163 protein-coding genes, 5 tRNA genes, 6 rRNA genes and 1 riboswitch (1 of these 175 cut by a window edge) are annotated in these 185,831 nt (G+C 55.0%); of the genes, 86 read left to right on the top strand and 88 right to left on the bottom strand.

Annotated features, from left to right (window positions below; translation table 11 throughout):
* Window positions 1-424, bottom strand: partial view of a zinc-binding alcohol dehydrogenase family protein gene (locus tag AC6I8B_RS18390; protein ID WP_157353969.1) — the 5' portion only. It extends 605 nt beyond the left edge of the window; the window shows 424 of its 1,029 coding nt (coding positions 1-424); its start codon is at window positions 422-424; its stop codon lies off the left edge, out of view.
* Between the two features lie 137 nt (window positions 425-561).
* Here AC6I8B_RS18390 and AC6I8B_RS18395 point away from each other — a divergent pair, with 137 nt between their 5' ends.
* Complete coding sequence (locus AC6I8B_RS18395) at window positions 562-1,464, top strand: GntR family transcriptional regulator (protein ID WP_010671481.1); 903 nt, start codon at window positions 562-564, stop codon at window positions 1,462-1,464.
* 170 nt (window positions 1,465-1,634) lie between these two features.
* On the top strand, window positions 1,635-2,987 hold the full coding sequence (locus AC6I8B_RS18400; RefSeq protein WP_157353971.1) for an MFS transporter: 1,353 nt from the start codon (window positions 1,635-1,637) through the stop codon (window positions 2,985-2,987).
* A 21-nt stretch (window positions 2,988-3,008) separates the two neighbouring features.
* Here AC6I8B_RS18400 and AC6I8B_RS18405 read toward each other — a convergent pair whose 3' ends face one another.
* From AC6I8B_RS18405 to AC6I8B_RS18420, 4 genes are all read right to left on the bottom strand, one after another.
* Window positions 3,009-4,400: a hypothetical protein gene (locus AC6I8B_RS18405; protein ID WP_425031982.1), complete on the bottom strand. Its 1,392-nt coding sequence runs from the start codon at window positions 4,398-4,400 to the stop codon at window positions 3,009-3,011.
* On the bottom strand, window positions 4,393-5,304 hold the full coding sequence (locus tag AC6I8B_RS18410) for an alpha/beta fold hydrolase (RefSeq protein WP_033766570.1): 912 nt from the start codon (window positions 5,302-5,304) through the stop codon (window positions 4,393-4,395). The genes AC6I8B_RS18405 and AC6I8B_RS18410 overlap by 8 nt, the downstream gene beginning before the upstream one ends.
* Before the next feature lie 534 nt (window positions 5,305-5,838).
* Entirely contained in the window at window positions 5,839-6,051 is a 213-nt protein-coding gene (gene cspE / locus AC6I8B_RS18415; RefSeq protein ID WP_010671477.1) for a transcription antiterminator/RNA stability regulator CspE, read from the bottom strand.
* Between the two features lie 658 nt (window positions 6,052-6,709).
* Window positions 6,710-6,973 carry a DUF2798 domain-containing protein gene (locus tag AC6I8B_RS18420; RefSeq protein WP_033759152.1) on the bottom strand — a complete coding sequence of 88 codons (264 nt, stop codon included), beginning with the start codon at window positions 6,971-6,973 and terminating at the stop codon, window positions 6,710-6,712.
* Window positions 6,974-7,101: 128 nt separating this feature from the next.
* On the opposite strand from AC6I8B_RS18420, the gene AC6I8B_RS18425 reads away from it, so the two are divergent.
* Window positions 7,102-8,004, top strand: coding sequence for a LysR family transcriptional regulator (locus AC6I8B_RS18425; RefSeq protein ID WP_497817537.1), 903 nt, complete (start codon window positions 7,102-7,104; stop codon window positions 8,002-8,004).
* A gap of 228 nt (window positions 8,005-8,232) precedes the next feature.
* On the opposite strand, the gene AC6I8B_RS18430 is transcribed toward AC6I8B_RS18425, so the two are convergent.
* Window positions 8,233-9,246 carry a zinc-dependent alcohol dehydrogenase family protein gene (locus tag AC6I8B_RS18430; protein WP_497817538.1) on the bottom strand — a complete coding sequence of 338 codons (1,014 nt, stop codon included), beginning with the start codon at window positions 9,244-9,246 and terminating at the stop codon, window positions 8,233-8,235.
* A gap of 168 nt (window positions 9,247-9,414) precedes the next feature.
* Between AC6I8B_RS18430 and AC6I8B_RS18435 the strand changes: the two genes are divergently transcribed.
* Window positions 9,415-10,320: a LysR family transcriptional regulator gene (locus tag AC6I8B_RS18435; protein WP_033781012.1), complete on the top strand. Its 906-nt coding sequence runs from the start codon at window positions 9,415-9,417 to the stop codon at window positions 10,318-10,320.
* Between the two features lie 323 nt (window positions 10,321-10,643).
* Here AC6I8B_RS18435 and azuC read toward each other — a convergent pair whose 3' ends face one another.
* A complete protein-coding gene (gene azuC, locus AC6I8B_RS18440) occupies window positions 10,644-10,721 on the bottom strand; it encodes a stress response protein AzuC (protein ID WP_111534772.1) in 78 nt (25 codons plus the stop codon).
* A 117-nt stretch (window positions 10,722-10,838) separates the two neighbouring features.
* The gene (gene mntP / locus AC6I8B_RS18445; RefSeq protein ID WP_010253515.1) at window positions 10,839-11,414 is read right to left on the bottom strand and encodes a manganese efflux pump MntP; all 576 of its coding nucleotides are present in this window, start codon (window positions 11,412-11,414) and stop codon (window positions 10,839-10,841) included.
* A gap of 316 nt (window positions 11,415-11,730) precedes the next feature.
* Here mntP and AC6I8B_RS18450 point away from each other — a divergent pair, with 316 nt between their 5' ends.
* Window positions 11,731-11,973 (top strand): DUF1158 domain-containing protein, encoded by a 243-nt coding sequence (locus tag AC6I8B_RS18450; protein ID WP_010253517.1) that lies wholly within the window; start codon window positions 11,731-11,733, stop codon window positions 11,971-11,973.
* Here the strand turns inward: AC6I8B_RS18450 and pdxR are convergent.
* The gene (gene pdxR / locus AC6I8B_RS18455; protein ID WP_497817539.1) at window positions 11,963-13,402 is read right to left on the bottom strand and encodes a MocR-like pyridoxine biosynthesis transcription factor PdxR; all 1,440 of its coding nucleotides are present in this window, start codon (window positions 13,400-13,402) and stop codon (window positions 11,963-11,965) included. The genes AC6I8B_RS18450 and pdxR overlap by 11 nt on opposite strands.
* Window positions 13,403-13,461: 59 nt before the next feature.
* Here pdxR and AC6I8B_RS18460 point away from each other — a divergent pair, with 59 nt between their 5' ends.
* The 3 genes from AC6I8B_RS18460 (at window position 13,462) to AC6I8B_RS18470 (ending at window position 18,557) form a co-directional block, all read left to right on the top strand.
* Window positions 13,462-13,917 carry a carboxymuconolactone decarboxylase family protein gene (locus tag AC6I8B_RS18460; RefSeq protein ID WP_497817540.1) on the top strand — a complete coding sequence of 152 codons (456 nt, stop codon included), beginning with the start codon at window positions 13,462-13,464 and terminating at the stop codon, window positions 13,915-13,917.
* A 511-nt stretch (window positions 13,918-14,428) separates the two neighbouring features.
* On the top strand, window positions 14,429-16,045 hold the full coding sequence (gene mqo, locus AC6I8B_RS18465) for a malate dehydrogenase (quinone) (RefSeq protein WP_033780913.1): 1,617 nt from the start codon (window positions 14,429-14,431) through the stop codon (window positions 16,043-16,045).
* 127 nt (window positions 16,046-16,172) lie between these two features.
* Window positions 16,173-18,557 (top strand): phosphoketolase family protein, encoded by a 2,385-nt coding sequence (locus tag AC6I8B_RS18470; RefSeq protein WP_022623957.1) that lies wholly within the window; start codon window positions 16,173-16,175, stop codon window positions 18,555-18,557.
* On the opposite strand, the gene AC6I8B_RS18475 is transcribed toward AC6I8B_RS18470, so the two are convergent.
* Window positions 18,554-19,141, bottom strand: a complete 588-nt coding sequence (locus AC6I8B_RS18475) for a LysE family translocator (RefSeq protein WP_064691004.1) — start codon at window positions 19,139-19,141, stop codon at window positions 18,554-18,556. The genes AC6I8B_RS18470 and AC6I8B_RS18475 overlap by 4 nt on opposite strands.
* Before the next feature lie 134 nt (window positions 19,142-19,275).
* On the opposite strand from AC6I8B_RS18475, the gene AC6I8B_RS18480 reads away from it, so the two are divergent.
* Window positions 19,276-20,763, top strand: a complete 1,488-nt coding sequence (locus tag AC6I8B_RS18480; protein WP_089414959.1) for an aminotransferase-like domain-containing protein — start codon at window positions 19,276-19,278, stop codon at window positions 20,761-20,763.
* On the opposite strand, the gene AC6I8B_RS18485 is transcribed toward AC6I8B_RS18480, so the two are convergent.
* Entirely contained in the window at window positions 20,730-21,353 is a 624-nt protein-coding gene (locus AC6I8B_RS18485; RefSeq protein ID WP_010253536.1) for a glutathione S-transferase family protein, read from the bottom strand. The two genes, AC6I8B_RS18480 and AC6I8B_RS18485, sit on opposite strands and share 34 nt — an antisense overlap.
* A 107-nt stretch (window positions 21,354-21,460) precedes the next feature.
* Between AC6I8B_RS18485 and AC6I8B_RS18490 the strand changes: the two genes are divergently transcribed.
* A complete protein-coding gene (locus AC6I8B_RS18490; protein WP_010253539.1) occupies window positions 21,461-22,309 on the top strand; it encodes a PhzF family phenazine biosynthesis protein in 849 nt (282 codons plus the stop codon).
* Between the two features lie 44 nt (window positions 22,310-22,353).
* On the opposite strand, the gene AC6I8B_RS18495 is transcribed toward AC6I8B_RS18490, so the two are convergent.
* Window positions 22,354-23,112 carry an SDR family NAD(P)-dependent oxidoreductase gene (locus AC6I8B_RS18495; protein ID WP_010671464.1) on the bottom strand — a complete coding sequence of 253 codons (759 nt, stop codon included), beginning with the start codon at window positions 23,110-23,112 and terminating at the stop codon, window positions 22,354-22,356.
* Window positions 23,113-23,227: 115 nt separating this feature from the next.
* Between AC6I8B_RS18495 and AC6I8B_RS18500 the strand changes: the two genes are divergently transcribed.
* The 3 genes from AC6I8B_RS18500 to AC6I8B_RS18510 all read left to right on the top strand — a co-directional run bounded on the left by AC6I8B_RS18500 (window position 23,228) and on the right by AC6I8B_RS18510 (window position 26,796).
* On the top strand, window positions 23,228-24,127 hold the full coding sequence (locus tag AC6I8B_RS18500) for a LysR family transcriptional regulator (RefSeq protein WP_010253546.1): 900 nt from the start codon (window positions 23,228-23,230) through the stop codon (window positions 24,125-24,127).
* A 45-nt stretch (window positions 24,128-24,172) separates the two neighbouring features.
* The gene (gene yhjD / locus AC6I8B_RS18505; RefSeq protein ID WP_010671463.1) at window positions 24,173-25,192 is read left to right on the top strand and encodes an inner membrane protein YhjD; all 1,020 of its coding nucleotides are present in this window, start codon (window positions 24,173-24,175) and stop codon (window positions 25,190-25,192) included.
* 272 nt (window positions 25,193-25,464) lie between these two features.
* On the top strand, window positions 25,465-26,796 hold the full coding sequence (locus tag AC6I8B_RS18510) for an MFS transporter (RefSeq protein ID WP_497817541.1): 1,332 nt from the start codon (window positions 25,465-25,467) through the stop codon (window positions 26,794-26,796).
* 517 nt (window positions 26,797-27,313) lie between these two features.
* Here AC6I8B_RS18510 and ilvC read toward each other — a convergent pair.
* Complete coding sequence (ilvC, locus tag AC6I8B_RS18515) at window positions 27,314-28,789, bottom strand: ketol-acid reductoisomerase (RefSeq protein ID WP_157353985.1); 1,476 nt, start codon at window positions 28,787-28,789, stop codon at window positions 27,314-27,316.
* A gap of 162 nt (window positions 28,790-28,951) precedes the next feature.
* Here ilvC and ilvY point away from each other — a divergent pair, with 162 nt between their 5' ends.
* Window positions 28,952-29,833, top strand: coding sequence for an HTH-type transcriptional activator IlvY (ilvY, locus tag AC6I8B_RS18520; RefSeq protein WP_157353988.1), 882 nt, complete (start codon window positions 28,952-28,954; stop codon window positions 29,831-29,833).
* Here ilvY and ilvA read toward each other — a convergent pair whose 3' ends face one another.
* From ilvA to ilvL, 6 genes are all read right to left on the bottom strand, one after another.
* Window positions 29,834-31,381: a threonine ammonia-lyase, biosynthetic gene (gene ilvA, locus AC6I8B_RS18525; RefSeq protein ID WP_033759172.1), complete on the bottom strand. Its 1,548-nt coding sequence runs from the start codon at window positions 31,379-31,381 to the stop codon at window positions 29,834-29,836.
* Between the two features lie 2 nt (window positions 31,382-31,383).
* On the bottom strand, window positions 31,384-33,234 hold the full coding sequence (ilvD, locus tag AC6I8B_RS18530; protein WP_033766560.1) for a dihydroxy-acid dehydratase: 1,851 nt from the start codon (window positions 33,232-33,234) through the stop codon (window positions 31,384-31,386).
* A 62-nt stretch (window positions 33,235-33,296) separates the two neighbouring features.
* Window positions 33,297-34,226 (bottom strand): branched-chain amino acid transaminase, encoded by a 930-nt coding sequence (locus AC6I8B_RS18535; protein ID WP_010253558.1) that lies wholly within the window; start codon window positions 34,224-34,226, stop codon window positions 33,297-33,299.
* Window positions 34,227-34,244: 18 nt separating this feature from the next.
* Window positions 34,245-34,502, bottom strand: a complete 258-nt coding sequence (gene ilvM, locus AC6I8B_RS18540; RefSeq protein WP_008926359.1) for an acetolactate synthase 2 small subunit — start codon at window positions 34,500-34,502, stop codon at window positions 34,245-34,247.
* Window positions 34,499-36,145 carry an acetolactate synthase 2 catalytic subunit gene (gene ilvG, locus AC6I8B_RS18545; RefSeq protein ID WP_031593764.1) on the bottom strand — a complete coding sequence of 549 codons (1,647 nt, stop codon included), beginning with the start codon at window positions 36,143-36,145 and terminating at the stop codon, window positions 34,499-34,501. Before ilvG ends, ilvM begins: the two co-directional genes overlap by 4 nt.
* A 150-nt stretch (window positions 36,146-36,295) precedes the next feature.
* Window positions 36,296-36,394, bottom strand: a complete 99-nt coding sequence (gene ilvL, locus AC6I8B_RS18550) for an ilv operon leader peptide (RefSeq protein ID WP_072101316.1) — start codon at window positions 36,392-36,394, stop codon at window positions 36,296-36,298.
* A gap of 330 nt (window positions 36,395-36,724) precedes the next feature.
* Between ilvL and AC6I8B_RS18555 the strand changes: the two genes are divergently transcribed.
* Window positions 36,725-38,245, top strand: a complete 1,521-nt coding sequence (locus tag AC6I8B_RS18555; RefSeq protein WP_031593763.1) for a YifB family Mg chelatase-like AAA ATPase — start codon at window positions 36,725-36,727, stop codon at window positions 38,243-38,245.
* 25 nt (window positions 38,246-38,270) lie between these two features.
* Here the strand turns inward: AC6I8B_RS18555 and AC6I8B_RS18560 are convergent, their stop codons facing one another.
* A complete protein-coding gene (locus tag AC6I8B_RS18560) occupies window positions 38,271-38,609 on the bottom strand; it encodes a MaoP family protein (protein ID WP_010253568.1) in 339 nt (112 codons plus the stop codon).
* Window positions 38,610-38,729: 120 nt separating this feature from the next.
* Here AC6I8B_RS18560 and hdfR point away from each other — a divergent pair, with 120 nt between their 5' ends.
* Entirely contained in the window at window positions 38,730-39,563 is an 834-nt protein-coding gene (gene hdfR, locus AC6I8B_RS18565) for an HTH-type transcriptional regulator HdfR (RefSeq protein ID WP_010253571.1), read from the top strand.
* 117 nt (window positions 39,564-39,680) lie between these two features.
* Here hdfR and AC6I8B_RS18570 read toward each other — a convergent pair.
* The 9 genes from AC6I8B_RS18570 to btuB all read right to left on the bottom strand — a co-directional run bounded on the left by AC6I8B_RS18570 (window position 39,681) and on the right by btuB (window position 48,232).
* Window positions 39,681-39,756, bottom strand: a tRNA-Trp gene (locus tag AC6I8B_RS18570).
* A 7-nt stretch (window positions 39,757-39,763) separates the two neighbouring features.
* Window positions 39,764-39,840, bottom strand: a tRNA-Asp gene (locus AC6I8B_RS18575).
* An 87-nt stretch (window positions 39,841-39,927) separates the two neighbouring features.
* Window positions 39,928-40,043 (bottom strand): 5S ribosomal RNA (gene rrf, locus AC6I8B_RS18580).
* 90 nt (window positions 40,044-40,133) lie between these two features.
* Window positions 40,134-43,041, bottom strand: a 23S ribosomal RNA gene (locus AC6I8B_RS18585).
* 209 nt (window positions 43,042-43,250) lie between these two features.
* Window positions 43,251-43,326: transfer RNA gene (locus tag AC6I8B_RS18590), tRNA-Ala, on the bottom strand.
* Window positions 43,327-43,472: 146 nt separating this feature from the next.
* Window positions 43,473-43,549: transfer RNA gene (locus tag AC6I8B_RS18595), tRNA-Ile, on the bottom strand.
* Between the two features lie 74 nt (window positions 43,550-43,623).
* Window positions 43,624-45,163 (bottom strand): 16S ribosomal RNA (locus AC6I8B_RS18600).
* The 16S, 23S and 5S rRNA genes sit together here with 4 tRNA genes alongside, the layout of an rRNA operon.
* A 395-nt stretch (window positions 45,164-45,558) precedes the next feature.
* Window positions 45,559-46,410, bottom strand: coding sequence for a glutamate racemase (murI, locus tag AC6I8B_RS18605; protein WP_157354302.1), 852 nt, complete (start codon window positions 46,408-46,410; stop codon window positions 45,559-45,561).
* Window positions 46,355-48,232: a TonB-dependent vitamin B12 receptor BtuB gene (btuB, locus tag AC6I8B_RS18610; RefSeq protein ID WP_050680325.1), complete on the bottom strand. Its 1,878-nt coding sequence runs from the start codon at window positions 48,230-48,232 to the stop codon at window positions 46,355-46,357. The genes murI and btuB overlap by 56 nt, the downstream gene beginning before the upstream one ends.
* Window positions 48,233-48,301: 69 nt before the next feature.
* Window positions 48,302-48,484: riboswitch (cobalamin riboswitch) on the bottom strand.
* 110 nt (window positions 48,485-48,594) lie between these two features.
* Here btuB and trmA point away from each other — a divergent pair.
* Window positions 48,595-49,698 carry a tRNA (uridine(54)-C5)-methyltransferase TrmA gene (gene trmA / locus AC6I8B_RS18615; protein ID WP_157354303.1) on the top strand — a complete coding sequence of 368 codons (1,104 nt, stop codon included), beginning with the start codon at window positions 48,595-48,597 and terminating at the stop codon, window positions 49,696-49,698.
* A 39-nt stretch (window positions 49,699-49,737) separates the two neighbouring features.
* Here trmA and AC6I8B_RS18620 read toward each other — a convergent pair whose 3' ends face one another.
* Together AC6I8B_RS18620 and fabR are read right to left on the bottom strand one after the other, a co-directional pair.
* The gene (locus tag AC6I8B_RS18620) at window positions 49,738-50,091 is read right to left on the bottom strand and encodes a YijD family membrane protein (RefSeq protein ID WP_010258126.1); all 354 of its coding nucleotides are present in this window, start codon (window positions 50,089-50,091) and stop codon (window positions 49,738-49,740) included.
* 14 nt (window positions 50,092-50,105) lie between these two features.
* Entirely contained in the window at window positions 50,106-50,753 is a 648-nt protein-coding gene (gene fabR, locus AC6I8B_RS18625) for an HTH-type transcriptional repressor FabR (protein WP_010258128.1), read from the bottom strand.
* Between the two features lie 192 nt (window positions 50,754-50,945).
* Between fabR and sthA the strand changes: the two genes are divergently transcribed.
* Window positions 50,946-52,346, top strand: a complete 1,401-nt coding sequence (sthA, locus tag AC6I8B_RS18630) for a Si-specific NAD(P)(+) transhydrogenase (protein WP_010258130.1) — start codon at window positions 50,946-50,948, stop codon at window positions 52,344-52,346.
* On the opposite strand, the gene oxyR is transcribed toward sthA, so the two are convergent.
* Window positions 52,329-53,246, bottom strand: coding sequence for a DNA-binding transcriptional regulator OxyR (oxyR, locus tag AC6I8B_RS18635; RefSeq protein ID WP_010258132.1), 918 nt, complete (start codon window positions 53,244-53,246; stop codon window positions 52,329-52,331). The genes sthA and oxyR overlap by 18 nt on opposite strands.
* 124 nt (window positions 53,247-53,370) lie before the next feature.
* Here oxyR and AC6I8B_RS18640 point away from each other — a divergent pair, with 124 nt between their 5' ends.
* Window positions 53,371-54,105: a glutathione peroxidase gene (locus tag AC6I8B_RS18640; RefSeq protein ID WP_157354304.1), complete on the top strand. Its 735-nt coding sequence runs from the start codon at window positions 53,371-53,373 to the stop codon at window positions 54,103-54,105.
* Window positions 54,106-54,223: 118 nt separating this feature from the next.
* Here AC6I8B_RS18640 and argH read toward each other — a convergent pair whose 3' ends face one another.
* The 4 genes from argH to argC form a co-directional block, all read right to left on the bottom strand.
* Window positions 54,224-55,597, bottom strand: a complete 1,374-nt coding sequence (argH, locus tag AC6I8B_RS18645; RefSeq protein WP_010672061.1) for an argininosuccinate lyase — start codon at window positions 55,595-55,597, stop codon at window positions 54,224-54,226.
* 90 nt (window positions 55,598-55,687) lie between these two features.
* Window positions 55,688-56,905, bottom strand: a complete 1,218-nt coding sequence (locus AC6I8B_RS18650) for an argininosuccinate synthase (RefSeq protein WP_022624925.1) — start codon at window positions 56,903-56,905, stop codon at window positions 55,688-55,690.
* 24 nt (window positions 56,906-56,929) lie between these two features.
* Window positions 56,930-57,706, bottom strand: a complete 777-nt coding sequence (gene argB / locus AC6I8B_RS18655) for an acetylglutamate kinase (protein ID WP_010258140.1) — start codon at window positions 57,704-57,706, stop codon at window positions 56,930-56,932.
* A gap of 14 nt (window positions 57,707-57,720) precedes the next feature.
* Window positions 57,721-58,725, bottom strand: coding sequence for an N-acetyl-gamma-glutamyl-phosphate reductase (gene argC, locus AC6I8B_RS18660; protein WP_033773135.1), 1,005 nt, complete (start codon window positions 58,723-58,725; stop codon window positions 57,721-57,723).
* 167 nt (window positions 58,726-58,892) lie between these two features.
* Between argC and argE the strand changes: the two genes are divergently transcribed.
* Together argE and ppc are read left to right on the top strand one after the other, a co-directional pair.
* A complete protein-coding gene (gene argE, locus AC6I8B_RS18665) occupies window positions 58,893-60,041 on the top strand; it encodes an acetylornithine deacetylase (RefSeq protein ID WP_010258144.1) in 1,149 nt (382 codons plus the stop codon).
* A 353-nt stretch (window positions 60,042-60,394) separates the two neighbouring features.
* Entirely contained in the window at window positions 60,395-63,046 is a 2,652-nt protein-coding gene (gene ppc / locus AC6I8B_RS18670; RefSeq protein WP_022624923.1) for a phosphoenolpyruvate carboxylase, read from the top strand.
* 67 nt (window positions 63,047-63,113) lie between these two features.
* On the opposite strand, the gene metF is transcribed toward ppc, so the two are convergent.
* From metF to metB, 3 genes are all read right to left on the bottom strand, one after another.
* Complete coding sequence (metF, locus tag AC6I8B_RS18675) at window positions 63,114-64,013, bottom strand: methylenetetrahydrofolate reductase (RefSeq protein WP_010258148.1); 900 nt, start codon at window positions 64,011-64,013, stop codon at window positions 63,114-63,116.
* Window positions 64,014-64,215: 202 nt separating this feature from the next.
* Complete coding sequence (locus AC6I8B_RS18680) at window positions 64,216-66,651, bottom strand: bifunctional aspartate kinase/homoserine dehydrogenase II (RefSeq protein WP_010258152.1); 2,436 nt, start codon at window positions 66,649-66,651, stop codon at window positions 64,216-64,218.
* A gap of 2 nt (window positions 66,652-66,653) precedes the next feature.
* Complete coding sequence (gene metB, locus AC6I8B_RS18685; protein WP_022624922.1) at window positions 66,654-67,814, bottom strand: cystathionine gamma-synthase; 1,161 nt, start codon at window positions 67,812-67,814, stop codon at window positions 66,654-66,656.
* A gap of 273 nt (window positions 67,815-68,087) precedes the next feature.
* On the opposite strand from metB, the gene metJ reads away from it, so the two are divergent.
* Window positions 68,088-68,405, top strand: coding sequence for a met regulon transcriptional regulator MetJ (gene metJ / locus AC6I8B_RS18690; RefSeq protein WP_009088019.1), 318 nt, complete (start codon window positions 68,088-68,090; stop codon window positions 68,403-68,405).
* A 79-nt stretch (window positions 68,406-68,484) separates the two neighbouring features.
* Here the strand turns inward: metJ and rpmE are convergent, their stop codons facing one another.
* Window positions 68,485-68,700 (bottom strand): 50S ribosomal protein L31, encoded by a 216-nt coding sequence (gene rpmE / locus AC6I8B_RS18695; RefSeq protein WP_003851227.1) that lies wholly within the window; start codon window positions 68,698-68,700, stop codon window positions 68,485-68,487.
* Window positions 68,701-68,925: 225 nt separating this feature from the next.
* On the opposite strand from rpmE, the gene priA reads away from it, so the two are divergent.
* From priA to rraA, 6 genes are all read left to right on the top strand, one after another.
* Window positions 68,926-71,121, top strand: a complete 2,196-nt coding sequence (gene priA / locus AC6I8B_RS18700) for a primosomal protein N' (protein ID WP_010672068.1) — start codon at window positions 68,926-68,928, stop codon at window positions 71,119-71,121.
* Between the two features lie 164 nt (window positions 71,122-71,285).
* A complete protein-coding gene (gene cytR, locus AC6I8B_RS18705; protein WP_010672069.1) occupies window positions 71,286-72,323 on the top strand; it encodes a DNA-binding transcriptional regulator CytR in 1,038 nt (345 codons plus the stop codon).
* Window positions 72,324-72,475: 152 nt separating this feature from the next.
* Window positions 72,476-73,477 (top strand): cell division protein FtsN, encoded by a 1,002-nt coding sequence (gene ftsN / locus AC6I8B_RS18710; RefSeq protein WP_045139512.1) that lies wholly within the window; start codon window positions 72,476-72,478, stop codon window positions 73,475-73,477.
* A gap of 88 nt (window positions 73,478-73,565) precedes the next feature.
* The gene (hslV, locus tag AC6I8B_RS18715) at window positions 73,566-74,096 is read left to right on the top strand and encodes an ATP-dependent protease subunit HslV (RefSeq protein ID WP_010258174.1); all 531 of its coding nucleotides are present in this window, start codon (window positions 73,566-73,568) and stop codon (window positions 74,094-74,096) included.
* A 10-nt stretch (window positions 74,097-74,106) separates the two neighbouring features.
* Window positions 74,107-75,444: an ATP-dependent protease ATPase subunit HslU gene (hslU, locus tag AC6I8B_RS18720; RefSeq protein WP_010258177.1), complete on the top strand. Its 1,338-nt coding sequence runs from the start codon at window positions 74,107-74,109 to the stop codon at window positions 75,442-75,444.
* Between the two features lie 158 nt (window positions 75,445-75,602).
* Window positions 75,603-76,088, top strand: a complete 486-nt coding sequence (rraA, locus tag AC6I8B_RS18725) for a ribonuclease E activity regulator RraA (protein WP_009088032.1) — start codon at window positions 75,603-75,605, stop codon at window positions 76,086-76,088.
* Between the two features lie 53 nt (window positions 76,089-76,141).
* On the opposite strand, the gene zapB is transcribed toward rraA, so the two are convergent.
* Window positions 76,142-76,381, bottom strand: coding sequence for a cell division protein ZapB (zapB, locus tag AC6I8B_RS18730; RefSeq protein ID WP_003851242.1), 240 nt, complete (start codon window positions 76,379-76,381; stop codon window positions 76,142-76,144).
* Between the two features lie 405 nt (window positions 76,382-76,786).
* Here zapB and AC6I8B_RS18735 point away from each other — a divergent pair, with 405 nt between their 5' ends.
* The 3 genes from AC6I8B_RS18735 to glpX all read left to right on the top strand — a co-directional run bounded on the left by AC6I8B_RS18735 (window position 76,787) and on the right by glpX (window position 80,290).
* Window positions 76,787-77,641 carry an MIP/aquaporin family protein gene (locus AC6I8B_RS18735; RefSeq protein ID WP_010258182.1) on the top strand — a complete coding sequence of 285 codons (855 nt, stop codon included), beginning with the start codon at window positions 76,787-76,789 and terminating at the stop codon, window positions 77,639-77,641.
* A gap of 30 nt (window positions 77,642-77,671) precedes the next feature.
* A complete protein-coding gene (gene glpK, locus AC6I8B_RS18740; protein WP_010258184.1) occupies window positions 77,672-79,183 on the top strand; it encodes a glycerol kinase GlpK in 1,512 nt (503 codons plus the stop codon).
* 96 nt (window positions 79,184-79,279) lie between these two features.
* Window positions 79,280-80,290 (top strand): class II fructose-bisphosphatase, encoded by a 1,011-nt coding sequence (glpX, locus tag AC6I8B_RS18745; protein WP_010258186.1) that lies wholly within the window; start codon window positions 79,280-79,282, stop codon window positions 80,288-80,290.
* On the opposite strand, the gene emrD is transcribed toward glpX, so the two are convergent.
* Window positions 80,280-81,473, bottom strand: a complete 1,194-nt coding sequence (gene emrD, locus AC6I8B_RS18750; protein WP_022624918.1) for a multidrug efflux MFS transporter EmrD — start codon at window positions 81,471-81,473, stop codon at window positions 80,280-80,282. The genes glpX and emrD overlap by 11 nt on opposite strands.
* A gap of 273 nt (window positions 81,474-81,746) precedes the next feature.
* Between emrD and fpr the strand changes: the two genes are divergently transcribed.
* The gene (gene fpr, locus AC6I8B_RS18755) at window positions 81,747-82,493 is read left to right on the top strand and encodes a ferredoxin--NADP(+) reductase (protein ID WP_010258190.1); all 747 of its coding nucleotides are present in this window, start codon (window positions 81,747-81,749) and stop codon (window positions 82,491-82,493) included.
* On the opposite strand, the gene AC6I8B_RS18760 is transcribed toward fpr, so the two are convergent.
* Window positions 82,484-82,918: a DUF805 domain-containing protein gene (locus AC6I8B_RS18760; protein ID WP_157354306.1), complete on the bottom strand. Its 435-nt coding sequence runs from the start codon at window positions 82,916-82,918 to the stop codon at window positions 82,484-82,486. The genes fpr and AC6I8B_RS18760 overlap by 10 nt on opposite strands.
* A gap of 98 nt (window positions 82,919-83,016) precedes the next feature.
* On the opposite strand from AC6I8B_RS18760, the gene AC6I8B_RS18765 reads away from it, so the two are divergent.
* Window positions 83,017-83,607 (top strand): DUF1454 family protein, encoded by a 591-nt coding sequence (locus tag AC6I8B_RS18765; protein ID WP_010258195.1) that lies wholly within the window; start codon window positions 83,017-83,019, stop codon window positions 83,605-83,607.
* Window positions 83,608-83,727: 120 nt separating this feature from the next.
* Window positions 83,728-84,495, top strand: a complete 768-nt coding sequence (gene tpiA / locus AC6I8B_RS18770; RefSeq protein WP_010258199.1) for a triose-phosphate isomerase — start codon at window positions 83,728-83,730, stop codon at window positions 84,493-84,495.
* Between the two features lie 27 nt (window positions 84,496-84,522).
* On the opposite strand, the gene AC6I8B_RS18775 is transcribed toward tpiA, so the two are convergent.
* The 6 genes from AC6I8B_RS18775 to cpxP form a co-directional block, all read right to left on the bottom strand.
* A complete protein-coding gene (locus tag AC6I8B_RS18775) occupies window positions 84,523-85,296 on the bottom strand; it encodes a CDP-diacylglycerol diphosphatase (RefSeq protein ID WP_157354307.1) in 774 nt (257 codons plus the stop codon).
* Window positions 85,297-85,458: 162 nt separating this feature from the next.
* Window positions 85,459-86,448, bottom strand: coding sequence for a sulfate ABC transporter substrate-binding protein (locus AC6I8B_RS18780; protein WP_010258203.1), 990 nt, complete (start codon window positions 86,446-86,448; stop codon window positions 85,459-85,461).
* 143 nt (window positions 86,449-86,591) lie between these two features.
* Complete coding sequence (pfkA, locus tag AC6I8B_RS18785) at window positions 86,592-87,554, bottom strand: 6-phosphofructokinase (protein ID WP_003851263.1); 963 nt, start codon at window positions 87,552-87,554, stop codon at window positions 86,592-86,594.
* Window positions 87,555-87,761: 207 nt separating this feature from the next.
* Window positions 87,762-88,664: a CDF family cation-efflux transporter FieF gene (fieF, locus tag AC6I8B_RS18790; RefSeq protein ID WP_157354308.1), complete on the bottom strand. Its 903-nt coding sequence runs from the start codon at window positions 88,662-88,664 to the stop codon at window positions 87,762-87,764.
* A 239-nt stretch (window positions 88,665-88,903) separates the two neighbouring features.
* A complete protein-coding gene (locus AC6I8B_RS18795) occupies window positions 88,904-89,059 on the bottom strand; it encodes a con-10 family general stress protein (RefSeq protein WP_010258211.1) in 156 nt (51 codons plus the stop codon).
* A 455-nt stretch (window positions 89,060-89,514) separates the two neighbouring features.
* On the bottom strand, window positions 89,515-90,024 hold the full coding sequence (gene cpxP / locus AC6I8B_RS18800) for a cell-envelope stress modulator CpxP (RefSeq protein WP_010258214.1): 510 nt from the start codon (window positions 90,022-90,024) through the stop codon (window positions 89,515-89,517).
* Between the two features lie 148 nt (window positions 90,025-90,172).
* Here cpxP and cpxR point away from each other — a divergent pair, with 148 nt between their 5' ends.
* The 3 genes from cpxR to trmL are packed head-to-tail and all read left to right on the top strand — an operon-like array spanning window position 90,173 to window position 92,756.
* The gene (gene cpxR / locus AC6I8B_RS18805; RefSeq protein WP_009088062.1) at window positions 90,173-90,871 is read left to right on the top strand and encodes an envelope stress response regulator transcription factor CpxR; all 699 of its coding nucleotides are present in this window, start codon (window positions 90,173-90,175) and stop codon (window positions 90,869-90,871) included.
* Entirely contained in the window at window positions 90,868-92,247 is a 1,380-nt protein-coding gene (gene cpxA, locus AC6I8B_RS18810; RefSeq protein WP_010258221.1) for an envelope stress sensor histidine kinase CpxA, read from the top strand. Before cpxR ends, cpxA begins: the two co-directional genes overlap by 4 nt.
* 35 nt (window positions 92,248-92,282) lie before the next feature.
* Complete coding sequence (gene trmL, locus AC6I8B_RS18815; RefSeq protein WP_010258223.1) at window positions 92,283-92,756, top strand: tRNA (uridine(34)/cytosine(34)/5-carboxymethylaminomethyluridine(34)-2'-O)-methyltransferase TrmL; 474 nt, start codon at window positions 92,283-92,285, stop codon at window positions 92,754-92,756.
* Here the strand turns inward: trmL and cysE are convergent.
* The 5 genes from cysE to AC6I8B_RS18840 all read right to left on the bottom strand — a co-directional run bounded on the left by cysE (window position 92,753) and on the right by AC6I8B_RS18840 (window position 95,873).
* The gene (cysE, locus tag AC6I8B_RS18820) at window positions 92,753-93,574 is read right to left on the bottom strand and encodes a serine O-acetyltransferase (protein WP_010258225.1); all 822 of its coding nucleotides are present in this window, start codon (window positions 93,572-93,574) and stop codon (window positions 92,753-92,755) included. The two genes, trmL and cysE, sit on opposite strands and share 4 nt — an antisense overlap.
* A 68-nt stretch (window positions 93,575-93,642) precedes the next feature.
* Window positions 93,643-94,659: an NAD(P)H-dependent glycerol-3-phosphate dehydrogenase gene (gpsA, locus tag AC6I8B_RS18825; protein ID WP_192034187.1), complete on the bottom strand. Its 1,017-nt coding sequence runs from the start codon at window positions 94,657-94,659 to the stop codon at window positions 93,643-93,645.
* On the bottom strand, window positions 94,659-95,129 hold the full coding sequence (gene secB, locus AC6I8B_RS18830; protein ID WP_010258229.1) for a protein-export chaperone SecB: 471 nt from the start codon (window positions 95,127-95,129) through the stop codon (window positions 94,659-94,661). The genes gpsA and secB overlap by 1 nt, the downstream gene beginning before the upstream one ends.
* 38 nt (window positions 95,130-95,167) lie before the next feature.
* Complete coding sequence (grxC, locus tag AC6I8B_RS18835; RefSeq protein WP_010258231.1) at window positions 95,168-95,422, bottom strand: glutaredoxin 3; 255 nt, start codon at window positions 95,420-95,422, stop codon at window positions 95,168-95,170.
* 19 nt (window positions 95,423-95,441) lie between these two features.
* Window positions 95,442-95,873: a rhodanese-like domain-containing protein gene (locus AC6I8B_RS18840; RefSeq protein WP_010258234.1), complete on the bottom strand. Its 432-nt coding sequence runs from the start codon at window positions 95,871-95,873 to the stop codon at window positions 95,442-95,444.
* A 252-nt stretch (window positions 95,874-96,125) separates the two neighbouring features.
* Between AC6I8B_RS18840 and envC the strand changes: the two genes are divergently transcribed.
* From envC to AC6I8B_RS18860, 4 genes are all read left to right on the top strand, one after another.
* A complete protein-coding gene (envC, locus tag AC6I8B_RS18845) occupies window positions 96,126-97,427 on the top strand; it encodes a murein hydrolase activator EnvC (protein WP_157354310.1) in 1,302 nt (433 codons plus the stop codon).
* A gap of 3 nt (window positions 97,428-97,430) precedes the next feature.
* A complete protein-coding gene (locus tag AC6I8B_RS18850; RefSeq protein WP_157354311.1) occupies window positions 97,431-98,333 on the top strand; it encodes a divergent polysaccharide deacetylase family protein in 903 nt (300 codons plus the stop codon).
* Between the two features lie 104 nt (window positions 98,334-98,437).
* Window positions 98,438-99,667 carry a glycosyltransferase gene (locus AC6I8B_RS18855; RefSeq protein WP_010258244.1) on the top strand — a complete coding sequence of 410 codons (1,230 nt, stop codon included), beginning with the start codon at window positions 98,438-98,440 and terminating at the stop codon, window positions 99,665-99,667.
* Window positions 99,660-100,571 carry a hypothetical protein gene (locus tag AC6I8B_RS18860; RefSeq protein ID WP_033759220.1) on the top strand — a complete coding sequence of 304 codons (912 nt, stop codon included), beginning with the start codon at window positions 99,660-99,662 and terminating at the stop codon, window positions 100,569-100,571. The genes AC6I8B_RS18855 and AC6I8B_RS18860 overlap by 8 nt, the downstream gene beginning before the upstream one ends.
* 28 nt (window positions 100,572-100,599) lie before the next feature.
* Here AC6I8B_RS18860 and tdh read toward each other — a convergent pair whose 3' ends face one another.
* Both tdh and AC6I8B_RS18870 read right to left on the bottom strand, forming a co-directional pair.
* On the bottom strand, window positions 100,600-101,628 hold the full coding sequence (tdh, locus tag AC6I8B_RS18865) for an L-threonine 3-dehydrogenase (protein WP_031591867.1): 1,029 nt from the start codon (window positions 101,626-101,628) through the stop codon (window positions 100,600-100,602).
* A gap of 10 nt (window positions 101,629-101,638) precedes the next feature.
* The gene (locus tag AC6I8B_RS18870; protein WP_031292635.1) at window positions 101,639-102,835 is read right to left on the bottom strand and encodes a glycine C-acetyltransferase; all 1,197 of its coding nucleotides are present in this window, start codon (window positions 102,833-102,835) and stop codon (window positions 101,639-101,641) included.
* Window positions 102,836-103,065: 230 nt separating this feature from the next.
* Here AC6I8B_RS18870 and rfaD point away from each other — a divergent pair, with 230 nt between their 5' ends.
* The 11 genes from rfaD to coaD all read left to right on the top strand — a co-directional run bounded on the left by rfaD (window position 103,066) and on the right by coaD (window position 114,332).
* The gene (gene rfaD / locus AC6I8B_RS18875) at window positions 103,066-103,998 is read left to right on the top strand and encodes an ADP-glyceromanno-heptose 6-epimerase (RefSeq protein ID WP_010258257.1); all 933 of its coding nucleotides are present in this window, start codon (window positions 103,066-103,068) and stop codon (window positions 103,996-103,998) included.
* 17 nt (window positions 103,999-104,015) lie between these two features.
* Complete coding sequence (rfaF, locus tag AC6I8B_RS18880) at window positions 104,016-105,071, top strand: ADP-heptose--LPS heptosyltransferase RfaF (RefSeq protein WP_010258260.1); 1,056 nt, start codon at window positions 104,016-104,018, stop codon at window positions 105,069-105,071.
* Entirely contained in the window at window positions 105,059-106,036 is a 978-nt protein-coding gene (rfaC, locus tag AC6I8B_RS18885) for a lipopolysaccharide heptosyltransferase RfaC (RefSeq protein ID WP_010258262.1), read from the top strand. Before rfaF ends, rfaC begins: the two co-directional genes overlap by 13 nt.
* A complete protein-coding gene (locus tag AC6I8B_RS18890; RefSeq protein WP_157354312.1) occupies window positions 106,033-107,109 on the top strand; it encodes a glycosyltransferase family 9 protein in 1,077 nt (358 codons plus the stop codon). The genes rfaC and AC6I8B_RS18890 overlap by 4 nt, the downstream gene beginning before the upstream one ends.
* Before the next feature lie 9 nt (window positions 107,110-107,118).
* Window positions 107,119-108,123, top strand: coding sequence for a glycosyltransferase family 8 protein (locus tag AC6I8B_RS18895; RefSeq protein WP_157354313.1), 1,005 nt, complete (start codon window positions 107,119-107,121; stop codon window positions 108,121-108,123).
* A 327-nt stretch (window positions 108,124-108,450) separates the two neighbouring features.
* Window positions 108,451-109,437: a glycosyltransferase gene (locus tag AC6I8B_RS18900; RefSeq protein ID WP_223564656.1), complete on the top strand. Its 987-nt coding sequence runs from the start codon at window positions 108,451-108,453 to the stop codon at window positions 109,435-109,437.
* 73 nt (window positions 109,438-109,510) lie between these two features.
* Complete coding sequence (rfaQ, locus tag AC6I8B_RS18905) at window positions 109,511-110,587, top strand: putative lipopolysaccharide heptosyltransferase III (protein WP_157354314.1); 1,077 nt, start codon at window positions 109,511-109,513, stop codon at window positions 110,585-110,587.
* On the top strand, window positions 110,580-111,713 hold the full coding sequence (locus tag AC6I8B_RS18910) for a glycosyltransferase family 4 protein (protein ID WP_157354315.1): 1,134 nt from the start codon (window positions 110,580-110,582) through the stop codon (window positions 111,711-111,713). Before rfaQ ends, AC6I8B_RS18910 begins: the two co-directional genes overlap by 8 nt.
* Before the next feature lie 92 nt (window positions 111,714-111,805).
* Window positions 111,806-113,080, top strand: coding sequence for a lipid IV(A) 3-deoxy-D-manno-octulosonic acid transferase (gene waaA, locus AC6I8B_RS18915; RefSeq protein ID WP_010258275.1), 1,275 nt, complete (start codon window positions 111,806-111,808; stop codon window positions 113,078-113,080).
* Window positions 113,080-113,856, top strand: coding sequence for a glycosyltransferase family 2 protein (locus AC6I8B_RS18920; protein WP_033773160.1), 777 nt, complete (start codon window positions 113,080-113,082; stop codon window positions 113,854-113,856). The genes waaA and AC6I8B_RS18920 overlap by 1 nt, the downstream gene beginning before the upstream one ends.
* Window positions 113,853-114,332 carry a pantetheine-phosphate adenylyltransferase gene (coaD, locus tag AC6I8B_RS18925; protein ID WP_010258279.1) on the top strand — a complete coding sequence of 160 codons (480 nt, stop codon included), beginning with the start codon at window positions 113,853-113,855 and terminating at the stop codon, window positions 114,330-114,332. Before AC6I8B_RS18920 ends, coaD begins: the two co-directional genes overlap by 4 nt.
* Here coaD and mutM read toward each other — a convergent pair.
* The 4 genes from mutM to radC form a co-directional block, all read right to left on the bottom strand.
* Window positions 114,329-115,138, bottom strand: coding sequence for a bifunctional DNA-formamidopyrimidine glycosylase/DNA-(apurinic or apyrimidinic site) lyase (gene mutM, locus AC6I8B_RS18930; protein WP_031591878.1), 810 nt, complete (start codon window positions 115,136-115,138; stop codon window positions 114,329-114,331). The genes coaD and mutM overlap by 4 nt on opposite strands.
* A 69-nt stretch (window positions 115,139-115,207) precedes the next feature.
* Window positions 115,208-115,375 (bottom strand): 50S ribosomal protein L33, encoded by a 168-nt coding sequence (gene rpmG, locus AC6I8B_RS18935; RefSeq protein WP_003024094.1) that lies wholly within the window; start codon window positions 115,373-115,375, stop codon window positions 115,208-115,210.
* 19 nt (window positions 115,376-115,394) lie between these two features.
* The gene (rpmB, locus tag AC6I8B_RS18940; protein ID WP_006121249.1) at window positions 115,395-115,631 is read right to left on the bottom strand and encodes a 50S ribosomal protein L28; all 237 of its coding nucleotides are present in this window, start codon (window positions 115,629-115,631) and stop codon (window positions 115,395-115,397) included.
* A gap of 241 nt (window positions 115,632-115,872) precedes the next feature.
* Complete coding sequence (gene radC, locus AC6I8B_RS18945) at window positions 115,873-116,529, bottom strand: RadC family protein (RefSeq protein ID WP_010258361.1); 657 nt, start codon at window positions 116,527-116,529, stop codon at window positions 115,873-115,875.
* Window positions 116,530-116,709: 180 nt separating this feature from the next.
* Here radC and coaBC point away from each other — a divergent pair, with 180 nt between their 5' ends.
* The 3 genes from coaBC to slmA all read left to right on the top strand — a co-directional run bounded on the left by coaBC (window position 116,710) and on the right by slmA (window position 119,083).
* The gene (gene coaBC, locus AC6I8B_RS18950) at window positions 116,710-117,930 is read left to right on the top strand and encodes a bifunctional phosphopantothenoylcysteine decarboxylase/phosphopantothenate--cysteine ligase CoaBC (RefSeq protein ID WP_157354316.1); all 1,221 of its coding nucleotides are present in this window, start codon (window positions 116,710-116,712) and stop codon (window positions 117,928-117,930) included.
* Window positions 117,908-118,366, top strand: coding sequence for a dUTP diphosphatase (gene dut, locus AC6I8B_RS18955; RefSeq protein ID WP_022624903.1), 459 nt, complete (start codon window positions 117,908-117,910; stop codon window positions 118,364-118,366). The genes coaBC and dut overlap by 23 nt, the downstream gene beginning before the upstream one ends.
* 120 nt (window positions 118,367-118,486) lie before the next feature.
* Window positions 118,487-119,083 (top strand): nucleoid occlusion factor SlmA, encoded by a 597-nt coding sequence (gene slmA, locus AC6I8B_RS18960; protein ID WP_010258372.1) that lies wholly within the window; start codon window positions 118,487-118,489, stop codon window positions 119,081-119,083.
* A gap of 35 nt (window positions 119,084-119,118) precedes the next feature.
* Here slmA and pyrE read toward each other — a convergent pair whose 3' ends face one another.
* Together pyrE and rph are read right to left on the bottom strand one after the other, a co-directional pair.
* Window positions 119,119-119,760 carry an orotate phosphoribosyltransferase gene (pyrE, locus tag AC6I8B_RS18965; protein WP_010672097.1) on the bottom strand — a complete coding sequence of 214 codons (642 nt, stop codon included), beginning with the start codon at window positions 119,758-119,760 and terminating at the stop codon, window positions 119,119-119,121.
* 49 nt (window positions 119,761-119,809) lie between these two features.
* A complete protein-coding gene (gene rph, locus AC6I8B_RS18970) occupies window positions 119,810-120,526 on the bottom strand; it encodes a ribonuclease PH (protein ID WP_010258378.1) in 717 nt (238 codons plus the stop codon).
* Window positions 120,527-120,676: 150 nt separating this feature from the next.
* Between rph and AC6I8B_RS18975 the strand changes: the two genes are divergently transcribed.
* Window positions 120,677-121,861 (top strand): NupC/NupG family nucleoside CNT transporter, encoded by a 1,185-nt coding sequence (locus AC6I8B_RS18975; protein WP_031591888.1) that lies wholly within the window; start codon window positions 120,677-120,679, stop codon window positions 121,859-121,861.
* Window positions 121,862-121,899: 38 nt separating this feature from the next.
* Here the strand turns inward: AC6I8B_RS18975 and AC6I8B_RS18980 are convergent, their stop codons facing one another.
* Window positions 121,900-122,325 (bottom strand): DUF3574 domain-containing protein, encoded by a 426-nt coding sequence (locus AC6I8B_RS18980; RefSeq protein WP_010672099.1) that lies wholly within the window; start codon window positions 122,323-122,325, stop codon window positions 121,900-121,902.
* A gap of 155 nt (window positions 122,326-122,480) precedes the next feature.
* Between AC6I8B_RS18980 and AC6I8B_RS18985 the strand changes: the two genes are divergently transcribed.
* The 9 genes from AC6I8B_RS18985 to AC6I8B_RS19025 all read left to right on the top strand — a co-directional run bounded on the left by AC6I8B_RS18985 (window position 122,481) and on the right by AC6I8B_RS19025 (window position 130,958).
* Window positions 122,481-123,344, top strand: a complete 864-nt coding sequence (locus AC6I8B_RS18985; protein ID WP_157354317.1) for a YicC/YloC family endoribonuclease — start codon at window positions 122,481-122,483, stop codon at window positions 123,342-123,344.
* A gap of 447 nt (window positions 123,345-123,791) precedes the next feature.
* Window positions 123,792-124,604 (top strand): DUF3289 family protein, encoded by an 813-nt coding sequence (locus tag AC6I8B_RS18990; protein ID WP_033759257.1) that lies wholly within the window; start codon window positions 123,792-123,794, stop codon window positions 124,602-124,604.
* A complete protein-coding gene (locus AC6I8B_RS18995) occupies window positions 124,604-125,092 on the top strand; it encodes a DUF943 family protein (protein WP_033759259.1) in 489 nt (162 codons plus the stop codon). The genes AC6I8B_RS18990 and AC6I8B_RS18995 overlap by 1 nt, the downstream gene beginning before the upstream one ends.
* A gap of 556 nt (window positions 125,093-125,648) precedes the next feature.
* Complete coding sequence (gene lpxP, locus AC6I8B_RS19000) at window positions 125,649-126,572, top strand: kdo(2)-lipid IV(A) palmitoleoyltransferase (RefSeq protein ID WP_022624898.1); 924 nt, start codon at window positions 125,649-125,651, stop codon at window positions 126,570-126,572.
* A gap of 234 nt (window positions 126,573-126,806) precedes the next feature.
* Window positions 126,807-127,949, top strand: a complete 1,143-nt coding sequence (locus AC6I8B_RS19005) for an alanine racemase (protein ID WP_111535075.1) — start codon at window positions 126,807-126,809, stop codon at window positions 127,947-127,949.
* A gap of 136 nt (window positions 127,950-128,085) precedes the next feature.
* Window positions 128,086-128,481, top strand: a complete 396-nt coding sequence (locus AC6I8B_RS19010; protein ID WP_010258391.1) for a hypothetical protein — start codon at window positions 128,086-128,088, stop codon at window positions 128,479-128,481.
* A gap of 434 nt (window positions 128,482-128,915) precedes the next feature.
* Entirely contained in the window at window positions 128,916-129,116 is a 201-nt protein-coding gene (locus AC6I8B_RS19015) for a hypothetical protein (RefSeq protein ID WP_052271770.1), read from the top strand.
* A 146-nt stretch (window positions 129,117-129,262) separates the two neighbouring features.
* Window positions 129,263-129,907: an oligosaccharide flippase family protein gene (locus AC6I8B_RS19020; RefSeq protein WP_157354318.1), complete on the top strand. Its 645-nt coding sequence runs from the start codon at window positions 129,263-129,265 to the stop codon at window positions 129,905-129,907.
* A gap of 433 nt (window positions 129,908-130,340) precedes the next feature.
* Window positions 130,341-130,958, top strand: coding sequence for a trimeric intracellular cation channel family protein (locus AC6I8B_RS19025; protein ID WP_010258398.1), 618 nt, complete (start codon window positions 130,341-130,343; stop codon window positions 130,956-130,958).
* Here the strand turns inward: AC6I8B_RS19025 and ligB are convergent.
* Window positions 130,896-132,647, bottom strand: a complete 1,752-nt coding sequence (gene ligB, locus AC6I8B_RS19030; RefSeq protein WP_157354319.1) for an NAD-dependent DNA ligase LigB — start codon at window positions 132,645-132,647, stop codon at window positions 130,896-130,898. The genes AC6I8B_RS19025 and ligB overlap by 63 nt on opposite strands.
* Before the next feature lie 239 nt (window positions 132,648-132,886).
* On the opposite strand from ligB, the gene gmk reads away from it, so the two are divergent.
* From gmk to AC6I8B_RS19065, 7 genes are all read left to right on the top strand, one after another.
* Window positions 132,887-133,510 (top strand): guanylate kinase, encoded by a 624-nt coding sequence (gene gmk / locus AC6I8B_RS19035; protein ID WP_010258405.1) that lies wholly within the window; start codon window positions 132,887-132,889, stop codon window positions 133,508-133,510.
* A gap of 54 nt (window positions 133,511-133,564) precedes the next feature.
* Window positions 133,565-133,840 carry a DNA-directed RNA polymerase subunit omega gene (gene rpoZ / locus AC6I8B_RS19040; protein WP_003851346.1) on the top strand — a complete coding sequence of 92 codons (276 nt, stop codon included), beginning with the start codon at window positions 133,565-133,567 and terminating at the stop codon, window positions 133,838-133,840.
* A 20-nt stretch (window positions 133,841-133,860) separates the two neighbouring features.
* Complete coding sequence (gene spoT / locus AC6I8B_RS19045; RefSeq protein ID WP_010258411.1) at window positions 133,861-135,969, top strand: bifunctional GTP diphosphokinase/guanosine-3',5'-bis pyrophosphate 3'-pyrophosphohydrolase; 2,109 nt, start codon at window positions 133,861-133,863, stop codon at window positions 135,967-135,969.
* A 2-nt stretch (window positions 135,970-135,971) separates the two neighbouring features.
* Entirely contained in the window at window positions 135,972-136,670 is a 699-nt protein-coding gene (gene trmH, locus AC6I8B_RS19050; protein WP_157354320.1) for a tRNA (guanosine(18)-2'-O)-methyltransferase TrmH, read from the top strand.
* Window positions 136,667-138,745 carry an ATP-dependent DNA helicase RecG gene (gene recG / locus AC6I8B_RS19055; RefSeq protein WP_031591914.1) on the top strand — a complete coding sequence of 693 codons (2,079 nt, stop codon included), beginning with the start codon at window positions 136,667-136,669 and terminating at the stop codon, window positions 138,743-138,745. The genes trmH and recG overlap by 4 nt, the downstream gene beginning before the upstream one ends.
* Window positions 138,746-138,849: 104 nt before the next feature.
* Window positions 138,850-140,223 carry a nucleobase:cation symporter-2 family protein gene (locus AC6I8B_RS19060; RefSeq protein WP_033773170.1) on the top strand — a complete coding sequence of 458 codons (1,374 nt, stop codon included), beginning with the start codon at window positions 138,850-138,852 and terminating at the stop codon, window positions 140,221-140,223.
* A gap of 118 nt (window positions 140,224-140,341) precedes the next feature.
* Window positions 140,342-142,021, top strand: coding sequence for an AsmA family protein (locus tag AC6I8B_RS19065; RefSeq protein WP_022624891.1), 1,680 nt, complete (start codon window positions 140,342-140,344; stop codon window positions 142,019-142,021).
* 34 nt (window positions 142,022-142,055) lie between these two features.
* On the opposite strand, the gene fabY is transcribed toward AC6I8B_RS19065, so the two are convergent.
* The 5 genes from fabY to typA all read right to left on the bottom strand — a co-directional run bounded on the left by fabY (window position 142,056) and on the right by typA (window position 146,996).
* Window positions 142,056-143,003: a fatty acid biosynthesis protein FabY gene (gene fabY, locus AC6I8B_RS19070; protein WP_010258423.1), complete on the bottom strand. Its 948-nt coding sequence runs from the start codon at window positions 143,001-143,003 to the stop codon at window positions 142,056-142,058.
* A gap of 56 nt (window positions 143,004-143,059) precedes the next feature.
* Entirely contained in the window at window positions 143,060-143,497 is a 438-nt protein-coding gene (dtd, locus tag AC6I8B_RS19075) for a D-aminoacyl-tRNA deacylase (RefSeq protein WP_157354321.1), read from the bottom strand.
* Window positions 143,494-144,363: a virulence factor BrkB family protein gene (locus tag AC6I8B_RS19080; protein ID WP_010672108.1), complete on the bottom strand. Its 870-nt coding sequence runs from the start codon at window positions 144,361-144,363 to the stop codon at window positions 143,494-143,496. Before AC6I8B_RS19080 ends, dtd begins: the two co-directional genes overlap by 4 nt.
* Window positions 144,364-144,366: 3 nt before the next feature.
* Complete coding sequence (yihX, locus tag AC6I8B_RS19085) at window positions 144,367-144,963, bottom strand: glucose-1-phosphatase (protein WP_157354322.1); 597 nt, start codon at window positions 144,961-144,963, stop codon at window positions 144,367-144,369.
* Window positions 144,964-145,172: 209 nt separating this feature from the next.
* A complete protein-coding gene (gene typA, locus AC6I8B_RS19090) occupies window positions 145,173-146,996 on the bottom strand; it encodes a ribosome-dependent GTPase TypA (protein ID WP_010258429.1) in 1,824 nt (607 codons plus the stop codon).
* 438 nt (window positions 146,997-147,434) lie between these two features.
* Here typA and glnA point away from each other — a divergent pair, with 438 nt between their 5' ends.
* The 3 genes from glnA to glnG all read left to right on the top strand — a co-directional run bounded on the left by glnA (window position 147,435) and on the right by glnG (window position 151,450).
* Window positions 147,435-148,844 carry a glutamate--ammonia ligase gene (gene glnA, locus AC6I8B_RS19095; protein ID WP_010258434.1) on the top strand — a complete coding sequence of 470 codons (1,410 nt, stop codon included), beginning with the start codon at window positions 147,435-147,437 and terminating at the stop codon, window positions 148,842-148,844.
* A gap of 139 nt (window positions 148,845-148,983) precedes the next feature.
* Window positions 148,984-150,033, top strand: coding sequence for a nitrogen regulation protein NR(II) (gene glnL, locus AC6I8B_RS19100; RefSeq protein WP_008926971.1), 1,050 nt, complete (start codon window positions 148,984-148,986; stop codon window positions 150,031-150,033).
* 7 nt (window positions 150,034-150,040) lie between these two features.
* Window positions 150,041-151,450, top strand: coding sequence for a nitrogen regulation protein NR(I) (glnG, locus tag AC6I8B_RS19105; RefSeq protein WP_010258440.1), 1,410 nt, complete (start codon window positions 150,041-150,043; stop codon window positions 151,448-151,450).
* Between the two features lie 41 nt (window positions 151,451-151,491).
* Here glnG and hemN read toward each other — a convergent pair whose 3' ends face one another.
* Window positions 151,492-152,865, bottom strand: coding sequence for an oxygen-independent coproporphyrinogen III oxidase (gene hemN / locus AC6I8B_RS19110; protein ID WP_052271766.1), 1,374 nt, complete (start codon window positions 152,863-152,865; stop codon window positions 151,492-151,494).
* Between the two features lie 233 nt (window positions 152,866-153,098).
* On the bottom strand, window positions 153,099-153,623 hold the full coding sequence (gene yihI, locus AC6I8B_RS19115; protein WP_010258445.1) for a Der GTPase-activating protein YihI: 525 nt from the start codon (window positions 153,621-153,623) through the stop codon (window positions 153,099-153,101).
* Window positions 153,624-154,174: 551 nt separating this feature from the next.
* Here yihI and yihA point away from each other — a divergent pair.
* Window positions 154,175-154,810 (top strand): ribosome biogenesis GTP-binding protein YihA/YsxC, encoded by a 636-nt coding sequence (gene yihA / locus AC6I8B_RS19120; protein ID WP_010258448.1) that lies wholly within the window; start codon window positions 154,175-154,177, stop codon window positions 154,808-154,810.
* A gap of 85 nt (window positions 154,811-154,895) precedes the next feature.
* Here the strand turns inward: yihA and spfP are convergent, their stop codons facing one another.
* The 5 genes from spfP to AC6I8B_RS19145 form a co-directional block, all read right to left on the bottom strand.
* A complete protein-coding gene (gene spfP, locus AC6I8B_RS19125; RefSeq protein ID WP_071892919.1) occupies window positions 154,896-154,943 on the bottom strand; it encodes a small protein SpfP in 48 nt (15 codons plus the stop codon).
* Between the two features lie 284 nt (window positions 154,944-155,227).
* Entirely contained in the window at window positions 155,228-158,014 is a 2,787-nt protein-coding gene (polA, locus tag AC6I8B_RS19130; RefSeq protein WP_033786504.1) for a DNA polymerase I, read from the bottom strand.
* 378 nt (window positions 158,015-158,392) lie between these two features.
* Window positions 158,393-159,022, bottom strand: a complete 630-nt coding sequence (gene dsbA / locus AC6I8B_RS19135; RefSeq protein ID WP_010258458.1) for a thiol:disulfide interchange protein DsbA — start codon at window positions 159,020-159,022, stop codon at window positions 158,393-158,395.
* Between the two features lie 26 nt (window positions 159,023-159,048).
* Window positions 159,049-160,035 (bottom strand): serine/threonine protein kinase, encoded by a 987-nt coding sequence (locus AC6I8B_RS19140; protein WP_033773175.1) that lies wholly within the window; start codon window positions 160,033-160,035, stop codon window positions 159,049-159,051.
* A gap of 45 nt (window positions 160,036-160,080) precedes the next feature.
* On the bottom strand, window positions 160,081-160,356 hold the full coding sequence (locus tag AC6I8B_RS19145; protein ID WP_003850728.1) for a YihD family protein: 276 nt from the start codon (window positions 160,354-160,356) through the stop codon (window positions 160,081-160,083).
* Between the two features lie 44 nt (window positions 160,357-160,400).
* Between AC6I8B_RS19145 and mobA the strand changes: the two genes are divergently transcribed.
* Both mobA and mobB read left to right on the top strand, forming a co-directional pair.
* A complete protein-coding gene (gene mobA / locus AC6I8B_RS19150) occupies window positions 160,401-160,967 on the top strand; it encodes a molybdenum cofactor guanylyltransferase MobA (RefSeq protein ID WP_033781132.1) in 567 nt (188 codons plus the stop codon).
* A gap of 1 nt (window position 160,968) precedes the next feature.
* Window positions 160,969-161,475 carry a molybdopterin-guanine dinucleotide biosynthesis protein MobB gene (mobB, locus tag AC6I8B_RS19155; protein WP_033759293.1) on the top strand — a complete coding sequence of 169 codons (507 nt, stop codon included), beginning with the start codon at window positions 160,969-160,971 and terminating at the stop codon, window positions 161,473-161,475.
* 85 nt (window positions 161,476-161,560) lie between these two features.
* On the opposite strand, the gene rrf (AC6I8B_RS19160) is transcribed toward mobB, so the two are convergent.
* From rrf (AC6I8B_RS19160) to AC6I8B_RS19175, 4 genes are all read right to left on the bottom strand, one after another.
* Window positions 161,561-161,676, bottom strand: a 5S ribosomal RNA gene (gene rrf, locus AC6I8B_RS19160).
* Between the two features lie 211 nt (window positions 161,677-161,887).
* Window positions 161,888-164,796: ribosomal RNA gene (locus AC6I8B_RS19165) — 23S ribosomal RNA — on the bottom strand.
* A 231-nt stretch (window positions 164,797-165,027) separates the two neighbouring features.
* Window positions 165,028-165,102: transfer RNA gene (locus tag AC6I8B_RS19170), tRNA-Glu, on the bottom strand.
* An 88-nt stretch (window positions 165,103-165,190) separates the two neighbouring features.
* Window positions 165,191-166,732 (bottom strand): 16S ribosomal RNA (locus tag AC6I8B_RS19175).
* Window positions 166,733-167,265: 533 nt separating this feature from the next.
* Between AC6I8B_RS19175 and mdtD the strand changes: the two genes are divergently transcribed.
* Window positions 167,266-168,666, top strand: coding sequence for a multidrug transporter subunit MdtD (gene mdtD / locus AC6I8B_RS19180; protein ID WP_010258829.1), 1,401 nt, complete (start codon window positions 167,266-167,268; stop codon window positions 168,664-168,666).
* Here mdtD and rbsR read toward each other — a convergent pair.
* From rbsR to AC6I8B_RS19215, 7 genes are all read right to left on the bottom strand, one after another.
* The gene (rbsR, locus tag AC6I8B_RS19185) at window positions 168,663-169,646 is read right to left on the bottom strand and encodes a ribose operon transcriptional repressor RbsR (protein WP_033759297.1); all 984 of its coding nucleotides are present in this window, start codon (window positions 169,644-169,646) and stop codon (window positions 168,663-168,665) included. The two genes, mdtD and rbsR, sit on opposite strands and share 4 nt — an antisense overlap.
* A gap of 13 nt (window positions 169,647-169,659) precedes the next feature.
* On the bottom strand, window positions 169,660-170,589 hold the full coding sequence (gene rbsK, locus AC6I8B_RS19190) for a ribokinase (protein ID WP_187484595.1): 930 nt from the start codon (window positions 170,587-170,589) through the stop codon (window positions 169,660-169,662).
* A gap of 62 nt (window positions 170,590-170,651) precedes the next feature.
* Window positions 170,652-171,527 carry a ribose ABC transporter substrate-binding protein RbsB gene (rbsB, locus tag AC6I8B_RS19195; RefSeq protein ID WP_052270980.1) on the bottom strand — a complete coding sequence of 292 codons (876 nt, stop codon included), beginning with the start codon at window positions 171,525-171,527 and terminating at the stop codon, window positions 170,652-170,654.
* A gap of 25 nt (window positions 171,528-171,552) precedes the next feature.
* On the bottom strand, window positions 171,553-172,524 hold the full coding sequence (rbsC, locus tag AC6I8B_RS19200) for a ribose ABC transporter permease (protein ID WP_010258841.1): 972 nt from the start codon (window positions 172,522-172,524) through the stop codon (window positions 171,553-171,555).
* Window positions 172,521-174,029, bottom strand: coding sequence for a ribose ABC transporter ATP-binding protein RbsA (rbsA, locus tag AC6I8B_RS19205; protein ID WP_022624782.1), 1,509 nt, complete (start codon window positions 174,027-174,029; stop codon window positions 172,521-172,523). The genes rbsC and rbsA overlap by 4 nt, the downstream gene beginning before the upstream one ends.
* Before the next feature lie 7 nt (window positions 174,030-174,036).
* The gene (gene rbsD / locus AC6I8B_RS19210; protein ID WP_003849483.1) at window positions 174,037-174,456 is read right to left on the bottom strand and encodes a D-ribose pyranase; all 420 of its coding nucleotides are present in this window, start codon (window positions 174,454-174,456) and stop codon (window positions 174,037-174,039) included.
* Between the two features lie 182 nt (window positions 174,457-174,638).
* A complete protein-coding gene (locus tag AC6I8B_RS19215; protein WP_010258845.1) occupies window positions 174,639-175,046 on the bottom strand; it encodes a YgiW/YdeI family stress tolerance OB fold protein in 408 nt (135 codons plus the stop codon).
* Window positions 175,047-175,208: 162 nt separating this feature from the next.
* Here AC6I8B_RS19215 and qseB point away from each other — a divergent pair, with 162 nt between their 5' ends.
* Window positions 175,209-175,880, top strand: coding sequence for a quorum sensing response regulator transcription factor QseB (gene qseB / locus AC6I8B_RS19220; RefSeq protein WP_111534714.1), 672 nt, complete (start codon window positions 175,209-175,211; stop codon window positions 175,878-175,880).
* Window positions 175,868-177,223 carry a quorum sensing histidine kinase QseC gene (gene qseC, locus AC6I8B_RS19225; protein ID WP_191920566.1) on the top strand — a complete coding sequence of 452 codons (1,356 nt, stop codon included), beginning with the start codon at window positions 175,868-175,870 and terminating at the stop codon, window positions 177,221-177,223. The genes qseB and qseC overlap by 13 nt, the downstream gene beginning before the upstream one ends.
* A gap of 15 nt (window positions 177,224-177,238) precedes the next feature.
* Here qseC and kup read toward each other — a convergent pair whose 3' ends face one another.
* Window positions 177,239-179,107 carry a low affinity potassium transporter Kup gene (gene kup / locus AC6I8B_RS19230; protein ID WP_010258849.1) on the bottom strand — a complete coding sequence of 623 codons (1,869 nt, stop codon included), beginning with the start codon at window positions 179,105-179,107 and terminating at the stop codon, window positions 177,239-177,241.
* Between the two features lie 291 nt (window positions 179,108-179,398).
* Here kup and ravA point away from each other — a divergent pair, with 291 nt between their 5' ends.
* From ravA to mioC, 5 genes are all read left to right on the top strand, one after another.
* Window positions 179,399-180,895 carry an ATPase RavA gene (ravA, locus tag AC6I8B_RS19235; RefSeq protein ID WP_010258850.1) on the top strand — a complete coding sequence of 499 codons (1,497 nt, stop codon included), beginning with the start codon at window positions 179,399-179,401 and terminating at the stop codon, window positions 180,893-180,895.
* Window positions 180,892-182,352, top strand: coding sequence for an ATPase RavA stimulator ViaA (gene viaA, locus AC6I8B_RS19240; RefSeq protein WP_497817542.1), 1,461 nt, complete (start codon window positions 180,892-180,894; stop codon window positions 182,350-182,352). The genes ravA and viaA overlap by 4 nt, the downstream gene beginning before the upstream one ends.
* Before the next feature lie 71 nt (window positions 182,353-182,423).
* On the top strand, window positions 182,424-184,562 hold the full coding sequence (gene ovoA / locus AC6I8B_RS19245; RefSeq protein WP_497817543.1) for a 5-histidylcysteine sulfoxide synthase: 2,139 nt from the start codon (window positions 182,424-182,426) through the stop codon (window positions 184,560-184,562).
* 103 nt (window positions 184,563-184,665) lie between these two features.
* Complete coding sequence (asnC, locus tag AC6I8B_RS19250) at window positions 184,666-185,127, top strand: transcriptional regulator AsnC (protein ID WP_003849496.1); 462 nt, start codon at window positions 184,666-184,668, stop codon at window positions 185,125-185,127.
* A 155-nt stretch (window positions 185,128-185,282) separates the two neighbouring features.
* On the top strand, window positions 185,283-185,723 hold the full coding sequence (gene mioC, locus AC6I8B_RS19255; protein ID WP_010258855.1) for an FMN-binding protein MioC: 441 nt from the start codon (window positions 185,283-185,285) through the stop codon (window positions 185,721-185,723).
* Window positions 185,724-185,831: the final 108 nt, after the last annotated feature.

A 185,831-nucleotide genomic window follows, 5' to 3' on the forward strand; every position in this document is an offset into this window, starting at 1 on the left:
CCGCTTCCGGCGCGACATCATCCACCGCCAGCAGCGTGCTGACCGGCACGCTCAGGTAGTCGCAGAACCCGCCATCCTGATGCACACCAATCACTGAGATCTGCTCACAGCAGTTGGTCTTGCCGCTCTGGCAGGCGTCACAGCGCAGGCAGGAGATGTAGGGCATTAACGCCACCCGCTGGCCCGGCTGAAAGCCCTCCACATCACTTCCCGGCGCCACGACTTCGGCACAGATTTCATGGCCCAGCACCCGTGGATAGCTGAAGAATGGCTGATTACCGGACCAGGCGTGGATGTCGGTGCCGCAGATTCCCGCGGTGAGGATTTTAATCACTACCTCGCCAGCGGCGGGCGTGGGGATATCGCGGGTGGTCCATACCATCTTACGTGGTTCAGCGATGACCAGTGCTTTCATTGTTGTCATGGTGATTCTCCGGTTGTCCTGCAGGCAGTTATGGCGAATCCTGCACGCGCTGCGGTGTTCGTTTGCGGGAAGTGTGAAGCACCGCGATTTTTTTGGGCTTTGAATGGTTTTTAATGCATAAAAAACCGGAGAGTGAGATGAGCCGCAGCCAGAATTTGCGCCAGAACGTCATCAACCAGATGCTGGAAAGCATCGCTCAGCACCACATTCGTTCACCGCTGCCGCCCCAGGCGGCACTGGCGGAAATGTTTAATATCAGCCGGACTACGGTGCGTCACACCCTGCACTATCTGCATCAGTGCGGCGTGCTGGATAAGGTGGATCAAACCTGGGTTATCGTGCGCGATCCGCGCGAAGATGACGGTTTTAGCGCGTTAACGCCGCCGATTGAGCAGCAGGCCAGCCACTTTGAGCAGATGTTTTTTAATATGATTAATCAGCGGCAGCTGGTGCCCGGCGATACCTTCAGCGAGCTGCAACTGGCGCAGCAGGTGAAAGTCAGTCCGGTGGTGGTGCGCGAATTCCTGCTGCGCTTTATGCGCTATGACCTGCTGGAGCCGGTCAGACGCGGCCAGTGGCGGATGAAAAAATTCACCCAGGATTACGCCGAGAAGCTGTTTGAACTGCGCGAGATGCTGGAAACCCACGCCCTGAGCCGCTTCCTGAATCTGCCCGCAGGCGACGAGCGCTGGGTTCAGGCGCGGGATCTGCTGGATCGTCACCGATCGATGCGCGATACCATCGCCAGCAACTATCGCCACTTTGCCGCGCTGGATCGTCAGATGCATTCGCTGATTTTATCCGCCGCCAACAACCCGTTTTTCAATCAGTCGCTGGAGATTATCTCGGTGATCTTTCACTCGCATTATCAGTGGGACGAGAGCGACCTCAAGCAGCGAAATATTGTGGCGCTGGAGGAGCATATGGCGATTCTGACCGCGCTGATTGGCCGTCAGGATGTCGACGCCCTCTGTGCATTACATAACCATCTGGCGACCGCTAAAACCTCGATGGTGCGCTCAATCGGTCAGTACAATTAAAAACCGATTAAAAACCACAAAGCATTAGCTCCCGCACGATTCAGAAACATCTTTGCAACATCCTTAACCCTTTGCTCTTAGTCTCGACTGCAACGTCACGGCGGCCTTTTGCCGCTGCGCGCAGACCCCTTCTCACCATAACGATAAGTACCCAGTTTCGGGAGAGTGCAATGGAAAAGACTTCAGTAACCGGCCGCGACAGCGCAGCTGGCGACACGCCATCAGACCAGGATTTCGTGCCGATGCGCAGCGACGTGGTGCGTTCACCGCGTATCCGCAAGATTCAGATCACGGCGATGCTGCTGTTGCTGTTCGCCGCCATCATCAACTATCTGGATCGCAGCTCGCTGTCGGTCGCGAATATGACCATCCGCGAGGAGATGGGGCTGAGCGCCACCGAAATCGGCTTCCTGCTCTCCGCCTTTTCGCTGGCTTACGGCCTGGCGCAACTGCCGTGCGGCGCGCTGCTGGATCGTAAAGGGCCGCGCATTATGCTCGGCATTGGCATGTTTATCTGGTCGCTGTTCCAGGCCGCCTCTGGCCTGGTGCATAACTTTACCCAGTTCATCCTGGTGCGCATCGGCCTCGGCATTGGTGAAGCGCCGATGAACCCGTGCGGCGTGAAAGTGATCAACGACTGGTTCAACATTAAAGATCGCGGCATGCCGATGGGGATGTTCAATGCGGCTTCGATGATTGGACTGTCGGTGGCTCCGCCGATTCTGGCGGCGATGATGCTGGTGATGGGCTGGCGTGGCATGTTTGTCACGATCGGTATCCTCGGCATGTTCCTCGCTATCGGCTGGTATATGATCTACCGCGACCGCGACAACAACACCCTGAGCGCTGAAGAGATCCACTATCTGCAGGCGGGCAGCGTCGCCTCGCGTAAAGAGCCGATCAGCTTCAAAGAGTGGCGCGGCCTGTTTATGCAGCGCACCATGTGGGGGATGATGATTGGCTTCAGCGGCATCAACTACACCGCCTGGCTCTATATCGCCTGGCTGCCGGGCTATCTGCAGTCGACCTATCATCTCGATCTTAAAAGTACCGGCCTGCTGGCGGCGATTCCGTTCCTGTTCGGTGCGGCGGGTATGCTGCTGAATGGCTATGTGGTCGACTCGCTGGTGCGTCGCGGCTTTAACGCGGTGAAAACCCGCAAAGTCTGCATCGTCAGCGGGATGCTGCTGTCCGCCGGCTTTACCGCCGTGGTGACCCGCGCGACCGACACCACCAGCGCGGTAACGCTGATTGGGATGGCGCTGTTCTGTATCCACTTCGCCGGAACGTCGTGCTGGGGATTGATCCACGCCAACGTCACCGCCCGTATGACAGCGTCTGTCGGCAGCATCCAGAACTTCGCCAGCTTTATCTTCGCCTCGTTCGCGCCGGTCATCACTGGCTGGGTGCTCGACACCACCAAATCGTTCAGCATGGCGCTGATGATTTGTGCCTGCGTGACGCTGGTTGGCGCACTCGCCTACCTGCTGCTGGTGCGCCAGCCGATCACCGACGGCGAATAATCACGACTGACGGCGCGACTGCTACGTCAGCGCCGTCAGGGTGACCCCATATTTCGCACCATAACGCTGAATACCCGTCATCACCTTCTCCGCGCTCAGCGCGGGTGGAGGTGGCAACAGCGGCGCCCGTTCACGCAGCGCCGAGTCGAAACGGGCAAACGTCGCGAAATCACGCGGGAAACGTTCTTCATCCACGCCAATCAATACGCCTTCATCACGTGCATGGGAGAGCAGCGCCCGCCAGCGGTCAATCTCCGCCAGACCGATACTGTCGGTGCCGTGAGAAAAGAGCATCATGTCGATGTTGCGGAACGGCGGCTGTTTTTCCAGGAAGCGTTGCAGGGCCGAGGCCGAGGATTCGTTGCTGAAGCTCAGCCAGAATGGAATCGCCTGCTGCTGCTGAGTGCACCACGGGTCCATCAACAGGAAGCTGTCCACCGTCAGCCGGGTCGGTAAAATTCCCGCCGCCAGATACCAGTCGCGGTAGATCTCAGCCACCACATAACTCATCGCCTCCGGATCTTCGTAACGAATCTCCATCAGCTTCCAGTTCTGAGCTTCCGCCAGTTTTTTCAGCGGCGAAATCAGATAACCATCCAGTCCCCACTCCGCTTCCGGCACGTGGTCAGTAATGGCCGGCGGCGTCCAGCGCTCGCGATCGATGCCATAGCGTGCCAGATATTCCGCCACCCGCGGGCCGCCCTGTAAGTACTCTTTTTCTGTTGCGCCGCCGAGCGCACCAAACTGGAAAAACGAACGATCGCTGGTGCGGGTTACCGGCCACTGTCGGGTGCAGTGATTGATAAACAGCGTGGAGCCAGCGGGCAGACTTCCCATCAGGAATTCGTTAAAGGCCAGCGGCAGCTCGCGCAGTTTCAGCCGGAAATAGCGCATCTGGTCGAGCATCAGCCGATCCTGATTCGGGTCATGCATATGGTGAACCGCAAGACGCGGCCAGGCGGCCAGCAGTGCCGCCGCCACCTCTTTACCCTGCTCAAAACTCGCCTGTACATCATCGGGATCGCTATTGGCCGCGCGCACCGGACAGAGAAAGGTTTGCGGCAGCCAGGGCACGCCCATCGCTGACGCCAGATGCACCAGCGCGCCGTTCGATGAACCGATAAAGGCCGCCGGATAATCCTGTTGCGGGTATTCACTCACCATCCATTCGGCGATCCCTTCCACATCCAGTTCACCCGCCTGACGCAGGCTGATGCCTTCTGCCATGCCGCCCAGCGCATAGCCCCACTCACGCAGTCCGGTCGGCAGCCGGTTCAGTGAGGGCAACAGGCGATCCAGCGTCGGTGACTGGCTGGGGCTGGCAAAGGGGCGGTCGTGCAGCGCATTGGCCAGCGCAAGCAGCATGGCGGCAGCAGAGTCAAAGCGGGCAATCCCTCTTGGTGGTTTACTCATGTTGATCCTCCTGCTGGATACGTGCCAGGAACGGGCGGATGGCGTGACAGAAACTCCACGGGTAGACGTAGTGCAATGTGTGCGTCCCGTCGCGTAATGTCAGTCTTTCGCTGCGCGGCATCAGGGCGGCGAGTTCATCCAGCCAGCGGGCCGGACAGACGGGATCGCGCGAGCCCCGCAGCAGCAACGTGGGTGCGTTAATGTAAGTAAGGCGATGCTCAATGCGGTCGCGCATCATGGCACGCAGGGTACCGAAGGCGCGCCGCAGGCCCGCTTTGGCATAATCGATTCGGGCCAGTGGCCCCGGTGGACGACGGGATTCCAGCCGGCCATTACGCCAGTCGCGCCAGAGCTGACGCGGCAGACTGCGGGCATGACGATCGACCGTCGGCCCCTGCAGCACCAGTCCCGCCACAGCCTGTGGGTGTTTCACCGCCAGCGCGGCCAGAATCTGGCAGCCAAACGAATTGCCGACCCAAATAGCGCGCTGGAAACCGTTATGCTGTAACCACAGCCACAGCGCATCCGCCAGCTGATCCACCGACATGATCGGCGCAGAAGGGGGCAGTGTGCTGGCGCCAAAACCGGGCAGATCCGGCACCAGCACGTGATAGTCGCGCCCCAGCGCCAGCGCCAGTGGCTCCATCGCCCGGCCCGACATCACCAGACCGTGGATTAACACGACCGGCAGTCCCTGAGCCTCATTGGGCGTAACGCGGGTAAACATGCGCCAGTCACCAATCTGCTGATAATAACCGGCCAGACCGGCGTGATGACTGTTCGGCGACACCGGCGGCGTCTCCTTAAGCTGCCGCCAGCGTTTCATGCCCCATAACGTGGCCGCCACACCCAATCCAACACCTGCCACAATCGCTGCCTGTTTTCGTCGATGCTTCTGGATCATCCGCTGCTCCTGGTTTGGGGAGAATAATTCAGTGTAGGTCGGGATCAGGCAGCAGGCGGGTTATCCGCGCGATGGTGTGAAAAAGTATGGGGTTTCGCCTAAGAAGACGCTGGCATTGCGGGTGATGAACTCTGGCGGGAGATCTGTCTGGTGTAAGCGGGAAGGCAGTGACTGAAACACCCGAGGAGTATCGCTTTACATTCAATGCCCGATATCCAGCGTTAGCAAAAGAAATGGATTACTTGCTGGTAATCAGTAATACGCCTCAGGGGAGCATCGCTGATTTCAAAAGGCGCGTTATGGCTTTTGCCCGATGGCTTAACGTCACATTTCATCACGGGCAGGGCTTATGAAGAGAGGATTAACATCGGGGTAGCCTGATAAACGTGGAGCAGGTCAACGGACCAGAGATAATACGAATTTCAGGCAATAAAAAACCCGCACCGGGCGGGTTTCTTTTATTATCAGCAGAGCTTATCTGCTCAGACTTATGTCTTCATCGCTATTGTAAACGTCGCTGATAATGAGCGCGGCTTACTGCGCTGTGACGTTGCCAGCTGCAGGGCCTTTGGCGCCATTTTCAATGGTGAAGGAGACTTTCTGACCTTCATCAAGCGTTTTGTAGTTATCACCCTGGATAGCAGAGAAATGTACGAATACATCTTTGCTGCCATCATCGGGAGTGATAAAGCCAAAACCTTTATCTGAATTAAACCATTTTACTAAACCAGTCATTTTGTTAGACATAGATATTTCCTTAATCGATTAGCCACTAAGAGCGGCGAAGATGGCCTGTAGTTAGAGATTTACTTATTGGGCACTTAGGAGGAGGCTCTCGAAGAAGGATATCTGTGGATAACACTTGAACTGAGGACTACTTTACTAAAACTGCTTTCATAAGGTCTGTGTTCCAAACCGATGACGCATTAAGACATAGCGATAATAATTTAGCAATGTATATGTTTATTTATTTTAACCATTTAAACGCTCAGATGGCTGAATGGCTGTTTTATTTTGACTGCTCAGGAAGTGCTTCAGGCTCCGCTGTGTGCGAAGAGGAGCAGGCTAATCCTGTCATAATGACGGTGCCGATTTAACGTTGATGCTTAACAATAAACAGAGCCTGTAATGTCACATCGCCTAAAAATTTCCGCACGGCCAGTGAAGCGCTGTCATCGCCCTCTTCATCTGTGAGCTTTACCTGCTGCATATCGTACGCCCGGCTCTTCGGTATCTTTCATCCTGATACCGGTCAGTATCCGGACGACCTGCCCGCCCTCACCCCGCATCTGAAATGCTGGAGGTTTGCCACCCGCCTCCATTCTGGTGCAGAAGCAGCCTGCCGCGATGAGCGAGAAGCGGGCTAAACCCTACCTGTCCGCCCATTTTGGGCATGCTGACTGTCTCAGTGACCGTGAACGGTCAATCCTACGAGCCGGATAACAACAGGACGGACAACCAGTATGCAAAAGAAAGCGGCTGGCATGGCGACCTGGTAAGCATCCATCACATTTGTCATGTAATGAGGCCCCATTCCGAATTCGGCTAACGTGATGACCAGACTCATCAGGAACGCCATGATGATCGCCATATAAAGTGCAAATATGTAAGGTGTCGTGCGCACCGGCAAGCGGGTCCGTAAGGTTTTTTTTGTTGCAGCATCAGTCATCTGAATATCCTGTTTAACAAAAGTAGATAAGACTGTGGCTAACTTAACAAGCTTATGCGGGGGGTTGTAGAGCGGTTATGCTTTAATCATTATTAAGTAAAAGTGACGAATTAACGGTTGAGGATACGATGGACATTTTAGGGCTGATTAGCACTTTTATCCGCGTGGTGGAAAACGGCAGTATTGCAGCGGCGGCACGCGCTAAAGGTATGAGTCCGGCAGCAGTCAGCCAGAGTCTTTCCCGTCTTGAAGCGCATCTGGGCGTGCGACTGCTATCGCGCACCACCCGCAGCATGACCTTAACGGAAAACGGTAAACGCTATTTCGAGAAAGTCCGTCACATCCCACATGATATCGAACTCGCCTCTCAGGCTGCTGCGAATGAAACCAAACCACAGGGGCCACTTTGTATCGCTACGACAGCCGCGTTTGGTCGGTACGTTCTGGCTCCCCTTATGCCCGCTTTCAAAGCGTCTTTCCCCGATATAGATATTGAACTGATCAGTACCGATCGCAACGTCGATCATCGCCTGGAAGGCGTCGATGTCAGTATCCGCATTGAAGCACAGCTGAATGATCAACTGATCGCCAGAAAAATTGCATCGTTACCCTTTATATTCTGTGCGGCTCCCGCTTATCTTGATCGCGCTGGTACGCCTCAGACGCCTGGAGAACTTAGCCAGCACGCCTGCCTGGTTTTCCGCTATCCCACCGACAGACGGTTTCTGCCATGGACGTTTATGGTCAACGGACAGCCTGTTAATGCAAAACTCAACCCCAGTTTTATCAGCGATGATATTGATATCATCGCCAGAATAGCCGTAAACGGCGGCGGCATTGCCCGTCTGGCAAGTTTTGTTGCTCAGCCACTGATAGACAGCGGTCTGCTAAGGCCTTTGGCCTGGCCAGGTCACAGTGGCGAGAGCACCATTGAGTCCCTGCCGATGAATATCTATGCCTGTGTCACCGAACGTTCGGCACTCAATTCGAAAGTACGGACATTTATTGAATTTGTGGCCGATGCGATTTAAGACAGGAGCGTTTTTGCCGGGCGAAAATTGTCCGTACTTTTCGGTTTATCCACCCGCAAAAGTAATTCACCGCTGCCGGTCGCGGTTATACAGAAAGCGGCCCTTTTGACGATGTGCAGAAGGAATATAAGCACGCTTTGAGAAGGGGTTTAACGCGGTGAGAATGGGATACCAAAAGTATCTGGCAGTCAGTAAAAACTGCCAGAATTGAGGAATGAAAAGTCGTTATCAGTCGCTAATTCTGATGACGATTTTGCCAAATGCACCACGGGAGAGATGCCGGAAGGCTTCAACCGCCTCATTAAAGCTGTAAACCTGTTCAATGACGGGTTTAATATTATGTTTATTGAGGAACGGATTCATCCGATCAAACGAGGAGCGTGGTGCAACCGCAATGCCCCGGATTTTTGTCTGACGGAAAATTAACGGCATCAAATCAAGTTGTGCTGTCTGGCCGGTAAGAAATCCTACCTGAGCAATCGTACCGGCAACTTTTGTCGCAGCAATTGACTGATTGATGCCATTGCCCCCGGCGACATCTATCGTTACGTCAGCGCCTTTACCATCAGTCATTTCAAGCACTTTTCTTTCCCACTCAGGGTATTTTTTATAGTTAATCCCTTCATCTGCTCCCAGTGATTTAATGCGCTCAAGGTTTGCATCGTTACTGGAGGTGGCAATGACACGTGCACCATAGGCATGCGCTATCTGAGCAGCGAAGACCGATACGCCACCGGTTCCCTGTACGAGCACGGTCTGACCGGGCTGCAGATTGCCGATATCCATTAGCGAGTACCATGCCGTAAGCGCAGCGATGGGAAGTGTAGAAGCTTCTTCATCGGTCATGCTGTCAGGCGCTTTAACTGCGCTGTCCTCATGAATAATCATGTACTCAGCCAGCCCGCCGGGTAACGGCATTCCAATACACCATGCTGGCTCATCGGCCGCAGGTTCACCCTCTAACCAGCGTGAATAGAGATGCGAGTTAACGCGATCACCCGTGCTAAAACGGGACACACCCTGCCCCGTGGCAACAACGGTACCCGTGGCATCAGAGACAGGAATCAGTGGCTTTGGAACCAGATGAGGCTCATAGAAGCCCTCTACTATTGCCTTATCCCTGAAGTTCAGAGACACCGCGCCAACTTTAACCAGAAGTTCACCCGGACCAGGTACAGGCGTTTCCACCTCTTCAAGCTTTAAGTTTTTAAGGCCAAAATCTTTCAGTAACCATGCTTTCATTTTGTCATTTCCCATGTGTATGCATCGAATAGGACGATGATAAAAAAAGCAGGGAGGCGTAAAAAGCCACGTAAAAGGACTTCAGTGTTACTGCAGGAGAAACAATCGGAATGAGATATAATCCGCAATACACTATTTCGGCAGGAATATTTTTTGCGGAGTTAAATGATGCGCTCTAACATGCTGGAATTGATGGATATTTTTGTTCACGTCGTTGAATTCCGTAGTTTCACCCGGGCCGCTGACGCCTTGCAGCTGCATCGCCCTGCGGTCAGTAAGTCCGTACAACAACTGGAAGACAAGCTTGGCGTTAAGCTATTGCACCGCACAACGCGCAGTCTGAGTGTGACCGTTGAAGGGGAGGAAATTTATCAGCGGGCTAAAACGCTGCTGAGTGATGCCAGCGATATAATGGCTTCTTACTCTTCAAATCAGCGACCTCGTGGCCAGCTGCGCATTGATGTTCCACTGGCGCTGGCGCACAGTATCCTGATCCCACAATTAAGCGAGTTTCAGGCTTTATATCCTGAAATTGAAATAGTCTTAACCGCTTCAGATCGCCTGACCCATTTAATTACAGAGGGTGTGGACTGTGTTATTCGTCTCGGTGAGCTTGCTGATTCGAATTTTATTTCGCGCAGAATGGGCAGCCTGCAGATGGTCACCTGTGCAGCACCCTCTTATCTGGATAAATATGGCACCCCTTTAACGCCTGATGACCTTAAAGATCATAAAGCCATTTATTTTTTTAATGAACACAGTCGGGACATCCAGGAATGGAAATTTGTCATGAATGGCGAAATTGTTTCACGGCATCCGGGAAGCAGCATACGAGTTAACAATTCTGACGTCCTTCTTTCCTGTGGCGTGGCGGGCCTCGGCATGCTTCACGCATTATATACGGCATTAAAGCCCTGCCTCGAAACAGGCCAGCTGAAGGAAGTATTATCGGGTTATGCGACTGTGACGAAACCGGTTTCTATACTCTACCCTGACCGACGCTATCTTCCGCCTAAGGTCCGGGTTTTTATCGAATGGTTTACTGAAATATTCAGGAAGAATCATCAGGGTTAACCGTGAATCTTTGTTTCGGCACAGGCAATCCCGTGACCCATTAAAAGTGCTTGTTTCCTGTTTAAGGTATGCCGCCATTTTGTCTGGCATCCGGAAATCTCCCGGGCAGATTAGATCACTGCAGCAACGTCTTTTCTGGCTCAAAGTGACGCATAACGGGAAAATCAGAAGGAGAGGAGTTGCAACAAACAGGATGCACCCGAAGTGCAAAAACGCGGGTTTAAATCAGCAGAAGCAAAGGCAGAAAAAGCAGAAAAAGCAGAAAAGGTGATAATCACAGGTCGATCCCTGACCGCGATTATCGAGGGTTTCTTGCGGGGTGCTTAGTACATGGCACCCGGCGGTACGTGTTTGAACGTCTCAACGTAAGCGCGGAACACGTGTTTAAAAATACGTTTCATGGAACACCTGATTCAAATTTAGTTGAACATATACCGAAAAAGTATAGCTCCTGTGCGTTTTAACAGCAAATAAATTTGAACCAGATCACAAAAATGGCGGTTTTATGTGCAAAAGCCCTACGCGGTGTAGCCGAGATGCTGCAACAGAATGGTAGAGCCGACGGCAATCAGCACTACTCCACCCAGCACTTCCGCCCATTTGCCCAGGATCGGACCGATAAAGCGCCCGACTAATACGCCAGTCGTCGCCATCACCGTAGTGGCTGCACCAATGGTCAGCGCGGTAGTAATGATGTTCACCTGCAGGAAAGCCAGACCCACACCAACAGCCAGCGCATCCAGGCTGGTCGCGACGGCAGTTGTCGCCAGGACCATAAAGCCATGACTTTGCGGAGCTTCACAGGGTTCTGCAACAGCAGTCTGACGGAAGCCTTCCATCATCATTCGGCCACCCAGAAACGCAAGCAGGATGAAGGCAACCCAGTGATCCCACGCCATGATGTAACGGCTGGCGGCCAGGCCAAGCGCCCAGCCAATCAGCGGCGTCAGCGCTTCAATTGAGCCGAAAATCAGACCGGTACGCAGCGCTTCTTTAAAACCGGGACGATGCAATGTGGCACCTTTGCCCAGAGCAGCAGCAAACGCGTCCATCGACATGCCCAGCGCAAGAATTAAAGTGGCAATAAAGGTCATGATTTATTCACCTGGGGCGAAAAAGCGGCAATTCACGCTGAATTCACCACACAAAGTGTTCAGTTATGAAAAAGTGGGCGCAGTCTACCATGCAAACCCAAAGATAAAAAGACAGTAAAATCAGGGATTTAAGTATAGCAAAGGCTATAACTCTTATCATCCGCTATGAATCGAGCTAAGTCGATGGTAGCAAAGCGTTTTCTGACCATTTCTCTGGCCATGTAGCATGCCGGATGCGCACGAAGCAGCGCGCCACCATTGAACCGTGTCGCCGTTTACCGGAAAATGCCGGGCTGATAAATATGGGATACTGGTTATGAATAACCCTTTTGAAACGTTGATCGTGCCTGGTGGCATTTTATTGCTGGGCTTTCTCTCGGCGCTGCTGCTGCCCGCGCCCGCCTTTAGCGTGACGGTGGCGCAGCATCTGTTGCAGATGTTCCATTTGCAGGACCTGAATCAGCTCTACACGGTGGTGTTTTGCGTCTGGTTTTTGCTGCTGGGCGCACTGGAGTTTTTTGTTATCCGTTTTGTCTGGCGTCGCTGGTTCAGAGGCTGACAGCAGGATACGCATCGACCAGCGCCTTTAGCCGTTCGGCACTGCGCGCATAACCTTCACGTGGCAGATGGGCCGTCCCCAGTAACAGGCCCGCACCGCGCTGATCCGCCTGCTGATACCAGATCGACAGCGGCGACGGTGCCATGCCCCACTCCACCGCCTGCTGCGCAATCACCTGATCCGGTGAACCGGCGGGTAAACGGACAATCACCGCCAGCCCGGCGCGTTGCAGGTCAGGAAAGTGAGGATGCAGCGCCGCGATCATCTGCTCCAGCCGCTCATGATAGACGCGCTTCATGCGCCGCAGATGCCGCATAAAGTGGCCATCCCGCAGAAATTCCGCCACCGCATTATGCAGCAATCCGGAGGAGGCAGGCGAAAGCAACGCGCAGACCTCGCCGAACCGGGCCGTCAGCGCGGGTGGCACCACCATAAAACCGAGCCGCAGTTGCGGCGTTAGCGTCTTGCTGAACGTGCCGATGTGCAACACCCGCCCCTGGCTGTCGAGCGCGGCCAGTGCCGGCGCGGCGCGATTGCCGGGCTGAAGCTCGCCGAGATAGTCATCTTCGATAATCCAGCGCTGCGCGCGGCTGGCCCAGTTAAGCAGGGCATGCCGGCGTGCCAGGCTCATCGTCATACCAAGCGGCGCCTGCTGTCCCGGCGTGACCAGCGCAAAAGCGGCATCCGGCGCGCGGGCGATCCCGGCCTCAACCTGCAACCCTTCGGCATCAACCGGCACGGCAACCGGCGTGACGCGCAGCGCTTCAACCGCGCGACGCGCCACCCAGAATCCGGGATCTTCCAGCCATGCTGTTTTACCCTGAAAATTCATCGCCAGCCCAATCAGTCCCATTGCGCCAGCATAGCCGCTGGTAATAATGATCTGGTCCGCCTGACAGCGCAGGCCGCGTGCCACCGCAAGGTAGGCCACCAGCGCCTGCCGCAACGCTAAGCTGCCGCGGGGATCGGGATAGCTGGCCGGTCTGCTGACCTGCAGGCGCGTCTGACGCTGCAGAATGCGCAGCCAGACTTTGGCCGGGAATGCATCGCTGGCAGGAATGCCCATCTGGAAGGTCAGCGGTGGCGCTTCATACTCCTCTGCACCCTCCAGCAGCTGGCGTTCAGCCTCGGCATTGACCGGTTTTAACGGCGGTAATGGGCTGACGAAGGTACCCGCTGCGCCTCTGGCCTGCAGAAACTGACCATCAACCAGCATGTCATAACTGGCGCGAACGGTGCCACGCGCCACGCCGAGCTGAGCGGCCAGATCGCGGCAGGAAGGCAGACGTGCGCCAGGTTGTAAACGTCCTTCACCAATCGCCTGTTCGATCAGCTGGCGCAGTTGTTCACTGAGGCCACGTGACGCGCCGCGCTGCAGTGTCAGCGTGGAAAGCGGCGATGGACCAGTCAGACTCTCATTTTTTGGCACTTTATCTGCTCCATTGAAAGGCTGAAAATCGCCTTATCAACCCTGAATGAGGCAATAAGATGAGCGAACGTATCGATTTTCACAGTGCAGCACCGGCGGGCATGAAAGCACTGGGCGGCGTATACAGTTATCTGGCACAAACCGATCTGCCGCTCACTTTACTGGAACTGCTGTTCCTGCGCATATCGCAGATTAATGGCTGTGCCTACTGCATTGATTTACATACCAAAGCACTGAATAAGTCGGGCATGGGCTGGGATAAGATCGTGCTGACCTCGGTCTGGCAGGAATCCGGTACGCTGTTCAGTGATAAAGAGAAGGCTGCCCTGTACTGGGCTGAATGCCTGACCCTTATTGCTCAGCAGGGTGCGCCAGACGACCGCTATACCGCACTGAAAGCGCACTTCAGTGAAAAAGAGATTGTCGATCTGAACATCGCGATTGGTCTGATGAACACCTACAACCGCATGGCGATAAGTCTGAAAAAGTTGCCCGCCAGCGCCATTCAGTCATAAGTGAATCCGATGCGTGCGCCGGTGTGCACGCATTTTCAGACTCACAAAAATGTAACATTATTTTTACACAAGCAGCCTTTCAGCCTCTCTTCCCCCGATTCCCGTTATTCCTTACTGCATAATAAATCGCTAAATTTCAGCGGATTAAATAATTCCGCACGGTTCATATCCATTCCGTCGTTGCACCAGTATGGGGCTTTTCAGCAACATGCCATTTCCGTTAACCCACTGACTTAACACTAAAAAATCCCTAATACGCCGCTGGCCCTGATGATTAATTCTTATGCTGAATCATTTCTGCATTTAAAAAATAAACAAATGTTTAATTCAGATGCGAGAATGTTATATTCAGATGACAAAGCATAACGTGCAGTTAACGCGTTATTACCGCTTTAACCCTATACCTGAGACTTAACCTTTGAGAAATAGCGCAACGCGCTCGTAAGAAGCGTGACTATTTCGCCTGCAAAACTGTTGGGCTTCAGGTCAACAGAAGAGGAGATGTCGCCTCATGTGCAATTCAGCTGTAAACCTTGCGCTCGCGATGAGTGCCATGGCAAAGGACACCACTACTACCGCGCAGGAGCGCAAAGACGTTGACGTGCTGCTGATTGGCGCAGGTGTGATGAGCGCCACCCTTGGCGCGTGGCTGCAGGATTTAGAGCCGGACTGGTCCATCGAAATGGTGGAGCGGCTGGATAGCGTGGCCGAAGAGTCGTCTAACGGCTGGAATAACGCGGGCACCGGTCATGCGGCGCTGGCAGAGCTGAACTATACGCCTCAGCAGGCGGATGGCAGCATCGACATCTCTAAAGCGGTGACGATCAACGAATCGTTCCAGATTTCCCGCCAGTTCTGGGCTTATCAGGTCCAGAAAGGCAACCTGCGCAACCCTAAAAGCTTTATTCACAGCACGCCGCACATGAGCTTTGTCTGGGGTGACGACAATGTCGACTTCCTGCGCAAGCGCTTTAAGGCGCTGCAGAAAAGCACCCTGTTCCGTGGCATGGCCTACTCCGAAGATCCGCAGCAGATTGCCCGCTGGATCCCGCTGGTGATGAATGGCCGTGACCGCAGCCAGAAAGTGGCCGCGACCTGGACGGAGATGGGCACCGATGTGAACTTCGGTGAAATCACCCGTCAGCTGATCGCCTCATTAGAGAAGAGAGCGAATTTCCAGCTGCGTCTGCGCCAGGAAGTGCGTGAGCTGAAGCAGCTCGCCGACGGTCGCTGGCAGGTGACGCTGCAGTGTCTGAACAGCGGCACGCGTCGCACACTGACGGCGGGTAGAATATTTATCGGTGCTGGCGGCGCAGCGTTACCGCTGTTGCAGAAGGCTGGCATCCCGGAAGCCAACGGTTACGCTGGTTTCCCGGTGGGCGGTTCATTCCTGGTAACGGAAAATCCGCAGGTCGTCGCGCAGCACATGGCCAAGGTCTATGGCAAAGCCAGCGTCGGTGCGCCGCCGATGTCCGTGCCGCACGTCGACACCCGCGTGCTGGATGGCAAGCAGGTGCTGCTGTTTGGCCCGTTCGCCACCTTCTCGACTAAGTTCCTGAAGCAGGGTTCGCTGATGGATATGTTCACCTCACTGAACAGCAGCAATATGCTGCCGATGGTGAAAGTGGGGCTGAAAAGTTTTGATCTGGTGAAATACCTGATGGATCAGGTGCTGCAAAGCGATCGCGACCGGATGGACGCCCTGCGCGCCTATGTGCCGCAGGCGAAGCAGGAGGACTGGCGCTTAGTGACTGCCGGTCAGCGTGTGCAGATCATCAAGAAAGATGAAAAAGAGGGCGCCGTGTTACGCCTGGGCACCGAAGTGGTCGCCTCACAGGATGGCTCGATTTCAGCACTGCTGGGTGCATCGCCTGGCGCTTCTACGGCGGCACCGATCATGCTGGAGCTGCTGCACAAGGTCTGTCCTGAGCAGATGGCTTCGCCGGAATGGCAGAACAAAATCCGTACGGTGATCCCATCCTGGGGACGTAAGCTGAACGGCGACGTAGCGCTGACAGAGAAAGTGTTAGCCGAAACCAGCCGGATTCTGCAGCTCGACTATTCGCCGGTTACCCCGATGGCAGCAAACGATGAAGGACGTGAAACCGCGTTCGTCGTCGGCAAATAATTCAGCGCCATTGATAAAAAGGCTCCGCACTTGCGGGGCCTTTTTTATTGGTCGGTTACCTGGTCGATCCGGGCATTCTCTATTAGGGTTAAGGCATCTTTTAGCTGCACGATCAGGAGGAAACTGCATGTCTTACTCCCCTGCTTCACCGGAATTCACGCTGCTCGACCGCTACTGGCGGGCCGCGAACTACCTCTCCGTCGGACAAATTTACCTGATGGATAACCCGCTGTTGCGTGAGCCACTCAGGCCTGAACACATTAAACCGCGTCTGCTGGGTCACTGGGGCACTACGCCAGGCCTGAATTTTATCTATGCCCACCTCAACCGCGTTATCCGTAAGCAAAACCTGGATATGATCTACATCTGCGGACCAGGACATGGCGGCCCCGGCATGGTGGCGAATACCTGGCTTGAGGGCAGCTACAGCGAGATTTATCCGCACATCACGCAGGATGCGGCGGGCATGCAGCGTCTGTTCAAACAGTTCTCCTTTCCGGGGGGCATTCCCAGTCACGCGGCACCGGAAACGCCTGGCTCGATTAATGAAGGCGGTGAGCTGGGCTATTCACTCTCCCATGCGTTTGGCGCGGCCTTCGATAATCCCGAACTGGTTGTACCCTGCGTGATTGGCGACGGCGAAGCGGAGACCGGTCCACTGGCCTCCAGCTGGCACGGCATCAAATTCCTGAATCCTGAACGTGACGGCGCGGTCCTGCCGATTCTGCACCTCAATGGCTACAAAATAGCCAACCCGACGCTGCTGGGTCGCAGCAGCGATGAAGATTTGCACCAGTTGTTCAGTGGCTACGGCTATGAGCCGCTGTTCGTCTGCGGGCATGAGCCTGAAAAAATGCATCCGCTGATGGCGGAGGCGCTGGATAGTGCCTTCAGTAAAATCGCCGCTTATCAGCGCGAGGCGCGCCAGGGCAAAGCCACCACCGGGGTGCCGCGCTGGCCGATGATTATTCTTCGCAGTCCCAAAGGCTGGACCGGTCCGAAAACGGTCGACGGCAAGAAAGTGGAGGATTTCTGGCGGGCGCATCAGGTGCCGGTCGCGGCCTGTCGTGAAGATGAAGGACATCGCCAGATCCTTGAGACGTGGATGCGGAGTTATCAGCCAGACGACCTGTTTGATGAACAGGGTCGCTTAAAGCCGGAACTGCAGGCGCTGGCACCGGAAGGTGATAAACGCATGGGGTCTTCGCCTTATGCCAATGGCGGCCTGTTGCGCCGTGAGCTGGATGCGCCTGAACTCGCGGAGTTTGCCTGCGATGTCAGCGAGCCAGGCGCACAGATGGCGCAGGCCACTGAGCATCTGGGCCGCTACCTCAGCGTGCTGTTCCAGCGCAACCGCGATAATTTCCGCCTGTTTGGCCCGGATGAAACCGCCTCTAACCGCCTGACGCCGGTCTTCGACGTGACCAGCCGTACCTGGCTGGAACGTACTGAGCCTTACGATGAGCAGCTGGCGCGTGATGGCCGGGTGATGGAAATTCTCAGTGAGCATCAGTGTCAGGGCTGGCTTGAGGGCTATCTGCTGACCGGCCGCCACGGGCTGTTTAACTGTTATGAAGCTTTTATTCACATCGTCGATTCGATGTTTAACCAGCACGCCAAGTGGCTGAAAGTGTCGCGTAAACTGGGCTGGCGTAAGCCGATCTCGTCGCTGAACTATCTGCTCTCTTCGCACGTCTGGCGACAGGATCACAATGGCTACAGCCATCAGGATCCTGGCTTTATCGATCACGTTGCCAATAAAAAAGCGGACATTGTGCGCATCTATCTGCCGCCCGATGCCAATACGCTGCTGTGGGTTGGCGATCACTGCCTGCGCACCTGGGACCGCATCAATGTGATTGTGGCGGGCAAGCAGCCTGCGCCGCAGTGGCTGGATATGGCGAGTGCGGTAACCCATTGTGAAGCGGGCATGGGCGAGTGGCGCTGGGCGGGCACCACCCCAGAGCATGAGGAGCCGGATGTGGTGATGGCCTGTGCCGGTGATGTGCCGACCATGGAGACGATGGCGGCGGTGGATCTGCTGCGCGGTATGCTGCCCGAACTACGTATCCGCGTGGTGAACGTGGTCGATCTGCTGGCGCTGCAGCCGCAGGATCAGCATCCGCATGGCAAATCTGATGCGGAATTCGACGCGCTGTTTACTCAGGATAAACCGGTGATCTTCGCCTTCCACGGCTATCCGACGCTGATACATCGCCTGACCTATTCGCGTACCAACCACCGCAACTTCCATGTTCGCGGCTTCAATGAAGAGGGAACCACCACCACGCCATTTGATATGACGGTGCTGAACGAGCTTGACCGCTATCATCTGGCGCAGGAGGCGATTCTGCGCGTGCCTGGCCTGGCCGATGCGCATCCTGAACTGCTGGACGATCTGCAGGAGCGCATCGCTGAGCATCATCGCTATGTGCGAGAACACGGTGAAGATGTGCCGGAGGTGCAGAACTGGAAATGGCCGTCGGCCACAGCACCAGGTGCACCCGATTAAGCGGCCAGCAAGGCGTCGGTCAGCATCCAGATGGTAGTCGCCACCAGCGACAGCGCCATCAGGCTGTTGAATAACTGACGCTTCCAGGCAACCTGCAGATGGCTGCGCAGGCGATCGCCCAGCGCAGCCCAGATCAGAATGCAGGGCAGGTTCAGCAGCATAAAGCCGATCATCACCGTCAGCACGCCGCTGCTGGCGCTGTACAACAGCGCCACATTGGTCGCCATCAGCCAGGCTTTGGGATTGATCGCCTGGAAACAGGCTCCGCCCAGCAGCGTCATGGGCTGCGGCTTGCTGCGCACTTCAGGTGCTGCCGCACGGAAAATCTTCCACGAGAGCCACAACAGATAGGCACAGCCTGCCAGCGTCAGCGGCAGGCGAATCGCCGCCATCCAGTGCAGTAAGACCTCCAGTGCGACGCCGGCGATCACCGTTTGCAGCGCACAACCTACCAGTATGCCAAACACCATCGGCAGCGTGCGGCGCATGCCGAAATTGACGCCTGAGGTCGCCAGCAGCAGATTGTTCGGGCCTGGCGTAATGGACATGACGGTAACGTAACTGAAGAAAGAGGGATCGAGCATGGTGACTCTCCTGAAAACAGACAGAGTTCTATGCTACGGCGGCAAAAGGGATGGTAACAGTGACACAAAATCACTATTGTTATGGTTACAATTCCCGTTAACAGCAATTGTACCCATCCAATCCGGAGGCTACTGTGTCCCTTGCTCCTACTTCCGATCAGCCGCTCTATCAGCAGCTGGCAGACAGCTTCGCTGAGGCTATCCATCAGGGCACGCTGAAACCTGGCAAACGCCTGCCGGCGATCCGCCGCGTCGCCCAGTCACATCAGGTCAGCGTCAATACGGTACTGAATGCCTGGCAGTTGCTGGAAGATCGCGGGCTGATTGAGGCGCGTCCCCAGTCGGGCTATTACGTGCGCGGCGTGTTGCCCGCCGTGACCCGCCATGGTCAGCATAAAACCCGGGTACGCGACCCCAGCAGCAGCAAGCTCGACCTGATCGATAAGGTATTTGCGGCGCAGAACCATCCCGACTACATCAATATTTCCCTGGCCTGCCCCCAGGATAGCGAGCTGTTTCCTGCGGCGCGTATTGCCCGGATTACCGCCTCACTGCTGCGCCGTCATCCGAACATGATTGGGCGCTATGCGCTTCCGCCCGGTAGTGAGCGCTTACGGGAGGAGATTGCGCGACGGGCGCTGCACGCCGGACAGACGCTCACCGCCGATGAGATCACCCTGACCCACGGCTGCATGGAGGCGCTTCAGCTGGCGCTGCGGGCGGTCACGCAGCCCGGCGACTGTGTCGGACTGGAGTCGCCGACCTACTTTTTCCTCTTCCCGCTGCTGGCTTCACTGGGCCTTAAGGCGCTGGAAATCCCCACCGATCCACAGCATGGGCTGTCGCTGGATGCGCTGGAGATGCTGCTTCAGGAGCAGCGAATTAAGGCGCTGATTGCGATGCCGAGCGCGCAGAACCCGCTGGGCTGCGGCATGTCGCTGGAGAACAAGAAGCGGCTGGCGAAGTTAGTGAATACTTACAACGTTCCGCTGATAGAAGATGGGCTGTATGACGAGTTACAGTTCGACTGGCCGCTCTCGCCCGCGGTAAAAGCCTTTGATCGCGACGGCTGGGTGATCTACTGCACCAGCTTCACCAAAACTGTGGCACCCGATTTCCGTATTGGCTGGACCGCCGCTGGCCGTTTTCATGATGCGATTGCCCGACTGAAAGCGGTGTCGTCGATGGCAGAATCCGCCCTGCTCTCTGAAACGCTGGCGGAGTTTCTTGCTTCCGGCGGTTATGACCACCATCTGCGCACGCTGCGCCGTCGCTACGCGGCCAACCTGGATGAGGCGCGGGGGCTGATCGCCCGCTACTTCCCGGAGGGCACCCGCGCGACGCTGCCGCGCGGTGGCTTCGTCTTCTGGGTCGAGTTACCGGGCGGCGTAAATACCACCGAGATGTTTGATCGGCTGCTGCAGGAGCAGATTTGCGTCACGCCCGGCGCGCTCTATTCGCTGAGCGAGCGCTACAACCATGCACTGCGCCTCTCCTGCTGCTATCCGTTTGATGCGCGCTACAGCTGGGCGATCAGACGCGCGGGCGAAATCGCCTGTGAACTGGCGGGAGTATCCTGCGGCGAGGCTCAGGGTGTACCGTTGCGGCCCCAGACGGTATAGCCGTGGCGTTCAGTCAGGCGTTCGTAATAGGTGCGTACCGCTGGATAATCAGGGTGTTCGAGCGGCGTTTCAAACCAGCGGTTCACCGCCAGACCAATCGGAATGTCTGCCAGCGTGAAATTACGTCCGGCAACGTAGCGACCGGTTTTTTCCAGCTGCTGATTGAGAATGCTCATGGTGTGTGCCCAGCCTTTGCTGGCCGCGGCCAGCAGACGTGGATCCTGATGAGCCGGTGAATTTCGCACCAGCGACATAAATGCGTAGCGCCATGAGGTGTTGAGTTCAGTGGACTGCCAGTCCATCCACTGATCGACAGGCGCACGCGTTTGCGGATGATGAGGATAGAGCCACTCGCCGCCATAGGCGTTCGCCAGATAGCGCAGGATGGCGTTGGATTCCCACATCACAAAGTCATCATCTTTCAGTACCGGCACCATCGCATTGGGGTTGAGTGCCATGAATTCGGGCAGGTGCGTTGAGCGGAATCCGTCGCCCCACTCTTCGCGCTGGTAATCAAGGTCAAGCTCGTCACACAGCCATAATACTTTGCGCACGTTGATTGAGGAGGCGCGTCCCAGGATCGTTAGCATTCACAGTCTCCGGTAAAATCTTTAACTTATTGATAACGCTGTTAGCTGTTATAAGCAATCATCCGGCAGAGAAAAGGCCGCACTGAACCCAATCGCAAGGAGTCATCATGAAGGTCGCGTTTAAGCAAGTCGATGTGTTTACCTCAGCAGCCTTTAATGGCAATCCGCTGGCGGTGATTATGGATGCTCAGGGGTTGAGCGACAGCCAGCTGGCGGCGATTGCCCGCTGGACTAACCTGTCGGAAACCACCTTTGTGCTGCCGCCACAACATGAAGAGGCGGACTACCGGGTGCGTATTTTTACCGTGGAAGGCGAACTGCCGTTTGCCGGTCATCCGACGCTGGGCACCGCACACGCGCTGCTGGAGGCGGGCTGGCCAACCCGTACGCCGGGCGAAATCGTGCAGGAGTGCGGCGTCGGTAACGTGACGGTGAAGATTAATGAGACGGGCGGACTGGCCTTTGCCGCGCCTGCTGCCACCCTGATGCCATGGCAGGATGCGCTGATGGGTAACGCCTTAAACAGCGATGCGTTCGATTTGACGCAAAGCCCCACCGTGGTGGATATGGGTATCCGCTGGCTGCTGGTGCCAATGGTCAGCGCCGAGGCCGTGCTGGCGCTGCAGCCCAATGTCAGCGATTTGCAGCGCCTGATTAAACATGCGGGTGTCTCGGGCGTGATGCCTTTTGGCCGTTTGCCCTCGGGCGAGCATGAACAGTATGAAGTGCGTGGCCTGCTGGTGGAAAATGGCAGCCTGACCGAAGATCCGGTGACCGGCAGCGCCAACGCCTGTCTGGCGCGGTATTTTGCAGCCGCAGGCCATACCACCTCCTATCGCGTGCGTCAGGGTACTGCTCTGCAGCGTGCCGGTCGGGTGAACGTAACCTTTAATGGTGAGACCATCTGGATTGGCGGTAATACTGTTACCGTCATCGATGGCACCATTACGCTGTAAAAGGCGGCGACGTCGCGGGGTGCTTTCCGCGACGCCACCAGCGGTTAAATCCCCTGCCCGCCTGAGGCTTCAATACGCTGAGCGGTGATCCAGCCGGTTTCGTCACTGAGGATCGCGCTGATGGCGTCGCCGATATCATCCGGCAGTCCGACCCGGCCCAGCGCCGTCAGCCCGGCAATCTGATGGTTAATCTCGGGGGTATCGCGCACCCGGCCACCGCCAAAGTCGGTCTCTATCGCGCCAGGTGCCAGTATATTGACGCGAATGCGCCGTTCGCCCAGCTCCTTCGCCTGGTAGCGCGTCAGTACCTCCATCGCCCCTTTCATCGACGCATAGGTCGAGGAGCCAGGATAGATCAGCCGGGTCAGACCGCTGGAGATATTCAGGATGCGGCCGCCGTCGTTGATCAGCGGCAGCAGCTTCTGGGTCAGGAAGTAAGGCCCTTTGAAATGCACATTAACCAGCGCATCAAATTCCGCCTCGGTGGTGTCGGTAAATGGCTTGTAGTGTCCGTGTCCGGCGTTGTTCACTAAATAGTCAAAGCGCTCACGCTGCCATTGCTGTTGCAATGCCTCTTTCACCTGCCCGACAAAGCGATCGAACTGACCGGTTTCGCCGACGTCCAGCGCCAGCGCCACTGCACGTCGTCCCAGCGCCTCGATCTCCTTCACCACCGTCTGTGCCTCATCGGCATGGCTGCGGTAAGTCAGGATAATGTCTGTCCCCCTGGCCGCCAGTTTCAACGCGCCATTACGGCCTAAACCGCGGTTTGCACCGGTAATTAACGCCACTTTCTGATTCATCTCTCGCACCTGTTGAAAAATTGAACACAGGTTAAGGATATTCGCGAATTATTGATCTATAAACAGTGTTAAATGCGCATCACTGTTTCAATAAAAACAACAATCGGTGAACAACATGGACAAAATTCACGCAATGCAGGTGTTTGTGCGGGTGGCCGAAATGGGCAGTTTTACCCGCGCGGCAGAGAGTTTAGGCGTTCCCAAAGGCAGTGTTTCGCGGCAGATACAGGCGCTGGAGAATCAAATGGCAACACGTTTGCTGCATCGCACCACGCGCAGGGTGCAACTAACCCAGGACGGGTTGGTCTATTACGATCGCTGTCTGGATTTATTGTCGATGATTGACGATATGGACAGCCTGTTCCAGCACGAGCCTGCCTCGCTCAGCGGTAAACTCCGGATTGATATGTCTGTGGCCATGGCCACCAGTTTTATCCTGCCACGGCTGCCGGAATTTTTGCAGCACTACCCCGGCGTAGAGATTGAGCTGAGCAGCAGCGACCGTCAGGTGGATGTGATCCGGGAAGGGTTTGACTGCGTAATCCGCGTCGGTGAGCTCAAAGATTCTGGCCTGATTGCGCGAAAAATTGGTACCCATACCTTGATCAACTGCGCCAGCCCTGGCTACCTTTCGCGTTTCGGCATGCCGATCCGGCTGGAAGAGCTGTCGCAGCATGCGATGGTGCATTACAGCCAGCAACTGGGTCAGGCCTCACCGGGTTTTGAATATTTTGATGGCAGGCAGTGTCACTATGTTCACACCGGCGGTGTGGTCACCGTGAACAGCACCGAAACCTATCGCGCCGCCTGTCTGGCGGGGTTAGGCATTATTCAGGTGCCAGCCGCCGGGATTCAGACATTACTGGAAAGAGGCGAGCTGGTAGAAGTGCTGCATCGCTTTCCCGCCAGACCGATGCCGATCCACCTGCTCTATCCGCACCGGCGCAATGTGGCGCGTCGCGTGCGGGTTTTTATGGAGTGGCTGAGTCAGGTGTTACAGGAGTACGTCACCTGAGCGGCTATACTTTGATTTTAATGATAAACAGGACAGTGAAGGTCTATGACAGACAAGCAGGAAAACCCACAGGATACACAGCCGCAAAAGCCACTTATCGATATTAAAACCGGCAACGAGACGGTTGATCATTCGATAGTGCGCGTGTCGCGTTTTGCCGCCTGGTTTCAGGCGATCCCGGCAGTGGCGCATTTTATTCGCGCCCTTGACCGCTTTAACGATCGGCTCGGCAGCCAGTTTGGCGCGGCCATTACCTATTTCTCTTTTTTATCGCTGATCCCCATTCTGATGGTGTCGTTTGCCGCCGTGGGTTTTGTGCTGGCATCGAACCAGGATCTGCTGACCGATATCATCAACAAAATCGTCAGCAGCATCAGCGACCCGACGCTGGCCACCACGCTGAAGAATACGGTAAATACCGCCATTCAGCAGCGTGCCACCGTGGGTATTACCGGTTTACTGCTGGCGCTCTACTCCGGTCTTAACTGGATGGGTAACCTGCGCGAAGCGATTCGTGCCCAGTCGCGCGACGTGTGGGAACGCAAACCGGATGACAAAGAGAAGATCTGGAAGCGTTATATTCGCGATTTCCTGTCGCTGACCGGTCTGATGCTGGCGCTGGTGATTACGCTGTCGCTGACCTCGGTAGCCGGTTCGGCGCAGGCAATGATCGTCAGCGCACTGGGGCTGGATGGCATCGACTGGTTACGGCCCGCCCTGACCATTATCGCCACCTCGATTTCCGTTATGGCTAACTACCTGCTGTTCCTGTGGATTTTCTGGATCCTGCCGCGTCATAAGCCGCGTAAGAAAGCACTGTTCCGCGGCACGCTGCTGGCGGCAATCGGTTTTGAGGTGATCAAGTTTGTGATGACGCTGACGCTGCCGAAGCTGGCGACCTCGCCTTCCGGTGCGGCCTTTGGTTCCGTGCTCGGCCTGATGGCGTTTTTCTACTTCTTCGCCCGTCTGACGCTGTTCTGTGCGGCGTGGATCGCCACCGCCAAATATAAAGACGACCCACAAATGCCTGAAGCGGGCAGCGCGTCACGACACAAATCATCGTAATCCGTTAACAACAGCGGAAAATATTACCCCTCGGCTATTTTTTAACCAGATAACAGGATGAATAGCTGAGGGGTCACTTTTATTTAGCCCTTTCGTAGAGTATCCCGCCAGATATCGTCCGGATTACCCCGGTATCACCCGACATTCGTCGCACCTCAGAAATTATCCTCTTTTTGCCCGCTGAAGCCAGACGCGGCGCGGGTTTTCTTCATTGAATGCGCTCTGGCAGATGCGTAAGATTCTTTGTCTGTATTTACAAATAAGAAACAGTTATGCAAGCCTCCCTCACAGACACGCTCGACAAACAGCAGGATCCCACGCCGGTTAACTCACGCAGTAAAGTGGTGATTGCCTCGCTGGTCGGAACGGCCATCGAGTTCTTCGACTTTTATATTTATGCCACTGCTGCGGTGATTGTTTTCCCGCACATTTTCTTCCCGCAGGGTGATGCCACGGTCGCGACGCTACAGTCGCTGGCCACCTTTGCTATCGCCTTTATCGCGCGTCCGATTGGCTCCGCCGTGTTTGGTCACTTTGGCGATCGCGTGGGTCGCAAAGCCACGCTGGTTGCCTCGCTGTTGACCATGGGAATCTCTACCGTGGTGATTGGTTTGCTGCCCGGCTATGAAACCATCGGCGTGATGGCTCCGCTGCTGCTGGCGCTGGCGCGTTTTGGTCAGGGACTGGGACTGGGTGGTGAATGGGGTGGCGCGGCGCTGCTGGCGACGGAAAATGCCCCGTCGAAGAAGCGTGCGCTTTACGGTTCCTTCCCTCAGCTGGGTGCGCCGATTGGCTTTTTCTTCGCTAACGGCACTTTTCTGCTGCTTTCGTGGCTGCTGACCGACGAGCAGTTTATGCAGTGGGGCTGGCGCGTGCCGTTTATTCTCTCCGCCGTGCTGGTGCTGATTGGCCTGTATGTGCGCGTTTCGCTGCATGAGAGTCCGGTGTTTGCCAAAGTACAGAAAGAGAAGAAGCAGGTTCGGGTGCCCATTGCGGCGCTGCTGAGTAAGCATCTGACTGCCACCATTCTCGGCACCTTTATCATGCTGGCGACCTATACGCTGTTCTATATCATGACCGTCTATTCGATGAGCTACGGCACCACGGCAGCACCGGCCGGTCTGGGTATTCCGCGTAATAGTATGTTGTGGATGCTGATGCTGGCGGTGATTGGCTTTGGAGTGATGGTGCCGATTGCCGGTTTGCTGGCTGACCGTTTTGGTCGCCGCAAGACGATGATTACCATTACGCTGATGATTATCGCGTTTTCGTTCCTGTTCCCGGCGATGCTCGGTTCCGGATCGCAGGCGCTGGTGATGGCATTTCTGTTGCTGGGTCTGAGCATTATGGGCCTGACCTTTGGTCCGATGGGCGCCCTTCTGCCGGAGCTGTTTCCGACCGAAGTGCGTTATACCGGCGCATCGTTCTCTTATAACCTCTCATCGATTCTGGGTGCCTCTGTTGCGCCTTATATCGCGACCTGGCTGAATGCGCATTATGGTTTGCAGGCGGTGGGACTTTATCTGGCGTCGATGGCCGTGCTGACGCTGATTGCATTGCTCGCCTGTAAAGAGACGCGTAATCAGACGCTGTATGACGTTTAATCCGGCTGGATGAAGGTCAGTGAAAACCCGGCGGCTGCCGGGTTTTTTTATGGAGCAGGCTCACAGAGTACAACCGCTCTGAAGGGCTAAACAATATCAGGCGACAGGCTCAGGGAGCATACGCCTTAAGCGGGTTAGCTTTCTGTTTGAAAAAACCGGACCTCGCTGAAAGGCGTATTGATATTGGCAGCAATAAAGAAGCTTAAGGGCACAGGGAATACGGTCAGAAGAGGAAAGCGTCCCGCGCCAGGGACAAAAACGCCGGGAGCGTTTTTGAACAACGCAAAGCGTTGGCCCGGAAACGGGCGCACCTCAGGGATGAGGTGCGTAATCGCGCGGGCCGAGCATGCCATGGATGGCGGTTTTGCGTCTTTCCGATCTGACCGTATTCCATGTGCCTGCACTGTCTCACAGCAGTGCAGGCACTAACTTACAATCGGCCTTGCCTGGTATGGTTCACCAACAAAAAACCCCGGCAAGCCGGGGTTTAATTTGCTGAAAACTGTGATGACGGTAATTAGCCCGCGACAGCGATACGCTTCATGTCGGTCATGTAGCCACGCAGCTTACGGCCAACGGTTTCAATCGGATGCTGGCGAACCGCTTCGTTAACGTCACGCAGCTGCGCGTTATCAACCTGCGTGCCTTCAACCGCTTTACCCAGATCGCCTGGCTGCAGCGTGGTCATGAACTCTTTCAGCAGCGGCACCGCGGCGAAGGAGAACAGGTAGTTACCATATTCGGCGGTATCGGAGATCACCACGTTCATTTCATACAGGCGCTTACGGGCGATGGTGTTCGCGATCAGCGGCAGCTCATGCAGTGATTCGTAGTAAGCAGACTCTTCAATGATGCCGGCGTCCACCATGGTTTCAAACGCCAGCTCAACGCCCGCTTTAACCATCGCAACCATCACCACACCTTTGTCGTAGTACTCCTGCTCTTCGATTTTGCCTTCATACTGTGAGGCGGTTTCGAACGCGGTCTGGCCGGTCTCTTCACGCCAGGTCAGCAGGTTTTTATCATCATTGGCCCAGTCCGCCATCATGCCGGAAGAGAATTCGCCGGAGATGATGTCATCCATGTGTTTCTGGAACAGCGGTGCCATGATGGTTTTCAGCTGCTCTGACAGCGCATAAGCGCGCAGTTTAGCCGGGTTAGAGAGGCGATCCATCATCAGTGTGATGCCGCCAAACTTCAGTGATTCGGTGATGGTTTCCCAGCCGAACTGGATCAGTTTTTCTGCATAAGCCGGGTCAGTGCCTTCAGCCACCAGCTTGTCGAAGCAGAGCAGTGAACCAGCCTGCAACATGCCGCACAGGATGGTCTGCTCACCCATCAGGTCAGATTTCACTTCAGCAACGAAAGAGGACTCCAGCACGCCAGCACGATCGCCGCCAGTTGCTGCTGCCCAGGCTTTGGCAATCGCCATGCCTTCGCCTTTTGGATCGTTTTCCGGGTGAACCGCGATCAGCGTCGGTACACCAAAGCCACGTTTGTACTCTTCACGAACTTCTGTACCCGGACACTTCGGTGCCACCATCACCACGGTGATGTCTTTACGGATGCTTTCGCCCACTTCAACGATGTTGAAACCGTGCGAGTAGCCCAGCGCAGCGCCATCTTTCATCAGCGGCTGAACAGCCTGAACTACAGCGGAGTGCTGCTTGTCTGGCGTCAGGTTAACCACCAGATCAGCCTGCGGGATCAGTTCTTCGTAGGTGCCCACTTTGAAACCGTTATCGGTCGCTTTGCGCCATGAAGGGCGTTTTTCCGCAATTGCTTCAGCACGCAGTGCATAGGCCACATTCAGACCGGAATCACGCATGTTCAGACCCTGATTCAGGCCCTGCGCACCACAGCCAACGATAACGACTTTTTTGCCTTTCAGGAAACTGGCACCATCCGCGAATTCATCGCGTGCCATGAAACGGCACTTGCCTAATTGCGCCAGCTGGTTGCGCAGGTTCAATGTGTTGAAATAGTTAGCCATGGGTACTCCGGTAAGGTTGTGTTTGCTTTTTTTGTTCAGGAACGGCGTGTCATGCAGCGCCGCGAATGACCCCATCATATGACAGGAATTCTGTTGCTTAAATTGATATATTAACAACGTCACATTGCAATAAATGCAACACCACCCAGAGGCGACGCGCACATGGATTTACGGGATCTGAAACTGTTTCTTCATCTGGCAGAAAGCTGCCACTTCGGGCGCACTGCGCGTGCTATGCACGTCAGCCCTTCCACGCTGTCACGCCAGATCCAGCGGCTTGAAGAAGATGTCGGCCATGCGCTGTTTCTGCGCGATAACCGCACCGTGACGCTGACAGAAGCGGGCGAACGCCTGCGCCAGTTTGCCCAGCAGACGCTGTTGCAGTATCAGCAACTGCGCCATGTGATGGATCTTAACGGTCCGTCGCTCAGCGGCGAGCTGCGCCTGTTCTGTTCGGTGACGGCGGCCTACAGTCATCTGCCGCCCATCCTGGACCGCTTTCGCGCTGAACATCCGCAGGTCGAAATCAAACTGGATACCGGCGATGCTGCGGATGCGGTGGAAAAAGTGCACTCCGGCGATGCCGATCTGGCCATTGCCGGCCGTCCTGAAACGCTGCCTGCCAGCATTGATTTTATGCCACTGGGGCTGATCCCGCTGGTGCTGATCGCGCCTGCACTGCCCTGTGCCGTTCGTACCCAGGCAACACAGCCGCATCCCGACTGGTCAAAAATTCCGTTTATCCTGCCGGTGCAGGGACCGGCACGGCGACGTATCGATCTCTGGTTCCGCCGCCAGCGCATCCCGAATCCGGTGATTTACGCCACGGTCTCGGGGCATGAGGCGATTGTTTCGATGGTGGCGCTGGGCTGCGGTATTGCACTTTTGCCGGATGTGGTGCTGGAAAACAGCCCGGATCCGGTGCGTAACCGCGTGCTGCTACTGGAGAATATTGACTCGGTTGCGCCGTTCGAACTCGGCATCTGCGTGCAAAAAAAGCGGCTCGGAGAGCCGCTGATCAGTGCTTTCTGGAGCCAGCTGTAATCAGTTGCCTGACAGGAAGAAGCGGAACGCCGGGTTCTGGCTTTCGTCATGAAAGTCGTAACCCAGATCGGTGAGATGCTCTTCGAAGCGTGGCTCATCGCTGCCAAGTTCAAAAGCGGCCAGCACACGGCCATAATCGGTGCCGTGACTGCGGTAATGAAACAGCGAGATATTCCAGTGGGTGCCCAGCGTTTGCAGGAACTTCAGCAACGCGCCGGGTGCCTCCGGGAATTCAAAGCTGAAGAGGCGTTCACGCAGTGGTTTGGAAGGACGTCCGCCCACCATGTAACGCACGTGCAGTTTCGCCATCTCATCATCTGAGAGATCGACCACCTGATAACCGCCGCTGGTGAGCTCGCTGATGATCTCGCTGCGCTCTTCCACGCCACGCGTCAGTCGTACGCCAACAAAGATGCAGGCTTTGTCCGCATCGGCGTAGCGGTAGTTGAACTCGGTAATCGACCGTCCGCCCAGCGTCTGGCAGAAGCGCAGGAAACTGCCCTGCTGTTCCGGGATCGTTACGGCCAGCAGCGCTTCTCGCTGTTCGCCCAGCTCGCAGCGCTCAGAAACGTAGCGCAGGCCGTGGAAATTGACGTTGGCCCCGGATAACACATGCGCCAGCCGCTCGCCTTTGATCCCGTGCTGCTGGATATACTTTTTCATGCCCGCCAGCGCCAGCGCGCCAGAGGGCTCCGCCACAGCACGGACATCTTCAAACAGATCTTTCATTGCGGCACAAATGGCATCGCTGTCGACGGTGATGATGTCATCGATGTATTCCTGACAGAGCCGGAAGGTTTCGGTGCCAATCCGTTTCACCGCCACCCCTTCGGCAAACAACCCGACGCGCGGCAGATCGACCGGATGACCCGCCTCCAGCGCTGCTTTCAGGCAGGCTGAATCTTCTGACTCCACCGCAATCACTTTGATTTGCGGCATCAGCTGCTTGATCAGCACCGCGACGCCGGCTGCCAGACCTCCACCGCCAACCGGGACAAAGACCCGGTCGAGATGCGCATCCTGTTGCAGCAGCTCCATCGCCAGCGTGCCCTGTCCGGCAATGACGGCCGGATGGTCAAACGGCGGCACGAAGGTGTAACCGCGCTGTTCAGAGAGTTCTATCGCTTTGGCTTTCGCCTCGTCAAAGTTGGCCCCGAACAGGAAAGCCTCACCGCCAAATGCGCGCACCGCATCAACCTTGATGTCTGCCGTCGCCAGCGGCATCACAATCAGTGACTTGATGCCCAGCTTAGTGGCAGAAAGCGCCACGCCCTGCGCATGGTTACCGGCTGATGCCGTCACCACACCGCGCGCTTTCTGCTCTTCGTTCAGACCGGCAATCATCGCGTAGGCACCGCGCACCTTAAAACTGTGCACCGGCTGGCGATCTTCCCGCTTCACCAGAATGGTGTTGCCGAGACGCGATGAGATTTTTTCCATAACCTGCAGCGGCGTCACCTGTGCCACTTCATACACCGGTGAACGCAACACTGCGCGCAAATACTCGGCGCCACAAGGCGCCTCGGGTAGCGGTTGAGACTCGGCCATTGTTAGCCTCCCAGCTTGCTCTTATCGCGGACGGCGCCTTTGTCAGCACTGGTCGCGAGTAATGCGTAGGCACGCAGCGCAAAGGAGACTTCACGCTGACGATTGACCGGCGTATACGCCGCATCGCCACGTGCCTGCTGCTCTTCACGACGGGCGTGCAGTTCGTTATCCGGTACGGCGAGTTTGATACCGCGGTTAGGGATATCGATTTCGATGGTGTCGCCATCTTTGACCAGCGCAATGGTGCCGCCGTTGGCTGCTTCAGGCGAGGCGTGACCGATAGAGAGGCCCGACGTACCGCCAGAGAAACGACCATCGGTGATCAGCGCGCAGCTTTTGCCCAGCCCCATCGATTTCAGATAAGTGGTCGGATAGAGCATCTCCTGCATGCCTGGCCCGCCTTTTGGACCTTCGTAGCGAATGACGACCACATCGCCCGCAACGACTTTGCCGCCCAGAATCGCTTCAACGGCGTCATCCTGGCTTTCATAGACTTTGGCCGGACCGGTGAAGGTCAGGATCTCTTTGTCTACGCCTGCGGTTTTTACGATACAGCCATCTTCTGCGATGTTGCCGTAGAGCACGGCCAGACCGCCATCCTGCGAGTAAGCATTTTCATGGGTACGGATACAGCCTTCGGCACGGTCATCATCCAGCGTGTCCCAGCGGCAGTTCTGTGAGAACGCCTGGGTGGTACGAATACCCGCCGGACCCGCGCGGAACATATCTTTTACCGCCTGATCTTTGGTCAGCATGATGTCGTACTGATCCAGCGTTTCACGCATGGTCTGCTGCAGGATATTACGGGCGCTGCTGTCGAACAGGCCGGCACGATCCAGCTCGCCGAGAATGGCGAACACGCCACCCGCGCGATGCACATCTTCCATATGGTATTTCGGAGTGCTTGGCGCCACTTTACAGAGCTGAGGCACTTTGCGTGACAGGCGATCGATGTCGGAGATATTAAAGTCGATATCGCCTTCCTGTGCGGCTGCCAGCAGGTGGAGCACGGTGTTGGTGGAGCCACCCATGGCGATATCCAGCATCATGGCGTTCTCGAAAGCGGCCTTGTTCGCGATGTTACGCGGCAGCATGTTGACATCATCCTGCTCGTAATAGCGCTTGGTCAGGCTTACGATGCGCTTACCGGCATTGATGAACAGCTCTTTGCGATCTGCGTGCGTAGCCAGCAGTGAACCGTTGCCAGGCTGCGACAGACCGAGTGCTTCAGTCAGGCAGTTCATCGAGTTGGCGGTGAACATACCGGAGCAGGAGCCGCAGGTCGGACAGGCAGAGCGTTCGATCTGCTCGCTGTCGGCATCGCTGACGTTCGGGTTGGCACCCTGAATCATCGCATCTACCAGATCCAGCTTGATGATCTGGTCAGAAAGCTTGGTTTTACCCGCTTCCATCGGTCCGCCTGAAACGAAGATCACCGGAATATTGAGGCGCAATGACGCCATCAGCATACCCGGGGTGATTTTGTCGCAGTTAGAGATGCAGACCATGGCGTCAGCACAGTGGGCGTTGACCATGTACTCGACCGAGTCAGCAATCAGCTCACGCGACGGCAGTGAATACAGCATGCCGCCATGACCCATGGCAATACCGTCATCCACCGCAATGGTGTTGAACTCTTTAGCCACACCGCCTGCCGCTTCGATCTGCTCGGCGACAAGTTTACCAAGATCACGCAGGTGAACGTGGCCCGGCACAAATTGGGTGAATGAGTTAACCACAGCGATAATCGGCTTGCCGAAATCGTCGTCGGTCATTCCTGTCGCGCGCCATAAGGCACGGGCACCCGCCATATTGCGGCCGTGGGTGGTGGTGGCGGAACGGTACTTAGGCATACTCTATTTACTCCAGTAAGAATAAGCTCGCGGACGTCAGATGACGCCCGCGCTGTATCTGATTATGGGTTAACCGGATCTAACCAGCCCCATTTGTCTTCGGTTTCGCCGGTGAACAGGCCAAAGAAGGCCTCCTGGATGCGTTTGGTCACCGGGCCACGTTTGCCTTCGCCAACCTGAATGCGGTCAACGCTGCGCACCGGTGTAATTTCTGCCGCGGTGCCAGACATAAAGACTTCGTCAGCCAGATAGAGAGATTCACGCGACAGGGTCTGCTCACGCACTTCAATGCCCATATCGCGCGCCAGCGTGATGATGGCATCGCGGGTGATGCCCGGCAGTGCTGAAGAGGTAAATGGCGGGGTAAAGAGCACGCCATCTTTAACTTCAAACAGGTTTTCGCCTGCACCTTCTGAGATCAGGCCATTAGTATCCAGCGCAATCCCTTCCTGATAGCCGTGACGACGGGCTTCGCTGCCCACCAGCAGTGAGGAGAGGTAGTTACCGCCCGCTTTAGCGGCGGTTGGCAGGGTGTTCGGTGCTACGCGGTTCCATGAGGAGACCATGGCATCGATGCCGTTCTCAAGGGCTTCAGCGCCCAGGTATGCGCCCCACGGGAACGCCGCAATGATCACATCGGTGGTGAAGCCGTCTGGCGGGTTCACGCCCAGACCCACATCGCCGACAAAGGCCAGCGGACGGATATAAGCACTTTTCAGTTTGTTCACGCGGATGACTTCGCGGCACGCTTCCATCAGCTCATCAACGCTGCTTTTAATCGGGAAGCGATAGATTTTGGCGGAGTCGTGCAGACGTTGCATGTGTTCGCGATGGCGGAACACAACCGGTCCTTTGTGAGAGTCGTAGCAGCGCACGCCTTCAAATACCGACGTACCGTAGTGCAACGCGTGGGACATGACGCTGACCTTCGCCTCTTCCCACTTAACCATCTCGCCATTGAACCAAATAAAGTCTGCTTTCTTCGTGCTCATTGTTATTCCCTCTCGCGGCTAAGCGCGGATTTGTTGTGTTGTCTGTTGTTGAATCTGAACGCATGCAACGTCGATCAATTTGCTTAACTGCGAAGACAGTAAATCGACGGAACGCTGACTGGCAACGGTCATTTCAATATTAATGTTTTCTGCGTTGGCGACTGAGGCCATGTTCATAGAACAGACCTGAAAACCGCGGTGACGCACTACGCGTAAAATGCGCTCCAATATTTCAGGGCGGAAACGGGCTTCGATAGACAATTGATGCTGGTTCATACAGTTTTCTCCATCATGTTTGCATTGCTGGCACCCGGCGGTACCAGTGGCCAGACGTTTTCATGCTCATCAATTGCAACATGCAGGAAGTAAGGACCTTCGCTGTTCAGCAGAGCATCAAGGGCGGCGTCGACCTGATCTTTACGGGTAATGCGCTGGCCGGGAATATTGAAAGCGCTGGCCAGCGTGAGGAAGTCGGGGTTGTCGGACAGATTGGTTTCACTGTAGCGGCCATCGAAAAACAGCTGCTGCCACTGACGCACCATGCCCAGACGCTGGTTATCCAGCAGCACGATTTTGACCGGCAGCTTGCCGCGCTTGATGGTACCCAGCTCCTGAATGTTCATCATGATGGAGCCATCGCCCGAGACACAGATAACCGTATCTTCCGGGCGTGCAACCTGCGCACCGATGGCGGCGGGTAAACCAAAGCCCATGGTGCCTAAGCCGCTGGAGGTGATGAAGTTCTCTGGCGCGCTGAATGCCATGTGTTGCGCCGTCCACATCTGGTGCTGACCGACGTCGGTGGTCACTACGGTATTGGCCGGTTTGCGATCGGAAAGCTGCTTCAGCAACAGCGGTGCATAGATCGCTTCGCCCGGATGGTCGTAGCGCCATGGGTGACTGGCCTTAAGCGCTTTCATCTCATCGCGCCAGGCGTTGATATGCAGAGGCTGACTCAGGGCGGGCAGCAGTTCGTTGAGATCACCCTGCAGAGAGACGTGTGCACGACGTAATTTGTTTAACTCAGCGGGATCGATATCGAGATGAATCACGCTGGCATGGGGGGCAAAGGTGTCCAGCTTGCCGGTCACGCGGTCATCGAAACGGGCACCGACCGCGATCAGTAAGTCACAACTCTGCACCGCCAGGTTGGCGGCTTTAGTACCGTGCATCCCCAGCATGCCGAGATACACCTCGCTGTGGGGGTTTACGCTGCCCAGCCCCTTTAAGGTGGCCACTGCCGGGATGCCGGTCTCTTCTGCCAGCGCGCGCAGTGCCGGAACAGCCTGTGCCAGGCCAACGCCTCCACCAACATAGAGCATTGGTTTTCTGGCCTGCGCCATCAGTGCGCGTGCTTCCTGAATCGCCTGATGCGGCAGCGCGCTTCCCTCTTCTACCGGAACCAGATGCGGGGCAGGTTCTCCCTGCGCAATCTGAATATCTTTAGGAATGTCCACCAGTACCGGCCCCGGACGGCCTGACTGCGCCAGCGCAAAGGCTTCTGCCATGATGGCGGGCAGCTCATCTAACGATTCGACCAGGAAGCTGTGTTTGGTGCAGGCCAGCGATAAGCCCAGTACGTCGATTTCCTGAAAGGCGTCGGTACCAATAAAAGCGGAAGAGACCTGACCCGTTACGGCAACCACCGGAACCGAATCCATCATGGCATCTGCCAGGCCGGTAATCAGGTTGGTCGCGCCAGGGCCAGAGGTGGCGATACAGACGCCGGTTTTGCCGGTTGAGCGCGCATAACCGATCGCCGCCATCACAGCGCCCTGCTCGTGGCGACACAGTAGGTGTTCCACGCCGCCGTCGTAGAGCGCGTCGTATACCGGCATGATTGCGCCGCCAGGGTAACCGAATACGGTATCAACACCCTGCGCGCGTAAAGCCTGAACTACCCACTGTGCACCTGTCATCGCTATTCTCCTGTGTCCTGACCGGAACAACAGAATTTTATGCTACTGTTCATTGTTTGTTCCTTGTGGATTTACTGATATTTCCTCTGGTCGAAAAAAAACCCCCGGACCTTTCGGTGCGGGGGTTTTTTCGGATTCGAGGCTTGATTTCTAAGCCTTTCTTTCTCCAAGCGTTGCCCCGCACGGTAGGTTAATAACCACCACCACGCTAATCACGACCAGGCTAATCACTTGTAGAAGGGCTTTCATGTGTTGTTCAATTCTTTCGCTTGTTCGAAGTAATGCCTACAGAGTTATCATAGTCAGGGGGCATGACACAACTTTTTTTACAGAGTTTTTTTAGCGCCTGGCGCTAAATCGCGATCTATCAATTTGTAATATAAGAAATAATTACATGATGATAATTATTCATCACTTTACTGACGTAATAATGTTTTGGTGAATTTGCGCGCAGACACGCAGCGTTTTAACAGGTCGTGAAAAAACTTCTGATAGGTTGTGCAATGACCCGAATAGTGCTGATGATGCCCTGGCTTTCCTTTGATGCTGTCACCAGACTGACGGTAACAAGGAGCGAGTATGTCACTGTCAAAAGTTCTGACCCGGGCAGCGCTGGGAGTGGAAGCCCCGCTGGTGACCATCGAGGCACACATCAGTAACGGACTGCCTGCGTTAACGCTGGTGGGGCTGCCTGAAACCACGGTGAAAGAGGCGCGTGAGCGGGTACGCAGCGCCATTATCAACAGCGGTTTTGCCTTCCCGGCAAAACGCGTCACCATCAATCTGGCACCCGCAGATTTACCCAAAGAGGGCGGGCGGTATGACTTACCTATGGCGATTGCCATTCTGGTCGCCTCTGAGCAGCTTCCTGCCGACAAACTGACGCACTATGAGTTTCTGGGTGAGCTGGCACTCGACGGCGCACTGTGCGGTGTACAGGGCGCGATTCCAGCGGCCATGGTAGCCATTCAGGCTGGACGACAGCTGGTCCTCTCCGCTGAGAATCAGTGTGATGCCGGGCTAATCCGTCAGGGCTCGTCGCTGGTTGCCTCTCACCTCAGCGAAGTGTGCGCCTTTCTGCGCAATGAACTCACACTACAGACAGCCCAATATCCTGAGCATCAGGGCGATGCACCTGCTGACGATCTCGCTGATATCATTGGTCAGGAACAGGGACGCAGAGCACTGGAGATCACTGCGGCTGGCGGGCACAACCTGTTGCTGATCGGGCCCCCTGGCACCGGTAAAACCATGCTCGCTACCCGGTTGCCCGGCATCATGCCCTCCTTAAGCGATCAGGAAGCACTGGAGTGTGCGGCAATCGCCAGCCTGGTGAACAGCAATACACTGCATCGACAGTGGCGCACCCGGCCTTTCAGGTCACCTCACCACAGCGCCTCTCTCTATGCTCTGATTGGCGGCGGCTCACTGCCACGGCCCGGTGAGATCTCCCTGGCGCATAACGGCGTGCTGTTTCTGGATGAATTACCGGAATTTGATCGCAAGGTGCTGGACTCCCTGCGCGAACCATTAGAGTCGGGCGTCATCGCTATTTCACGCGCTCGGGCAAAAGTTACCTACCCGGCCCGGTTTCAGCTGATTGCTGCGATGAATCCAAGTCCAACCGGACACTATCAGGGACAGCATAACCGCTGCTCACCCCAGCAGGTGCTGCGTTATCTCAGTAAGCTATCCGGCCCTTTTCTTGATCGTTTTGATCTTTCGCTGGAGGTGCCGCTACTCCCCAGCGGCATGCTCAGCGGTCAGCGCGCCAAAGCGGAAGCATCTGAGCAGGTTCGTCATCGGGTGGTCGCAGCACGTGACATTCAGCTGACCCGTGCAGGAAAAATAAATGCGCATTTAAACAATGCAGAGATTATGCGCTGGTGTCAGCCTGCTAAAGAGGATGCGGAGTGGCTGGAGTCAGTGCTGGAGAAACTGGGTTTATCTGTACGGGCATGGCAGCGGATTTTAAAAGTGGCGCGTACCCTGGCCGATCTGGCTGGGGAAACAGACATCACCCGGCATCATCTGCAGGAAGCGGTCAGCTATCGCACGATAGATCGATTAATGATCCATCTGCATAACAGCCTGCAATAAAAAAGGGGCTTTCGCCCCTTCTCTGTTAATCGTCGCTGTCGGTGAAGTCTTCAACGGTGTCCATCTGCGGTTTACCGCCAGACAGCGTATGAAAACGTTTAGGACGCTTAATGCGGGTCATATACTTAGACCATACACGTTCAGCTTCCGTTTGCGGCTCACGCACGCCACGACACACTTCAATAAACAAACGTTCTTCTTCGGTTGCAGGCTCACGCTTTGATAAATCCAGCTCATTAAAGGCAAAACCGTGGCGTTCAAGAAGCTGAGCTTCTTTAATAGTAAAGTCACCGTGGCGTGAGAAACCACGCGGGTAATGTTTGTTATCAAAGAAACGATTCTCTGTTGAGAAGCTTTCCGCCATGTTACACGCTCCTGATTTTCTAATGCCGTGCTGTTAATGGCGCGGAGTATTAGATAGGCTTGACAGAGTGTAAAACAAAACATTTAAATCTATACGACAAACATTTTTTGGGAGAACGCTGTGGATACGGAATTACTGAAAACTTTCCTGGAAGTGAGCAGAACTCGCCATTTCGGGCGTGCTGCAGAAGCACTTTACCTCACGCAATCTGCTGTCAGTTTTCGCATCCGTCAGTTAGAGAATCAGCTTGGCGTTAACCTTTTTACACGGCATCGCAATAACATACGTCTGACGGCGGCCGGAGAGCGACTGCTCCCCTATGCTGAAAGCCTGATGAGCACCTGGATGATGGCGAAGAAGGAGGTCTCTCACACTCAGCAGCATCATGAGCTTTCAATAGGTGCCAGTGCATCACTATGGGAGGCTTATCTGACGCCATGGCTACAGACGCTCTACGAGAATCGGGAGAGCCTGCACTTAGAAGCGCGCGTGGCACAACGACATCTGCTGGTTAAGCAACTCCATGAGCGCCAGCTGGATCTGTTGATCACCACTGAAGCACCTAAGATGGATGAGTTAACCAGTCAGCAGATTGGTCATATTTCACTGGCGCTTTTCTGCGCCCGGCAGAGCGAGAAGCGTGAAAAATATGATTATATCAAGCTGGAATGGGGAGCAGATTTTCATCAGCATCAGAGCTATCTCTCCGGAGCTGATGATGTACCGGTACTGACCACCACGTCGGCACATGTCACCCGTGAACTGCTGCATACCACCGGAGCGTGCGCATTTTTGCCGGACTTCTGGCAGAGTGTGTACAGTGAGTTGATGGTGATTCCGGATACGCCCGTCGCCGTTCGTCCGCTCTATGCTGTCTGGTTGCAGAACAGCGATCAGCAGGCACATATCCGTCAGTTGCTTAAATTCCCGATTCTGGTCAGGCAAAATAGCTGAATTTGCAGGCAGGACAGTAGGCAGGGAAGATCAGAGGCCAGTTAGATTTAGCTGGTTTTTCTTTTTTGCTTTTTTAAAGGCAAAAAAAATCCTTTGCCGAAGCAAAGGATCGTTTTCTGGCAGGGGCGGAGGGACTCGAACCCCCAACACCCGGTTTTGGAGACCGGTGCTCTACCAATTGAACTACGCCCCTAATAGGGTGGCGGAACGGACGGGGCTCGAACCCGCGACCCCCTGCGTGACAGGCAGGTATTCTAACCAACTGAACTACCGCTCCACCGATTCTTTCACAGCTGTCAGCAACTGGCTGATGGCCGTCTGTTCCTGTTATTTTCCTTGTCAGGGGAAAAGGAACGAATTTGATGCCTGGCAGTTCCCTACTCTCGCATGGGGAGACCCCACACTACCATCGGCGCTACGGCGTTTCACTTCTGAGTTCGGCATGGGGTCAGGTGGGACCACCGCGCTAAAGCCGCCAGGCAAATTCTGTCTCCGCGCCGCCCGTAAGGCCGCGCAGAATATCCGGTACAGGCTGAAAATTGTGTCTCTCAAAAACGCCTCTGGCGTTGTAAGGTTAAGCCTCACGGGTCATTAGTACCGGTTAGCTCAACGCATCGCTGCGCTTACACACCCGGCCTATCAACGTCGTAGTCTTCAACGTCCCTTCAGGACTCTCAAGGAGTCAGGGAGAACTCATCTCGGGGCAAGTTTCGTGCTTAGATGCTTTCAGCACTTATCTTTTCCGCACTTAGCTACCGGGCAATGCCATTGGCATGACAACCCGAACACCAGTGGTGCGTTCACTCCGGTCCTCTCGTACTAGGAGCAACCCCCCTCAATTCTCCAGCGCCCACGGCAGATAGGGACCGAACTGTCTCACGACGTTCTAAACCCAGCTCGCGTACCACTTTAAACGGCGAACAGCCGTACCCTTGGGACCTACTTCAGCCCCAGGATGTGATGAGCCGACATCGAGGTGCCAAACACCGCCGTCGATATGAACTCTTGGGCGGTATCAGCCTGTTATCCCCGGAGTACCTTTTATCCGTTGAGCGATGGCCCTTCCATTCAGAACCACCGGATCACTATGACCTGCTTTCGCACCTGCTCGAGCCGTCACTCTCGCAGTCAAGCCAGCTTATGCCATTGCACTAACCTCACGATGTCCGACCGTGATTAGCTGACCTTCGTGCTCCTCCGTTACTCTTTAGGAGGAGACCGCCCCAGTCAAACTACCCACCAGACACTGTCCGCAGCCCGGATCACGGGCCTACGTTAGAACATCAAACATTAAAGGGTGGTATTTCAAGGTTGGCTCCACGCAGACTGGCGTCCGCGCTTCAAAGCCTCCCACCTATCCTACACATCAAGGCTCAATGTTCAGTGTCAAGCTGTAGTAAAGGTTCACGGGGTCTTTCCGTCTTGCCGCGGGTACACTGCATCTTCACAGCGAGTTCAATTTCACTGAGTCTCGGGTGGAGACAGCCTGGCCATCATTACGCCATTCGTGCAGGTCGGAACTTACCCGACAAGGAATTTCGCTACCTTAGGACCGTTATAGTTACGGCCGCCGTTTACCGGGGCTTCGATCAAGAGCTTCTCCTTACGGATAACCCCATCAATTAACCTTCCGGCACCGGGCAGGCGTCACACCGTATACGTCCACTTTCGTGTTTGCACAGTGCTGTGTTTTTAATAAACAGTTGCAGCCAGCTGGTATCTTCGACTGGCTTCGGCTCGGGGAGCGAGTCCCTCCACCTACGCGCCAGCGTGCCTTCTCCCGAAGTTACGGCACCATTTTGCCTAGTTCCTTCACCCGAGTTCTCTCAAGCGCCTTGGTATTCTCTACCTGACCACCTGTGTCGGTTTGGGGTACGATTCTGTGTTACCTGATGCTTAGAGGCTTTTCCTGGAAGCTGGGCATTTATCACTTCAGCACCGTAGTGCCTCGTCGTCACGCCTCAGCGTTAATAAGGGACCGGATTTACCTGGACCTTCCGCCTACACGCTTAAACCGGGACAACCGTCGCCCGGCTGATATAGCCTTCTCCGTCCCCCCTTCGCAGTAACACCGAGTACAGGAATATTAACCTGTTTCCCATCGACTACGCCTTTCGGCCTCGCCTTAGGGGTCGACTCACCCTGCTCCGATTAACGTTGAACAGGAACCCTTGGTCTTCCGGCGAGCGGGCTTTTCACCCGCTTTATCGTTACTTATGTCAGCATTCGCACTTCTGATACCTCCAGCATGCCTCACAGCACACCTTCGACGGCTTACAGAACGCTCCCCTACCCAACAACACATAGTGTCGCTGCCGCAGCTTCGGTGCATGGTTTAGCCCCGTTACATCTTCCGCGCAGGCCGACTCGACCAGTGAGCTATTACGCTTTCTTTAAATGATGGCTGCTTCTAAGCCAACATCCTGGCTGTCTGTGCCTTCCCACATCGTTTCCCACTTAACCATGACTTTGGGACCTTAGCTGGCGGTCTGGGTTGTTTCCCTCTTCACGACGGACGTTAGCACCCGCCGTGTGTCTCCCGTGATAACATTCTTCGGTATTCGCAGTTTGCATCGGGTTGGTAAGCCGGGATGGCCCCCTAGCCGAAACAGTGCTCTACCCCCGAAGATGAGTTCACGAGGCGCTACCTAAATAGCTTTCGGGGAGAACCAGCTATCTCCCGGTTTGATTGGCCTTTCACCCCCAGCCACAGGTCATCCGCTAATTTTTCAACATTAGTCGGTTCGGTCCTCCAGTTAGTGTTACCCAACCTTCAACCTGCCCATGGCTAGATCACCGGGTTTCGGGTCTATACCCTGCAACTTAACGCCCAGTTAAGACTCGGTTTCCCTGCGGCTCCCCTATACGGTTAACCTTGCTACAGAATATAAGTCGCTGACCCATTATACAAAAGGTACGCAGTCACCCCCATAAAGAAGGCTCCCACTGCTTGTACGTACACGGTTTCAGGTTCTGTTTCACTCCCCTCGCCGGGGTTCTTTTCGCCTTTCCCTCACGGTACTGGTTCACTATCGGTCAGTCAGGAGTATTTAGCCTTGGAGGATGGTCCCCCCATATTCAGACAGGATACCACGTGTCCCGCCTTACTCATCGAGCTCACAGCATGTGTGCTTTTGTGTACGGGAGTATCACCCTGTACCCTGCGACTTTCCAGACGCTTCCACTAACACACAAACTGATTCAGGCTCTGGGCTGCTCCCCGTTCGCTCGCCGCTACTGGGGGAATCTCGGTTGATTTCTTTTCCTCGGGGTACTTAGATGTTTCAGTTCCCCCGGTTCGCCTTGCAGCACTATGTATTCATGCTGCAATGATGCACAGAGTGCACCGGGTTTCCCCATTCGGACATCGACGGCTGTAGCGGTTCATATCACCTTACCGTCGCTTTACGCAGATTAGCACGTCCTTCATCGCCTCTGACTGCCTGGGCATCCACCGTGTACGCTTAGTCGCTTAACCTCACAACCCACAGGCGTTTTACAACGCTGCGAATTGCAAGCATTTGAGAGACTCGAACGCATCGCCTTGTCATTCCTTATTACGGAGGAATGACGCGCTGCGTCGTTTCAATTTTCAGCTTGTTCCGGATTGTTAAAGAGCATAATACGTCGCAGCACACCGTCGCCGGTATGCTCTGAGGTATTTCAGAAAAAAACAGATAAACGGTATGGTGGAGCTAAGCGGGATCGAACCGCTGACCTCCTGCGTGCAAGGCAGGCGCTCTCCCAGCTGAGCTATAGCCCCATACAGTTACTGCAGAGACCACTACTACCACTCAACCGAGTTACATTCTTCAGGAGAAGGATGCAATTTCTTTTCAGGCAAGGCATGCGGAAGGGACGTTTACTCAGGTAAACGACCGCGCGCATAACGCAGCATGAGAAGAAATTTGGTAGGCCTGAGTGGACTTGAACCACCGACCTCACCCTTATCAGGGGTGCGCTCTAACCACCTGAGCTACAAGCCTGTAGAGGTTTTTTCTGCTCGTTACTTTTTTATCAGACAATCTGTGTGGACACTGCGCGGGAAGGTATCTTCAGGTAAGGAGGTGATCCAACCGCAGGTTCCCCTACGGTTACCTTGTTACGACTTCACCCCAGTCATGAATCACAAAGTGGTAAGCGCCCTCCCGAAGGTTAAGCTACCTACTTCTTTTGCAACCCACTCCCATGGTGTGACGGGCGGTGTGTACAAGGCCCGGGAACGTATTCACCGTGGCATTCTGATCCACGATTACTAGCGATTCCGACTTCACGGAGTCGAGTTGCAGACTCCGATCCGGACTACGACGCACTTTGTGAGGTCCGCTTGCTCTCGCGAGGTCGCTTCTCTTTGTATGCGCCATTGTAGCACGTGTGTAGCCCTACTCGTAAGGGCCATGATGACTTGACGTCATCCCCACCTTCCTCCGGTTTATCACCGGCAGTCTCCTTTGAGTTCCCGACCGAATCGCTGGCAACAAAGGATAAGGGTTGCGCTCGTTGCGGGACTTAACCCAACATTTCACAACACGAGCTGACGACAGCCATGCAGCACCTGTCTCAGCGTTCCCGAAGGCACCAAAGCATCTCTGCTAAGTTCGCTGGATGTCAAGAGTAGGTAAGGTTCTTCGCGTTGCATCGAATTAAACCACATGCTCCACCGCTTGTGCGGGCCCCCGTCAATTCATTTGAGTTTTAACCTTGCGGCCGTACTCCCCAGGCGGTCGACTTAACGCGTTAGCTCCGGAAGCCACTCCTCAAGGGAACAACCTCCAAGTCGACATCGTTTACGGCGTGGACTACCAGGGTATCTAATCCTGTTTGCTCCCCACGCTTTCGCACCTGAGCGTCAGTCTTTGTCCAGGGGGCCGCCTTCGCCACCGGTATTCCTCCAGATCTCTACGCATTTCACCGCTACACCTGGAATTCTACCCCCCTCTACAAGACTCAAGCCTGCCAGTTTCAAATGCAGTTCCCAGGTTAAGCCCGGGGATTTCACATCTGACTTAACAGACCGCCTGCGTGCGCTTTACGCCCAGTAATTCCGATTAACGCTTGCACCCTCCGTATTACCGCGGCTGCTGGCACGGAGTTAGCCGGTGCTTCTTCTGCGGGTAACGTCAATCGACAGGGTTATTAACCCCGTCGCCTTCCTCCCCGCTGAAAGTACTTTACAACCCGAAGGCCTTCTTCATACACGCGGCATGGCTGCATCAGGCTTGCGCCCATTGTGCAATATTCCCCACTGCTGCCTCCCGTAGGAGTCTGGACCGTGTCTCAGTTCCAGTGTGGCTGGTCATCCTCTCAGACCAGCTAGGGATCGTCGCCTAGGTGGGCCATTACCCCGCCTACTAGCTAATCCCATCTGGGTTCATCCGATAGTGAGAGGCCCGAAGGTCCCCCTCTTTGGTCTTGCGACGTTATGCGGTATTAGCCACCGTTTCCAGTGGTTATCCCCCTCTATCGGGCAGATCCCCAGACATTACTCACCCGTCCGCCACTCGTCACCCAAGAGCAAGCTCTCTGTGCTACCGTCCGACTTGCATGTGTTAGGCCTGCCGCCAGCGTTCAATCTGAGCCATGATCAAACTCTTCAATTTAAGTTTGATTTGCTTAAACAAGTTAAGCGGTGCTCATCTGTAAAACGTCATAATGAATTTCATTATGTGTTCACTCGTGAGGCTTGATATTTTTTTACGTCCGGAGACGCTGATATCAATCCTGCGAGTGCCCACACAGATTGTCTGATAAATTGTTAAAGAGCATGCCGCGATTTACTGCGGCGCGGGCTGCGTATATTACGCTTTCCGCATTGTCAGTCAAGCATTTATTTTCGCTTAACTCACTGGTTCGTATGATTTCGAACCTACTCAACCCGGCGCTTCGTAAGCCGTTGTGCCGTGTCAGTGGAGGCGCATTATAGGGAGTTCTCGGAGGGTGACAAGTGCTAATTTCAAATAAAATTCCGAGTGCTGATTTTTTCAGCTAAAAGCCGCTAAAGCGCCAGTTTTTCCAGCAACGGGAAGCCATAACGCTGTAAAACGGGTGATAATTGTACCGCTTCGCCATCCAGCTCCGTACAAAATGCAACGTTCTGCTGCGATGAATGCACTTCAGGTGCTTCATGCTCCAGCAGCCAGGCTGTGCGTCGTGCAATTGCCGCACCGGAATCAATCAGACGCGTCCCTTCCGGTAACACCTGCTGCAACTCTTCGCGCAGTAAAGGAAAGTGCGTACAGCCTAAAACGACCGTGTCCGGTGGTTCCGCCATCCGCAGCCACGGCTGAACAATACGGCGCACCTCATCCAGAGCCACCTCCGCACCATGGAGCTTCGCTTCTGCCAGTTCAACCAGCTCCGCTGATCCCAGCATCTCTATCTTGCAGGAACCGGCAAACTGCGACACCAGCTCATGGGTATAAGGACGGCGCACCGTGGCACGCGTCGCCAGCAAGCCCACTACGCCATTTCGCGTCAGGCGCGCGGCCGGTTTAATCGCTGGAACCACCCCCACGACCGGAAAGGCAAAACGTTCACGTAAAGCGGGCAATGAAACGGTGCTGGCCGTATTACAGGCGATGATGACTAACGAGAGAGGATAGCTGCGGGTAATGGCCTCAACGATAGCGACCACCCGATCCACAATGAAAGTCTCGCTTTTCTCACCGTAAGGAAAGCCAGCGTTATCGAAGGCGTAAAGATAATGAAGATCCGGCAACAGCTGACGGACCTCATCATAGACAGAAAGCCCACCGACGCCGGAATCAAACACCAGCACGGTGGGACGCAAATCAGAAGTTATAGCTGCCGCTGAGGTAATACTCTCGTCCTGGTGTCTGATAGCCATACACTGTCTCGTAATCTTTATCGAACAGGTTGGCAATTCTACCACGAACCGTGAGTTGTGAAGTGACAGGATATGAGACGGCGAGATCCCACAGGCTGACGCCCCCTAACTTCACGCGACGGCTGGGAGAGCTGTTAAAGTCCGTATCATAACGGTCACCCAGATAATGGTAGGTAACTGACCAGTCAAACTCATACAGCGTCCAGTCGAGCTGATATTTCACCTGCTGCTTAGCCCGGCGTACGAGCGGCTGATCGGTGCTGCCATCCCGCGCGTCGACATAATCATAAGAGAGCTGATGCGCCAGCGGCCCGGTGTCGAATCCTGCGGTCGCTTCAACGCCTTTAATGCGAGCCTGCTTAATGTTGTAGTAACGGAAAGTCGCCGGGTCATTATCAATCAGATTATCGATGTCGTTGCGATAGCCCGACACACGCCAGTTCACCGGTCCGCTCAGCCCTTCAAAACCGCCTTCCCACTGCTTACTTTTTTCAGGATCGAGGTCGCGATTGCCATAAACCGGGCTGTAAACCTGCGACAGGTTAGGTGCTTTAAAAGCGGTGCCATAAGAGGCGAACGCGCGGTAGCCGGAGATAAACTCCCATGAGGCCGCCGTCTGCCAGGTGTTATGCCAGCCAAACTGATTATTGTCGTCACCGCGTACCGCACCTTCAAGGGTGACGCTGCCAAACTGCTGCTGGCCGGTCAGGTAGAGACCGGTATTACGCTGCTCATAACTATCTGACAAAGTGTTCGTGCCCGGCTCGGTCGTCTCTTTCTGCCAGTCGACACCCGCGCTGATCGCCCCCTGCCCCACCTGCACGGTGTTGCCCCACTGCAGATTGTACTGGGTGACATCATCAAAGGTGGACGCGGCACCGTAGCGGCCATTGCGTGGATCGTAGTTGATGTCTTTGGTATGGCCATAACTGGCGATGAGCTGGGTAGAGTAGAAGTCACGATTGAAGCGTAACCCGGTGTCCCAGGTCTGGCTGTAGAGCTGGCGGGTATCCGCCAGCCCGATAATATTGAAATTATTATCGTAGGTGTATGAACCGTCGTAGGCGGTGCGGTTATCAAACCCGTAGCCGCGCACAAAACCACTGAGCTCATCGCTGAACTGATGCTCAAGGTTGCCATACAGGGTTTTGCTCATGAAGCCGTCGCGATCGTGCTGCGCCGGGCTAAAGTCATTGGGATAACCCGCCACCACGTCATACCCTTTGGTATAGGTGTAGTTGCCTGCCAGAGTGAGCTTTGTCGCATCGCCCAGCATCTGCTGGGTTGAGCCGTCGTAGGATTGATAGCCGTTGGACCCGACACCCGCCGTCAGCGTGGTGCCAGGTTGCGATCGGCCCGTAATGATATTCACCACGCCGCCAATCGCATCGGAACCGTAGACTGCAGAACGCGCGCCGCGAATATATTCGATGCGCTGCACCAGTGACAGCGGGATCTGGCTGAGGTCAGACGAACCAGTGATGCCCGCCTGATTAAGCCGGATACCATCAATCAGGATCAGTACATGTCTCGATTCGGTGCCCCGAATAAACAGCGAACTCTGCTGCCCTAACCCGCCACTTTGCGCGACATCGACACCCGGCAGGCGGCGCATCACATCGGTCAGGCTTTTGGCCTGCCAGCGATCAATCTCATCACGTGTGACGACGGTGGTGGGTGCCAGCACACCTGAAACAGGTTCAGCAAAACGGTTGGCGGTGACTATTTGCGTATCATCATTCCCCTGAGCAAAACCGTATTGCGCCCAGAGAGAAATCGCCGTTGCGCTCAGAGCGAACAGCGAAGCAGTTTTTTTTGTCATTTTTATCGCATCCATAAGACGAAGCAGGATGCCGCAGGCCGACAATCAATAGCACGCGATGATTGTACGAGTAGCGACGTTACACCGGCAGGTCTTCGGGCTGGGAACCATAAGTGATGATGACTTCCCATCCCACAGGACAGTGTCTGCAATTGCACTCATCACGACATTCCTTACCGCTGCGCGTCAGCTCCAGATTCACACTGGATTCCCTATTAACTCGGGCTTGAGGCCGGCGTCTGCAGTCTACGGAGTGGAGATACGGAAGTCCAGACTGCTAAACATCTTCTCGCTGCAGGACTGGACATCAGCAAGTGAATGCCTACAATCGCCCGCTGGTAAGCTATTAATCAGGATTGCTCATGACACCCGAACATCTCCCCATTGAAGACTATGACGCACAGCTGGCGGAAAAAGTCAGTCGTTTAGAGACGATGATGACACCGTTTGCTGCGCCCGACGTGGAGGTGTTCCGTTCACCGGTCAGCCACTATCGGATGCGCGCCGAATTCCGCCTGTGGCACGACGGCGATGATATCTATCACATCATCTTTGATCAGCAGACACGCGAGCGGATCCGTGTTGATCAGTTCCCGGCGGCCAGCCAGCTGATCAATCAGCTGATGCCAAAGATGATCGCCGCGATCCGTGATAACCGTACCCTGCGTCATAAACTGTTCCAGATCGACTATCTTTCGACCCTGAGCAATCAGATTGTGATTTCGCTGCTCTATCACCGCAAACTGGATGATGAGTGGCAGCAGGCAGCCGCGGCGCTGCGTGATCAGCTTCGCGCGGAAGGGCTGGATGTGCAGCTGATTGGACGCGCCACCAAGACCAAAATCTGTCTGGATCGCGACTACGTTGATGAGTGTCTGCCGGTAGCGGGTCGCGAGATTATCTATCGTCAGGTCGAAAACAGTTTTACCCAGCCTAATGCGGCGATGAATATTCAGATGCTGGAGTGGGCGCTGGATGTGACGCAGGATTCACAGGGCGACCTGCTGGAACTCTACTGCGGTAATGGCAACTTCTCGCTGGCGCTGGCACGCAATTTCCGCCGCGTTCTGGCGACTGAGATTGCCAAGCCCTCTGTTGCGTCAGCACAATACAATATTGCCGCGAACAAGATTGATAACGTGCAGATCATTCGTATGGCGGCGGAAGAGTTTACCCAGGCGATGAATGGCGTGCGCAGCTTTAATCGTCTGGAAGGAATTGACCTGACCAGCTACGAATGCGAGACGATTTTTGTCGATCCGCCGCGCAGCGGACTGGATGAAGAGACGGTGAAAATGGTGCAGGCGTATCCGCGCATCCTTTATATCTCCTGCAATCCGCAGACCCTCAGCGACAATCTGCAGACGCTGGCGGAAACGCACGATGTGACGCGGCTGGCGCTGTTTGATCAGTTCCCCTATACCCACCATATGGAATGCGGTGTCCTGCTGACACGTAAAGCGTAAACAAAAACGGGAACCCTGAGGTTCCCGTTTTTTTTATCACTACTGATTACGCTTGCGCTTAAAACGCGTCGCAATCCAGAACACCAGCGCTACCATCAGAACGGTGGGAACGAAGTTGGAGCCAATATCCGGGTATTCTGCCCGCACCAGCGCGCTATAAACCAGAATCCCCAGCAGGAAAAACGCCGCTGCCAGTCCTGGCATACCGTCCGGCATATTGGTGTTGAGGTAACGCTGATGCAGACACCAGGCCGCCAGACCCAGCGCAATCAGCGGAAAAATCGAAAATGGAACAAAGGCGCTGAACAGCACAGAAAACGAGCCGTTAATTGCTAAGCCGGTAATAAAAGCCAGTACCAGTGTGCTTTTATCGCGAGTACCTGGGTGGGTCATGGACTGATCCTTACTCATTGCTCTTCGGGTTTTTCCAGGGTGGCCGCCAGTCGCTCTTGCTCCCGGCGGTACCAGTAATAAGCGCCTTTGGCGATCATACGCAGCTGTAACACCAGCCGATCCTCAAGCTTACGTCGCTGCTCAGCATCAACATCCAGTGCTTCTGCACCGGCGCTGAAAACAATGGTCACCATCGCTTCAGCCTGCGCTTCGGTAAAACTGCGCGGCATGCGATTTTCGACCTCAAGATAATCGGCCAGTTCAGCGATAAAGTGCTGAATTTCACGCGCCACGGCGGCACGAAAAGCGGCAGAGGTGCCGGAACGTTCACGCAGTAACAGGCGGAAAGCGTTGGGATTGTTGCCGATAAACTCCATAAAGGTCGACACCGACGTTTTAATGATGCTGCCGCCTTTGGCAATACGCTGGCGCGCCTGGCGCATCAGCTGTCGCAACATCAGCCCGCTTTCATCTACCATCGTCAGGCCAAGCTCATCAACATCCTTGAAATGACGATAAAAGGAGGTAGGTGCAATCCCTGCTTCACGGGCAACCTCCCGTAAACTCAGACTGGCAAAACTGCGCTCGGCGCTGAGCTGACTGAAGGCGGCTTCAATCAGTGTACGTCGTGTACGTTCTTTTTGTTGCGCTCTGACGCCCATTCTCTCTGCCTTTAGCGGTGTTAAGCAGGCACTATATCAAAATTTTCAGCGTACAGATTGGCAATCTTTGTCACCGCCTGTGAACCTCACTCTTTGTCAAAATGTGATGAAAATCGCTGATAGAATTCAGAAGTGCGCGACGAGATGTTAGAATCTCGTTGTAAAAATGTATAAATAATAGGACGTATCGGTATGCAAAAGTCTTACGATTACGATGCCATTGTGATTGGCTCAGGGCCCGGCGGTGAAGGGGCGGCGATGGGGCTGGTAAAACAGGGAGCGCGCATCGCCGTGATCGAACGCTACCACAACATCGGCGGCGGTTGTACGCACTGGGGCACCATCCCTTCTAAAGCCCTTCGCCACGCCGTCAGTCGCATTATTGAATTCAACCAAAATCCGCTCTACAGCGATCATACCCGACTGCTTCGCTCCTCTTTTGCCGACATACTCAATCACACTGAAAACGTGATCAGCCAGCAGACAGCCATGCGTCAGGGCTTCTACGAGCGTAACCGTTGTGAACTTTATCAGGGCGATGCGCATTTTGTTGATGCCAACACCATTGAGATTGAGCAACCGGATGGCACGCGTGAGACGCTGACGGCAGAGAAGTTTGTTATCGCCTGTGGTTCACGACCTTACCATCCTGACAATGTCGACTTTACTCATCCACGCGTTTATGACTCCGACTCTATTCTCAATCTGCACCACGAACCGGGCCACGTCATTATTTATGGCGCGGGCGTGATTGGCTGTGAATATGCGTCGATTTTCCGTGGCCTGAACGTCAAAGTTGACCTGATTAACACCCGCGATCGCCTGCTGGCGTTTCTTGATCAGGAGATGTCTGACTCTCTCTCTTACCACTTCTGGAACAGCGGCGTGGTGATTCGTCACAACGAAGAGTTTGAGAAGATCGAAGGGGTGGAAGATGGCGTCATCATGCATCTGAAGTCGGGTAAGAAAGTGAAAGCCGACTGTCTGCTTTACGCTAACGGCCGTACCGGCAACACCGATTCGCTGTCGCTGGAAAATGTGGGCCTGGAAGCGGATGGTCGTGGCCTGCTGAAAGTGAACAGCATGTATCAGACGGCTCAGCCGCACATTTATGCCGTCGGAGACGTCATTGGCTATCCAAGCCTGGCCTCAGCCGCCTACGATCAGGGCCGTATTGCCGCTCAGGCGATTATCAAAGGGGAAGCGTCAGCGCACCTGATTGAAGATATCCCAACCGGGATTTACACCATTCCGGAAATCAGCTCCGTGGGTAAAACCGAGCAGCAGCTGACGGCAATGAAGGTGCCTTACGAAGTGGGCCGCGCGCAGTTCAAACATCTGGCGCGAGCGCAGATCGTTGGCATGAACGTTGGCAGCCTGAAGATTCTGTTCCATCGGGAAACCAAAGAGATTCTGGGAATTCACTGCTTTGGTGAACGTGCCGCCGAGATTATTCATATCGGTCAGGCGATCATGGAGCAGAAAAACGGTGGCAACACGATTGAGTACTTCGTGAATACCACCTTTAACTATCCGACCATGGCCGAAGCCTATCGCGTTGCGGCGTTAAACGGCTTAAACCGCCTGTTTTAACGCGGCGTCGAAATAGTGCTGCATGTGGGTTTTAATCGCCTCTGCCAGCTGTTCATAACGGCTGCGCAGAGGTGAACCCGGACGATAGACCAGCGCAATTGTACGCTGTGGCACCGGTTTGTAGCAGGTGAGATAGCAGACGCCGTCGCGGATACGCTCCGGTGGGACTGCCAGCGCCGGTAACAGCGTAATCCCGCTGCCTGCCGCCACCATATTGCGCAGCGTCTCAAGACTGGTCGCACGGAAATGGGTATCTTCATCGGCGCCCGCCTCAAAGCAGAACCCCATCGCCTGGTCACGCAGACAGTGCCCATCTTCCAGCATAAGCAATTTCTCGCCTGCCAGATCGGACATAGGCACCCGGTCGCGATCGCACCAGGGATGATCGGCATAGACTGCCAGCTTCATCGGCTCATCAAACAACGGCACTTCGATAAAGGCCTGGCTCTCTTTGACCAGCGCGATAATCGCGCAGTCCAGCTTGCCGCTATCGAGCTGTGCCAGCAGCTGCTGCGTCTGCGCTTCGTGCAGATACATCTCCAGTTTCGGGAATGTCTGGTGCAGCGTCGGGATAATCTGTGGCAATAAGTAGGGCGCGGTGGTCGGGATGAGGCCGATATGCAGCGGACCTGACATCGCTTCCCCTTGCTGACTGGCCATCTCTTTCAGCACTTTCACTTCACGCAGCACCGTACGCGCCTGATCCACCAGCAGCAAACCTGCCTGGGTGAACAGCACTTTACGGCTGGTGCGCTCCAGCAGCATCACACCCAGCTCATCTTCCAGCTTACGGATCTGCCCGCTTAACGTCGGCTGACTGACATGACACGCATCCGCAGCACGGCGGAAATGACGGTGTTCAGCAAGCGAAACCAGATATTCAAGATCACGAATATTCATTATTACCCTCCAAGCCACGATAGACCGTGGCGATAGATAGAATAGCAATGAACGATTGGCCCTATCAAGGGTGGTTGGGAATAATGCGCACATCAAATGGAACGCGGTATGTCAGGAGAAAAAAATGTTTGCAAGTCAGGAAGGTAAAGCTATTCCGTCAGTGACTTTTCACACACGTCAGGGCGATCGCTGGGTCGATGTCACCACTGAAGCGCTGTTTAAAGACAAAACGGTCATCGTTTTTTCACTGCCGGGCGCATTCACACCGACCTGCTCCTCCAGCCATCTGCCGCGTTACAACGAATTAGCGGGTCTGTTTGCCCAGCAGGGTGTGGACAGCATTCTGTGCGTCTCGGTGAATGACACGTTTGTGATGAACGCCTGGAAAGCAGAACAGCGCGCAGACAACATTACCTTTATCCCTGATGGCAACGGCGAGTTTACCCGCGGCATGGAGATGCTGATTGAGAAAGCCGATCTCGGCTTTGGCCCACGTTCATGGCGCTACTCGATGCTGGTGCGTAACGGCGTGGTAGAGAAAATGTTTGTTGAGCCCAACAAGCCGGGCGACCCATTTGAGGTCTCTGATGCCGACACCATGCTGCGCTATCTGGCGCCCGAGTGTAAAGCTCAGGAGTCGGTCTCAATCTTCACTAAACCTGGCTGCACCTTCTGCACCCAGGCAAAACAGATGCTGATGGATCATGGTATTCAGTACGAAGAGATCGTGCTGGGACAGGATGCAACAACCGTGAGTCTGCGCGCCGTTTCAGGCCGGGCGACGGTACCGCAGATCTTCATGGGGGGTCGTCACATTGGCGGCAGTGAGGATCTGCAGCAATATCTGCTGTCAGCGTAAGAGAATCTGAGCGTCGGCCGGGAGAGCAGGCGCTTTGATGATGTGCCTATAAAAATGAGTAATTCTGAAGCTAGAGGTTGGCGGGCATTTAATGTGCCCGCTTTTTTTTGCCTGTTAATTACGCCAGACGCTGCTTTGCGTCACCGATGGCACGCGCAACCTGCTGTGGCGAGACGCCGCCCTGCGCATTACGCTTATCCAGACAGGATTGCAGCGCCAGAATGGGATAGACATCCTCGCCAATCACCGCACTGAACTGCTGCAGCTGTGCCAGCGACAGCGCTTCCAGCGCCACACCCTGACCGATAGCGGCCACCACCACTTCCCCGACGATATGGTGTGCTTCACGGAACGGCACGCCTTTGGCGACCAGATAGTCAGCCAGTTCAGTGGAGTTTGCGTAACCCTGTTCAGCCGCTTCCTGGCAGCGCGGGCGTTTAACCTGCAGGCCATCCAGCACCAGAACTGACATATGCAGACAGTCGAGCCAGGTGTCGAGCGCGTCAAACAGCCCCTCTTTGTCTTCCTGCATATCTTTGTTGTATGCCAGCGGCAGACCTTTCAGCGTCATCATCATGCCGGTCAGCGCGCCCTGCACCCGGCCACACTTGCCGCGAATCAGCTCCAGCGCATCCGGATTTTTCTTCTGCGGCATCAGCGATGAGCCGGAGGTCACTTTATCTGACAGTTCGATAAAGCCCGCTTCACCGGTGTTGAAGAAGATCATATCTTCGGCGAAGCGCGACAGATGCACCATGCCGATGGCAGCGTCAGAAAGCAGCTCCAGCACGTGATCGCGGTCTGATACGGTATCCAGACTGTTGCGCGTGGCAGAAGCAAAGCCCAGCCAGCCAGCCAGCTGCTGACGATCGATCTCATACGCGGTACCGGCCAGTGCGCCACAGCCCAGCGGGCTAACATCGAGCCGCTTCAGCGTATCCTGCAGACGGCTCTCGTCACGCGCCAGCATTTCAACGTAGGCCAGGCACCAGTGCGCAAACGTCACCGGCTGCGCACGCTGCAGATGCGTGTAGCCCGGCATAACCGCATCCTGATTGGCTTCAGCGGTGACCACCAGCGCCTGCTGCAGATCACGGGTGGCACCCAGCAGCGCCTCAATCTGCACCTTGCACCACAGCTTAAGATCGGTCGCGACCTGATCGTTACGGCTACGTCCGGTGTGCAGTTTTTTGCCCAGCGCGCCCACCTTGTCGATCAGCTGGCCTTCAACCCAGCTGTGGATATCTTCGGCGTCGCTCTGCAGAATCTGCTCAGGATCCTCACGGACTTCATCCAGTAACGTATTCAGGGCCGCTTCCAGCTGCTGCTGCTCATCCTGAGTCAGGACATTTACCGTCACCAGCGCTTTGGACCAGGCAACAGAGCCAATAATGTCCTGCTCTGCCAGGCGGTAATCGAAGCGCAGCGAGTCATTGAACTGTTTAAAACGTTGATCCGCTGCCTGAGTAAACCGTCCACCCCAAAGTGCCATGTGAAAACTCCTCTGAATCGTTAAACAAGGGGCGGCATAAATGCCGCCCCTGAAATGAAACTGTGAGGCGAGGCGCACCTCGCCTGAAAATTACTTCTTCTGCTCGTTCAGGGCGCGGATACGCGAAGAGAGCGAGAACAGACGGATAAAGCCGCCCGCATGACGGTGATCGTACACTTCATCTTCACCAAAGGTGGCGAACTCTTCCGAGTAGAGGCTGTTCGCGGAACGCTTCTGGGTGGCTGTCGCCTGGCCTTTGTAGAGCTGCAGTACCACTTCACCGTTAACCTCTTCCGCCAGCGATTCGGCAGCGGCCTGAATCGACTTACGCAGCGGGGCGAACCAGCGGCCGTCATAAACCACATAGGACATCTCGTGGCCGAGCTGCTCACGCCATTTGAAGCTATCGCGATCCAGCACCAGCTGCTCAACCGCACGCAGCGCATTGACCATGATGGTGCCGCCAGGGGTTTCGTAGCAGCCGCGCGATTTAATCCCTACCAGACGGTTTTCAACGATATCGATACGGCCGACGCCATGTTTTGCGCCCAGCACGTTAAGTTTTTCCAGGCACTGGAACGGACTCAGTTTTTCGCCGTTAACCGCCACAACCCGACCTTTTTCCACGGTCACGGTCACTTCTTCAGGCTGGTCAGGCGCTTCCAGCGGATCGACAGTCCAGACCCAGCAATCTTTATTCGGTGCATTGGCCGGGCTTTCCAGCACCCCACCTTCGGTGGAGATGTGCCAGGCGTTCTCGTCGCGGCTGTAGATTTTCTCCAGTGACGCGGTGGTCGGAATGTTGCGCTCTTTCAGGTAGTCCAGCAGCGCTTCACGTGAACGCAGGTTCCATTCACGCCACGGTGCCACCACTTTCAGCTGCGGTGCCAGCGCGGTGTAGGTGGTTTCGAAACGCACCTGGTCATTCCCTTTACCGGTTGCGCCGTGACACAGCGCATCCGCACCCACTTTCAGCGCCAGCTCAACCTGTGCTTTAGCGATGATAGGACGTGCCATTGAAGTGCCCAGCAGATAAGTGCCTTCATAGAGGGCGCCAGTCTGCAGCACCGGATAGACATAGTCGCTGATGAACTCTTCACGCAGGTCAACCACGTGGCATTCAGATGCGCCGGACTGCAGGGCTTTCTTCTCTACACCTTCCAGATCGCCGCGCTCCTGACCGATATCTGCGACAAAAGCGACGACTTCACAGCCGCCGTAGTTCTCTTTCAGCCATGGAATGATGGCCGAAGTATCAAGACCACCGGAGTAAGCCAGAACGATTTTTTTGATGTTTTGCGTTTGCATTTCGTAATCCTTGAATCAGAGTCGTTAAGCGAGAATCCGGGTGCCAATCGACACGCCGTTAAACAGGTCAGGCAGCCGCTCAGCGTGACGCCAGCTGGCAATATCCACCGGGCGGCCCAGGGTACGCGCTGCATCAAGCGCAGCGTGCACTTTCACAATCATGCCGTCGGTAATAATGCCCTGGGTAATCAGCTGCTCAGCTTTGTCGGCGGTCATCTCTTCGATGCGCTGACCTTTGCCGTCGAGAATACCACTGACGTCTGACAACAGGACCAGATCAGCGCCCAGCGTCGAGGCCAGTGCGGTCGCCGCCTGGTCAGCGTTGACGTTCATCAGGTCGCCGCTGTCAGTTATACCAATTGAGCTCACCACCGGCATATAACCGGCCGCCAGCAGGGTGTTCAGTAATGCCGGATCGCCCGGCATTGCGTGGCCAACGTGGCCGAGTTCTTCATCAAACGGTGTGACATTAACGATGCCCGCATCGCCCAGGCAGAGGCCTACCGCGTTAATGCCCGATTTTTTTGCCCAGGCCAGCAGCGTTTTATTCGCGGTTCCCGCCAGCGCACCGGTAATAATGTCGATCTGATCGGCTGGCGTGACACGCAGGCCATTTTTCTTTTTCACCGGCAGCGCCAGCTTTTTCATCAGTTCATCCACCAGGCAACCGCCGCCGTGGACAATAATCAGCGGACGCTGATGGGCGCTGCGGTAGGTCAGCAGCGCTTCAAACAGGCGGGCCAGCGCTTCTTCGCTGTCTAACAACACACCGCCCAGCTTGATAATCAATGGATTGGTCATGGTATATTTGTCCGTTAAATCAGTGACTGCGTTTCAGGGAAGCCGAACCGGATGTTCAGGCACTGTACCGCCTGCGATGCCGCGCCTTTCAGCAGATTATCTTCGGCTGCCACGACAATCAGATGCTCGCCCTGCACTTCAAAACCGATATCGCAGTAAGGCAGACCCACAACGGCTTTCAGCGCCGGTACGCCCTGCTCGTAGAGCCGCACCAGTGGCTTGTTGTCATAGGCGCGATGGAAAACTGCGGCGATATCTTCACGGCTGACACCTGCTTTCAGACGGCAGGTAATTGTCGCCAGGATACCGCGCGGGAAGTTACCCAGATGCGGAGTGAAGATCACCGGCGTACCAAGGTGCGCGACGATTTCCGGGTGATGACGATGATTGAACAGGCCGTAAGGCTGCAGGCTCACTTCGCAGAAGCTGGTGCCGACATTGGCTTTACGTCCGGCACCGCTCACGCCGCTGGTGGCGTTGATTACCGGCCACTGCGCCTCGTTTAACAGTCCGGCATCCACAAGGGGCTTCAGCGCCAGCTGCGCAGCGGTCGGATAGCAACCTGGCACAGCCACCAGCTGCGCCTGCTGGATTTTCTCATGCTGATATTCGGCAAGGCCGTAAACGGCTTTGTCCAGCCAGTCGCTATGCTGATGGGTGAAGCCATAAAAGCGGGTATAAAAATCAGCGTCATTCACGCGGAACGCACCCGACAGGTCGAACACCACACAACCAGCCTTGAGAAATTCCGGCGCCAGGTCGTGGCTGACTTCGTGGGCCGTCGCCAGGAACACCACATCCACCTTGTCTGCCCACTCGGCCGCGCTGCTCAGCGGCTGCAGCGGCAAATCCACCACACCTTTCAGCTGCGGATGGAGATCGGAGAGGCGCTTGCCGGCATCAGGGCTTTGCGCCGAAACCGCCAAAGCGGTTATGTTGATATGTGGATGGCGATTCAGGAAGGTGGCAAGCTCTGTACCAGCATAACCACTGGCACCAACGATCAGCGTATTCAACATCAGGCTGTAACCCTTTTTACAGTCGCACGTTCCGGGTCGCGGCCTTGCCCCGTTACCCGCCCTGTCATCTGCAGTGATTTAAGGTTCCCTTGCAGAGGACGTTAATGTATTTTTATTCACTATTACTGCATGAATATGGATACATCCTAACCCAAGGACCGCCAACAGTGAAGACAAAATTACCGCCTTTTATTGAACTGTACCGCCAGTTAATCGCCACACCGTCTATCAGCGCAACCGATGCCGCACTGGATCAGAGTAATGAAACTTTAATCAATTTGCTGGCCGGCTGGTTCCGCGACCTCGGCTTCAGCGTTGAAGTGCAGCCAGTGCCCGGCACCCGCAATAAATTTAATATGCTGGCGCGTACCGGAAGCGGTGCGGGCGGCCTGCTGCTAGCAGGTCATACCGATACCGTTCCTTTTGACGATGGCCGCTGGACACGCGATCCCTTTACCCTGACCGAGCACGACAACAAGCTCTATGGCCTGGGCACGGCAGACATGAAAGGCTTCTTCGCCTTTATTCTCGATACGCTGCGCGATGTGGATGTCAGCACGCTGAGCAAGCCGCTCTATATCCTCGCTACGGCCGATGAAGAGACCACCATGGCTGGCGCCAAATATTTTTCTGAATCGACGCAGCTGCGTCCCGACTGCGCCATCATCGGTGAACCAACCTCACTTAAACCGGTGCGTGCGCACAAAGGTCACCTGTCGAATGTGATCCGTATCGAGGGAAAATCGGGCCACTCCAGCGATCCCGCACGTGGCGTTAACGCCATTGAACTGATGCATGAGTCGATCACCCATCTGATGCAACTGCGCAATACGCTGCAGGAGCGTTATCACCATGACGGCTTTGCCATCCCCTATCCCACCATGAACTTCGGCCATATTCATGGCGGTGACGCCGCTAACCGTATCTGCGCCTGCTGTGAACTGCATATGGATATCCGTCCGCTGCCGGGCCTGTCGCTGAACGATCTCGATGGGCTACTGAACGAGGCGCTGGCACCGGTCAGTGCGCGCTGGCCGGGCCGTGTCACGGTTGCCGAGTTGCATCCGCCGATTCCTGGCTACGAATGTCCGGCAGATCATGAACTGGTCAGTGTGGTCGAGAAATTGCTGGGTATACCCACTGAGGTGGTGAACTACTGCACCGAAGCGCCTTTTATTCAGCAGCTCTGCCCAACGCTGGTACTGGGCCCGGGGTCGATTGAGCAGGCACATCAGCCAGACGAATTTATTGATACTGCATTTATTAAGCCGACAAGGGCGCTTATCACTCAGGTTGTGCAGCATTTTTGCCACTGATTAACAGCAAATGGGGCATTTCACTGCATTAACAGTAAAATGCCCCTTCATTCTGCGGGATTTAGCAATAAGAATAACTTATCCCGCTTCGTTCCCGATAAATTCTACGAATTTCCGTTATTTAGCCACATCTTCAGCGCACTTTAACGCATTTGACGAACGCAACATTACGTGGCTAGATAAAAGACGATGTTATGCCCACCGGGTGATTATCCAGAGCGTTTCAGAATGTGGACAGGCGGCAACGGAGCCGGTTCCCTGTAGATTAGGGGGAACATGGCGTTGCTGATTTTTCTGCTGCCTGAAAGGTCGGGTGTAGAAGTTTTTCAAGACGATAAGGGTGTCAGGGTCCAATGAACGAACAATATTCCGCAATGCGAAGTAATGTCAGTATGCTCGGCAAACTGCTCGGGGATACGATTAAGGATGCACTGGGAGAGAACATCCTCGACCAGGTGGAAACCATCCGTAAGCTCTCCAAGTCATCCCGTGCAGGAAATGACACTCATCGTAAAGAACTGCTCAATACGCTGCAGAACCTCTCCAACGAGGAGCTTCTGCCGGTTGCACGCGCTTTTAGCCAGTTTCTGAACCTCACTAACGTGGCTGAGCAGTATCAGACCATCTCGCAAAGTGGCGAGGGTGAGAACCATCCCGAACTGCTGAAAAAGACCTTTGATACCCTGAAGCAGCAGAAAGATATCAGCGAAAGCGACATCCTTGCGGCCATTGAGTCGCTGTCGCTGGAACTGGTGCTGACGGCTCACCCGACTGAAATCACCCGCCGTACGCTGATTCACAAGCTGGTCGAAGTTAACAGCTGCCTGAAACAGCTCGATCACAGCGACGTCTCCGACTACGAACGTAACCAGATTATGCGCCGTCTGCGTCAGCTGGTGGCACAGGCGTGGCACACCGATGAGATCCGCAAATATCGTCCGACCCCTATCGACGAAGCCAAATGGGGCTTTGCCGTGGTGGAAAACAGCCTGTGGGAAGGCGTACCCGCTTTCCTGCGTGAGCTGAACGAGCAGGTAGAAGAGGCGTTCGGCATTAAGCTGCCGGTCGATTTCGTGCCGGTTCAGTTCACCTCATGGATGGGTGGCGACCGCGACGGTAACCCTAACGTTACGGCGGCGATTACCCGCCACGTTATGCAGCTGAGTCGCTGGAAAGCCACTGACCTGTTCCTGCGCGATATCGGCGTACTGATCTCTGAGTTGTCGATGTCAGAGTGCACTGAAGAGATCCGGGAACTCAGCGGCGATCCGGAAGCACTTGAACCTTATCGTATGATCCTGAAACGCCTGCGCAGCCAGTTAATGACTACCCAGTCATTCCTGGAACGCCGCCTGAAAGGTGAACGTCTGCCGCGCCCGGCCGATCTGCTGGTCTCCAACGATCAGCTGTGGGATCCGCTTTTTACCATCTATCAGTCACTGCAAAAGTGCGGCATGGGCATTATCGCCAACGGTCAGTTGCTTGATACGCTGCGCCGCGTGAAATGTTTCGGCGTGCCGCTGGTGCGTATCGATCTGCGTCAGGAGAGTACCCGTCACACCGAAGCGATTGCTGAAGTGACCCGCTATCTGGGCCTCGGCGATTATGAAAGCTGGTCCGAAGCGGACAAGCAGGCCTTCCTGATCCGTGAACTGAACTCCAAGCGTCCGCTGCTGCCTCGCAGCTGGGAACCCAGCGATGAAACGCGTGAAGTGCTGGAGACCTGTCGCGTCGCGGCTGAAGCGCCACAGGGTTCTATCGCCGCCTATGTTATTTCCATGGCGAAAACCCCTTCTGACGTGCTGGCCGTGCATCTGCTGCTGAAAGAAGCAGGCATCGGCTATGCCATGCCGGTTGCACCGCTGTTTGAAACGCTTGATGACCTGAATAACGCCAATGACGTGATGAGCCAGCTGCTGAGCATCGACTGGTATCGCGGCTTAATTCAGGGCAAACAGATGGTGATGATTGGCTATTCTGACTCGGCGAAAGATGCCGGTGTGATGGCCGCCAGCTGGGCGCAATATCAGGCACAGGATGCCCTGATTAAAACCTGTGAGAAGGCCGGGATTTCACTGACGCTGTTCCACGGACGCGGCGGCAGCATTGGCCGTGGCGGCGCACCCGCCCATGCAGCGCTGCTGTCGCAACCACCAGGCAGCCTGCGCGGCGGTCTGCGCGTGACCGAACAGGGCGAGATGATCCGCTTTAAATATGGTTTACCCGCCGTCACCATCGCCAGCCTGTCGCTCTACACCGGCGCAATTCTGGAAGCGAACCTGATGCCGCCGCCGGAGCCAAAACGCGAATGGCGCGACATTATGGATCAGCTCTCCGCCGACTCCTGTGCGATGTATCGCGGTTATGTGCGTGAAAATGCTGACTTCGTGCCCTATTTCCGCTCAGCGACGCCGGAGCAGGAGCTGGGTAAATTACCGCTGGGCTCACGTCCCGCCAAGCGCCGACCTACCGGCGGCGTAGAGTCGCTGCGTGCGATTCCATGGATTTTCGCCTGGACGCAGAACCGTCTGATGCTGCCTGCGTGGCTGGGTGCCGGTGCGGCCCTGCAACAGGCGATGGCCGCCGGTCATCAGGATCAGCTGGAAGCGATGTGCCGCGACTGGCCATTCTTCTCTACCCGTCTGGGTATGCTGGAGATGGTATTCTCAAAAGCGGACCTGTGGCTGGCGGAATATTACGATCAGCGTCTGGTCGAGAAATCACTCTGGCCGCTGGGCAAACAGCTGCGCGATCAGCTTGATGCGGATATCAAAGCGGTACTGACCATTGCCAATGACTCACACCTGATGGCCGATCAGCCGTGGATTGCCGAGTCAATTGCACTGCGTAACGTCTATACCGATCCGCTCAACGTACTCCAGGCCGAACTGCTGCATCGTTCGCGCGCGCGGGAAGCGAATGGCGATGAACCGGATGCCCGCGTTGAGCAGGCGCTGATGGTGACCATTGCCGGTGTCGCGGCAGGCATGCGCAATACCGGTTAATGGTGGTGCAGTAAAAACAAAAAAAGTCGGGACTCTCCCGACTTTTTTATTGGCTGAAGCAGAGCGGTTAAGCCGCAGCAGCAGCAGGACGCACGCCCAGGGTGTGACAAATGGCGTAACTCATTTCGGCACGGTTCAGCGTGTAGAAATGGAAATCCTTCACCCCTTCGCGTGACAGGATTTTCACCATATCCATCGCGATATTGGCTCCCACCATTTTCCGCGTTTCCGGATCATCATCCAGACCGGCGAACATCGCGCTCATCCAGCCCGGCACACGCACATTGGTCAGCGTGGCAAAGCGTTGCAGCTGTTTAAAGTTAGAGACCGGCAGAATGCCCGGCACAATTTCCACGTCAATGCCGGTCGCGACACAGCGATCGCGGAAACGCAGATAACTTTCAACGTCGAAGAAAAACTGGGTAATAGCCCGGTTGGCACCTGCATCGATTTTTCGCTTCAGGTTAATCAGATCGGCCTGGGCGCTTTTCGCTTCGGGATGGACTTCCGGATAGGCCGCAACCGAAATATCAAAATCACCCACCTCTTTCAGCAGCGAAACCAGATCGCTGCCGTACATTTCTGGCTTACCGCTGCCTGGGGGCAGATCGCCGCGCAGCGCCACAATGTGACGGATGCCGTTGTTCCAGTAATCCTGAGCGATGGTACGCAGTTCATCGCGCGTGGCATCGACACAGGTCAGATGGGGAGCTGCTTCCAGACCGGTGCGATCTTTAATGCCTTTGATAATGCTATGGGTGCGATCACGCTCACCTGAGTTCGCACCGTAGGTCACAGAAACGAATTTCGGTTTCAGACTGCTCAGGCGATCGATAGAGGTCCACAGGGTCTCTTCCATGTCGCTGGTACGAGGCGGGAAGAACTCAAATGAAACATTAATTTGCCCGTTCAGCTCAGCCAGGCTCTGGTTTAGCGCTTCGCGCTGATTGGCATGAAAGAAACTCATCCTGCACCCTCATCGATTAACAATCGGCCTGTGAACATCTACACGTTTAGACGTCCAGATGTTCAAAATGACGTAATCTGACTGTGCCGTCAACTTAAAAATGGTCGACAGTCGTGATCAATTTTCAATCAACATGAAGGAGATTCAACAGGGGAGCGATAACGCATTGAAAACAGGCGCCGAAGCGCCTGAGGAGGAGGAGTTACAGCAGTTGTGCGAGGCGATTAATATCTGACTGGATAGCGCCTGCGGTGACATCCCGGCCTGCGCCCGGTCCGCGGATCACCAGCGGATTATCGCGGTACCAGCGGCTCTCAATCGCAAAGACGTTGTCGCACGGCAGCAGTGAGGCCAGCGGATGTTCCGGACGCACCGCTTCAACACCCACGCGCGCCTTGCCGTTAGCATCAAACCGGGCAACGTAACGCAGCACCAGGTCCATCTCCTGCGCCGCTTCGAGCCGCTGCAGCATCTGCTCATTCAGCTCTTCGCCATTTTCAAAGAAGTGGTCGACAGATCCCTGCTGACAGTTACTGGGCACCAGCGATTCCACCCGCACCTGATCCGGCTCGATGTTGTAGCCTGCCTCACGCGCCAGGATAACCAGCTTGCGCATCACATCCTGACCCGAGAGATCGGCGCGCGGGTCGGGCTCGGTTAAACCCTGCTGCCAGGCCTGATCCACCAGCTCGGTAAAGGGCACCGTGCCATCAAACTGCAGGAACAGCCACGACAACGTGCCGGAGAAGATCCCGCTGATCGCCAGGATGGTATCGCCGCTGTCGCGCAGATCGCGCACCGTATAGTTGATCGGCAGACCTGCGCCAACGGTGGCGTTATAGAGCCAGTGACGTCCGGTTTTGGTAAAGGCATCGCGGATCTGGCGCCAGGTCTGACTGTCAGACGCTCCCGCGACCTTATTGGCGCTGATAACGTGAAAACCGTGACTGGCGAAGTCGAGATACTGCTGCGCCAGCGGTGTGCTGGCAGTGACATCCAGCACCACCAGGTCATCAAACGGGTGAGCACGCATCCACAGGAACAGCGACTCTTCATCGCGCTCTACCGCTTCATCATCAAAGAAGGCGAGTGCCCGGCTGGCTTCCAGCCCTTCATAGCTCAGCAGGCTGCGACGGCTGTCCGCGACGCCCGCCAGCACAAATTCAAAGCCGGTCCGCGCTGACAGCGTTTCCTGATCGCGGGCAAACAGCTCCAGCCAGCGTGAACCGATATTGCCTTTGCCAAACAGCATCAGACCGATGCGCTTTTCTGCCCGGAACAGCGACTGATGCAATCCCTGAATCAGATGCTGAGTCGGGCCGACGCGCAGCACTGCGACCACGCTGATGTGCTCTTCTGACTGCCAGATGAACTCAATTGGCTGATCCTTTAACTGCTGCCAGAAGCGATGGGTATGCAGCGGATTGCGGGTAACGCCTGCGCCAACCAGCGCCACCAGCGCCAGGCCGTCGCGCAGCTGCAGATGGCCCGGTAAACCGGCATCCTGTAGCAGCGTAAAGGCGCTGTTTACCACTTCGGCGGTGTAACAGAGCTGCAGCAATTGACGATCGGGATGAACGCCAAACGCCAGCGGACGCAGCTGCGCGCGCTTCAGCAACAGGTCGATCTCTTTGTGCAGGATGGCGAAGTCATGCTGCTCTGGCAGCTGAATCTCAATCAGGCAAACATCATCATGGCTGGTGACGATACGCGCGCCCGTCCCGGAGGCCAGCACGCGCTCAATGCGGGTTGAGCCCTGCTCCGGCTGATAACTGCAGCGCAGTTGCAGGTCGATATCGCTGCCTGAAACCGGCTGCAGAGTACGGGTATGGAGAACCGGTGCCGCCAGGCGCGCCAGCTCGCTGGCTTCATCCAGCCTTAACAGCGGCAGCAGACAGGCATCAGAGACTTTGCGGGGATCGGCACTGTAGACACCCGCCACATCGCTCCAGATGGTCACCCGCCCGACACCCGCCAGTGCGCCAATCTGCGTGGCAGAATAGTCGGAACCGTTACGGCCAAGCAGGACGGTTTCACCGGCGTCGTTGCGGCTGATAAATCCGGTCACCACGATGCGCTTGTGCGGATGCTGCGCCAGTAGAGTCTGTAGCAGTGGCCAGGACTTCCCTTCATCTACCTGCGGTTGTGCGGCACGTTCAGCGCGCAGAAACTCACGCGCATCCAGCCAGCAGGCCTGAAGGTCACGCTGGCTCAGTACCGCTGACATCAGGCGTGCCGACCAGACTTCACCATGACCGACCACTTCGGCATAGACCGCATCGGTGATCGGCGCATCCAGCAGTGCGGCGAGCTTTTCCAGATCACGGATAAACGCGGTGATTAAAGGTTCTGCGACCTCAGCAGGCAGCAGCGCACTGATCAGTTCGCTCTGGTAGCGCCGTAAGGCCTGTTGCACCTGATGCGCAGAGAGCCGATCGCTCTGGCTCAGCTTCAGCCAGCTAATCAGCTGGTTGGTGGTTGAGCCTGCCGCAGAGACCACCATCAGGTCGCCCGGCTGGCTGTAGTCCGCCATAATACCGGCAACGCGCTGATAGCAGCGCGCATCGGCCAGGCTGCTGCCGCCAAACTTATGCAACTGCCTGATGTTCGGCGTTCCCGCGCCTGCTGAAATCGTCATGCTTAACCCTCGGCTGCGACCCGGAATGCATTATCCAGATCGGCAATTAAATCTTCGTGATCTTCAATACCGACAGAAACCCGCAGCAGCGTATCGGAAATGCCCGCTGCCGCGCGTGCTTCTGCCGACATCCCCGCGTGCGTCATGGTGGCGGTATGGGAGATCAGACTCTCTACTCCGCCCAGCGATTCCGCCAGCGTAAATAGCTGCAGTGCTTTCAGGAAGCGACGCAGCAGCGCCTCATCACCGTCGACCTCGAAACTCAGCATCGCGCCAAAGCCGCGCTGCTGACGTACGGCATGTTCGTGTCCGGCGTTTTCCGGCAGCGAAGGATGATACAACTTTTTCACCAGTTTCTGCTGCTTCAGATACTCTACAATCGCGAGTGCGTTGCGTTGTGCGGCTGCAATCCGCGGTGAAAGCGTACGAATCCCGCGCAGCAGCAGATAACTGTCAAACGCTGCACCGGTCACACCAATGTTATTTGCCCACCAGGCCAGGTCGGTAGCAAGTTGCGGATCTTTGGCGATGACCGCGCCCGCCACGACATCGGAGTGGCCATTGAGGTATTTGGTACAGGAGTGGATCACCAGGTCCGCACCCAGCGCCAGAGGATTCTGCAGCGCCGGACTCATAAAGGTGTTGTCCACCACGCTGATGGCACCCGCAGCACGCGCAGCGGCGCAAATCGCGCTGATATCTACCACGCGCAGCAGCGGATTGCTGGGGCTTTCAATCAGCACCAGTTTTGGGTTTTCATCCAGAGCGGCCTGCAGCGCTACCGGATCACCCTGATCGACAAATTTCACCCGATAGGCGCCGCGCTTGCTCAGGCTGTCAAACAGCCGATAGCTACCGCCATAACAGTCATGTGGCGCGACCAGCAGATCGCCAGGCTTCAGAAACACCGTCGTGACCAGGTGAATCGCCGACATCCCAGTATTGGTTAATACCGCGCCCGCTCCCCCTTCCAGTTCTGCCAGCGTACGCTGTACGACATCACGAGTGGGGTTGCCACGACGGGAGTAGTCATGCGCACGAGGCTCATTGAAATCCAGGAAGTTATAGGTGGTAGAGAGGTGGATTGGCGGGACAACGCAGCCATATTGCTCGTCATCATTCAAACCGCTGCGCACTGCGATGGTTGCCGGTTTACGCGTCATGAGCGAATTGTTCCTGAAGAGTGAATAAAATGTAGGCCACAGGATATCACCCTCTAATTAGACGTCAATACATCTGGACATCTAAATGTCTTTGCGTATAGATTGAGCAAAACCGCAATAACCGCTAAAATTATGCGTCATCGCCTGGCGTTCCCCTCTGTCAGACAGAGGCAGTGAGCGAAGAAAACCCGCCATATCAGGGGTCAGGCAGGAAAAAATCAGGCATAATCCGCTGATTTCCTAACATTTAACGTTTATTAATTAAGGTAACCCATGGCTGAATGGAACGGCGAATATATCAGCCCGTACGCTGAGCACGGTAAGAAGAGCGAGCAGGTCAAGAAGATCACAGTATCAATCCCATTGAGCGTGCTGAAGATTTTAACGGATGAGCGTACCCGTCGTCAGGTGAACAACCTGCGTCACGCCACCAACAGCGAGCTGCTTTGCGAAGCCTTTTTACATGCCTTTACGGGCCAACCGCTGCCGGATGACGTCGACCTGCGCAAAGAGCGTAGTGATGAGATTCCGGAAGAAGCAAAAGCAATCATGCGCCAGATGGGTGTCGATCCGGATACCTGGGAGTATTGATCTTTCAGCCATAAAAAAACCCAGCCGAAGCTGGGTTTTTTCTTGCCGCCGAACCCGCAGGTTCAGGTGCCTTTTAATCTTATTTTTTAGCGCCTGGCACGCTGAAACGCTTGTTAAAGCGGTCAACACGGCCACCAGTTGCCACTTCACGCTGCTTACCGGTATAGAACGGGTGGCATTTGCCACAAACGTCCAGGTTCAGTTCGTGAGTCAGTGTTGAACGGGTGTGGATCTCGTTGCCGCAGGTACATTTGATAGTAACTGCTTCGTATTTCGGGTGAATACCTTGTTTCATGGGAAACCTCATTGAAGGCCGTGTCGCTCTCCGTGCCAGGCTTTAACCTGCACAGCACCACACGCGATTGAACATTATAGGGTGTACTCCGGCCAGATATTTCTCACCGAAGGCGGCATATTATACAGGTAAGTTTCGATTGCTGCAAATATCTGCTGAGATACCCGCCATCAGGGTCAGCGTGTACACTAGCTTCCCCGATCATTGAGCCGGAAAGAGAGAGTTATGCCCGTAGTCCAGGTCGCCCTGCCCGTCCCCTTGCCCCGCCTGTTTGATTATCTGCCGCCACAGGGCGCGCAGCCGGTCATTGGTGGTCGCGTGAGTGTGCCCTTTGGCAATCGCAGGATGATCGGGATTGTGGTCGCCTTTCGTGACAGCAGCGATCTGCCGGAAGCACAACTCAAGCGCGTGATCGAGGTACTGGATAGTGAATCCCTCTATCCAGCGTCGCTGTGGCGCATCCTTAACTGGGCCGCCAGCTATTATCATTCGCCGCAGGGAGAGGTACTGAGTCACGCTATTCCGGTACTGCTGCGTCAGGGCAAAGCGGCGCAGGACAATCCCTTATGGCGCTGGGAAATCACCGAGCAGGGTCGGGCGACTGCGCCGGAAAGTTTAAAGCGGGCACCGAAACAGCAGCAGGCGCTGGCTGCACTGCGGCAGCAACCGCTCTATCGTCATCAGGTCAGTGAACATGACCTCACGGATGCGACGCTGCAGGCGCTACGTGCCAAAGGGTTATGCGAACTGCATGAGCATCAGCCGCAGATGCACGACTGGCGTACCACTTATGCCGTAAAAGGCGAACGTCTGCGGCTGAATACCGATCAGGCGATGGCCGTGGGTGCGATTCGGGCAGATGATGAACATTATGCAGCCTGGCTGCTGGCGGGCATCACGGGTTCAGGCAAAACCGAGGTTTACCTCAGCGTGCTGGAAAATGTGCTGGCACGCGGTAAACAGGCGCTGGTGCTGGTACCGGAGATTGGCCTGACCCCGCAAACTATCGCCCGTTTTCGCGAACGTTTTGATGCGCCCATTGATGTGCTGCACTCCGCATTAAATGACAGTGAGCGGCTGGCGGTCTGGTTACGTGCGCGGCGCGGCGAAACGGCGATTGTGATTGGCACCCGATCGGCGCTGTTTACGCCACTGGCCCGTCCTGGCGTAATTATTATCGATGAAGAGCATGACAGCTCCTATAAACAGCAGGAGGGCTGGCGCTATCAGGCGCGCGATCTGGCCGTCTTCCGCGCACATGAAGAGGATATCCCGATTGTTATGGGATCGGCGACCCCTGCTCTGGAGACACTGCACAATGTCCGCAGCGGCAAGTATCGCCAGCTCGACCTGACAAAACGCGCCGGCAATGCCAGACCGGCACTGCAACAGCTTATCGACTTAAAAGGCGTGCAGTTGATCGGCGGTCTGGCACCGGGCCTGATTGGTAAAATGCGCCAGCATCTGCAGGCCGATAATCAGGTGCTGTTGTTTCTTAACCGCCGCGGCTTTTCGCCCGCCCTGCTCTGTCATGATTGCGGCTGGATTGCTGAGTGTACCCGCTGTGACCGCTACTACACGCTGCATCAGCACCATCGCCAGCTACGCTGCCACCATTGCGACAGCCAGCGCCCGCTGCCTAATCAATGCCCGCAGTGTGGTTCAACCCATTTGCTGCCGGTAGGCGTCGGGACTGAGCAACTGGAGCAGCAGCTCGGCACACTTTTCCCTGGCGTGCCGGTGTCGCGAATCGATCGTGATACCACCAGCCGCAAAGGTGCGCTGGAGCAGCATCTGGCTGACGTTCATCGCGGCGGCGCACGAATCCTTGTCGGCACCCAGATGCTGGCCAAAGGCCACCACTTCCCCGATGTTACGCTGGTGTCGCTGCTGGATGTCGATGGTGCGCTGTTCTCAGCCGATTTTCGTGCGGCGGAACGCTTTGCTCAGCTCTACACCCAGGTCGCCGGTCGTGCTGGCCGTGCCGGCAAACAGGGCGAGGTGTTGCTGCAGACTCACCATCCGGAACATCCGCTGCTGCAGACGCTGTTGCACCAGGGCTATTCAGCGTTCGCCCAGCAGGCCTTACTGGAGCGACAGGCAGTCCATCTGCCGCCCTGGAGCCGCCATGCGCTGTTCCGCGCTGAAGATATGGATAACCAGCAGGCGGCGGAATTCCTGCAACAACTCCGTAATTTGCTGGAGGCAAGCCCGCTGAACGATAAGGCGATGTGGTTTATGGGTCCGTTGCCTGCACTGCAGCCAAAACGCAGTGGACGCTGGCGCTGGCAACTGCTGCTGCAGCATCCTTCCCGGCAGCGTCTGCAACAGTTGCTGAGCAGTTCGTTGCCGTTGGTTTCAACACTGCCCGCGGCGCGCAAAGTGAAATGGACGCTGGATATCGACCCTACCGAGAGCTGATTTAAGCTGACACTGCGAGCCAGATCGAAAAATGTCGCATAAGTCACAATTTTTATGCAAATTAAGTAACAACCAGCCGGGCAATCGTTAACAATGTTGCCCGGTTTGCCTTCAGGTCAGGCAGAAACAGAATTGAACGCGCCATAACGCGTCAGGAGCATGTGTTGGAGCAGAATCAACAACCGCCCGCCGCCACGATGAAAGATGTTGCGGAACATGCGGGCGTCTCAACCGCCACCGTATCGCGTGCGCTGATGAATCCGGAGAAGGTTTCTGCGGCCACCCGCCAGAAAGTCGAGCAGGCGGTTGCCGCCGTCGGCTACGCGGCACATGGCCCCACGCGCAACGCCCGTCGTAATGAGACGCGTACCATCCTGGTCATTGTCCCTGACATCTGCGATCCCTTCTTTAGTGAAATCATCCGAGGCGTTGAAGTTACGGCAGCCGAAGAGGGCTATCTGGTGCTGATTGGTGACTGCGCGCATCAGAATCAGCAGGAGAGAACTTTTCTCAACCTGATGGTGACGCGACAGATCGATGGCATGGTGCTGCTCGGCTCAAAGTTGCCTTTTGATGCCAGCATTGATGAGCAACGCAACTTGCCGCCTATGGTAATGGCGAATGAGTTTGCGCCGGAAATGTCACTGCCCACTGTCCACATCGATAACCTGACCGCCGCATTTGAAGCGGTAAATCATTTACTGCAGTTGGGTCACACACATATCGCCTGTATCGCCGGGCCGGAAGAGATGCCGCTCTGCCAGTATCGTTTGCAGGGGTATGTCCAGGCGATGCGTCGCAGCGGGCTGACGGTCGATCCTACCTATATTGTGCGCGGTGACTTCACATTTGAAGCGGGCGTTGCCGCCATGAATCAGCTGATGACCCTGCCGCAACCGCCGCGCGCGCTCTTCTGCCACAGCGATATTATGGCACTTGGGGCGATGAATCAGGCCCGGCGCTGCGGACTGCGGATACCGGAGGACCTCTCTGTGGTCGGATTCGATGACATTGAGCTATCACGTTACTGCGAGCCGCCGTTGACCACGGTCACGCAGCCACGTTACCAGATAGGCCGGGAAGCGATGCTTCTGCTGCTGGATGAGTTAAATGGCAAACGGGTCATCAGCGGATCGCGGCTGCTGGATGCCGGTTTAACCATTCGTGGCAGCACGGCGCGAGCAAAAAAGCGTGAAAAATAAGCGTATTTGTCTGATTTTTTCAGTAGATTCTTAAGGCGAACACTGCTGGTCAAAGTTCCGACCCTTAAGTAACATGGCGGACTCCTTGCCGGGCGCGTAAAAATCATCATTTCGCCCATCTGGCACTATTTTTGAAGGGTATAAGAACGAGAGTGGCACAAAAAGATTACGTAGGCCGCGGGCGTTCAACAGGGACGCGTCGCAAAAAAAGCCCCAGCCGTGGCAAGAAGAGCAAAGGCGGTTCGGGAACATCTAAATTGATGATTGTACTGGCGGTCGCAGTGTTGGTGACCTTTGCCGGTGGTTTATGGTTCCTGGCGCATCACAAAAAAGAGGACGTGCCGGTCATTACGGATCATAAAGCCAACGGCAATGGCCTGCCGCCGAAGCCAGAAGAGCGCTGGAAATATATTAAAGAGCTGGAGAACCGTCAGGTCACTGTGCCGACACCTATCGAACCCTCTTCGGGTGGCGAAGTGAAGTCGCAGACACAGCTGACCGACGAGCAGCGCCAGTTGCTGGAGCAGATGCAGGCGGATATGCGTCAGCAGCCGACGCAGCTCAACGAAGTGCCGTGGAACGAACAGACGCCGGCGCAACGTCAGCAGACACTGCAGCATCAGCAGCAGTTGCAACAACTGCAACGTCAGCAGCAGCAGGTTCAGCAACAACAGCAGCAGCAACAGGTTCAGCAGCAACGTCAGCAGTTGCAGGCTCAGCAGCAACAGCAACGCCAGCAGCAGTTGCAGCAACAACAACAGCGCCAGCAACAGCAGCAATTACAACAACAGCAACGTCAGCAGCAGCAGCAGCAGCAGCAGCAAAACGTACAGCGCCAGACGCAGCCTGCTCCTGTTACGCGTGAACCGGAAGTGCAGCCAAAACCGCAGGAGACCGCGAAGGCGAAACCGGCGGAGAAAGCCTCTTCGCAGCGCTGGATGGTGCAGTGTGGTTCGTTTAAAGGCACTGACCAGGCTGAATCGGTGCGCGCAGGCTTAGCCTTTGAAGGATTTGAAAGCCGTATTACCACCGGTGGCGGCTGGAATCGTGTGGTTATCGGTCCTTATAAAGACCGCGCCTCCGCTGACAGCACCCTGAAGCGCCTGCGCAGTTCCGGACACTCCAGCTGTATTCCGCTCTCCGTCGGGGGTTGAAACCCGTCAAACCCGCCCCATATCTGTTGCATGATACTCCGCGCCCGGTGCGCGGAGTCCTTTTCCGACTGCAACAAGGGGTCTGCCCGTGACAACAATAGTAAGTGTACGACGCAACGGCCAGGTAGTGATTGGCGGTGATGGCCAGGCTACGCTCGGCAATACCGTGATGAAAGGCAACGTTAAAAAAGTGCGTCGTTTATACAACGATAAAGTGATTGCCGGATTTGCTGGCGGCACCGCAGACGCCTTCACCCTGTTTGAACTTTTCGAACGTAAACTGGAAATGCATCAGGGCCATCTGGTGAAAGCTGCGGTGGAACTCGCCAAAGACTGGCGTACTGACCGTATGCTGCGTCGCCTTGAAGCCTTACTGGCCGTCGCAGATGAATCAGCTTCACTGATCATCAGCGGTAACGGTGACGTCATCCAGCCTGAAAACGATCTGATCGCCATCGGCTCCGGTGGGCCTTTCGCCCAGGCAGCGGCACGTGCGCTGCTGGAGAATACCGAGATGGGCGCACGCGACATCGTCGAAAAGTCGCTGAATATCGCGGGTGATATCTGCATCTACACTAACCACAACGTTAATTTCGAAGAATTAACGTCTAAGTCGTAAGGGTATAAATATGTCTGAGATGACTCCTCGCGAAATCGTCAGCGAACTGAACCGCTTTATCATCGGCCAGGAGAGCGCTAAGCGCGCCGTGGCTATTGCACTGCGTAACCGCTGGCGCCGCATGCAGCTCGACGAAGAGCTGCGCCATGAAGTGACCCCTAAAAATATCCTGATGATCGGTCCGACCGGTGTCGGTAAAACCGAGATCGCGCGTCGTCTGGCTAAGCTGGCCAATGCGCCGTTTATCAAAGTAGAGGCGACCAAATTTACCGAAGTCGGTTATGTCGGTAAGGAAGTGGACTCTATCATTCGTGACCTGACCGATTCGGCCATTAAGATGGTGCGCAGTCAGGCGATTGAAAAGAACAAATATCGTGCCGAAGAGATGGCGGAAGAGCGCATTCTTGATGTGCTGATTCCACCAGCAAAAAACAACTGGGGCCAGTCAGAGCAGAGCGCTGAACCCTCTGCAGCACGCCAGTCGTTCCGCAAGAAGCTGCGCGAAGGCCAGCTGGACGATAAAGAGATTGAGATCGACCTGGCCGCCAGCAGCCCTGGCGTCGAAATCATGGCCCCTCCGGGCATGGAAGAGATGACCAGCCAGCTGCAGTCAATGTTCCAGAATCTCGGCGGCCAGAAGCAGAAAGCCCGCAAGCTGAAGATCAAAGAAGCGATGAAGCTGCTGATCGAAGAAGAAGCGGCCAAACTGGTTAACCCGGAAGAGCTTAAGCAGGACGCGATTGATGCCGTTGAGCAGCACGGTATCGTGTTTATCGATGAGATCGACAAAATCTGTAAGCGCGGCGGCCAGAATGCCGGCGGCCCGGATGTCTCACGCGAAGGCGTTCAGCGCGACCTGCTGCCGCTGGTGGAAGGCTGCACCGTCTCCACCAAGCATGGTATGGTGAAAACGGACCACATTCTGTTTATCGCCTCAGGCGCGTTCCAGGTTGCCAGCCCATCCGATCTGATCCCGGAACTGCAGGGTCGTCTGCCCATCCGTGTTGAGCTGCAGGCGCTGACCGTGAACGATTTCCAGCGCATCCTGACCGAGCCGAATGCCTCGATTACCGTGCAGTACAAAGCCCTGATGAATACCGAGGGCGTGAACATTGAGTTCACCGAAGAGGGTATTCGCCGGATCGCTGAAGCCGCATGGCAGGTCAACGAAACCACCGAAAACATCGGTGCGCGCCGTCTGCATACTGTGCTGGAGCGTCTGATGGAAGATATTTCGTATGACGCCAGCGATCGTCATGGTGAATCCGTTACCATCGATGCTGACTATGTCGGTAAACATCTGGATGAACTGGTGGCTGACGAAGACCTTAGCCGCTTCATTCTCTGATCCACTGATTCAGCGCTTTTCAGAAGCCCAGCCCACCCGGCTGGGCTTTTTTATGCATGTTCTTGATCGAACGATGCTTTTTTCATACTGATGATTTTGCCAACAATCTGCATATAGCGATATACTTACCCTTCCTGTGGCAAACAGACGAAACCCTTATGAAATACGATACATCTGAACTCTGCGATATCTACCATGAAGAAGTGAATGTTGTTGAACCGCTTTTTTCAAATTTTGGTGGGCGCACTTCATTCGGTGGTCAGATTACCACAGTGAAATGCTTTGAAGACAACGGCTTACTTTACGATCTGCTGGAAGAGAATGGCCGGGGTCGGGTACTGGTGATTGATGGCGGCGGCTCAGTGCGCCGTGCACTGGTGGATGCGCAGCTGGCACGTCTGGCGGCAACCAACGAGTGGGAAGGTCTGGTGATTTACGGTTCGGTACGCCAGGTTGATGAGCTGGAAGAGCTGGAGATTGGCATTCAGGCGATTGCCGCGATTCCGGCAGGCGCTGCGGGTGAAGGGATTGGCGAAAGCGATGTGCGCGTTAATTTCGGCGGCGTCACCTTCTTCTCCGGCGACCATCTCTATGCCGACAACACCGGTATCATTCTGTCAGAGGATGCGCTGGACCTCGAATAGGCCAGACATGAAAACGGGTGCCTGAGCACCCGTTTTTCACATCAGCTGAGGCTTCAAACCTCTTCCATTTTTCCCAGCAATGCACGCAGACGTTCCTGCCACACGTGTTGCTCTTCTTTCAGGTGCTGATTTTCACGCATCAGCGCATCGTGGTTGCCCGCGACTTGTTGCGCATCGTTACGCAGTGAGTTGTTCTGCTCTTTCAGCTCTTCGATTTCCATCTGCAACAGGGTGATGGTATCAATCGCCTGCTGTACTTTCGCTTCCAGTTTCTCAAACACTTCAAATGACATCTTTCTGACCTCTCCTAAATTCCTGCAAGGCGTTGATGATGCCAGCTTAAGCCAGCAACGTTGTCCCGATTGTATGTAGCCTCACCCCGCAAGTCCAGCAACGCGGCCGCTGCGGGCGTAGTCTGTAACACTTTTCAGCCAATCCCTGAATTTACGCTGCGCTTACTGCGACGGCTTTCTGGTACGGGTGCGTTATCCCCGTCATCAGGCGCGAATATTGGCTAAGGAAAGCCAGAATACGCGAAAACGCGCATTTTTATGACGCAGTACACAAAAAACGATTTCGCTATTTCTCGTTTATGTTCGTTAACGATAAATTCACACCAGCCCTACATTAAAGCTGGGTGCCTCATGGAATGAGAACAAAAACTGATAAAATTTAACCTCGCTTCAGGAACCACTATTATGAGTCAGACAACTAACACGCTCAAAGGTCAGTGTATTGCCGAATTTCTGGGGACAGGCTTGATTATTTTCTTTGGCGCAGGCTGTGTGGCTGCACTGAAACTCGCCGGTGCCGCCTTCGGTCAGTGGGAGATCTGCATCATCTGGGGTCTTGGCGTTTCCATGGCCGCCTACCTCACCGCAGGCATTTCGGGCGCGCACCTGAACCCGGCAATTACCGTTGCACTCTGCCTGTTTGCTAATTTTGAAGGACGTAAAGTTCTGCCTTATATCGTATCGCAGATTGCCGGTGCCTTCTGTGCCGCGGCGCTGGTATACGGTCTCTACTACAGCCTGTTTTTTGATTATGAGCAGAGCCACCAGATGGTGCGCGGCACGGTTGAAAGTCTCGACCTGGCAGGCATCTTCTCAACCTACCCTAATCCACATATCGGTGTCGGCCAGGCCTTCCTGGTTGAGATGGTCATCACTGCAGTATTAATGGCGGTCATTATGGGTCTGACGGATGACGGCAACGGCATTCCACGTGGCCCACTGGCTCCACTGCTGATTGGCCTGCTGGTTGCGGTTATCGGTGGCTCCATGGGTCCTCTGACCGGCTTCGCCCTTAACCCGGCTCGTGATTTCGGACCGAAGATCTTCGCATGGCTGGCAGGCTGGGGTAACGTTGCCTTTACCGGTGGTCGTGACATCCCTTACTTCCTCGTGCCGATTTTTGGCCCGCTGGTCGGTGCCTGCCTGGGTGCAGTAGGTTATCGCACACTGATTGGTCGCTACCTGCCAGGTACCGCCCAGGAACCTGCAAGCGTTCCAGCAGACAAACCGGTTGCACGCGCTCAGCAGCGTAAAGCGTAAGTTTCACCTTTTATCATCAGGACAGAATTTATGACTACCACAGATAAAAAATATATTGTCGCGCTCGATCAGGGCACAACCAGCTCCCGCGCCGTCATTCTCGACCACGACTCTAATATCGTCGCGGTATCGCAGCGCGAATTCACCCAGATCTACCCGAAAGCGGGCTGGGTTGAACATGATCCAATGGATATCTGGGCTTCACAAAGCTCAACGCTGGTTGAAGTGCTGGCCCATGCCGACATCCGCTCTGATGAGATTGCGGCAATCGGTATCACCAACCAGCGCGAAACCGCTATCGTCTGGGAAAAAGAGACCGGTAAGCCGATCTACAACGCCATCGTCTGGCAGGATCCCCGCACCGCCGACTACTGTCACAAACTGAAGAAAGAGGGTCTGGAAGAGTATATCCAGCACACCACCGGTCTGGTGATTAACCCTTACTTCTCCGGAACCAAAGTGAAGTGGATCCTGGATCACGTTGAAGGCTCTCGTGAGCGTGCAAAACGCGGCGAGTTGCTGTTTGGTACCGTTGATACCTGGCTGGTCTGGAAAATGACCCAGGGCCGCGTGCATATCACCGACTATACCAACGCCTCCCGTACCATGATGTTTAACATCCATAAGCTGGAGTGGGATCAGCGTATGCTGGATATCCTGGATATCCCGCGTGAAATGCTGCCAGAAGTGAAGTCCTCTTCTGAAGTCTATGGTCAGACCAACATCGGCGGTAAAGGCGGTACACGTATTCCAATCGCCGGTATTGCCGGTGACCAGCAGGCTGCGCTGTATGGCCAGCTCTGTGTTCAGCCTGGCATGGCGAAAAACACCTACGGCACCGGCTGCTTTATGCTGATGAACACCGGTACTGAAGCGGTAACCTCAACGCACGGTCTGCTGACCACTATCGCCTGTGGCCCACGCGGTGAAGTGAACTATGCACTGGAAGGGGCTGTATTTATCGGTGGCGCCTCTATTCAGTGGCTGCGCGATGAGATGAAGCTGATCAGTGAAGCTGCTGACTCTGAATATTTTGCGATGAAAGTGAAAGACACCAACGGCGTTTACATGGTGCCTGCTTTCACCGGCCTGGGCGCCCCTTACTGGGACCCGTATGCCCGTGGTGCTATCTTCGGCCTGACCCGTGGTGCTAATGCTAACCACATCATCCGTGCGACGCTGGAGTCTATCGCTTATCAGACGCGCGACGTGCTGGAAGCGATGCAGAACGATGCCAACACCCGCCTGCAGGCGCTGCGTGTCGATGGTGGCGCGGTTTCCAACAACTTCCTGATGCAGTTTCAGTCTGACATCCTCGGCACTCGTGTTGAGCGTCCGGAAGTGCGTGAAGTCACCGCGCTGGGTTCTGCTTATCTGGCAGGTCTGGCCGTCGGCTTCTGGCAGGATCTGGATGAAGTCCGCTCTAAAGCGGTTATTGAGCGTGAATTCCGTCCAAGCCTGGAAACCACCGAGCGTAACTTCCGTTATGCTGGCTGGAAAAAAGCCGTAGCCCGCGCCCAGGCGTGGGAAGAACAAGAGTAATATCAATGCCCGCGACCCTTGCTGTCGCGGGCCTTTTCCCCGCTCCACTGCCTCGCTGTGTTACACTGCCCGCCTGTTTTTTGTCAGGTAGATGCCATGAAACGAGAACTTGCCATTGAATTTTCCCGCGTAACCGAAGCTGCCGCCCTGGCAGGCTATCACTGGTTAGGACGCGGCGACAAAAATGCGGCTGACGGCGCGGCTGTCCATGCCATGCGTCATGTCCTGAACTCCATTGAAATCGACGGTCAGATTGTGATCGGTGAAGGCGAAATCGACGAAGCTCCGATGCTCTATATCGGTGAAAAAGTCGGTACCGGCCGCGGCGATGCGGTCGACATTGCGGTCGATCCGATTGAAGGCACCCGCATGACGGCGCTTGGCCAGGCTAATGCGCTGGCGGTGATGGCTGTAGGCGATAAGGGCAGCTTTCTGCACGCACCCGACATGTACATGGAGAAGCTGATTGTTGGCCCCGCAGCGCGTGGAGAGATCGATCTTGACCTGCCGCTGGAAACCAACCTGCGTAACATCGCCATCGCGATGAATAAGCCGCTATCACAGCTAACCGTATCGATTCTGGCAAAGCCGCGTCATGACGCAGTGATCAGTCAGTTGCAGCAACTGGGCGTGCGGGTGTTTACCTTCCCGGATGGCGATGTCGCCGCCTCCATTCTGACCTGCATGCCGGACAGCGAAGTGGATGTGATGTATGGCATCGGCGGCGCACCGGAAGGCGTGGTCTCTGCAGCGGTGATCCGCGCGCTGGATGGGGATATGCAGGGCCGGTTACTGGCGCGTCACCACGTGAAAGGCGACAGCGCTGAAAACCGTCTGCTGGGTGAGCAGGAGCTGCAGCGCTGCGCAGAGATGGGGATTGAAGCGGGCAAAAAGCTGATGCTGAATGAGATGGCACGCAATGACAACGTGGTGTTTGCCGCCACCGGCATTACCAGTGGCGAACTACTGAAAGGCATTACGCGTCAGGGCAATATCGCCACCAGCGAGACCCTGCTGATTCGCGGTAAATCACGCACCATCCGCCGTATTCAGTCGATTCACTATCTCGACCGTAAAGATCCGGCGCTCCATCCCTTTATCCTGTAACCGGCTGGTTGCCGCGCTCCGGCTGACGTGAGAGCGGCAACCAGCAGAGCAGCATCACCAGCGCCGTGAAGAACATCAGCATGCCAAGGCTGAACTGATCGCGCTGCGGCATCATGGCTGACAGCCACGCCACCAGGCCCGATCCCAGATTCTGCATCCCGCCAATCAGCGCGCCCGCGCTACCCGCCAGCCAGGCATAAGGCTCCATCGCGCCTGAAGTCGCCAGCGGGAACAGCATGCCAGCCCCAAAGAAGAACAGCGCAGCCGGGACCAGCAGCGTCCAGATATTCATCACGCCGAACCATGCCGGGATCCACATCAGGATGCCCGCCAGCAGGCAGCTATTTACGCCCCACCACATCAGACTGTGCCATGAACCCTGCTCGCGACCGGCAAACCAGGCACCAAAAAACGCTGCCGGAATCGGCAGGATGAACAGGATGCTGACGGTCAGGCTGTGCAGGCCGAGCACGCCGCCCAGCAGAACGCCACAGCTCGACTCAAATACCGCAATCCCGGCCAGCGCGCCAATCAGCAGCACAATGTAGCGAACGAAATTCGCGTCGCTGAGCAGGCGGGCGTAGCGTTTAAAGAAAGGTGTCACTTCCGCGCTCTGCGGTCGGGTCTCCGGTAGCCAGCGTGCCATTGAGACGGTTACCGCCAGACAGAGCAGCAGCAGAAAGGCAAAGCAGGCGTGCCAGCCAAAGAGCTGAGTCAGCAGTGCACCAATTACTGGCGCCAGCAGCGGGCTGACCAGAATGCCCATATTAAGCAGGCTGTTAGCGCGGCGCAGTGCGTGCCCCTCGTAGAGATCGCGCGGCATGGTGCGGGCCATCACGCCAGCTACGCCGGTGCCCAGTCCCTGAACAGCGCTGCCGAACACCAGCATATCGAGCGACGTCGCCATCAGTGCCGTAATTGCGCCGATCATAAAGATCATCATGCCCGCCAGGATCACCGGACGACGACCGATGCTGTCTGACAGCGGGCCATAGATCAGCTGGGATCCGCCATAGGTCATCAGATAAGCCGCCATCACTCGCTGCAGCGCGCCATCCCGCACATTCAGAGCATCCGCCATCACCGACATCGCCGGGACGTAGATAGTCTGTGCCATCTGCCCTACTGCCACCAGCACAATGAGCATCACCAGCAGCGGGCGATTTTCGAGTTTAGTCATCATGATTATGCAAAATTTCTTTCTGTGAAAAGAGGTTAAAACAGCGGTTCACCCGCCAGTCATCTTGTTATGGCGGGCAAAATATCAGGATTAGATGACAAAGCGAGAGGTAAGCGAAAAGGTCCCGGCTTGCGCCTGTCAAGTTTATGGGCCAGCCTGTAAAGACAAAGTAACAGTTTGTCGATTAGAGCCTTTGCCCCGGCGCAGGCTGGCAATCTCACCGGGCAGCCGCGAAAATAGTGACCTGCCTGAATAATCAACAACCAGGGAGTGATTATGGCTGAATGGGTCAATGCTGAAGTAAAGGAAGTGAAAAACTGGACGGATGCGCTGTTCAGTCTCCGGGTAAAAGCGCCCATCGATCCCTTTATCGCCGGGCAATTTGCCAAGCTGGCACTGGAAATCGACGGTGAGCGGGTACAGCGCGCTTACTCTTACGTCAATGCGCCGAAAGATGATCTGCTGGAGTTTTACCTGGTCACCGTGCCAGAGGGCAAACTGAGTCCGCATCTGCAGGCACTTCGGCCTGGCGATCAGGTGATGGTCACTAAAGAAGCGGCAGGATTCTTTGTGCTGGATGAGGTCCCTGAGTGCAAAACCTTATGGATGCTGGCAACCGGCACCGCTATTGGCCCCTACCTGTCGATGCTACAGCAGGGCGAAGGGCTGGATCGCTTTGAAAACATCGTGCTGGTCCATGCTGCCCGCTATGCGGCCGACCTGAGCTTTTTGCCGCTGATGCAGCAGCTGCAACAACATTATCAAGGCAAGCTGCACATCCAGACGGTGGTGAGTCGCGAAGAGATCGCCGGTTCGCTGACTGGCCGGGTCCCGGCGTTGATCGAAAACGGTGAGCTGGAGCGCGCTACCGGGTTAAGCCTGGATGCCGACAGCAGCCATGTGATGCTGTGCGGCAACCCGCAGATGGTGCGTGATACCCAGCAATTACTGAAAGAGACGCGCGAGATGCGCAAGCACCTGAAGCGTAAGCCGGGCCATATCACCAGCGAACATTACTGGTGAGCCGTTTGCCGGTAGCTCACCGGCTGAGTCGCGGTACCAAACCGGTTAGCGCCGGGGGTACCGCGAAAGAGACCGAGATCGAGCAGCAAGCCAGCCAGTAACACAAACGGAATGGCGCGACCCAACAGCCAGGGCAGTATGCCGTCCAGCATGCTCCAGTTCCCTGCCACCAGCAGCCAGGCAACAATCACCAGAAATCCCCAGTAGCCGCGGCGATTACGATCGTGCAACCGTTTAACGATAACCGCGCTGGCGGGCCACAGCAGGCAGACCACGCCAAAGGCCGCCATCTGAGTATCAAGCCAGTCGTTAGCCGCTAACGCGAATAACAGGGTTGTTGTCAGCAACCAGACCGCCTGCCAGATCCAGAAATCACGTCGTCCCAGCCGGCCGCGCCAGGAAAAACACCATTGTTGTAACGTCATGCATTATCATCCAGAGAGAAGAGAACCGCTGCGGTTTTGACCTCGCGGATAAAAACCGTTTTAATTTGCGCCTGAGTTTACGGGTTAGGATCGACAAAATGAAGAATTTGCCTGGCGCACTGCTGTTATCGTTTGCGCTGACGGTTCCGGTCTTTGCCGCCGATCCGCCACCGCAGGAACGGACCGATGCGTTGCCCACCGCCCCCTATCTGCTGGCGGGCGCCCCCACCTTTGATATGACTATCGGCCAGTTCCGCGAAAAGTATAATCAGGCCAACGGGGCGCTGATGCTGCCGGAATATCGCGCCATTGATAATCGGGGTGACAAAAGCACCCTGACGCGCGCCGCCAGCAAAATCAATGAAACTCTCTATGCGTCTACCGCGCTGGAGCCCGGTACCGGCAAAATTAAGACGCTGCAGATTACCTGGCTACCGTTGCCAGGTCCGGATCAGAACGCCTCACAGCAAAAAGCGCTGGCCTACATGACCGCCATGTTGCGCTTCTTTGTACCGGGACTGAGCGCCGATGAGGGACGTAAAAAGCTGGAGGGTTTGCTGAAGCAAGGTAAGGATTTACCCTACTTTGCGCAGGTCGAGGGCGCGTTGCGTTTTGTGGTGGCTGACAACGGCGACAAGGGGCTGACCTTCGCCATTGAGCCGGTCAAACTGGCGCTCGCCAGCCCCTGATGATGAGGCCGAAAATGACGAAAAGCAAAGCCATCGCTACATTTGATCTCTATACTGTCTGGCAGACAACGCTGCCAGCTGGCAGCGATTTTTCATGTATCGCTTTATGCGGAGGATAGAATGCGACATCCACTGGTTATGGGTAACTGGAAGTTGAATGGCAGCAAGCAGATCACAGCTGAACTGATCGCCGGTCTGCGCAAGGAACTGTCTGGCGTTGAGGGTTGTGGCGTCGCCATTGCACCGCCAGCTCTCTATCTCGAGCAGGCAAAACACGCCATCTCCGGTAGCCACATCGCACTGGGTGCGCAGAACGTAGACGTTAACCTGTCTGGTGCGTTTACCGGTGAAGTTTCCGCAGAGATGCTGAAAGATATCGGCGCGAAATATATCATTATCGGTCACTCAGAGCGCCGCACTTACCACAAAGAGAGCGACGAATTCATCGCGAAGAAATACGCAGTGCTGAAGTCAGTGGGCCTGGTACCGGTGCTGTGCATTGGTGAAACCGAAGCGGAAAACGAAGCGGGTAAAACCGAAGAGGTCTGCGCTCGTCAGCTGGATGCCGTTCTGGAAACTCAGGGCGCCGAAGCGTTTAAAGATGCGGTCATCGCGTATGAGCCAGTCTGGGCCATCGGTACCGGCAAATCTGCCACCCCTGCTCAGGCTCAGGCCGTTCACAAATTCATTCGTGACCATATCGCGAAGAAAGATGCGGCTATCGCAGAACAGGTCATCATCCAGTACGGCGGCTCAGTTAACGATAAAAATGCGGCTGAGCTCTTCACCCAGCCTGACATCGATGGCGCGCTGGTTGGCGGTGCCTCACTGAAAGCGGACGCTTTCGCTGTGATCGTTAAAGCTGCTGCGGCTGCAAAAAGCGCCTAAGCAGTAAACGTACCGATTAAAGGCGGCTTAAGCCGCCTTTTTTATGGGCGCTATCAGCTGACAGGCGTGATCCTGTACCTCCTCCGCCGAACCGCTGTTCAGTAGCAGCCAGTTTCGCTCTATCGCCATCAGCACCAGTCGTCCATCACTTAATTCAGCCAGTGCCAGCCCATATTTCCCCATCTCACTGCGTGCCTCTGGCCGCTCATCGGCCAGTCGGATAAACGCACTCTGCCGGGTCAGCTCGTCCGGGGTCAATGCACGCAGCCAGTAGCGGTGCTTACGCAGCGTGATACTCTGCCACCGCCCGTTAAGCTGCGGCGTCAGCTGATCAAGCTGCTGACGCACATCGGGTCGCAGGCAGGAGATATGAATATGGAGCTGATTCTGCGTGCGGCCATACTGTGAATTGATAGCCAGTGACAGGACCCGATCATCAATAGGTGAGCCGCGTCGCTGCGCAAGCAGAGTCCGCTCATTCCATGCAAGGGCAAAGTAGTTGGGCGTAGCGGATTGCAGTAACCGCGGGCTTTCGATGCCGGTGATCCTGTCGATCGGGATCAGCAGATACTGCAACGGCCCGTGCATATCTTTCAGCATGGCATAGCGATGCCGCTGATCGACGCGCTGACAGGGCGCAGGTTCTCCACCACTCTGCTGGTGAGGCAGACATTTCTCGCTGACGATCTGCCACAACGCATCACTGTTCTTTTTGAAATGCAGTGCGGCAGCCAGCATCCCCGCAATGACCAGTACCAGCAGAACCGCAACCAGGCGGGTTGCACGACGATGTGTCGGCATAACAACGCTTCCTGAATGGCTTAGCAGCCTGCATCCTCGCCTGGCGAGAAAAAAATGTCACGGGGAATTCTGGCAGATAACCCAGCGGCTGGGCGGAGAAGGAGAAAAGGCGTGGTTGTGGAGGATAAGCGGTCAGCGCAGGGATGCGCTGACCGCAGCGCATTACGGTTTCATGACCTGGTCATAGCTGCCGCCATCGGCGAAGTGGGCTTTCTGAGCCTGTGTCCAGCCACCAAACTTGTCCTGAATGGTAAACAGCTTCACTGGCGCAAAGGTGCTGGCGAATTTCTTCGCGACTTCAGCATCACGCGGACGGTAGTAGTTCTGTGCAGCGATAGTCTGGCCTTCTGGCGAGTAGAGGTATTTCAGATAAGCGTCGGCGACTTTACGCGTCCCCTTTTCATCTACCACTTTATCGACCACCGACACGGTCGGTTCCGCCAGAATCGATTCGCTCGGAGTGACAATCTCGAACTTGTCTTTGCCCAGCTTGTTAACCGCCAGATAGGCTTCGTTTTCCCAGGCGATCAGCACATCACCAATCCCGCGCTCAACGAAGGTGTTGGTTGCGCCGCGTGCGCCGGAATCCTGCACTTCAACGTTTTTAAACAGCGCTCTGACGTAAGCCAGCGCTTTAGCCTGATCGCCGTTGTTATGATCCAGCGCCCAGCCCCAGGCCGCCAGATAGTTCCAGCGTGCGCCGCCGGACGTTTTCGGGTTAGGGGTAATAACAGATACGCCTGGCTTCGTCAGGTCGCTCCAGTCATGGATGCCTTTAGGATTATCTTTACGAACCAGGAAGACAATGGTCGAGGTGTAGGGCGCAGAGTTGTCCGGCAGACGCTGAATCCAGTTTTTATCAATACGACCGCGTTCTGCAATGGCATCAACATCCGATTGCAACGCCAGTGTGACCACATCCGCCCGAATGCCGTTAATCACGGAGGTCGCCTGCTTACCGGAACCGCCATGCGACTGACGGACCACGACATTATCGCCGGTTTCCTGTTTGTAGTGCGCACTGAACGCTTTATTGTACTGTTCGTACAGCTCTCGCGTTGGATCGTAGGAAACGTTTAACAGCTGAATGTCTTTCGCCAGAACGCTGGTTGAGGCCAGCAACAGGGTAACGCCGATACTCCACTTGTTCATTACGCACTCTCCCAATGTCGTTATGGGCTAAGCGTGACATAAACCAATACAGAGCTAAAAGAATTAAAAATAAGCTGTTATAACCATGGGGAATATAGAGGCGGGATGCCGGGGCGCGCCAGGTCGCACACCCCGAAGAGGAATTAATAGAGTTTTTTCGCGGTGTCGAGCCAGTCGCGTTTGAACGGACGCTTCATATTTTCAATGGCGTCGACGATGTCGTGATGCACCATCTTCTCGTTCTGAATACCGACGCAACGGCCGCCGTAACCCTGCATCAGCAGTTCAATGGAGTAGGCCCCCATGCGTGAGGCCAGAATACGGTCATACGCACAAGGTGCACCGCCACGCTGAATGTGGCCCAGAACGGTAGAACGGGTTTCACGCTTAGTTTCTGTTTCGATGAAACGCGCCAGATCGTCGATATCGCAGATGTGCTCGGTAATCGCCACGATAGCGTGCTTTTTACCTTTGGCGATGCCCGCTTTGATTTCCGCTACCAGCTCTTCACGAGTATACGGGAACTCAGGCAGTACGATGAACTCACAGCCACCCGCAATGGCGGCCGCCAGTGTCAGATCGCCACAGTAGCGACCCATCACTTCCACAATCGAAATACGCTGATGCGATGAAGAGGTATCACGCAGGCGGTCAATCGCTTCAACCACAGTTTCCAGCGCAGTGAAATAACCGATAGTGTAATCCGTTCCGGCAACGTCGTTATCGATGGTGCCTGGCAGACCAATGCACGGGAAGCCCATTTCAGTCAGGCGCTTAGCCCCCATGTAGGAACCGTCACCACCAATAACAACCAGCGCATCAATGCCGCGCTTTTTCATGTTCTCAATGGCAACCTGACGCACATCTTCATTACGGAATTCAGGGAAGCGTGCTGAGCCCAGGAAAGTGCCGCCGCGGTTAATCATGTCGGAAACGCTGTAGCGATCAAGATTGATCATGCGATCTTCGTACAATCCCAGGTAACCGTCATAGATCCCAAAAACTTCCAGTCCTTCACTCAGCGCGGAACGCACCACGCCACGAATAGCTGCGTTCATGCCTGGGGCGTCACCGCCGCTGGTTAATACACCAATTTTTTTGATCATGACAACCTCTGGATTGTTCAAAACTAAGGGTTAATCCTGCCTGTCGATCGCTGCTGAAGCTCATTTTACGACTCGCGCGACACGTGATGGCAGATAGTATATCAAAGGCTTGCTGCTGAATTGATTCAGGTCAGACAACTTTTCACTATTTTTTGCAGCAATGTTAGCGTTACGTCATCCCTGCCGTATCGATTTGATTCATTTAAGTTAAAAACCTAAAGAATCCTCTCTCTCGAACGGTACCACAGAACAGGGATCCTGATGGATAATTACGTCTGACCCGGGAAATTCTTTGCGTAACGCCTTCTCAACCTGATCGGCTACCCGATGCGCCTGCACCAGTGGCAGCTGATCTTCCAGTTCCAGATGCAGCTGAATAAATTTGGTCGGCCCGGACTGACGGGTTCGCAGATCGTGAACGCCCTGCACCTGCGGCCAGTTTGTCGCAAGCGTCAGGATTTGCTGCCGTTCCTCTTCCGGTAACGCGCGATCCAGCAATGACTGAACCGCCTCGTAGCCCATACGCAGTGCGCTGTAGAGAATAAAAATACCAATGCCCAGCGCAAACAAAGCATCCGCCCGGGCAAAGCCATAGCTGCTCAGCACCAGCGCAATCAAAATAGCGCCATTCATGATGACGTCGGACTGATAGTGCAGCATGTCAGCCCGGATCGCCTGGCTGCGGGTTTTACGAACCACCCAGCGCTGAAAGGCCACCAGCACCAGCGTTGAGCTCAGCGCCACCAGGGTCACTACAATACCGACGCCGGGCGCCCGCAACTCATTGGGCGTCGCCAGATGCTGCAGGCCGGTCAGAAACAGAAACAGCGCCGAGCCGGAAATAAACATACTTTGCGCCAGCGCTGCCAGCGACTCCGCTTTGCCGTGCCCGAAAGTATGATCTTCGTCAGCGGGCTGCAGAGCATAACGCACCACCAGCAGATTGGTCAGCGAGGCGGCGATATCCACCAGTGAATCCACCAGAGAGGCCAGTAAACTCACCGAACCGGTGTACCACCAGGCAAAAATTTTCACGAGCAACAGCACAGACGCAAGAATGGTCGCGCCGAGCGCAGCACGCTTTACCAGTCGGCCATAAGAGGGTTGCATGCCAGGTTCCCTGTGCGGCATCAGTAATGATGCGCACCAAAATGAATGAATGGCTCAAGTTTAACATCGGGAGGCGGGCACTGCTTAGCGGGTCGATCAACGGATCAGGCTTTTTTGGGAAGGCGCGACAGGTACAAAAAAACAAGCCCCGGCCTCTGTGGGAGGTCGGGGCAAAGTGTCATACACATCAGTACCAGGCCACATTCAGGCCCAGGTCTGGGCTGAGAAAGGGGCGGCGACTACTTTTTGCCGCCTTTTTTCCCGGCTTCTGATGCTTTTTCACGATCGTTTTTGAAATTTCCGCCGCCGCTACTCTGGCCGCCTTTCTTACCGGCTTCAGACGCTTTTTGCGGATTATCTGCGAAATTACCTGAACCACCACGATGCTCTGCCATAACTTACTCCGTTAATAGATTCATTCAGGACTACATAATGTGGTTGCTGCTCCCTGAGACTTCGCAAAGACACTTAACTTCCCTGCAGTGACAGGATTAAGTGTAGAGGGTGCGCCTGAACCGGCAAGCGTAACGCGGGGGATTTATCTCATTGAAAAATATAATTAAAGTTTTCTATGCCTGCCTGTAATTCATTCACTTTCAGTGAGTTATAATATTTAACAGGCGGTCAAACCCTTACCGGTACGCTTAAATTTAAGTCATGACCTGAATAGTAAGAAATCGGTGAGACTTACCCATAAAAGCTCAACAAGCGATAATCAAACAGGGGTTTTATTGCGGGGTGATGATTCCAGTCAAAATAAAAAAAGTGAAAAAAAGATAAAAAAAACCCCCACCATCATGGCGGGGGAAGACAGGGATGTGTCTATGGCAAGGAAAACAGGGATACTATGTTACTGGTTACTGCTGGTACTACTCACTGCCTGCAGCGATGACGCTGACTGCAAATTCGAAAACTGTCGCAGCTCATTAAGTCGCCGCTGGTAATTCTGCTGTAACGCCGACTGCTGGGCTGGCGTTAGCAGCTGGAACATTTGATTCTGTACGCGCGCCATCTCGACCTGCTGTTCAACCTGAACTCTGGCGATCACTTCCGCCTTCTCGCGGATGGCCGCTTCGTTAAACTGGTCTGCAGTCACTAACTCATGTAGTGCTGCGATATCGTCAATATGGACGACCGGGCGCTCATGTCGGGCCTGTTGCATCAGGTCTCGCATCTGCTGACGTTGCTCTTCAGTCAGTTCGATGCCATCGAACATGTGGCTTTGCGGATTTTGCGTCATACTGCCTGTCGGCAATCCGCCATGATGCATCTCGTCAATCGTCGTCGCATCTTTAGCACCTGCGCTGGCGACACTCAGAGCCATCGCTGAGGCAAGGACGACGGCGGTTAATTTGCGCATCGTGTACTCCAGTTCGTTCCGTTTTGCGATTCAACGAGAGCCAGTGTACGGCGACAGCTGCAAACATCCGTCAGGGGGTGTAAAACTACGTAAAGCGATGGATAGGTGCGCCAGGAACACGGTATTTTGCCTGCGGAGGGCTACAAAAATGAATAAAATCCTGTTGGTAGATGACGATCGCGAATTAACTTCGCTTTTAAAAGAACTGTTAGAAATGGAAGGGTTTGAAGTGGTGGTAGCCAGCGATGGTGAACAAGCGCTGAACCTGCTCGATAACTCAATTGATCTGCTTTTACTGGATGTCATGATGCCGAAGAAAAACGGTATCGACACCCTGAAAGAACTGCGTCAGCAACATCAAACCCCCGTCATCATGCTAACGGCGCGCGGCAGCGAGCTGGATCGCGTACTGGGCCTCGAACTGGGCGCAGATGACTATCTGCCTAAGCCGTTTAACGATCGTGAACTGGTGGCGCGTATCCGCGCTATTCTGCGGCGCTCAAACTGGAGTGAACAGCAGCAGCAACACGACAATAGCTCGCCTACGCTGGAAGTGGACTGCCTGCGTCTCAATCCCGGCCGTCAGGAGGCCAGTTTTGATGATGTCACGCTGGATTTGACCGGCACGGAGTTCACCCTGCTCTATCTGCTGGCGCAGCATCTGGGCCAGGTGGTGTCGCGTGAGCACCTGAGTCAGGAAGTGCTGGGCAAACGCCTGACGCCTTTTGACCGCGCTATTGATATGCATATCTCCAATCTGCGTCGCAAGCTGCCTGAACGCCGTGACGGCCATCCCTGGTTCAAAACTTTACGTGGCCGCGGCTATCTGATGGTTTCGGCATCATGATTGGAAGTCTGACCACCCGTATCTTCGCCATCTTCTGGTTGACGCTGGCGCTGGTGTTGATGCTGGTGCTAATGGTGCCCAAGCTCGATTCACGACAGATGACCTCGCTGCTGGAGAGTGAACAGCGGCAGGGCATCATGATTGAGCAACACGTCGAAGCAGAGCTGTCACAGGATCCCCCTAACGATCTGATGTGGTGGCGTCGTCTGTTTCGGGCAGTGGAAAAGTGGGCACCGCCGGGTCAGCGGCTGCTGTTAGTGACGAGTGAAGGTCGGGTGATCGGCGCGCAACATAACGAAATGCAGGTTATCCGCAATTTTATCGGCCAGTCTGACAATGCCGATCATCCGCAGAAGAAGAAATATGGTCGTGTTGAGCTGGTAGGGCCTTTCGCCGTTCGGGATGGCGAAGATAACTACCAGCTTTACATGATTCGTCCCGCCAACAGTTCCCAGCTCGATTTCGTGAATCTGCTGTTTGACCGTCCCCTGTTACTACTTATCGTCACCATGCTCATCAGCTCCCCGCTGCTGCTCTGGCTGGCCTGGAGCCTAGCACGTCCGGCACGTAAGCTGAAATATGCTGCCGACGAAGTCGCAAGCGGAAACCTGCGTCAGCATCCGGAACTGGAATCGGGCCCACAGGAGTTTCTGGCGGCGGGTTCCAGCTTTAACCAGATGGTCAGTGCGCTGGAGCGGATGATGACCGGTCAGCAACGTCTGTTATCAGATATCAGCCATGAGCTTCGTACCCCGCTCACCCGCTTGCAACTGGCTACCGCGCTGCTGCGTCGGCGCCAGGGTGAAGGCAAAGAGCTGGGCCGCATTGAGATGGAAGCACAGCGTCTTGATGGCATGATTAACGATCTGCTGGTGCTGTCGCGCACCCAGCATAAAAATGCGCTGGTCAGCGAAGCGATGAAGGCGAATCAGTTGTGGAATGGGGTGCTGGAAGATGCCCGCTTCGAAGCGGAGCAGATGGGCAAGAAGATGGATATCCCCTATCCGCCTGGCCCGTGGCCGCTTTATGGTAACCCCCATGCGCTGGAGAGTGCGCTGGAAAATATCGTACGCAATGCGCTGCGCTATTCACACACCCATATCAGCGTCAGCTTCTCCGTCGATATTTCCGGCATCACGGTACACGTTGATGACGATGGTCCAGGCGTGAGTCCGGAAGATCGTGAACAGATTTTCCGGCCTTTCTACCGTACCGATGAAGCACGCGATCGCGAATCAGGCGGCACCGGTCTTGGCCTGGCGATTGTTGAAACGGCAGTGCAGCAACATCGCGGCTGGGTTAAAGCGGATGACAGCCCATTGGGCGGCCTGCGTCTGACCCTCTGGTTGCCGCTCTACTCCTCCGCTCGTCAATAATTTGTTATGCTTCGGCCCCTGTCATCGGGGGCCTTATGCTTAACATTGTCTTGTTTGAACCAGAAATTCCGCCGAATACCGGCAATATCATCCGCCTGTGTGCCAATACTGGCTTTCAGCTTCATCTGATTCAGCCGCTTGGTTTTGCCTGGGATGACAAGCGTTTACGCCGCGCCGGGCTGGATTACCACGAATTTACTGCCATTAAATTCCACGCCGACTATCAGGCGTTTATCGCCTCAGAGTCGCCTGAGCGTCTGTTTGCGCTGACGACCAAAGGTACGCCCGCACACAGTGCCGTAGCGTATCAGGCTGGCGATTATCTGCTGTTTGGCCCGGAGAGCCGTGGACTTCCGGCTGAGATCTTAGCGGCGTTACCGGCTCAGCAGAAAATCCGTATCCCGATGAAAGCGGAAAGCCGCAGTATGAATTTGTCGAACGCCGTATCGGTGGTGGTCTATGAAGCGTGGCGCCAGCTTGATTATGCGGGCGCGCTGATTAAAGACTAGATGCCGTCGCCAAACTGAAAACCCGCCAGGCTGCCATTAAAGTGCTGATCCATATCCATCGACGGCTTTTCACTGCCTGGCTTACCAACGATTCGCGCGGGTACGCCTGCTGCAGTGGTGTGCGGCGGCACGGGCTGTAACACCACGGAACCGGCACCGATTTTGGCTCCCTTGCCAACTTCAATATTGCCTAGGACTTTCGCACCGGCACCAATCATCACCCCTTCACGGATTTTCGGGTGACGATCGCCGCTGGTTTTGCCGGTTCCGCCCAGCGTAACCGATTGCAGGATCGAGACATCATTCTCAACCACGGCGGTTTCACCAATCACAATGCCTGTGGCATGGTCGAGCATGATGCCGTGGCCGATGTTGGCGGCGGGATGAATATCGACGGCAAAGGAGACGGAGATTTCATTCTGCAGATAAACCGCCAGCGCGCGCCGGCCTTCATTCCACAGCCAGTGGCCAATGCGGTAGGCCTGTAAGGCGTGAAAACCTTTGAGGTAGAGCAGCGGCGTGGAGTATTTATCGACTGCGGGGTCACGCTGGCGCACCGCCTGAATATCGTACGCCGCTGACATAATCATCGACGGATCTTCACGGTAGGCTTCTTCAACGATTTCACGAATGGCGATGGCGGGCATAATCGGGTTAGCCAGCTTGTTGGCCAGCATATAACTCAGTGCGCTACCGAGATTTTCATGCTTGAGCAATGTCGCGTGGAAGAAGCTGGCCAGCATCGGCTCACAATCAGCCAGGGCGCGCGCTTCTGCTTTGATATTATTCCAGACCAGTTCTAACTCATCAGACGACATTGCTGTTTTCTCCCGATAAAAAAAGCGCCTGAATGGGCGCTGCAGGTGATGATGCTACGCGTCCTGCGTTAGCCAGTGCTGTTTTCGTCCTTCCTTGTTCGTCCCAGCAGACTCAATGCTGCATCTCTCGCCGGTTTTTCGCAATACAGCACCTGATAAATCTGCTCGGTGATCGGCATTTCCACACCAAAACGGGCTGCCAACGCTTTGACTTCTTTGGTGTTTCTGTAGCCTTCTACAACTTGTCCGATAATGCGTTGCGCGCTATCTACATCCTCGCCCTGTCCCAGCATCATGCCAAAACGACGGTTACGCGACTGATTATCGGTACAGGTCAGCACCAGATCGCCCAGACCCGCCATCCCCATAAAGGTGGTGGGATCGGCACCCAGCGCGGCACCCAGCCGGCTCATTTCAGCCAGACCACGGGTGATCAGTGCGGTACGTGCATTCGCGCCAAAACCAATCCCGTCAGAGATCCCGGCACCGATAGCAATTACGTTTTTTACCGCGCCGCCCAGCTGTACGCCGATGAAGTCAGGGTTGTTATAAACGCGGAAGCTCTTACCGCAGTGCAGCTTCTGCTGCAGGTCGTCAGCAAACTGCGCATCCGTTGCGGCCAGCGCGATAGCCGTCGGTAATCCGGCAGCCAGCTCTTTCGCAAAGGTCGGTCCGGAGATTACAGCCAGCGGAATGTCATCGCCGACAATTTCCCGCGCCACATCCTGCAGCAGACGGCCGGTCTCTTTTTCCAGCCCTTTGGTCGCCCAGACAATACGCGAGTCTGACCGCAGATGAGGCTTGATCTGCTGCAGCACCTCGCCAAACACATGACTCGGCACCACGATCAATAAATCGCGGCTGGCAGCAATAGCTTTGGTCAGATCAGGTTCAAGAGAAAGATGGTCGGGGAACGGGACATCAGGCAGGAAAGCGGTGTTGCAACGGTCACTCTGAAGCTGCGCCAGATGCGCCGGGTTATGTCCCCACAACAGCACCGGATGGCCGTTGCGGGCCAGCGTAATCGCCAAAGCGGTGCCGTATGAACCGGCACCGATGACGCTAATCGAAGCGTGAGTTGTCATCAGGCATCCTGATGTGGTTCAGCACCTTCTTCACCTTGCTGCTGCTGCAGGTAGTTCATGAACAGCGCATCAAAGTTAACCGGTGCCAGGTTCAGCTGCGGGAAGGTACCACGTGATACCAGGCTGGTAATGCATTCGCGTGCGTACGGGAACAGGATGTTCGGGCAGTATGCGCCCAGGCAGTGTGCCATCTGCGTTCCTTCAATACCGCTGATGGTGAAAATACCGGCCTGCTGAACTTCACACAGGAAAGCGGTCTCTTCGCCCACGGTGGCGGTTACAGTCACACGAAGTACCACTTCGTAAACTTCGTCAGCCAGCTGAGAAGATGCAGTGTCCAGATCCAGTTTAACGTCCGGTTCCCACTCTTTCTGGAAAACCTGCGGTGCATTTGGCGCTTCAAAAGAGATGTCTTTGGTGAATACGCGCTGAATCTGGAATTGCATTTCGTTGGTGTTATGTTCTGACATGTGACCAAATCCTATGTATGAGATTGTCCGGCGTAAAATTACGCCTGCAGTAAGGGATCTAAACCTTCGCGATTATCGAGTGCGAATAAGTCGTCGCAGCCACCAATGTGCTGCGCATCAATAAAAATCTGAGGCACGGTGGTGCGGCCGCTACGCTTGATCATCTCTTCGCGTTTCGCCATGTCTCCATCAATGGGGATCTCCTGAAACGATACGCCTTTTTGCGTTAACAGCGCCTTCGCCCGATGGCAGTAAGGACAGGTCGCCTTGGTATACACTTCAACATTTGCCATGATCAGCACCTCTGTAAGATTATTTGCCGCGAACTAACGGCAGATTTTCGCCGCTCCAGCCACTGATACCATCTTTCAGCACTGAAACCCGCTCAAAGCCGGCCGCGCTGAGATGCGCAGCAGAATCACCCGCGCTTTGTCCGGTTGCACACACCACAATTATGGGCTGCGCTTTATGCTTTGCCAGTTCGTCGATGTTGCCTTTTTTAATCTCAGCGGCTGCGACATTCAGCGCACCTGAAATATGGCCTCTGCGGAAATCGTCGCGCGAACGCACGTCTACAACTACCGCGTCCTCTTTGTTAATCAGGCGGGTTGCTTCACCGCGGCTGATCGTTTTTACCTTAGAGAACATTCCTTTAACGGTAGTCACAATCACCAGAACGAGTAAAACGACCCATGCCAGACTCAGGATGGGGTGATTGCTTGCAAACTGCATAATTTCTTGCATGAGGGGTAACGACTCCAGACCGGGCTAATAAGCTAAAACAAGGGTTCTGAGTATACCTGCGCCACTTCGCATGTACAGATGCTATGCGGCCAGAGTATCGATTTGTGCTTCATTTTCCAAAAAAAGTGGCTGAATAGCAAAAATGGCGTAAGGCTTAATCCATGTCATTGTGAAAGTGGACATAACTGGAAAAGCAAATGCCAGTGGGGAGCACTGGTAAGCGGCGGTTCATCGTGGAATAATCATTGGCCTATGAAGGGAAAAACAACCGTTTCGCACACAAGGACCCGTCCCAACGGCGATAACCTGCCGTTGTTCACACACTTGTCCAGCCTCTCCCTTAGCCTGCTTTGTGCGGGGGCACTGTTATTGCCTGCTGCCGCCGTTAGTGCAGAAGACAGCAAATCTCAGCTGCAATCTATTCAGCAAAACATCGCTGAAAAAGAGAAAAGCGTTAAAGCGCAAAAGTTGCAGCGCAGCAAATTACTGGATCAGTTGCAGAGCCAGGAAAAAATCATCGCTCAGGCGAGCCGTCAGTTGCGTGACACCCGCAATAGCCTCAACGCCCTGAATGACGAAATCAAACAGCTTGCCACCTCCATCGCCCGCCTTGAAAAACAGCAAACCCAACAGGAAAACCTGCTTTCAGAGCAGCTTGATGCGGCGTTTCGTCAGGGTAAGCACAACGGTGTACAGCTGTTGATGGGCGGTGAAGAGAGTCAGCGCAGCGAGCGTATTCTGGCCTATTTCGGCTATCTGAATGCGGCGCGCCAGAAAAGTATCGAATCGCTGCAACAGACGCGTCAGGATTTGGCTCAGCAACGCGCCACGCTGGAGCAGAAGCAACAGCAGCAGAAAGGCTTATTAGCGCAGCAGCAGGGCCAGCAGCAGAAGCTGCAACAGGCGAGCGAAGCGCGGAAAAAAACCCTGACGACACTGGAAAGCGCGCTGGAAAAAGATCAGGCCGATCTGGTCGAGATGCGTCAGAACGAAAGCCGTCTGCAGAATAAGATCGCCCGTGCGGAACGCGAGGCGCGCGAGCGCGCCGCCCGTGAAGCGCGTGAGGCGGAAAAAGTGCGTCAGCGTCAGGCGCAGGCGAAAGCCAAAGGCTCCAGCTATCAGCCGACCCAGAGCGAACGCGAACTGGTGGCGCGCACCGGTGGACTCGGTCGCGCGGGCGGGCAGGCCTTGTGGCCGGTACGCGGACGCATTGAACATCGTTTTGGTGAACAGCTGCAGGGTGAACTGCGCTGGAAAGGACTGGTGATTGATGCGCGCGAAGGTACCGAGGTGAAAGCTATCGCCGATGGCCGCGTGCTGATGGCCGACTGGTTACAGGGCTACGGCCTGGTGGTCGTGCTGGAACATGGTAAAGGCGATATGAGCCTGTATGGCTACAACCAAAGTGCGCTGGTGAGCGTGGGTGCGCAGGTGAAGGCAGGACAGCCTATCGCACTGGTGGGCACCAGTGGTGGCCGCGGTACCCCGTCGCTCTATTTTGAAATCCGACGTCAGGGACAGGCCGTCAATCCACTCCCGTGGTTAGGAAAATAGGTTTTGCTGCAACTTCGAAAAATCCCCGTTCTGTTGAGCGCCCTGCTGTTCAGCTACGCTGCGCAGGCGGGCAAACTGGCCATTGTCATCGATGACGTAGGCTATCGCCCTGCCGAAGAGAACAAGGTCCTGCAGATGCCGCAGGTCATTTCAGTGGCGGTTTTGCCCAACGCGCCACATGCCCGTGAAATGGCCACCAAAGCGCACCAGAGTGGTCACGAAGTGTTGATCCATCTGCCCATGGCGCCGCTGAGCAAGCAGCCGCTGGAAAAAGATACCTTAACGCCGGAGATGAGCAGCGAAGAAGTTACCCGCATCATGCGCAATGCGGTTAACAACGTGCCTTATGCCGTAGGTCTGAACAACCATATGGGCAGCAGGATGACCTCCAGCCTGCCCGGCATGCAGAAAGTGATGCAGGCGCTGAACCACTACAATCTCTACTTTCTGGATAGCATGACCATCGCTAACAGTCAGGCTGTTCCTGCCGCACAGGGCACCCAGGTCAGGGTATTAAAACGCCGGGTATTTCTGGATGACAGCCAGGATATTAATGCCATCCGCCAGCAGTTCAGTCGGGCGGTGAAACTGGCGCAGCGCGACAGTTACGCCATTGCCATTGGTCATCCCCACCCTAACACCGTGCGGGTGCTGCAGCAGATGTTACCCACATTGCCAGCCGACGTTACGCTGGTTCGTCCCAGTCAGCTGCTGAACGAATCACTCCACAGCGGCTCACGGACACCTGTTGCGCCGGCAAAACCGGCGACACCGCGCTTCCAGCCTGCAGGCCTGTGTAAACCGAAACAGCCGCTGGCGCCGGTTCCTGCCACCCGAGCCTTAACGGTAATAGCGGAAAGTGTGAATAACAGCCCGCTGTTTAACACGCTAAAAAATCTGTTCTGAATTTGCTATGAATGCTAAGTGTTCAGCTTAGCGTTCATTTATACGCAGAAATTACTATAATCCTGGGTCGGGCAATAACAGGCTGTGCAGGAACAGTGATAGGGATGACGATTATTAAACAAAAAATCCTGCTGCTGGATAACGGCAGAGAGTGGGGCGGCGGCACCAACAGTATGCTGGAGCTGTTGAAGCGTATCGATCGTCAAAAGTTTGATATCACCTGCTGCTTCTATCACAACTACAGCCGTGGCAACGACGAAACCATTGAGGCCACGCTGAATGCGCTGGCTATCCCGGTCTTTTTTATTCCGCAAATCAGGCAACCACGCTGGGCAAAGTTTGTTAAAGAAGTCGCGCGGGCACTGCTGTTTTTTAATAAAAAGCTCAAGAAGCGCGCCATCGATCAGATTGATACACACTGGCGCATTATGCCCAATGCCAGCAAAATCAACTCACTGCTGCAGCTGGGGAAGTTTGACACGCTCTATATGAATAACCAGCCCAGCACCAATGTGGAAGGTTATCTGGCGGCGCGCAGCCTGGATGTTGCGGTAGTGCAACACTGCCGTATCGATCCGGTTCTGGAACCGCGGCTGGTCAGCATGGTTAATCAGGATTGCCAGGCGATCATTGCCGTGTCGCAGGGCGTGAATAACACCCTGCGCAGCCACGGTGTTGACGCGGAACGCTGTTTTACCGTCAATAACGCTATCGACATCCACCAGCCTCTGCCCGACCGCCTTGAAGTACGCCAGCGCTTTAAACTCTCCCCTTCGACCTTTGTGTTCGGCACGATTGGCTCGCTGATATTGCGTAAATCTAATCACCATATTCTGCAGGCGCTGGGCCGTTTTAAACGCGCTAATCCCGATGCCGACTGGAAGATGGTGGTGGTCGGAGCGGGTCCGGAACTTCAGCATCTGCTGCAACTCGCTACTGCAGAGAACATCCAGCAGCACGTGGTCTTTACCGGCTTTCAGAACAACGCGCTGGATTACCTCACTGCCTTTGATGCGTTTATTCTTGCCTCACGCAGTGAGGGATTACCAAGGGTTGTGCTGGAGGCGATGCTGGTGAATACCGCCGTAGTGGGATCCCGCGTGGTCGGTACTGCCGAATTGATCAGTCATGACGAAACCGGGCTGCTGTTTGACTATGGCAACGTGGTGCAACTGACCCAGCATCTGACCGCGCTGTGGCAGGATGCGGATTTACGTCAACGCCTGATCAATGCGGCAGCGAAACGCGTACGTGAACAGTACGCTATTGAAACTTATATCAGCGGCGTCGAGAATATTTTGCAAAGCGTCGTGAAAAAGAAACCTCATGCTTAATTTTTTAAATCCCCGTTATCGCCATATCAGGGCGAGTCATAACCTGCCTTATTCGCAGAAAGAGGTTCAGGGCACTGTACCGGTCACTTCTGTCGTGATCCCCTGCACCGGCGCGGACTATATCGAAGAGGCCCTGCTCAGTGCCGATTTTGCGGCGCGCTTTGCGACAGAGGCTGAAGAGATCGTGATTGTCAGCGATCAGCCGGCTCACGCCTTTGGCAGCCTGCCAGTAAAAACCCGCGTGGCGACGCTGGATGTCCCGCATCGGGAAGAGAGTTATCGCTACAAGCAGATCTATCGCAGTCGTTTGATTAAATTGCAGGCGCCCTTACAGGCAAAAGGCGACGGTATTCTGATGATCGATTCCGACCTCAATCTGCTTAAGATGCCGGAGATCATGATGAAGCCCGGCCATCTCTATTCCAGTTTTCGTCAGGGGAAAATGATTGCCAAGCTGGCTGATGCGCCGGAAGAGGCGATTCCCGCCTACTACCCGCACAGTATCCGGCCCTGGCTGGTGGATCACGTGAATGGGGCTTACCTGGCTGCCACCCGTGAGGTCTGGCAGCGCATTTCGCCGCTGTGGCTGACGCTGTTTAATGATACCTGGAATTTAATGAACGACAGCCAGCCGCCTACCGACCAGCTGCCGCTCGCGGTGTTGCTGGACATGCTGGATATTAAAACCGTCAATCTGGGCGAATGGGCCAACTGGCCGGTCTCAAAGAAAATTGGCGGTCAGTCGGCGGTGATCCCGCCTGAAGTGGTAGGCGCACATGGCGGCTTTCCGCTGTCGGAATGGCAAAAATACCTCGCCGATCCGCAACAGCCGCTGAACTTCAAAGGCCAGGACTACACGCGCAAAGTGCGCTACCTGACCGATGAAGAGAAAAAACAAAGCTAATCATGCGGCCGCCCTGGCGGCCGTTGTTTTAATCCCAGCTCAGTATCACCTTTCCCGAGCGTCCAGAACGCATCTCATCAAAGCCCTGCTGGAAATCGTCGATTCCATAGCGATGGGTAATAACCGGCGTTAAATCAAGCCCGGACTGGATCAGCGCCGCCATTTTATACCAGGTTTCAAACATCTCCCGGCCATAAATGCCCTTGATAAAAAGCCCTTTGAAGATCACCTGGTTCCAGTCGATCGCCATTTCACCCGGCGGGATGCCCAGCAGTGCAATCCGCCCTCCGTGGTTCATTACCTCCAGCAATGAACGGAAGGCAGGCGGTGCACCAGACATCTCCAGTCCGACATCGAATCCCTCCGTCATGCCCAGCGAGTGCATCACGTCTCGCAGATCCTCATTCGCCACATTGACCGCGCGCGTGACGCCCATTTTGCGCGCCAGTGCCAGACGATACTCATTGATGTCCGTGATCACCACGTTACGTGCGCCGACATGGCGACAGACCGCGGCGGCCATGATGCCGATAGGACCCGCGCCGGATATCAGCACATCCTCACCCACCAGATCGAACGATAGCGCGGTATGCACGGCGTTGCCGAACGGATCAAAGATTGCCGCCAGCTCATCGGAAATGTTGTCGGGAATTTTGAACGCATTGAAGGCCGGGATAACCAGATACTCCGCAAAGCAGCCCTGGCGGTTAACGCCTACACCCATTGTGTTACGGCATAAATGCGTTCGCCCGGCACGGCAATTACGGCAATGTCCGCAGGTGATGTGCCCTTCGCCCGAGACCCGATCGCCAATCGTAAAGCCTTTCACTTCCTGTCCTATCGCAACCACTTCCCCCACATATTCATGACCGACAATCATCGGTACCGGAATGGTTTTGCGCGACCAGTCATCCCAGTTGTAGATATGGACATCGGTACCGCAGATAGCGGTTTTGCGAATCTTAATCAGCAAATCGTTGTGGCCCGGCTCCGGAACCGGCGCATCGGTCACCATCCAGATGCCCGTTTCCTTCTTCAGTTTGGCGAGTGCTTTCATGACGGACTCCTCAGGCGATAACGCCCAGTTGTTTGCCGATACGGGTAAAGGCCGCCACCGCACGTTCCAGCTGTTGCTGGGTATGCGCCGCAGAGATTTGGGTGCGAATGCGTGCCTGACCTTTTGGCACCACCGGATAGAAGAAGCCGGTAACGTAGATGCCTTCCTGTTGCAGCAGGCGGGCGAACTCCTGGGCGACGCTGGCTTCACCCAGCATCACCGGGATAATGGCGTGATCGGCTCCCGCCAGCGTAAAGCCCGCCGCCGTCATCTGCTCCCGGAAGTAACGGGCGTTGTCCCACAGACGCTGACGCAGCCCGTCGCCTTCACTGAGCAGATCCAGCACCCGCAGCGAGGCGGCAACAATGGCCGGGGCCAGCGAGTTAGAGAACAGATAGGGACGGGAACGCTGGCGCAGCCACTCCACCACTTCTGCTTTTGCTGCGGTGTAGCCACCGGAGGCGCCACCCAGCGCTTTACCCAGCGTGCCGGTAATGATGTCGACCCGGCCCATCACATCGCAATATTCATGGGTTCCGCGTCCGGCGTTCCCGACAAAGCCCACCGCATGGGAATCATCCACCATCACCAGCGCAGAAAACTCATCGGCCAGATCGCAGATAGCGGGCAGATTCGCAATCACCCCATCCATTGAGAAGACCCCATCGGTGGCGATCAGAATATGACGCGCGCCTTTATCGCGCGCTTCCTGCAAGCAGGCGCGCAGCTGCGCCATATCGTTATTGGCATAGCGGTAACGCTGCGCTTTGCACAGCCGGACGCCATCGATAATGGAAGCGTGGTTCAGCGCATCAGAGATGACGGCATCCTGCGCATCGAGCAGGGTTTCAAACAGGCCGCCATTGGCATCGAAACAGGAGGAGTAAAGAATGGCATCCTCCATGCCGAGAAAGTCTGCCAGCCGCTTTTCCAGCTGCTTATGACTATCCTGCGTGCCGCAAATAAAGCGCACCGACGCCATACCAAAACCATGCGAATCCATCCCCTCTTTCGCCGCCTGAATCAGCGCCGGATGGTTCGCTAAACCTAAGTAGTTATTGGCACAGAAGTTAATCACCGCCGGAGCGCCGCCAACCGCGATCTCCGTCTGCTGGGCAGAGGTGATGATCCGCTCCTGTTTAAACAGTCCTTCCTGACGTGCATCATCAAGTTGCTGACGAAGTTGTTGATAAAATTGCGCAGGCATCATTGCTCTCCTCAGATGGCAAAAATCTGGCATATCTTACTGAACAGGCCGCTTCTTCACGATAAATCGCCCAACAGAATGTCATTTTTGCAGCATAGTTCACGCCACAAGGATGTACGCACAAAGCGTTACAGAGTCATCTGGCTGTCTGCACCCTGATGAAATGTTATGATGTGAGATATTCGTGTGTGAAACCTCCTGTTTCACCCCACAACGTTGAAGGTAACAACATGATTATCGTAACTGGCGGCGCAGGAATGATTGGCAGCAACATCGTCAAAGCGCTGAACGATCGCGGTCACACCGACATTCTGGTGGTGGATAATCTGAAGGATGGCACCAAGTTTGCCAATTTAGTCGACCTGGATATCGTCGATTACATGGACAAAGAAGAGTTCCTGATGAGCGTGATGGCGGGCGATGATTTAGGCCCGATCGAAGCGGTGTTCCATCAGGGCGCCTGCTCCTCCACCACCGAGTGGGATGGCAAGTACATGATGGAGAACAACTATCAGTACTCCAAAGAGCTGCTGCACTTCTGTCTTGAGCGCGAGATCCCGTTCCTCTACGCCTCTTCCGCAGCGACCTACGGCGGACGCAACGAGAATTTCATTGAAGAGCGTCAGTATGAGCAGCCGCTTAATGTTTATGGCTACTCTAAGATGCTGTTCGACCATTACGTCCGTCAGATGCTGCCGGAAGCGAACTCGCCGGTATGCGGCTTCCGCTATTTCAACGTCTATGGACCGCGTGAAGGCCACAAGGGCAGCATGGCAAGCGTGGCCTTCCATCTGAACACGCAGATCAGCAACGATGAAAATCCAAAACTGTTTGAAGGCAGCGACGGCTTTAAACGTGATTTCATCCACGTTGATGATGTTGCGGAAGTGAACCTGTGGTGCTGGGAAAATGGCGTCTCCGGGATTTACAACTGTGGCACAGGCCGCGCCGAGTCCTTCCAGGAAGTGGCTGACGCAGTACTGAAGTTCCACCAGAAAGGTCAGATCGAGTACATCCCGTTCCCGGAAAAACTCAAAGGACGGTACCAGGCCTATACTCAGGCCGATCTCACTAAGCTGCGTGCGGCCGGCTACGACAAGCCATTTAAAACGGTGGCGCAGGGCGTCGCTGACTATATGGTCTGGCTGAACCGTAACGCATAAAGGAAGCTGCTCCGGCGATGAAAATTCTGGTAATCGGCCCGTCGTGGGTCGGCGATATGATGATGTCGCAAAGTCTCTATCGCACCCTCAAGGCCGAACATCCCGATGCGGTGATTGACGTGATGGCACCTGCATGGTGCCGTCCGTTGTTGTCACGCATGCCGGAGGTGAATCAGGCGCTGGCGATGCCGCTTGGGCATGGCGCACTGGAAATCGGTGAGCGTCGCCGGTTGGGCAAAGTGCTGCGCGCCAGTCACTACGACCGTGCTTATGTGCTGCCTAACTCCTTCAAGTCGGCGCTGGTCCCCTTCTTTGCCGGAATAAAACGCCGCGTCGGCTGGCGCGGTGAAATGCGCTATGGCCTGCTGAATGATTTGCGCGTGCTGGACAAAGCCGCGTTTCCGCTGATGGTTGAGCGTTACGTTGCGCTGGGCTACGACACACCTGTTGCGTCGGCGGCGCAGCTGCCACAGCCGCTGTTGTGGCCAAAACTGCAGGTTGAAGAGCAGGAAAAAATTGAAACGGCCGCACAGTTTCAGCTCGCCGCGACCCGTCCGGTCATCGGTTTTTGTCCGGGCGCTGAATTTGGTCCGGCCAAACGCTGGCCGCACTATCACTACGCCACGCTGGCCCGCCAGTTGATTGCTGAAGGCTTTCAGATCGTGCTGTTTGGCTCCGCCAAAGATCGCCCGACCGGCGAAGAGATTATCGCGGCGCTGCCCGAAGAGGCTCGCGGCCACTGCCGTAATCTGGCGGGTGAAACCCAGCTGGAACAGGCGGTGATTCTGCTGGCACAATGCCGTGCCGTGGTCAGCAACGACTCCGGCCTGATGCATATCGCCGCGGCGCTGGATCGTCCACTGGTGGCACTCTATGGACCAAGCAGTCCTGACTTTACGCCGCCGCTGGCAAAGCAGGCGCGAATTATTCGCCTGATTACCGGCTATCACAAAGTGCGCAAAGGCGATGCCGAACAGGGCTATCACCAGAGCCTGATCGATATTCAGCCTGAACGTGTACATCAGACGCTGAGCGAACTGCTCGCGCCACAGGAGGTGCCATGCACGTCCTGATTGTTAAAACCTCATCAATGGGCGATGTGCTGCATTCGCTCCCGGCACTGACCGATGCAATGCATGCCATTCCCGGCATCCGTTTCGACTGGGTAGTGGAAGAGAATTTCGCACAGATCCCTGGCTGGCATCCCGCAGTAGATAAGGTGTTACCGGTTGCGATTCGCCGCTGGCGCAAACACTGGTTTGGCAGTCAGCAGCGTGAAGAGCGCGTGCTGTTTAAGCGCGCGTTACAGTCACGTGAGTACGATATCGTGATTGATGCACAGGGCCTGATCAAAAGTGCCGCGCTGGTCACCCGCTTATCGAAAGGGGTGAAACATGGGCAGGACAGCCGCAGCGCGCGTGAGCCGTTCGCCAGTTGGTGGTATGACATCCGCCATGAGGTCAGTAAGCGACAGCACGCGGTTGAGCGGACGCGCGAACTGTTCGCCAAAAGCCTGGGCTATGAAAAACCGCAAAGTCAGGGTGACTACGCGATTGCCGGACACTTTCTGCATCATCTGCCCGCTGACGCACATCATTACCTGGTCTTTCTGCATGCCACAACGCGTGACAACAAGCATTGGCCGGAATCACACTGGCGACAGCTGATTGAGCAGATGCAGCCCAGCGGGTTGCGGGTGAAATTGCCCTGGGGTGCTGAACATGAGCATCAGCGTGCGCAGCGCCTTGCAGAAGGATTTGAGCATGTCGATGTACTGCCTAAGCTGACGCTGGAAGCGATAGCACAACAGCTGGCGGGCGCACGCGCGGTGGTCTCAGTGGATACCGGATTGAGCCATCTGACGGCGGCACTGGATCGCCCCAACCTCACGCTGTATGGTCCGACCGATCCTGGATTGATTGGCGGTTACGGGCAGAACCAACAGGCACTGAGCGCCCCGAATCATAATCTGGCAGAGCTGACTGCTGACACGGTGGCAGAGAAACTGCGGGCCGTTATTACGGAAAACATGCCATGAACTATGTGCTGATCTACCTGCTGTTGCTGCCTTTCCGGGCCATAATGCGGCTGTTTTACCAGCCAACCGGACGCAGCCTGATCATCCAGACGGCAAAGATTGGTGATTTTATTAATATCACCCCGATGCTGCGCGCACTGGGTCAGTCTGAGTTGCTGATCAGCAAAGCGGTGGAGCCGCTGGCGCGTCACGATGACACGGTCAGCCGCTATTTCCTGATTGAAGAGGCGAAGCGCAGCTTTTTTGCCAAACTGAAGCTCGCGTTCACGCTGATGAACCGCTATGACAACGTCTATCTGGTGCAGCCAAACAGCGTGAACCTGTTTTTCGCCGCGCTCTGCAACGCATCGAACAAGCAGTTTCTGCGCACCTATGTGCGTAAGTCCTACCATAAGACCTTCTATCGCAGCGCCAGCGGTATTGTCGACCACACCAAAACGGATTTAACGCTCGACAGCTACCTGAAGCTGATTAATCGTGACTACCGCTACACCGATTTCCCTAAGCATGCGACCTCACCGCTCTGGCAGCCGCCTGCGCCGCCCGCCGCGCTGCTTAATCCGCGCAGCGGTATTAAAATTGGCATCAGTATTTCTGCTGGTAACCGGGCTAAAACCATTCCTGCCAGCATCTGGCAGCAGCTGATGGCGTCGCTGGCTGACCTGCCCTGCACCTTTTATGTGTTTGGCCCACCGGCTGAGCAGCCGTGGCTGGATGAGTTACTGAGCCTGACCGGCCCGAAAGACAATATCGTCAGTCTGATTGGTGAGCTAAAACTGGAAGAGGTTCCGTGGGCCATTGCACAGATGGATTTCTACATCTCCTCTGACTCTGGCAATGCTTATATTGCGGATGCGCAGCAGATACCGGTGATCATGCTTTACGGGCCGTGTGAAGTCAGGGAACAGCGTCCGGTCAATAACGTTTTGTTTATCGGACCGGATAATATTGCTGCGTCGACGTTCGTTTTTGCCACCCGTTTTCAGTTTGATCAGCCTGCTGAAAAATTATTCGGGCTGGATCACGATAAACTGACTAGAATACAAACGTTTATTACTCATAATCTGGAATAGTGAAGCGTAATGGCAATTACCCCTCTTGCTGAGGCCGTTCAGCAAAGTCAGCTGCTGGTTAACACGCTTGCTGACACGGATGATAATCCGGTTCATGTTGCGTTTGGCATCAACTACGCCTACGCGCGTGGCCTGGGCATTACGTTGTTTTCACTTCTCAGCCATCATCCTGATACCGCTTTCCACGCCCATGTTTTTTCAGACTCGCTTTGCGAAGAGGATGTGGAAAAACTGCGTTCACTGGCCACGGGCCATCGTCTGGCGATCACGCTGCATATCTTTAACCGTGCCTGGGTTGATCAGCTGCCTGCGGTCGGACGCTATCCCAAAAGTATCCACTACCGTTTCCTGATCCCGGAAACCGTAGCGAGCTACAGCGATCGGGTGATCTATATTGATGCTGACACCCTGGTGGTGGGCGACTACTCTCCCCTGTTCACGCTGGATATCACTGATTACACGCTGGCGGCCTGTAATGACACACCGCGAGCGCGACATAACCAGTGCGCAAGGCTGGGGCTGAAGCACCACCACTATTTCAACTCCGGCTTTATGCTGATTAATATTCCACGCTGGCTCGAAAGGCAGACCACCGCGCGCATTACCGACGTGCTGGTAACGCGGGGCGCAGAGTTTGGTTTTCCCGATCAGGATGCGCTGAATATCGTGCTGGAGGATGAGGTCCTGATCCTGCCAGACCGCTATAACCACATTTACGACATCATCGCCAATAAAGTCTGGGATCACACGAGCGTGCCAGAAGAGACGGTAATGATTCACTACACCGGTAAATGCAAACCCTGGCATGCATGGGCTGGCAGCGAGCTTTCCCAGCGCTACTACAGCTATTACCAGCGCTCCCCCTGGGCTTCACAACCGCTTGATACGCCAAAGCATTATAAAGAGATGAAGCGATTCGCCCGCGTAAAATGGCATCAGAAACAGTATGCTGAAAGCCTGAGCTGGATGATGAAGTATGTCAGTCTCAAGTTTTTTAAACAGAGTGAGCAATAGCACACTCAGGTTTATCAGATTGATACGGGCGCTGTTATTTCAGCGCCTGACTTTCCCGCCATTTATCCCGCCGGCTGTTTGCCACGACCTCTGTAATAACGACGCTGACAGCAAGCCAGCATAATAATCTGTTTACCTGCACGGCCACATTGCGTAAAAAAAGCGCATATAGCGCATTATTATTGTCGGGCGTGGTTTTTAGTAAAGCAGGGATGCAACATCGTTTTATAATTGTGAACTCCCTGATTTCACTCTGCTGATTTGGAAATGATTTATGACGAGGCAACGCCTTTTCGCAGTGAATACAATGCTGGTGCAGATATTGTCATGAGTACTTCTCCTCTGCTGAGTATCATTACCCCGATGTACAATGCGGGCGGCATGTTTGATGAGTTCATGCAGTCACTGCTGGCGCAGACGCTGACTCTGCTTGAGATCATTATCGTCGATGACGGTTCAACCGATGGCTCAGGCGAGCGCGCCGATCAGTATGCACAGCAGCATTCTCACATTCGTGTGATACATCAGGAAAATGGCGGCGTCTCGCGCGCCCGCAACGCCGGACTGGCGATTGCCCGCGGGAAATATGTCACCTTCCCTGATGCGGATGACACCATGCAACCCGATATGTATCAGACTCTGGTGACACTGGCGGAGGCAGATAATCTGGATGCGGCACAGTGCAACGCCGAGTGGTTTTTCAAACACAGCCAGCGGGTAAAGCCGCTGATTCCGCTGGATCGCCTGCGCAGCACGCCGGTACTGAGCGGTGCCGACTGGCTGAATACCGCGCTGAAAACCCATCGTTATATGCATGTGGTCTGGCTGGGCATCTATCGCCGGGAACTGATTGAGCAGCATCAGTTGCAGTTTGAACCCGGCCTGCATCATCAGGATATTCCCTGGACCACCGAGTTTATGCTGCTGGCAAAACGCGTGCGTTATACCGAAGCGGTACTCTATCGCTACTATATGCACGACGCCTCAATCAGCAATCGCAAACGTACCGGCGAGCGCAACGTAGAGTATCAGCGTCACTACATGAAGATTGCGCGACTGCTGGAAGAGCTCAATGACCGCTATCGTGACCGCGTGAAGATCTACCCGTCGTTTCACTATCAGGTGACCCATGAAGCGCTCAGTGTTTGCCACAGTGTAAGACGTGAGCCTGACGCCCGCGCACGCCAGGCAATCATTGCCGAGCTGTTCGCCACCCGGACACACCTGCGCATGTTACGCAACGCCCGGGGAATTAAGCAGTGGTATCAGTTGCTGTTGTGGCTGGCCCGGCTCTATCGCTGGCGTGATAAATAACCTTTGAGGCTGGCTTTATCCTAAAAAGGGTTTGCCCTACAATCGGTTCACTGAATTCTGAGAACTCTTGTTTATGGCCAGCCTGACTCCAGCAAACATCTCTCCAAAAAATATATTACTGATTAAGCTGCGCCATCATGGTGACATGCTGCTCACAACGCCCGCCATCAATGCGCTTCATGAGCGTTATCCGCAGGCCAGCATCGACGTGTTGCTCTATCAGGAGACGCGTCCGATGCTGGAAGCGCATCCGGCTATCCGCCATTTGCACGTCATCGATCGTAAATGGAAGCAGGAGGGCACCTGGCGCAAGCTGGGCCATGAGCGTGCATTAATTCGCGCCATACGTGACGCACATTATGATCTGGTGATTAATCTGGCCGATCAGTGGCGGGCTGCCCTGATTACGCGTCTCTCCGCGGCGCCAGTACGTATCGGTTTCGCTTTTAAAAAACGTGATAACGTCCTGTGGCGATGGTGTCACAACCAGCTGGTCTCCACACACAATCACAGCAAGCTGCATACCGTTGAGCAGAATATGTCGGCGCTGTCACCTCTCGGCATCAGCAGCGACGGCGCACGTGTCTCAATGCACTACAGCGACGCTGACCAGCAAATTGTGCTGACCCGACTGGCAGAGCATCAGGTAACCGCGCCCTATATTGTGGTGCAGCCGACCTCACGCTGGGGCTTTAAATGCTGGGAAGAGGAGAGCGTTGCTGCCACGCTCGATCAGCTGGCGCAGCCGGGCCGCAAAGTGGTGCTGACCGCCGGGCCGGACAAACAGGAGCTGGCGATGATCAACCGCATTCGGGCACTGTGTGCGTCGCCGGATGTGGTTTCGCTGGCCGGTCAGTTTACTCTGCCACAGCTGGCGGCGCTTATCGATCATGCCCGACTGTTTATTGGTGTCGACTCTGCACCAATGCACATGGCCGCCGCACTTGAAACGCCCTGTATTGCGCTGTTTGGCCCGACCAAGCTGCAGCACTGGCGGCCATGGGGCGACAATAATCATGTCATCTGGGCGGGGGATTATGGCCCGCTGCCCTCACCCGATTCCATCGACACCAAAACAGACCAGCGTTATCTGTCGGCCATTCCGGTGAAGGATGTGGTCGCGGCAGCGAGGAGCTATCTGAATGAGTAAGTTACGGCTGGCGATTGTCCGGCAGAAATATCGTCCGGATGGCGGTGCCGAGCGTTTTATCTCGCGCGCGCTGGAAGCGCTGGGCAGCGAGCAGCTCGATCTCAACATCATTACCCGCAGCTGGCAGGGCACACCCAATCCTGACTGGCATCTGCATATCTGTAATCCTGCAAAGCTGGGCCGGGTATCCCGTGAGCGCGGTTTTGCCCTTGCAGCACGCGCCTGCTGGGAGCGCGAAAAGTTCGATATTGTGCAAAGCCACGAGCGCATCGCGGGCTGTGATATTTTTCGCGCGGGTGATGGTGTTCATCGCGTCTGGCTGGAACAGCGCGCCCGCATCGTCTCATCGTGGCAACGACTGAGTGCTGTGCTCAGCCCTTATCATCGCTATGTCCTGCAGGCGGAAGCGGAGATGTTTAACTCTCCGAAGCTGAAAGCGGTGATCTGTAATTCTGAGATGGTAAAGCGCGATATCCTGCGCTGTTTCTCGCTCGACGCCGGAAAAATCCACGTTATTCATAATGCTATCGATGCCAGCCGTTTCCAGCCCGCCACGGAAGCTGCACGTCGCGCCACCCGTCAGCAGCTGGCGCTGCCCGATGCGGCCACCGTACTGATTTATGTCGGCTCCGGCTTTGAACGCAAGGGGTTGAAAGCGGCGATACAGGCGCTGGCTGCCAGCGACCGTTATCTGATTGTGGTGGGTCAGGATAAGCAACTGCAGCGGTATCAGCAGCTGGCAAATCAGCTTAACTGTCTGGACCGCCTGCGCTTTGTCGGCGTACAGCAGGATGTGCAGCCGTTCTATCACGCGGCTGATGGCCTGCTGCTGCCCACCCTCTACGATCCTTTTCCTAATGTGGTACTGGAGGCGATGGCCTGCGGCTTACCGGTGATTACCAGCACTGGCTGCGGTGGCGCAGAATTTATTACCGCTGGTCAGGAAGGCTTCGTCTGTGATGCGTTGGATATCAACGGGTTAAATCAGGCTGTTAATGCATTACCGGCGCTTTCCGTCGATTCACGAATGGGTGACGCGGCGCGGCGCAAAATTGAACCTTATGGTCCACAACGGCTGGCGCAGGCGCTGACTTCGCTTTATCAGCAGGTCCTGAGCAGCAACTGACAATGTGGGATGAGTGCATGCGGGGTTTCTGATAACATGCCGCCATCTGATTTTAATCTGCTTTTAGACGCGAATTTGCTGTAACGGTAACTATGACGACCTTTTACACCGCATTGCTCTACTTAATTCAGCCACTGATTTGGCTGCGCCTGTGGCTGCGCGGTCGTAAAGCGCCTGCCTATCGCAAACGCTGGGCAGAACGCTATGGCTATTGTGTCGGCAAAGTTAAGCCCGACGGCATTGTGCTGCACTCGGTCTCTGTGGGTGAAACCCTGGCTGCGATCCCGCTGGTGCGCGCTCTGCGTCATCGTTACCCGACCCTGCCGATTACCGTCACCACCATGACGCCTACCGGCTCTGAACGCGCGCAATCTGCATTTGGCAAAGATGTGCATCACGTCTATCTGCCTTATGATCTGCCGGGTTCGATTAATCGTTTTCTGGATACGGTCAACCCACGCCTGGTGATCATCATGGAAACCGAGCTGTGGCCGAATATTATCCGCATTCTGCACCAGCGTAATATTCCGCTGGTGATCGCCAATGCCCGCCTCTCGGCCCGATCGGCCAAAGGCTACCGCAAGCTGGGTAAATTCATGCGCCGACTGTTGCAGAGCATCACGCTTATCGCGGCGCAGAATGCGGAAGATGGCGACCGCTTCCTGAGCCTGGGCCTGAAACGTTCTCAACTAACGATTACCGGCAGCCTGAAGTTTGATATTTCCGTGACGCCAGAACTGGCCGCCAGAGCGGTGACGCTGCGTCGTCAGTGGGCGCCGCGCCGTCCGGTGTGGATCGCCACCAGCACGCACGAAGGTGAAGAGGCCATTGTGCTGGATGCTCATCGCCGCCTGCTGCAGACGTTTCCGGATTTGCTGCTGATTCTGGTGCCCCGCCATCCCGAGCGTTTTAACGATGCCCGTGAACTCACGCAGGAACGCGGCTTCAGTTTTATCCTGCGCAGCAGCGGCGAGATCCCGTCTGGCTCAACGCAGGTGGTCATCGGAGACTCAATGGGCGAACTGATGCTGCTATACGGCATTGCCGATCTGGCCTTTGTCGGCGGCAGCCTGGTTGAACGGGGTGGACACAACCCGCTGGAGCCTGCTGCCCATGCGCTTCCGGTTCTGATGGGACCCCATATCTGGAACTTCAAAGATATCTGCAGCAAGTTGCAGGAAGGCCAGGGGCTGATCACCGTCACCGACGTGATTTCGCTGGAAAAAGAGGTCACCAACCTGTTACAGGATGATGATTACCGCCGTTATTACGGACGTCATGCGGTAGACGTGCTGCACCAGAATCAGGGTGCGCTACAGCGTCTGCTACAGTTACTCGAACCGCATCTGCCACCACGGGCCCACTAATGTCAGCACGCCAACGTCTTTCCGTGGTGATGATCGCCAAAAACGAAGCGGAACTGCTGCCTGAATGCCTGGCCTCGGTCAGCTGGGCCGATGAAATTATCGTGCTGGACTCAGGCAGCCATGACAACAGTGTCGAGATCGCCACGCAGGCTGGGGCGAAGGTCTACCTCAATGATGACTGGCAGGGCTATGGTATCCAGCGCCAGCGCGCGCAGCACTATGCCACCGGCGACATGATTCTGATGATCGATGCGGATGAACGCGTGACACCTGAACTGCGCGCCGCGATTGAGCAGGTGCTGGTCGCGCCACCCAGCCGTACGGTTTATAGCCTGGGCCGCAGTAATCTGTTTCTCGGCCGCTTTATGCGCCATAGCGGCTGGTATCCTGACCGCGTCATGCGACTCTACCCACGCACCTTCCGCTACAATGACAATCTGGTGCATGAATCACTGCAAAGTGACGGCGCGCCGGTGGTGGCATTACCCGGCGATCTGCAGCATCTGACCTGCCGCGATTTAATCGCCTTTCAGCGCAAGCAGCTGGCTTATGCCGAAGCCTGGGCTACGGAACGCCATCGGCGCGGTAAGCGTTGCAGCCTGTTTTCTCTGTTCAGCCATACGCTGGGCGCGTTTATGAAAACCCTGCTGCTGCGTGCCGGTTTTCTCGACGGAAAGCAGGGCTGGATTCTGGCGGTGGTCAATGCGCAATATACCTTCAATAAATATTCAGCCCTCTGGGCGCTGAATCATGCTTCGGCAAAAGGGCGAGTATGATCACGAAAGCCATCTATCCCGGAACGTTCGATCCTGTGACGCTCGGCCATCTCGACATCGTGACGCGGGCAGCGCAGATGTTTGATCAGGTCATTCTGGCCGTTGCCGCCAGCCCCAGCAAAAAACCAATGTTCAGCCTGGATGAGCGCGTGGCGCTGGCCGGTGAAGTGATAGCCCATCTGCCCAACGTTGAGGTGGTCGGATTCAGCGACCTGATGGCGAATTTCGCCCGTGACCAGCAGGCGAATGTGCTGGTTCGTGGCTTGCGTGCGGTGTCAGACTTTGAATATGAAATGCAGCTGGCGCAGATGAATCGTCACCTGCTGCCAACGCTGGAGAGTGTTTTCCTGATGCCGTCTGAAGGCTTCTCGTTTATCTCATCTTCGCTGGTCAAAGAGGTGGCGCGTCACGGCGGCGATGTTACCGCCTTCCTGCCCGCGCCGGTGCATCAGGCATTGCTGGCTAAACTGGCTTAATGCTGGCAGTTCGGGCACCAGTAGGTGCTGCGCTGCCCGTGTCTGCCGCTGACAATCGGCGTACCGCATGCCCGGCAGGGTTCGCCTGCCCGCCCATAAACCTGTAACTGCTGTGCAAAATAGCCGGGTTTACCGTCGCTCTGTAAGAAGTCACGCAGTGTGGTTCCGCCCTGCTCAATGGAGCGTAACAGCACCGCTTTGATGGTATTGACCAGCAGTTCCGCTTCGGCCTGCGACAGACTGCCGGCAGCACGATCGGGAATGATCCCGGCGGTAAACAGTGACTCGCTGGCGTAAATGTTGCCCACGCCCACCACCACTTTGTTATCCATCAGCCACTGCTTGATGAGCGTCCGCTTGCCGCGTGACTTCTCAAACAGGTAAGCGCCGTCAAACTCCTCGCTAAGCGGCTCCGGCCCGAGATGTGCCAGCACGCTGCTGCCCGCCAGATCGCTGCTCCAGAGCCATGCACCAAAGCGGCGCGGGTCGGTGTAGCGCAGCACTTTGCCGTTGCTCATGACCAGATCAACATGGTCATGCTTCGCCGCTGGCAGCTCTTCTGACAGCACGCGCAGGCTACCGGACATGCCAAGGTGGATAATGATCCAGCCATGCGGCAGCTCCAGCAGCAGATATTTAGCCCGGCGCTGCACACTGAGCACCGGCTGATCGCTCAGCGCCAGGATCTCCTGCGAAACAGGCCAGCGCAAACGTGAATTACGCACCACGGCGTGAAGGATGGTTTCACCGACCAAATGCGGTTCGATACCGCGACGGCTGGTTTCAACCTCTGGCAACTCTGGCATACCCTCTCCTCAGCGTTTTACACAAACAAAAAACCCGGCCGGAGCCGGGTTTTTAGCAGAACACTAAAATTACTTAATTTTAGCTTCTTTGTAGAGCACATGCTGACGTACAACCGGATCGAACTTTTTCAGTTCCAGCTTCTCTGGTTTAGTACGTTTGTTCTTCGTGGTGGTATAGAAGTGACCTGTACCAGCAGAGGAAACCAGCTTGATCTTCTCACGAATACCTTTAGCCATGATTCAGTTCCTTAGTACCTTAGTACTTCTCACCACGGGCACGCATATCGGCTAACACCGTATCAATGCCCTTTTTATCAATAATACGCATACCTTTAACAGATACACGCAGAGTAACGAAGCGCTTCTCGCTCTCAACCCAAAAACGGTGTGAGTGCAGGTTCGGAAGGAAACGGCGTTTCGTCGCGTTCATTGCGTGGGAACGGTTGTTACCCGTCACCGGACGCTTTCCAGTTACCTGGCAGACTCGTGACATGTCAATATCTCCAAAAATCAAATCAGCTCGAGCTTTAAAAATTAGGTTTGGGCCGCCTCGTCAGGCTTGCAGCCCGCCAGGCGAATTCCATGGAACCCGCTAAGCTGGCCTAACCGCCAAACCCGAGATTCTCAAAGGTGGCGTAGTATACGCCGCTCAGCCCAAGTGCTCAAGTCCCGAACAGATAAAGATCCCGAATGATCGGGCAAAAAGCCGCCACCTGGCGTGAAATTTCCCCCTGTCAGAGCCATCCCCGCTCGGCAAAGGAGACATATTCGCCATGACCAATCACCAGATGATCGAGCAGACGGATGTCGAGTAGCTGGCAGGCTTCGCTGACTTTATGGGTCACTTCACGGTCTGCACGGCTCGGCTCCGCCATGCCCGACGGGTGATTATGCGCCAGTATCAGAGCGGCAGCATTGAGCTTCAGCGCTTCCCGGACGATCTCGCGGGGGTGAACTTCCACGCTGTTAATGGAACCAGAGAACATATTTTGTGCCCGCAGCACCCGATGCTGATTATCCAGAAACAGTGCCATGAAGATCTCGCGCTCCTGATGGGCTAACAGACTTTGCAGATACTGGCGCGTGATTTGTGGATTTTCCATTGCGCTTTCGCGGGCCAGCTTACTGGCGAAAAAACGCTTCGCCAGTTCGGCAATCGCATGAAGCTGTGCCAGCTTGGCATCGCCGACCCCTTTGATTTCACCGAATGCCGCTTTGTCTGACGTCATGAGCTGATAAAGCGAGCCAAAACCGTCCAGCATCTGTCCGGCCAGCTCCAGGACGTTCTGTCCAGGCGATCCGGTACGGAGAAAAATGGCCAGTAGTTCGGTATCGCTGAGGGCATGCGCACCCAGCTTCCGGAGTTTTTCCCGTGGTCCCTTTATTTTCATGTCCGCTCTCCCTGAGATGAGCCTCAGCATGGCCCATCATGAAGAGTGCAGCTATCAGTGAAGCTGCAATCTACGAGATGGCTCGCAAACGCAGTCAGTGAAAAGGCGCATCCGCGCTTTTGTGATAAAGTCCGTGCATTCGCCGCCGCGAGCGGCAGAGAGCTTAGTGAGGCCAACATCATGATGGGATTAGCCGGCAAAAAAATTCTTCTTGGCGTGAGCGGCGGTATTGCTGCTTATAAAGCACCTGAGCTGGTGCGCCGCCTGCGCGATCGCGGTGCTGATGTCCGCGTGATGATGACAGAGGGTGCGAAAGCATTTATTACTCCGCTCAGCCTGCAGGCTGTCTCCGGCTATCCGGTATTTGACGATCTGCTTGATCCGGCAGCGGAGGCGGCGATGGGTCATATTGAACTGGCAAAATGGGCCGACCTTATTGTGCTGGCACCGGCCACTGCTGACCTGATTGCCCGTATTACTGCCGGTATGGCAAACGATCTGGTGACGACCGCCGTGTTAGCGACGGCCTCACCCGTGGCAGTAGTGCCCGCTATGAATCAGCAGATGTATCGTGCGGCGGTGACCCAGCATAATCTGCAGAGCCTGCAGGCGCGTGGCGTGCTGATTTGGGGACCGGACAGCGGCAGCCAGGCCTGCGGCGATGTCGGGCCGGGCCGGATGCTCGACCCGCTGGTGATTGTTGACCATGCGGTGCAGTGGGCTACGCCCGTCAACGATCTGCAACATCTCAACATTATGATTACCGCCGGCCCTACCCGTGAGGCGCTGGACCCGGTGCGCTACATCACTAACCACAGCTCCGGCAAAATGGGCTTTGCTATTGCCGACGCCGCCGCCAGACGCGGTGCACAGGTCACGCTGGTCAGCGGCCCGGTCACCCTGTCTGCGCCAGCGGGTGTGCGGCGAATTGATGTGACCAGCGCGCTGGAGATGCAGGCCGCCGTCATGAGTGAGATAGATAAACAACATATTTTCATTGCAAGCGCAGCCGTGGCAGACTACCGGGCAGCCGATATTGCGGCCGATAAAATCAAGAAACAGGGCGGCGATGATAACGTCACGCTGAACCTGGTACAGAATCCCGATATTGTTGCCGGCGTCGCTGCACTTCAGGAAAACCGGCCATTCGTCGTTGGATTTGCTGCTGAAACACAGAATGTGGAAGAATACGCCCGGCAAAAACGGGTGCGCAAGAATCTGGATCTGATCTGCGCTAACGACGTCGCTAAAGCCGGACAGGGGTTTAATAGCGACACCAATGCTCTTCACCTTTTTTGGCAGGATGGAGAAAAACGCTTACCGCTCAGCGATAAGTCTCTCCTTGGCCAACAATTAATAGACGAGATTGTCAGCCGTTATGATGAAAAAAATAGACGTTAAAATCCTGGATCCGCGCGTCGGCAAAGAGTTTCCACTGCCGACCTACGCGACTTCAGGTTCCGCTGGGTTAGATTTACGCGCCTGCATTGATGATGTTCTCGACATCGCACCAGGCACCACAACGCTGGTTCCGACCGGCCTGGCAATTCATATTGCCGACCCCGATCTGGCCGCTGTGATCCTGCCGCGCTCAGGCCTTGGCCATAAACATGGCATCGTGCTGGGCAACCTGGTGGGTCTGATTGACTCCGACTATCAGGGACAGCTGATGGTCTCGGTCTGGAATCGCGGCCAGGAAAGCTTCTCGCTGCAACCCGGCGATCGCATGGCACAACTGGTCTTTGTACCGGTGGTGCAGGCGGAATTTAACCTGGTCGAAGATTTCGACGCCAGCCTGCGCGGCGAAGGCGGCTTCGGCCACTCCGGTCGCCAGTAACCCGCATTACCGACTTTCACTTACGCCCGTTATTTTTTCCTCATCGCCACAGGACGCGTTCCTGTGGCAGATGCGTAGGTGTTGCCTGTTTTTAGGTGAATTTCAGGGGTCTTTAAGGTCATGGCAGAAAAAAAAGTCGCGAAGCGGAATCGTCGCGAAGAGATTTTGCAGGCGCTGGCGCAGATGCTGGAGTCGGGTGATGGCAGTCAGCGCATTACCACAGCCAAACTGGCAGCCACGGTGGGCGTTTCTGAAGCGGCGCTGTATCGTCACTTCCCGAGTAAGACACGAATGTTCGATAGCCTGATTGAGTTTATCGAAGACAGTCTGATTACCCGCATCAATCTGATCCTCAAGGATGAAAAAGAGACCATGACGCGTCTGCGTCTGATCGTGCAACTGATTCTGGGATTTGGTGAGCGTAATCCGGGACTGACGCGCATTCTGACCGGCCATGCATTGATGTTTGAGCAGGACCGACTGCAGGGACGCATTAATCAGCTGTTTGAGCGGATTGAAGTGCAGCTGCGACAGGTGATGCGGGAACGGAAAATGCGCGAGGGCGAAGCCTTTCAGGCTGATGAGGCGCTGCTGGCAAGTCAGTTGCTGGCTTTCTGTGAGGGTTTACTGTCACGGTATGTCCGTTCTGAGTTTCGTTTCAGTCCTACCGCAGACTTTGAGGCTCGCTGGCCGCTGATTGCCGCGCAGCTGGCGTAAAGCGTAAAAGAAAGCGGGCATTGCGCCCGCCTCTGTTAAATCCCGTACGCTTTCTGATAGGCACGTACCTGAGCCAGATGATCGGCCATCTCAGGCTTCTCTTCCAGCCAGGCAATCAGGTCTGCCAGCGTAATAATTGCGGTCACTTTGCAGCCGTAATCACGTTCCACTTCCTGAATCGCCGACATTTCTCCGCGTCCACGCTCCTGACGATCAAGCGAGACCAGCACGCCTGCCAGAGTGGCGTTGTGCGCACCGATAATATCCATCGACTCACGAATCGCGGTGCCTGCGGTGATCACATCGTCCACCAGCATCACTTTGCCCTGCAGCGGACTGCCAACCAGCAGGCCACCTTCGCCGTGATCTTTCGCTTCTTTACGGTTAAAGCAGTAAGGCACATCGCGGTCATGATGATCCGCCAGCGCCACCGCCGTGGTGGTGGCAATCGGAATGCCTTTATAGGCCGGGCCGAACAGCAGATCAAACTCAACAGCGCCATCCACCAGCGCCTGCGCGTAGAAGCGTCCCAGCAGCGCTAAATCCCGTCCGCTGTTAAACAGACCAGCATTAAAGAAATAGGGGCTTTTACGCCCGGACTTCAAAGTGAACTCACCGAACTTCAGCACCTGCTTGTTCAGGGCAAATTCAATAAACTGACGCTGCCAGGCTTTCATTTCTCACTCCTCAAATAAAGAAAAGGCGACTCTGAGGTCGCCTGTTACATCAATTTTCCAGCGCTGCTTTCTGCGCCTGAATTAATTCCTCAATTCCGCCCCGAGCCAGCGCCAGTAGCGTTAACAACTCTTCATGGCTGAACGGTTCGCCTTCGGCAGTGCCCTGCACCTCGATCATGCGGCCATCTTCCAGCATCACGACGTTCATATCGGTTTCTGCGGCTGAGTCTTCAACATACTCCAGATCGCACAGCGCTTCGCCTTTGACGATGCCCACTGAAATCGCCGCGACCATGCCCTTCATCGGGTTCGCTTTCAGTTTGCCGCTGGCCACCAGCTTGTTCAGCGCATCAGCCAGCGCCACACAGGCTCCGGTGATTGATGCGGTGCGAGTGCCGCCATCGGCCTGAATTACGTCACAGTCGAGCGTAATGGTAAATTCACCCAGCGCTTTAAGATCAACCGCGGCGCGCAGTGAACGGGCGATCAGACGCTGAATCTCCAGCGTACGTCCGCCCTGCTTGCCTTTTGCAGCTTCACGCGCCATACGGCTGTGGGTCGAACGCGGCAGCATGCCATATTCGGCCGTTACCCAACCCTGGCCCTGGCCTTTGAGGAAACGCGGAACCCCTTCGTCTACCGAGGCAGTGCAAAGCACTTTCGTTTCGCCGAATTCCACCAGAACGGAACCCTCTGCGTGTTTGGTGTAATTGCGGGTCAATGTGACTGGACGCACCTGTTGTGCGCTACGGCCTGCTGGACGCATGGGTATTCTCCGGCTTGCTAATGATTGGCTGCGCATTATACGGACTTCCTTGTCCGCTGTCTCTTACGCTGGTCTGACGCAGGCATCAGATGAAATTCCCCGCCAGCTGTGGCTAAATGCGCGTTCCTTTCTCTCTGATAAAAAAGACATATGGCCGCCATTCTTCATTTCCTGCTGGCGCTGGTGGTGATCTTCGCCCTTGCGTTGCTGGTCAGTCATGACCGTAAACAGATTCGTCTGCGCTTTATTATTCAACTGATTGTGGTGGAAGCCGCGCTGGGTTGGTTCTTCCTTCACTCTGCCGGGGGTCTGGCGCTGGTCGGCTCGTTCGCCGGTTTCTTTGAGACGCTGCTGGGTTTTGCCGCACAGGGCACGGAGTTCGTGTTTGGCGGAATGAGCAAACAGGGTCTGGCATTTATCTTCCTCGGCGTGCTCTGCCCGATTGTCTTTATTTCGGCACTGATCGGCATATTGCAGCACTGGCGCATCCTGCCGCTGCTGATCCGTATTTTCGGGACGCTGCTGTCGAAGATTAACGGCATGGGCAAACTGGAGTCGTTCAACGCCGTCAGCACGCTGATTCTTGGGCAGTCGGAAAACTTCATCGCTTATAAAGGGATTCTGGGTGATATCCCGCCGCGCCGGCTCTACACCATGGCGGCGACCGCGATGTCTACCGTTTCGCTGTCGATTGTCGGTGCTTATATGTCGATGATCGAACCGAAGTATGTGGTTGCGGCACTACTGCTTAACATGTTCAGCACCTTTATTATCCTGTCGATCATCAACCCGATGAAAAGCCAGGATGAGCAGCCCATCGCGCTGGATAAACTGCATGAAGAGCAGAGCTTCTTTGAGATGCTGGGCGAATACATCCTGGCAGGCTTCAAAGTCGCGATGATTATTCTGGCCATGCTGATTGGCTTTATTGCCCTGATTGCGGCCGTCAACGCGCTGTTTGCGGCGGTGTTCGGCTACAGCTTCCAGCAACTGCTCGGCTACCTGTTCTATCCTCTGGCCTGGCTGATTGGCATTCCCAAAGCCGATGCCCTGCAGGCGGCCAGCATCATGGCAACCAAACTGGTGGCGAATGAGTTTGTGGCGATGATTGAACTGCAGAAAGTCGCGGCAGGCATGAGTGCGCGTGGACTGGGTATTCTGTCGGTGTTCCTGGTCTCGTTTGCTAACTTTGCCTCTATCGGCATTGTGGCAGGCGCAATAAAAGGCCTGAATGAGAAACAGGGAAATGTGGTTTCCCGTTTTGGCTGGAAGCTGGTCTATGGCTCCACGCTGGTCAGTCTGCTCTCCGCAGCCTTTGCTGGTCTGTTTATCTGATCATTCAACGGGCGGCAGTTCTGCCGCCCGCTTTCGCCTTAGAATCCGACGCAGACGGGTGCATCCACCCGCATAACCGACTCCTGACCAAACCGTTTTTTATAGAGGCTACGTAACGCCTCAATATCAACGTTGGTGGCGGGGTCGATCCCGTGGATCAGCATCAACGCCTTACTGTTCTCCCGTGCCAGCTGACCGTTCTCGCCCAGCCATTGCCCTTTGGCATCATAGACCGACAGGCCCGCTTTAAACCGTGGCGTGACCTCATTATCCACGAAGTTCATCCAGTCGAGTGAACTCACCCTGCCGCCATCAGGCTTGCTCAGTCCAAACCACAACGTGGTCTGCATCATCATGTCGCCACCCGCACAGATAGGTTGCGGTTTAGTGGGCGGCGAGTGGCGTGCCTGGCAACCTGCCAGCAGCAGAGCCATCACAACAGGAAGGGCAATAACGCGAGACATAGATCAGTCATCCTCACAAAGGGTCAATGGTCATCATAAGTGGCTGTCGCTGAAAGCGGAAATGGTTCGTTATTTTCCTGTGCGACGCTTATGCCTGTTATGCCGTGGCTCGCCTCGCTATACTTCACCCATCTTTCCGCAAATGAGTACCGCTTATGATCCGCAGTATGACCGCTTATGCCCGCAGCGAAGCCAAAGGCGAATGGGGCAGCGCCGCCTGGGAGCTGCGTTCCGTGAACCAGCGTTATCTGGAAACCTACATCCGCCTGCCGGAACAGTTTCGTGGGCTGGAGCCGGTTATCCGCGAGCGCATTCGCCAGCGTCTGACGCGCGGTAAAATTGAGTGCAACCTCCGTTATGATGCCGATCCCAGCGCACAGGGCGAACTGATGCTCAACGAAACGCTGGCGAAACAGCTGGTGCAGGCTGCCAACTGGGTAAAAATGCAGAGCGACGAAGGCGCGATTAATCCGCTGGATATTCTGCGCTGGCCGGGTGTGATGTCTGCGCAGGAACAGGATCTGGATGCCATCAACACCCAGTTGTTGCAGGCACTGGATGGTGCGCTTGATGACTTTATTGCGGCACGTGAAAGCGAAGGTACCGCCCTGAAAGCGATGATTGAGCAGCGTCTGGAAGGCGTCACGCAGGAAGTCAGCAAAGTGCGCGCGCAGATGCCTGAGGTGATCAAATGGCAGCGTGAGCGGCTGGTCGCCAAACTGGAAGATGCTGAAGTCCAGCTGGAAAACAATCGCCTTGAGCAGGAACTGGTGATGATGGCGCAGCGTGTTGACGTTTCTGAAGAGCTGGATCGTCTGGATGCGCACGTTAAAGAGACTTACAACATCCTGAAAAAGAAAGAAGCAGTTGGCCGCCGTCTCGACTTTATGATGCAGGAGTTCAATCGTGAGTCGAACACGCTGGCTTCGAAGTCGATCAACGCTGAAATCACCACGTCAGCCATTGAACTGAAGGTGCTGATTGAGCAGATGCGCGAGCAGATTCAGAATATCGAGTAATTTCCACACCTGCACAGTACATCCCACAAGCCCATGTTAAATGGGCTTTTTTACTTTTCCATGATGCCCATATTCCACTGTCAAAGTTCAATGATTTTGGGAGTAAAGTGGGGAACTCGTCTGCTTAACCAGCTATTAATGAATAGTCAGAATGGTGTAGTCCTGAGTCTGGTTTAACAGGTCAGTTATATGGGTAACATTTTTTCCTGTGAGGTCAGGGATAGTCATTGGTCATAATGAAAGGTGGGACTTACACTCCTTCACTTTTCCGACCATGCCGTTTAGTATTACATCAGTCTGCTTAATACCTGCGACTGGTAGTTATATGAACAGGGCTGTAGCAAAGAAGCATTGGATTTTACAGATATGTCGATATTAAAATAATTTAGCATTCGATTAATTACATGATTTTTCAGGATGAAACATTAATATCACAAGGAAGTCATCATGCCAGCATTGAAGTTTCCTGCCACCATTTTTCAAACGAAGCACAAGTTTAACGATTACAGCACTGATGATATGAAGTGTGGAGATCTCACTGAAAAACAGCTAAGAAGTGATTTAGACCTGGATGATGTTTCAAATGTCGTCAATCCCTGGACTGGAAAGGAAGTATCAATATTTAACGCCTTTCAGGATACCCGTCGAAAATCCAGAACGGAAATGGCTGAACTTCTTTTCAATGAGTTTCTTCGTCTTTCTATGCCTGCATATTACCTTGGGCAACATCAAATATTCAACAATCTCGTAAAGCATCTTTATCACGGTAACGGAAAAAGCTATTCCAGTCCCTTTCTTGATAGTGCATATAAGACGCTAATATTAGGTGGTCAAACATCGCCACTCTCACCACTTACAGTAATCAAATCTTCATTAGATAAAATTATTGTTGATGGACAAAAAAGCTTATCAGTTACAGATAAAGATTTAATAACACAAGCTATAGGCAATTCAATACTTCCTAAGTTTAACCGTTGGGCTGACAGTTTCAATGGATTAGGTATGTCGATACATGATATTCATGCTACAAACATACTGATAAACCAGCTCGATATAACTGACAATGGTTATATCGCAAAAATAACTTTTACAGCGCAGGATCATTTCGGTCTCGATAAAACTGACATCCAGAATCCTAAATTTCATTTTATCAGAGCCTTTCGTATATGGTTTATCCTTCAAAGATGGGAATACTTTGCTTTTAAGCCTTTTTTAACCAATATGAAAGCTGAGTTTGAAATAAATAGCAGGAGAAATTAATGCGAATTAAAAAGATTATTATTTTTATTGTGGCATTGGCAATGTTACTATTGTTTTGCGTGAGCTTCTTTAGTTCTCCAAAGGTGCTTGCAATTCATGGTCCTGAAGCTAATAAAGAATTATTAGTTAAAAATATCCCTTTCACTGATAGCGATAAAATCGAATGGTGGGATAATAATGGAGTTAAAACCATCTCTTCCCCTGAAACTTACAATGTTTCAATCTGGAAGTTTGATGGGAAGTATCAAAAGCTCGCTCCCAGGAACTCAGGGGCTTTTCCAGACCATGATACTGATTACTTATTATGCTTCGACGACATGAAAACAGAAGAAAATTGTATAGACAAGTCAACCTGGATCATGGAAATCACTAAGACAAAGGATGGTTACACTTACTACCGTCTTGATGGAAAGTCTTACTATCGAAAACCATCCGGTGAACTGGTCAAAGGTGAAAGATTTACGACAACCATCAAGCCAGTAAGCTGATGAGCTTGTAGCTGTGCTCATCGGAAACTGGATTGATGAGTAGAATAGTAAATCGTCATAAAAAACCAAAATAAGAAGCTGATTTTTATAAGATTTACTCAAAATCATCATTCATATCCAGAAGATCGAGTAATTTCCACTCAACAAAGCGCTCGCAGTAGCGCTTTGTTCCCCTGTCAGGCGCTGTCAGCACTTAAAGAGTTAGCTCCTTCCGTCAATTGATCGCTTTTTCAGCGCGGCCAGCATCAGAATCAGGTAAAGATAAATAAATAATCATTTCCAAACTGTTCCTGAAACGGCCTCGCTTACAATTAAAGCTGCTTTCAGGCTTAGATTAAGCAGTTGAAAAATAATTATTTTATAGGATTAATGTACTTTTATAGCCGGTATTAACTCCTCTCCATGAAACAGGTCAATCCTGTAGATGCCGGAGTTTCCCTTTCTTTGAAGGCACTTTTTGATAAAATGTTGGTCGAAATCAGTACAGCTGTACCGCCTTAAGACTCATGGAAGTGCTCTTTGTGCGATGCATCCCTCTATCCCATGAAGGTTGTTAATGAAAAACACCGGAAAATTTAGCAGTTCGCTGCTGCATCCGCGTTATTGGTTTACCTGGTTTGGCCTTGGCGTACTCTGGCTGCTGGTCCAGCTCCCCTATCCTGTTCTTATGCGTCTCGGTGCCGGTGCCGGCAAAATCTCTCGCCATTTCCTGCAGCGCCGCGAGCGTATTACCCGTCGTAACATCGAACTCTGCTTTCCGGGCATCAGCGAAGAAAAAACAGAACATATGATTGCCGGCAATTTCGCGTCGCTCGGGATGGCGCTGGCTGAAACCGGTATTGCCTGGTTCTGGTCTGACCGTGCGGTAAGACGTCTGTTTAAAGTGTCGGGAATGGAAAACCTGCATGCCGCGCAGAAAGAAAAGCGAGGCGTGATGCTGATTGGTGTGCATTTCATGTCACTGGAGCTGGGCGGCCGCATCAGCGGACTCTGTCAGCCAATGATGGCGATGTATCGCCCACACAATAACCAGGCGATGGAGTATGTGCAGACCAAAGGCCGGATGCGCTCAAATAAAGCGATGATCGACCGTCGTGATCTACGCGGTATGGTTAATGCCCTGAAACAGGGTGAATCGGTCTGGTTTGCGCCTGACCAGGATTACGGCCCTAAAGGCAGCACCTTTGCGCCGCTGTTTGCGGTGGAAAAAGCCGCCACGACTAACGGGACTTTTGTTTTGTCGCGTCTGGCGAAGCCAGCGATGGTGCCGATTATGCTGATTCGTAATCCAGGAAATGATGGCTACCATTTGATCATCGAACCGATGCTGGAAAATTATCCTCATACGGACGAGGCTGCTGCTGCAGCTTATATGAACAAAGTGATCGAAAATCAGATCCTTCGCGCACCCGAACAGTACCTTTGGCTGCATCGTCGCTTCAAAACCCGGCCACCGGGTGAAAAGTCGCTCTACGTCTGAGTTAACTGATAAAGCAGGCCTCGTGCCTGCTTTGTTGTTTTAATCTTCTGAACGACATCTGCTTTACGTCCACTCTCTCATCCTCGTTTGCTGTGCTCTCATACTGCCTCTGCCGTTATAGCTACCTCTACAGTTTCTGCTGTTCAGCACACCTGTCTGCGTCCGGCAGGCTGGTATCAAAGAGATAATTAAGGAATGATGAATCCCCTTACCTCGTCAATGCCGGACAATCTTATGGATATCAACGATACACAGCAGTGGCAGCGTCCGCTGATTGATGATCGCCTTACGCCCTATATTGAAGTGGATGCAGAGCGCCTGGAGCAGAACCTGCAGCATATGCAGCGCAAAGCCAGTGCGGCAGGCGTCGCGTTGCGACCCCATATCAAAACGCATAAAAGCGTCTGGATTGCGCAGCGTCAGATCGCGTCCGGTGCACAGGGTGTTACCGTCTCTAAGCCCAGCGAAGGCATCAGCTTTATTCAGGGCGGTGTTCGTGATCTGCTATTAGCCTACCCGATTGTGCAACCGCAAAGCGTGGCTGAATTGCTGCGCCACGCCGTGCTTCATCAGGCAAAGCTCACCCTGATTGCGGACAGACTGCAGGGCGTGGCGGCTATTGCTGATGCCTGCCAGCAGCAACCGGAATGCGACCTGGCGGTAGCGATTAAGGTTGATGTTGGATTACATCGGATAGGTGTCAATCCTGATACAGATGAAGCGGTGCTGATTGCTCAGGCGCTGCAGGACAAAGGGTTACGCTTTGCCGGATTAGTGTCACATGCTGGCCACGCTTATGGTGCCGGGAATGCCGCGGCCATTGCGGATGTCGCCCGGCAGGAAACGGCATTGATGCAGCGAGTACAGGCAAAACTGCAGGCGGCTGGTTTTACCGACTGCCCTCTCTCTGTAGGTTCAACGCCTACGGCGCTGGCAGCAGAGATTGCACCCTGCATTAATGAAATCCGGCCAGGAAACTATGCACTACTGGACCTTACCGCCTGCCGTCTCGGATTAACTCACGTCGATCAGCTGGCAATGAGCGTCATTACCCGTGTCGTGGCGGTGAACGATCATTTCGCGATTGTGGATGCCGGGTCAAAAATGCTGAGTTCGGATAAAGGGCCACACGGCACCAATGCCAGCGGCTTTGGTGTGGCAGCCGACGAAGCGGGTCAGACTTATGAAGTGACAAAATTATCTGAGGAGCACGGTTTTCTGCTTTATCAGGATCGCCGCCCTGAAGTCGGCACGTTGCTGCGTATTTTCCCTAATCACAGTTGTGCCGTGATGGCGCAGTCGGACGGCTTTGTTCTGCGGCACGCTAACGGCCATAGCGAAGATCATGTGGTTTCTGCGCGCGGCAATTTCATCTGAGTCAGTGGCAGACAGCCTCATCAGTTGTCTGCCATTTGTACGAAACCCTTTCAACACCACACTTCTGCTGTTACAACGTTTTAACAAGCCTGACCCCATGCTTTAATGCCTTTTTAGCTTATTCACCGGAGGTTACATGCTCTCCTCTCGCACTCTGAGCCTGACGATTCCACGTCACTGGTTAGATCTTTATGAAACCATCTGGAAGCCAGAATTTTTCCCAAAGTGGGCTTCCGGGCTGACGCACAGCGCGTTAGAACCCGATGGCAATCGCTGGCGTGCTAAAGGCCCCCAGGGCAATGTGAAGATCCGGTTCTCGCCACATAATCCGTTTGGGGTAATGGATCACTGGATTGATAGCGGCTCGGGAAAGGAGATCTACGTACCGATGCGCGTGATAGCAAACGAACAGGGTGCCGAGGTGATGGTAACGGTTTATCGCCAGCCATTTACTTCAGATGAGAAATTTAAGCAGGATATTGAATGGGTTAGCAACGATCTTGAGAAACTCAACCAGCTTCTTACACAATAAATCAATGATTTAGCGCGCCTTTTTCTCTGCATTTATCACTGGCCGTTAATGAAAAAAAATAGAAAAACTTTCGACGATAAAGCATAAAGCGCTTATCTGATTACTCATCATCCTTACGCATTTATCACCAACCCTGCTTAAGCATCGCTGCCAGGAAAAATCCTGGCAAAATCCTCTGAAAGGCAGGCGACCCCCTCTGATTTCGGGCCTCCTGGTTTGCCGCACAAACAATTTCTGACTGACCCATACATTAATCATTAACAATCGTTTATTAGCAATCTGCTGGGGATTTAATATTTATCATGCATAAAGTGAAACCATTTATTTCTGCGGTCGCGTAATCAGACTTTTCTTATGGTGTTAAATTAAATAAAACAATGTATAAATCATTCCACACACAGCAATACCCATAATGATAAAGCAGGAAAAAAGTCATGGACCGCTCAGCGTATCCTTTGTTATCAGAAAAAGAATGCGTTGAGATTGCCGCAAGGATGCTGGCAGGAGAATATAAAACTACAACAGGATTTATTCGTGATCTGGCGGAATTCTTATTCGCTGCAGGGAATTCCGCCATGACACGAAACAGCAACTTTACCAGGGATATCTTTTTTATCCAGGCATCATTTGATTGAACCCATAATAACATGGCAAGCCTGTAAAGCGTTTTCAGGACTTCGGCCGGAAAAATTGCACTAACTAACGGTGTTACAGCAACCTCTCCTTGCCGTTACACAACTATTTAATTCTCACAGAGTCGATGGACTCTAACGAGTATATTATGGCAATACGTGAAAGCAGTCTGAATGGCGCAAAATGGTCTCTGCTCTCTTCAATCAAAATTATTGGCATCGGCGTATTACAACTCTCGTTGCTGGCGCAGATTCTGCAGGCGAATGAGCTCAATCTGCTGGCGATCGCCGTGATAGCTTTACTGGCTATCGATACTCTGGCCGATCGGGGCTTCTCAAATATGCTGATCCGCCGCTCGATTCTCTCTATCAATGACCTCTCCACGATCTACTGGGGTAATATGTTGATGGGGGTCGCGGTATTTGGTCTGTTATTTACTGGCAGCCACCTGCTGACCAGCCTTTTTGATCAACCTGAACTGGCATTAATGCTGCAGATGGTCTCAGTGGTGTTTATTATCATCCCACAGGGTCAGCATTACCGTGCGATATTACAGCGCGAAAAACAATATACCCGTATCGCTTTCGCTGAAACCTCCTCGGTATTAGCCGGACTTGCCGTCACCTTATTTACCGTCTGGCTGACCCCTTCAGTATTGTGTGCGATCTGGGGTTATCTGGCGATGGCATCCATTCGTATGCTGATTTACTGCTACTATGGTCGTTCATGGTTCCAGCCGGAATACCGTTTTAGCCTGAATGCATTTTCTAAAATTCGTGCAAGAAACAAATAATAAAATAAGTCTGTATGGTGGGCTCTGAGCATCCGAAACGATGCGTTGGCGTGCTGTTAACCAGCACGCCTTTTCTTTTTATTTAGTCTGTCGCAATATTTACCTGATCGATTCTTTTCCCGCAGCATCCAGCCCTTTTTTATCTCCTGTATAAACTGGTTTTCGACCAGCGGCTATCTGGCGATCGTCGTCAGTTCACCGCCCGCCCTGAGTGGGAAAACCCCGCGCCGGAACGCGCAAACCCTCTGTACGTTGTTTCCTCTCAACTTTTTCAATCACCTGCCGCAGGCCCTTCGCAAAAAAGTCTTTCTATGATGACGCCAGCGCTGGCTGGTATAAACTGCGCTCATCCCGGACGCCGATCGCCAGAAAATCTTCGGCGCCGTCTCTCAAGCAATGCCGTAGTCTTGCCGCCGTCTTACTGGAGTCTGCTATGTTACTGACCGTTCTCTACATTATTGGTATTACTGCTGAAGCCATGACGGGTGCGCTGGCGGCGGGGCGTCGCAAAATGGATCTGTTCGGTGTCATCATTATCGCGTCCGTGACCGCCATTGGTGGCGGTTCGGTGCGCGACATCCTGCTGGGTCACTATCCGCTGGGCTGGGTGAAACATCCCGAATACATCATGATTGTTGCAGCAGCGGCGGTAGTGACCACTTTCCTGGCACCTCTGATGACGCATCTGCGCAAAGTGTTTCTGGTGCTCGATGCGTTAGGACTGGTGGTCTTTTCTATTATCGGCGCGCAGGTTGCGCTCGATTCAGGACACGCCATGATTATTGCCGCGATAAGTGCGGTCATTACCGGCGTCTTTGGCGGCGTACTGCGTGACATGTTCTGTAATCGCATTCCGCTGGTGTTTCAGAAGGAACTCTACGCCGGTATCGCTTTCGCCTCTGGCTGGATGTATATCCTGCTGCTGAAAACCACACTGGCGCATGAAGCGGTGATTATCATTACCCTGCTGTTCGGATTCTTCGCGCGTTTACTGGCGCTGCGCTTCCGTCTTGGTTTGCCGATTTTCAACTATCCCCATCCCGAGCATTGAGGATGCGGGAATTCCCTGCTGTCTCAGGAAAGCGATCAGCGCCTGCAGGCGGTCATCATGGAACTGCGTAACCAGGCGCTTTGCCAGCGCCGCCCCGACACCCGGTAAAGCTTGCCAGTCCCTGACATCCCGCTGCGTTAAGCTCTCCCACTGCTGATCGGGCAGCGCATTGAGGGCCTTCCGCGGCAGTGAAACACCTAAGGCATCCACCCAGCGACGAAGCGGCTGCTGACGGGTGAGATTAAAACGGTGCCAGAGCTGACCCGCCCGCTCCCGAGAGAGGCCCGTTGCGGCGGCGATCTGTTCCGGTGTTAACGTCAGCCAGCCGAACAGGTGCGTCATACTGCCGGTTTCCAGTAAGTGCAGCCAGGTGCTGCGCTCAACGCCAGGAATATTCAGTACCGTTTTCTGACTGAGCCAGCGTAATTTTGCCAGTAGCTGCTTCTGGCATTCAGCGCTGAAGGTGTAACAACTCAGCGGCGTGTAGCGCGACGCGTCGGGAGGCTGAGGATAGTGCCGCTCTGCCACGCGCCAGATCACCCGCTCCAGCCGGGGAATGCCCTGGCCTGCCAGACTCAGTGTGATGACATCTCCCGCCACGATATCGCTCTCCTGCCAGCGACGCAGCGATCCAACATTGACCCGCCTGACCGTCTTATCATCCAGCTGTACCGGCTGCAGATTAAGTACCGCGGCTATCTTCCCGGTTCGGCCGACTGGAAAATCGACGGAGAGCACTTCAGCGCTGACTTCCGGAGGCTGATATTTCCAGGCAACGGCCCATGTTCCCTCTCCAGGCAGCCAGTTTTTGCCCGCAGGTCGCAGGCTCTGATGAACGACGACACCGTCAGTGACAAAGGGCAGCGCAGCATGAAACCAGCGCTCCCGCCACGCTGCAACCTCCTCTTCGTCTTTAACGCTGTGGCTCCATTTTGCGGCAACGCCCAGTCCCCATCGGCTGAGTTGCTGAAGGCGTTCCCTCATCGTGGCGGGGCCATCTGGCCAGGCCCAGATAAAAATATCGAGCGAGTCCAGCAGAGGAACCCGCTGCTTGCTCATCATGGCGCCAGCGACCTGTGAGCGCGCATTCCTGCCGCCATCAACCGCCTGCTGATGACCGGTCATCGACAGAAACAGCTCACCCTGCAGCACAACCTCTTCAAGTCCGGTCTCGATCTGCAGCGGAATCGCAGGGATCCAGGCGGCTTTAGCCAGCCACTCTTCACCGCGTAATCCATCACCACGACTTAACAGTGAAACCAGTCTGCCGTGGCGATAAACCAGGGAAACGGCAATGCCATCCACTTTCGGCTGCACCCAGAGATCGTGCCGCCCCTGCATCCAGTAAGCCAGGGCCAGCTTGTCGCGCATCTTTTTTACGCCCGTGTGGGCGACCGGATGCAGGTGCTCACCCTCACCCGGCAGTTGCGGTGCGTAAGCGGGCTGCAGAAGGTTAAAGCAGTGCTGCCAGTGATTCAGTCGCTGCTGCAGACTGTCATAATCGGCATCAGCCACCGGACTCTGCCCCTGACGATAGTAAGCATCATCCCAGTGCTGCAGCTGCTGTTGCAGACGACGGATCTCTTCTGACGCCCGGGTGGGTGTCCAGACGGGACAAAGGGCGCTATGCGCAGGCCATAGGACGATCCACAGAGCAGCCGCAAACAGCGGCCAGCCGAATCCTTTCATGATCTCTCTCCTGACGTTTTGCAGCATTCAATACCGGTGCTTCAGCGTCAGCCAGAGGTGATGTTCAGCTATGGAAGGGATGCCGTCGCAATCAGGGAATAATTACAGTCGTCCGACAGAGATTTGCGCGAAGATGCGCAAAAGTTGGGTGTTGCCGCTGCGCAAACGCTGCGTGGCGGCGGGAAGCTGTGTATACTGTGCAGGAAATCGACTCCGCTTTTAATCAATTCAAGAAAACCATGGCTCAAGGCACGCTCTATATTGTTTCTGCTCCCAGCGGCGCAGGTAAATCCAGCCTGATTCAGGCGCTGTTAAAGACCCAGCCGTTGTATGATACGCAGGTCTCTGTTTCGCACACGACGCGCGGTATGCGTCCGGGTGAAACCCATGGCGAACATTACTTTTTTGTTGAGAAGCATGAATTTGAGCAGATGATCGCGGAAGAGGCTTTCCTCGAACATGCCAAAGTTTTCGACAACTATTACGGTACCTCGCGCCATGCTATTGAGCAGGTGCTGGCAACTGGCGTTGACGTGTTTCTCGACATCGACTGGCAGGGTGCGCAGCAAATTCGCACCAAAATGCCTGGCGCACGCAGCATCTTTGTTTTGCCGCCTTCGAAAGAAGAGCTCGATCGCCGTCTGCGCGGTCGTGGCCAGGACAGCGAAGAGGTGATCACGCGTCGCATGGCTCAGGCGGTAGCGGAAATGAGCCACTACGCCGAGTATGACTATTTAATTGTGAATGATGATTTCGATCTGGCGCTGTCCGATCTGAAAACCATTATTCGCGCAGAACGTCTGCGTATGGCGCGTCAGAAGGCGCGTCACGATGCTTTAATCAGCAAACTGTTGGCAGTCTGAATACAGTTTCAGTATGATGCGCAGTCATTTCTTCATCTGTGGAGTAGCACACCTATGGCACGCGTAACCGTTCAGGACGCAGTAGAAAAAGTTGGTAATCGTTTTGACCTGGTGTTGGTCGCTGCACGTCGTGCACGTCAGATGCAGGTAGGCGGCAAAGATCCACTGGTTCCGGAAGAGAACGATAAACCTACCGTTATCGCCCTGCGCGAAATCGAAGAAGGTTTGGTCACCAATCAGATTTTAGATGTGCGTGATCGTCAGGAACAGCAAGAGCAGGAAGCCGCTGAGTTACAGGCCGTTACCGCTATCGCTGAAGGTCGTCGTTAACAGCCACCTGCAGGTCGCCCTTGTATCTGTTTGAAAGCCTCAATCAACTGATTGAAAAATACTTGCCAGAGGAGCAGATCAAGCGCCTCCAGCAAGCCTACCTTGTCGCACGTGATGCCCACGAGGGACAGACACGCTCCAGCGGTGAGCCTTATATCACCCATCCGGTTGCCGTGGCCTGTATTCTGGCGGAAATGAAGCTCGACCATGAAACTCTCATGGCCGCGCTGCTGCATGACGTGATCGAAGATACGCCTGCCACTTACCAGGACATGGAACAACTGTTCGGTAAAAGCGTGGCGGAACTGGTCGAAGGCGTTTCCAAGCTGGATAAGCTGAAATTCCGCGACAAGAAAGAAGCGCAGGCAGAGAACTTCCGCAAGATGATTATGGCGATGGTGCAGGATATCCGCGTCATTCTCATCAAGCTGGCTGACCGCACCCACAATATGCGCACTCTCGGCGCATTACGCCCGGACAAACGTCGCCGCATCGCGCTGGAAACGTTAGAGATTTACAGTCCGCTGGCGCACCGCCTGGGTATTCATCATCTTAAAACAGAGCTGGAAGAGCTCGGTTTTGAGGCACTCTATCCGAACCGTTATCGGGTCATTAAAGAGGTGGTGAAAGCCGCGCGCGGTAATCGTAAAGAGATGATCCAGAAGATTCTTTCTGAGATCGACGGCCGTTTGCAGGAAGCGGGCATTCCCTGCCGCGTCAGCGGGCGTGAAAAGCATCTTTACTCGATTTACCGCAAAATGACGCTGAAAGAGCAGCGTTTTCACTCGATCATGGATATCTATGCCTTTCGCGTCATCGTGAAAGATCTGGATACCTGCTATCGCGTTCTGGGCCAGATGCACAGTTTGTATAAACCGCGTCCGGGCCGCGTCAAAGATTATATCGCCATCCCCAAAGCGAACGGCTATCAATCGCTCCATACCTCAATGATTGGTCCGCATGGCGTGCCGGTCGAAGTACAGATTCGCACCGAGGATATGGATCAGATGGCGGAAATGGGGGTCGCTGCGCACTGGGCTTATAAACAGGCGGGCGAAAGTGGCACCACCGCACAGATTCGCGCTCAGCGCTGGCTGCAAAGCCTGCTGGAGCTGCAACAGAGTGCGGGCAGTTCGTTTGAATTTATTGAAAGCGTGAAGTCCGATCTCTTTCCCGATGAGATCTACGTCTTTACACCTGAAGGCCGCATTGTTGAGCTGCCAACCGGTGCGACGCCGGTGGATTTCGCTTATGCGGTCCACACCGATATCGGCCATGCCTGCGTTGGCGCACGCGTTGACCGCCAGCCTTATCCGCTGTCGCAAACCCTGACTAGCGGTCAGACGATTGAGATCATCACCGCGCCAGGCGCCCGTCCTAATGCCGCCTGGCTCAACTTTGTCGTCAGTTCCAAAGCCCGCGCAAAAATTCGTCAGCTGCTGAAAAACCTCAAACGCGAAGACTCCGTCAATCTGGGTCGCCGCCTGCTCAGCCATGCGCTGGGCGGCAGCCGTAAACTGGCTGAGATCCCGCCTGAGAATATCAGGCAGGAGCTGGATCGTATGAAGCTGACCTCGCTTGACGATCTGCTGGCAGAAATCGGTCTGGGCAATGCGATGAGCGTGGTGGTGGCGAAGAACCTGTTGCAGGCTGACAGCAACGCCATCAGCAGCAACAGCAAGCGCGGTAAGCTGCCGATCAAAGGTGCAGATGGCGTGTTGATTACCTTCGCCAAATGCTGCCGTCCGATTCCCGGTGACCCGATTGTTGCCCATGTCAGTCCCGGCAAAGGGCTGGTGGTGCATCATGAATCCTGTCGGAATATTCGCGGCTACCAGAAAGAGCCCGAAAAATTCATGCCGGTCGAGTGGGATAAAGTCACCGAGCAGGAGTTCGTGGCGGAAATCAAAGTCGACATGTTTAACCATCAGGGCGCACTGGCTAACCTGACGGCGGCAATCAACACGGCCGGTTCCAATATTCAAAGCCTTAATACCGAAGAGCGTGATGGCCGCGTTTACAGCGCCTTTATCCGCCTGACCGCACGTGATCGCGTCCATCTGGCGAATATCATGCGTAAAATTCGCGTGATGCCGGATGTGATCAAAGTCCATCGCAACCGTAATTAGGCATGAACGATCAACGATTTGCCCGGATTCAGGCGATGCTGGCACTGCGCCAGCACGATCTCACGGTCTGTATGGAGCAGGTGCATAAACCGCACAATGTTTCCGCAGTGATCCGCACGGCGGACGCCGTCGGCATCCACGAAGTGCATGCCGTCTGGCCGAGCCTGCGGATGCGCACTCAGGCTTCCGCATCTGCCGGAAGCAACAGCTGGGTTAAAGTGGTCACCCATCCCACCATCGGCGATGCTGTAAAAAAGCTCAAACAACAGAAGATGCAGGTTTTAGCGACCCATCTCTCTGCCGATGCCGTGGATTTCCGTGAGATCGATTATACCCTTCCGACCTGCATCCTGATGGGCCAGGAAAAAACCGGCATCACCGAAGAAGCGCTGGCGCTGGCCGATCGGCAGATTGTGATTCCGATGGTGGGTATGGTGCAGTCGCTGAATGTCTCGGTCGCCTGCGCGCTGATCCTGTATGAAGCACAGCGGCAGCGGCAGAACGCGGGTCTGTACCTGCGCGACTACAGCCTGCTGGACGAAGATGAGCAGCAACGCCTGTTGTTCGAAGGCGGATTCCCGGTGCTGGCGCGGGTCGCAAAACAGAAAGGTTTACCCTATCCGCGCATCAATGCGCAGGGCGAAGTCGACGCCGATCCCAGCTGGTGGGCAACCATGCAATCGACCGGTAAAAGAAGATGAAAGGCCGTCTGCTGGATGCCATCCCGCTCAGTACCCTGACCGGCGTCGGTGCCAGCCAGGCGGCAAAGCTGGCCAAAATTGACCTGCATACCATTCAGGATCTCCTGCTTCATCTCCCGCTACGCTACGAAGATCGTACCCAACTCTATGCCATTGATGATCTGCTGCCCGGTATCTGGGCCACAGTAGAAGGCGAAGTGCTGCACACAGATATCACCTTTGGTCGCCGCCGGATGATGGTGTGTCAGATTAGCGATGGCAGCGGCGTACTGACGATGCGCTTCTTTAATTTTAATGCCGGGATGAAGAACAACCTGTCGCCGGGCCGGCGCGTCACCGCGTATGGTGAAATTAAACGCGGTCAGCGTGGCGCTGAGATTATCCATCCCGAATACCGAATCCAGGGCGAACAGAGCAATGTGACGCTGGAAGAGACCTTAACGCCGGTTTATCCCACCACCGAAGGTATTCGGCAGGCCACGCTGCGTAATCTCACCGATCAGGCACTGACGCTGCTGGAGAGCTGCCCGATTGCCGAACTGCTGCCGCAGGAACTGAGCGGCGGTTTAATCAGCCTGCCAGATGCGCTCCGCACGCTGCATCGTCCACCACCCGATCTAAAACTCAGCGAGCTGGAGAGTGGTCGTCATCCGGCACAACGCAGATTGATTCTGGAAGAGCTGCTGGCGCACAACCTCAGCATGCTGGCGGTACGCGCCGGTGCTCAGCGCTATTACGCTTTACCGATGCTTCCCCGGCACAACCTTAGTGAACAGCTGCTGGCTGCGCTGCCCTTTTCACCGACCAATGCGCAGAAACGCGTGGTGGCGGAGATAGAGAAAGATCTGGCAAATGACTTTCCGATGATGCGGCTGGTGCAGGGTGACGTCGGCTCGGGTAAAACACTGGTCGCCGCCCTCTCTGCGCTGAACGTTATCGCACATGGTAAGCAGGTAGCCCTGATGGCGCCGACCGAACTGCTGGCTGAACAGCACGCCAGTAACTTCCGCCAGTGGTTTGCGCCGCTGGGCATTGAAGTGGGCTGGCTGGCTGGAAAACAGAAAGGCAAAGCCCGCCAGGCACAGCAGGAAGCGATAGCCAGCGGTCAGGTGGCGATGGTGGTGGGCACACATGCCCTGTTTCAGGAGCAGGTGCAGTTCAACGGTCTGGCACTGGTCATTATTGATGAGCAGCATCGGTTCGGCGTCCACCAGCGACTGGCGCTGTGGGAGAAAGGTGAGGAGCAGGGCTTCCATCCGCATCAGCTGATCATGACCGCCACACCAATTCCGCGCACCCTGGCGATGACCGCTTATGCCGATCTCGATACCTCAACCATTGATGAGCTGCCGCCGGGACGTACACCGGTGACCACGGTGGCTATCCCCGATACCCGACGTGATGAGATTGTGGCGCGGGTTGAGCATGCCTGCCGTGAAGGGCGACAGGCCTACTGGGTCTGCACCCTGATTGAAGAGTCAGAATTGCTGGAAGCACAGGCGGCAGAAGCCAGCTGGGAATCCCTGAAAACTGCGCTGCCGGACTTAAACATCGGGCTGGTGCATGGCCGGATGAAGCCTGCGGAAAAACAGGCGGTGATGCAGGCGTTTAAAGCGAATGAACTGCAGCTGCTGGTGGCGACGACCGTGATTGAGGTTGGCGTGGACGTGCCGAATGCCAGCCTGATGATCATCGAAAACCCGGAGCGGTTAGGGCTGGCGCAGCTGCATCAGCTGCGGGGCCGTGTGGGCCGTGGTGCCGTAGCATCACACTGTGTACTGCTCTACAAAGCGCCGCTGAGCAAGACGGCGCAGAAGCGTTTACAGGTGCTACGCGACAGCAATGACGGCTTCGTCATTGCCCAGTTCGATCTGGAGATTCGCGGGCCGGGTGAACTGCTGGGCACGCGTCAGACCGGCAATGCCGAATTTAAAGTGGCCGACCTGCTGCGCGATGCGGCGATGGTGCCCGAAGTTCAGCGTGTGGCGCGCCACATCCACCAGCACTATCCCGAGCAGGCCAGCGCATTAATTGAACGCTGGCTGCCAGAGAACACCCGTTATACCAACGTCTGAACCCCCCCCCTCTGATTCGGCTTTTTTATCCCTGCCGGGCAAACGATTGCTTTTAGCCTGCGGATGATTACAATCGCCACATTATTTTTTGGGAAGAACAGAAGATGTCCACTAATCCGCAGCCAGAACAGCCTTCCGCCACGCAAAGCGAACTGATTTATCGTCTTGAAGATCGTCCTCCTCTGCCGCAAACGCTGTTTGCCGCCGGTCAGCATCTGCTGGCGATGTTTGTCGCGGTCATTACCCCCGCGATTCTGATTTGTCAGGCGTTAGGGCTGCCCGCAGAGGATACCCGGCACGTGATCAGCATGTCGCTGTTTGCATCGGGTGTGGCATCACTGCTGCAAATCAAAACATGGGGGCCGGTAGGTTCGGGCCTGCTGTCGATTCAGGGCACCAGCTTCAACTTCGTTACGCCCTTGATTATGGGCGGCATGGCGCTAAAAAATGGCGGCGCTGACGTGCCCACCATGATGGCGGCGCTTTTTGGTACGCTGATGCTCGCCTCCTGTACCGAAATGGTGCTGTCACGCGTATTGCACCTGGCGCGCCGGATCATTACGCCGCTGGTTTCCGGTATCGTGGTGATGATTATCGGCCTGTCGCTGATTCAGGTGGGGCTGACCTCCATTGGCGGCGGTTTCAGCGCGATTAACGACCATACTTTTGGTGCGCCGAAAAATCTGATGCTGGCAGGGGCTGTGCTGCTGGTGATCGTGCTACTTAACCGGCAGAAGAACCCCTACCTGCGCGTTGCCTCCCTGGTTATTGCCATGGCGGTGGGCTATCTGCTGGCCTGGGCGATGGGCATGCTGCCTGCCGCCGGCATCCCCACCGATCAGCCGCTGATCGTGGTGCCAACCCCGCTCTATTACGGGCTGGGCTTCGACTGGAATCTGCTCATCCCGCTGATGCTGGTGTTTATGGTGACCTCTCTGGAAACCATCGGCGATATCACCGCCACCTCAGATGTGTCAGAGCAGCCGGTCAGCGGACCCCTCTATATGAAACGCCTGAAAGGCGGCGTGCTGGCGAATGGCCTCAACTCCTTTGTCTCCGCGCTGTTTAATACTTTCCCGAACTCCTGCTTCGGTCAGAACAATGGCGTAATCCAGTTGACCGGTGTTGCCAGCCGCTACGTGGGCTTTGTTGTCGCGCTGATGCTGATTGTGCTGGGGCTGTTCCCGGCGGTCAGCGGACTGGTGCAGATGATTCCTGAACCGGTACTCGGCGGCGCCACCATTGTGATGTTCGGCACCATCGCCGCCTCGGGTGTTCGCATTGTGTCACGCGAGCCGCTTAACCGCCGCGCCATCATGATTATTGCGCTGTCGCTGGCTGTTGGCCTGGGCGTTTCCCAGCAGCCGCTGATCCTGCAGTTTGCGCCTGACTGGCTGAAAACCCTGCTCTCTTCCGGTATAGCGGCGGGCGGTATTACCGCTATCGTACTCAACCTGATTTTTCCGCCAGAGAAGTAAGGCCAGAGGCAGGCTTCGGCCTGCCTGCTAATTATTCGGATTTACATCCAGGCTGTTGAGCTGTAACGGTAATTCAGGCATAACAACCTCTCACCGGATTTAACTCGGGAAGGATGCTATGAAATTTATTGGAAAGTTTTTCCTCACCTTACTTTTGCTGCTGCTTTTCACCCTGGTCGTGATCTATGTTCTGTTGCAGACACAGTGGGGTGCAGGCTGGTTTAGCCGTTGGGTGAGTGACAAAACCGAATGGCATCTCTCCCTGAGTAAAATTGAACACAATTTCTCCTCTCCCTCTCACATCATTCTGGATGACTTCAGCTTTGGTCACGATGGACAGCCTGCAGTTCTGGTGGCGAAACGGGTCGATCTCGGTCTGGCACTGATTCAGTTCAGCGATCCGCTGCATTTCAGCAGCCTTGAGCTGCGCGACGGAGAAGTGAATCTGGCCAATCTGGCGCCAGGCAGCGCGCTACCGATTCAGGCCGATCGCCTGCAACTCAACAATATGCGTATCGACAGCCCCAACAGCGCGTTACCGCTGTTTGCTCAGCAGGTTAATGGCGGCATTCTGCCGTGGAAACCCACTGCCCTTGATATGCTGGGCCGCGATGCCCGCTTCCAGATGAGCGCAGGCAGCATGACACTGAATAATGTGCCGGGTGAAAACGTACTGATCCAGGGCAGTGTTGCCCAGGGTCGGATGCGCTTTGACAATATTGGTGCCGACCTGGCGCGTGGCTCTATGACCGGCAACGGTGAGCGCGATGCCCAGGGCAACTGGAAAATTAATCAGCTGCGACTGAACGACATCCGTCTGCAGACCACCAGTAGCCTGAAAGATTTCCTGCATAGCCTGCAGGTTGTCCCCTCGATCGCTATTACGCGGCTCGACATGACCGATGCCCGCCTGCAGGGGCCTGACTGGGCGGTAACGGATCTGGATCTGACGCTGAGAAACGTTAACTGGCAGGGTGATGACTGGCAGAGTAACGATGGTTCGCTGGCGCTGAATGCCAGCAATTTTATCAACGGTGGATTCGAACTAAATGACCCCATCGTTAACCTGGACTTCTCACCGCAGGGCGTGGCGCTGACGCAGTTCAGTTCACGCTGGGCAAATGGGGTGATTCGGGCTGACGGTGACTGGTCGCGTAGCGATAAACGCCTGACACTGAAAAACCTGGCGGTGGCGGGACTGGAATACACTCTGCCGCAGGACTGGCGCGATCGCTGGCAGGCGACACTGCCCGCGTGGCTGGATAGCGTAGAGGTGACGCGCTTCACCTCTAATCGAAACCTGATTATCGACATCAATCCGGCTTTTCCCTTCCAGCTGACCTCACTGGATGGATCCGGTGAAAACCTGCTGCTGGCGCAGCAGCACCAGTGGGGGATCTGGTCGGGTAAGCTCAGCCTGAACGCGGCAGAATCAACCTTTAATCGCACCGACCTGCGTCATCCGTCGATTGCGCTGAGCGCTGACCAGCAGCAGATTCAGGTTACGGAGCTGAGTGCGTTCAGTAATAAGGGTCTGCTCGAAGGGACGGCCACCGTAGGCCAGCAGCCAGCCCGTCCGCTGACGCTGCAACTGACAGGTCGTGCTGTACCGGTGAATGTGTTGCAGAACTGGGGATGGCCCGCGTTGCCGTTAACCGGTGACAGTAATATGCAGCTGCAGCTGAACGGTGCATTAACCGCAAATCAGCCGCTGCGCCCGACGGTTAATGGCAGTTTGTCGGTGACAACCGACAGTCAGCAACTGCAGCAGACCATGCAGGCTGGCGAGGTACGTTAACAACAGATCAGGGCCGCTGAAGCGGCCCTGATGATTAGTTGATACGCGCGCCGGACCCCCCCTCTTCCAGCGGCCCATCAGGATCGGCGGGCAGGACGATATAGACCCCTTCAAACACCGCGCCACACTCATCATTGCCAAACAGCTCAACTTCGAGCTGCACACGCGCTTTACGTCCGCGCGCCAGGCGGTCGAGATCGCCGCTTAATGAGCCCAGATCGGCAATCGCGCCAGGCCGTCCGCTGATGGGGTGGCTATAGCGAATGTGCGCATCCGCCAGAATAATGGTGCCACCCAGATGACGCTCGCGCAGCAGCAACCAGATCAACCCCCAGCCGGTCAGCGTTGCCAGCGAAAACAGGCTGCCAGCGAACAGCGTCTGGTGTGGATTCTGGTTGCCCGCTTCCGGCATGGTGGTGATAAATTTTTGCCCGGTAAACTGCAGAATACGGACGCCCATCTTTTCGCTGAGCGGGATATGATCATACCAGGCCTGTTGCAGCTGACCGCACCAGTCGGCGCGATGCAGGATATCGTCAAGCGTGACGACCGGTTTGATCATCAAAAAGTGACGCACCGGCGTCGTCTGCGGCGCGGTAATCTCGCCCTGATTGATGTAGCCGAGTTTAGCGAAGAAAGCGACAGCATCTTCGCGGGCGCTGCAGGTTACCCGCTTAGCCCCTTCCTGACGCGCCACGGATTCCAGCGTCATCGCCACCAGAGTACCCAGTCCCTTGCCCTGAACCGAAGGATGAACGGCCATGAAGCGGATAGCGGCCTCATTGTCGGCATTAATATAGAGACGGCCGATGGCGACCGGATTTCCCTGCTCATCAACCACCATCTGATGATGCGCCAGCGCATCCCAGGCGTCACGTTCCGACCCCTGCGGCTGACGCAGAGGTTTACGCAACATCTCCCAGCGGAACTGATAATAGATATCCAGCTCTTCCGCCGTCTGTGGCACGCGAAGGTGATACATGTAATGTTTCTCCCGCTCGGATGTGTGGCCAGTTCCCTGCCGCTCAGCTGACGTTCTCACACCTGTAACCAGAACGTCACAGGACCATCATTCACCAGCGAGACCTGCATATCCGCAGCAAAACGGCCATTAGCCGTGGTGATGCCCTGCTTGCGACAGCAGTCGCTGAAATATTCATACAGCCGCTCGGCTTCAGCGGGCTCGGCGCCACCCGAAAAGGAAGGACGCATCCCTTTTTGGGTATCTGCGGCCAGCGTAAACTGTGACACCACCAGCACGCTTCCGCCCGCCTGGCGAACACTCAGGTTCATTTTGCCCTGCTCATCACTAAAGATGCGATAGCCCAATACGCGTTCTGCGAGACGTTCCGCACGCGCGTTGTCATCGCCCTTTTCCACGCCCAGCAAAACCAGTAAACCGGCATCGATTTCACCGACCACTTCCTGATTGACGCTGACGCTGGCGCACTGTACGCGTTGAATCAATGCAATCATGTTTCCTCGCGTTGCTCCTCTTTGTGTTGCTGCTTTAACTGCCGATAGTCGGCTAACGCAACGGTGATTTCAGCGCCTAACAACACAATACACCAGGTCCAGTAGACCCAGAGAAACAGAATGGGGATCACGGCCAGTACGCCGTAGATCAGCTGATAAGAGGGGAACATAGTAACATAGAGCGCAAAGCCCTTTTTGCCCAGCTCAAACAGCGCACCGGCAACCAGCGCGCCAATCAGCGCATCGCGCGGCGGCACTCGCTGGGTAGGAACGATGCTGTAGAGCAACCAGAAGGCGAGCCACGACAGCAGGAGCGGGAAAATACGCAGCATCTGATCGACCAGGCTGGTGACGCCTGTCGCGTTAATCCAGCGCAGCGACAGCAGATAGGAGCTGATCGCCAGACTGGCACCGGCCAGTAACGGGCCAAGTGTCAGGATCATCCAGTAGACCGCAAAGGAATAGACCATCGGCCGCTTCTTGTTGCTGCGCCAGATGGTGTTTAACGCGGTATCGACGGAATGCATCAGCAGTAAGGCGGTAACGATCAGGCCGACCGCTCCGACCGCCGTCATCCGGTTTACGTTAGCCACAAACTGCTCAAGATAGCGTTGCAGCGTGTTGCCTGCAGCGGGCATCAGATTGGTAAAGACAAAGTGCTTCAACTGCACGCTGATATCAGAGAAGACCGGAAACGCCGCAAACAGGGCAAACACCACCGCAATCAGCGGCACCAGCGCCAGCAATGAGACATAAGCCAGATTACCGGCCTGGGTCGTCATGCCATCCTCATCAATGCGTTTCCACAACAGTTTGAGCCACAACCAGAACGCATGCAGCCCGGGACGAAATTTACGTGACATCATGAATTACTGTTGACCTGCAAACCAGTTGGGTACCGTTTTACTGTCAGTAACCAGTACACTTTCAATACCCAGAGCGCGGGCCGCCTCAATATTCTGTGGATTATCGTCAAAAAATACCGCCTGATCGGCAGCCACACCTTCTGCGTCCAGCACATGCTGGTATATCCGGGCTTCCGGTTTACGCATGCCCAGCTCCTGGGAGAGATAGAGCTTGTCGGCTGCCTGCTGCACGTCCGGATACTGCGTTGGCCAGAATTCGCAATGCAGTTTGTTGGTGTTAGAGAGGATCACCACCCGATGGCCCTCCAGCCGCAGCCGGTTCATCAGCGCCAGGATTTCCGGACGCAAGTCAACGAATACCGCCTGCCAGCCAGCGGCAAACTGTTCATAGCTCAGCGCGATTTCCAGCTTTTCACACAGCGCCAGCGCGAAATCTTCATCGCTGATCTCGCCACGTTCGTGTTGTTCAAACGCCTCATCCATCTGGAAATGGCTTTGCAGCGAGGCCAGCGGCACACGACTAAGGTCACTCCAGACACCCAGCACGCGGTTAAAGTCGATATCGATAATCACATTGCCCAAATCAAAGATATACAGCATGGTGTGTCTCCTTCTGTTCCCTGGAGTATTCACTCTAGCGGCAAAAGGGCAGGCTGAACAGGCACTCGCGGAGAGAAAAGCGTAAACGGCAGCGGGCAGGTAAAAAGCGCGACATATCCCACAAATAATCGCTGGCCCGGCTGAAGAGGCAGGAATTTCAGGCAAAAAAAAGCCCCGCAGGCGGGGCTCTTTATCAGTTAAAGGCGCAATTATGCGTCTTTAGGACCACGTGATGCACGTTTACGGTCATTTTCAGTCAGGTGACGTTTACGGATACGCACTGACTGTGGTGTAACTTCTACCAGTTCGTCATCATCGATGAACTCGATCGCCTGCTCAAGGGTCATCTTGATTGGCGGAACCAGCGTCGTGGCTTCATCAGTACCTGAAGCACGCATGTTGGTCAGTTTCTTACCGGTCAGGCAGTTAACTGTCAGGTCGTTAGAACGGCTGTGAATACCGATGATCTGGCCTTCATAGACTTCTGCACCGTGACCCAGGAACAGCTTACCGCGGTCCTGCAGGCTGAACAGTGCAAACGCAACTGCTTTACCCTGACCGTTGGAGATCAGTACGCCGTTCTGACGCTGGCCCACTTCGCCCGCACGAATGTCATCGTAGTGGCTGAAGGTAGAGTAGAGCAGACCGGTACCGGAAGTCATGGTCATGAATTCGTTACGGAAGCCGATCAGGCCACGGCTTGGGATCACGTAGTCGAGACGTACGCGGCCTTTGCCATCCGGATCCATGTTTTTCAGATCGCCCTTACGCTCACCCATGGCTTGCATGACTGAACCCTGGTTGTTCTCTTCGATATCCAGCGTAACGTTCTCGAATGGCTCCTGTTTACGGCCATCGATTTCGCGGAAGATAACTTTCGGACGGGATACCGCCAGTTCGAAACCTTCACGACGCATGTTTTCGATCAGAACTGACAGGTGAAGCTCACCACGACCTGATACGCGGAACGCGTCAGCATCTTCAGTTTCTTCAACGCGCAGTGCCACGTTGTGAACCAGTTCTTTGTTCAGACGCTCAAGGATCTGACGTGAAGTCACGTACTTACCTTCTTTACCGCAGAACGGTGAGGTGTTGACGTTAAAGAACATGGTAACTGTTGGCTCATCGACACTCAGTGCTGGCAGCGCCTGCACGTTCTGTGGATCACAGATGGTGTCAGAGATGTTCAGCTCGCCCAGACCGGTGATAGCAATGATATCGCCCGCTTCTGCCAGGTCGCTGTCGATACGCTCAAGACCCAGGTGAGTCAGGACTTTACCGACTTTACCGTTACGGGTTTTGCCTTCGCTATCGATGATAGTGACTTGCTGGTTAGGCTTAACTTTACCGCGCTTGATACGGCCGATGCCGATCACGCCCAGGTAGTTGTTGTAGTCAAGCTGAGAGATTTGCATCTGCAGTGGGGCGTCAGCCTCAACCTGCGGAGGTGCAACGTGGTCGACGATCGCCTGATACAGCGGGGTCATATCGTCAGCCATGTCGGTGTGCTCAAGACCAGCAATACCATTCAGCGCAGAGGCGAAAATGATAGGGAAGTCGAGCTGCTCATCAGTAGCATCCAGGTTAACGAACAGGTCAAAGACCTGATCAACAACCCAATCCGGACGCGCACCAGGGCGGTCTACTTTGTTGATAACCACAATCGGCTTCAGACCATGCGCGAACGCTTTTTTGGTCACGAAGCGGGTTTGCGGCATAGGGCCATCCATCGCATCTACAACCAGCAGCACCGAGTCCACCATGGACATGACGCGCTCAACTTCACCACCGAAGTCGGCGTGTCCTGGGGTATCAACAATGTTGATACGGTAGTCATTCCACTTAATGGCGGTGTTTTTTGCGAGGATGGTAATCCCACGCTCTTTCTCCAAATCATTGGAGTCCATCACGCGCTCTGTTGCTTCGGTACGGGCATCAAAAGTACCGGATTGTTGCAGCAGTTTGTCAACCAGGGTGGTCTTTCCATGGTCAACGTGCGCGATGATGGCGATGTTACGCAAATTTTCGATCACAGCTTTGCCTCAGGCATTAGAAATAGCGCGTTATTGTACACTGATTAAGCGGAAGACTGAACACGATCACACTTTTCACTGAAAGTTTATTGCATGGAGACCAATTTGCCCTGTTACCGGTGCAGAAAATGCACTAAGTTGGTCTGATGCACCAAAATAGTGCCATCAGACGACCGTTAAGCACCACAATGGTGCAATAAAACGATCGTGGTGCAGCCGCTTTATGACAAAAAGGTGCACCACAAGGCGATTTAAGCATCATCAAAAAAGTTGGCACAGAATTCGCTTTATCTAAATCAAGCGTAAACGCCAGACAGATGTCGGTTGAAGAGCGTGCCGGAAGAGGTTGGTCAGGGAGTTGTTTTCCCGCAACGTATTCCGGAAACGACGTTTCCTCGCCATGTAGATAATGAAAGACCATTTCCAGGAGAGTTGAGTATGTCCGCTGAACACGTTCTCTCGATGATGAACGAGCATGAAGTTAAGTTTGTTGACCTGCGTTTTACCGATACCAAAGGTAAAGAACAGCACGTTACGATCCCTGCTCACCAGGTTAACGCTGACTTCTTCGAAGAAGGCAAAATGTTCGATGGTTCGTCTATCGGCGGCTGGAAAGGCATTAACGAATCAGACATGGTGCTGATGCCTGACGCCACCACGGCGGTCATGGATCCTTTCTTCGAAGATTCTACGCTGATCATCCGTTGTGACATCCTCGAGCCAGGCACCATGCAGGGCTACGACCGCGATCCACGCTCTATCGCTAAGCGCGCTGAAGATTTCCTGCGCTCTTCCGGCATCGCTGATACCGTACTGTTTGGACCAGAACCAGAATTCTTCCTGTTCGATGACATCCGTTTCGGCTCATCGACGTCCGGTTCACACGTTGCTATCGACGATATCGAAGCGGCATGGAACACCGGTAAAGAGTACGAAGGCGGTAACAAAGGTCACCGTCCAGGTCTGAAAGGCGGCTACTTCCCGGTTCCACCGGTTGACTCATCACAGGACATTCGTTCTGCCATGTGTCTGACCATGGAGCAGATGGGCCTGGTTGTTGAAGCGCATCACCACGAAGTGGCGACCGCGGGTCAGAACGAAGTGGCAACCCGCTTCAATACCATGACCAAAAAAGCGGACGAAATTCAGATTTACAAATATGTGGTTCACAACGTTGCGCACGCTTACGGCAAAACCGCGACCTTTATGCCGAAGCCTATGTTTGGCGACAACGGTTCAGGCATGCACTGCCATATGTCACTCTCCAAAGGTGGCCAGAACCTGTTTGCCGGCGATAAGTACGGCGGCCTGTCTGAAATGGCGCTGTTCTACATCGGCGGTATCATCAAGCACGCTAAAGCGATCAACGCCCTGGCGAACCCGACCACCAACTCTTACAAGCGTCTGGTCCCGGGTTACGAAGCACCGGTTATGCTGGCTTACTCTGCCCGTAACCGTTCAGCCTCAATCCGTATTCCGGTTGTTGCCAGCCCGAAAGCGCGTCGTATCGAAGCGCGCTTCCCGGATCCAGCGGCTAACCCATACCTGGCGTTCACCGCACTGCTGATGGCTGGCCTGGATGGCATCATCAACAAAATCCATCCTGGCGATGCGATGGACAAGAACCTGTATGACCTGCCACCGGAAGAAGAAGCTGAGATTCCAAAAGTTGCAGGCTCTCTGGAAGAAGCGCTGAATGCACTGAACGAAGATCGCGAGTTCCTGACCCGCGGCGGAGTATTCACTGACGAATCGATCGATGCTTACATCGAACTGCGTAAAGCAGAGATGGATCGCGTTCGCATGACGCCACACCCGGTTGAGTTCGAGCTCTACTACAGCGTTTAACTGGTCAGACGTTTTTTGTTGCCGTGGAAACTTTTAGCCCATCTTCGGATGGGCTTTTTTCTCCGCGAATTCACCGTTCATTCGCCCTCTTTTCGGCTTAAAGACTAAAATGCACCTCTTTAGTGCAGAGGAACGTTGTATGGCAACTGGCTCTCTGCCCGATGCAGGGCAGATTCTCAACGCGTTAATTAACAGTATTTTGTTGGTGGATAACGATCTGGTTATTCATTACGCCAACCCGGCGGCGCAGCAATTACTGGCGCAAAGCTCACGCAAATTGTTCGGCACGCCGTTACCGGAATTAACCGGCTACTTTTCGCTGAATATCGAGGTGATGCGCGAGAGTCTTGAGGCTGGCCAGGGATTTACTGACAGTGAGGTCACGCTGGTGGTAGATGGTCGCGCGCACATTATGTCGCTGACCGCCCAGCGGTTACCCGATGGCTTAATCCTGATGGAAATGGCGCCGATGGATAATCAGCGTCGTCTCAGTCAGGAACAGTTACAGCACGCCCAGCAGGTGGCCGCTCGCGATCTGGTTCGCGGCCTGGCCCATGAGATTAAAAATCCGCTGGGAGGATTGCGCGGCGCGGCACAGCTTTTATCCCGCGCCCTGCCCGATCCCTCGCTGAATGAATATACCAAAGTGATTATTGAACAGGCCGACCGGTTGCGGAATCTGGTTGATCGTCTGCTGGGGCCGCAGCAGCCGGGCATGCACATCACGCAGAGCATTCATCAGGTGGCCGAACGGGTGGTCAATCTGGTGTCGATGGAGCTGCCGGAGAATGTCTCGCTGGTACGGGATTATGATCCCAGCCTGCCGGAACTGCCGCACGATCCCGATCAGATTGAACAGGTGCTGCTTAACGTGGTGCGCAATGCGCTTCAGGCGCTGGGCGACGATGGCGGCACCATTATTATCCGCACCCGCACGGCTTTCCAGCTGACGCTGCACGGCACGCGTTATCGGCTGGTGGCACGTATTGATATTGAAGATGATGGCCCCGGCATTCCGGCCCAGCTGCAGGATACGCTGTTTTATCCGATGGTCAGCGGACGCGAAGGCGGTACCGGTTTAGGCCTCTCCATCGCCCGTAGCCTGATTGATCAACATTCAGGAAAAATAGAATTTAACAGTTGGCCGGGACACACCGAATTCTCGGTTTACCTGCCTATTCGCCAGTGAGGTTTCTATGCAACGAGGGATAGTCTGGATCGTCGATGACGATAGCTCCATCCGCTGGGTGCTTGAACGCGCGCTCACTGGAGCCGGTTTGAGCTGTGCGACTTTTGACAGCGCAAGCGAGGTGCTGGATGCCCTCTCAACCAAGACCCCGGACGTTTTACTGTCAGACATTCGCATGCCCGGTATGGATGGCCTGGCGCTGCTGAAACAGATTAAGCAGCGTCATCCGATGCTTCCGGTCATCATAATGACGGCGCATTCTGATCTGGACGCTGCCGTCAGCGCCTATCAGCAGGGTGCCTTTGATTACCTGCCTAAGCCGTTCGATATTGATGAAGCGGTTGCGCTGGTCGAGCGTGCTATCAGCCACTATCAGGAGCAGCAGCAGCCGCGTAATCAGCCGGTCAGCGGACCCACCACCGATATCATCGGTGAAGCGCCCGCGATGCAGGATGTGTTCCGCATCATCGGACGATTATCGCGCTCGTCGATCAGTGTGCTGATCAACGGCGAGTCCGGTACCGGTAAAGAGCTGGTGGCCCATGCGCTGCATCGCCACAGCCCGCGCACCAAAGCGCCCTTTATCGCGCTCAACATGGCGGCGATCCCCAAAGATTTAATTGAATCAGAACTGTTTGGTCACGAAAAAGGCGCCTTTACCGGGGCGAACCAGATCCGTCAGGGCCGTTTTGAGCAGGCGGATGGCGGCACGCTGTTTCTGGATGAGATCGGTGATATGCCGCTGGATGTGCAGACCCGTCTGCTGCGCGTGCTGGCCGATGGCCAGTTCTATCGCGTTGGTGGCTATGCGCCGGTCAAAGTGGATGTGCGTATTATCGCGGCGACCCACCAGAATCTGGAATTACGCGTACAGGAAGGCAAGTTCCGTGAGGATCTGTTTCACCGCCTGAACGTGATTCGTGTGCATCTGCCACCGCTGCGTGAGCGTCGTGAGGATATCCCGCGTCTGGCGCGTTATTTCCTCCAGGTAGCGGCGCGTGAGCTGGGTGTGGAAGCGAAGATTCTGCATCCGGAAACCGAGACAGCGTTAACCCGACTGCACTGGTCAGGTAACGTGCGTCAGCTGGAGAACACCTGTCGCTGGCTGACCGTGATGGCTGCGGGTCAGGAAGTCCTGATTCAGGACCTGCCCGGAGAACTGTTTGAATCCAGTACGCCGGAGAATCCGGTACAGTCGCTGCCTGACAGCTGGGCAACGCTGCTGGCACAGTGGGCCGATCGCGCTCTGCGTTCCGGTCATCAGAATCTGCTGTCAGAAGCCCAGCCAGAGATGGAGCGCACGCTGCTCACTACTGCGCTGCGTCATACGCAGGGCCACAAACAGGAAGCGGCACGTTTGCTGGGCTGGGGACGAAACACGCTGACGCGCAAGCTCAAAGAGCTGGGCATGGAATAAGCGGTTCAGTACGGGCTGGTGAAGTCTGCCAGCCCGTTTCTTCAGATAACGCGGGAGAACTGCTGCTGACGCGCTTTCTGACGCAGATAGCGATCAAAGCACATGCAAATATTGCGGATCAGTAACCGGCCAATTCCCGTCACCTCCAGCCCCGTAGCGGTTTGTTCCACCAGCCCATCGGCTATCAACGGTTTCAGCAGCGCCAGGTCCTCAGCAAAATAGTCGCTGAAGCGAATGCCCCATTGCGCTTCTGTCGCGGCAAAATTCAGCGAGAAGTTACAAATCAGCGTTTTTATCACGTCCCGACGCAGGCAATCATCGTCGGTTAAGGCGATGCCACGCCACAGGCCATTTCCCTGCTGTTCCACACAATTGTACCAGGTATTAAGGTCTTTCTGGTTCTGCGCATAACTGTCGCCAATCATGCTGATGGCAGAGACGCCAAGCCCCAGCAAATCGCTGTCGCCCTGCGTCGTGTATCCCTGGAAATTGCGATGCAGCTGGCCTTTGCGCTGCGCGATAGCCAGTTCATCCTGCGGCTTCGCAAAGTGATCCATTCCAATGAACTGGTAGCCCTGCTGAGTCAGGGTTGCGATGGTCTGCTGTAAAATATCCAGCTTTTGCTGAGCCGATGGCAGTTCACCCTCTTTGATTTTACGCTGTGCCGCGAACATCGCCGGCAGATGCGCATAGTTAAAGACGCTAAGACGATCCGGGCTCAGCGCCAGTACCCGCTCCAGCGTCCAGGCGAAGCTGGCGGGCGTCTGCAGGGGTAAACCATAGATGAGGTCAATGCTGGTCGAGCTGAACCCCTGTTCACGGGCACGCGCCATCAGCCCGAAAATCACCTCTTCATCCTGTACCCGGTTAACCCGCTCCTGCACCGATTTGTTGAAGTCCTGCACCCCCATGCTCAGCCGGTTGAATCCCAGCGATCGCAGGTGATCAATCACATCCAGCGCAATTTCCCGGGGATCCACTTCGATCGACATTTCGGCATCATCGGCCACGCTGAAATGCTGCTTCAGTAAACCCACCAGCCGGGAAATCTGCGCATTGTCGAGGAAGGTTGGCGTGCCGCCGCCCCAGTGAAGCTGCGTGACCTGACGCTGACGAAACAGCGGCGCACGCTGAATAATCTCCTGCTCAAGCACATCCAGATAGCGATCCGCTTTGTGGCGCTGACGCGTCACTATCTTATTGCAGCCGCAGAAGTAGCAGAGACGATGGCAGAAGGGAATATGGACATAGAGCGACAGCGGACGATCAGGGTAACGCGCCACGGCACGCTGGAAGTCGTTTTCCGCGTACTGCTCGCTGAACTCCAGCGCAGTGGGATAGGAGGTGTAACGCGGGCCGGCATAATTGTACTTTTCAATTAACGCCTGATCCCACTCAATCTGCTGCGATGGCATGCTCACTCCTTCCGGTGACGTCGTCTGAGAGAAGGTCGCGAAGAAGAGGAGATAAAAGGTGAGCGGGATGAGACCCGACGTAAACGTTGCTTCAGACGCGACAGGCGTCGTAGTTTAAACAATAACCACAGCAGATAACATGTCGCCAGCAGCGCGAAAATTGATCCAGGCCAAAACATTGTCGTTTACCTGTTAAGCGCGGCATGCGGGTAACGCATGCCGATCAAATTTGCTTAGTTGCCTTTCAGCAGACGGTACATATCTTCTTCAGCCTGCTCATCTTCGGCATCATCCATCACAATGCCTAACTGCTCCATCAGTTCGTCGATACGATCCAGCGAGGCATCCAGCCAGCCCTGATCTTCAGCCGACAGCGTTTCGCCATTTTCCAGCCGATCCAGCAGCGCATCCAGACGTTCGTCATTTTCCAGCTTCGCCAGCTCTTCTTCTGGTGTCAGACGCACTTTCTTCTCTGCTGCCGGTTTTTCTGCGCTTTTCTTTGGTTTAACGGCGGCGGTTTTTCCTTCAGCGATCAGGGCCACCGGTTTTTTACTCCCGATGCGCGGATCTTTCACGCTGTCCGCCTGACGTCCGCCATTGTTTTCGGACGCAGCCGGATTAGCACGGCTGCCAGATGCATGTCCGCGATGCTTTTTATCACGTTTGCGATCGCGTGCTTCATGGTTGATATCGTCACGCGATTTGCGTTTGGCTTTGACGGCAGGTTTGCCGTTAGCAGCTCGTGCAGGTTGCTTCATAGTATTCGGTCCCGGCTTTTTTTATTCAGTATAGAATTGCGGCGAAATCTAGCAGAAAGTAGACAAAGAAAAAAGGCGACAGCTCAAGCTGTCGCCTTATTTCATACCTTCATAAGAAGGAATCATGTTTTAAATCCTTTTCGGCTCGTAACATCCCGGTTAATCCCGCGCCTGCTCAACTCCTGAGCTATTCCTTATCCCTGTCTGGCCGCATCCCTGACCCTGTTCCATTCCATCGCTCATAACCCTCCTGGTATCCCTGAGCGCATCATCCTGATGTGTGCTGCCGTGCACTGCACACTAATGTAGACCAACTGGTAAAAGCCTCAAGTCAGTGTCAAAAATAGTTAGTTCAAAAAAAGAACGTTTTAAGATAAGGGCTTGAATTACATATTTTTTTATTTTTAGTAATTAAAGTAAAAAGCGAAATAACCCGCACCGTGAATGGCAAATCTCTTACAAAGTTTGTTACCGAGATGCGATTGAGCACTTTCGCGTCATAACGCGTATAATCGCCCGCATTGCCTTAATGCGTTTTCTGGAGTGTCACCTTGTCTGAATTGAATTACCACGTTACCCACTTTGTCATGAGCGCGCCGGATATCCGCCATCTGCCTGCCGATACCGGAATTGAGGTGGCTTTCGCTGGCCGCTCGAACGCGGGAAAATCGAGTGCGCTGAATACGTTAACCAATCAGAAGGGTCTGGCGCGTACCAGTAAAACGCCGGGACGTACGCAGCTGATTAACCTGTTTGAAGTGAAAGAAGGTAAGCGTCTGGTCGACCTGCCCGGTTACGGTTATGCCGAAGTCCCGGAAGAGATGAAGCTGAAGTGGCAGCGCGCGTTAGGTGAATACCTGCAAAAACGTCAGGCGCTGAAAGGACTGGTTATCCTGATGGATATCCGTCATCCGCTGAAAGATCTCGACCGGCAGATGATTCAGTGGTCAGTGGAAAGTGGCATTCCGGTGCTGTTGCTTCTCACTAAAGCAGACAAACTGGCCTCAGGTGCCCGTAAAGCGCAGCTCAATGTCGTGCGTGAAGCCGCACTCGAATTTGTTGGTGATGTGCAGGTAGAGCTCTTCTCATCGCTGAAGAAAATCGGCGTGGATAAGGTTCGTCAGAAGCTGGACAGCTGGTTTAATACGCTTGAACCTGCGGTTGAAGATCAGGACGCGGAAGAGTGAGTGGCAACCTTGTGCCGGTGATGCTGACGGTACAAAAAGCCCAATAAAAAACGCCCCAGTCACAGAATGACTGGGGCGGCTAAATTCAGCCAAATCCGATTACGTGAAGTAAAAGGTCTGAAAGATAGAACATCTTACCTCTGTACCCTACGCGACGAACTTTACCTGATTTTCTGTGCGTGACAAAGGCTTTTTTGTTGCTTACTTACATGAAACAGGACTTTTTTTACCATGCACGTCACAAAAATAGCGTTACGATGTAGTTTAATGACGAAAAAAATGTTTAGACCATAAGCAGTTAGAAAAGCGTTTTCTCTCAGTGCCAGCGTTGACCACGCTAAACCGGTCAACTAAACGATTTTCTTATACCTGATTCAGGGCCGGTTCTGTTCTTCAGAACCGACCACACGCATCGAATCAGTGGGCTTCATCCCAGTTGTCACCCACACCGACTTCAACCAGTAAAGGTACGTCGAGCTGTACGCTACCTTCCATCAGCGCACGGATTTTCTGGCTCGCCTCTTCAACCGCCTCGGCTTTGACTTCGAACACCAGTTCATCGTGAACCTGCATGATCATTCTGACGGCATTGTCGTTTTGCTGTTCCAGCCAGTTATCCACGGCAATCATTGCCCGCTTGATGATATCCGCTGCCGTTCCCTGCATCGGCGCATTGATCGCGGCACGTTCAGCGGCTTTCCGGCGAATGGCGTTACCGGATTTAATATCGGGCAGCCACAGCCGACGGCCTTCCAGCGTTTCGACATAGCCTTTACTCGCCGCCAGCTGGCGTGTGTTCTCCATATAGCGCAGGACGCCCGGATAGCGTTCAAAGTAGAGATCCATATACTTTTTCGCTTCACCCGCGCCGATATTCAGCTGACGCGACAGGCCAAAGGCGCTCATGCCATAAATCAGACCAAAGTTGATCGCTTTGGCGCTGCGACGCTGTTCGCCGCTGACCTTATCCAGCGCCACGCCAAACACTTCCGATGCCGTCGCGCGGTGGATATCTTCGCCCTGGGCAAAAGCGTCCAGTAATCCTTTGTCCTGAGAGAGATGCGCCATGATACGCAGTTCGATTTGTGAATAGTCTGCCGCCACAATGCGATGTCCTTTGGCCGCTACAAATGCCTGACGGATTCGTCGTCCTTCATCATTACGCACCGGAATGTTTTGCAGATTCGGATCGGCAGAGGATAAGCGTCCGGTTGCGGTGACGGCCTGATGATAAGAGGTATGTACCCTGCCACTGATCGGATTGATCATCAGCGGTAATTTATCCGTATAAGTAGACTTAAGTTTGGATAAGCCGCGATGCTCCAGAATCACTTTGGGTAACGGATAATCAAGTGCCAGCTCGGCTAACACCTCTTCGCTGGTTGACGGCGCGCCGCCTGGTGTTTTCTTTGTGGGCTTGATGCCCTGTTTTTCAAACAGGATCACCTGAAGCTGCTTGGTGGATGAGAGGTTGAAGGGTTCCCCCGCCAGCTCATGCGCTTTCAACTCAAGCTCAGCCAGGCGGGCCGTCAGCTCTTTCGAATGCTGCGCCAGAATAGACTGATCGATCAGCACACCGTTGCGCTCTATGCGCGAAATCACCGTCAGTAACGGCATCTCAATCTGTTCGAAGACTTTTTTCGGACCCGCTTCTTTCTCCAGCTCTGGCCACATCTTCAGATGCAGCTGCAGGGTCACATCTGCATCTTCTGCAGCGTAATGGGATGCCTGCTCTAACGCGATTTGATTGAACGTCAGCTGATTTTTGCCTTTACCGGCGATCTCCTGGAAGGTCACGGTTTTATGGTTAAGCCAGCGAGCGGCCAGGCTATCCATGTCATGTTTGCCCACCACGCTGTTGAGGATATAGGACTCAAGCATGGTGTCGAATTTGATACCGGCCAGTTCAATGTCGTAGTTTTTCAGCACGCCGCGATCGTATTTCAGGTTCTGGCCAACTTTCCATGCGCTCTCATCTTCCAGCAAGGGCTTAAGCTGTGCCAGAACGGTGGCGCGATCCAGTTGATCAGGCGCATCAAGATAGTCATGGGCAACCGGCAGATAGGCGGCTTCACCGGGCGCCACCGCGAAGCTGATGCCGACGATATTAGCGCTCAGGGTATCCAGCGCGTCGGTCTCCAGATCAAACGCAAAGACTTCGCTGTTTTTCAGCTTCTCCAGCCAGCTATCAAAGAGATCCTGATCCAGAATGGTGACATAACCCTCGGTCGGTAACACGCTGCTGGTTTCAACCACCAGGGCCGGTTCATCGGCCTGCGCTTTTTGCGCCTGCGTAGTGCTCTTTTTACCCTGCAGCCATTTACCGTCCTGCAGGTCACTCAGCCAGCGTTTGAACTCGTAACGACTGAACAGGGCCTGCAATGCCTCTGTATCGGGTTCAGTGACTGTGAGCTCTTCACAGGGCAGCGCCAGCTCAACGTCTGTCTTAATGGTCGCCAGCTGATAAGAGAGAAACGCCACATCACGATTCTGCTCAAGTTTGGTCGCCATGGTTTTGGCACCACGAAAGCCGAGATCGGCCACTTTGTCCAGATTGTCATAGATCGTCTGCATGCTGCCCAGCCCCTGCAGCAACGCCTGTGCCGTTTTCTCACCGACGCCTGGCACGCCAGGAATGTTGTCGGAGCTATCACCCATCATGGCAAGGAAGTCGATGATCAATGCGGGTGGAACACCATATTTCTGCTCAACCTCTTCTGGTCCCAGAATGGTGTTGCTCATGGTGTTAATCAGCGTGATGGCGGGCGTGACCAGCTGCGCCATATCTTTGTCGCCAGTGCTGATCAGCACTGAGAGACCCTTTTTCTCCGCTTCCAGCGCCAGCGTACCGATGACATCATCAGCCTCGACGCCGCTCACAGCCAGCAACGGCAGCCCCATCGCCCGCACCATCTCATGCAGCGGCTCAATTTGTGCACGGAGCTCGTCAGGCATCGGGGGACGGTGAGATTTGTAATGCTCAAACAGCTCGTCCCTGAAGGTTTTGCCTTTGGCATCGAATACCACAGCAACGTGACTCGGATTGTATTGCGCCAGCAGGCTTTTCAGCATGTTGAGCACGCCGTACATGGCGCCAGTGGGTTCACCTGCACTGTTGGTCAGCGGCGGAAACGCGTGATACGCGCGATAAAGATAGGATGAGCCATCGACCAGAATCAGGGGATTTTCTGCTATTTGCGCCATAAGTCTGTGTAGTCTTCGTTGCTATGAGTTGGGCTATAAGGATGCCACAACCAGGCAGAAATGGTGAACTAAGGCGTGCCACGTCTGGAGTTTTTCACGCTTTTGGGGACAGGATCGCAACGATCGTTCTGTGGATAACTTTGTGCGTAAAAATTATAACGCGCTGTTTTTCAGGAAAATAAATAATCGACACTTGAATAAAAACCATAAATTTCATTGGCTTATTTAATTTCCGTGACCCGATCGCTATTTTTAATAGCGCGATCCCTTGTGTGGATATTAAATTTATGCCCTGGAGATGGACAAAAATTGGACCGTTGTTCAAAGGCATAAAAAAAACGCCAGCAGAGCTGGCGTTTAACGGGGGTGTGAGGCTGATTACTTCTGGCTTACCAGGAATTTAACCACGTTCGCATAGTCTGCGACGAAATTATCCATAGAGCTGGTATCAAGACCGCCGTTGTTAACCATGTATTTGCCATTCACGAAAATAGCAGGCACACCACGCAGATCAACATCAGCAGCGGCTTTTTGCTGCTGCGCAACCAGCGCTTTTACGGCGAAGCTGTTCCAGGCTGCATCATAGTCCGCCGCAGAGATACCGGCCGCTTTGACAAAGGTCTCTTTCAGACTGGCAGGATCGGTGATGGTCTGCGTTTTCTGAATGCCATCGAAGATCGGTGCTGTCACTTTATCTTCAACGCCCAGCGCCATCGCGACAGCCCAGGCATGGGTCACGACCGGCCCCAGTTCTCCACCGAGAAAATCGACGTGGTATTTCACCATCTTAGTGTCAGCAGGCAGATTCTTTTTCACCGCGTCATTGACGTGATAAATACGTTCAAACTGATAGCAGTGCGGGCAGAAGAAGGAGAAGAACTCCATCACCTGAGGTTCGCCGGCCACAGGTTTAGGCAGACTCACATATTGTTTACCTTCAGTGAACTGGGCAGCAGATGCGCTGAATGCCAGCACTAAACCCATCAGTGCAAACCAAATTTTTTTCATCGTGAAAAATTCTCCTGACTACGTCATTAATATTGCGGTGTCAGCTGCAGAGGAGGTTCCTGCAACAGCTTCTCCTGCTCGGTAAAGAGTGAAATTTGCCTGCGCCAGAAATCTTCATCTGTCATCCAGGGGAAAGCGCGCGGAAAAGCGGGATCCTGCCAGCGTCGGACAACCCAGGCCAGATAATAAACCATGCGCATGGCGCGTAAAGGTTCAATCAGTGACAATTCATTAATATCAAAATCACTGAACTCACTGTACGCCTCCAGCAGTATATCCCATTGAATACGCTGTTCCTGACGATCGCCGCTGATCAGCATCCAGAGATCCTGCACGGCCGGGCCATTACGGGCATCATCCAGATCGACAAACAGCGGTCCGTCACGCCACAGGATATTACCCGGATGGCAGTCGCCATGTAATCGTAGCGGCTGCCACGTGGTGTGCCACTGTTGTTGCAGCGTGTTTCCCAGCTTATCGATAGCCTGTAGCAGTGCGACTTTAAGCGATGCAGGCACTAACAGAGAGTGCTCCAGCACCTGCCGGGGTTCATGCAGATATTCATCCAGACCGATGGCAGGCCGATGCCTGAACAGCGCTTTACACCCGGTCTGATGAATGCGGCCCAGGAAGCGGCCTACCCACTCCATCTGATCTTCGTTGTCTGTCTCATATTGCCGTCCGCCCAGGCTGGGGAATACGGCAAAGAAGAAGCCAGCGTGACTGTGCAGTGTCTCACCCTTTAACCGCAGTGGCGCCGCGATGGGCACTTCGTCAGCCAGCAGATCAAGTGCGTACTGATGTTCTTCAGCAATCTGTTCGGCACGCCAGCGCTGTGGTCGATAAAACTTCGCAACATAGCGGCGTTTTTCGTCGTCGCTGAATTGATAAACCCTGTTCTCGTAGCTGTTCAGGGCTGTCAGACCCGATTCGACGCGAATTCCTGTTTCCCAGAGCGCATCAAGCAACACGTCGGGATTCAATGTCTGGAAGTTAAAAGCAGCGTCGCTCATCATGTTACCTGTAGTTGCCCTTGCAAATAGCAGCCAAGGATAACACTACTCGTCCTGTTTAATGACACCCCGTGCGCGGAGCAGTGCTGTTTTGAAATCAACTTCATAATCTTTTTTCAGGCCTGGTATCTCATCATCGCTGGCTGAGTCACGCATCTTGAGATGGTAAATTAATACATCATCGGTTAATTCACTTAACGGGCCACGGAAACCAGATTCCTGAGCCAGTTTCTGCAAAAATGTGACCAGATTAAGATCAGGCTCTTTTTGCCAGGCGGGTTGCAGCAACGCGATTAACTCGTTTAAACGATGGCATTTCATTCAGATTTCTCCTTTCACAGTGCGTCATCAGCGAGGGCACAGTCATGACAATATTAACCGGCATCATTCTGGCCGGTGGTCAGGGCCGCCGTATGGGTGGTCAGGACAAAGGGTTAGTACAGCTGGATGGCAGGCCGCTTTATCAGCATGTCCTTGAACGGCTCAGGCCACAAGTCGACATTGTCATGATTAATGCGAATCGTAATATTGATCGCTATCAGTTAAGCGGATGTCGGGTTATTCAGGATGTTTTTGATGATTATCCCGGTCCGCTGGCCGGGATCTACAGTGGGTTGCTCGCCATCGATGGTGAATGGGCCGCTTTTTGCTCCTGCGATACGCCTGCAATACCTCTCTACTTCGTCGAAAAACTGGTCGATCAACGCGGTGAGGCGCCGGCAGTCTGGGTACGTTCACAGTCGCGCGATCATCCTACGCTGGCGCTGATTCATCGGGAGATGGCTGCACCTCTTTATGACTATCTTCAGGCTGGAGAACGACGTCTTATGCATTTTCTGCGCGACCACGGTGGCCATGCTGTCCGGATGGATGAGGATGAGGCTGCCTTCCGCAATATCAATACGCCTGATGACCTGAACAACAGAGGCTGACATGTCATTACCTATACTTGCCATTGTGGGCTGGAGTGGAACCGGGAAAACGACGCTATTGCAGCAGGTGATACCGATTCTCGGCGATAAAGGTATCCGCGCAGGATTGATTAAACATACCCATCATCAGATGGATGTGGATACGCCAGGCAAAGATAGCTATCTGCTCAGAAAAGCGGGTGCCAGTCAGGTAATATTGGCCAGTTCAGAGCGATGGGCATTGATGTGTGAGACGCCGGAAAAGCAGTCGATTAATCTGCCTTATCTGCTCAGCCGCATGGATCACGCTACGCTTGAGGTCGTGCTGGTCGAAGGCTTCAAAGATGAACCCGTACCTAAAATTGTTTTATGGCGGGCCGGGATCAAGGGTGGGATCGAGGAACTGCTTGATGAGCAGGTAATCGCTGTCGCCAGCGACCAGAAATTAACGCTGAACGTGCCAGTTCTGGATATAAATCGTCCGGACAGCGTTGCAGACTTCATTGCCGACTGGCTTGAGAAACGCTGAAATGGATGTTGTGATGCAGTTTTTCACGATCTGCAGACGTAAAAAAGCCCCGCACTTCCGTGCGGGGCTTCTTCACTTATTTAATGCCTGGCAGTTCCCTACTCTCGCATGGGGAGACCCCACACTACCATCGGCGCTACGGCGTTTCACTTCTGAGTTCGGCATGGGGTCAGGTGGGACCACCGCGCTAAAGCCGCCAGGCAAATTCTTTGTGCTCTGTCCTGTGTCTTTTGTGCTGATGCTGCGTTGGCCGCCCTCGCGCTACTCCGTCACATACTTCAGTATGCTCCTTCGTATCGCTCGGTTGCCGCCTTGCCTCAGCGCAAAATCCTTCGGACTTCAGTCCGCAGGACACAACTGTATCCGGTTAACAAGCTGAAAACCTGTCTCTCAAAAACGCCTCTGGCGTTGTAAGGTTAAGCCTCACGGGTCATTAGTACCGGTTAGCTCAACGCATCGCTGCGCTTACACACCCGGCCTATCAACGTCGTAGTCTTCAACGTCCCTTCAGGACTCTCAAGGAGTCAGGGAGAACTCATCTCGGGGCAAGTTTCGTGCTTAGATGCTTTCAGCACTTATCTTTTCCGCACTTAGCTACCGGGCAATGCCATTGGCATGACAACCCGAACACCAGTGGTGCGTTCACTCCGGTCCTCTCGTACTAGGAGCAACCCCCCTCAATTCTCCAGCGCCCACGGCAGATAGGGACCGAACTGTCTCACGACGTTCTAAACCCAGCTCGCGTACCACTTTAAACGGCGAACAGCCGTACCCTTGGGACCTACTTCAGCCCCAGGATGTGATGAGCCGACATCGAGGTGCCAAACACCGCCGTCGATATGAACTCTTGGGCGGTATCAGCCTGTTATCCCCGGAGTACCTTTTATCCGTTGAGCGATGGCCCTTCCATTCAGAACCACCGGATCACTATGACCTGCTTTCGCACCTGCTCGAGCCGTCACTCTCGCAGTCAAGCCAGCTTATGCCATTGCACTAACCTCACGATGTCCGACCGTGATTAGCTGACCTTCGTGCTCCTCCGTTACTCTTTAGGAGGAGACCGCCCCAGTCAAACTACCCACCAGACACTGTCCGCAGCCCGGATCACGGGCCTACGTTAGAACATCAAACATTAAAGGGTGGTATTTCAAGGTTGGCTCCACGCAGACTGGCGTCCGCGCTTCAAAGCCTCCCACCTATCCTACACATCAAGGCTCAATGTTCAGTGTCAAGCTGTAGTAAAGGTTCACGGGGTCTTTCCGTCTTGCCGCGGGTACACTGCATCTTCACAGCGAGTTCAATTTCACTGAGTCTCGGGTGGAGACAGCCTGGCCATCATTACGCCATTCGTGCAGGTCGGAACTTACCCGACAAGGAATTTCGCTACCTTAGGACCGTTATAGTTACGGCCGCCGTTTACCGGGGCTTCGATCAAGAGCTTCTCCTTACGGATAACCCCATCAATTAACCTTCCGGCACCGGGCAGGCGTCACACCGTATACGTCCACTTTCGTGTTTGCACAGTGCTGTGTTTTTAATAAACAGTTGCAGCCAGCTGGTATCTTCGACTGGCTTCGGCTCGGGGAGCAGGTCCCTCCACCTACGCGCCAGCGTGCCTTCTCCCGAAGTTACGGCACCATTTTGCCTAGTTCCTTCACCCGAGTTCTCTCAAGCGCCTTGGTATTCTCTACCTGACCACCTGTGTCGGTTTGGGGTACGATTCTGTGTTACCTGATGCTTAGAGGCTTTTCCTGGAAGCTGGGCATTTATCACTTCAGCACCGTAGTGCCTCGTCGTCACGCCTCAGCGTTAACAAGCGTCCGGATTTACCTGGACACTCCGCCTACACGCTTAAACCGGGACAACCGTCGCCCGGCTGATATAGCCTTCTCCGTCCCCCCTTCGCAGTAACACCGAGTACAGGAATATTAACCTGTTTCCCATCGACTACGCCTTTCGGCCTCGCCTTAGGGGTCGACTCACCCTGCTCCGATTAACGTTGAACAGGAACCCTTGGTCTTCCGGCGAGCGGGCTTTTCACCCGCTTTATCGTTACTTATGTCAGCATTCGCACTTCTGATACCTCCAGCATGCCTCACAGCACACCTTCGACGGCTTACAGAACGCTCCCCTACCCAACAACGCATAAGCGTCGCTGCCGCAGCTTCGGTGCATGGTTTAGCCCCGTTACATCTTCCGCGCAGGCCGACTCGACCAGTGAGCTATTACGCTTTCTTTAAATGATGGCTGCTTCTAAGCCAACATCCTGGCTGTCTGTGCCTTCCCACATCGTTTCCCACTTAACCATGACTTTGGGACCTTAGCTGGCGGTCTGGGTTGTTTCCCTCTTCACGACGGACGTTAGCACCCGCCGTGTGTCTCCCGTGATAACATTCTTCGGTATTCGCAGTTTGCATCGGGTTGGTAAGCCGGGATGGCCCCCTAGCCGAAACAGTGCTCTACCCCCGAAGATGAGTTCACGAGGCGCTACCTAAATAGCTTTCGGGGAGAACCAGCTATCTCCCGGTTTGATTGGCCTTTCACCCCCAGCCACAGGTCATCCGCTAATTTTTCAACATTAGTCGGTTCGGTCCTCCAGTTAGTGTTACCCAACCTTCAACCTGCCCATGGCTAGATCACCGGGTTTCGGGTCTATACCCTGCAACTTAACGCCCAGTTAAGACTCGGTTTCCCTGCGGCTCCCCTATACGGTTAACCTTGCTACAGAATATAAGTCGCTGACCCATTATACAAAAGGTACGCAGTCACCCCCATAAAGAAGGCTCCCACTGCTTGTACGTACACGGTTTCAGGTTCTGTTTCACTCCCCTCGCCGGGGTTCTTTTCGCCTTTCCCTCACGGTACTGGTTCACTATCGGTCAGTCAGGAGTATTTAGCCTTGGAGGATGGTCCCCCCATATTCAGACAGGATACCACGTGTCCCGCCTTACTCATCGAGCTCACAGCTTGTGTGCTTTTGTGTACGGGAGTATCACCCTGTACCCTGCGACTTTCCAGACGCTTCCACTAACACACAAACTGATTCAGGCTCTGGGCTGCTCCCCGTTCGCTCGCCGCTACTGGGGGAATCTCGGTTGATTTCTTTTCCTCGGGGTACTTAGATGTTTCAGTTCCCCCGGTTCGCCTTGCAGCACTATGTATTCATGCTGCAATGATGCACAGAGTGCACCGGGTTTCCCCATTCGGACATCGACGGCTGTAGCGGTTCATATCACCTTACCGTCGCTTTACGCAGATTAGCACGTCCTTCATCGCCTCTGACTGCCTGGGCATCCACCGTGTACGCTTAGTCGCTTAACCTCACAACCCACAGGCGTTTTACAACGCTGCGAATTGCAAGCATTTGAGAGACTCGAACGCATCGCCAAGTCATTCCTTAATTACGGAGGAATGACGCGCTGCGTCGTTTCAATTTTCAGCTTGTTCCGGATTGTTAAAGAGCAAATATCTCAAACGCGGCCCGGCTGCTTACGCAACCAAATCGGTTTTGAGATACTGTATGGAGACACCTTTCACCTGTCACCAAGCAGGTGGCGTCCCCTAGGGGATTCGAACCCCTGTTGCCGCCGTGAAAGGGCGGAGTCCTAACCGCTAGACGAAGGGGACACAAAAGTGTCACGACTTCGCAGCCGTCCTGCTCATTACTTTTTATCAGACAATCTGTGTGGACACTGCGCGGGAAGGTATCTTCAGGTAAGGAGGTGATCCAACCGCAGGTTCCCCTACGGTTACCTTGTTACGACTTCACCCCAGTCATGAATCACAAAGTGGTAAGCGCCCTCCCGAAGGTTAAGCTACCTACTTCTTTTGCAACCCACTCCCATGGTGTGACGGGCGGTGTGTACAAGGCCCGGGAACGTATTCACCGTGGCATTCTGATCCACGATTACTAGCGATTCCGACTTCACGGAGTCGAGTTGCAGACTCCGATCCGGACTACGACGCACTTTGTGAGGTCCGCTTGCTCTCGCGAGGTCGCTTCTCTTTGTATGCGCCATTGTAGCACGTGTGTAGCCCTACTCGTAAGGGCCATGATGACTTGACGTCATCCCCACCTTCCTCCGGTTTATCACCGGCAGTCTCCTTTGAGTTCCCGACCGAATCGCTGGCAACAAAGGATAAGGGTTGCGCTCGTTGCGGGACTTAACCCAACATTTCACAACACGAGCTGACGACAGCCATGCAGCACCTGTCTCACGGTTCCCGAAGGCACTAAGGCATCTCTGCCAAATTCCGTGGATGTCAAGAGTAGGTAAGGTTCTTCGCGTTGCATCGAATTAAACCACATGCTCCACCGCTTGTGCGGGCCCCCGTCAATTCATTTGAGTTTTAACCTTGCGGCCGTACTCCCCAGGCGGTCGACTTAACGCGTTAGCTCCGGAAGCCACTCCTCAAGGGAACAACCTCCAAGTCGACATCGTTTACGGCGTGGACTACCAGGGTATCTAATCCTGTTTGCTCCCCACGCTTTCGCACCTGAGCGTCAGTCTTTGTCCAGGGGGCCGCCTTCGCCACCGGTATTCCTCCAGATCTCTACGCATTTCACCGCTACACCTGGAATTCTACCCCCCTCTACAAGACTCAAGCCTGCCAGTTTCAAATGCAGTTCCCAGGTTAAGCCCGGGGATTTCACATCTGACTTAACAGACCGCCTGCGTGCGCTTTACGCCCAGTAATTCCGATTAACGCTTGCACCCTCCGTATTACCGCGGCTGCTGGCACGGAGTTAGCCGGTGCTTCTTCTGCGGGTAACGTCAATCGACAGGGTTATTAACCCCGTCGCCTTCCTCCCCGCTGAAAGTACTTTACAACCCGAAGGCCTTCTTCATACACGCGGCATGGCTGCATCAGGCTTGCGCCCATTGTGCAATATTCCCCACTGCTGCCTCCCGTAGGAGTCTGGACCGTGTCTCAGTTCCAGTGTGGCTGGTCATCCTCTCAGACCAGCTAGGGATCGTCGCCTAGGTGGGCCATTACCCCGCCTACTAGCTAATCCCATCTGGGTTCATCCGATAGTGAGAGGCCCGAAGGTCCCCCTCTTTGGTCTTGCGACGTTATGCGGTATTAGCCACCGTTTCCAGTGGTTATCCCCCTCTATCGGGCAGATCCCCAGACATTACTCACCCGTCCGCCACTCGTCACCCAAGGAGCAAGCTCCTCTGTGCTACCGTCCGACTTGCATGTGTTAGGCCTGCCGCCAGCGTTCAATCTGAGCCATGATCAAACTCTTCAATTTAAGTTTGATTTGCTTAAACAAGTTAAGCGGTGCTCATCTGTAAAACGTCATAATGAATTTCATTATGTGTTCACTCGTGAGGCTTGATATTTTTTTACGTCCGGAGACGCTGATATCAATCCTGCGAGTGCCCACACAGATTGTCTGATAAATTGTTAAAGAGCAGTGCGAACAGTGCGTTAGCGTCCTGTCGCGAGGTGGCGTATATTACGCTTTCCTCCTGCAGAGTCAACCTCTTTCTCAAAAGTTTTTCTCCGGCGGCGCAGTCTCCTGTGCCTCTCAACCCGCTTCCCGTTGCCGGTGTTCCGTGTCGATGGAGGCGCATTATAGGGAGTTTCCGCGGGCTGACAAGCGTTTCTTTGAATTAATTTGCTGAGCGCATCTTTTTTAAACGAACGGCTTAAAAAGAGACGTTTCATGACGGAATAACGCACAAAAATCGCCATTAAACGTTGTAAAGAGACCTGCCGTTGCTTAATGCGGGTGCTATTATTTTGCTTCTTCTCGCAGGATAACCCCAGGAAGGATACTCAATGATAAAATCCGCGCGCAGCATGGCTGGTTTGCCATGGATAGCTGCCATGGCCTTTTTCATGCAGTCACTCGACGCCACCATACTGAATACTGCCCTGCCCGCTATCGCCACCAGCCTCGACCGTTCTCCTCTGGCCATGCAATCCGCCGTCATCAGTTACACCCTGACTGTCGCTATGTTGATTCCGGTCAGTGGCTGGCTCGCCGATCGCTACGGCACGCGCAAGGTATTTATCGTTGCCGTTTCGCTGTTCACCCTAGGCTCGCTGGCTTGTGCACTTTCTCCCACACTCCAGGTACTGGTCATCTCGCGCATCATACAGGGCGTCGGTGGCGCAATGATGATGCCGGTCGCGCGACTGGCGCTGTTACGCGCCTATCCGCGCAGTGAGCTGTTGCCGGTGCTCAACTTTGTCACCATGCCGGGATTAGTTGGCCCGATACTGGGGCCAATGCTGGGCGGCGTGCTGGTGACCTACGCGACCTGGCACTGGATTTTCCTGATTAATATCCCGATTGGCATTCTCGGCATTATCTACGCACGCAAATATATGCCGGACTTCACCACGCCGAAGCGCCGCTTCGACTTTTTCGGCTTCTTACTGTTTGGGGCCGGACTGGTGATGATCTCGATTGGGATTGAGCTGTTTGGCGAGCGGATTGTTTCCGCCTGGCTGGCGGGCGGGATATTACTCAGCGGGATTGTGCTTTTGCTTCTTTATATAGTGCATGCCCGAAATCACCCTTCGCCACTGATCAATCTGCCGATGTTTAAAACCCGGACGTTCTCAGTGGGCATCGGTGGCAACATCGCGTCACGTCTTGGCACCGGTTGTGTGCCCTTTTTGATGCCGCTCATGTTGCAGGTCGGCTTTGGCTATTCAGCGATTATCGCGGGCTGCATGATGGCACCCATCGCCATTGGTTCAATACTGGCGAAGTCGACGGTGACGCAACTGCTGCGCTGGCTGGGTTACCGCCGCCTGCTGGTTGGCATTACCGCCATTATTGGCATTCTGATCGCCAGCTTCTCTCTGCAGTCGCCCGCTGAAAGCATCATTGTGCTCTTACTTCCGCTGTTTATTCTCGGCATGGCCATGTCTACGCAGTTTACCGCCATGAATACCATCACCCTGGCCGATCTGAATGATGATAACGCCAGCGGCGGTAACAGCGTGCTGGCCGTGACTCAGCAGCTAGCGATCAGTTTTGGTGTGGCCGTCAGCGCCGCGGTGCTGCGCTTCTACCAGGAGTTTGAAACCAGCACCATTTCACAGTTCCACGCCACGTTTATGACCATGGGCGTGGTAACAGTACTGTCGGCGCTGACCTTTATGCTGCTGAAAAACGGCGATGGCCGTAATCTGATCAGTAATCGCGACAAAAAGAAAAAGCGCTAAACCGATCCACGCACCACCAGTTCCGGCGTCAGCACCAGCGTTTGCTGACTGGCGTCGGGATTGCTGAGACGATGGAGCAGGGTGTCTATCGCCAGTTCACCCAGCGCATCTTTCGGTTGATGAATGGTACTCAGTGGCGGAGTGAGATAGCGCGCCAGTTCGATATCGTCATATCCCATTACCGCCATCTGCTGCGGAACCTGCATGCCGGCCTGGTAAAGTGCGTGATAAACGCCCACCGCCATGGCATCGTTGCTGGTGAAAACCGCTTCCGGCGGCGTTTCCAGCGCCAGCAGTTCGACCATACCGTTGTAGCCTCCCTGGAATTCAAAATCACCATTCACCACATAGCCGGGCAGAATCGCCAGGCCACTCTTTGTCATGGCGTTGCGATAACCTTCCAGGCGCATACGAGCCGGGGTTTTATCCTGTGGACCGGCGATACAGGCGATGCGGGTATAACCACTGTCGATAAGATGCTGAGTCGCCAGCTCCCCGCCCAGCAGCGCGTTATCCTGAATAATGTCACCACGGCCTTCAAACGGCGCCCAGTCCATCATAACGGCAGGTATAGAGGGATAACGGTTCAGAATGTCGGCCGAGGGCAGGTGACTTTCCGTACACATGATCAATAAACCGTCGACGCGCTTCTGCATCAGCGTTTCCAGGCTGCGGTTCATCCGCTCTTCATCACCTGCCGTGTTACAGAGAATCAGGCTGTAGCCACGCTGATAGCAGCTCTCCTCCACACCCCGCACCACTTCGGCATAAAATGGGTTACTACTGGTGGTCAGCAGCATACCGATCGTGTGCGTCTGATTGATTTTCAGACTGCGCGCCAGCGCAGAGGGGGCGTAATTCAGATGGCGGATGGCCTGCTCAACTTTTTCGCGCACGCCTTCACTAACAAAGCGATTGTTATTGATAACGTGCGAGACAGTGGAGGTAGAGACGCCCGCCAGGCGAGCGACATCTTTCATGGTGCTCAAATGCTTAGCCCTGCTGCTGCAAAAATTCATCGATCTCCGCGCGCCACGGCACGGAGGGCTGCGCACCCGAGCGGGTAACGGCGATAGCAGCGGCGGCATGGGCAAACCGCACCGCGTCATACATCGTTTTCTGCTCCAGTCGCGCGGTAATAAAGGCGCCATTAAAGGTGTCGCCCGCCGCGATGGTGTCGATAGCTTTAACGCTGAAGCCAGCAATACGCTGACCGTCTCCCTGCTCGCTCAGCCAGACACCGCGGCGACCCAGAGTAATCAGAACCGTGCCGATACCTTTCGCATGCAGTACTGCCGCAGCGCGGGCGGCATCTTCATCGTTGCTGACCGCAATGCCGGTCAGACTCTCGGCTTCGGTTTCATTCGGGGTAATAATGTCGATCAACGCCAGCAGTTCATCTGAGAGCTGGGTGGCGGGTGCAGGATTGAGAATAACCTGCGTCTGATGCTGTCGGGCAAGCGTCGCGGCGGCCAGCACACTTTCCAGCGGTGATTCCAGCTGCATTAATAGTGCATCGGCGTCGGCGATAACCTGCTGATGGCGTGTCACGCAGGCGGGTGTTAACGCCGCGTTTGCACCGGAGTAGATGCCGATGTTGTTCTCACCGTCACCATTGACGAAAATCATCGCCACGCCGGTTGACTCACCCTCGACCACTTCGACTGGCGTGGTATCAATATTGTCCTGGGCCAGTTGCTGACGAACACGTTCACCAATGTCGTCAGCGCCCACACAGGCGATAAATGCGATATCGGCACCAGCACGACCGGCGGCGACAGCCTGATTCGCACCCTTACCGCCAAACGCAATCTGATAATTCTGCCCGATCACCGTTTCACCGGGACGAGGAAAGTGCGCCAGATTAAGGATGTGGTCAGCGTTAATGCTGCCAAGAACGGCCAGTTTTGCGTTTTTGCTCATTAGGGGAGTCCGGAATAAGTGCGCCACCAGGAGGGTGGCGCAGTGCCCTGCTTTTCTTTGAGTTATTGAGTGACCAGCTTCAGGTCGACCGGATTGATCGCCTTCACTTTTTCACCCTTCAGCACTTTATCAGCGGTATCTACGCCGATCATGCCAATTTTGTCTGGCATCTGTGCCACGGTCGCGGACAGTTTGCCACCTTCTACCGCTTTAACGCCATCAGCAGTACCGTCAAAACCAACGACGATCACACCAGTTTTACCGGCGGTCTGCAGCGCACGCAGTGCACCCAGTGCCATTTCGTCGTTCTGAGCGAATACGGCCTGAACGTCCGGGTGTGCCTGAAGCAGGTTCTGCATGACGTTCAGACCTTTGGTACGGTCAAAATCGGCAGGCTGGCTGGCGAGGATCTGGAATTTATGCGCATCAGCGGCCTGTTTGAAGCCTTCGCCACGCTCACGGGCGGCAGAAGTCCCGGCAATGCCCTGCAGTTCAATAATTTTGGCGCTTTCGCCGACTTTTTTGGCGATGAAGTCGCCGGCCATTTTACCGCCGAAACGGTTATCGGAGGCGACGTGGCTGACAACGGTGCCCTGTGCCGCAACGCGATCCAGCGTGATCACCGGGATGTTCGCCTGGTTAGCCATCTTCACCGCATTGCCCACAGCATCAGAGTCGGTTGGGTTGATCAGCAGCAATTTGGTGCCGCGAACAGTCAGATCCTGCACGTTAGCCAGCTCTTTCGCCGGGTTGTTCTGTGAATCCAGCACCACCAGGTTGTAGCCCAGCTTGTCCGCTTCTTTCTGCGCACCCTCTTTCAGCGAAACAAAGAACGGGTTATTCAGGGTTGAAACCACCAGCGCGATAGTATCTTTGGCCATAGCGCTGGTACTGAGCGTTGCGCCAAGGATCACGGCCAGTGCGGTTAACTTTTTCATCATGTCATCCTGTGTAAGGTCAGAGTTATTTACTGCTTTTATTATCTACCAGCACCGCCAGCAGGATTACTACCGCCTTAACGATCATCTGGTAGTACGAAGAGACGCCCATCAGGTTCAGGCCGTTGTTCAGGAAGCCGAGAATCAGCGCGCCAATCAGGGTGCCGAAAATACGGCCCTTACCGCCTGCCAGGCTGGTTCCGCCCAGCACGACCGCAGCAATCGCATCCAGCTCATAGCCGGTACCCGCTGTCGGCTGTGCCGAAGAAAGGCGCGCCACTTCAATGGTGCCTGCCAGCGCCGCCAGCATGCCACTCAGTGAATAGACGATGATTTTGACGCGATTCACATTGATGCCGGAGAGACGCGTTGCCGCTTCATTACCGCCAAGCGCATAGATATAGCGACCCAGACGGGTGTGCTGCAGCATGTACCAGGCAGCAATAAAGACCAGCGCCATCAGCCAGACCGGCGCAGGGATACCCAGCGGACGACCAATACCAAACCAGCCCAGCAGATCGGCATTGGCATTAAAACCCGTGTTTACCGGACTGCCATCGGTGTAGACCATGGTGACACCACGCAGCAGCAGCATCATGACCAGCGTGGCGATAAACGCCTGCACTTTGCCGCGCGCCACAATGGTGCCGGTCAGGGCACCGATTGCCGCTCCCAGCGCCAGCGACGCCGCCACCGCGACCAGGGCATTGACCTCCATACCCACCAGCGACGCACCTACCGCGCCCGTCAGGGCCAGCAGCGATCCTACAGAGAGGTCGATACCAGAAGTCAGGATCACCAGCGTCATCCCGACCGCCATAATGGCGTTAACCGAGGTCTGCTGCAGAATGTTGAACAGGTTCGCCACGGTAAAGAAGTTCGGGCTCTGGCTGGCCACCACGGCGATCAGCACCATCAGCGCAATCAGTGACTTCTGTTCCAGTAGCCAGCTTTTGCTAAACCAGCGACGGCTGGCAGGTAAAGTTTGGGTCGTCATACCACTAAATCCTCGCTGTGTTGCTTGCCTACGGCGGCTGCCATCAGGCTCTCCTGAGTGGCTTCTTCTCGGGTAAATTCGCCGCTGATACGGCCTTCATGCATCACCAGAATCCGATCGCTCATGCCCAGCACTTCCGGCATTTCCGATGAGACCAGAATGATGCTCAGCCCTTCGGCTTTAAACTGGTTAATCAGTTGATAGATCTCTTTCTTCGCGCCGACATCCACACCGCGTGTCGGTTCATCCAGAATCAGTACGTTAGGCCGGGTCATCAGCCCGCGGGCAATCGCCACTTTCTGCTGGTTGCCGCCCGAAAGCAGACCAATGGGCTGCTCCATTGAAGGCGTTTTAACGTTAAACAGCCGGATAAAGTCGCCCACGGCCAGCTGCTCTGCCGCATGTTTCAGCGTGCCGCTGCCGTGACTGAAATAGCCTAACGCTGTCAGCGACATGTTCTCTTTTACTGACATGCCCAGCACCAGGCCATCGCGCTTACGATCTTCGGAGATATAGACGATGCCGTTAGCCAGCCCATCCTGCGGTGAGCGCGTCACCACTTCCCGACCATTGAGCCACAGTGTGCCTTCGCGACGCGGCAGGGCGCCGTAAAGCACCTTCATCAGTTCGGTACGGCCCGCGCCCATCAAGCCAGACACGCCGAGAATTTCACCTTTGCGCAGGCTGAAACTGACGTTATCCACGCCCGGTCCGCTGACGTTTTCCACTTTCAGCCGCACGTCGCCTGGTGCCTGATTAATATGGGGATATTGATCTTCCAGCTTACGGCCGACCATCATCTCGATCAGGCTCTCTTCAGTCAGCTCGCTGACCGGGCGTTCAGCAATAAACTGACCGTCGCGGAACACCGTGACGTCATCGCAGATCTCAAAGATCTCTTTCATGCGATGCGAGATATAGACGATGCCGCAGCCCTGCGCTTTCAGTTCGTTGATCACCCGGAACAGCGACAGCGTTTCGGTATCAGTCAGCGCATCGGTCGGCTCATCCATGATGATCACCTGCGACTCAAAGCTCAGGACTTTGGCGATTTCGACCATCTGCTGATCGCCAATCGACAAATCCCCCACCAGCTTGTGGCTGTTGAAGCGCAGATTAAGCCGTTTAAGCAGCGCATCGGCTTCGGCATACATGCGCGGCCACTGGATACGGCCAAAACGGCTGACATATTCGCGGCCGAGAAAAATATTCTCCGCCACGGTTAATTGAGGGATCAGGTTCAGTTCCTGATGAATGATGCCAATACCCGCTTCCTGAGACGCTTTCGGCCCGCTGAAACGGGTCTCTTTGCCCAGCCAGCGCAGCGTACCGGCATCATATTGATAGATGCCGGTCAGCACTTTCATCATGGTGGACTTGCCTGCGCCGTTCTCGCCCACCAGCGCCATCACGCGTCCTGCCCGGACATTCAGCGACGCCCCCTTGAGGGCTTTCACACCCGGAAAAGATTTTTCAATGCCGTCGAGTTGCAGTAAAGGTTGCATAGCGGCCTCAGAAGGTCACACCGGCGCTGAGGATGACATTCGCAAACGGAGAGCACTCTCCGCTGCGAATGACCGCCTGACTACGCTGCGTTTGTTGTTTGAATTGTTCATGACTGGTGTAGCTGATGGTGATGATATTCCCCTGGTGCTGTTGCAAGGCTTCGAGCACGGCGACAAGCGCGCTATGAAGTTGCGGATTATGCTGCTTAATCTCTTCCGCGATCAGGGCGCTCTCTACCTGCATCTCCAGTGCGACAGCATTAACCACCTGCATAAAATCGGGCGTACCCGGCGTGAGCGCTAAATCGATGCGCTGCGGTCCGGCCGGAATCGGCAAGCCTGCATCGGCAATCGTCAGCGTATCCGTGTGTCCCAGGCGGGCAATCACATGAGAGAGTTCAGCGTTTAACAAGCGACCTTTTTTCATCTTTTCACTCCACAGCGAAACGTTTCGCTGTCAGGAGTGTATGAAAAGCCGCCATCAACTCAACCGGCAAAGAAGAAATCTGTGATCGCTATCGAAACGTTTCGCTCACGCGGGGAGAAATTTGTATTAAGTCGGGGGACGGGCTGAAAAAAGGGCCGCGAACGCGGCCCCGGAGGAGAGGATTAAGGCAGTTTCTTAACCTGCTTAACGTCCATCTCAATGCTGTTGAAATCTTTATCCAGTTCACCTGTCAGCTCGACGTTGTCTTTAGGTGAGATAGTCTGGCCGTTCCAGTGCTTGTGGTCGATTTCGACTTTCATGGTGCCGGTCTGGTCGCGGAACAGATAATCTTCGTTGCCGATCTGTTTCTCCAGCTTACCGCGCACGGTGACCCAGCTGTCATCTTTCATCTCTTCAGCCTGCTTTACGGTCACCACACTGGTGTGATCGGCACTGAAACCACCCTGACCGGCTGCTGCCTGCGTCTGTGCGGCTGGCGCACTGGGATCAACAAATCCACCCTGCTGTGCAGCGAAAACCGGGGCGGAAGCCAGCATTACGACGGCCAGAATTGCAGCGTGCTTTTTCATTTTGTCACCTCTTTTCCATGATGTGGTTCGTCTTGTTGAGCTTAGTTGACCATAAAGTTCTTAACAGCTTCTTAAGAGGCAAAAATAAGCTATTTTCGCCGAAATCAGCTGTACAAGCAGGAAGTTGCTTCGTATAAAGCGCTATCGGAACAGGGAGACGTGATGCGTATTTTACTGATTGAAGATGATCGTTTAATTGGCGACGGTATCAAGGCGGGGCTGAGTAAACTGGGCTTCAGTGTTGACTGGTTTACCTCTGGTGAGGCGGGCTTTAACGCGCTGGAGGCCGCGCCCTGGGATGCGGTGATCCTGGATCTCTCACTGCCCGAGCGGGATGGGCTCGATATTCTGCGGCAGTGGCGACAGCAGGGCAAAGATGTACCGGTACTGATACTGACCGCACGCGATGCGCTCGATCAGCGGGTCGAAGGCCTGCAACTGGGAGCCGACGACTATCTGTGTAAACCCTTTGCCTTAACCGAAGTGGCTGCTCGCTTACAGGCGCTGATCCGCCGCCGTCATGGCCAGCTGCAGCCCGAACTCCGGCACGGTAATGTGGTGCTGATCCCCGGCAGCCATAGTGTGATGCGCGAAGGTGAGGCGATTGCGCTGAAAAGCCGTGAACTGGCGCTGCTGGAACTGTTTATGCGAAACACGGGCCGGGTGCTGACACGCAGCCAGCTGGAAGAGAAGCTCTACAACTGGGACGCCGATGTCTCCAGCAATGCGGTAGAGGTTCACATTCATCATCTGCGTAAAAAACTGGGCAGCCAATTTATCCGCACGCTGCACGGCGTCGGTTATACCCTGGGAGACGCTGAATGCGATCAATGAGCCTGTTTCTGCGGCTGGGTATCGGTTTTGTGCTGCTGCTCGGGATCTGCTGGGCCAGCGCCAGCCTGAGTGCCTGGCATCAGACACGTGAAACCCTTGATGAGCTCTTCGATACCCAGCAGATGCTGCTGGCAAAGCGTCTGCTGACGCTGGATTTCTCCTCGCTGGACAACGCCACTCTGCCTAAAACCAAAGAGATACTGCGCCACCATCGCGGCGATCAGGATGACGACGCCCTGGCCTTTGCCGTCTTCACGCGTGACGGCCGGCAGGTGATGAATGATGGTGACAATGGCCGCTACCTGCCGTTTGAGGCGGAGTATCAGGGATTTCATGAGGGCCAGCTCACCAATGATGACGATCGCTGGCGGTTTGTCTGGCTGACCACGCCCGACCAGCAGTTCCGGGTGGTGGTGGGTCAGGAGTCCGAATACCGTGACGACATGACGCGGGATCTGATGAAAGCCAGCATGTTGCCCTGGCTGATCGCGCTGCCCTTTATGTTGCTGCTGCTGATCGGTCTGGTCTGGTCTGAACTGCGCCCACTGAAGACGCTGGCACAGCAGCTGGCGCAGCGCGCGCCCGATGATGATACGCCGCTGCAGGCAGACCGCGTGCCGAAAGAGGTGCAACCGCTGATGGTTGCGCTCAACGGTCTGTTCAGCCGCATCAGCGCAATGATGCAGCGTGAACGGCGCTTTACCTCTGATGCCGCACATGAGCTGCGCAGTCCGCTGGCCGCGCTGCAGGTGCAAAGCGAGGTGATCCAGCTGACTGCGGATGATGAAGTGATGCGAAGCCATGCGCTGCAGCAACTGGATGCCGGCATTATCCGCGCAACCCGGCTGGTGGATCAGCTGCTGACGCTCTCACGGGTTGAAGCAGATGATGCACGCAGCGCCTTCGAAACGGTGGCGCTGAAACGCACGGTCCAGGAGACGCTGGCTGCACAGCTGCCGCTGGCGGATAAAACGGGTGTCACGCTGCGGCTGCATGCTGACGCCGATCCGCAGATTCAGGGGCATCCGCTGTTACTGTCATTGCTGGTGCGTAATCTGCTGGATAATGCCATTCGCTATACGCCAGCAGGCAGCGAAGTTAATGTGCGGCTTCAGGCGAATAGCCTGTCGGTAGAGGATAACGGCGAAGGTCTGAGTGCAGCCGATCTGCAACGGCTTGGTGAACGTTTCTGGCGACCGCCAGGTCAGGAGAAAAGCGGAAGCGGGCTGGGATTATCGATAGTCCGCAATATCGCCCAGTTGCACGGGATGCAGGTCAGCTTCAGCCAGCGCTCGGGCGGCGGATTATGCGTTATGCTGCGCTGGTCAGCGCCCGCCCCGTAAGGCGGGCGCTGCAGATCAAATCTCGACCTGGGTGCCCAGCTCAATCACCCGGTTTGGCGGGATCTCAAACTGGTCTGGCGCACGGAGCGCATTGCGCTGCAGCGCCAGGAAGAGTTTGCCACGCAGGCGCAGATACCACGGCCGTTTGCCGATAATCAGCGACTCATGCGACATGAAGAACGATGTCTCCATCATGCGGCAGTTGAGCCCTTCCAGCCCGCAGCGGTGGAAAATCTCCTCGACGTTTGGCGTTTCGCGCCAGCCGTAGCTGGCCACCACCCGCCAGAAGGTGGGTGACAGCTGCTCAATCGTCACGCGACGCACGTTGTGCACGTAAGGCGCATCTTCTGTCCGCAACGTCAGCAGCACCACCCGCTCATGCAACACTTTGTTGTGCTTAAGGTTATGCAGCATGGCAAACGGAATCACATTCAGCGCACGCGACATATAGACCGCCGTGCCCGGCACGCGAACCGGCGGCGATTTCTCCAGTGACGCGATCATCGCCTCCAGAGAGTTGCCATGCTCGTGCATGCGGCGCAGCAGGCGGAAACGTTCGCTTTTCCACGTCGTCATAATGATAAACATCACCAGGCCGAGACAGAGCGGCAGCCAGCCACCGGAGAAGATTTTCACCAGGTTGGCGGTAAACAGCGGCACATCGATACAGAGCATCAGTACCAGGATGACGGCAACCGCCAGCTTATTCCAGTGCCAGTTTTTAACCGCCACGGTACAGGAGAGCATCGCGGTCAGCACCATGGTGCCGGTGACGGCGATACCGTAGGCCGCAGCCAGATTACTTGAATGCTCAAAGCTGATAATCACAATCAGCACGGCGAAGTAGAGTACCCAGTTAATCACCGGAATATAGATCTGGCCCGATTCGCGCTCAGAGGTGTGGATGATACGCATCCCCGGCAGATAACCCAGTCGCACCGCCTGACGCGTCAGCGAGAAGACGCCGGAGATCACCGCCTGCGAGGCAATCACCGTGGCCAGCGTCGCCAGAATCAGCATCGGGATCAGCGCCCAGTCCGGCGCCAGCAGGAAGAAGGGATTTTTAATCGCTTTGGGATCGCTGAGTAACAGGGCGCCCTGACCAAAGTAGTTCAGGACCAGCGACGGCAGCACCACCGAGAACCAGGCCAGTCGGATCGGCACTTTACCGAAGTGACCCATATCGGCATACAGCGCTTCAACCCCGGTAATCGCCAGTACCACCGCGCCAAGCGCGAAGAATGAGACAGATTTATAGTGCAGGAAGAACTCGACCGCGTAGGCAGGATTCAGCGCATGCAGCACTTCCGGGTTTTTCATGATGCCGCTGACCCCCAGGATCGCCAGCACCAGGAACCACACCAGCATCACCGGCGCGAAAAGTTTGCCCACCATGCCGGTGCCATGTTTCTGAATCGCAAACAGCAGCGTCAGCACCGCAATCGACATCGGCACAATAAAGGGATCCAGCGACGGCGCGGCAATCTCCAGACCTTCAATGGCTGACATCACCGAAATGGCCGGCGTGATCACCACTTCCCCATAGAAGAAGCTGCCGCCAATCAGGCCCATGATCACCAGCACTGCCGTGGCGCGTGCACCCGTATGGCGGCCCGCCAGCGACATCAGTGTCAGAATACCGCCTTCACCGGCATTGTCGGCGCGCATCACATAACTGATGTACTTCAGTGATACCACCAGCACCAGCAGCCAGAAAATCAGCGACAAAAAGCCAAACACCGCTTCCCGCTCAACGCCGAAGCCGAACTGTCCGGAGAGACATTCACGCAAGGTATACAGCGGACTGGTGCCGATATCCCCGTAAACAACACCAATAGCGGCCAGCGTTAATCCGCGAAGTGACTGCTTATTATCCGAGCTCATAGAGTTATCTTTTGTTGGAGTCTAAGAGGCGCAACAACCCCTCGCTCAGGCCATCAAAAAGCGCACAGTATGCACGGTTTGCCGAAAATTCCTATACCCGCTTCGCCTGTCTGCCAGGGTAACGGAGTGGTTTCAGGCATTAAAGCGTTAATCAGCGCCGCTTTCAAAGCAGGCAAACCTTATGAAACAAAAAAGCTGACAGCTATCAACGCTTTCACGCATGATGATCTATAGAGTAAGGCGCTTGCTGAAGCGCGGCGGCCCGACGATCGTAAGGACATTGAAGTGATTATGGCTCAACCCCATCTTTTGGCAGAAAGAATTTCTCGCCTTAGCAATGCGTTAGAAAAAGGATTGTATGAGCGACATCATGCCATCCGCCTTTGCCTGCTGGCAGCGCTGAGCGGTGAAAGCGTATTCCTGCTGGGACCGCCCGGCATCGCCAAGAGCCTGATTGCCCGCCGCCTGAAATATGCCTTTCAGCACGCCCGCGCCTTTGAATATCTGATGACCCGTTTCTCCACACCGGAAGAGGTGTTTGGCCCGCTATCTATTCAGGCACTGAAGGATGAAGGGCGCTATCAGCGCCTTACTAAAGGTTATCTGCCCGACGCGGAGATTGTTTTTCTGGATGAGATCTGGAAAGCCGGCCCGGCGATTCTGAATACCCTGCTGACCGCTATCAACGAACGCCGCTTCCGCAATGGCGACAGCGAAGAGGCCATTCCGATGCGTCTGCTGGTCACCGCCTCTAATGAAATGCCGGAAGCGGACAGCGGCCTTGAAGCGCTCTATGATCGGATGCTAATCCGACTGTGGCTGGATAATGTGCATGAGAAGCAGAACTTTCGCAGCATGCTGACCCATCAGCAGGATGAGCACACCAATCCGGTCGCGGAATCCCTGCGCATCAGTGATGAGGAGTATGCGCAGTGGCAGCTCGGCATCAGTCAGGTCAGCCTCCCGGATGCGGTGTTCGAGCTGATTTATCAGCTGCGCCAGCAACTGGAAAGCCAGCCCGCCGCGCCCTATATTTCCGATCGTCGCTGGAAAAAAGCTATTCATCTGCTGCAGGCCAGTGCCTTTTACAGTGGCCGCAGCGCCATTGCGCCGATAGACCTGATCCTGCTGAAAGATTGCCTCTGGCACGACGTCGCGTCCATGCAGCTGCTGGAGCGCGAAATCGATCAGCTGATGACACAGCACGCCTGGCAGCAGCAGCCGATGCTGCTGAAACTGCATCAGATAAAAGCGCGTCGCATGGCTCTGCAGCAGCAACAGAGCATCGCACAGGCGATCACCCTGGAAAAACACAGTGGGATGTTCAGTCGCAAACCCCATTACGATCTGCCGGAAAGCTTCACTGATGAGCAACTGACGCTGATGCTGCAAAAGCCGCTGATGCTGCATGACATGCAGGTGACACATCTGGTTATCGCGCGTGATGCACTGAATCAGTGGCTGCAGAAAGGGGGCGAGGTTCGCGGCAAGCTCAATGGAATTGGCTTTGCGCAGAGTCTGGATTTACAGGTAGATGCGCAGCACTGCCTGGCTATCCGTGATGTCAGCCTGCAATCGTCGCGTCTGACACTGCCTGGCGTCAGCAACAGCGAGCCGCTGCCCGGTGAGATCACCGAAGCGCTGGATGCACTGGAGAGTGAACTGCGGTCGCAGCGTCATCTGTTCAGCCAGCATCAGCGCTGCCTGTTTATCAGTGATGACTGGCTGGCGCGCGTTGAAACCAGCCTGCAGGATGTGGCGGAACAGTTGAAACAGGCGCGTAAATGATCCCACTGGAGACGCTCAGCACACTGCTCTCCGTGGGTGAAACCGAACTGATTGAAGAGCTGATTATTGCCCTGCTGGCGTCTCCACAGCTGGCGCTGTTTTTTGAAAAGTTTCCCGGGCTGAAAAAAGCGCTGTTGCGCGATGTGCCACGCTGGCGAGCGGAGATCAACGCTGAGCTCAAAGCCACGCCGGTTCCGGCCACGCTGGCCGAAGAGTTTCAGCTGTTCCAGCGGGTACAACTCCTCAGCGATCGTGAATTCAGCCACCAGCTGAATGCCACGCTTCAGGCGCTTGAAAGCCTGCCTTCCCCTTTTCTGGATGAAGCCAACCGGCTGCTGCAGCACACCGATATCAGCCATCTCAGCAGCGCGCAGCACCAGCTTTTTCTACAGCGCTGGCGGCTGAGCCTGACCTTACAGACCCTGACGCTGAATCAGACGTTGCTGGAGCAGCAGCGCGAACGCCTGCTGGCGGAACTGCAGCAGCGTATGGCGCTGAGCGGTCAGCTGGCACCGATTCTCGGCGACGATGACGAAGCCGCCGCTGGCCGGCTGTGGGACATGAGCAAAGCGTCACTGCAGCCTGGCGACTATCAGCTGATGCTGCAATATGGCGACTTTCTGGCGCAGCAGCCGGAACTGCTGAAACTGGCCCAGCAGCTGGGTCGCAGCCGCGAGGCAAAATCGGTGCCGTCGCAGGATGCCCCTATGGAGGCCTTTCACCATATGGTGCAGGAACCTGCGGCCGTGCCGGAGGAGGTCAGCGGCATTCACCAGAGCGATGACGTGCTGCGTCTGCTGCCGCCGGAGTTAGCTGCGCTGAGTATCAGTGAACTGGAGCTGGAGTTTTACCGGCGGCTGGTAGAGAAACGGCTGCTGACCTACAAGCTGCAGGGCGATGCCTGGCATGAAAAGGTCACGATGCGTCCGGCCAGCCACCAGCAGCATGAAGAGCAGCCACGCGGGCCTTTCATCGTCTGCGTCGATACCTCGGGTTCGATGGGTGGCTTCAATGAGCGCTGCGCCAAAGCGTTTTGTCTGGCGCTGCTGAAAGTCGCGCTGGCCGATCGCCGTCACTGCTACATCATGCTGTTTGCGCATGAGGTGATCGGCTATGAACTGACCGGTGATGATGGGCTGGAACAGGCGATTCGCTTTCTCAGTCAGCGCTTTCGCGGCGGCACCGATCTGGCAGCCTGCCTCTCTTCCGTTGTGACCCGGATGGAAGGTGCACTGTGGCAGGAAGCCGATGCGGTGATCGTCTCCGATTTTATTGCCCAGCGTCTGCCGGAAGAGGTGATCGGGACCATTAAAACGCGTCAGCGAAATAATCAGCAACGTTTTCACGCCGTGGCTATGTCGGCCCACGGGAAACCAGGCATTCTGCGCATCTTCGACCATATCTGGCGTTTCGATACCGGCATGAAAAGCCGTCTGCTGCGTCACTGGCGGCGTTAAGTCATCGGGCAGAAATGCATATTTGCTATAGTAAATTACCGTTTCACTTACTCAGCAATCTGGAGCTTCCTGTGACGCTTGCTCAACCTCATCGCGATCTGCCTGCGCCGACGCGAACGCTACTGCTCTCCGGCCATAACATTGAACAAAAACGTGCCGAATTGCTGGCCTATTTCCACCAGACCTGGGAACAGTATGAAAGTCTGTTTACCTGTCTGGCCGATTCCCAGGCCTGGTTTACCAAAGCCATTCCACTGCGCCATCCTTTAATCTTCTATTTTGGCCACACCGCTACCTTCTACATTAATAAGCTGATGGCCGGACGCCTTATCGACGCGCGTCTGGACGATCGTATCGAAGCGATGATGGCGATTGGTGTGGATGAGATGAGCTGGGACGATCTCAACGACAGCCACTATGACTGGCCCACTGTCGAAGAAGTCCGCGAATACCGCAGGCGCGTTAAAGCGCTGGTCAGCGATCTGATCCAGACCCTGCCGCTGACTCTGCCGATCACCTGGGAGAGTCCGGCCTGGGTGATCCTGATGGGCATTGAGCATGAGCGTATTCATCTGGAAACGTCCAGCGTACTGATACGCCAGTTACCGGTCGGGTGGGTGAAACCCCAGCCTGCGTGGCCGGTCTGCCCGATGGCGCGCCACCAGCGCGAGGCTGTTCCGGCCAATTCCCTGCTGCCGATGCCCGGCGGCACCGTCACGTTGGGTAAAACCGACGATACCTATGGCTGGGATGTCGAATATGGCCGCCAGCAGATCGCGCTGCAGCCGTTCCAGGCGAGCAAAATGCTGGTCAGCAACGCGGAATTCCTGGCCTTCGTTGAGGCGGGGGGTTATCAGGACGCTCGCTGGTGGGATGACGAAGGCTGGGGCTGGTGTCAGTTTGCTAAAGCGGAGATGCCCACCTTCTGGGTCGGCACGCCTGCGATGCCCGATCAGCTTAAACTGCGTCTGATGTGTGAAGAAGTCGCGATGCCGTGGGACTGGCCTGCCGAGGTTAACCAGCTGGAAGCGGCGGCCTTCTGCCGCTGGAAAGCGGATCAGACGGGTATGAGCGTTCAGCTTCCCTGTGAGGCGGAGTGGGCTCAGCTGCGCGAACAGGTCGCGGGCGATCAGCCGGATTGGGATCGGGCACCGGGTAACATTAACCTGGCGTACTGGGCTTCCTCTTCACCGGTCGATCTCTTCGCCCAGGGTGACTTCTTCGATATCGTCGGTAACGTCTGGCAGTGGACGACCACGCCGACCAACGGCTTTGAAGGTTTTAAAGTCCACCCGCTTTACGATGATTTCTCTACCCCGACCTTTGATGGTAAACATTCGCTGATCAAAGGCGGTAGCTGGATATCGACCGGCAACGAAGCGCTGAAATCGGCACGCTATGCGTTCCGCCGCCACTTCTTCCAGCATGCCGGTTTCCGCTACGTGGTTTCCAGCCATCAGGAAACCATGGCGCTGAACCCGTATGAATCTGACGCCATGGTGTCGCAATACCTCGACTTCCAGTATGGCCCGCGCTATTTCGGGGTGGATAACTATGCAGAAAGCCTGGTAAACCTGGCGCTGAACTACACCACAGCACGCGGCGAGGCACTGGATATCGGCTGTGCCACCGGACGCGCCAGTTTTGAACTGGCCCGCCACTTTGAACGTGTCACCGGCATGGACTACTCGGCGCGCTTCATCGATGTGGCGCTTCAGCTGGCCAGCGGCGAAGACTTCCGTTATCTCCTGCCACAGGAAGGCGATCTGGTGGAGTATCGCCAGGTTCGCCTGAAAGATTTCGCGCTGGAGAGCGAACTGGCGCAGCGGATTCAGTTTGTTCAGGGCGACGCCTGTAACCTTAAGCCGCAACCCGCCCGTTACGATCTGGTACTTGCATCCAACCTGATCGATCGCCTGCGTCAGCCCGCACGCTTCCTGCGGGATGTCACGCCGATGCTGCGTCAGGGCGGCATTCTGGTGCTATCCTCGCCCTATACCTGGCTGGAGGATTTCACGCCGAAGGAGAACTGGCTGGGCGGCGTGCGTGAAAACGGTGAGGCACTGACGACGCTGCAGGCACTGCAACGTCTGCTGGCTGCCGACTTCGACCTGGTCGATGAACCGCAGGATAAACCGTTTGTGATCCGCGAAACGGCCCGCAAGTTCCAGCATACGCTGGCGCAGGTCACCGTCTGGCGCAAACGCTAAGTGAACCGGCAGCGACGCCCGTCGCTGCCGGGAGTTGCCTGAACCACTATTTTGCTGCACATTCATCCTTGTTTACTTAAGCAGACCAATAACGAGGATGGCCATGGCCGAACATCTGCAGCTCGATAACCTGGATCGCGGCATTCTGAATGCCCTGCTCGACAATGCGCGCACTGCTTACGCCGAGCTGGCAAAACAGTTTAACGTCAGCCCCGGCACCATTCATGTCCGCGTGGAGAAGATGAAGCAGGCGGGCATTATCCTGGGCACCCGGGTTGATATCGATCCGCGCCAGCTGGGGTTTGATGTCTGCTGTTTTATCGGCATTATCCTTAAGAGCGCGCGTGACTATCCGGCGGCGCTGAGCAAACTGGATGCGCTGGATGAAGTGGTTGAAGCCTGGTACACCACCGGCCACTACAGCATCTTTATTAAGGTGATGTGCCGATCCATTGATGCCCTGCAACAGGTGCTGATCAACAAGATCCAGACCATAGATGAAATTCAGTCGACGGAAACGCTGATCTCGCTGCAAAACCCGATCATGCGCACTATCAAGCCCTGATCCTTCTCCGCCTTGTGCATAATCTTATCCCTGACGAATGTGGCGGCTGGCAACGGCTGCGTTCGCTTCTCTTAATCTATTAACCCTGTTGTCCACAGGTGGATCACCGCTTGATCACAGCGTACAATGCTCGCCTTAATGTCCGGGAGAGCAAGATGGCCGATATCACCTTAATCAGTGGCAGTACTCTGGGTAGCGCAGAGTATGTGGCTGAACATCTGGAAGAAAAATTACAGGAAGCGGGCTTCTCAACGCAGATGCTGCATGGCCCGGAGCTGGATGAAGTGCCACATGAGGGTATCTGGCTGGTGGTCTGTTCAACTCACGGTGCAGGCGATATTCCCGATAACCTGCTGCCGCTGTTCGAAGCCATCACGGAAAGCCAGCCCGATCTCTCGCAGGTCCGGTTTGGTGCCATCGGACTCGGCAATCATGAATATGATCTCTTTTGTGGCGCGATCCGCCAGATTGAAGCCCTGTTAATTGCTCAGGGTGCCCGCCAGATCGGCGATCGTCTGGAGATTGATGTGCTGGAGCATGAGATCCCTGAAGATCCCGCAGAAGCCTGGCTGGAAAGCTGGAAAAAGGCGATCTGAAGGGGGCTGGGGATCGCGAAATAGTGACGATCCCCAGTGGAAGATGCTGATTTTATCCTTTTCCGCTCGTTTATTTTGTGGATAACTACCCTCTTTTTCTGCGTATAA

This window comes from Pantoea sp. X-Soil-ISGK-285 (assembly GCF_059730815.1).

Coding starts and splice junctions, on each gene's coding strand:
- AC6I8B_RS18640 (WP_157354304.1), top strand. CDS start 53,371: ATGTTTGCAAGTCAGGAAGGTAAAGCTATTCCGTCAGTGACTTTTCAC.
- AC6I8B_RS18840 (WP_010258234.1), bottom strand. CDS start 95,873: ATGCAAGAAATTATGCAGTTTGCAAGCAATCACCCCATCCTGAGTCTG.
- ligB (WP_157354319.1), bottom strand. CDS start 132,647: ATGAAAGGATTCGGCTGGCCGCTGTTTGCGGCTGCTCTGTGGATCGTC.
- rfaC (WP_010258262.1), top strand. CDS start 105,059: ATGCACGTCCTGATTGTTAAAACCTCATCAATGGGCGATGTGCTGCAT.
- ravA (WP_010258850.1), top strand. CDS start 179,399: ATGGCTCAACCCCATCTTTTGGCAGAAAGAATTTCTCGCCTTAGCAAT.
- AC6I8B_RS18775 (WP_157354307.1), bottom strand. CDS start 85,296: ATGCCGACACATCGTCGTGCAACCCGCCTGGTTGCGGTTCTGCTGGTA.
- slmA (WP_010258372.1), top strand. CDS start 118,487: ATGGCAGAAAAAAAAGTCGCGAAGCGGAATCGTCGCGAAGAGATTTTG.
- priA (WP_010672068.1), top strand. CDS start 68,926: ATGCCCGTAGTCCAGGTCGCCCTGCCCGTCCCCTTGCCCCGCCTGTTT.
- rpoZ (WP_003851346.1), top strand. CDS start 133,565: ATGGCACGCGTAACCGTTCAGGACGCAGTAGAAAAAGTTGGTAATCGT.
- rfaQ (WP_157354314.1), top strand. CDS start 109,511: ATGGCCAGCCTGACTCCAGCAAACATCTCTCCAAAAAATATATTACTG.
- emrD (WP_022624918.1), bottom strand. CDS start 81,473: ATGATGACTAAACTCGAAAATCGCCCGCTGCTGGTGATGCTCATTGTG.
- glpK (WP_010258184.1), top strand. CDS start 77,672: ATGACTACCACAGATAAAAAATATATTGTCGCGCTCGATCAGGGCACA.
- AC6I8B_RS18425 (WP_497817537.1), top strand. CDS start 7,102: ATGGACATTTTAGGGCTGATTAGCACTTTTATCCGCGTGGTGGAAAAC.
- AC6I8B_RS19140 (WP_033773175.1), bottom strand. CDS start 160,035: ATGAGCGACGCTGCTTTTAACTTCCAGACATTGAATCCCGACGTGTTG.
- AC6I8B_RS18490 (WP_010253539.1), top strand. CDS start 21,461: ATGAAGGTCGCGTTTAAGCAAGTCGATGTGTTTACCTCAGCAGCCTTT.
- glpX (WP_010258186.1), top strand. CDS start 79,280: ATGAAACGAGAACTTGCCATTGAATTTTCCCGCGTAACCGAAGCTGCC.
- coaBC (WP_157354316.1), top strand. CDS start 116,710: ATGATGGGATTAGCCGGCAAAAAAATTCTTCTTGGCGTGAGCGGCGGT.
- AC6I8B_RS18400 (WP_157353971.1), top strand. CDS start 1,635: ATGGAAAAGACTTCAGTAACCGGCCGCGACAGCGCAGCTGGCGACACG.
- AC6I8B_RS18435 (WP_033781012.1), top strand. CDS start 9,415: ATGCGCTCTAACATGCTGGAATTGATGGATATTTTTGTTCACGTCGTT.
- rpmG (WP_003024094.1), bottom strand. CDS start 115,375: ATGGCTAAAGGTATTCGTGAGAAGATCAAGCTGGTTTCCTCTGCTGGT.
- AC6I8B_RS18985 (WP_157354317.1), top strand. CDS start 122,481: ATGATCCGCAGTATGACCGCTTATGCCCGCAGCGAAGCCAAAGGCGAA.
- dtd (WP_157354321.1), bottom strand. CDS start 143,497: ATGATTGCATTGATTCAACGCGTACAGTGCGCCAGCGTCAGCGTCAAT.
- AC6I8B_RS18760 (WP_157354306.1), bottom strand. CDS start 82,918: ATGACGTTACAACAATGGTGTTTTTCCTGGCGCGGCCGGCTGGGACGA.
- trmL (WP_010258223.1), top strand. CDS start 92,283: ATGCTTAACATTGTCTTGTTTGAACCAGAAATTCCGCCGAATACCGGC.
- cpxP (WP_010258214.1), bottom strand. CDS start 90,024: ATGCGCAAATTAACCGCCGTCGTCCTTGCCTCAGCGATGGCTCTGAGT.
- AC6I8B_RS18980 (WP_010672099.1), bottom strand. CDS start 122,325: ATGTCTCGCGTTATTGCCCTTCCTGTTGTGATGGCTCTGCTGCTGGCA.
- metF (WP_010258148.1), bottom strand. CDS start 64,013: ATGAGTTTCTTTCATGCCAATCAGCGCGAAGCGCTAAACCAGAGCCTG.
- AC6I8B_RS18855 (WP_010258244.1), top strand. CDS start 98,438: ATGACGATTATTAAACAAAAAATCCTGCTGCTGGATAACGGCAGAGAG.
- fabR (WP_010258128.1), bottom strand. CDS start 50,753: ATGGGCGTCAGAGCGCAACAAAAAGAACGTACACGACGTACACTGATT.
- sthA (WP_010258130.1), top strand. CDS start 50,946: ATGCAAAAGTCTTACGATTACGATGCCATTGTGATTGGCTCAGGGCCC.
- mutM (WP_031591878.1), bottom strand. CDS start 115,138: ATGCCAGAGTTGCCAGAGGTTGAAACCAGCCGTCGCGGTATCGAACCG.
- rfaD (WP_010258257.1), top strand. CDS start 103,066: ATGATTATCGTAACTGGCGGCGCAGGAATGATTGGCAGCAACATCGTC.
- cysE (WP_010258225.1), bottom strand. CDS start 93,574: ATGTCGTCTGATGAGTTAGAACTGGTCTGGAATAATATCAAAGCAGAA.
- AC6I8B_RS18430 (WP_497817538.1), bottom strand. CDS start 9,246: ATGAAAGCATGGTTACTGAAAGATTTTGGCCTTAAAAACTTAAAGCTT.
- rbsB (WP_052270980.1), bottom strand. CDS start 171,527: ATGAAAAAGTTAACCGCACTGGCCGTGATCCTTGGCGCAACGCTCAGT.
- argB (WP_010258140.1), bottom strand. CDS start 57,706: ATGACCAATCCATTGATTATCAAGCTGGGCGGTGTGTTGTTAGACAGC.
- waaA (WP_010258275.1), top strand. CDS start 111,806: ATGACGACCTTTTACACCGCATTGCTCTACTTAATTCAGCCACTGATT.
- glnA (WP_010258434.1), top strand. CDS start 147,435: ATGTCCGCTGAACACGTTCTCTCGATGATGAACGAGCATGAAGTTAAG.
- AC6I8B_RS18860 (WP_033759220.1), top strand. CDS start 99,660: ATGCTTAATTTTTTAAATCCCCGTTATCGCCATATCAGGGCGAGTCAT.
- gpsA (WP_192034187.1), bottom strand. CDS start 94,659: ATGACAACTCACGCTTCGATTAGCGTCATCGGTGCCGGTTCATACGGC.
- gmk (WP_010258405.1), top strand. CDS start 132,887: ATGGCTCAAGGCACGCTCTATATTGTTTCTGCTCCCAGCGGCGCAGGT.
- tdh (WP_031591867.1), bottom strand. CDS start 101,628: ATGAAAGCACTCGCCAAACTGAAGAAGGAAACGGGCATCTGGATGGTG.
- AC6I8B_RS19065 (WP_022624891.1), top strand. CDS start 140,342: ATGAAATTTATTGGAAAGTTTTTCCTCACCTTACTTTTGCTGCTGCTT.
- zapB (WP_003851242.1), bottom strand. CDS start 76,381: ATGTCATTTGAAGTGTTTGAGAAACTGGAAGCGAAAGTACAGCAGGCG.
- AC6I8B_RS19025 (WP_010258398.1), top strand. CDS start 130,341: ATGTTACTGACCGTTCTCTACATTATTGGTATTACTGCTGAAGCCATG.
- fieF (WP_157354308.1), bottom strand. CDS start 88,664: ATGCAACCCTCTTATGGCCGACTGGTAAAGCGTGCTGCGCTCGGCGCG.
- mntP (WP_010253515.1), bottom strand. CDS start 11,414: ATGACCTTTATTGCCACTTTAATTCTTGCGCTGGGCATGTCGATGGAC.
- rpmE (WP_003851227.1), bottom strand. CDS start 68,700: ATGAAACAAGGTATTCACCCGAAATACGAAGCAGTTACTATCAAATGT.
- kup (WP_010258849.1), bottom strand. CDS start 179,107: ATGAGCTCGGATAATAAGCAGTCACTTCGCGGATTAACGCTGGCCGCT.
- rbsK (WP_187484595.1), bottom strand. CDS start 170,589: ATGAGCAAAAACGCAAAACTGGCCGTTCTTGGCAGCATTAACGCTGAC.
- qseB (WP_111534714.1), top strand. CDS start 175,209: ATGCGTATTTTACTGATTGAAGATGATCGTTTAATTGGCGACGGTATC.
- azuC (WP_111534772.1), bottom strand. CDS start 10,721: ATGAAACGTATTTTTAAACACGTGTTCCGCGCTTACGTTGAGACGTTC.
- AC6I8B_RS18395 (WP_010671481.1), top strand. CDS start 562: ATGAGCCGCAGCCAGAATTTGCGCCAGAACGTCATCAACCAGATGCTG.
- pfkA (WP_003851263.1), bottom strand. CDS start 87,554: ATGATCAAAAAAATTGGTGTATTAACCAGCGGCGGTGACGCCCCAGGC.
- AC6I8B_RS18910 (WP_157354315.1), top strand. CDS start 110,580: ATGAGTAAGTTACGGCTGGCGATTGTCCGGCAGAAATATCGTCCGGAT.
- glnG (WP_010258440.1), top strand. CDS start 150,041: ATGCAACGAGGGATAGTCTGGATCGTCGATGACGATAGCTCCATCCGC.
- lpxP (WP_022624898.1), top strand. CDS start 125,649: ATGAAAAACACCGGAAAATTTAGCAGTTCGCTGCTGCATCCGCGTTAT.
- coaD (WP_010258279.1), top strand. CDS start 113,853: ATGATCACGAAAGCCATCTATCCCGGAACGTTCGATCCTGTGACGCTC.
- ilvY (WP_157353988.1), top strand. CDS start 28,952: ATGGATTTACGGGATCTGAAACTGTTTCTTCATCTGGCAGAAAGCTGC.
- ilvG (WP_031593764.1), bottom strand. CDS start 36,145: ATGACAGGTGCACAGTGGGTAGTTCAGGCTTTACGCGCGCAGGGTGTT.
- rbsR (WP_033759297.1), bottom strand. CDS start 169,646: ATGAAAGATGTCGCTCGCCTGGCGGGCGTCTCTACCTCCACTGTCTCG.
- cspE (WP_010671477.1), bottom strand. CDS start 6,051: ATGTCTAACAAAATGACTGGTTTAGTAAAATGGTTTAATTCAGATAAA.
- rraA (WP_009088032.1), top strand. CDS start 75,603: ATGAAATACGATACATCTGAACTCTGCGATATCTACCATGAAGAAGTG.
- grxC (WP_010258231.1), bottom strand. CDS start 95,422: ATGGCAAATGTTGAAGTGTATACCAAGGCGACCTGTCCTTACTGCCAT.
- metJ (WP_009088019.1), top strand. CDS start 68,088: ATGGCTGAATGGAACGGCGAATATATCAGCCCGTACGCTGAGCACGGT.
- polA (WP_033786504.1), bottom strand. CDS start 158,014: ATGGCGCAAATAGCAGAAAATCCCCTGATTCTGGTCGATGGCTCATCC.
- rph (WP_010258378.1), bottom strand. CDS start 120,526: ATGCGTCCAGCAGGCCGTAGCGCACAACAGGTGCGTCCAGTCACATTG.
- metB (WP_022624922.1), bottom strand. CDS start 67,814: ATGACGCGTAAACCGGCAACCATCGCAGTGCGCAGCGGTTTGAATGAT.
- asnC (WP_003849496.1), top strand. CDS start 184,666: ATGGCCGAACATCTGCAGCTCGATAACCTGGATCGCGGCATTCTGAAT.
- ilvC (WP_157353985.1), bottom strand. CDS start 28,789: ATGGCTAACTATTTCAACACATTGAACCTGCGCAACCAGCTGGCGCAA.
- envC (WP_157354310.1), top strand. CDS start 96,126: ATGAAGGGAAAAACAACCGTTTCGCACACAAGGACCCGTCCCAACGGC.
- hemN (WP_052271766.1), bottom strand. CDS start 152,865: ATGCCATCGCAGCAGATTGAGTGGGATCAGGCGTTAATTGAAAAGTAC.
- AC6I8B_RS18890 (WP_157354312.1), top strand. CDS start 106,033: ATGAACTATGTGCTGATCTACCTGCTGTTGCTGCCTTTCCGGGCCATA.
- AC6I8B_RS18460 (WP_497817540.1), top strand. CDS start 13,462: ATGAGCGAACGTATCGATTTTCACAGTGCAGCACCGGCGGGCATGAAA.
- fpr (WP_010258190.1), top strand. CDS start 81,747: ATGGCTGAATGGGTCAATGCTGAAGTAAAGGAAGTGAAAAACTGGACG.
- AC6I8B_RS19015 (WP_052271770.1), top strand. CDS start 128,916: ATGGACCGCTCAGCGTATCCTTTGTTATCAGAAAAAGAATGCGTTGAG.
- AC6I8B_RS18650 (WP_022624925.1), bottom strand. CDS start 56,905: ATGCAAACGCAAAACATCAAAAAAATCGTTCTGGCTTACTCCGGTGGT.
- AC6I8B_RS18920 (WP_033773160.1), top strand. CDS start 113,080: ATGTCAGCACGCCAACGTCTTTCCGTGGTGATGATCGCCAAAAACGAA.
- argH (WP_010672061.1), bottom strand. CDS start 55,597: ATGGCACTTTGGGGTGGACGGTTTACTCAGGCAGCGGATCAACGTTTT.
- oxyR (WP_010258132.1), bottom strand. CDS start 53,246: ATGAATATTCGTGATCTTGAATATCTGGTTTCGCTTGCTGAACACCGT.
- AC6I8B_RS18900 (WP_223564656.1), top strand. CDS start 108,451: ATGAGTACTTCTCCTCTGCTGAGTATCATTACCCCGATGTACAATGCG.
- viaA (WP_497817542.1), top strand. CDS start 180,892: ATGATCCCACTGGAGACGCTCAGCACACTGCTCTCCGTGGGTGAAACC.
- AC6I8B_RS19020 (WP_157354318.1), top strand. CDS start 129,263: ATGGCAATACGTGAAAGCAGTCTGAATGGCGCAAAATGGTCTCTGCTC.
- ilvA (WP_033759172.1), bottom strand. CDS start 31,381: ATGGCCGAGTCTCAACCGCTACCCGAGGCGCCTTGTGGCGCCGAGTAT.
- AC6I8B_RS18500 (WP_010253546.1), top strand. CDS start 23,228: ATGGACAAAATTCACGCAATGCAGGTGTTTGTGCGGGTGGCCGAAATG.
- rbsD (WP_003849483.1), bottom strand. CDS start 174,456: ATGAAAAAAGGTCGCTTGTTAAACGCTGAACTCTCTCATGTGATTGCC.
- AC6I8B_RS18975 (WP_031591888.1), top strand. CDS start 120,677: ATGGCCGCCATTCTTCATTTCCTGCTGGCGCTGGTGGTGATCTTCGCC.
- AC6I8B_RS18780 (WP_010258203.1), bottom strand. CDS start 86,448: ATGAACAAGTGGAGTATCGGCGTTACCCTGTTGCTGGCCTCAACCAGC.
- ilvL (WP_072101316.1), bottom strand. CDS start 36,394: ATGAAAGCCCTTCTACAAGTGATTAGCCTGGTCGTGATTAGCGTGGTG.
- AC6I8B_RS19145 (WP_003850728.1), bottom strand. CDS start 160,356: ATGAAATGCCATCGTTTAAACGAGTTAATCGCGTTGCTGCAACCCGCC.
- murI (WP_157354302.1), bottom strand. CDS start 46,410: ATGGCTATCAGACACCAGGACGAGAGTATTACCTCAGCGGCAGCTATA.
- AC6I8B_RS18535 (WP_010253558.1), bottom strand. CDS start 34,226: ATGAGCACGAAGAAAGCAGACTTTATTTGGTTCAATGGCGAGATGGTT.
- AC6I8B_RS18765 (WP_010258195.1), top strand. CDS start 83,017: ATGAAGAATTTGCCTGGCGCACTGCTGTTATCGTTTGCGCTGACGGTT.
- dut (WP_022624903.1), top strand. CDS start 117,908: ATGATGAAAAAAATAGACGTTAAAATCCTGGATCCGCGCGTCGGCAAA.
- mdtD (WP_010258829.1), top strand. CDS start 167,266: ATGATAAAATCCGCGCGCAGCATGGCTGGTTTGCCATGGATAGCTGCC.
- AC6I8B_RS18620 (WP_010258126.1), bottom strand. CDS start 50,091: ATGACCCACCCAGGTACTCGCGATAAAAGCACACTGGTACTGGCTTTT.
- secB (WP_010258229.1), bottom strand. CDS start 95,129: ATGTCAGAACATAACACCAACGAAATGCAATTCCAGATTCAGCGCGTA.
- AC6I8B_RS18895 (WP_157354313.1), top strand. CDS start 107,119: ATGGCAATTACCCCTCTTGCTGAGGCCGTTCAGCAAAGTCAGCTGCTG.
- AC6I8B_RS19060 (WP_033773170.1), top strand. CDS start 138,850: ATGTCCACTAATCCGCAGCCAGAACAGCCTTCCGCCACGCAAAGCGAA.
- AC6I8B_RS18795 (WP_010258211.1), bottom strand. CDS start 89,059: ATGGCAGAGCATCGTGGTGGTTCAGGTAATTTCGCAGATAATCCGCAA.
- AC6I8B_RS18995 (WP_033759259.1), top strand. CDS start 124,604: ATGCGAATTAAAAAGATTATTATTTTTATTGTGGCATTGGCAATGTTA.
- recG (WP_031591914.1), top strand. CDS start 136,667: ATGAAAGGCCGTCTGCTGGATGCCATCCCGCTCAGTACCCTGACCGGC.
- ilvM (WP_008926359.1), bottom strand. CDS start 34,502: ATGAACCAGCATCAATTGTCTATCGAAGCCCGTTTCCGCCCTGAAATA.
- AC6I8B_RS18450 (WP_010253517.1), top strand. CDS start 11,731: ATGAATAACCCTTTTGAAACGTTGATCGTGCCTGGTGGCATTTTATTG.
- fabY (WP_010258423.1), bottom strand. CDS start 143,003: ATGTATCACCTTCGCGTGCCACAGACGGCGGAAGAGCTGGATATCTAT.
- rbsC (WP_010258841.1), bottom strand. CDS start 172,524: ATGACGACCCAAACTTTACCTGCCAGCCGTCGCTGGTTTAGCAAAAGC.
- AC6I8B_RS19005 (WP_111535075.1), top strand. CDS start 126,807: ATGGATATCAACGATACACAGCAGTGGCAGCGTCCGCTGATTGATGAT.
- dsbA (WP_010258458.1), bottom strand. CDS start 159,022: ATGAAAAAAATTTGGTTTGCACTGATGGGTTTAGTGCTGGCATTCAGC.
- AC6I8B_RS18680 (WP_010258152.1), bottom strand. CDS start 66,651: ATGACGATTTCAGCAGGCGCGGGAACGCCGAACATCAGGCAGTTGCAT.
- AC6I8B_RS18470 (WP_022623957.1), top strand. CDS start 16,173: ATGTCTTACTCCCCTGCTTCACCGGAATTCACGCTGCTCGACCGCTAC.
- trmA (WP_157354303.1), top strand. CDS start 48,595: ATGACACCCGAACATCTCCCCATTGAAGACTATGACGCACAGCTGGCG.
- AC6I8B_RS18555 (WP_031593763.1), top strand. CDS start 36,725: ATGTCACTGTCAAAAGTTCTGACCCGGGCAGCGCTGGGAGTGGAAGCC.
- AC6I8B_RS18870 (WP_031292635.1), bottom strand. CDS start 102,835: ATGCCTGCGCAATTTTATCAACAACTTCGTCAGCAACTTGATGATGCA.
- mobB (WP_033759293.1), top strand. CDS start 160,969: ATGTCATTACCTATACTTGCCATTGTGGGCTGGAGTGGAACCGGGAAA.
- tpiA (WP_010258199.1), top strand. CDS start 83,728: ATGCGACATCCACTGGTTATGGGTAACTGGAAGTTGAATGGCAGCAAG.
- ppc (WP_022624923.1), top strand. CDS start 60,395: ATGAACGAACAATATTCCGCAATGCGAAGTAATGTCAGTATGCTCGGC.
- btuB (WP_050680325.1), bottom strand. CDS start 48,232: ATGACAAAAAAAACTGCTTCGCTGTTCGCTCTGAGCGCAACGGCGATT.
- AC6I8B_RS18735 (WP_010258182.1), top strand. CDS start 76,787: ATGAGTCAGACAACTAACACGCTCAAAGGTCAGTGTATTGCCGAATTT.
- mqo (WP_033780913.1), top strand. CDS start 14,429: ATGTGCAATTCAGCTGTAAACCTTGCGCTCGCGATGAGTGCCATGGCA.
- trmH (WP_157354320.1), top strand. CDS start 135,972: ATGAACGATCAACGATTTGCCCGGATTCAGGCGATGCTGGCACTGCGC.
- cpxR (WP_009088062.1), top strand. CDS start 90,173: ATGAATAAAATCCTGTTGGTAGATGACGATCGCGAATTAACTTCGCTT.
- glnL (WP_008926971.1), top strand. CDS start 148,984: ATGGCAACTGGCTCTCTGCCCGATGCAGGGCAGATTCTCAACGCGTTA.
- yihI (WP_010258445.1), bottom strand. CDS start 153,623: ATGAAGCAACCTGCACGAGCTGCTAACGGCAAACCTGCCGTCAAAGCC.
- rbsA (WP_022624782.1), bottom strand. CDS start 174,029: ATGCAACCTTTACTGCAACTCGACGGCATTGAAAAATCTTTTCCGGGT.
- hslU (WP_010258177.1), top strand. CDS start 74,107: ATGTCTGAGATGACTCCTCGCGAAATCGTCAGCGAACTGAACCGCTTT.
- AC6I8B_RS18495 (WP_010671464.1), bottom strand. CDS start 23,112: ATGAATCAGAAAGTGGCGTTAATTACCGGTGCAAACCGCGGTTTAGGC.
- radC (WP_010258361.1), bottom strand. CDS start 116,529: ATGAAAATAAAGGGACCACGGGAAAAACTCCGGAAGCTGGGTGCGCAT.
- AC6I8B_RS18560 (WP_010253568.1), bottom strand. CDS start 38,609: ATGGCGGAAAGCTTCTCAACAGAGAATCGTTTCTTTGATAACAAACAT.
- rpmB (WP_006121249.1), bottom strand. CDS start 115,631: ATGTCACGAGTCTGCCAGGTAACTGGAAAGCGTCCGGTGACGGGTAAC.
- AC6I8B_RS18410 (WP_033766570.1), bottom strand. CDS start 5,304: ATGATCCAGAAGCATCGACGAAAACAGGCAGCGATTGTGGCAGGTGTT.
- cpxA (WP_010258221.1), top strand. CDS start 90,868: ATGATTGGAAGTCTGACCACCCGTATCTTCGCCATCTTCTGGTTGACG.
- rfaF (WP_010258260.1), top strand. CDS start 104,016: ATGAAAATTCTGGTAATCGGCCCGTCGTGGGTCGGCGATATGATGATG.
- AC6I8B_RS18485 (WP_010253536.1), bottom strand. CDS start 21,353: ATGCTAACGATCCTGGGACGCGCCTCCTCAATCAACGTGCGCAAAGTA.
- ilvD (WP_033766560.1), bottom strand. CDS start 33,234: ATGCCTAAGTACCGTTCCGCCACCACCACCCACGGCCGCAATATGGCG.
- yhjD (WP_010671463.1), top strand. CDS start 24,173: ATGACAGACAAGCAGGAAAACCCACAGGATACACAGCCGCAAAAGCCA.
- argC (WP_033773135.1), bottom strand. CDS start 58,725: ATGTTGAATACGCTGATCGTTGGTGCCAGTGGTTATGCTGGTACAGAG.
- AC6I8B_RS19215 (WP_010258845.1), bottom strand. CDS start 175,046: ATGAAAAAGCACGCTGCAATTCTGGCCGTCGTAATGCTGGCTTCCGCC.
- AC6I8B_RS18420 (WP_033759152.1), bottom strand. CDS start 6,973: ATGACTGATGCTGCAACAAAAAAAACCTTACGGACCCGCTTGCCGGTG.
- pyrE (WP_010672097.1), bottom strand. CDS start 119,760: ATGAAAGCCTGGCAGCGTCAGTTTATTGAATTTGCCCTGAACAAGCAG.
- AC6I8B_RS18990 (WP_033759257.1), top strand. CDS start 123,792: ATGCCAGCATTGAAGTTTCCTGCCACCATTTTTCAAACGAAGCACAAG.
- qseC (WP_191920566.1), top strand. CDS start 175,868: ATGCGATCAATGAGCCTGTTTCTGCGGCTGGGTATCGGTTTTGTGCTG.
- AC6I8B_RS18510 (WP_497817541.1), top strand. CDS start 25,465: ATGCAAGCCTCCCTCACAGACACGCTCGACAAACAGCAGGATCCCACG.
- AC6I8B_RS19010 (WP_010258391.1), top strand. CDS start 128,086: ATGCTCTCCTCTCGCACTCTGAGCCTGACGATTCCACGTCACTGGTTA.
- AC6I8B_RS19080 (WP_010672108.1), bottom strand. CDS start 144,363: ATGATGTCACGTAAATTTCGTCCCGGGCTGCATGCGTTCTGGTTGTGG.
- mioC (WP_010258855.1), top strand. CDS start 185,283: ATGGCCGATATCACCTTAATCAGTGGCAGTACTCTGGGTAGCGCAGAG.
- AC6I8B_RS18405 (WP_425031982.1), bottom strand. CDS start 4,400: ATGAGTAAACCACCAAGAGGGATTGCCCGCTTTGACTCTGCTGCCGCC.
- AC6I8B_RS18475 (WP_064691004.1), bottom strand. CDS start 19,141: ATGCTCGATCCCTCTTTCTTCAGTTACGTTACCGTCATGTCCATTACG.
- yihX (WP_157354322.1), bottom strand. CDS start 144,963: ATGCTGTATATCTTTGATTTGGGCAATGTGATTATCGATATCGACTTT.
- mobA (WP_033781132.1), top strand. CDS start 160,401: ATGACAATATTAACCGGCATCATTCTGGCCGGTGGTCAGGGCCGCCGT.